Annotated in this window: 169 protein-coding genes, 2 tRNA genes, 2 pseudogenes and 1 riboswitch (1 of these 174 cut by a window edge); of the genes and pseudogenes, 61 read left to right on the forward strand and 112 right to left on the reverse strand. The window is 41.5% G+C overall.

Features of this window, described 5'->3' with window-relative positions:
* Window positions 1-370 precede the first annotated feature (370 nt).
* From L0657_RS23310 to L0657_RS23410, 22 genes are all read right to left on the reverse strand, one after another.
* On the reverse strand, window positions 371-1,249 hold the full coding sequence (locus tag L0657_RS23310; protein WP_235153184.1) for an alpha/beta hydrolase: 879 nt from the start codon (window positions 1,247-1,249) through the stop codon (window positions 371-373).
* A 35-nt stretch (window positions 1,250-1,284) separates the two neighbouring features.
* Window positions 1,285-2,595: a serine hydrolase gene (locus L0657_RS23315; protein ID WP_235153185.1), complete on the reverse strand. Its 1,311-nt coding sequence runs from the start codon at window positions 2,593-2,595 to the stop codon at window positions 1,285-1,287.
* Window positions 2,596-2,719: 124 nt separating this feature from the next.
* Window positions 2,720-3,703 (reverse strand): arabinan endo-1,5-alpha-L-arabinosidase, encoded by a 984-nt coding sequence (locus tag L0657_RS23320; protein WP_235153186.1) that lies wholly within the window; start codon window positions 3,701-3,703, stop codon window positions 2,720-2,722.
* Window positions 3,704-3,706: 3 nt separating this feature from the next.
* Window positions 3,707-3,808, reverse strand: coding sequence for a hypothetical protein (locus L0657_RS28205; RefSeq protein WP_409015099.1), 102 nt, complete (start codon window positions 3,806-3,808; stop codon window positions 3,707-3,709).
* A 35-nt stretch (window positions 3,809-3,843) separates the two neighbouring features.
* The gene (locus L0657_RS23325) at window positions 3,844-4,083 is read right to left on the reverse strand and encodes a DUF3823 domain-containing protein (protein ID WP_235153187.1); all 240 of its coding nucleotides are present in this window, start codon (window positions 4,081-4,083) and stop codon (window positions 3,844-3,846) included.
* A gap of 1,369 nt (window positions 4,084-5,452) precedes the next feature.
* Complete coding sequence (locus L0657_RS23330) at window positions 5,453-6,361, reverse strand: alpha/beta hydrolase (RefSeq protein ID WP_235153188.1); 909 nt, start codon at window positions 6,359-6,361, stop codon at window positions 5,453-5,455.
* Window positions 6,362-6,442: 81 nt separating this feature from the next.
* Window positions 6,443-7,522: an esterase gene (locus L0657_RS23335; RefSeq protein ID WP_235153573.1), complete on the reverse strand. Its 1,080-nt coding sequence runs from the start codon at window positions 7,520-7,522 to the stop codon at window positions 6,443-6,445.
* A 14-nt stretch (window positions 7,523-7,536) separates the two neighbouring features.
* Complete coding sequence (locus L0657_RS23340; protein ID WP_235153189.1) at window positions 7,537-8,697, reverse strand: esterase; 1,161 nt, start codon at window positions 8,695-8,697, stop codon at window positions 7,537-7,539.
* A 25-nt stretch (window positions 8,698-8,722) separates the two neighbouring features.
* A complete protein-coding gene (locus tag L0657_RS23345) occupies window positions 8,723-9,763 on the reverse strand; it encodes an alpha/beta hydrolase-fold protein (RefSeq protein ID WP_235153190.1) in 1,041 nt (346 codons plus the stop codon).
* A gap of 110 nt (window positions 9,764-9,873) precedes the next feature.
* Complete coding sequence (locus L0657_RS23350; protein ID WP_235153191.1) at window positions 9,874-10,845, reverse strand: alpha/beta fold hydrolase; 972 nt, start codon at window positions 10,843-10,845, stop codon at window positions 9,874-9,876.
* Window positions 10,846-11,010: 165 nt separating this feature from the next.
* Window positions 11,011-13,209, reverse strand: a complete 2,199-nt coding sequence (locus L0657_RS23355) for an alpha-galactosidase (RefSeq protein ID WP_235153192.1) — start codon at window positions 13,207-13,209, stop codon at window positions 11,011-11,013.
* A gap of 28 nt (window positions 13,210-13,237) precedes the next feature.
* Window positions 13,238-15,940: a PQQ-dependent sugar dehydrogenase gene (locus L0657_RS23360; RefSeq protein WP_235153193.1), complete on the reverse strand. Its 2,703-nt coding sequence runs from the start codon at window positions 15,938-15,940 to the stop codon at window positions 13,238-13,240.
* A gap of 93 nt (window positions 15,941-16,033) precedes the next feature.
* Window positions 16,034-17,344, reverse strand: a complete 1,311-nt coding sequence (locus L0657_RS23365; RefSeq protein ID WP_235153194.1) for a serine hydrolase — start codon at window positions 17,342-17,344, stop codon at window positions 16,034-16,036.
* Between the two features lie 106 nt (window positions 17,345-17,450).
* Window positions 17,451-18,590 carry a glycoside hydrolase family 26 protein gene (locus L0657_RS23370; RefSeq protein ID WP_235153195.1) on the reverse strand — a complete coding sequence of 380 codons (1,140 nt, stop codon included), beginning with the start codon at window positions 18,588-18,590 and terminating at the stop codon, window positions 17,451-17,453.
* Window positions 18,591-18,649: 59 nt separating this feature from the next.
* Window positions 18,650-19,546, reverse strand: a complete 897-nt coding sequence (locus L0657_RS23375) for a hydroxypyruvate isomerase family protein (protein WP_235153196.1) — start codon at window positions 19,544-19,546, stop codon at window positions 18,650-18,652.
* A gap of 42 nt (window positions 19,547-19,588) precedes the next feature.
* A complete protein-coding gene (locus tag L0657_RS23380) occupies window positions 19,589-23,161 on the reverse strand; it encodes a VCBS repeat-containing protein (RefSeq protein ID WP_235153197.1) in 3,573 nt (1,190 codons plus the stop codon).
* Between the two features lie 124 nt (window positions 23,162-23,285).
* Window positions 23,286-24,815, reverse strand: a complete 1,530-nt coding sequence (locus L0657_RS23385) for a RagB/SusD family nutrient uptake outer membrane protein (protein ID WP_235153198.1) — start codon at window positions 24,813-24,815, stop codon at window positions 23,286-23,288.
* Window positions 24,816-24,841: 26 nt separating this feature from the next.
* Window positions 24,842-28,024 carry a TonB-dependent receptor gene (locus L0657_RS23390; RefSeq protein WP_310588304.1) on the reverse strand — a complete coding sequence of 1,061 codons (3,183 nt, stop codon included), beginning with the start codon at window positions 28,022-28,024 and terminating at the stop codon, window positions 24,842-24,844.
* A gap of 329 nt (window positions 28,025-28,353) precedes the next feature.
* Entirely contained in the window at window positions 28,354-30,120 is a 1,767-nt protein-coding gene (locus tag L0657_RS23395; RefSeq protein ID WP_235153199.1) for a sensor histidine kinase, read from the reverse strand.
* A gap of 28 nt (window positions 30,121-30,148) precedes the next feature.
* Window positions 30,149-30,796 carry a response regulator transcription factor gene (locus L0657_RS23400; protein WP_235153200.1) on the reverse strand — a complete coding sequence of 216 codons (648 nt, stop codon included), beginning with the start codon at window positions 30,794-30,796 and terminating at the stop codon, window positions 30,149-30,151.
* 795 nt (window positions 30,797-31,591) lie between these two features.
* Window positions 31,592-31,798, reverse strand: coding sequence for an integrase core domain-containing protein (locus L0657_RS23405; protein ID WP_409015100.1), 207 nt, complete (start codon window positions 31,796-31,798; stop codon window positions 31,592-31,594).
* 30 nt (window positions 31,799-31,828) lie between these two features.
* A protein-coding gene (locus L0657_RS23410; protein ID WP_409015101.1) for an IS3 family transposase occupies window positions 31,829-32,943 on the reverse strand; the annotation gives its coding sequence in 2 pieces (ribosomal slippage) (window positions 31,829-32,688 and window positions 32,688-32,943; 1,116 coding nt in all).
* A 378-nt stretch (window positions 32,944-33,321) separates the two neighbouring features.
* Between L0657_RS23410 and L0657_RS23415 the strand changes: the two genes are divergently transcribed.
* The 7 genes from L0657_RS23415 (at window position 33,322) to L0657_RS23445 (ending at window position 38,265) form a co-directional block, all read left to right on the forward strand.
* A complete protein-coding gene (locus tag L0657_RS23415; protein WP_235153202.1) occupies window positions 33,322-34,119 on the forward strand; it encodes a hypothetical protein in 798 nt (265 codons plus the stop codon).
* Window positions 34,120-34,511: 392 nt separating this feature from the next.
* On the forward strand, window positions 34,512-34,781 hold the full coding sequence (locus L0657_RS23420) for a hypothetical protein (RefSeq protein ID WP_235153203.1): 270 nt from the start codon (window positions 34,512-34,514) through the stop codon (window positions 34,779-34,781).
* A gap of 152 nt (window positions 34,782-34,933) precedes the next feature.
* A complete protein-coding gene (locus L0657_RS23425; RefSeq protein WP_235153204.1) occupies window positions 34,934-35,305 on the forward strand; it encodes a hypothetical protein in 372 nt (123 codons plus the stop codon).
* Window positions 35,302-36,009: a hypothetical protein gene (locus L0657_RS23430; RefSeq protein ID WP_235153205.1), complete on the forward strand. Its 708-nt coding sequence runs from the start codon at window positions 35,302-35,304 to the stop codon at window positions 36,007-36,009. Before L0657_RS23425 ends, L0657_RS23430 begins: the two co-directional genes overlap by 4 nt.
* The gene (locus L0657_RS23435) at window positions 35,993-36,517 is read left to right on the forward strand and encodes a hypothetical protein (RefSeq protein WP_235153206.1); all 525 of its coding nucleotides are present in this window, start codon (window positions 35,993-35,995) and stop codon (window positions 36,515-36,517) included. Before L0657_RS23430 ends, L0657_RS23435 begins: the two co-directional genes overlap by 17 nt.
* A gap of 237 nt (window positions 36,518-36,754) precedes the next feature.
* The gene (locus L0657_RS23440; RefSeq protein WP_235153207.1) at window positions 36,755-37,420 is read left to right on the forward strand and encodes a plasmid mobilization protein; all 666 of its coding nucleotides are present in this window, start codon (window positions 36,755-36,757) and stop codon (window positions 37,418-37,420) included.
* Window positions 37,417-38,265, forward strand: a complete 849-nt coding sequence (locus tag L0657_RS23445) for a relaxase/mobilization nuclease domain-containing protein (protein ID WP_235153208.1) — start codon at window positions 37,417-37,419, stop codon at window positions 38,263-38,265. The genes L0657_RS23440 and L0657_RS23445 overlap by 4 nt, the downstream gene beginning before the upstream one ends.
* 126 nt (window positions 38,266-38,391) lie before the next feature.
* Here L0657_RS23445 and L0657_RS23450 read toward each other — a convergent pair whose 3' ends face one another.
* On the reverse strand, window positions 38,392-38,790 hold the full coding sequence (locus tag L0657_RS23450) for a helix-turn-helix transcriptional regulator (RefSeq protein ID WP_235153209.1): 399 nt from the start codon (window positions 38,788-38,790) through the stop codon (window positions 38,392-38,394).
* 154 nt (window positions 38,791-38,944) lie between these two features.
* On the opposite strand from L0657_RS23450, the gene L0657_RS23455 reads away from it, so the two are divergent.
* Complete coding sequence (locus tag L0657_RS23455) at window positions 38,945-40,630, forward strand: HEPN domain-containing protein (protein ID WP_235153210.1); 1,686 nt, start codon at window positions 38,945-38,947, stop codon at window positions 40,628-40,630.
* A 505-nt stretch (window positions 40,631-41,135) separates the two neighbouring features.
* Here the strand turns inward: L0657_RS23455 and L0657_RS23460 are convergent.
* From L0657_RS23460 to L0657_RS23525, 14 genes are all read right to left on the reverse strand, one after another.
* The gene (locus tag L0657_RS23460) at window positions 41,136-41,477 is read right to left on the reverse strand and encodes a hypothetical protein (RefSeq protein WP_235153211.1); all 342 of its coding nucleotides are present in this window, start codon (window positions 41,475-41,477) and stop codon (window positions 41,136-41,138) included.
* A 227-nt stretch (window positions 41,478-41,704) separates the two neighbouring features.
* Window positions 41,705-42,097, reverse strand: coding sequence for a hypothetical protein (locus tag L0657_RS23465; protein ID WP_235153212.1), 393 nt, complete (start codon window positions 42,095-42,097; stop codon window positions 41,705-41,707).
* A gap of 455 nt (window positions 42,098-42,552) precedes the next feature.
* Window positions 42,553-43,209, reverse strand: coding sequence for a hypothetical protein (locus L0657_RS23470; RefSeq protein WP_235153213.1), 657 nt, complete (start codon window positions 43,207-43,209; stop codon window positions 42,553-42,555).
* Between the two features lie 461 nt (window positions 43,210-43,670).
* The gene (locus L0657_RS23475; RefSeq protein WP_235153214.1) at window positions 43,671-49,880 is read right to left on the reverse strand and encodes an RHS repeat domain-containing protein; all 6,210 of its coding nucleotides are present in this window, start codon (window positions 49,878-49,880) and stop codon (window positions 43,671-43,673) included.
* Window positions 49,881-50,021: 141 nt separating this feature from the next.
* The gene (locus L0657_RS23480; RefSeq protein WP_235153215.1) at window positions 50,022-51,011 is read right to left on the reverse strand and encodes a M43 family zinc metalloprotease; all 990 of its coding nucleotides are present in this window, start codon (window positions 51,009-51,011) and stop codon (window positions 50,022-50,024) included.
* A gap of 59 nt (window positions 51,012-51,070) precedes the next feature.
* Entirely contained in the window at window positions 51,071-52,645 is a 1,575-nt protein-coding gene (locus L0657_RS23485; RefSeq protein ID WP_235153216.1) for a T9SS type A sorting domain-containing protein, read from the reverse strand.
* Between the two features lie 79 nt (window positions 52,646-52,724).
* A complete protein-coding gene (locus tag L0657_RS23490) occupies window positions 52,725-53,759 on the reverse strand; it encodes a hypothetical protein (RefSeq protein ID WP_235153217.1) in 1,035 nt (344 codons plus the stop codon).
* Between the two features lie 409 nt (window positions 53,760-54,168).
* The gene (locus L0657_RS23495; RefSeq protein ID WP_235153218.1) at window positions 54,169-55,419 is read right to left on the reverse strand and encodes a hypothetical protein; all 1,251 of its coding nucleotides are present in this window, start codon (window positions 55,417-55,419) and stop codon (window positions 54,169-54,171) included.
* A gap of 86 nt (window positions 55,420-55,505) precedes the next feature.
* Window positions 55,506-56,756, reverse strand: a complete 1,251-nt coding sequence (locus tag L0657_RS23500; protein ID WP_235153219.1) for a hypothetical protein — start codon at window positions 56,754-56,756, stop codon at window positions 55,506-55,508.
* 114 nt (window positions 56,757-56,870) lie between these two features.
* Complete coding sequence (locus L0657_RS23505) at window positions 56,871-58,763, reverse strand: sialate O-acetylesterase (protein WP_235153220.1); 1,893 nt, start codon at window positions 58,761-58,763, stop codon at window positions 56,871-56,873.
* Between the two features lie 9 nt (window positions 58,764-58,772).
* Window positions 58,773-60,035 (reverse strand): hypothetical protein, encoded by a 1,263-nt coding sequence (locus tag L0657_RS23510; RefSeq protein WP_235153221.1) that lies wholly within the window; start codon window positions 60,033-60,035, stop codon window positions 58,773-58,775.
* Between the two features lie 115 nt (window positions 60,036-60,150).
* Complete coding sequence (locus tag L0657_RS23515; RefSeq protein WP_235153222.1) at window positions 60,151-63,237, reverse strand: lantibiotic dehydratase; 3,087 nt, start codon at window positions 63,235-63,237, stop codon at window positions 60,151-60,153.
* Window positions 63,238-63,972: 735 nt separating this feature from the next.
* Entirely contained in the window at window positions 63,973-65,178 is a 1,206-nt protein-coding gene (locus L0657_RS23520; RefSeq protein WP_235153223.1) for a sensor histidine kinase, read from the reverse strand.
* An 8-nt stretch (window positions 65,179-65,186) separates the two neighbouring features.
* Window positions 65,187-65,972 carry a LytTR family DNA-binding domain-containing protein gene (locus L0657_RS23525; protein WP_235153224.1) on the reverse strand — a complete coding sequence of 262 codons (786 nt, stop codon included), beginning with the start codon at window positions 65,970-65,972 and terminating at the stop codon, window positions 65,187-65,189.
* A gap of 668 nt (window positions 65,973-66,640) precedes the next feature.
* Here L0657_RS23525 and L0657_RS23530 point away from each other — a divergent pair.
* Window positions 66,641-67,126, forward strand: a pseudogene (locus L0657_RS23530) (porin family protein); the annotation flags it as partial.
* Window positions 67,127-67,421: 295 nt separating this feature from the next.
* On the opposite strand, the gene L0657_RS23535 reads toward L0657_RS23530, so the two are convergent.
* Both L0657_RS23535 and L0657_RS28210 read right to left on the reverse strand, forming a co-directional pair.
* A complete protein-coding gene (locus L0657_RS23535) occupies window positions 67,422-68,105 on the reverse strand; it encodes a peroxiredoxin (protein WP_235153225.1) in 684 nt (227 codons plus the stop codon).
* Between the two features lie 133 nt (window positions 68,106-68,238).
* A pseudogene (locus L0657_RS28210) lies at window positions 68,239-68,358 on the reverse strand (hypothetical protein); the annotation flags it as partial.
* 813 nt (window positions 68,359-69,171) lie between these two features.
* On the opposite strand from L0657_RS28210, the gene L0657_RS23540 reads away from it, so the two are divergent.
* Entirely contained in the window at window positions 69,172-69,741 is a 570-nt protein-coding gene (locus L0657_RS23540) for an antirestriction protein ArdA (protein ID WP_235153226.1), read from the forward strand.
* Between the two features lie 194 nt (window positions 69,742-69,935).
* Entirely contained in the window at window positions 69,936-70,259 is a 324-nt protein-coding gene (locus tag L0657_RS23545; protein WP_235153227.1) for a helix-turn-helix domain-containing protein, read from the forward strand.
* 320 nt (window positions 70,260-70,579) lie between these two features.
* Here L0657_RS23545 and L0657_RS23550 read toward each other — a convergent pair whose 3' ends face one another.
* From L0657_RS23550 to L0657_RS23570, 5 genes are all read right to left on the reverse strand, one after another.
* Window positions 70,580-71,872: a site-specific integrase gene (locus L0657_RS23550; RefSeq protein WP_235153228.1), complete on the reverse strand. Its 1,293-nt coding sequence runs from the start codon at window positions 71,870-71,872 to the stop codon at window positions 70,580-70,582.
* A gap of 226 nt (window positions 71,873-72,098) precedes the next feature.
* Window positions 72,099-72,171: transfer RNA gene (locus L0657_RS23555), tRNA-Lys, on the reverse strand.
* 20 nt (window positions 72,172-72,191) lie between these two features.
* Window positions 72,192-72,275: transfer RNA gene (locus L0657_RS23560), tRNA-Leu, on the reverse strand.
* A 321-nt stretch (window positions 72,276-72,596) separates the two neighbouring features.
* Entirely contained in the window at window positions 72,597-72,938 is a 342-nt protein-coding gene (locus L0657_RS23565; RefSeq protein WP_235153229.1) for a cupin domain-containing protein, read from the reverse strand.
* 183 nt (window positions 72,939-73,121) lie between these two features.
* Window positions 73,122-73,451 (reverse strand): hypothetical protein, encoded by a 330-nt coding sequence (locus L0657_RS23570; protein ID WP_235153230.1) that lies wholly within the window; start codon window positions 73,449-73,451, stop codon window positions 73,122-73,124.
* A 494-nt stretch (window positions 73,452-73,945) separates the two neighbouring features.
* Between L0657_RS23570 and L0657_RS23575 the strand changes: the two genes are divergently transcribed.
* Window positions 73,946-75,181: an aspartyl protease family protein gene (locus L0657_RS23575; protein ID WP_235153231.1), complete on the forward strand. Its 1,236-nt coding sequence runs from the start codon at window positions 73,946-73,948 to the stop codon at window positions 75,179-75,181.
* Window positions 75,182-75,251: 70 nt separating this feature from the next.
* Here L0657_RS23575 and L0657_RS23580 read toward each other — a convergent pair whose 3' ends face one another.
* The 11 genes from L0657_RS23580 to L0657_RS23630 all read right to left on the reverse strand — a co-directional run bounded on the left by L0657_RS23580 (window position 75,252) and on the right by L0657_RS23630 (window position 93,083).
* A complete protein-coding gene (locus tag L0657_RS23580) occupies window positions 75,252-76,466 on the reverse strand; it encodes an MFS transporter (protein ID WP_235153232.1) in 1,215 nt (404 codons plus the stop codon).
* Window positions 76,467-76,687: 221 nt separating this feature from the next.
* Window positions 76,688-78,877: a sialate O-acetylesterase gene (locus tag L0657_RS23585; protein WP_235153233.1), complete on the reverse strand. Its 2,190-nt coding sequence runs from the start codon at window positions 78,875-78,877 to the stop codon at window positions 76,688-76,690.
* 367 nt (window positions 78,878-79,244) lie between these two features.
* Window positions 79,245-80,024, reverse strand: coding sequence for an exodeoxyribonuclease III (xth, locus tag L0657_RS23590; protein ID WP_235153234.1), 780 nt, complete (start codon window positions 80,022-80,024; stop codon window positions 79,245-79,247).
* A gap of 30 nt (window positions 80,025-80,054) precedes the next feature.
* Entirely contained in the window at window positions 80,055-81,002 is a 948-nt protein-coding gene (locus L0657_RS23595; protein WP_235153235.1) for a DUF4249 domain-containing protein, read from the reverse strand.
* A 3-nt stretch (window positions 81,003-81,005) separates the two neighbouring features.
* Window positions 81,006-83,393, reverse strand: coding sequence for a TonB-dependent receptor (locus L0657_RS23600; protein ID WP_235153236.1), 2,388 nt, complete (start codon window positions 83,391-83,393; stop codon window positions 81,006-81,008).
* 336 nt (window positions 83,394-83,729) lie between these two features.
* Window positions 83,730-84,980 carry a sulfite dehydrogenase gene (gene soxC, locus L0657_RS23605; RefSeq protein ID WP_235153237.1) on the reverse strand — a complete coding sequence of 417 codons (1,251 nt, stop codon included), beginning with the start codon at window positions 84,978-84,980 and terminating at the stop codon, window positions 83,730-83,732.
* 26 nt (window positions 84,981-85,006) lie between these two features.
* Window positions 85,007-85,606, reverse strand: coding sequence for a c-type cytochrome (locus L0657_RS23610; RefSeq protein ID WP_235153238.1), 600 nt, complete (start codon window positions 85,604-85,606; stop codon window positions 85,007-85,009).
* Window positions 85,599-87,257 (reverse strand): hypothetical protein, encoded by a 1,659-nt coding sequence (locus tag L0657_RS23615; protein WP_235153239.1) that lies wholly within the window; start codon window positions 87,255-87,257, stop codon window positions 85,599-85,601. Before L0657_RS23615 ends, L0657_RS23610 begins: the two co-directional genes overlap by 8 nt.
* A gap of 40 nt (window positions 87,258-87,297) precedes the next feature.
* Window positions 87,298-88,677, reverse strand: a complete 1,380-nt coding sequence (locus L0657_RS23620; protein WP_235153240.1) for a DoxX family protein — start codon at window positions 88,675-88,677, stop codon at window positions 87,298-87,300.
* Window positions 88,678-88,694: 17 nt separating this feature from the next.
* Window positions 88,695-90,041, reverse strand: a complete 1,347-nt coding sequence (locus tag L0657_RS23625; RefSeq protein ID WP_235153241.1) for a RagB/SusD family nutrient uptake outer membrane protein — start codon at window positions 90,039-90,041, stop codon at window positions 88,695-88,697.
* Between the two features lie 45 nt (window positions 90,042-90,086).
* Complete coding sequence (locus L0657_RS23630; RefSeq protein ID WP_235153576.1) at window positions 90,087-93,083, reverse strand: TonB-dependent receptor; 2,997 nt, start codon at window positions 93,081-93,083, stop codon at window positions 90,087-90,089.
* A gap of 853 nt (window positions 93,084-93,936) precedes the next feature.
* Between L0657_RS23630 and L0657_RS23635 the strand changes: the two genes are divergently transcribed.
* From L0657_RS23635 to L0657_RS23650, 4 genes are all read left to right on the forward strand, one after another.
* Window positions 93,937-94,524, forward strand: coding sequence for an RNA polymerase sigma factor (locus L0657_RS23635; RefSeq protein WP_235153242.1), 588 nt, complete (start codon window positions 93,937-93,939; stop codon window positions 94,522-94,524).
* Between the two features lie 93 nt (window positions 94,525-94,617).
* Window positions 94,618-95,811 (forward strand): FecR family protein, encoded by a 1,194-nt coding sequence (locus L0657_RS23640; protein WP_235153243.1) that lies wholly within the window; start codon window positions 94,618-94,620, stop codon window positions 95,809-95,811.
* 216 nt (window positions 95,812-96,027) lie between these two features.
* A complete protein-coding gene (locus L0657_RS23645; protein ID WP_235153244.1) occupies window positions 96,028-99,453 on the forward strand; it encodes a TonB-dependent receptor in 3,426 nt (1,141 codons plus the stop codon).
* A gap of 27 nt (window positions 99,454-99,480) precedes the next feature.
* A complete protein-coding gene (locus L0657_RS23650) occupies window positions 99,481-100,965 on the forward strand; it encodes a RagB/SusD family nutrient uptake outer membrane protein (RefSeq protein ID WP_235153245.1) in 1,485 nt (494 codons plus the stop codon).
* A gap of 72 nt (window positions 100,966-101,037) precedes the next feature.
* Here the strand turns inward: L0657_RS23650 and L0657_RS23655 are convergent, their stop codons facing one another.
* A complete protein-coding gene (locus L0657_RS23655; RefSeq protein ID WP_235153246.1) occupies window positions 101,038-103,194 on the reverse strand; it encodes a GH92 family glycosyl hydrolase in 2,157 nt (718 codons plus the stop codon).
* Between the two features lie 330 nt (window positions 103,195-103,524).
* Here L0657_RS23655 and L0657_RS23660 point away from each other — a divergent pair, with 330 nt between their 5' ends.
* Window positions 103,525-104,940: a glycoside hydrolase family 125 protein gene (locus L0657_RS23660; protein WP_235153247.1), complete on the forward strand. Its 1,416-nt coding sequence runs from the start codon at window positions 103,525-103,527 to the stop codon at window positions 104,938-104,940.
* Between the two features lie 83 nt (window positions 104,941-105,023).
* Here L0657_RS23660 and L0657_RS23665 read toward each other — a convergent pair whose 3' ends face one another.
* Window positions 105,024-105,779: an MBL fold metallo-hydrolase gene (locus tag L0657_RS23665; RefSeq protein WP_235153248.1), complete on the reverse strand. Its 756-nt coding sequence runs from the start codon at window positions 105,777-105,779 to the stop codon at window positions 105,024-105,026.
* 197 nt (window positions 105,780-105,976) lie between these two features.
* Between L0657_RS23665 and L0657_RS23670 the strand changes: the two genes are divergently transcribed.
* Entirely contained in the window at window positions 105,977-106,888 is a 912-nt protein-coding gene (locus L0657_RS23670) for a ThuA domain-containing protein (RefSeq protein WP_235153249.1), read from the forward strand.
* 268 nt (window positions 106,889-107,156) lie between these two features.
* Here the strand turns inward: L0657_RS23670 and L0657_RS23675 are convergent, their stop codons facing one another.
* Window positions 107,157-107,495, reverse strand: a complete 339-nt coding sequence (locus tag L0657_RS23675) for a helix-turn-helix domain-containing protein (RefSeq protein ID WP_235153250.1) — start codon at window positions 107,493-107,495, stop codon at window positions 107,157-107,159.
* A 119-nt stretch (window positions 107,496-107,614) separates the two neighbouring features.
* Between L0657_RS23675 and L0657_RS23680 the strand changes: the two genes are divergently transcribed.
* The 3 genes from L0657_RS23680 (at window position 107,615) to L0657_RS23690 (ending at window position 112,004) form a co-directional block, all read left to right on the forward strand.
* Window positions 107,615-108,025: a DoxX family protein gene (locus L0657_RS23680; RefSeq protein WP_235153251.1), complete on the forward strand. Its 411-nt coding sequence runs from the start codon at window positions 107,615-107,617 to the stop codon at window positions 108,023-108,025.
* Between the two features lie 243 nt (window positions 108,026-108,268).
* Complete coding sequence (locus L0657_RS23685) at window positions 108,269-109,231, forward strand: response regulator (RefSeq protein ID WP_235153252.1); 963 nt, start codon at window positions 108,269-108,271, stop codon at window positions 109,229-109,231.
* A gap of 103 nt (window positions 109,232-109,334) precedes the next feature.
* On the forward strand, window positions 109,335-112,004 hold the full coding sequence (locus L0657_RS23690) for a histidine kinase dimerization/phosphoacceptor domain -containing protein (protein ID WP_235153253.1): 2,670 nt from the start codon (window positions 109,335-109,337) through the stop codon (window positions 112,002-112,004).
* A 42-nt stretch (window positions 112,005-112,046) separates the two neighbouring features.
* Here L0657_RS23690 and L0657_RS23695 read toward each other — a convergent pair whose 3' ends face one another.
* The 3 genes from L0657_RS23695 to L0657_RS23705 are packed head-to-tail and all read right to left on the reverse strand — an operon-like array spanning window position 112,047 to window position 114,239.
* Window positions 112,047-112,838 carry a DUF4097 family beta strand repeat-containing protein gene (locus L0657_RS23695; RefSeq protein ID WP_235153254.1) on the reverse strand — a complete coding sequence of 264 codons (792 nt, stop codon included), beginning with the start codon at window positions 112,836-112,838 and terminating at the stop codon, window positions 112,047-112,049.
* A 32-nt stretch (window positions 112,839-112,870) separates the two neighbouring features.
* On the reverse strand, window positions 112,871-113,692 hold the full coding sequence (locus tag L0657_RS23700; protein WP_235153255.1) for a HEAT repeat domain-containing protein: 822 nt from the start codon (window positions 113,690-113,692) through the stop codon (window positions 112,871-112,873).
* A complete protein-coding gene (locus L0657_RS23705; RefSeq protein ID WP_310588305.1) occupies window positions 113,682-114,239 on the reverse strand; it encodes an RNA polymerase sigma factor in 558 nt (185 codons plus the stop codon). Before L0657_RS23705 ends, L0657_RS23700 begins: the two co-directional genes overlap by 11 nt.
* A gap of 288 nt (window positions 114,240-114,527) precedes the next feature.
* Here L0657_RS23705 and L0657_RS23710 point away from each other — a divergent pair, with 288 nt between their 5' ends.
* The 3 genes from L0657_RS23710 to L0657_RS23720 all read left to right on the forward strand — a co-directional run bounded on the left by L0657_RS23710 (window position 114,528) and on the right by L0657_RS23720 (window position 118,680).
* Window positions 114,528-116,945: a TonB-dependent receptor gene (locus tag L0657_RS23710; protein ID WP_235153256.1), complete on the forward strand. Its 2,418-nt coding sequence runs from the start codon at window positions 114,528-114,530 to the stop codon at window positions 116,943-116,945.
* A gap of 14 nt (window positions 116,946-116,959) precedes the next feature.
* Complete coding sequence (locus L0657_RS23715; RefSeq protein WP_235153257.1) at window positions 116,960-118,144, forward strand: PepSY domain-containing protein; 1,185 nt, start codon at window positions 116,960-116,962, stop codon at window positions 118,142-118,144.
* A gap of 98 nt (window positions 118,145-118,242) precedes the next feature.
* Window positions 118,243-118,680, forward strand: coding sequence for a hypothetical protein (locus tag L0657_RS23720; RefSeq protein WP_235153258.1), 438 nt, complete (start codon window positions 118,243-118,245; stop codon window positions 118,678-118,680).
* Between the two features lie 45 nt (window positions 118,681-118,725).
* Here the strand turns inward: L0657_RS23720 and L0657_RS23725 are convergent, their stop codons facing one another.
* From L0657_RS23725 to L0657_RS23770, 10 genes are all read right to left on the reverse strand, one after another.
* Window positions 118,726-119,643, reverse strand: coding sequence for an AraC family transcriptional regulator (locus tag L0657_RS23725; RefSeq protein ID WP_235153259.1), 918 nt, complete (start codon window positions 119,641-119,643; stop codon window positions 118,726-118,728).
* Window positions 119,644-119,685: 42 nt separating this feature from the next.
* Window positions 119,686-120,585, reverse strand: a complete 900-nt coding sequence (locus L0657_RS23730; RefSeq protein ID WP_235153260.1) for an SDR family oxidoreductase — start codon at window positions 120,583-120,585, stop codon at window positions 119,686-119,688.
* A 246-nt stretch (window positions 120,586-120,831) separates the two neighbouring features.
* Window positions 120,832-121,824, reverse strand: coding sequence for a pectinesterase family protein (locus L0657_RS23735; protein ID WP_235153261.1), 993 nt, complete (start codon window positions 121,822-121,824; stop codon window positions 120,832-120,834).
* 88 nt (window positions 121,825-121,912) lie between these two features.
* The gene (locus L0657_RS23740) at window positions 121,913-122,989 is read right to left on the reverse strand and encodes a nitronate monooxygenase family protein (RefSeq protein WP_235153262.1); all 1,077 of its coding nucleotides are present in this window, start codon (window positions 122,987-122,989) and stop codon (window positions 121,913-121,915) included.
* A 4-nt stretch (window positions 122,990-122,993) separates the two neighbouring features.
* Window positions 122,994-123,383: a nuclear transport factor 2 family protein gene (locus tag L0657_RS23745; RefSeq protein ID WP_235153263.1), complete on the reverse strand. Its 390-nt coding sequence runs from the start codon at window positions 123,381-123,383 to the stop codon at window positions 122,994-122,996.
* A 66-nt stretch (window positions 123,384-123,449) separates the two neighbouring features.
* Complete coding sequence (locus L0657_RS23750; RefSeq protein WP_235153264.1) at window positions 123,450-124,196, reverse strand: SDR family NAD(P)-dependent oxidoreductase; 747 nt, start codon at window positions 124,194-124,196, stop codon at window positions 123,450-123,452.
* A gap of 25 nt (window positions 124,197-124,221) precedes the next feature.
* Entirely contained in the window at window positions 124,222-124,440 is a 219-nt protein-coding gene (locus L0657_RS23755; protein WP_235153265.1) for a 4-oxalocrotonate tautomerase family protein, read from the reverse strand.
* Between the two features lie 10 nt (window positions 124,441-124,450).
* Window positions 124,451-124,987, reverse strand: coding sequence for a YceI family protein (locus L0657_RS23760; RefSeq protein ID WP_235153266.1), 537 nt, complete (start codon window positions 124,985-124,987; stop codon window positions 124,451-124,453).
* 95 nt (window positions 124,988-125,082) lie between these two features.
* Complete coding sequence (locus tag L0657_RS23765) at window positions 125,083-125,661, reverse strand: Crp/Fnr family transcriptional regulator (protein ID WP_235153267.1); 579 nt, start codon at window positions 125,659-125,661, stop codon at window positions 125,083-125,085.
* Window positions 125,662-125,666: 5 nt separating this feature from the next.
* The gene (locus L0657_RS23770) at window positions 125,667-127,274 is read right to left on the reverse strand and encodes a MutS-related protein (protein WP_235153268.1); all 1,608 of its coding nucleotides are present in this window, start codon (window positions 127,272-127,274) and stop codon (window positions 125,667-125,669) included.
* A 326-nt stretch (window positions 127,275-127,600) separates the two neighbouring features.
* On the opposite strand from L0657_RS23770, the gene L0657_RS23775 reads away from it, so the two are divergent.
* Window positions 127,601-127,960, forward strand: a complete 360-nt coding sequence (locus tag L0657_RS23775) for a two-component system response regulator (protein ID WP_235153269.1) — start codon at window positions 127,601-127,603, stop codon at window positions 127,958-127,960.
* 12 nt (window positions 127,961-127,972) lie between these two features.
* The gene (locus L0657_RS23780) at window positions 127,973-128,482 is read left to right on the forward strand and encodes a DUF892 family protein (RefSeq protein WP_235153270.1); all 510 of its coding nucleotides are present in this window, start codon (window positions 127,973-127,975) and stop codon (window positions 128,480-128,482) included.
* Window positions 128,483-128,642: 160 nt separating this feature from the next.
* Here L0657_RS23780 and L0657_RS23785 read toward each other — a convergent pair whose 3' ends face one another.
* From L0657_RS23785 to L0657_RS23800, 4 genes are all read right to left on the reverse strand, one after another.
* Complete coding sequence (locus L0657_RS23785; protein ID WP_235153271.1) at window positions 128,643-129,536, reverse strand: AraC family transcriptional regulator; 894 nt, start codon at window positions 129,534-129,536, stop codon at window positions 128,643-128,645.
* Window positions 129,537-129,588: 52 nt separating this feature from the next.
* A complete protein-coding gene (locus tag L0657_RS23790; protein WP_235153272.1) occupies window positions 129,589-130,356 on the reverse strand; it encodes an SDR family NAD(P)-dependent oxidoreductase in 768 nt (255 codons plus the stop codon).
* Between the two features lie 128 nt (window positions 130,357-130,484).
* A complete protein-coding gene (locus L0657_RS23795; RefSeq protein WP_235153273.1) occupies window positions 130,485-131,210 on the reverse strand; it encodes a hypothetical protein in 726 nt (241 codons plus the stop codon).
* Window positions 131,211-131,338: 128 nt separating this feature from the next.
* Entirely contained in the window at window positions 131,339-133,039 is a 1,701-nt protein-coding gene (locus L0657_RS23800) for a GH39 family glycosyl hydrolase (protein WP_235153274.1), read from the reverse strand.
* A gap of 196 nt (window positions 133,040-133,235) precedes the next feature.
* Between L0657_RS23800 and L0657_RS23805 the strand changes: the two genes are divergently transcribed.
* Window positions 133,236-133,658, forward strand: a complete 423-nt coding sequence (locus L0657_RS23805) for a response regulator (protein ID WP_235153275.1) — start codon at window positions 133,236-133,238, stop codon at window positions 133,656-133,658.
* 44 nt (window positions 133,659-133,702) lie between these two features.
* On the opposite strand, the gene L0657_RS23810 is transcribed toward L0657_RS23805, so the two are convergent.
* The 7 genes from L0657_RS23810 to L0657_RS23840 form a co-directional block, all read right to left on the reverse strand.
* Window positions 133,703-135,166 (reverse strand): ABC transporter permease subunit, encoded by a 1,464-nt coding sequence (locus L0657_RS23810; RefSeq protein ID WP_235153276.1) that lies wholly within the window; start codon window positions 135,164-135,166, stop codon window positions 133,703-133,705.
* 46 nt (window positions 135,167-135,212) lie between these two features.
* Complete coding sequence (locus tag L0657_RS23815; protein WP_235153277.1) at window positions 135,213-136,610, reverse strand: ABC transporter permease subunit; 1,398 nt, start codon at window positions 136,608-136,610, stop codon at window positions 135,213-135,215.
* A complete protein-coding gene (locus L0657_RS23820) occupies window positions 136,611-137,318 on the reverse strand; it encodes an ABC transporter ATP-binding protein (RefSeq protein ID WP_235153278.1) in 708 nt (235 codons plus the stop codon). It lies immediately after the preceding gene.
* 36 nt (window positions 137,319-137,354) lie between these two features.
* Window positions 137,355-139,718: a TonB-dependent receptor domain-containing protein gene (locus L0657_RS23825; protein WP_235153279.1), complete on the reverse strand. Its 2,364-nt coding sequence runs from the start codon at window positions 139,716-139,718 to the stop codon at window positions 137,355-137,357.
* Between the two features lie 180 nt (window positions 139,719-139,898).
* Window positions 139,899-140,026: riboswitch (cobalamin riboswitch) on the reverse strand.
* A gap of 232 nt (window positions 140,027-140,258) precedes the next feature.
* Window positions 140,259-141,788 (reverse strand): RagB/SusD family nutrient uptake outer membrane protein, encoded by a 1,530-nt coding sequence (locus tag L0657_RS23830; protein ID WP_235153280.1) that lies wholly within the window; start codon window positions 141,786-141,788, stop codon window positions 140,259-140,261.
* A gap of 18 nt (window positions 141,789-141,806) precedes the next feature.
* Window positions 141,807-145,070 carry a TonB-dependent receptor gene (locus L0657_RS23835; RefSeq protein WP_235153281.1) on the reverse strand — a complete coding sequence of 1,088 codons (3,264 nt, stop codon included), beginning with the start codon at window positions 145,068-145,070 and terminating at the stop codon, window positions 141,807-141,809.
* A gap of 273 nt (window positions 145,071-145,343) precedes the next feature.
* Window positions 145,344-146,147, reverse strand: a complete 804-nt coding sequence (locus tag L0657_RS23840; protein ID WP_235153282.1) for a methyltransferase, TIGR04325 family — start codon at window positions 146,145-146,147, stop codon at window positions 145,344-145,346.
* Between the two features lie 181 nt (window positions 146,148-146,328).
* Here L0657_RS23840 and L0657_RS23845 point away from each other — a divergent pair, with 181 nt between their 5' ends.
* From L0657_RS23845 to L0657_RS23855, 3 genes are read left to right on the forward strand one after another with little or no spacing between them, the layout of a single operon-like run.
* Window positions 146,329-147,315, forward strand: a complete 987-nt coding sequence (locus tag L0657_RS23845) for a glycosyl transferase (RefSeq protein WP_235153283.1) — start codon at window positions 146,329-146,331, stop codon at window positions 147,313-147,315.
* 17 nt (window positions 147,316-147,332) lie between these two features.
* The gene (locus tag L0657_RS23850) at window positions 147,333-147,737 is read left to right on the forward strand and encodes an FdtA/QdtA family cupin domain-containing protein (RefSeq protein WP_235153284.1); all 405 of its coding nucleotides are present in this window, start codon (window positions 147,333-147,335) and stop codon (window positions 147,735-147,737) included.
* A 49-nt stretch (window positions 147,738-147,786) separates the two neighbouring features.
* Window positions 147,787-148,656, forward strand: coding sequence for a glycosyltransferase family 2 protein (locus tag L0657_RS23855; protein ID WP_235153285.1), 870 nt, complete (start codon window positions 147,787-147,789; stop codon window positions 148,654-148,656).
* A 2-nt stretch (window positions 148,657-148,658) separates the two neighbouring features.
* On the opposite strand, the gene L0657_RS23860 is transcribed toward L0657_RS23855, so the two are convergent.
* From L0657_RS23860 to L0657_RS23870, 3 genes are read right to left on the reverse strand one after another with little or no spacing between them, the layout of a single operon-like run.
* On the reverse strand, window positions 148,659-149,366 hold the full coding sequence (locus L0657_RS23860) for a glycosyltransferase (protein ID WP_235153286.1): 708 nt from the start codon (window positions 149,364-149,366) through the stop codon (window positions 148,659-148,661).
* Window positions 149,359-150,219, reverse strand: coding sequence for a glycosyltransferase family 2 protein (locus L0657_RS23865; RefSeq protein ID WP_235153287.1), 861 nt, complete (start codon window positions 150,217-150,219; stop codon window positions 149,359-149,361). The genes L0657_RS23860 and L0657_RS23865 overlap by 8 nt, the downstream gene beginning before the upstream one ends.
* On the reverse strand, window positions 150,203-151,000 hold the full coding sequence (locus L0657_RS23870; protein WP_235153288.1) for a glycosyltransferase family 2 protein: 798 nt from the start codon (window positions 150,998-151,000) through the stop codon (window positions 150,203-150,205). Before L0657_RS23870 ends, L0657_RS23865 begins: the two co-directional genes overlap by 17 nt.
* Before the next feature lie 656 nt (window positions 151,001-151,656).
* On the opposite strand from L0657_RS23870, the gene L0657_RS23875 reads away from it, so the two are divergent.
* Window positions 151,657-152,523, forward strand: a complete 867-nt coding sequence (locus L0657_RS23875) for a sugar phosphate isomerase/epimerase (RefSeq protein ID WP_235153289.1) — start codon at window positions 151,657-151,659, stop codon at window positions 152,521-152,523.
* A 78-nt stretch (window positions 152,524-152,601) separates the two neighbouring features.
* On the opposite strand, the gene L0657_RS23880 is transcribed toward L0657_RS23875, so the two are convergent.
* The 4 genes from L0657_RS23880 to L0657_RS23895 are packed head-to-tail and all read right to left on the reverse strand — an operon-like array spanning window position 152,602 to window position 159,687.
* Window positions 152,602-154,140, reverse strand: coding sequence for an alkaline phosphatase family protein (locus L0657_RS23880; RefSeq protein WP_235153290.1), 1,539 nt, complete (start codon window positions 154,138-154,140; stop codon window positions 152,602-152,604).
* A 30-nt stretch (window positions 154,141-154,170) separates the two neighbouring features.
* Window positions 154,171-155,013, reverse strand: coding sequence for a glycerophosphodiester phosphodiesterase family protein (locus tag L0657_RS23885; RefSeq protein ID WP_235153291.1), 843 nt, complete (start codon window positions 155,011-155,013; stop codon window positions 154,171-154,173).
* A gap of 29 nt (window positions 155,014-155,042) precedes the next feature.
* On the reverse strand, window positions 155,043-156,521 hold the full coding sequence (locus L0657_RS23890) for a SusD/RagB family nutrient-binding outer membrane lipoprotein (protein ID WP_235153292.1): 1,479 nt from the start codon (window positions 156,519-156,521) through the stop codon (window positions 155,043-155,045).
* A 10-nt stretch (window positions 156,522-156,531) separates the two neighbouring features.
* The gene (locus L0657_RS23895) at window positions 156,532-159,687 is read right to left on the reverse strand and encodes a SusC/RagA family TonB-linked outer membrane protein (RefSeq protein ID WP_235153293.1); all 3,156 of its coding nucleotides are present in this window, start codon (window positions 159,685-159,687) and stop codon (window positions 156,532-156,534) included.
* A 437-nt stretch (window positions 159,688-160,124) separates the two neighbouring features.
* On the opposite strand from L0657_RS23895, the gene L0657_RS23900 reads away from it, so the two are divergent.
* Entirely contained in the window at window positions 160,125-161,000 is an 876-nt protein-coding gene (locus tag L0657_RS23900; RefSeq protein ID WP_235153294.1) for a DUF808 domain-containing protein, read from the forward strand.
* A 195-nt stretch (window positions 161,001-161,195) separates the two neighbouring features.
* Here the strand turns inward: L0657_RS23900 and L0657_RS23905 are convergent, their stop codons facing one another.
* The 5 genes from L0657_RS23905 to L0657_RS23925 all read right to left on the reverse strand — a co-directional run bounded on the left by L0657_RS23905 (window position 161,196) and on the right by L0657_RS23925 (window position 171,570).
* Window positions 161,196-164,630 carry a VCBS repeat-containing protein gene (locus tag L0657_RS23905; RefSeq protein ID WP_235153295.1) on the reverse strand — a complete coding sequence of 1,145 codons (3,435 nt, stop codon included), beginning with the start codon at window positions 164,628-164,630 and terminating at the stop codon, window positions 161,196-161,198.
* 71 nt (window positions 164,631-164,701) lie between these two features.
* A complete protein-coding gene (locus L0657_RS23910) occupies window positions 164,702-166,246 on the reverse strand; it encodes a RagB/SusD family nutrient uptake outer membrane protein (RefSeq protein WP_235153296.1) in 1,545 nt (514 codons plus the stop codon).
* A gap of 27 nt (window positions 166,247-166,273) precedes the next feature.
* Window positions 166,274-169,417: a TonB-dependent receptor gene (locus L0657_RS23915; RefSeq protein ID WP_235153297.1), complete on the reverse strand. Its 3,144-nt coding sequence runs from the start codon at window positions 169,415-169,417 to the stop codon at window positions 166,274-166,276.
* Window positions 169,418-170,063: 646 nt separating this feature from the next.
* Window positions 170,064-171,122 (reverse strand): calcium:proton antiporter, encoded by a 1,059-nt coding sequence (locus L0657_RS23920; RefSeq protein WP_235153298.1) that lies wholly within the window; start codon window positions 171,120-171,122, stop codon window positions 170,064-170,066.
* Window positions 171,123-171,408: 286 nt separating this feature from the next.
* Window positions 171,409-171,570, reverse strand: a complete 162-nt coding sequence (locus tag L0657_RS23925) for a hypothetical protein (RefSeq protein ID WP_235153299.1) — start codon at window positions 171,568-171,570, stop codon at window positions 171,409-171,411.
* 201 nt (window positions 171,571-171,771) lie between these two features.
* On the opposite strand from L0657_RS23925, the gene L0657_RS23930 reads away from it, so the two are divergent.
* The 3 genes from L0657_RS23930 (at window position 171,772) to L0657_RS23940 (ending at window position 173,685) form a co-directional block, all read left to right on the forward strand.
* Window positions 171,772-172,218, forward strand: a complete 447-nt coding sequence (locus tag L0657_RS23930) for a PA2169 family four-helix-bundle protein (RefSeq protein WP_235153300.1) — start codon at window positions 171,772-171,774, stop codon at window positions 172,216-172,218.
* Window positions 172,219-172,303: 85 nt separating this feature from the next.
* Window positions 172,304-172,786 (forward strand): DUF4385 domain-containing protein, encoded by a 483-nt coding sequence (locus L0657_RS23935; protein ID WP_235153301.1) that lies wholly within the window; start codon window positions 172,304-172,306, stop codon window positions 172,784-172,786.
* Window positions 172,787-173,244: 458 nt separating this feature from the next.
* Window positions 173,245-173,685 carry a hypothetical protein gene (locus L0657_RS23940; RefSeq protein WP_235153302.1) on the forward strand — a complete coding sequence of 147 codons (441 nt, stop codon included), beginning with the start codon at window positions 173,245-173,247 and terminating at the stop codon, window positions 173,683-173,685.
* 129 nt (window positions 173,686-173,814) lie between these two features.
* Here the strand turns inward: L0657_RS23940 and L0657_RS23945 are convergent, their stop codons facing one another.
* The 5 genes from L0657_RS23945 to L0657_RS23965 form a co-directional block, all read right to left on the reverse strand.
* Entirely contained in the window at window positions 173,815-174,276 is a 462-nt protein-coding gene (locus L0657_RS23945) for a hypothetical protein (protein WP_235153303.1), read from the reverse strand.
* Between the two features lie 241 nt (window positions 174,277-174,517).
* A complete protein-coding gene (locus tag L0657_RS23950) occupies window positions 174,518-177,865 on the reverse strand; it encodes an ExeM/NucH family extracellular endonuclease (RefSeq protein WP_235153304.1) in 3,348 nt (1,115 codons plus the stop codon).
* A gap of 325 nt (window positions 177,866-178,190) precedes the next feature.
* Window positions 178,191-179,333: a GDP-mannose 4,6-dehydratase gene (gene gmd, locus L0657_RS23955; protein ID WP_235153305.1), complete on the reverse strand. Its 1,143-nt coding sequence runs from the start codon at window positions 179,331-179,333 to the stop codon at window positions 178,191-178,193.
* A gap of 58 nt (window positions 179,334-179,391) precedes the next feature.
* Window positions 179,392-180,333: a GDP-L-fucose synthase gene (locus L0657_RS23960; RefSeq protein ID WP_235153306.1), complete on the reverse strand. Its 942-nt coding sequence runs from the start codon at window positions 180,331-180,333 to the stop codon at window positions 179,392-179,394.
* Between the two features lie 224 nt (window positions 180,334-180,557).
* A complete protein-coding gene (locus L0657_RS23965; RefSeq protein ID WP_235153307.1) occupies window positions 180,558-181,559 on the reverse strand; it encodes a mannose-1-phosphate guanylyltransferase in 1,002 nt (333 codons plus the stop codon).
* A gap of 1,645 nt (window positions 181,560-183,204) precedes the next feature.
* On the opposite strand from L0657_RS23965, the gene L0657_RS23970 reads away from it, so the two are divergent.
* From L0657_RS23970 to rfbD, 24 genes are all read left to right on the forward strand, one after another.
* Entirely contained in the window at window positions 183,205-183,939 is a 735-nt protein-coding gene (locus L0657_RS23970; protein ID WP_235153308.1) for a tyrosine-protein phosphatase, read from the forward strand.
* Window positions 183,940-184,167: 228 nt separating this feature from the next.
* Window positions 184,168-184,995 carry a polysaccharide biosynthesis/export family protein gene (locus L0657_RS23975; RefSeq protein WP_235153309.1) on the forward strand — a complete coding sequence of 276 codons (828 nt, stop codon included), beginning with the start codon at window positions 184,168-184,170 and terminating at the stop codon, window positions 184,993-184,995.
* Window positions 184,996-185,061: 66 nt separating this feature from the next.
* Entirely contained in the window at window positions 185,062-187,422 is a 2,361-nt protein-coding gene (locus L0657_RS23980) for a tyrosine-protein kinase (RefSeq protein WP_235153310.1), read from the forward strand.
* 57 nt (window positions 187,423-187,479) lie between these two features.
* The gene (locus L0657_RS23985) at window positions 187,480-188,802 is read left to right on the forward strand and encodes a UDP-glucose/GDP-mannose dehydrogenase family protein (RefSeq protein ID WP_235153311.1); all 1,323 of its coding nucleotides are present in this window, start codon (window positions 187,480-187,482) and stop codon (window positions 188,800-188,802) included.
* Window positions 188,803-188,926: 124 nt separating this feature from the next.
* The gene (locus L0657_RS23990) at window positions 188,927-189,928 is read left to right on the forward strand and encodes a mannose-1-phosphate guanylyltransferase (RefSeq protein WP_235153312.1); all 1,002 of its coding nucleotides are present in this window, start codon (window positions 188,927-188,929) and stop codon (window positions 189,926-189,928) included.
* Between the two features lie 120 nt (window positions 189,929-190,048).
* Entirely contained in the window at window positions 190,049-190,990 is a 942-nt protein-coding gene (locus L0657_RS23995) for a GDP-L-fucose synthase (RefSeq protein WP_235153313.1), read from the forward strand.
* A gap of 70 nt (window positions 190,991-191,060) precedes the next feature.
* Window positions 191,061-192,203, forward strand: a complete 1,143-nt coding sequence (gmd, locus tag L0657_RS24000; protein WP_235153314.1) for a GDP-mannose 4,6-dehydratase — start codon at window positions 191,061-191,063, stop codon at window positions 192,201-192,203.
* Window positions 192,204-192,407: 204 nt separating this feature from the next.
* Window positions 192,408-193,877, forward strand: a complete 1,470-nt coding sequence (locus tag L0657_RS24005; RefSeq protein WP_235153315.1) for a lipopolysaccharide biosynthesis protein — start codon at window positions 192,408-192,410, stop codon at window positions 193,875-193,877.
* A complete protein-coding gene (locus L0657_RS24010; protein ID WP_235153316.1) occupies window positions 193,864-195,201 on the forward strand; it encodes a Coenzyme F420 hydrogenase/dehydrogenase, beta subunit C-terminal domain in 1,338 nt (445 codons plus the stop codon). Before L0657_RS24005 ends, L0657_RS24010 begins: the two co-directional genes overlap by 14 nt.
* Window positions 195,198-196,325: a polysaccharide pyruvyl transferase family protein gene (locus L0657_RS24015; RefSeq protein ID WP_235153317.1), complete on the forward strand. Its 1,128-nt coding sequence runs from the start codon at window positions 195,198-195,200 to the stop codon at window positions 196,323-196,325. Before L0657_RS24010 ends, L0657_RS24015 begins: the two co-directional genes overlap by 4 nt.
* Window positions 196,326-196,335: 10 nt before the next feature.
* Entirely contained in the window at window positions 196,336-197,289 is a 954-nt protein-coding gene (locus L0657_RS24020) for a glycosyltransferase (RefSeq protein WP_235153318.1), read from the forward strand.
* A gap of 318 nt (window positions 197,290-197,607) precedes the next feature.
* Window positions 197,608-198,714, forward strand: coding sequence for a hypothetical protein (locus L0657_RS24025; RefSeq protein WP_235153319.1), 1,107 nt, complete (start codon window positions 197,608-197,610; stop codon window positions 198,712-198,714).
* 101 nt (window positions 198,715-198,815) lie between these two features.
* Entirely contained in the window at window positions 198,816-200,027 is a 1,212-nt protein-coding gene (locus tag L0657_RS24030; RefSeq protein ID WP_235153320.1) for a glycosyltransferase family 4 protein, read from the forward strand.
* A complete protein-coding gene (locus L0657_RS24035) occupies window positions 200,024-201,193 on the forward strand; it encodes a glycosyltransferase (RefSeq protein ID WP_235153321.1) in 1,170 nt (389 codons plus the stop codon). The genes L0657_RS24030 and L0657_RS24035 overlap by 4 nt, the downstream gene beginning before the upstream one ends.
* A gap of 102 nt (window positions 201,194-201,295) precedes the next feature.
* Window positions 201,296-201,850 carry a putative colanic acid biosynthesis acetyltransferase gene (locus tag L0657_RS24040; protein ID WP_235153322.1) on the forward strand — a complete coding sequence of 185 codons (555 nt, stop codon included), beginning with the start codon at window positions 201,296-201,298 and terminating at the stop codon, window positions 201,848-201,850.
* Window positions 201,840-202,394 carry a putative colanic acid biosynthesis acetyltransferase gene (locus L0657_RS24045; protein ID WP_235153323.1) on the forward strand — a complete coding sequence of 185 codons (555 nt, stop codon included), beginning with the start codon at window positions 201,840-201,842 and terminating at the stop codon, window positions 202,392-202,394. The genes L0657_RS24040 and L0657_RS24045 overlap by 11 nt, the downstream gene beginning before the upstream one ends.
* A gap of 5 nt (window positions 202,395-202,399) precedes the next feature.
* Window positions 202,400-203,221 carry a glycosyltransferase family 2 protein gene (locus tag L0657_RS24050; RefSeq protein WP_235153324.1) on the forward strand — a complete coding sequence of 274 codons (822 nt, stop codon included), beginning with the start codon at window positions 202,400-202,402 and terminating at the stop codon, window positions 203,219-203,221.
* A gap of 19 nt (window positions 203,222-203,240) precedes the next feature.
* The gene (locus tag L0657_RS24055; protein WP_235153325.1) at window positions 203,241-203,633 is read left to right on the forward strand and encodes a VanZ family protein; all 393 of its coding nucleotides are present in this window, start codon (window positions 203,241-203,243) and stop codon (window positions 203,631-203,633) included.
* A gap of 27 nt (window positions 203,634-203,660) precedes the next feature.
* Entirely contained in the window at window positions 203,661-204,914 is a 1,254-nt protein-coding gene (locus L0657_RS24060) for a WcaI family glycosyltransferase (protein WP_235153326.1), read from the forward strand.
* 14 nt (window positions 204,915-204,928) lie between these two features.
* A complete protein-coding gene (locus tag L0657_RS24065; RefSeq protein WP_235153327.1) occupies window positions 204,929-205,783 on the forward strand; it encodes a YjbH domain-containing protein in 855 nt (284 codons plus the stop codon).
* Complete coding sequence (locus L0657_RS24070) at window positions 205,767-206,912, forward strand: YjbH domain-containing protein (RefSeq protein WP_235153328.1); 1,146 nt, start codon at window positions 205,767-205,769, stop codon at window positions 206,910-206,912. The genes L0657_RS24065 and L0657_RS24070 overlap by 17 nt, the downstream gene beginning before the upstream one ends.
* A 331-nt stretch (window positions 206,913-207,243) precedes the next feature.
* Complete coding sequence (locus tag L0657_RS24075; protein ID WP_235153329.1) at window positions 207,244-208,608, forward strand: sugar transferase; 1,365 nt, start codon at window positions 207,244-207,246, stop codon at window positions 208,606-208,608.
* Between the two features lie 113 nt (window positions 208,609-208,721).
* Window positions 208,722-209,795 carry a hypothetical protein gene (locus L0657_RS24080; RefSeq protein ID WP_235153330.1) on the forward strand — a complete coding sequence of 358 codons (1,074 nt, stop codon included), beginning with the start codon at window positions 208,722-208,724 and terminating at the stop codon, window positions 209,793-209,795.
* A gap of 114 nt (window positions 209,796-209,909) precedes the next feature.
* Complete coding sequence (rfbD, locus tag L0657_RS24085; RefSeq protein ID WP_235153331.1) at window positions 209,910-210,761, forward strand: dTDP-4-dehydrorhamnose reductase; 852 nt, start codon at window positions 209,910-209,912, stop codon at window positions 210,759-210,761.
* 57 nt (window positions 210,762-210,818) lie between these two features.
* On the opposite strand, the gene L0657_RS24090 is transcribed toward rfbD, so the two are convergent.
* Window positions 210,819-212,654: a gliding motility-associated C-terminal domain-containing protein gene (locus L0657_RS24090; protein ID WP_235153332.1), complete on the reverse strand. Its 1,836-nt coding sequence runs from the start codon at window positions 212,652-212,654 to the stop codon at window positions 210,819-210,821.
* A gap of 1,168 nt (window positions 212,655-213,822) precedes the next feature.
* Here L0657_RS24090 and L0657_RS24095 point away from each other — a divergent pair.
* Together L0657_RS24095 and L0657_RS24100 are read left to right on the forward strand one after the other, a co-directional pair.
* Window positions 213,823-214,839 carry an NAD-dependent epimerase/dehydratase family protein gene (locus L0657_RS24095; protein ID WP_235153333.1) on the forward strand — a complete coding sequence of 339 codons (1,017 nt, stop codon included), beginning with the start codon at window positions 213,823-213,825 and terminating at the stop codon, window positions 214,837-214,839.
* Between the two features lie 44 nt (window positions 214,840-214,883).
* The gene (locus tag L0657_RS24100) at window positions 214,884-215,648 is read left to right on the forward strand and encodes a WecB/TagA/CpsF family glycosyltransferase (protein ID WP_235153334.1); all 765 of its coding nucleotides are present in this window, start codon (window positions 214,884-214,886) and stop codon (window positions 215,646-215,648) included.
* Between the two features lie 361 nt (window positions 215,649-216,009).
* On the opposite strand, the gene L0657_RS24105 is transcribed toward L0657_RS24100, so the two are convergent.
* The 12 genes from L0657_RS24105 to L0657_RS24160 all read right to left on the reverse strand — a co-directional run.
* Window positions 216,010-217,122 carry a glycosyltransferase gene (locus L0657_RS24105; RefSeq protein ID WP_235153335.1) on the reverse strand — a complete coding sequence of 371 codons (1,113 nt, stop codon included), beginning with the start codon at window positions 217,120-217,122 and terminating at the stop codon, window positions 216,010-216,012.
* A 6-nt stretch (window positions 217,123-217,128) separates the two neighbouring features.
* Entirely contained in the window at window positions 217,129-219,255 is a 2,127-nt protein-coding gene (locus tag L0657_RS24110; protein WP_235153336.1) for a right-handed parallel beta-helix repeat-containing protein, read from the reverse strand.
* 177 nt (window positions 219,256-219,432) lie between these two features.
* A complete protein-coding gene (locus tag L0657_RS24115) occupies window positions 219,433-220,491 on the reverse strand; it encodes an acyltransferase (protein WP_235153337.1) in 1,059 nt (352 codons plus the stop codon).
* A 95-nt stretch (window positions 220,492-220,586) separates the two neighbouring features.
* Window positions 220,587-221,720: a glycosyltransferase gene (locus L0657_RS24120; RefSeq protein ID WP_235153338.1), complete on the reverse strand. Its 1,134-nt coding sequence runs from the start codon at window positions 221,718-221,720 to the stop codon at window positions 220,587-220,589.
* Window positions 221,721-221,785: 65 nt separating this feature from the next.
* Window positions 221,786-222,466, reverse strand: a complete 681-nt coding sequence (locus L0657_RS24125; protein WP_235153339.1) for a serine O-acetyltransferase — start codon at window positions 222,464-222,466, stop codon at window positions 221,786-221,788.
* Window positions 222,459-223,283 (reverse strand): glycosyltransferase family 2 protein, encoded by an 825-nt coding sequence (locus L0657_RS24130; RefSeq protein WP_235153340.1) that lies wholly within the window; start codon window positions 223,281-223,283, stop codon window positions 222,459-222,461. The genes L0657_RS24125 and L0657_RS24130 overlap by 8 nt, the downstream gene beginning before the upstream one ends.
* Complete coding sequence (locus tag L0657_RS28085; RefSeq protein ID WP_235153341.1) at window positions 223,280-224,554, reverse strand: glycosyltransferase family 4 protein; 1,275 nt, start codon at window positions 224,552-224,554, stop codon at window positions 223,280-223,282. Before L0657_RS28085 ends, L0657_RS24130 begins: the two co-directional genes overlap by 4 nt.
* An 11-nt stretch (window positions 224,555-224,565) precedes the next feature.
* A complete protein-coding gene (locus L0657_RS24140; RefSeq protein ID WP_235153342.1) occupies window positions 224,566-225,798 on the reverse strand; it encodes a hypothetical protein in 1,233 nt (410 codons plus the stop codon).
* 22 nt (window positions 225,799-225,820) lie between these two features.
* The gene (locus L0657_RS24145; protein ID WP_235153343.1) at window positions 225,821-226,705 is read right to left on the reverse strand and encodes an alpha-1,2-fucosyltransferase; all 885 of its coding nucleotides are present in this window, start codon (window positions 226,703-226,705) and stop codon (window positions 225,821-225,823) included.
* Between the two features lie 77 nt (window positions 226,706-226,782).
* Window positions 226,783-228,150, reverse strand: coding sequence for a lipopolysaccharide biosynthesis protein (locus tag L0657_RS24150; RefSeq protein ID WP_235153344.1), 1,368 nt, complete (start codon window positions 228,148-228,150; stop codon window positions 226,783-226,785).
* A 54-nt stretch (window positions 228,151-228,204) separates the two neighbouring features.
* Window positions 228,205-229,119, reverse strand: a complete 915-nt coding sequence (locus L0657_RS24155) for a hypothetical protein (protein WP_235153345.1) — start codon at window positions 229,117-229,119, stop codon at window positions 228,205-228,207.
* A 79-nt stretch (window positions 229,120-229,198) separates the two neighbouring features.
* Window positions 229,199-230,686, reverse strand: the 3' portion of a protein-coding gene (locus L0657_RS24160; RefSeq protein ID WP_235153346.1) for a tyrosine-protein kinase family protein. 876 nt of this gene lie beyond the right edge of the window; 1,488 of the gene's 2,364 nt are visible here — the last part of the coding sequence; its start codon lies beyond the right edge, outside the window; it ends in the stop codon at window positions 229,199-229,201.

The raw sequence follows: 230,686 nt of genomic DNA on the forward strand, positions 1-230,686 counted from the left end.
TGTATAATTTTTTACTATTTTTGACATGCATATTGGGATTGGTTTGGCGACTTTAATATACTGAAATTCAGTATATTAACCCAATATGCATCCTTCTATTTTCGCTAATTCATTTCACCCAACGGGTTATCTATATGATAATTCTTTTAGCGAGGCGAGTTAAAAATTGCCTCCAAGATATTCGCCATTACACATGATCCGCCAAATTTGTATTTAACAACCAAACGTAACGAAAGAGGAGTTAAAAGCTTATTATGCAATCACTTTCTTCTTGTGAAAGTCGATAAAGAAGTTCGGCTCTATCTATTAATCATTTATCCGAGTGCGATTTCTATAGAATTGCCGTTTTTGACTCAGAATTGCCGATACTTTATTTATCTGAGTCCGGCTTGAGGTATTTTTCGAAGAACTTTTCGGTTGCAGGAGCAGTTATATTTAGCTTGGATGAGTAACCTACCTCATGGCCTACGCTATCAATACGTATGTATTCAACAGTTGATCCCGTTTTCTTCATTTTTTCTACAAAATCTTCGGTCAGATTCGGCCGCACAATGCGATCATCACTTCCCTGGATCAATAGCATAGGAGGATGCCCGGTAGTAATATATCCAATTGGCCACCAAACAGGCTTGGCCATAGGTACATCACGCCCCAGTTCGGTTGGCGGAGAACCTGCAACAACCACGTTGACCAAACTGGAGTAATCCTGCCATCCACCATCACCTTCCAAACCTGCTGATTTTGGAGTCATAGCAAGCATAAGGGCAAGGTGAGCACCAGCTGAATGTCCGAAAGCACCTATTCTTTGCGGATCAATATTGTACTCTTTTGCATGAGCACGAAGCCACCGCACGGCACATTTTACATCCTCGATACACGCAGGGAACGGGGCTTCATCTGTTAGCCGGTAGTTGATATTGATTGCTACAAAACCTTTTTGAGCATAGTCAACCATAAAATTCTGATATACACAGTCTTCCTTGGAACCAGCACGCCAGCCTCCGCCATGAACAATGACCATTGCCGGTCGCAGTTTTCCGCCGAAGTTTGCCGGCATAGCCATATCCAACTTCCATGCCTGACTTGCCCCATCCCGGTAAGGTATATTTTGAGTAACGGTAATTGTTTTGTATTCCGAACTTAAAGGAAGATTCGATGCTTTTTTTGCCTTCTGAGCCGACACATCAATGACCGAAGTAATTAACACAGCGCAAGAAATTAAAACGGATTCAATGATATTTTTTCTCATTTACGATTTGATTAAATTTCAGTTACACATTATAGTTATTTAAATAGCTGGTAGGCTTTGCTGAGAAATTGCGGATAGAGTGGATCCCGTTTTGGCATATTCAGGTAAAACAGGGCAATCATATTATTCTCCGGATCTATGATATACTCTGTCCCATATGCCCCACCCCATGCAAATGCTGCGTTGGAAACCTCGGGAACAGGCTTTTTCTCAACATTGTACAATTCAAATCCAAGACCGAACTGAAACCCTTTTCCGCTGGAATTCACAGCAGGCAAGCGGTTAACTTTTGTCATCAGCTCAATTGTTTCCGGTTTGAGAATACGTTTGCCATTGGACTCACCTTTATTCAGAAGCATCTGACAGAATTTGGCATAGTCACCAATCGTTCCATTAAGCCCAAGACCTGCCTGTACATATGTTTGAACCGGGCTTACCGCACCTTCGCTAACCCTATTGGGTTGCGGAACCAGTTTGCCATCAATGTAGCTATACGCCTTCACAAACCGGCCGAGTGCCGACGGTTCAAAATACCAGTCAGTATCATTCATCCCCAAAGGCCCCAATACGGTTGATTTGACGTATTCCCGCAGGCTTTTACCAGATATAACCTCGACCATATATCCCAGCATGTTACTGCTTGTATGGTAGTTCCATTCACTGCCAGGATCGAAGCCAAGAGGAGATTTTGCAAGTGCAATCATATCATCTTTAAGATATCTCGCTGTGTTTGCCGCTCCGGTTCGCTGTCCCGGGGTTACTGTTGCGTTTGTTCCTGCTGTCGCAGCCGCGTTTTTTTTCGCCATTTCCGCCCGACGTGCTTCTCCTATCAGCCCGGCTCCAAGTCCGGAAGAATGTGACATCAGGTGCGCGAATGTCATCGGTGTCTTTACTGGACGTGTTTCAAATGTTCCATCATCATTGAGCGAGGTCGCAACTTTATCAGAAATTTCCGGAAAATACTTTGAAACCGGATCATCAACTGAAACCAATCCCTTTTCCACCAATGTCATAAAGGCGACAGTCACAATCGCTTTTGTTTGTGAAAACAAAATATAGTAGTCATCCACAGATGCCGGGATCTGATTCTCAACGTCTTTGTAACCGAATGCCTTGTTGTATACCACGTTTCCGCCTTTGGCGACAAAACCCACAATACTACTGGCTTTCTTTTGATCAACAAAGCTTTGTAACAGCGAATCAATGCGTTTTGTTTTCGCCTCATTGGTACCACTGGCTTTCAGATCAGTTTGGTAATTCAATGATTGTTTCGTGGCGAATTTTGGCTGGGCCATCGTGCTGGTAAATGCTGCTAATAGCGACAGGCTTAAAAATATTTTTTTCATAGTTATCTATGTTTTTTAATCTTTGTATTAAATGATTTGTTCAATGAAACTTGTTACAAACCGAAAGTTTTAGATCTCATAGTGCCGCAGGCAATTGTTTTAAATTATAATTGTCAGTTTTTATTTATTTCAAAAGAGGCCAGCCAATTTCATCCCAACTCAATTCCTCAACACGTAGCTTCGAGCGTCCTTTGTCTTTGGCATCATAACCGTGAAAAATGAGATAATCCTTGCCGTCAAAAGAGCAAACTGCGTTGTGCCCGACGCCGTGCCAGTCGGCGTTACCTTGTAGTAATAATGTCCCCCCACCTTTTGTCATTAGGGCTCCCTCTTTGTCTTTATACGGTCCTGAAAGTTTCTCGGAACGCCCCACGCGCATCTTGTAAGTACTGTTTATGCCTTTACAGCAGTAGTCGTAAGATGCAAACAGATAATAAAAATCTTTCTTTTTAAAGGTAAAAGGAGCTTCGATTGCACCGTTTCCGGCTGAGGGATCTGTTGTGCTGCGGGGAACACTGGCGATTGTAAACCATTGCTGCGGATCTGTGGAAATGGATTTTGCGTCGTCGGCTAGTTTTACCAGCTTCAAGCCATTCCAGAACGAACCGAATGCCAGCCACGGTTTTTGGTTTTCATCCAGAATAAAATTAGGATCGATTGCGTTCCATTCATCTCTTCCCGGAACCGACTCAATCACTTTTCCGTGATCTGTCCACAGATAATCCTTACTGTCGGTTTGAAGTGTTTTATTGGTAGCCAACCCGATGCAGGATCTATTTTTACCAAAAGTGGAGATGGAATAATACAAGTAATACAGCCCATTGTGGAAAGAAATATCAGGAGCCCAGATGTGACCTTTAAATCCGGGAACTGCTTTAACGGCCCATGTTGGAGGACTGCTAAAAACCGGATCTTCCCGCTTCCAGTTTTCCATATCTTTTGAAGACCAAAAGCTGATCCCGCGTCCGGTGGCAAAGAGTAAATAGGTTCCGTCCTGTTTAACCATCACCGGATCATGAACGGAGATATTGGTCTGTAAGGAATCCTGAGCAACCGCAAATCCAACGGTTACGATGAAAATGAATAGAAAAGCAATTAGCTTAGTCATGTTTTATTTAAGTTGAATTTTTTGCGAAGCTCCAAAAAAAAGCATTTCTCCAACACCGAATGTTTTAACGCCAATTCTGGCATATACATATTCCCTCCTGGCCAAAGCAGTTGATAATGTTGCAGTTAAAGTAATGGTTTTTAAAAAAATCCGTAATTGCGGCAGCCAACTGCTGAATGCTGAACATTACTTATATTATTTTTAGGATCTAGGATAATTGTGGTGCCGACATACAAGTTCACACGCTCCGTAGTTCTGGTGGCATTCACTTGCTGTAAGTTGAAAGTAGCAGAAACTTCGGCTTTGGAATAGGTATCATTCCTGAAAACAAAATATGGTGTTACCGGTACGTCCAACTTTTGGGTTCCCCGAAGCGCCACGTTGATTGTGTCGGGATTGTCAACTCAGGAACCATTTCCACGCAAACCGACCAGTTTATAATCTCCGTCAAAAAAGGATGTGGAAAATATATCACAGTAGCATTCAATTCCTGAGGCATGAGCCATCCAGATACTAAAAAGGCATAAAGCGAGCCGCAAAATCCCCGGAAGGAAATTCGTCTAATTAGTTTCATATGTCAAATTTTGTTAGATGGTGAGTATCAAGTAATTTTTATTTTAGTTGTTTATTTCTAAAAATATATCTTTAATTATAGTCAAGTTTTGCCCAAAAACTTCACTGCAAGTAGTTTAATACCACTCTTTAAGGACTTGCTTAAAACATTTGGCCGGATCAGAGAGTAGTGATTTTCAAACTCACGAATCCCAACGCATAACACTATACGTTTTTGGCTATTTATTTTGGCTGTTCTCATTGGCATAACCATCTTTAAGATAACTATTTTATTGTTTTAGAACTTTCATAACCACGGTTATCAATCTCCTGTGACCACCAAACGTACAGGCCAGAGGGTAAACACCGTTTGATCAGAAACTGTATATCTTAATTTAAATCTGCGCCGGTTTACCAAAAGCGTTTCAGCGAAGATCTGTGAAATATCAGGAACCCCATAGGTAATTTAGCAATCGTCATAGCTTTTGTTAAAACATCAATGCTATTCTGATCACCTCCTTCATTTAATTTCGAATGCTTCCGCTGTCAGGTATCATCCATATTCTCGTGTAAGTGTTGTTGTTACATAGGAATAACTTTTGCTCCGAAGCTAAGACCAGTGACTGCAACGTTAATTTTTTTACGCATAAATTAAGTGAGAAATTGAATTTTGATTTACAAATTATGAGATATGTATGCGCATTTATACTTAAAAATCCCAGCTTAGCCACCAATTCGGCCTTACAGCAATTAACAATACAATTTTAAAGAAAAATAATGCTATAAACTTCATATGATTTGATTAGTACTAAACGTATTTTGATTGGTTTTTGGAATGAAAAGAATTTCAAAGCAAAATATCGTTAGAATTGATCAAGAACTACACTGTAGATTAATAAAACAGAAAGACAAAGTCACAACGTTCAGAGATCATCTATGCACTACGAACTTGCTTTAAGAAGAGCAGCACCAAGCAGTCTTATTTAAAAAAGTTGGCAAAAGGGAGTGTAAAATGCCTTGTGTCAATTTTAGTTTTGTCCATGTGGAGGCCCCTTACCCTCCACCCGGAGGAAAGTCACCTATGGCTCTTAATCTATCGTCAATTTTAGTATACCGAAGCTCCGTATTAAAATTGGCTAAATTAATGTCGTCAGCCATTCATTGGTACCGTAATAACTTGTGTTGTTTCAAAGATGCTCACCTTCTTTGAATCATTCCCATATCCATCAAAAAGGCTATAAAACTCTCTGGCCAGTATTTCAGGGTTTCTCCCTTCGTAAAATCCATCGCAAATCCATGAGAGCCTTTATTGTAAATATGCATTTCGGCCGTAACCCCGGCATTCAGCAACGACGTATAAAACTCAACACTTTTGGCAGCCGTAGTCAAATTATCATCGTGGGCATTGATGATAAAAACTGGTGGACAACTTTCCTTTCGAACAGTATAATTTTTTAGAAATGCAGCATAAAAAAGGCCAGCGAAATTGGGCTTCCAGCTAACCTTGCCTGGGCCTTCATTTAATTCTTCGGTTGCTGCTAGTTCTACAGCCAATGTTCCACCAGCAGAAAAACCTGTTATGCCAATTTTATTGGGATCAATTCTAAGTTTGGATGCATCTTTTCGCAAAGTGATGATGGCCTGCTTTGCATCGTCGAATGCAGCTGCGAAATAATTATCTCTGGGAATTACAAAATTTTTACTGCTATCTCTGGTATTCAAGCGATATTTTAACACCAACGATGCCACGCCCTGTTCTTTTAGCCAAAGTGCAAGGTCGGTACCTTCACGATCGAACCAATTATCTACAAAACCGCCTCCGGGACATATCACCACGGCGACACCAGTTTCTTTTCCGGGCGGTGGCAGATGAAGAACGTAAGTTGGAACGGATACTTTGCGAAAAACACGGTTTTTTTTTGAAGGTGCGTGAGGATTTACATCGAAATTTACCATCTCTTCGGCAGTTGTATGTTTCACTGGATTATCTTTGATACCCGATGGCCATAGTGGTTTTTCTTCGGATGTCTGTGCATCAACGGTGAGTTGCAGGGTAAGCGACAGACCAAGTGTTAAAAGAGCTATCGATATATTTCTTAGGTTCATAGGGCAAGATTTATATTTTAACATTTAATTATCGCTTTGAATCAAATTTCTTGATTGATTATATTCCAGCTCTTCATTAAATCAATCTTTAAAAATTTCCTGTAAGGTCGTCGCGAGGTATTGCTTACAGTTTATCCAGTTATGTCCTCCCGGGACGATATAACTTTTTACACGAATTTTCTTCTCCTCAAACATGGCAATGTTCTTTTTTACGCTTTCGAATAAAAAATCCTCTGTACCAACACTAATCGTAAACAACTTCAACTGGCTGTTGATTTTGTTAGCATCCGGCGAATAATTAGAAAAGTTTTTTTGGAATTCTTCCGTTGAAGTATAGGGAGCGTACGAACATATATAGGCAAACTTGTCGGTGTTGGTCAGTCCTATATTAAGTGTTTGCCCTCCACCAACAGAAAATCCTGCAACGGCCCGACGCTTGCTGTCTACGAGAGCCGGGTAATTTGATTCAACAAAAGGAATTATGTCGTTTACCACATCTTTGGTAAAATCGGGTATCGGGGCTGGCCGTACGTTTCCGTAAGGCATCACAATAATCATTGGAACGGCCTTGCCCTGCGCAATCAGGTTATCCGCAATCAAATTGGCTCGTCCTACTTTGGTCCATGTTTCTTCCGTATCCGACCCTCCATGAATTAAATACAGGACAGGATATTTTTTTGTACCGTTTGGATCAAATCCCGGAGGTGTATATACCAGTATCCGGCGGGTTGTTCCAAGTGTTTTTGATTGGTAATAACGATAGCTGATCTTTCCATGCGGAACATTTTGTAAGGAATGGACTAACGGCGTTTTTCCTGGAATCTCCAAAATACTACGCTTAAATCTTTCATTTGCAAAAAGATAAGTGTTATTTGGATCTGAAATCTGAACATTATCTACCTCAAAGGAATAAGGGTAAATTTCCGGCTTAACAGGGCCAATTGTAATGCTCCAAATACCCGAGGTATCTTTGTTCATTGCCTGTGGAGCATCCAGAAACTCTCCACTCACCATCACTTTTTGAGCATTTTTGGAATAATATTTGAATGTTACCGTGTTATTAGCATGCACTTGTGGTGAAGCGATAGAAGGTGGCCGTTGGGCAAAAGAGCCGACTGACGAAAAAAATGTCAGGATTATTATAGAAATACAATATATCATCGCTGTTTGTTTTTTCATCTAAAAAGGAGTTGAGCAGTTTCCGTCAAATAAGACCTAACGTTAATCCATGTATGACCTCCTCCTGTGATCAGGCTTTTATAGTTGATCTTTTTTGCGGTAAGATAGTTCAAAAATGGCGCAACGTCCTGATACATAAAATCTTCGTTTCCTACGCTTACCCACAGCAGTTTTAATTGCTTATTGGTGTTCTCCGCATTGGAAGTAATGGCTGAATAGGTGCCGTCCAATTCACTTGTAGGTAAGTTGGCAGCGTAGGCACAGATCCAGGAAAATTTATCAATGTTCCAAAAAGAAGTCCGTAAAGTTTGCCCGCCACCACGGGAAAAACCACCGATGGCACGACTGTCCCTGTTAGCGACGGTACGATAGGTTTTGTCCACAAAAGGAATCACATTCTTTGTCAGATCATCTGAAAACCGGCGCATCCTGACAATTCCATCCGGGCTGTCCCTTATCGGGTCTGCAGGCTTAGGCTCACCTTTATTTTCAGCAATTCTTGCTTCCATATTGCCATAAGGCATCACAACAATCATAGGCTTTGCTTTGCCTTCTGCAATCAAATTATCCAGTATGAAGTTGGTATGGGCAACCTTGAAAAAAGATTCCTCCGTATCCGTTGTGCCGCTTATCAAATAAAAAACCGGGTATTTTTTTGCAGGATCATTATCGTAGCCAGGAGGCGTGTAAACCACTACGGTACCGATTGTACCTTCGACAGAACGATAATATTCATAGTTCACGGAACCATGCGGTACATCACGAACAGAAGATATCGTTGGCGTAAAGCCTGGAACTTCAAACAAGCTTGACTTGAACCGTTCATTGGGCGAAAAATCCTCATTGGCCGGATCCATCACATTGACCCCATCTACTACGAAATTATAAGAATAAATATCCGGCCTTACAGGGCCAACGGTAACACTCCAGATACCGATGCTATCTTTTACCATCGGAACATTTGAAGCCCCAAACAGGCCGCCAGAAAGCTTGACTTCTCTTGCCAATGGCGCCAGGTAGCTAAACGTAACTTTCTTGTCGGGCAATACCTTAGGCGATACAACGAAAGGCCCTCGCGGTGGCTGGCTGAGAGCAAAATAGGATATGCACGCCGCTGCAAGCGTAAATAAACCCTTTAGGATTCTGAAACGTTTCATAAATATGTTTAGGACAACCTACTATTTATTTGAAAATTTTCTGAGAAAAATTATAAAGATCATGGCGCCACACATACATGCTATGCCCTCCCTCCATTTTTGATAACTCGGACTTAAGACCATACTTTTCAAATAATGCTCTTGTCAGGTCGTTGTTTTTGTCTGCAATGTCTGACGCGCCACCTGTTGTGAAGATGAAATATTTAACCGTTTTCTTTAAAGTTGGCGCTGCTGCTTTCACTATCGGGTCATATTTTTCAAAAGTACCGTGCCTGTTCGCAAACCATCCGGAACTCATTACGTTCACATAAGCAAAGTTATCTGGAAATTTCAGGATAGTTTCCAAAGTTTCGAGGCCACCCATTGAAAGTCCGGCAATAGCACGATGTGGTACATCGGTAAGCGCTCTGAAATTATGCTCTACAAAAGGAATAATGCTGTTTCCCAGATCTTCGGCGAAGGTTTCAGTAGGGATACTTCCATCGGGCATGACCACGATCATTGGAACAATTTTGCCCTCGGCAAACAAATTGTCAAGGATCCAGCCTGCTTTTCCTTGTCCCGGCCAGTTGGTGTCATTGTCGCCGCCACCATGCATCAGGTATAAAACAGGAAGCTTTTTGTTATCTGCAAAATAAGTTGGAGGCGTCCAGACAAACATGCGACGGGTTGTTTTTGTAGCTTTGGATGGATAGTAAACAATAGAAAGCAAACCGTGCGGCACCTCTTTCTGTTGCCAGAAAAGCGTTTTATTTTTTGGTACAACCTCCACCATCGGGCGAAAATCAGCAACCATCGGATTTTTAGGATCATTTACCTTATTTCCATCCACCAAAAAATTATAGCGATAGACACTTGGGTTCAGGCCGGGCGAGGTAGTTATCGTCCATACGCTGTCAGCGCCCCTCTCAGATTTTACAGCTTTAAGGTCTCCACCGAGTGTAACTGTTTTTGCATTGGGCGCATAAAAACGAAATGTAGCACTGCTGTCAGCATTCACCTCAAACGGTATATATTTTAAAGTTTGAGCTGGTGTGCCTGGCGGTTGCGCGTTGCTAGCTGCCATGCTACACCAAAATAAAAGTAAAAAGCTAAAATGTCTCATTTCAGGAATTAGTTGTAAGCGTTTATGTTTGCTCTACAAAGGCGATGGGTTCAAATAACTATTGTTTTTTATCATAAACTCTTCAAAAACCCGTTCAATACTTCCACGGTTTTGTCCAGCTTATCGTGATGCAGATTATGTCCTGCTCCATCAATGTGAACCAATTTACCCTTTTGCATAACACGCGCGGCTTCCTCGTTGGCTTTTCGCATTTCCGGCTTTGCATCAGCTTTTAAAATAAGTGCAGATACGGTAATCTTTGCAAGAGCATCTGCTGTACTCATGGTACCTGTCATTGACTGTGCTTGTTCAGGTGTATAAGGTCCATGGTATTGCTTTTTTGAAAATGCCCAGTAGTATATATCCACTTTATCCCATAACGGGTTTCCGCGATGGCCTGCCGCCACGACCTGATCAAAGGGAGTATTGTTCCCCATCACAAGCGAATCCCGGCTTTTAAACATATTCGGCCGCCGTGCTGGCGCTGCTGCCGGCTGACCTCCTGATGCAGCAGTCGATGCAGCGGCCACGGGTGGACGATTTCCCAAACCCGGATCGAGCATGATAATGGCTTTTGCCAAATCGGGATAGGATGCACCGACCCGCATCACCGTAGCAGCGCCCATGGAATGGCCCATTAGAATTGGCTTTTCAAACTTCATTGCCTTTACAAAATCCACAGCATCTTTGATCATTGTTTCTCCATTATCCGATGGCGTAAACGGATCGGTGAAACCATGCCCTCGGGAATCAATCATATATATATCGTAATCGTCCTGTAATTTCAAAGTCAACGTAGTCCAGCTAAGACCGATATCGGTATAGCCATGCACCATGACCATAACGGGTTTGCCTGGTGCGGGTTTTGCGTGATAATAATGCATGCGAATACCATTTGTGTAGGCATAAGCGTCCGACCAACCATCTGGAAGTGTCGGAAATTGGGCTTTTAAGACTATCGCTGGCAAAAGCATAAGAAGGGTCAGGATTGATAAATAAATTTTGGCTTGCGCCTTCCCGGTGGATTTGTTTACTCGTTTCATTTTTAGTTCTATTAAAGTTAATTGACAATAAATCATTACCTATCTTACGCACCGCCCTCGGATTTCGTCTTTTGAAGATAAAGCGCTCTTCTTTTGAAGCATTCCTGAATTATTCCTTTTTCAGGTTCGGAAAAGATCCTGGTTTTAGCACGAGGTTGTTGGTCGCTATATCGCCTCGATCTCTATCACCACACTCGTTCTCCTGGCATTCACAACCGGATTAAAACCAGCCGTCATCAAATATTCTCCTGAGTATATCTGGTCGTCCTTGATTGCTGATTTGGTCTCAGGATATAGATTTAATTCTTTCACTCTATAATTTTTCGAAGCATCTAGTCCTTCCAGGCGAATCGGCGTCTCGGAACCATCGCCATTTCTGTTTCCAACTAGATAAGCGAATAAAACTGCTTTGGATTTGCTTTTCCCAGCATACATCAGTGCTGCATACTCATTTTTCTTAGGATCAATTAACCTGAAAAGATCACCCTGAAAAATGATATTTTTTACCGCATTGTAATTGGCTACGGCCTGCTGACTGAATTGTAGATCCTTTTCGTTTAAATCGCCTACCACAATATCGTAACCCAACCGGCCCATCATGGCCACATCCGTACGGAATTTCAAGGGTTGTTTTCCCCAGTCGGTTACGTGTGCGCTTTGCGTGATCGACGGAAAAAAATAAGAATATTCCCATTGCATAAATACCCGCTCCAAAGGATCGGTATTATCGCTGGGCCAGAATTCTGTAAAATATTTCATCGCTTCATAATCTGCGCGGCCTCCTCCACCCGAGCAAAGCATCATCGGCACTTTTGGATATTTTGCGCGAAGTTTTTCTAAAACCTTATACAACCCCTTTACGTAATCCACATAAAGCTGGGACTGACTTTGCTTGCTTTTTTCAAGGTAAGAGGAATAGGGATTAAACATTGTCGCATTGCAATCCCATTTGATGTAAGCGATTTCCGGATTTTCGGTGAAAAGTTTATCCAGAATTCCGTAAACAAAATCCTGAACTTCCGGATTAGACAAATCCAGGGGAAGCTGATTGCGCATGTAATGTTCCGGGCGCTGCGGTTGCTTGATCACCCAGTCCGGATGTTTTTCATACAACTCACTTTTTGGATTTACCATTTCAGGTTCGACCCAGATACCGAATTTGATTCCCGTTTTCTTTGCTTCCTTCACCAGATAGCCTATCCCGTTTGGCAATTTCTTTACATTTTCCTGCCAATCTCCCAAACCGGCCCCGTCACTATTCCTTGGATATTTATTGGCAAACCAGCCGTCATCCAATAAAAACAGATCCACGCCCAGCTTCTTGCCATCTCTAAAGAGTTCAGAAAGTTTGTCTTGGTTAAAATCGAAGTAAGTCGCTTCCCAATTATTCAACAGTGTCATTCTGGTGCCTTCACCATCCAAAATTCGATATTTTCTGGCCCAATTATGCAAGTTGCGGCTTGCTTCTCCTTTCCCGTTTTCTGAGAAAGTGCAGATGAAAGACGGTGTTTTAAATTCCTGTTTTGATGCGAGCGGATATTCGGAGGCATAAGGGTTTATGCCAGCGATTAATCGCAAATTATGATACGAATCAACCTCAAATTCCATTTTGAAATTTCCTGACCAGGCTAATGTTCCCAGTAAAACTTTTCCCTCCGTTTCTGTTGCAGGTTTATCAAATGAAAGTGAAAAACAGGGTGGCTGATAAAGATTGGCGCGGGTTCCCAGTTTGGAATCCAACACTCGGATTCCGGCTGTCAATAGCTCTTCTTCCGGATTCATTTCCTTGGCCCAGGTTCCGTTGTAATGCGTCAGATAATAATCCTTAGCAATGAAATAGAGATTGGCAGAAGCATATTTTTGAAGCGTAATGGGTTTCTTCTCTTCGCTCTTAATCACACTCCATTGCTCCACCACATTTTCCTGAAAATAGGTTTTGTAATAAAGTGTCACTTCCACTGCGTACACGGGGTCTTTCAACACAATGCTCGTAAGACTTACATTGTCATTTTCCTTTGCGCTGTTGTGGCTCACGTAAACAAGATCTAACGATTTGTTTCCGTCGCTATGCGTAAGCTGCAGCGCTGGTTCGGAGACATTCCATGTTCCCGCAGGCGTATAAGCTGAGTTATAAATCCCCGCATTTCCGTCGCGTTGACGGCTCTGCGATGGGATGAGTTTGTATTCTGCTGGCTGGCTTAGTTTCTTTCCGAAATAGGTGATTCCGAGATGATTTTCCTTGTCTGTTTGCAGCACCAGAACATTTTGTCTGGTTTCAATCGGGATGATAGTTGGCACATTCTGAGCAAAGGAACTGCTAACAAGGATGATCAGAAAAGCGGAATGGATTATTCTTTTGTACACAACTGTTGTAATTTATTATGGATAGTATTTATTCACCCTGACTGAACCGAATTGCCTTTATCCTGATTGGAGCTCCGGTAAAGACAAAATAAACATCTTTTGTACCTGATACTGAGGCGGCAGCGATATCAAGGATCATTTTATCATTGTATTCCCCGGAGAATTTACCTAAAAGAACTCCATCTGTGCTGCCTTCATGCGCCTCGATCGTTCCAAAGGGAGGTGTCGGTGCATTCCGCCCGGGAACACGAATAATTTCAATGTGTTTGATGTCGGTAAGATCAGTTCCTTTAAGCCTGAAAGACGCCCCTGGGTTCCTGACAAATGCCATTGTACTGTCATTGGTAAAACCTATTTCTTTGACCTGGTCGGCTAATCTTACGGGCACAACCGGATTGAGAAGGATAACAGTTGCTTCAGATGATTGTGAGGATGCTGTTTTTGTACCCCGATCGGAGTATGCGGCGCGGAATATGAAGCTGCCTTCCGTATCTCCCTTCGGAACAGCGGTTGTATAGGTGCCTTTTACAGGTAATGTTTTGGCCGGTTTAGGCGCATCTGACAAGCTCATAATATAGCGGACAATTCCTTTCACATCGCTTTCCGCCATGGTCGGGTGTGCGGGCATAAATGCATCACCCCAAACGCCCGAACCACCATTTAATATCTTCTTGGACAAACCTGCTACGGCACTTTGATCACCTTTGTATTTCGCAGATATGGCTGTAAAAGAAGGCCCTAGCACCTTTTCCTTAATGGCGTGACAAGCCTTACAATCTCCATTATTGATAAGCGAAATCGCGGTGGCATATTGCGCGGAAGCATCTACACTCATTTGCTTTTGTGCGATCCGGGTTAGGTTAAAACCTTCTGAGAGATAGTTGGTACTAACAGAAACCTGAGAAGGCAATATTTTCTTGTTTGTAAGACTGCCATCTTCCTTGTCACTTACACGCACTTCATACTGAATGCTTTTTCCAGGAAAATAGAAGGTGGAGTTTCCTTTTGTTATTTTAAATTCTACCACCGGAGGTTCATTACCGGCTTTTATTTCAACCGATTTGGTATTCTTCTCCCCGGCTTTGTCTGTTACAGTCAGGGTTGCCCGATAAGTGCCGAATGTTGTAAAAGTAATGGTTGGATTAGCTTCTTTTAGTGTTTTGAAAACCGCATTGTTTTTCCTGACAACCCATTCATATTGCAGCGCGTCGTCTTCATCAAAGTCTTTCGTTCCTTCCGAGGACAGCGTAACCTGCATCGGAAGTCCACCTGCCGTTTTGCTCGCTGATGCTTCTACCAAAGGTTTCCTGTTTCCGCTGTTGTACTCGATCCGGATCAGCTCGGCCTCCGGGTTATCTTTAAAATATCCATTTCCATATTCAAGCACATACAGATCACCGTCCGGCCCGAATTTCATGTCGATAGGCCCTTTTAATTTCAAATCAGGCAGAAAGCGTTCCATGGATTTGTACTCGCCGTTTTCATGCATTTCCACCACATTGATCCATCCGCGCACCCAATCAGTGATGAACCATTTTCCTTCATAGTATTCCGGAAATAATCGAGATGCGTTTTTGAAATCGTCTTTTCTGAATACCGGCCCGCCCACCGCGCTGTTGCCCCCACTTTCCATCAGCGGGAATTCCTGGCTTTGCGCTTTTGAATACCAGATAAATGCAGGCTGTGCAGCCGGAAGTTCTTTCAATCCGGTACTGTTTGGTGAATTATTAACGGGATGAACAGCATCAAAAGGTTCTCTGGAAACTTTGGTGGCGAAGTCATATTTCACGTAAGCCTTATTGTTGGCTACAAAATATGGCCAACCGTAAAATCCTGGCCCCTTCGCGCGGTTGAATTCATCGTAAGATTGCGGTCCGCGCTTTTCCAGATCATCGCGGGAACCGTCCGGTCCTATTTCGCCCCAGTAAAGCCACCCGGTTTTCGAATCGATTGTTGGCCGCCAAGGGTTTCTATTACCCATCGTGTAAATTTCGGGTTTGGTCTGCGGCGTTCCCGCAGGGAAAAGATTGCCTTTTGGGATCGTATATGTGCCGTCTGGTTCCGGATGGATACGCAGGATTTTACCTCTTAAATCATTGGTATTCGGGGAGGATTTCTGGGAATCCCGGGGTGATTCTCCTGCCCTTTCATCAAGAGGAGCAAAACCGTCAGAAGCACGGGAAAATGTATTATCCCCCGTAGTCAGATAGAGGTTTTTGTCCTTATCGAAAAGCATTCCTCCCCCTACATGGCAGCATTCTTCGCGCTGCACCGGCACTTCCAAAACCACCTTTCTTGAGGTTTCCAGTAACTCCTTACCATGCCACTCGTAACGGACCAGCACGTTTTTCGCCTCGTCGCCAGCCAGGGAATAGTAAATGTAAATCCAGTGGTTCTTTTCATAATCAGGATCAAGGATGACTCCTTGCATGCCATCTTCCCCTTCGGTGACTTCTCCTGCTTTATTTACATATTTTGTGCTGACAGCAAACTCAGCTACCGTTTCCATGGCTTGTGACTTTGGATCATATACCTTCAACTTACCCTTCCTTTCCGCGTAGAGTACCCTGCCGTCTTTCAAAATCTGAAACTGCATGGGTTCTTCAAGCCTTTGACCAAGAACCACTTTGGTGAACCGGTTACTTTCCGGCTTTTTGGGTGTTTGCGAAACGGAAGTTACGCTTGTTGCAAGCGAAATCAGTAATGCAGTAATTAATACTGCAGGCTTCATGATCCCATATTTATTATAAGATTCGCGTGTTTTTGACATCAGAAAAAGGCTTGAATATTTTGGCAGTGTTGTAAATCTAAATGGTTGACACGACTATTTAAAGAGCTGGTAGGCTTTGCTTAGAAATGGCTTATACATAGGCTCGTGCTTTGGCATATTCAGATAAAACAGCACGATCATATTGTTTTCAGGATCTATGATGTAATCTGTGCCGTACAATCCTCCCCACGCAAATGCGGTGTTGGAAACTTCCGGAACGGGTTTCTTTTCTGCATTATAGAGTTCAAACCCAAGCCCGAACTGAAACCCCTTTCCACCTGAGTTCACCTTAGGCAGCCGGTTCACCTTGGTCATCAGCTCAATCGTTTCGGGTTTTAGGATACGCTTGCCATTGTATTCGCCTTTATTGAGCAGCATTTGACAAAATTTGGCATAGTCGCCAATAGGCCCGTTCAGTCCGATAGCTCCCTCTGCATAAGTTTGAACCGGGCTGATCGTAGTCTCGCTAAATTTGTTGGATTGCGGCACCAGTTTGCCATCAATGTCGCTGTAAGCTTTCACAAACCGATTCATTTTCGAGGGATCATAGTACCAATCCGTTTCGGTCATACCCAAAGGGTCCAAAACCGTTGATTTGATATATTCGCGAAGACTTTTGCCCGATATGAGCTCGACCATATATGCGAGCATATTCGTGCTGATATGGTAGCTCCATTCGCTGCCGGGATCGAAGCCCAGCGGGTATTTTGCAAGGGCCACCATTTCCTCTTTGAGATATTTTGCCGTGCCAGCTCCGCCGGTTCGCTGGCCGGGCCCAGCCGGTGTTGTTGTTGCTGAGGTTGCAGCTGCATTTTTTTTCTCCATTTCTGCGCGACGTGCCTTTCCTACCAGCCCGGCGCTGATTCCCGACGAGTGCGACATCAGATGCGCGAATGTCATCGGTGTTTTTACCGGCCTGGTCTCAAATGTTCCATCCTCTTTAATGGCTGTGGCAACTTTATCGGAAATCTCGGGGAAATATTTAGAAACCGGGTCATCGACCGAAACTAACCCTTTTTCCACCAGGGTCATAAAAGCTACGGTCGTCACTGCTTTGGTTTGAGAAAACAGGATATAGTAATCATCCACAGCAGCCGGCACCTTGTTTTCCACATCTTTGTAGCCAAATGCTTTGTTGTACACGACATTTCCGCCTTTGGCAACAAAACCTACCATGCTGCTGGCTTTCTCCTGCTCAATAAAACTTTGCAGCAGCGAGTCAATGCGTTTTGTTTTGTCTTCGCTTGTTCCGGTGGCTTTGAGATCAGCTTTGTAATCTAATTCTTGCGGCGCGGGCGATTTTTGTTGGGCAATTGTGCTGGTGAATGCAGCCAAAAGCGCGAGGCTCAAATATATTTTTTTCATAATAATTAAAGGATTAGGAATAGCTAAGTTTATTTCTCATCAAAGCTACATTTATTGATATGGTATAGTAAGTATAATACATGGCACGTCTATTGATTCAAAAGCATTATTTGCTATATATATTTTTTAGATCGTTTTCAAATAATGTGTATTTATTGTCATAAAACTTTTTAAAATCCGGTACGGCGGGATGCCCGGGAAACGGAGCGTAGTAATGGGTTTCGCTTTTCGTATCATTTCGCCAAACGAGCACGTAAGCCAAATTCAATTTGTTCTTTTGTAGTACTTTAAGAAGTACATCCGTATACCAGACAGGATTCACGATGGATTCAAGACCTGTTTCCGTAAATGCAGCAAGTTTTTTGTTATTCAGTGCAAAGTCATTTACGATTTTGAGTTTCTTTACAGCCTGCTCCAGATTGTATTTGCCATCGCGTCCCATGTCTCCGTAGTTATCCATACCAACAAGATCAACCCAGTCATTGCCCGGATACCGCTCTGTAAATTCTGCCACAGTATTGAATTTATTATCAGGAGAAAAAGCATAAATTAGGTTATGAACATCCAGACTATCTCTTAGATAACCAGCAGTGAATTGCCACAATGACTTAAATTCGTCCGGTGTGCAATAAGCTTTACCCCACCAGAACCAATCGCCGTCAAACTCGTGATACGGCCTGAAAATAAGTGGAATCTGCTCCCCGTTGGCTCCTTTAAGACTTTTGAACCAGCCCGCCAACCCTTGCAAAATGAGCTTATAATCCTGATGATTTTTCCCTCCCGGAACAATGTATTTAACCGCTGGCAAAGAAACGGAATCCTTCCAGTAGAAACCACCGCCGGACACCGGGTTGGAAAAATGCCAGGATATGGTCGTAATTCCGCCACGCGTGTAGGTATCAGTAACCAGTTTTCTCAGGCGGTCTTCACTTTTCTTTATGGATTCTGCAGACCTGCCCGTTAGTGGCGCTATGTCAACCCCAATGACTGCCGGGTGCGATCCAACAGCTGACTTCACATCCGAACGTCCTGGTTCATCACGCCAGCCATGTCCGTAATCCGTAGCATCCTGGTGTCCAAAAAGTGTGTGCTTTTTGGCTAGCACGTGCATATTTTGATAAAGTGCGGTGGTTTCCTTTGTTGCTTTGGGATCAATTAATTTTTGAGCCTGGGCCATGGATCCGGACAACAATGTGAGCGCCGCGAAAGCGATTGCTATTTTATTTATTTTGAAATTAATATGCATTTGAAATAAATATTACTGTATTAAGATGAGCTAAAAAAAGGCAATGTGATTTGACATTATCATGCGACATCACAAATGCCTATTGCTTGTTTTAAAGATGCTATATCATCCTTGCGACTGGGGATAAATTCCTGCGCGACGAATCCCTTGTATCCCGTTTCTACAATGGCCTTCATAATGGCCGGGTAATACAACTCTTGGGTATCATCGATTTCGTGTCTTCCCGGCACGCCTCCGGTGTGGTAATGCGAAATGTATTTGCTGTATTTTTTAATGGTTGCAATCACGTCACCTTCCATGATCTGCATGTGGTATATGTCGTACAGCAATTTGAATTTTTCAGAGCCTACCATCTCACACAAGCCTGCACCCCACGCAGTGCGGTCGCACATGTAGTCCCTGTGATTTACTTTACTGTTGAGCAGTTCCATCACCATGGTCACATTGTGTTTTTCGGCAATGGGCATCAGTTTTTTTAAACCAACCGCGCAGTTTCTCATTCCGTCAAGATCATTCATCCCGCGGCGATTTCCCGAAAAGCAAATGATCTGATTATAACCTGCTTGCTGGACCTCTGGTATAATATCTTCAAAACCTTTGATGAGCTCCTCATGATTAGCCGGATCGCAAAATCCCTTGTCCAGGCTTCTGGTCAAACCTTCACCCCAGGGCAACGCGCAGGTTAAACCCATTTTTTTCAGAACCGGCCATTCAGACTGACCACACAACTCAATAGAAGTGATCCCCAGTTTCTTCACTTCTATTGCAAAGGTTTCAAAAGGAATTTTGTCATAACACCACCTGCATACCGAATGCCTGATCTGCCCATTCAGAACCGGCCCAAGCGCTTTCTGAGTTACGCCCCAAACGTCAGTCATTGTCATGAGAGGCCCAAGTAAGCCAGCTCCCGCCGCCATCGTTTTTAGAATTGAACGTCTGTTTTGATTGATCTCCATTATTTAATTTATTTTAGAAATGTTAATTCTCTGACATTTGATCTAATAGACGTTCACCTGCCTTCGCTGACCTTTATAGTCTATGATTATAACTTTTTTTACTTCTTTGTCAATCGTGAGAAAACGGCCGGATTGCGAAAGAAAGGACGATCCATAGGTAAATTCATATTTGAGAATTTTTCCGTTTTTATAGATTACCTGGGCGCTGATGTCCGTTGGTTTTAAGTGCATGTTGTCGACATTACGTTTCAATTGGAATGCTTTTACTACGTCTCGATTTTGGCTCGCAATCATAATGTAACGTCCATGGCTACTTCGCATTTTGACCAGCGCTTTTCCGTTGCCTGGAATATAAAGGCCGCTTTGCAGAATCGTCTGCGGATTGAAATTGCCACGCCCATCTCCAAGTAATACTAACCCGTTTAGCGCATCATAGCGGCCTATCGACACGTCGGCGCCGTAATCGTTGCCCGTTATTGCTACATCCAGATTTCCGTCTCCATCATAATCATCGACGACCATGCCGTTCAGGATCGACAATTGCGCCTGTATGGGGAGAGGAATCAACGTAAATTTTCCATTTCCCTCATTTCGCAGAAAACACGATTGCAGCATGTTTGCTTTCAGGCGAATGGCCCCTTCGCGTTGTTCAACAGAGAGCAGCTCCTCCATGGTGGCTCCGGCGAAAGATCTGAAGTTTGCGTATTTCTTTTTGAAACTGTTCATTTGCTTGATCAAATCCTCCATGCCGTGCATGGGAAACTCCTCGGGTTGCCCATTCTGATCTGGCAAGAAGAGCGACGGAATAGCCGCGTAGTTTCCGCTATTGTCAAAATCTTTGGCCGTGATATACACAGGGTATTCTTCACTGGCCTTAAACAGCGTGTTTAAGCCCACATTGCCCACAATATAATCCATCCGGCCTGTGTGCCGAAAATCACCTGCGACGATACTATTCCACCAGCCCGTTTTGTTTCCAACGCCGGTTGTTTTTTTGATGGATTCAAATCGGCCATTCTTATTCTTTAAAAATGTTATGGGCATCCATTCGCCGACCAAAATCAAATCAGGCCAGGTATCATTGTCAAAATCAGTAATCAAGGCATCGCAGACCAAACCGATATTCGCCAAACTAGGCGCTACATCTTTGGTTACATCTGTAAATTTGGTATATCCGTCTTGGCTATCGTTTCGAAGAATAACGCTGGACACGGGTTTGGGATAATGCCAGGGTTCGACCCGACCTGAAATAAATAAATCCAACTTTCCGTCGCGGTTGAAATCGACCGCCCGGACACAGAATTTGCTGGTCAGGTTGGCCGGTAAAGCATCGGGCGTTTCTGTAAAATTCCCCTTTCCATCATTTATGTAAAGTTTGTCCTGATAACCGGAAGTGTTGGGTGCATTTTTGTATCCCCCCCGGGCAATGTACAGATCCAAAACTGAATCGCCATTGGCATCAAAGAGCAGGATACCTTCGTCTTTATAATCTCCTTGAACAGCTTGTTGCGGCACAACATTTCGCCGTGAGAATTTCCCGTTTTGTTGCTGTAAAAAAAGTTGGGCTGGATCGTGCGCATTTCCTCCGATTACCAAGTCATCCGTACCATTTCCATCAATATCCCCAACCGCCATACCTGGGCTGTATTCCGACAATTTATGCGGCAGTAGTTTTTGAATGTTAAAATCAATGAAATCAAATTCCTTGTGCCGGTATGTTAAATCGATTTCTTTTGTTACATCGGTGAACATCGTATGAACGGCTAGTTTTGGCTCTGACCAACCATAGTTTACAGTGGCATTAGTACTGGAAACAGTCAATCGCTGATCGACTTTGACATTTTGCAGAACCTGCTTTTTACCGTTTGGCCATTTAACAACGACAGAGTCAAGCCTCACAACTTTGCCCATTCCGAAATGGGCGATCAGCTGGTTTGTAGACAGGTAGCCACGATACGGCGTATGTTCATAAACCTGCTGCTTGTTGCCAGCGTAATGAATGGTTACAAATGTGCCCAGGCCAGCAACGTTATGGCTATCGCCCACTATCGCCAGCTGCAGATAATGCGAATTTTCTCTATCCCTTTCGCGGGCTCTATTCCTGTAAATCAGCGCTTTGTCATTGATATTATTGATGACAATATCCAGCGCGCCGTCATTATCCAAATCGGCGTAAACCGCGCCGTTGGAAAACGTCGGCTGGTCAAAGCCCCAATCCGAAGTAACATCCTGAAAGGTCAGATCACCCGTATTTTGATAAGCATAATTGTGAATTTTGACGACCGGAATCTGGGCCAAAATCTTAGCCTTCGTGGTCGTTTCGTTGGGCTGATCCCTGTAAGCGATGAAATCATGATCTGTTACATCTTTCGGATAGCCATTTGTGACGATCAAATCCCGGAAACCATCGTTATTAAAATCAGTCAGCAAGGGCGTCCAACTCCAGTCAGTTTGGGCGATGCCGCTCATAAAACTGATTTCACTGAAGGCCGGACTACCAATTGAATCCTTCGGACCAACACGCGGCCCCTGATTGAGTTGCAGAGTATTACGAACGTATTGATACTGATACCCGTATAGATTAAAGTTGAGAAAACTAGCGTAGTTGTTGGCCATCATCATCATTTTCTTCCGGTAATTATCTTCCGGATTCATGTCCAGCTCCACCAGATCGGCAAGGCCATCGTTGTTGATGTCGGCAATGTCCTGCCCCATCGCGTTGAGTGACGTATGCTTGAAATACTCACGGGAGCGGTCGGTAAAACTCCCGTTTTGGTTGTTGATGTAGAGAATATTGCTTGACAAAAAGTCATTCGCCACAGATATATCTTTCCAGCCATCCTGATTCAGATCAACCACCGTTGCCGTGTGCCCGAAGCCATCCAGCGACATGCCGGCCTGAGACGATACGTCGTTATACCGCGCGTGTTTAATCGCAGCAATCCAATCGTTACGGAATAAACGTCCCGTACTACGTCGGCCTTCAAAACGGATCAATCCAAACTGATTCGGATTTTGTTCTGGCGACGCTTCATTAACTGTCAGGTACATATCCAGATCGCCATCGTTGTCGTAATCGAAAAAGTTCGCCATCGTGGATTGCACATTGATGTCTAGACCATATTCAGAGGCTAGCTCTTTAAAAATCGGAACACCGTCGTTTGTTTCTCCTTGATTAACATATAGCAAATTACGACGCTGCATCGAGTCCTTTGAAAGGGTGTTACAGACATAAATATCTTCCCACCCGTCATTGTTGATATCAATAATGGCCACTCCTCTGCCCCACCGGCCTTTACCATCGACCCCCGCCTTTTCGGTGACGTCAGTAAATTCAAATGTTGCTCCGTGCGCCCCATTATTCAGATATAACCGACTCGAAACGCGGTTGCCAACAAAGTAAATATCCGGCCAGCCGTCTTTATTAAAATCGCCTATTCCCACGCCACCACCGTTATAAATATTGACCATATCCAGTGGATTAATTGAATCATTTTCAGCAATAAGATTATTAAACTGAATGCCCGACTTTGAAGATGAAATAGCCTCAAATACCGCATTGTCTTTGCAGGAAGCCAGAGCAAACATCAAATAAAGAAAGTAGTGAAATTTCATAACTCCGTAAATTCAACACCAATTTGTAACGTCTTTGACAAACCGTCCTGTATTCGATCAATTAACCCACTTCCCGAAAGTATTAAACTTCCGAGAAGTGGGTCAAATCATATGCCACAGCGGATTAGTAACCTGGGTTTTGCACCAGTTGTTCATTGGTCGCAATTTGTCGTTGCGGGATCGGCATCAGGTCTTTTCCTGGGGGCACCGTGATGCCATACCGTTCTTTTACGTAGTTGGCTTGCTCTCCTGATCGACGCAGTAAAAACCAGAGCGAGAATTCGCCCGCCAGCTCATGCCGGTACTCTTCCAGCAAAATTTTCGTTACGTCCGTTCCGGCAGCGGCACCAAGACCAGCACGCTTGCGAATTTGTCCGTTAATGACGGCCAATGCACCGGCAGAATTACCGCTTTTTAACAGGGCTTCGGCTTTACTTAGCAGCACTTGCCCATAACGCATCAGAATCAGGTTTTGACCGCTGAAGATATAAGCTGGATTACCAGAATTCCCCGTCGCAGCAGGGTCACGCCAGGTTTTGACACCATAATATCCCGACCGCAACCCGTCCGAGCCTTTCCACGGTTTCGCAACAGTTCCCAACGTGTTCAAGCCAGGGTAGTTTTGCTTCACCAGCGGGTAATCACTAATCTTGATTGCCGGGCTGGGGTGAACATCGCCGGGGCCAAGGACAGTTGGCAGTTTCCGGGTATCACCCGCTTCAAACGAATCATACAGCTTCTTATCCGCGAAAGAATATCCAAATTGTGACACTTCTTCCGGCATTCCGAAGGTAGCCAGCCAATGAGAGTCATTCGCATGGCCCCACGACATATCGCTACCAGCAATGTACTGAATCTCAAAAATGGACTCTTTACCGTTTTGATTATTCAACTCATGGATGTTGACGAATTTATCTTCCAACTGGTATTTACCAGTTAGCTGTTCATACGTAGCGGCAGCGTCGGCATATTTTTTTAGCCACATCTGCGCATCACCAAGGTAAGCCAAGGCTGCTCCTTTGGTAGCCCTGCCAATATCAGCAGCGGCCAGATCCTGCTGCCAGGGCAATAGGTTAGCGGCTGCTTGCATATCATCGGCAACAGCGGTGAATACTTCATCCTGAGTATTTCGGGGATGACGGCCATCGTCTGTTACGGTCTGCAGCTCCAAAGGCACACCCCCGAAATTAGATGCCAGATAATAGTAAAAAGCACCCCGCAAAAACAACGTTTCACCCGTTAGTCGATTAGCGAGCGTGTCCGAAATTACCTTATTGGCTTTCATATTTTCAATAATCGGGATCGCTGAGTTAGCGCGCGCAACGCCCTGATATGCTCTGGACCAGAAAATATTCAGCGCGTCAAAGCCGGTTGGCACTTCATACGTTTCAAAAAATGTATCGGCTCCAAAGTTTTTGAAATCCTGCGACAGGAAATTGGCCTGATACCACAACGCTTTAAGCGTAAAATCGACGTCGTGAAACGTATCATAAATACCTGTCACGAGGGCAATGCCGTCTTCAGGCTTTTTAAACAGCGCGTCTTCCGTGATGCCCTGCGTATTTTTCTGTTCCAAGAACGATTCCTTACAGCTTATCGGCAACAGTACCACTGCCAGAAAACAGAGCAGACCTATTATTTTATAGAATTTCATATTCAGTTCATGTATTTTGATAAAGATTAAAACTGCACACTCAGGCCTAGCGTAAAGAAGCGTGAAGTTGGGTAATTGCCCACATCAACACCTTTCACCGTAGCACTCGTGCTTCCATTATTTGGATCGCTAACTTGCCCGATTTCAGGATCTAAGCCTGTGTATTTAGTGAACGTAACCAGATTCTGCCCGCTTACATACATCCGTACTCGGGTAGACGTAATTTTCCGTACCAATGTTGCTGGTAATGTATAGCCAATTTGTAGGTTCCGCAATCGCAGGAACGAACCGTCCTCTACGTAGGCATCTGACACGCGCGTATTACCGCTTTTATCATCCCGGACAGCACGAGCGTAGGTAGTCGAGCGGTTGGTTTCCGTCCAGCGGTTTACATAAAATTCTTCGCTGACGTTCTCCACCCCCACGCCGCCGTTGGTTGCCAAACTTTGCAGATTCCGTTTTGCATAATTCAGAATGTCGTTCCCAACAGATGCATACCAAAACATAGAAACGTCGAACTGTCCATATGAACCATCGAAGTTTACGCCCCCAAAGAATTTCGGTATCGGACTGCCAATGATCACCCGGTCATCGTCGGTAATACGATCATCTCCGTTGATATCGACAAACCGTCGGTCACCGGGTGCGGTAGAGGATGCCTGATAAAACGTACCAGGTCCATATTTGGCAGCTGCGGATGCATTGAAGGCATTGATTTCATCCTGCTCCTGAAAAATTCCCGCTGATTTGAAGCCGTAAAACGCACCCACTTGACCGCCGACCTGTGATTGGGTAAACGTCGTCCAGAGATTACCACCAAAAGTCGGAAACCCCAGATCGGAGAAGTTACCAACCGATGTGAGTCCGTCGGCAAAACTTAGAATCTTATTGCTAACCGTCGTGACGTTTGCGCTGACACCCCATTTAAAAGGATGACTAGACTCGCGGTATTCCAATCCCAATTCCAGACCACTATTGCGAATGCTACCTACGTTCCGGGTCGCGGTACTAAAGCCCGTTTGGCTAGGCACGTTCACGTTAAGCAGGAAACCGCTTGATGAGCGGACGTAGTAATCAGCCGTAAAATTGATCCGGCCATCGAGGAAAGACGCGTCCAGTCCAATGTTCGACTGAGTTTGATTTTCCCACGTTAAATTCGGATTTGGTAACGCACTCAGGACAAGACCATCGTAGTACGTTTTCGTTTGCCCAAACACATAACCCCGGTTGTCGATCCTGCTGCTACCCGAACTATAGATGCCCTGGTATTGAAACAGCCCGATATTCTGGTTGCCCGCTTTCCCCCAACTACCACGAAGCTTTAAATCGCTCACCGCATTCACTGACTTAAGGAAAGGTTCATCTTTCAGGCGCCAAGCTACCGACAGAGACGGAAATACGCCGTATTTATTACCCGGGCCAAAACGTGATGAGCCATCCCTGCGTACAGTACCGGTGATGATGTAGCGATCAAGCAATTTATAGGTCAAACGCCCAAACTGGGAAGCCAGCGACCAGGTCTGCTGATTGCCATACGGCGTTACGGTTTGAATGGAACCCACATTGCGGAGTTCGTCGCTAATGAGTCCGGAGCCACTGGCGCCACTCTGGCGATATGTATTTTCCTGAGCCGATACCCCGCCCACAAAATCAATCGAATGAATGCCGAATGTTTTGTTATAAGCGATTGTATTTTCCCACAACCACTCCGCCGTGTTGCTGGCATTCTGAGAATAAAAGGCGAGTGGTGGCGTCAGTAACCGGTCGTTTGTCGGCGTAAAATAATAACCCGATCCATCGCTGGTGTTCCAGCCAAAATTAGTTTTCAGACGCAAACCTGCAACAGGCGTAACTTCCAGGTAGGTAGTGGTCAGCAGGTTATTAGATTCCTGCTGCCGGTCTGTGGTTTCCAGATCCGCAATGACGTTGGTACTTCCCGAAACCGCCGTGGCGCCTTTGGTATAATAGCCGTAACTCCCATTGGCATCTTTTACCTGATCCGTCAACGGATTGCCCGTCATTGTTGGCACTAGTTTGGTCAGGTTACCAACGCCGTTCTGGCCAGAGCCAAAACCAACGAAACCACCCGTGCGGGTATATTTCATGCTCGTTGAAACTTTGATCCATTTTGCGGGCGTATAATCCAGATTTAGGCTGCCGTTGTAACGTTTGAAATTCGAAAATTTAATCGTTCCCCGCTGATCAAAATAGCCCAGCGAAAGGGACGTCTGCACCTTGTCGCTTCCACCACGCAAAGCCAGATTATAGTTTTGGCGGTAGCCCGTTTGGTACACTTCCTTCTGCCAGTCAATGTTTCTTAATGTTGATGGATTTCGCCACTCTGGTAAAACCGGATAGGACTCTTTGTCAGCGATCTCCGTCGCAAACGAAGCAAAATCCTGTGCATTCAGTACCTTATATAACTCGGGGATCGCCTGCACCGATCCGTAGGCATCGAACGAGACCTGCAATGCGCCCTGCTTGCCACGCTTGGTCGTCACGATAACGACACCATTGGAAGCCCGGTTACCATAAATGGCCGTTGCCGACGCATCCTTGAGTATTTCCATCGACGCAATATCACTGGGATTCAATGTATTAATACCGCCAGAAATAGGATAGCCATCCACAACGTAGAGGGGCGAGTTGTCGCCAAACGTACCTGTTCCGCGAATTTGAACGGACACGCCACCACCCGGCGAACCATCATTATTCGTCACCTGAACCCCGGGCGAGCGCCCCTGAAGTGCCTGATCCAAGGTAGTGACCGGTACTTTTTCAATCTGTGCCGCGCTTACCGAACTGATGGCCCCTGTGATATCTTTCCGCTGCTGCGTACCATAACCAACCACGACGACTTCGTTCAGTGACTTAGTATCCGGAACCAAATCTACATCAATGACCGACTTCGTACCAACCGCAACATCCTGACTGGTGTAGCCGACGCTACTGAATACAAGCGTTGACGTATTGTCTCGAACGGTAATACTATACGTACCATCTGCATTCGAGACTGTACCGGTACTGGTACCTTTAATGATGATGTTGGTGCCTGGCACCGCACTTGCCCCCTGACTCTCGGTGATTTTACCTGTAACCTGCCGATCCTGGCCAACAGCTTTGCATAGGGTTAGCACGACCAGAAAAAGTGAACTTAACATCAGCCTTTTGTACTGATTGATTCTGTCAAATAATAAAGTTTCTTTCATATTTATATTAGAATTTATTGGTATGATGTAATAAGACTCTTTACCTCCGGCCGATGCATACCATTAGCTGCTAAAAGTATTACAAATAGAATTTTATCCAGCAAAAATAGGACTAATCGATATGGAGATACATTAAGGTAAACCCTATTTTTTTAAAACTTAGGGGAAACCCTCGATAAGGGGGACGTATTAGATTCCTTCTTCGCAGCTCAAAAAAGAAAATTTTTGCGAGCTGGAGATTCTGCTTAGGTTGGCAGATTTATTGGGAGAATTCAATATCGACTCTTGCAGTGAAAATCTTAGGCGGGTGCAAATCCGTGGGACCTTTATCAGGCAAGCGTTTGCGTTTTTTGCAACTTTTGAATAGGTAAAGAAATCATAACAGATGTTCCTTTTCCGGCTTCGCCATGCCACATGACGTGCCCGCCAAGGTAGGCAATTCGGGAATTAATGTTAGCAATGCCACTTCCTTTTGATATCAGATGATCGAAATCAGCCCCGAGCCCATCGTCATCTACACTAATTAAAGTAGTTTCTTCATTGACCATAAGCTGAACAGTCACCACCTGAGCATCTGCATGTTTCAACGCGTTGTTGAGTAACTCTTGCACTACCCTGTAGATCATCACAACAGCTTCATCTCCCAAAGTTGGCATTTTGCCATAATGATCTAAAATCAACTTTGTTTTATTTAACAAATTTAATTTTTGAACCAGGTCTTCCAGCGCCGGAATGAGCCCGAAGGTTGAAAGAGCATAAGGGCGCAGATCATTTGAAATCAGCCGCGTTTCTGTGCAGGCCTCATCCAGAAACTGGTTCAGAGGTTCCTTGACGGATAAAGGCAATTCTTCCTGATGCGCTTCGATAAAGAGTTTTATTCGCGACAGTTGGATTCCCAGACCATCGTGTAGATCACGAGCAATTCTACTTCGTTCGCCTTCCTGACCTTCGATCATCGCACGGAGGGATTTAAGCTCCAAATGTCGAATCTGTTGCTGGGCAATGACTGTGTGCTGATGATCAATCAATTTTTGCTGACGTCTCAAGTACACTAATGTAAATACGCCTAGAATACTGATTATCAGACCAATGATTAGTACAGAATTCAATACACGCTGATTTCGGCTTTGTTCTTCAACTAGTTGTTTTTCAACTGCCAGCGTTTTGATCTGACTATCCAGTTCCTGCAAACGAATACTTTTTGTTTGTTCGGATGCGTAAAATTGAACCGTAAAATCGAGGGTTTTCAATGACCAATCATATGCCTTTTTATAGTCACCCATACGGGAATAGCTATCTGCCATATGCCGCGACAATTCCCGCATCATGCCCACACTATTTTCAACCTTCGATAGGTTATAGCTCTTCTGGTAGGCTTCAATAGCCGCCATACTGTTATACCTGGACTGCTCGACCAAACCCAGATAAAAGTGATTCAATGCAATTAACCAGTTAATTTTTAATCGATTTGATATGATCAGACTTCGATTGGCAAAATAGTATGCCGAGTCGGGCTGCTTGTCCCGGGAGTACGTATTGGCCAGCAGATTAAGAGCGTACGCCTGTGAATAGGGTTGCTTGTACTGTACGCTAAGGCGTTCGGTTTCACGCAGGTGTGTTTTTAAACCGGGCGAAATAGGTTCTACATAATGAGCGATATTGTCCAAACCTAACCGACACTCAATGATTTTGGGCATGTTATTTGTTCGCTCGAAATATTGCTGGGCTTTTTTTAAATATTTTTCGGCGTAAGCATACATGAAATAGTCCTGGGCATAGTAGTCTCCTATTGCAAGGTAATGATTGAAGTACCCCAGTGAGTCGCCCATCAGGCCATAGTATTTCAAGCTATTTAAGTATGAGTCCATCGTGTATTTATTGTATCCGTATTGCCGATGGTATAGTTTCCCTAAGGAATCAAAAGCCTGAGCAGCCTGACTGTAATTCTTATCCTGAACTAAAAGTTTAATCTGTTTTTTTAAGCTATCAATAGACGTCGTATCCGATACAACCTTAACAGATTCAAACCCGCAAGCTAGTGTAATTAAAACGAGAAGAACGATCCGTAATATATACCGGTGAGAACAGAATTTCATGAGCATTATCTATTTAGACGACATAAGACTAATCAATCATTTGCATCTCCATAGCCGTTTTTACCAGTAGGGCCGTATTAGGAACACCGAACTTCATAAGTAGGCTACTTCGGTGAAATTCGATTGCTTTGACACTAACAAATAACTGATTGGCAATCTGTTGCGTTGTCAAACCCTGCACAATGCGGGTCAACACTTCCGATTCACGAGGACTGAGGTTCGGTTTTACACCAGTGCCGGCCGTTGGCCTTCGGGTCTTGGGATTATCGTTCAACAAAATTTGCGTAATTGACTCATTGAAATATTGCTTCCCATTGTGAACTGTCTGAATGGCCTGTAGCAACTCCGTTTTTGTAGTATTTTTCAACATATAGCCTTTTGCCCCTTTTTTAACGACCCGCTTTATAAGACTAGCATCGTCGTGCATCGTCAGTGCTACCACTTTCGTTTCTGGATATGTAAGGCCAATATACTCACAAAGGCCGAGGCCGTCCTCAATATGAGGAAACGAAATATCAAGTAACACGACGTCGATCGCGGTTTGGCTTAATCGCGTAATAACTGACTGTGCGGTGTAGCAGCGCTCAGTCACTTTAATATCCCGTGATCCTGAAATAAGCAACTCGATGCCTTCAACAAAAACATTATGGTCATCAGCGATTAGGACTCGTATCATGTATCTAAATACAGTGTAAAATTATCTATTTATCGAAAGTACGACGAATCAGCCATCAACATAAAACAAAAAGTTTCTATCCTTAAAATCTAGGGAAAACCCTAAGGATATTATGTGGAAATCAGATGGTATATATTAGATCGACAAAGAACTTTGATGAAGCTTGATAGCAACCGCCATTTTGTAAATGACCAGTTGCTAATGCGGATGAAGTGATGTTGCTACCTTAGACTGAAGGCAGGAATAGGCTGAATCAATAATTGATTAAATTTGAACTAAAAGAACAAGGAGATTATTTGATGATGCCTTCAAACTGATAGTGATTGAGCTAGCTGAAAGCAAGGTGTCTTTAAGTGCTGCGGCAGATGACTTAGGTTTGGATACTGATCGTATTAGCAAATGGCGCATTCGTTTTGAAAGGCACGATTTTAAATGGCGTATTTATTGCCGATATTGTAGCCGATCAAAATGATAGATTTACAGATTAGAAAGAAAAATTAAAGTTCTGCTGAGAACATTTACATTAATCACTGGTACAAGACACTAGTTTTAAGGACAATGATAACAAAATTGACTCCTCGAAAATTCGGGGCCTTAAAGGCTACACTTCCCATCAATAAACCATCAATTGGATTCGAGACTTATGAGGATCATGAGGAAGTTACAAAAAGTCTAGATTCAAGGTAATGATAGGGCCGATGCCGAAAAAATTAAAGACTACTTTCAAGCTGTATTACTAAAAACAGTTAGTGAGATCGAGCGTTTCCCAAATCTTGGACAGTCAAAACTGGAAAATCAGGCTAGTATTTTCCTCTTTTTCACCCGCATTGCGATCTCCTCAGGAGTTAAATTTTCCAATAAACTATGGGGCCAGGAACTATTATACTCTTGCCGCCAATTTTCAATTTTCTCCTGTGCATCTTCAAGTGATAAAACCAATGTGCGTTTAAATGAGGGTCTCCCAATTCTTGGACAGCTAAAACTAGAAAATCGGGTCGGCATGAGGGTCTCCCAATTCTTGGACAGCTAAAACTAGAAAATCGGGTCGGCATCTTCCTCTTTTTTCACCCGCATCACAATCTCATTAGGAGTTAAATTTCCCAATGAACTATGCGGCCTGAAGCTGTTATACTCTTGTCGCCAAGTTTCAATTTTTTCCTGTGCGTCTTCAAGTGATAAAAACCAATGCGCATTTAAACATTCATCTCTAAAGCTACCGTTAAAGGACTCAATAAAAGGGTTATCTGTCGGTTTTCCAGGTCTTGAAAAGTCGAGCGTTACGCTGTTATCATAACACCATTTGTCCAACGCTTTGGAAATAAATTCAGCACCATTGTCAACCTGAATCCGGTTAGGTACGGTTAAATTTACAATTTTTATCTGATTCATCACAGCGACAACATCCTCTCCCTTCAGCGATTGGCCGACATGAATAGCCAGACACTGCCGACTAAAGTTATCGACTACAGTTAAAGCCCGAATTTTTCGCCCGTCAAAGAGCTGATCTGCCACAAAATCCATGCTCCAGCTTTGATGAATATTAGAAAGCTGCGGCCTGTCAAGTCGCTGTGAAGCGGCTCTGCTTCGTCTTGGGCGCTTACTGCGCAGGTTTAATCCTTCTTCCTTGTAAACTCTGTATACCCTTTTATGATTGTCTCTCCAGCCTTCCCGTCTTAGTAAAACATGAATTCTTTGATAACCGTAGCGGATTCGGACCTGTGCAATTTCCTTAATTCGATGGCGAATAGCTGCGTCGTCGCGCCGGTGCGGCTTATAATACCAACAGGATCTTTGTAAGCAAACGACCGAACATGCTCGAATAACGGCAACCTGATAATTCTTCATTAAGCTGGCGGCCAGCGTCCGTTTCTGGGCCGGCCTTAGAGCTTTTTTTTGAGAATGTCCTGTAACATTTGTTTATCCAGGCTCAAATCTGCTACGAGCTGTTTCAATTTCTGGTTTTCCTCCTCAAGTTGACGGAGTTTTCGAAGCTCCGGAACACCAAGACCAGCATACTTCTTTTTCCAGTTGTAATAGGTAGCTTCGCTAACACCCATCTTCCGGCAAACTTCTGCCACCGGGACGCCGGTGTCCGCCTGGCGCAACGCAAAAATGATCTGCGCTTCTGAGAATTTTGTCTTTTTCATAAGCGATTTTTTTGATGGTTAAATTATCAAAATCGCCCAATTTTCTCTAATTATTAACTGTCCAGTTTTCAGGGGGGAGGTCAAGGTCAATATCTAACATAATTAACTCTCTAGTATTAATTTAGCAACTATTCGCGATAGTCGCAATTCCCCAAGAATTCACCTATTCAAAATTTACCTAGGTAAAGTAAGTGTGAACCTACTTTTCTACATTAGCAGCACAAAGCAAGTCAAAATGGCTTTGTTCAGGTCGAATGTGAAACATAAACAGAGAAAAAGATGAACCTGCATGCAAATCAAAAGTATCCTCTGCTCAAATATTTATCCGAGGAGTTTCAAGGAAGCTTTTTCCAAAACGAGCTTACTTGTTTAAACCGTATGTTGATCCTTTATCATAACCGGTACAGTTTCTCTATTGATGACAGCACCGGGGACTACCTGGATGATTTTGCAAGATACCTTCAAAAACCCTTTGCCTTTTGGTATCTACCTTCCTCAAAAAGACGGCAAATCAACCTGATTCGTAATAGAATGCTTTATTTGATGGAAAACAACCGTCAAATCTACGAGCAGCTGCTTGTTCGAAAGGATTACAGCACTTTCGAATCCAAACAGCAGACGATACTTAAAATCTACCAATGGCTTCAAACCCTTCCCGATGAGCCGGCAACGAAAAGCGGAATTGATATCAACCAATGGGAGCAGGACCTGAAATCACAGTTCGGGCATCTGCTATTAGAATCTGAATCCTCTGTTCCAGAACTGCAAAAGGTTTTAAAGAAACTGCCTCCTCTAAATTTTCATCAGATTCTGACCGGACCGGATGATACGAGCCGGAAGCAAAAATTTGAGCACCTTATAGCTATCCTTCTTAAAGAACAATGGATTGCACCTTCTGAAACCGAAGGAATTTACCAATTTAGAAATACGGGTACCGGCGGACGGCTGCAATTGGCAGCGCTGTATTTTACACTTAATAAACTGGGACACATCCAGCAGCGGCTTACCGCTCCCAAGGTAGCTGCCGTATTTAACAGCTGGCTTTCCCATAGCATTCCCCGCGAGTCGTTTATTAAAGCCTTTCAAACCGAGCAGCAAGATACTTTTAACTGCGGAGCCCATAAGCCCCGGTATAAATATGTCAGGGATTGCAGCCTTCTTCTCCGGGAACTCTAGGGAAGTTTGGGTCACAAATTTTCCTTTTTTGTTCTTTTTCTTCCTACCGGAAAGCCAGGAACATTATTGTCATATCCCCGCCTGAAATTTACAGCATGTTCCACTAAACAACATGCAAGCGATGACATTTCAAATCAGTATCAGATGCAACCCTTGCAAACACAAACTTATCCTGTTGCGTGCTGCAAAAACGCACCAGGATATAGTTAACCTGCTCGTTTTTCTACGTGCGATATCAGTCCGGGCAGTGATTTTCTGGATTGCCTCCCCTACCCTTTGTGCAGATCCATGCTCTGTGCGTCGGCCAGTGCATATCAGGCCACTTGACAAGATGTTTGGCTTTTGCTTAGTGAGCCTTAATTCTTATTAAATCATTTTAAACTAAAAACGTCATGAATGAGACTAAACAACAGCTTATTGGGCTCTTTGTGAGCCGTGATGTGAAAAGAAGAAAGAAACTTTATCAGTATTATGAAAGCTACTTTAAGCAGCAGCATTCCGTCCGCTTCACACTCGCATTGATCAACGCCGATCTGGGAAGCACGCTAGTCAATTGGCTAGACATTAAATACATCCGTGCGCATTGCCATCAGTGGCAGACTACTCTACCAGATCAGACGGACAATTTACACCAGCTAGCTGAAAGCAATAACGTAGAGTAATCCGGGAGCTTGGGTTAAAAATTAAATCCATTTCAGTCGTGAATAAACCTAACTCCATGATGAAAAAAGGCATATTTTCTATCAGACCAGGGCTGGTCCAGAACGCCGTATATACCTAACCGGAGAAGACAATTAATTTAATACCCAAGCCAATGGATAAAAAAATACTGATCGATCTTTTTGAGCGCAGAGATAAGAAAAGAAAACGGATCCTTTACGAGCTGTATTTCGATCTGATCAATTCCAGGCTAACAGCACGCTACATTGCCGAAACGATCTGCAAGGATCTGGGGCGTGCCGATATGGTCAATGCAGCGGACATCAAGTTCTGCCGGTTCCAATTTAAAGGTAAAGTCGCAAGCGCCGCATTAAAACCGGGTCCCAGATCTAAACCTGTTTCTGCTTCATCGGTTCAAGTTGAACCAAGTAGCCAAAGCTCCGGCTCTAGCGCTCACTGGTCAGATCCGGACACCATGAGTACACAAGAGAATATTATTGTTGAATCTAAATTTTCTAAAAAATGAAACGCAAATTCCATTATGTGCTACAAGCCAAGGGCGGTGTAGGCAAAAGTCTATACACCTATCTAAGAGCCTTGGCCGAATATGACCGTTCTTCCCTGTTTGTCGATGTGGACCATTCCACAAAGACTTCCACCCGTCAGCTTAAATTTCTTGGAGAAGCAAGGATGGAATCGCTATCGTTGGTCGGGAAACGGGATATGATTGTAAGAGACATTTTTATCGGATATGTCGAAAGTCTGGCTGATGCTCCCTTCGATGAAATCTTTATGGACTTTGGTGCTCCGGAAAGCGAGCAGTTCCCGGCACTTGTCTCCAAAGACCTAAACTTTAAAGCATGGTGTGACAGGCTGGGCAACGAAGTTACCTTCCATATCATCATCGCAGGCGGCGGTGCGTACCGGGCCTGCGTGGAGTACCTTCAAAAAATGATCGAGGTAATTAGTGGGCGCTTTCGGATCGTGGTCTGGCAGAATCTGAGCACTTTCAGTGAGCTGCCCCAGCTGTCCGCTGAACTGTCTGATAACTGCGCCAGGTTTGGTGTTGAGCTGCGGCAGTTTGGTGACTTTGATGCAGGAACCCTTTTGGGTATTCAGATCCTTGATGGAATCAGAAATGGATACAGACTGGATCAGTATCCATTCGGCGCGCAGATCTGCCTGGAAACAGAACTTGAAAACAATTTCAGCGATGAACCAGGTCAGTAAAGAACAGCTCACCCGGATCCGGGGCAGGTATCTGGAAAAATACGGTAAGCTAATGGACAACTGGTCTCCGATGCTTTTTTATGAGATCCAAGAGAATTTCACTCAATTGGACAATACTGTAAAAGCATCGATTGAGCAGATCAACAAGGCTGCGGCAGATATCAAGGGCAGTCATAAGTCATTCCATTTCAAGGATGATCGCCAGTCCCTCTTCTTTGGGCTGGGCATAGCTGGGCCAACTGCCTTGGCTGTCATGCTGGTTTCGATTTTGATTTTTTGGTATGCTCGAAGCAGCCAGGATTATGAGCAAAAGAAACAGATCATTGATACCTACGAGAATGCTTCTGATTATGTGCTTCTCATGCAGCATGGAGAGATCGTTCAGCACGACGGTGCCAAATACCTTTTGCTTCGGCCGGTGCCTAAAAAAGGAGATATCTTCATAGGGAAAGAGTATATCTATGATCCAACTAACAAGCGGATACTCGTACCATTAGGCAGAAAATAGCCTCAGAAAGCCTTAAAGTAAACTTTTGTGAACTTTTTTAAACTTTGGCTGCCAAACACAGCCATTTGTAAACTTCTGTAAACTTTTCGTTGGCTTCCCCAAAGCCAGCTATCGCCGGCACGTCGCGAAAAGGCGACGACCGGCGAGAACTGGCCATGGGAAAACCCCTGGACCCCGCTATTCGCCTCTTGAGCTCATAGCTTATTGTGAAAGATTAATTTTAAAAATTCAAGATTTATGGAAAATCAAAAGGTGAAAGGCAGACCACCAAAGCCAGACAGTATAGCCAGAAGAGATCACTTTTCTGTATGGGTCACCAAAGATGAAAAAGCTAAGATCAATCAGCTGATTGAAAAAAGTAATTTATCCGCAAGTCAGTTTTTTCTGACGCTTGCCCTTGATGTTCCCATCAAGCGGCCGCAGAAAAAGACACTTCCTGCGCGTACCGCGGAAACCATCCGAATTCTTGAGCAGCTTGCAGGCATTCTTTCGTTGGCCGTTTTGAAAACAAAAGATAATCAGATGAACTCTGAGCAGTGGAAGCAAAGCAGCCAGCAGGTGCGGCTTCTTTCCAAACTGATTACGCTCTGGGTCTTTGAAGAGTTTGAAATCAGAAGCACCCGTAAAACCTTGACACATATCAGGGACTGGATGCAGGATTTAGAATTGTTTGTGAGTTTGACAATACCTTCTTCGGACGAGAAAAACAGCTTGCAAAATAAAACAGCCTCAGCTTACAAAGCATCCAAAGAGCTGCTTCAAAAGTATGAGCTATATTACAGATCAGAGGATCTAAGAAGCGAAGTTCTTTGGAAGCACGAGCAGGCTAGTAATGATTTAGTTACAGTGCATTCCCGGATTCAGAAAGCGGTGGACGAGATTTTAAACCGTATTAAAAAATGATCGGAAAAGCTGGTCTGGGTAGCTATGCCAAAGGAATTTTGGAATACTGCTATTATGAAAAAGAATTGACCGTAAAGCAGCGAAAGAACCTCACTCCGGACGATGTCCGGGGTGAGCTAATCTATTTGCAGCATCTGGCGCTGGAAACATTGCCTGACGGACGTTATGACCTGGATTATCTGGCCAGGCAGTTTCTTGACAACATGGATAAGAATCGAAACCTGACCAGATTCATTTGGCACCAATCATTCAGTTTTCCGCCAGGTGAAAAACCCTCAGATGAACAGATCACAACGATTGCCACCGAGTTTGCCAAAGAATTTGGCTTTGAACAGAACCAAATGCTGGTCTTTCGTCATCAGGATACTGCCAATTCTCATTTTCATCTTGTTGCAAACCGGCTCAATTACAATGGAAAAAACACGGCAGACCATTTTAATAACTATGCCCGCACCGGAAATTTCTGCAGAAGGATGGAGTTGGAGCTGGGTCTGAGTATCACTCCTCAGATGCGTATCATTAGCGGTAAACAAGCTGAACATGAATTATCTGATCAGTCTAAAATAATGCTCAAAGAACTATTAGACCGGCTTTTACCGTCAGTTCAAACCATAGAGGGACTTAGCGAAGCATTAAAGAAACAAGGATATAAAACTTATCCAGGAAGAGGCATTGTATTTTTCAACACAAAAAACCGGATGAAGGTCAAAGGTTCTGAGCTCGGACGTCAGTATTCACTGGCTAATCTGCAAAAGAGGCTCGGGCAACAGATTGCTGAATGCCAAAATCAGGTTCAAAAGCCGGAACTGAAACGTGAACGAAAACGCGGGATTCGTTTAGCGTAAACTAAACGTTTCAACAGTTAGATATAAAATACCACAAACAAGACATTAACACCGTGATAGGATAGTTTCACAGAAAAAAATAGATCGTCTTCCTTTCTCAATTCCTTGTTCCAAAAAAATACTCTTTTATAAATTTCTATCCAGTAATTTTTGAAGAATTTCAATCTTTTCCTTTTCAGATTGAAGAAGACGTTCGTAAAGCTGCTTGATGTCATCAACAGCCTCAATCCACTTATCTATCGGACTAAATTGATAATTAACATTTTGATTTGCGTTATCGTAGTTATTCTGAATATTGAATATTGCCTTTTCTTCGTCAAAATTCTTTATGGCCTCTGCCGGTACCTTCAAAATTTTGGCTACCTGATCTAAAATATCCTGCTCAATGACGTCCTTCTGTTCCAAAATTGAAACGCGTTTTTGCGTCCATTCCTCTCCAAGCTCATAAGCAAGTCCTTCTTGCTTAATACCCAGCATTTCTCTAAAGCGCTTTATATTTCGTCCGTGGTGTATGGTTTCGCTCATTGCTAATTCGTGTTGTGATATTCAAATATAAGACTTTGAAAGATCAAACAACTTGCTAAATAAGAAAATTTGCGACTAAAATATTCCATTGTAGAATGGATCAGACGGTTACGGGTAATGAAATTCGGGAATCGTCCACTCAAATTCTACCGCTATGAGATATACCACATCAAGCGAAGAGCATCAATATCCAGTTTGGATATCGCCCGAAGAAATGGCTTCGCCAGCAGACTTTGTCCGAAACTTTTGCGACTCCTGGAAACTTTCTGATTGCCGCTTTTACTTATGGCAGATGCTCAGCAATTCCATTTCATACGAATTCACGCATATCGAAGCCTCTGCCGGCGGCCAAATTTTCTTTTTCGAAAACATAATGGCTATGATTGAATCTGTTTATTTACTGAATACCGAAACCGAAAAATCGGCCATAAACGGAAACATTGCTCCGAGCCGTGTACAAGATTCTGACAATCTAAGCGAAATCTCAAAAGAGGATCTACTTGATAAAATCGTTTGCATCATCCGTGAGACTGCCCCTACCGACAAGATATTTCTGATTTCGTCTAGGACAGATCAGTCAAAGCGCCCGAAATTAGATTTCGTTGTTTTAACCGAAAGCACGGATACCAAGTCTACCAGCGAATATGAAGCTGATATCAAGAACTTGACATATCCAATGGCAGCCGTTGAAATTAGCATCTTTAAGACCTCCTACTTTAATTCAATAGTTGAAAACGGCGGAGGTCTATATTTTTCCCTGGTGCTTCAAAAGGCAGAGCTTGTTTTTGACTCAGGAAAACAAAAAGACTTCATAATCCCTATCTCAAAAAATTTTGATCGGGCTCAGCTCCGCTTTGACTATTTTCACAAACGCGCAGTTTCCTTTCTAAAAACATCAGAGGCTCATCTTAGAGGAAAGGAGTACGAGCTAACGGCTTTCAGTTGCCATCAAGCGGTGGAGCATACATTAAATGCTCTTTTGTTTTGCCTAATGGGTATTAAAAATAAAACGCATAACCTGAAAAAATTACTGGGGCTTTCATCCCGGGTTATCACGAAACTCCAATCAAACTTCTTTGAAGATGAAAATCAGACCGATCTTTTACCGGTTTTGCAGAGCGCGTATATTAAAGCACGATATTCCGAGAAATTCACGGTTGATTCTAAGCAAGCAGGTATTCTGCTTTCCAAAACAGAGCAGTTATTAATACTTGTAAAACAAGCTGTCGAGGAGATTAAGAATAGCTATGGTTCGACTGGGGCAGCATTTACATTGGAGTCGTCGGTAGATAAAGAGGATCCTGGTTTCAAAGATCAAGTAAGTTCCAATGATAGCATCTGTGAAACATATCAACCTTTTTTAAAATCATTCTTTGATTTCTACGAACCAGAGGATTTCAAAAGACGGTTCTTTCACATTCTTCAAGCCTATTCTCAAAATGATTATTATCGGCAATCCAGCCCCTCTGATGTATTGTTTACGATGGAAAAACTCGGAGAGCTAATCTTTGCAGCGAAAGAGCTTTATCCCGAGCACTTTACAATCAATTATCTGAAAAATGAGGATGCAGGTAAGAATTCTAAATCAACGGATTTTTTTACTCTCGGTGAGCTGTCTTCCTTCGAACAACAAAATCCACTTCAAATCATCGCGGAGTTTTTTGCCTTCAAAACGTATGACCAATGGGATGAGTGCTTAAAACATATATGCTTCTTTGCGTTATGCTCCGACGATCCAACTGAGGCAGGATTTAGAGAAGACACAATGACAATTTTGGGGAAAGTATTGAGATTAGTCAATGCTTGTGACATCATCTATGCAAGTTTTGGAATAAACTAAACAAATTTAGTAGTGTTTTTTAATTGTATGCGCCTTCAAAATGATTTTGAAGGCGCATTTATCTTCGGCGTCGTAACTGTTATTATTTGTAGCGGAAATGGTGGACCTCTACCATTAAGTAAAATATTTCCCTGCTAAATATTTCATATGTATTCTCTTAAACAGAATGACAAAATAAGTTTCCAAAACATACTCTTAGGTAATACCAATCTTAAAATGATTCTAAATGCTTTTCTCTAAGCTTTTGCGTCAAAAGCGCTCATCCCCGGATCAATAATCCTGACCAAATTCTTATTGCCATAAGACTAAGGCGCCCAACGCCGGTTTACTTCACTTAATGTATCCACTTCCCACCAAGATCCAAGTCCCGGATCAAGCCACCCGGCACCATCAAGAAAGTACAGATCGAATTCTTCGCTTACTTCTTTCTCAATATACAGATTTCGGTACTTTCCTTCCGTAGCGTTATCTTTACAAGTTAAACTTCCATTCTCTTAATGGTACCTTATTTTTTGGTTAGTATTTTATGAAGGGTTACAATATAATGTGAGTTTGAAACTTCGTTTACACCCGAAAAGATGATATACATATTACCTTTGCAACCGCGAAGCATATAAAAATTTATAAATCCGCCACAAGGAGCTTTTGAATTTTGGCCTAACTTCATCTCATATTTCAGCTCCTCGAATAAGTCTCCAACATTTCCCCCTTTAAATTGAGTCTCTATTAACCATTCATAATCTAAAAATATAGTCTCATCGTTTAGAGTTATGTTAATCTTTGACGGCTCAAAGCTAGTATTATCGAAAAAATATTCGTTATTTTTAAACTCGATTAATATTTCCATACAAGTTTAATTTAAAGGTGTACCAGGGTGAAATATGATTCTTGATTCAAAATTTAAGATTTGAAACTATTCTAGTCCGCCTCTTCGTCCAAATGCCGGTAGAGCTCTCGACCTTTGCATTAGAATGCCAGAGGGTACCGTTACTTCCTGAATAAAAGAAGCGGTATTAAATTCAAGCAGAGCTAAGCCTTCAAGAGCGAAAGAACTTGATTTTGGTGCAACCTTGGTCAGGAATGCTCCCCATTAGGATTTCCAGAAAATAATCTGTAATATGTTTCTAAATCTTTGACTGCAAAAGAAACAATTTTCCCACCGGCATTTGGAGTCATTCCTTGGGATATACCTTTTATACTTCTCCTTATCTTCCCAATCTTACCGATAGGAAAAATCGTAGCCAAATTAAAGGTCGCTTCCGCACTGGACATTACCTCGCCGTTAACATTGCACCCTGTAAAGTAAGCTTTTATGGAATTGATACCGATAGCAAGAGGATTAAATTCATTCATCGCCGTTACAGCCATATGAACAGATCCTCCATCTTTTAAAAGACCTTGGCCCTTTCTCTTTACTTTTACTTTTTTTCTTATCCTCCCCTTTTGCTCGATCCACAAACCTTTCACTCGCAGCCTCATTTTGCGTAGCTATTTCAGCCCAAGACGTAAATCCTCCATAAGCAGAGCTCTCCATTCCTTCTGAATCAATATACCTGATCGGATTGTTATTCCCATAAGCATAAGGGCACCATCACTTGAAACTTCGCTCAATGGAGCTACCTCCCGCCATCCATCCATCCCAGGATCAAGCCATCTAGATCCTTAATCGTAAAAATTAAAGTCTGACGTAGCGCAGAAACTACCTCAGGCTTAGCTTTTTAACCATAATTGCTTATTAAAATGGACTTTACCTTCATTACTCAACTCCTTTAATATTTCATTAATTTCATCTTCCGAGTATCGGACTTTATTGACATAATCTAGATAGTCGATAATTTCATTTAATGAAACCCCTTTTTGAGAATTAGTCATTTTGAGAACTGATTCTTTTATATTAAACGCTGCCAACACAGTTATCCAGTTTAAATCCCTAAATATTTCTTTAACATTTCCATTTCTTTTAGATAGTATTTACTTCGTTCTGGTTTATTAAGATCAGGGCCAATATTAATTATTTCTGTACTGGGATCTTTTATTTGTTTTCTAATCCAATTGACTTGATTTTTCATCCAATTAGCCGGGTTAGTACTTCTTGGCTTAAACCGTGTTGCCCCTATTATTTTTGCGTATGGGATAACATTCTCAGCCATATTTTCCCCAAGAACTACAATTCGTTTTGCATTTTTTAAATTTTTCAATACTTTGACTGGTCCACCTGGGCCAATCGGTAAGTCAGGCACTGTTGCCTGTATGGCATTTGGATCGGACTCAAACGCCCCTTCGGAAAACAAAAGGTAACTCCAGAAATCTGAATTAGCCGCCCTAGCTTTAAAGGTTGATCCGTATTTATCCGAAGCTTCACTTTTTCTCTTCTCCCATTCTTCTGTTTTCTTATCATTTTTTTTATCCTCATTTTCCTCCCTAAACCTCTGGCTACTTTGCTCATGCATAATAGCCAGCTCGGCCGAAGAGGTAAACCCACCATAAGCTGAACTTTCCCGGCCGTCAGGGTCAATAAACCTGATCGGGTTATTATTCCCATAAGCATACGGACTTAATCTTCTTGATGTTTCCGCCAATGGATCTACCCTTTACCACAACTGCACCACTTTTACTTCGCGCGCGCATCTGGTTTCAACCAGTAAGCCAAAGAACTTTTTAATCTGACCAAAGATACCACTATCTTTAAACTCGTCGATAAAATGCTCACCAACAAGAAGTTTAAGGAATTCTTTAGTCAAAATGTGGCGGCGTTATATTAACAAAACCCCGATCTCTCAGGGCTTTGGGAAGTCTTAGATTTAAGCAAGCACCTGGAAATAGAGTCTTTTATAATTAGGATTTTCTCAGACTTCTAAGATAAATTCGTAGACCTGGCAAAACTATATTAATGAATGCTGCCAAATACAAAATAAAGTATTGTTTGCCAGACAAACATGGTGGACAATCCATACTTGATAGACACGGTTCACAAAGAGGCTGGTAATACTTAAAAGAACCCCAGAGACCCAGATCTATAAGCAATAAAATGGCCCAAAATTTATTGCCTTTCTTTATCAGGTTTATCAACATTGATTTCATATCTAAAAGTTTTGCCTGCATTGTTTTTATCCTTGGACCATGTATCGTATGCTTTCATAGCATCTCCCACAATTGAATTAATATTCCTCTGATCAGCATTTCCCTTTTGCGAATCTCCCATAATATTATTTCCCCAGCCCGGATGTGGCCCTTTTTTGTCATCATAGCGATCGTCCAAACCTAGCATATGCCCAAATTCATGAGCAGCAGGATTATCCTGTGATAAGTTCATTCCATTTCGACCAACTCCACGCCATTCTCCTTCGTCTCCGCCACTAACAAAGGAGCGGCCTACTTCGCCAAGTGTGGCCCCGACTTCAACAAAATTGTCTCTATTGTTAGGATTCCAGCTTTCAGGGATAATGAATGGGTCCGCTTTTTCTTTGCCGCCATATACCCCTACTTTTACATCAAACTTGACATTATAAGAATTCCCGGCAGCATCCTTTACGGAAAAACCCTTATCCCACTTCGCCATAATATCTCTTTGCATTAATGATGCGGTTGCTTTTGTCGCCCCAGAACCGTAAACATAAATATTTGAACTGATAGTAAGAGTATTACCCTTTATTGCTAAAACCCCATCACGACCATCAGGGTCGATATATTTTAATGGATTATTAAAGACATAGCTGTACGGCGTCATTGACGGATATTTTTCCGACATTGGATCTACCTCCCACCAGCTACCCACCCCAGGATCCAGCCACCTTGCTCCGTAATCGTATAAGTTTAATGAAAACTCTTCATTAAGCTCCTTCCCGTTATAAAGATAACGATATTTCCCAGCGGTTGCATCATTATACCAGGCACCATCAAAACTTTTCCCGAAGGGGTAGTAGTGGTTTTCACTCAAAATCTCAGTGTTGTCAATACTTTCGGAATTGTTTTTGTCAGAAAAGACAACACGGCTATTTCCCAAATGATCTCTTAAAACATATTCGTAACGGAAAGTGCCCGCATTGTTAAACGCCCTACCTTCTTCGTTATAAACCGCTTCCACGACGTTGTTTTTCAGTTCTATGCCGTCCAGATAATTTTGTGTCAAGGTGACTGTTCCAGCAGTCTTTACCGTTTTTCGGAGCTTATTACCCAGTCCATCATACAAAAGCTCGATTACATTGTTGGAACCAAAGTCGAACTTGTTGGGCAGATTTAAATGGTTATGCGGTGCATCCAGGTTAACGTGCGTTGGCGGGATGCTGTTCACTCCTGTGCTCTGTGTGCTCAGGTTACCACCAGTGGGTATGGTCAACGTCTGGCTGTCAATGGTGGCATTCGTGTAATTGCTGCCCCCCTTCACCATGCCCTTGCGGGTGATGGAGGTGATGTTGCCTCTTACATCGAAGGTTTGAGCCTCCCCGTAGTAATCCACGGCATCAATACCGCCGGCACTCGTGTAGCTTGAATATTTCGAAGACGTAAGCCTGTCCAGATAATCATAAGTAAAGCCATATGCCTGTGCAGCACGGCCTTTTACTTGCCAGATCATCTGTCCGATATTTCCGCTGTTCTGCGCCGTACCGCTTAGTCCACCTGTAAGGGTGTTGTATTCAAGCGTTTGTCTGAACAAGTCGTCGTTAGTGGCGGCGAAAGTGGGCGTGCTGAAATTGGTGAGCATGTTGCTGACAGGGAACGTACTGCCGCTCAATCCCGCTGTACTGTTGATGGAGCTCAGCAGCCCATTGGTTAGGTAGGCATAATCTATCTGTTGCAATCCGTTGGTACCCGGGCCAAGCTTTTTATTGGCCAGCTGGTCCTTAGCGGTGTAGGCCAACCGGCTGATCACCGTTGCCGACGCACCATTGATGCTCTGGCTGGTTTGGGTGAGGCGCCCCCAGGCGTCGAACAGGCGGGTATTGGCTATACTGGTGGTGCCCCCACTGTGGACACTGCTGCGGGTTTCAGTAAGGATGTTGTCGCCATGGTCATAGCCATAGGCCACACTTTCGGCAGAAGTGCTGGTAATGTTGGTGTGGTTATTGCCCGTGGTGGAACTCACACGGCCGTACGTATCGTAATTAAAGGTTGTTTGCAGCACAGCATTGGCCGCGGCAGGCGTCACCACAGGGTCAGCGACGGTGAAGGCCTGCACCTTGCTGGTTTTGAGTTTATCGGTTTCTATACCCGTGGTGGCAGTGCTGTATATGTTTTCTAAAATATTGTTGGAGAGTGAAATGCCATCACCAGTTCCGGAAGCATACACGCCCTTTTGGGTAAGACGACCGTAATCATCGTATTTACTACCCATCCAGCGGTTTGAGTTGGCCCTAAGTATTGGGTCCTGGTACCTTACGGGCAAATCACGACTGTTGTACTCGTAAGCTTCGTAAGCTTTGCCCGGTACCTTTTTCTGGCTGATCAGGTCGCTGTTGGTGTATTGATAGGTAAATACCAGCTCTGCATCGCTCCAGCTGGCCCCGGGAGGAAGCACACGTACTAGCCGGTCTTTGTCGTCATATACATAGTAGGTATCCGATCTGCTGCTTTCAGCTCCGTTGGTCTTGCGGCTGAGCAACATCCGCCCTTTTTTGTCTGTAAAAGTGATGGACTTGTTGCCGTTTCCGTCCGTAGTGGTGGTTTTGGTCAATAGGTCGGCACCCAAGGTGGCAGAGCTCCCTGTTGAGAAATTGAAGTTGAGCACCGCATCGCCGCTGGTGTTGGCGGCATAGGTGTTGATTGTGGCCGCCCAGGCAGGTGACGTTACTTTCCATATCCTATTGAGCGGATTCGGATCGTATTCGGTGAGGGTGTGGGCGTTGGCGCCGGGAGACTGGTAGGCGCCTGTATTGGCCGTTCCGGCGAAAGGTTCAAAACTTTTGCTTACCCTGCCCTGGTTGTCATAGGATGTGGCGACCACCTGGTCGGTTCCAGATGGTGTTTTGCCTTTGAAGACGGTCTCTATACCACGGCCGAGCCCGTCGAAATAATGAAAAGTTTCCTGTGTGGCCAGGCCGCTGCCAGCCGTGGCGGTGAAGGTATTTGCACTTTTAACATTGCCAAACGAAGTAATGACCCCCGAAGCATTCACAACAGGGAAGGTGTAGGTATATTTCGTTTTGACGTTACTGGCGCGGGCTTTGGCCTCGTCCAGCCGCATGAGCTTGTCGTACATATACTCGGTAAACTGTCCGTCGGGCTTAGTTATCTTGCTGACCATGCTGGTGCCAGACAGGTACTCATACTTCCAAAGAAAATCCTTGAACTTACGCTGTTTGATGAGCCCTGCGCTAGTCCATTCGTATGTTTCTGCCAGCCAGCCTGTCTTTGCGAACTGCCTTGGAAGCCCTGCGCGCCCGGTAGTGGTACTGGTGCCATGGTAGCTGTCTATCTGCCCTTTTTGCACCCAGGCAGCGCCTTCGTAATTTTTGAACTGATAAGGACGGATAAAACTGGTGGTAGCCGAAACAGTAGTACCTAAAAAATTACCCGAAGCATTATCGAAGAAACCATATTCGGTTTTACTGCCATTTACTGTAGTGCCACTTACTTTGACAGTAATTTCCAACGGTACCAGCAGGTTCAGGGCATTAAATACCGTTAGTTGTGCAGCAGGAAGCCCGGTTAGATCGGCCGGGTATTTGTATTCGGTTTCGGTAACCTTGCCGTCGGAGTTGGAGAGGGTTTCTTTGGTAAGTTGCAGGTGGTTTGTACCGTTGTAGAGCTTATCCACGGTAGTGAGTTGCCCGTCAAGATAGGTATCTACTTTCTGGTAACGAAACGGGCGTGTGGTGATCGGGTAGCTTTTCCAGATGCCACTTATAGGACTCGAAGGATCGCCGCCACGGAAATAGGTGTTAAATTTAACATAAGTTCCCTGTCCGTTCTGAGTGATTTCCGGCGTTCTCTGCGTATATTGGTCATAAGTTATATCCAAGCCAGAAGCATTTCTTTGTCTTTTTAAAGAAAGTTGCCCGGAGGTAACCCGGGGCTGTATTGGTTTGATGGGCAGGCCGGTAAAGCCCGGCGAGGGTTCGTTGATATACTCGTAGTGGTTGTAGTACCCACTGGAAGATCCGTTGAAATACTCCTTGACAGCGGAATAGCCCATATGATACCCTTCAAAAGAACTGAGGGGTACAACGGAATTTTCGAAGAAAAAGTCATAAACAAACAGGATCGAACCTGACGGGCAGGGGGCGGTAGGTTCCTCTGAAACCCTGCAGGAGCTGGCATTCAGGCAAGCCCGGAACACGTGCCCATACTTAGGGTCGTTGTACAAAATGGCACTTGACCGGTCGGGGTTGACAAGCGCATTGTTATACGTATATGTTTTAACCACATCGTTTGCAGTACTAACTCCATCGTGGCTGGTTATTTGTTTGACACGCAGACCGCCGACAGGAAAATTGTTGTTCGTTGTTGTTTCGGTATAGCTGAAAAGTGTGAACTTCGCTGCACTATTCCGACCCCATATTTCAAACCGTAGGACGACACCATTGGGAAGACCCGCTATAAGATCGCCTAGGGCACCTTCTTTCGTACTGAGTGTATAATTTGGGGAAATTACCGCACTTCCCAGAGACGCATTCGTTGCATTATTAAACACCTTTATCTGCGATGCACCACTTGAGGCGCATGCGGGAGATCCGCCATTTGCGGTCCTGATACTCTCCCACTTGTAATGGTAAGTCAGTGAAGCATCCAGGGTTTGGGTCATGCTTGCATATTGAATGTAAGGGCCATCCGAACATAACGGCCCACTCGGCCACGCCATAGAAAGTGTCCCTGGCACTTGCGTGTACGTTGCGGTTGTTCGGGCTGCGTATACCGTATTGGCCTCCAGTTCGAGGGTAGTGGAACCGCCGGTTGGGTAAGAGATTTTTTTCAAGGTACCCATTTTCATCGGTTCCTGACTCGTTTGCCGGTTAGATCCGCCTTTGACAACATCCATATTTTCTCCAAGCGAGTTTTGGAACTGAAGTCGGGTTGCCGGTATATTCAATCCAGACTGGGTATTGGCCGAAGCCCCATTGTAAAACCCCCAGTGGTCCATAGCTGACGAGAGCCGATTGGGCAAAAAGGACGGCGTGGCCGAATCCTCAAAATACTGCATTGTGTAAGGATTAGCCGTAACGGTTCCGTCGCATGACTTTTCCTGAACCGTATTCAACTTCAACCGTTTGTCATGATTGTCCTTGCCGGTTTTCAATGCAGAATTGTCCACATAGTAGGCATGTGACAGCTCAAAAGACTTACAGAAATTACCAGATGCTATTTGAATTTTCGAAAGCCTTTTAGCAGGACTAGCGGAAGCGTTTCCGGCAAAATCTCGGTTGTCAATATCTTCCCTGTTTACATCAGCCACAAAAGTAAGTGTAGTGGTTTGGGATGTAATGGAAGACAACCGCCAGCCTTCAACGTAATTCAGGTTTTCCATGTAAGCATTAGGTGCACCAGTAGACTGGTATCCAGACCCAAAGCTTGCACGAAATCCATACTGGTATTTCTCTGCTACATAATCGAGCAAAATCGAATAGATCCCGTCAGCAGATGATATCTTCCGCAGATACCAGCTACTTGCTATCATCGAGTTTATCGGGTTGGTCCTGGTCAGCTCAATGCATTTTCCGGCAGGGTCGCCAATAATGGTCCCAAATTGATACCTGATACCATCCGGTGTGGTTATGGTGAATGATTTTAACCGGGCAATGTTTGAAATCGAACCGTCAAGTTCGTAGGTAATACGCACATCCTGTTTGGGCACGAGCACGATTTGCGGGTTAACTATACCGTCACTGGTTTTATCGGCTTCAAAAAAGAACTTACCGTTATAGCCGCCAACGGAAAACGAAAAAATATCCGGCTCGCCATCTGCCGCCCCATCCCGAAAGTTGGAATAAGAGTATGTAGGTAGCGAAGCTAAGCACCCGTTGGCATCTACTGTCAGATTAGACCCTGTTTGAAAATAACCGTTTTCGCGTTCATCTTCCTTTCCCTGGACGGTCCTACTGATAATGCCCCCTGCTTGCAGAGACCATCCAAGACCTGCCCAGCTGGCAAGTTCTCCCACTTTCATGCCACCGGCATGGTAGGAAAGTGAAACAGGCAAGCTTACCGGCCCGTCGGTGACGGTGTAAACGGGAATACCCACACTGGGCACTCCGGTATAATTGCTTACGGGAATATCGCCGTATTTGCCCAGGCTGGCTGCATTGGGTGGTGGCATGACCACATCCTTGATGGCATTGTTAACTGGCTGTGCATATAATGTGACCTGAAAGGCAAACAGGGCAATAAAAAGGGAGGTAATGATTTTGTTCATACCGCGATGATCTCAGTGTGGATGAAAAGGGTGCTATCAGATGTACTATTTTGTTACCAGGCCATTTCTGGGGGCGCCTTCTGCAAGCGTAGCGCGCATCCGGTCTTTTTGCCCTTTGGTAAACATGCTCATGTACTGATCATCGGTATTGTCCATAAAGTTCATGAACATGGCTAGAATATACCCATGGCAAGTGGTAATGACCCTTAAATTGTCCTTGATGTCCACCTCCTGGGTTGGGCCGCCGTGAGGAGGCGTGTCCATAACATGGTCGTCTGCACAAGGATTTTCCTGGTTCCAAAGCTCGTAGAGTCCCAGATAACTGCCCATCAGGTGTACCAACGTTTTGCCTTGTGTATACGGGGCTTTGGCCGTACCTTTTTCGTTTCCGAAAAAATCGGGGTCAATGACAATTCCGTCCAGTTCTCTGGGAGCACCGGGAAGCTGTGCGTATCCTGCATTGTAACCATCAAGGTTCCCTACCCAGATATTGACAATCCGATTGGCGTCTACAGCTGCAAAACCGCCTGATTTTGGATCTTGCATCTGGTTGGTGATATCAAAAATATTTTTGTTTGTCTTTACGATGTTAATTCCTTTCACCCCGGCAAAAGCCTCAGGGATATAAAATTGTATATCCGGGCTTGCGCCAAATGCTGAGAATTTTTCAATAGCTTCATTACCCTTTGTCTGATCCGGCTCATAGCTGCCAAAGTATTTGTTGAGCACTTCCAGCTGGAAGCGTACCTGGGATTCATCGGGAAGTTTTGCGGCATCGGCACCCAGCAGGTGAAACAGGACCGGTACCCTACAGACCTGATTGGCTTCTCCGCTGGACGTTAACTCAGCAACAGCATTTTCGAATGACTCCAGTTTTTTGGCGTATTCCGGATGCTGTTTTTGGGTAGCTGCCAGCACGGTTTGCGTGTTGAAAACTCTGAAAACCCTATCCTGAGCCAGGCTAACAGAACAGGTTGAGAGCACCAGCAAAGCGGCTGCTTTTAATCGGCTTTTGCCAGTTGATATGTTGACCATAATTAGTCTTTAATGATTACAATATAAATATTTCAATGCCGGTGCTTTACCGAAAATACCTACCGAACAAGAGATATCTTTTTTGTTTTGATTCCGCTTTCCGTGGCGAGCTGGATGATAAAAATGCCTGAGTTGACAGTAATCAGATTTATCCGTTCTTTATGCTGACCCACTCCAAGATAAGTTTTCTGGTAGATGCGCTTTCCTTCTGAATTGATTACTGTGAGAATTCCATTTTTGTTTTTTTCCACATAAAAGGAAACTTCAAACTCTCCCGAATTCGGATTGGGAGAAACAACCAGACTTGTTTCAATATCGGGTTTATTGAAGTATGTAAATTGATCATTTTCAAAAACTCCTATACGGCCCCCCGGCGTAGGACAAGTGGCATCCTCCAATATCCATTTATTGTTACCAAATGTATGGCTAGGATCATTGGCAAGCCTTATATCCGTGACAAGATCACTCTGATCGCCGTCGCCCCAGTTAAGTGTACTGCCAAACAGGAGCGAGGATCCTTTCCTAATGAAAACATTTGCGGACGGATTACTGCCCGCCACAACAGTTTTTGTCCATAGCTGATGATCTGCGCTTCCGTTTGTCTGAAGGGTGATCAGATTCCCTTCTATGTTCCCACCGCCTTCGACGCCAAGTATCCTGCCGTCTGCTGCAGCAACTTTAAAATACGAGCCGGATGTCTCCATTTTCCATTTCTGCGAATTGGTATTATCCGATGCTTTTGCCTTCAGGATTCCATTCACATCGGTCAGGTATTTGCCATTACCGGCCAGTTTAAACTTATAACATGGCGCCGATACATTCACTGTAACGCTCGCAGTATACGTAAACCCTGATTTTGTCGCGGTTAGCGAATACGTGTAGCTGCCCGGAGCAGTAGGTGTTGTAACAGTCAAATTTGATGTGGTACCAATTGTTGTTGCGCCAAGTTTCCATGTGTAAGTGATACCACTACAATCTCCGCTACAGCTTGAAGCCAGGTTTATACTGGTTCCACTCACCGGATTATAATTATTGGAGCTAACCGATATGGTTGGCGCATTGGGATTTGCTGGACAGCCCGTGTTTTCCAATATCCATTTGTTGTTACCAAATGTATAAGAAGGGTCATTTGCAAGTCTGACATCCGTAACCAGATCACTGGGGTCCCCTGCACCCCAATCCAAGGTGCTCCCAAACATCAGAGATGATCCTTTTCGGATAAAAACACTCGCAGCCGGACTACTACCAGAGATTTCCGTTCTGGTCCAAAGAAGATGATCCTGGGTAGCGTTTGTCTGCAATGTGATTATATCCCCTTCGGTATTACCAGCACCGGATACTCCCAAAATCTGATTGTTGGTAGCGGCAACGACCTTCACATACGATCCGGATGGCTCAAGTTTCCATTTCTGAAAATCGGTATTGTCGGCGGCTTTAACTTTAAGCACCCCGTTTACATTTGTAAGAAATTTGCCATTCCCTGCCAGCTTCATGGTATAACATCCCGACGGCGGCACCGTGGTAGCAGCCTGTCTTTTGATTCGATTACCCGCATTATCGTAGGTAAATGTAAGCTGAGCCATACAAAGCTGGGCGCAAAGGCAAAGCAAAGCAGCAACGCGGTATCTGAGCATACGCTGGGGTGTGCGGTTAAAGTGTAATCAGGTCGTTTTTCTGATATATATATATATTCTGTCCAGTCTGCTCTTGCGACTACCTTTGCTGTCCTGAGTAGTAGCTGTCGATCAATTTTCTTTTACTATCATATCTTAGGACCCATGACTCAGTACTATTTACGGAAGGTTTGGATATATGAAATTGGTATCCAGTATGATTTTCGTAAACATTAAGCGCGGCCTGCGAACTGGACGGGCGCACGTCGAGCTGGTAGTCTTTCAACTCTGACGACGCCTTGAACTGATCTGCAAAATAATTTAAATCCTGCTGTGAAACATTGCTCAAACCACCGGTAAGGTCATCGAAATTCGTTAAGCTTTCAAGCCGGTTAAAGCTGCCGATCCAGATCAAATTGCTATTTTCATCAAAGATGAGCGGCAAATCGGTGATGCCATAGAATTTAACATAAACCTGATACTGCTTCGAATTGTCTGGTAGTAGATAAGCTGTTGAACTGGTAAATACGAACTCCTGCTTATCTTTCAGGTAATCTTTTAGTTCTTGCTGCAGCAAAGGGAGTTTCGATATGTACTCATAATTTGCCTTGCTGCGCGCTGAGATGAATGCTTGAATTTTTTCCGGCAGGTCGGCCACCGACCTGGTCTCAAATGATACTTGACGGGATGCCATATCAATCATACCCGTAGCATCAATGGTAAGTGAATAATTGGACCCTCTCAAAGAATAATCAGCTACATGCCTAACGGATTGACCAGGCACCTCGAGAACCCGGTAATTGGAAAGGGCTCCGCTTTCTATGCCAAGTCCGCTCATTTTATTTCTCAGCGAATCACTGAAGGTACGGCCGAGATATTTTGTTGTATTCAAAATCTGGTTTGTATTTGTAACCACCGCCAGTTCATTTCCATCAAGCCTAAAGTTTGCCTGGTAGACCTTGTCAGTTTCCAGAACCGAATATTTGATATCACTAGCACCGGGATATTTCGCTTTAATTGATTCTACAACTGATACGGGTACTTGGTCCACTGGGTTGATCATAGCCTCCTTCGTTGCAGTACATGCCTGAACAAGTACTACTGTGATCATTGCAAGAAGTATACGTTTTTTCATTGACATATAAAGTACGGAAAATACTAAAAGGTTGCTAATTGAAGTCTATTATTAATGATTAAAATATATTGCGCCTGTATATCAACGATTTGATCCATATTTTACAGCAAATTGCGTGTACTCCCAGGAGTACATCAGCCAGCAACAATACTAAAAAGTATACATGTAAAGGCAGATGAAGATCCATAGGTTTTCACGTTTTTACCACTGCCGCGGAAAAACCAACATGTTGAAAAGAGTTAAGCGGACATTCGTGCCAATTGTAAAATGATTACTAGATTTTTCGCCACGTTTTTTGCACTTCGTGGTAAGTACCCGCCACGAATGACGAAATTTATTTGTTTAATTGTCATTAGGCTATCTGAATAACCATTTAATAAATTCAAAAAAGAATTATTTCCATTACCAACTACTGACAAATTTTATACTGTGAAAAGTCGTCAGTTTTCCAATTAAAATCATTGACATCAGGTATTTTGTCAACACAAACTGTCTTAAGGTTGGGACATTGGAATGTATAACTTAACTCTAAACTTTTGCAGGGACGAAGATCTAATTCTGTGACGTAATTATGTAGATAACAAATGAACCTTTTCAGCTTAACATTGCCTGTTAAATCTACATCTACAAGATTTGTTGCCGACATATTGAAAATTTCTAGCTTTGAATTTGCTCTCAGGTCTATGTCTGTCAGACCTGAACGTTGAATATCTAAATAGTATAAATTATTAAGATTGCTTAAATCAATTGTTCTAAGATTCAAAGCTTGTGAGCAATCCAGTTCATCGATTAAAATATTGTTCTTCATATCAATACTTGAAAGCCTTGTTGCAGCTATGGACAAGTATTTAAGTTTCGGATTTTTGCTGATATCCAGGGTTTCAAACGTTTTATAATTTTCATTCAAGTTTTCTGAACAATCCAATTCAATTAAATCAGGAAGCATGCTTAGGTCCAATCCAGCAAGTATATTGTCCGCGCAGAAGAGATATTGTAATTTTACATTTTTACTTAAATCTAAATTAACTATTTTTTTATTGAAGCTACAATTCAAATATTCTATTTGATTGTTTTGAGAAATGTCAATTATTGATAATTGATTAAATCTCGAATCAAGCCGTATTAGTTTGGGATTGTTGCTAACGTCTAAGGTAGTAAGTAAATTATTGAAGCAATATAGGTATTGAAGATCTTTGCAAGCAGTTACGTTAAGATACTTTACTGTTCTATTTACCCCAGCCCCCCCAGCACTTACTCCACTGCAATCCAGATATCTCAGTTTGACATTTTTACTGACATCGACAGAATCCACATAGCTGCCATGAATTCCTAGATATAATAAACTGGTAAAATATTCGATACCTTTAAGACTGGTAAATTCATAATGGTTCAGATCACCTGTTTCAATTTTTATAGTATCAATGTCTTTTATATCGCCATATCGTATCAACCCGTCATTGGTTTGATCGATTATGATATTCCTTTGAATCAGCAAAGCTTCAAAACCCTTCGCAATGGACACCATCGAAGAATCAGTCAGAATAATCTCCTTTGGTGGTATGACTTCAACAATAGGTGTTGGTTCAGGCGAATCTTTCTTGCATGAAAAGCTAAAAAGATATAAAACTATAAATGTAATTTTCAAGAAAGCATTATTCATTGCTATAAATTGTTAAAACCTACTTTAGATTATGCTATCTGAATAACCATTTAATAAATTCAAAAAAGAATTATTTCCATTACCAACTACTGACAAATCTTATACTGCAAAAAGTCGTCAATTTTCCAATTTAAATCATTGACATCAGGTATTTTGTCAACACAAACTGTCTTAAGGTTTGGACATTGGAATGTATAACAAAACTCTAAATTCTTACATGGACTAAGATTTAATTCTGTAAGATATTCATGCTGATAACAGAAAAATCTTTTAAGATTAGTATTCGCCGACAAATCTATATTTTTAAACACTGTTCCTGACATATTGAAAATCTCCAGTTTTAGGTTTGCAGATAGGTCTATGCCAGACAAACCTGAACGGGAGATGTAAAGATTTCTTAAATCTTTAAGATTACTTAAATCAATCGTCTTGAGATTTTTTGCCCCTGTACAATCCAGCTCATAGATCAAAGGGTTGTTGTGCAAATCAATTTTTGAAAGTCTGGACGCAGCTATTGCAAGGTAGGTAAGTTTAGAATTTTGGCTGATATCCAGGGTTTCAAATGTTTTATAATTTTCATTCAAGTTTTCTGAACAATCCAGTTCAATTAAATCAGGAAGCATTTTTACATCTAAAGCTGAGAGTATATTGTCTGCGCAGAAGACATATTTTAGCAATAAATTTTTGCTAAAATCGAGATTGACAATTTGTTTATTGTAATTACAGTTAAAATATTCTAACGAAGTGTTTTGGGAAATATCAATGTTGGAAAGCCTGTTTAGACTTACATTTAGTAATTTCAACTTTGTATTCTTGCTTACATCCAGACTTTCAAGCAAGTTATTAAAGCAATAAAGGTATTGCAGGTCTGGACAATTCGTTACGTCAAGATACTTGACTGTCATATTGACTCCCGCTCCTCCAACAGTTGCTCCGCTGCAGTTCACATAATGCAGTTTGGGGTTTTTGCTTAAGTCAACAGAATCAACATAGCTGCCATTCATGCCCAGATAAATGAGATTTGGGAAGTACTCAATACCTTTAAGACTGGTAAAATTATAATGACTAAAGTCGGTAGTCTCAATTTTTATAGTATCAATATTTTTGATATCCCCATATCGTACCAGTCCGTCATTGGTTTGATCGATTATGATATTCCTTTGAATTAGCAAAGCTTCAAAGCCCTTTGCAATGGACACCATGGATGTATCAGTCAGAATAATCTCTTTAGGTGGTATGACTTCAACAATAGGTGTTGGTTCAGGCGAATCTTTCTTGCATGAAAAGCTAAAAAGAAATAAAACTATAAAGGTAATTTTCAACAAAACATTATTCATCGCTATAATTATTAAACTCTACCCTGCCTGAAATGTGTATAAAAATTACCAAAAAAAACAATATATTCTTAGGTGAACTTGGATGTAAGCATTCAAGGTCACCTAAGAAAGGAATTACTTGACTAACATTATTTTTTTATTTTCGCTATGTTCCAAAGTTTTCAGCTTGTAAATTACAAAGGAGAAATTTTTGTTCGCTCTTAATTTTTCAAGGGAAAAAGCGTAATTGTGTTTACCAGCTTCAAGATTTGGTTTAATAATCTGTTCCAACACATATCCTTGTTCTGTCACAATTTGTAGTTTTAAAGGTGAGGCTTTGGTTAAACTAAAAGATATATTAAGATTTTTTGCATCAAGAATGGGATTAGGATAAGCGATTGCTTCCGCCGATTCAGCCGCGATACGAGCTCCAGAAATGCCATGTACATTAAAATAAGGCACTATTTTGGTAATTCTACCGCTAAAATCTTTTGCCCAGCCTTTATAGGTAAAATCAACGCTAATCCCTGAAGTCCAAGGATTCCCCATATCACTTTGACCTTGGTTTAAGGACATGTCAGCACTAGCATCCCGCGCCCAGATGTATTTGGAATAATTGCCAGTGACAAGCGTATATGACTCGGTCGTATTTTGACTAAAACCCATTCCAGCGGGAGTTGCAGATAAAACTGGAGTTTTGGAAAGAATACCGGAAATTTGTAAGTAAACGTCGTCAGACATATTTGCTAACCCCAAACTATTAAAATGAGTCCCATCACTTCTTTTTCCTGTTGCATTTGTATAGCTATCTGAGTTTGCAGATGCGTATGATACACTGGTTGTAGATAAAACATTAGCCTGCTCTTGCGTTACGGTATTACCAACGGATGTATTGCCAGAGGGAGTTGTCAAATTATTTCCGGAATTGTTGACAATATCATAATCTGTTCCGCCAGCATTTTTATCTGCTGCCAATAGTGATACTTTCGATATGGCCCAAGGCAAGCCAGGTAAAACGGAACGTGTGTCTGCGATAATTGCATTTAGTTTAGTATCATAGTTGTTCAGACTATATCCTGTTGGAGCTGTTGCAGCATTATTATAGATTCCTGTTTTATAAATATTTAATAGCGTTTTAGTCTCTGATTCACCTTGATGCCAAATAATACTTCTTACCCCAAACATATTCCCATATGCGCTTACAACATTTTTTAAATCTATGTAAGGAAAGCGATTGTCGGAAGGTGGAGCCCCAAAAGGGTTTTGGTGTGTGGATGTTGTTCCGGGAACCATTGTATTTGCATAATTGCTACTGAACATTGTTTTAGTACGCTGCATCGAATCATACCAGTTATCAATGCTACTTCCTCCGTGACCCACATTGAAAAAGCATACTGGTATCACCTGTCCAGTTTCCCTTTGTGCAATTTGATTTCCGAGTGATTGATAAAACCAGGGTCTGTCACCTCGAGGTCCAATCGTCATATTGCCACTGTTTAAGACTCCAAACACAGGTGTTTCTAACGTTTGATAGCTCGTCAAGCTACTACCAATGTAGTTCTTATTAGAAACCACACAGTCTAAGTTTGAAATTGTACCAACGTTAGTTGCAGCAGCGGCACCTTGAGCATTTGATTGCCCAGCAATGATAAAGACCTCTCCGACTCCAAACTTTATGTTAATAGTATTTGTGCCATCGCTAATGTATAGTCGGTACCAGCCGGTAGGAACATTTCGAACAAAATTAAAAGTAGCAGCCTCTGACGACCCAATACCCGAAAGAAATGGAAATGAGGTCGAAGATTGCCAGTCACCATTACTAGCCCCAGTAGCAGTCAATTTCTCAATACGGTAACTAGCAGAATTTTTATTCCAAAGTTGACCTGCAAATGTAACATTGGCAGAACCACCTGTCGATGTTGTATTCCGTTGGAAAACAGAATAATTACGTGGCCAGGTAAGTGTTATGTTGGCCCCCGTCACAAGATTACTTGCAAGGAGCAAAAGTATTGTAAAAATATTTTTCATTTGTTGTTTTTATTTAATAGTTGAGATATTTATCAGAGCGATTTTGGAGCCATAGTACAAATTGATAGTCCGTATAAATTCATTGGCAATTACGCCTTGACCTACTGCGCTTGGATGAATTCCGTCGGCGGAAAAAAAGTTACCTGTTGGATAACTGGGATCGATTTTAACTCCATCTTCAGTAACATAGTCACCTTTTAAAATTTTTTGATATAGGCTATTAAGATCAACCAGCGCTAGTCCATTTTGCTTAGCAAAGCCATCAACCCATTGGTTATAGGTATTTACTTGTTCGATTTCCTCATACCCTATTACCTCTTCATCAAAAAGTGGATTTTCCGGAACTCGTCCGATTTCACTAACACTTGTAAACAGTGCTGTTACGTTATCTGTTGGCAGAAGCCGGTCACGGGGATCTAACATTCGAACATCATTTTTTTGATAACGTTGTACATATATTTCAGCACCTACCTTCTTGACTATGTTTTTATATGAATAAAAATTAAAGTATGGCAGCGACAATATATCTGGAACATTAGCAATCGCTCCTTTTCCTCCTCTTTCGACTAACATTTGAATCAATTCATTTTCCGGAAAGATTCCCTCTCTATCATTTGTTAGATAACTTATATGTTTACCATACCCGCCCCCAGTATAATACTCGACGAAGTCATCGGCTCCAAGCTCCCAAGTGAAAAAATCTAGTTGGTTGATTTTTGACTTCAAAGTTTTAGCATAGGAAGATTTACCTTCCGTATTTGCATCGGAATAGCGGTTCAAATGCTGATAAGACGTTTTATCAAAATTAGGCAAGAATGTTCCTGGTTCATTTTCATTTACAGTTATCTCACGAACTTTAAGGTAAGGAATTGATATATTGTCAATCTCCTTAGTTATTTTAGGTAAGCTTTCCGATTTAATAAAGGCATTGTCCGTTGCTTCTGAAATTTCGAGCAAGCCGTTTTTTACATAAGCGTGTACTTGCCCAGAGCCTTTTTTATAATCACCTTCGAATAAGGGCTGACTAAAACTACTAATACCCATTGATCTTGCTAATAAATTCGGAAATGCTGCGAGTTGGCCTTCCTGGTTTATACCACCATTCTGGACGCCCGACGATATTGAACCTCCAACTGCAATATACCTGATCTTGTTGCTTCCCTTTTTAATGGAACCTAACTCAATCTCCTGGGCCTTTAACGGGCAGAAAGATAACGCCAGAAAACCAGCAACTAAATGGCTTGAATGGCACCTAAATAGATTTTTTAACATTGTAGTAAAATTCAAAAGTGAGTATAATTTATTAGGATAATTCTAGAAGGCAATCGATATCTACGACCTCAACTTTTTTTAGAAGACTGTGTTAATTGAATTACCTTTCTTTCAATTAAATCTTCAAACTTTGTCCATGCTTTTGAAAGGTTTGGAACTGCTTATATAGGATATGATATAAAACCAATTCATATACCCTTTGTCTTGACGAAAAGATGCGATTTACAGTCATGTGAACAATACTACTTATAAATGAAAAGAGTGTATTTCTATCATTAATCCTCAAAAAAACATCAGATAAAATGGGTAGAAAAGGGTCTTTATAGTAGATGAATTCCATATTTAATTCCTGACTAACAATCTCCTTAAGTTCACGATATTTGGATCCAAGCCGTTTACGCAATTGAGTGTCCCCTTTGAATTCTTTGAAAAATTCTTCTTTAAGATGATTCAAAAAAAATAACTTTTCCTCGCTGGAAATTCCTGAATATTCCAGTATCAAATTAATTCTTCTCAATGCAAAGCTCAACCGGTTAGCTTCTTGTTGCCTGCTGTCTGAAGAGCAAAGAAATTCCAAAGTTTTTACACTGTCCCAGTAAAATATAGATTCGCAAATCTCAATGCGGTTTATACCGTAACGATCCAATTCTCTGTTGTAACTATCAACCTGAATATTATTAACTTCTCCACTTTTGACATGGCTGCTTAACGCAACTTGTATAATCCTAAAAACATCTAAATAAAAAAAAGAATCAGGTGTTCCGTGGAACCTAATCCGTAAATGGTGGCTTGGGTCCTTGAATCTTACAAAGAAAAACTTGTCAATGGTTTTATTTTTTAATAGTTCTTCAATCACAGGAGCCAACGTCTTTATCAGGATTCTATCAGCTGATTCTTCGCCAGTATAAATTTTCAAATACAACCATTCGCTTCCTAATAGAAAATTACCTTGCGGTAAAATTGAACATGACGATTTTAGCCCGGGTATAGGTATAGCATGCTTGTTGATAAAAGGAATAACAATTTCGTTTGTATATCCCTGTTGTTCATCTCTTATAAGACAATTTTCAGCAGATTGCAAAACTTCAAAAACCCTAATAGGTTTACCTTTACTTATTTCTTTTAAGAGTATTTGTAATGCTGGTTCAAACCCTGTATCAATTAGTAATTCATTATCTCCAGAAGCTAATATGAATTGAACTGGAATGTCCCTTAACCGTAGCTGAATTACTGCATCTGCTAAACTTAAACCTTTGAAATTTATTGGATCAAGTAACCAACTTGCCCGGCTCAAGATAATATTTTTATATTTTACCCTTGGAAGAAAAGGTTTATCCCGGTGTCTTCCCCAGTCCCAATGAATATTACCTGATGAGTATACTTGCTGTAAGTCGCATAAAAATCGGTATAAAGGTAACCCTGAATGGTAATTATGAGCATTAGTAGATTTAGGGATAATTCTTGAATTAAGTTTTTTTGATTTCAGAATAATCTCATTATTATTTATTGAAATAAAAAGGTCATCTATGCTTATCTGTTGTTCTTGTGGCAGTGAAGATCGGCCTAAATATGGCATTTCATAGTAGTAAAGACTAGACCTTGTAAGAATGTTTCCCAAGTTAGAGCTTGGACAGTAAACCAACTCAGCAAATATCACATCGGGGCTAAATCTCACTTCTTCCTTTATAAAATCTTTTAAATGCTCCTTCAAATTAATATCTCCTTCTGAAAACCTGCTCATGACTGAAATTGCGGAAACACCTCCAAATGAGGTCAAATTAAAAAGGTAGTTTCCTTTTTCAAGTTCTTCAACAGAGTCTGCTAAAAGGTTACCCATACAGCAAACACCATATCCAGTATATTTTCGATTAGATGGTGATAAATTTTGCGGTTGTATTTTGGAAAGAGCAAGTATATCTTCATCGTTTATTTCTATCTGGTCACAACCTTCGTAAATGGCATTATTTATCTTTTCAAATAAATACTTCTGCCACCAGCTATCATCAGAATTCAATTCACTTACTTTATTATAGACCTCGAAAATGTCATTTATTATTGGTGCATGACTGCTGGGGTGGTTTAGATTGGAACCATATCCAATACCAAAATCAGGATCTAGTGCCACAGATAAAGCGACTTCCTCATTATTGTAACGTTCTTTGAACGTCTTTTTAAACAAAGTCAACTGTTTGCTTTCTTGAAATTCCGTTAAGAATGACAACAGAGAAAGTTGCTTTTGTAGCCCATCTATAATGTTGCTATCAATTTTATTTACCTGATCTGCAAAAAACATATCTGTTCGTGTCAAACTACCACGCATGCTTAAAATGCCTATTTCGTTTAACTGACGACGCATATTCTCGAATTTATTAGCTCTATCAGCAGATTCCGAGAATTGACTGTAAAATTTGGTCAGCATAACTACAAGCTCATTTGAGTTTTTAAAACTTTTAAGTCTTTGGATTAATAACTTCAGCGCATCATCTCCAATTACCGATGGTTCTAAATCGAAAACCAAAATTTCACTTTCTATCAGGTTTTCAACAAAACTATGTGCATACTGCGCAGAAACGCCAACGCTTACTAATATACGCACCAATTCTTCAATAGTTGCCCCCTCTGGCTGTATACTTTTTATCACTAAATCAATAAATTCATCCTTCTCAAAATAAGTTAAAAAATATTCCCAGTTCGAACCCTTTCTTTCGATTTCTATATACCTATAGCTATCTCCAACCGCGTATAGTGTAGTATTACGATTTAATTTTAATTGCTTTCGGAAGTTAGGTTGGGCAATTATCCAATCCCTGATGGATGTAAGCGTATCAATGGTAAATCGTGTATGTTGAGATATTTTTCGATTTGCCAGAAAATTGCTGCTGATAGTTATTTCTCCCGTCGTACAGCCAGCGAAAAGCCCGAATGGAGTACAACGGGTACATAGCCTAACCAAATATTTATATAAAGTTGATTGCAACTGGTCACATTCTGTTATATCCTTACCTGCTAACCAAAGTACAAAGCGATCATACAAGTCAGGGGATGCAAAGTATATGGCCTCCTGAGCTAATGCATCGTTCTTATAAAAATCTCTTAGGCATAATGCGAAAGAACGCTCTGATACCTGCTGATGAAATTGATATAATAAATGTATTGGTCGCAATGGGCGTCGCAACAAAAAGAAACTTAAATGTTTAAACATTGCTTTTAGGTTGGCAGGTAATGAATTTTCTCTTTAAAAAAATTTTATTCGTTCTTCCTGAAAATGTATAACTCCAATGCCAATTGAAATTCTTTTATGGAATAGGGCTCTAAAAGATAATATACAGGATTAAGGTGATATTTCTTATACAGATAATAGGGGTAAAAGGATGTTAAAATAAGAAAGTTGCTGCCTCGTAATTCAATTATAAATTTTTCAGACAAACGCATCTTAGGAGGTGGTAAACTAATAAAAATGAGATCGTAACATTTTGATTGAAGTATAGCCAAGGCTTGTTTCGAAAACGTACCATGCCAAACCAAATCTAAACAATTTGTTCGTCGAACTAAATTAAGTGTAAGGCTTTCGTTAGAATCCAGCCGCCCAATATGAATACAACGATACATTAGCTAGCTAGAATATACAAGTAAGACTTGTGAATATAATTGTGGTTGTTTCCGTGGTACCAGATTGCGCGTTGATATTGAAATTAATTATTTTCCCCTTTTTTAACACTGGCTGCTTATTATTCGTTGAAGCGATCATAATTTTTTTTTGATTCATGACGTTGAGAGTTTTTAGTTTGTTAAATCAGGCATAGAAAAATTCCTCTACCTGAAATAAAGATATAAGCTAAAACCACATGATTTTTCACGTTTCGATAAAGAGTACAACATTTTCGACGAGTTTAATGAAATGATAGATGAATAGATAAAGCTTTTATTTTATCCGGACTTAAAAGTTTATATATAAAGAACTATGATAACTATCCTCGGATTCTTTCATTTCAATCTGATGCTTACCGGGATAAAATAGTTGCAATCTTTTCTTCATATTTTGAAGACCAATGCCGCCCTGAGACTTATCAAGTTCTTCAAAGGCCCGGTCATCCTGCGCAGAAAGACTGTTTTCTACCGTGAAATACAAACCTTGTGCATCCACGTCCACAAATATACGCACGTAACAATTTGCTATGGTGTCCTGTATCCCGTGCTTAAAGGCATTTTCTACAAATGAAATAAGCAGTAATGGAGGAATTTGTAAATCTTCCGGCGATCCCTGTAGATGGTAGGAAATTTCCACCTGATCCGAGTGACGAAATCGTTCCAGATCCAGATAGTTGGTTATATACCGCAGCTCATCGCGCAAAAAGACTATATCTTCGTTCGTATTGTATAGACTGTAGCGCATCAATTCAGATAATTTCAAAACCAACGTGGTCGCCTCCTGGTTGGTATCCAGCGTGCGCAGGTATATACTATTAAGGATATTAAAAAGAAAATGCGGGTTAATCTGAGATTTTAAAAAGTTTAGTTCCAACGATAAATTGTCCCGCTGCAACGCCATAGCTTTACTTTCCAGGGTAAGGTTATGCTTTTCCAGTTGCAATTTTTCATTTTCCAGCTGCAGTTTATCGCGTTCCAGTCTTAGCTCACGTCTTAAAGAGATCAATATGTCTTTTATTAATTTAAACAAAAGCATGATGCTGACCACAAAAAAAGACCATGCATAGGTAAAATGCCAGATATTGAAATCTTTGAACACACCTAGCAGCCCGTTTGGCTCAAAGTATCTGACCCATAATTTCTGAATATAAGAAGGGTTGAGCGAATTACCATTAGAAAACTGCTTTAAATAGCAAAGCTCAAGATAATTTATAATATGGGCTGCATTTAGCAGGACAAACAAAATAAGTATAACCGGTAAAAATTTTTTCCGGTACAGGTATTGCGGGAATACATAACCTCCAAGAATGTAATAAACAACCATCGTCTGTCCATATACGACCAGACAGGCGTGGTTGGAAACGTATTCTGTATCCTGAAGGAGTTTGGAAATAAAAAAATACTTCAAAAACAACCAGGGTAAAATCCATAATACGGCGGTCAGTAGCAAACCTCCCAGGCGGTCTGATTTAAGTTCCGGTAGAAATTTTACCATAACTCCTGTTATTTCTTATGTGTATTCATGAAAACCTGAACGACTTCACGGTATGTAATACCAATATCAATTTTTTTCCCGTTTTCAATGGTAATTTCATTTCCATCGATTTCCATGATCGCACTTTCTTTAATGATATAGGACCGGCTAATCCGTAAAAATCTGTCCGAAGGAAGCAACTCCGCCATTTTCGTTAAAGTTCCGTGCGCCACAACCATCCTTTGTTTTAAGTAAATTTTCATGTAATCCTTCATGGACTCGATGTAGATGATTTCATTTATTTCCACCCGGACCAGTTTTGTCCCTTGTTTGACCAGAATAAATTCCTGTGCAGGTTTCCGGGCAGTTAAATTATCCAGTTCTATTTCAGCTAAATTAGAGATGAGATCGTTTTTTGTAGTCTGTGCTCTGATCACTTCCTTTTCCGTATCTACATGTCTTTCAAGTCGGCCAATGGCCTTTAAAAATCTTTCAAAGGAAACTGGTTTTAATAAATAGTCCAACACCTGATGCTCAAATCCTTCTAACGCAAACTGAGCAAATGCGGTCACCATGATAATTTGGGGCTTAGTTCCGCTAAGACTTCGGATGAATTCAAATCCTCCGATTTTAGGCATTTGAACATCGAGAAATAATAAATCAGGATGAAGCTTCTGAATCTCAAATAAGGCTTCAACCGGGTTACCGGATTCACCGCATACAGTAAGAAATGGAATCATCTCCACGAATTTTTTTATTACTTCGCGGGAATCGCGTTCATCATCAATAATATAGCAGCTAATAATATTTTGCATAACGTTACTACTTCCAGGTATTATGAATGGATCATTCCATTACTTATTGTAAAAGAATGTAAATTATAATAAACAATCAGTAACAAAAAAATCTTGCTGCGAAATCTACCGCATCAGCCTATGGCCGAATCCGCGGAGATAAGGAAATCCGTTTCCTGTCCGAATTGATCGTTCGTCGCTTCGTCGAAAAACTATTCGTATTTGACGAATATTCATTATGATAAATCGCCTGGATTTTTAACTTTTCCTCCTAGCAGTTACATTAGCAAAATTGCCTATGAGCGCTATAATGGCAATTAAGACGAAGATTGAAGATATACTCAGGAATAGGTAACATACTAATCTTGTCATTAAAGGTCATCCCAAATTACCGTCTATATTATCGCCGGTTTGATCAAAAAATAAGTCCAGGAAAATTAACTCTGTTATAATCATTCAATATCTTGATGAAAATGAGATATTCCATCATCTGCTTGCTCAATAGCGTTACAAATTCTAACAACATTTTATCTTATATCCTTTTTTGCTTAACCGGAAACCATGAAAAAAATTATATTGCTTATATCACTACTGCTTAACGCACCTTTTGTATCAGGACAAAATAAAATTGATTTTAAGGTGCATGCTGGTGTGGATTATCGCATCTCAAAGGGGGCAATACTGGCGTATCTGCCAACTCCGATCTCAAATTAGGTTTTACCGGCGGCATTGGTTTGACGTTGCCAATAACTAAAATGTGGTTCATCCAGCCGGAAATAAATTATCAAAATTTAGGCGGCGGTAGAGATAAGACAGCAATAATTCCGTTGCAAGACTATAAAAAGTTTACGCTACAATATGTAAGCATTCCGATGTTGGTCAAATTTAAAATACCTCAAACGGGTCTTGCCCTATATGCCGGCCCTCAATACGGATTTCTGTTCAGCAAAAAGCTAAAAACTGCTTCCGACAATTTCGTGGGAACAGATAAACTGGGCAAGAGTGATATTTCAGCAGTAATTGGGACAGAATATTTTTTTCAGTTAGGTGGTGGGAATCAAATTGGACTTACCGGGCGGTATCAGTTTAGTCTTGACAATATCGACAATTTTAACGACGACGAGCTCTATATTAAGAATAGGGTATTTTCGCTAACCTTAGCATATCGCTTTTAAAGAAAAGTCAATAATAAATATTACTTATTGTTTATAGGTATACTGGTATATTAAAAATAATGTCCCCCAGGAATTACTTATTATCCAAACATTTACTCAGAAAACAGATATATTCTCTACGTTCAACTTAGAATTCTTATTTTTAGTATTGACGGTATTGATTTAATTTATTATTCTCCGACAAATTCAATTTGTAAAAAACCGTGAATACAAATTCTATTGAATTCTGTGGATTTATAGCAAAAGCTCAATTGAGGTGTGATCATAAATGGGTCATTCCTTTACTTACACAAAGCTATTTGGTGAGAATTTGATCTAATTTTGATTTTAAAGCATCCGGTTTTAGATCTTTTGCTAAGATAACTCCATCTGGTCCAATCAGATAATTTTTGGGGATAGCCTGGACATTATATAGCGATGATGCTTCGTTCGCCCAGCCCTTTAGATCCGAAAGTTGTGTCCACGTTAAGCCATCTTTCACTATGGCATTTAACCAAGCTCCTTTACTTTTTTGCTGATCTAGCGAAACACCAATTATTGTAAAATTTCTGTTATTAAATTCTTTGAAGGTCGTGACCAGATTTGGATGTTCCGCCCGGCAGGGTCCACACCAGCTTGCCCAAAAATCAAGAAGCACATATTTTCCTCTAAAGTCTGTTAATGCTACAAGCTTCCCGGAGGTGTCTGACTTGGTAAAATTAGGTGCCAACACTCCGACGCTAGTCTGAGAAAGCTTAGTAAGTATTTTTTTATATTCTTTCCCGAACGGACTATTTTGAACGGATTCAGTTAAGCTTTCGAACAAAATTTTGAGTTTTGCAGGATTGGGAGCAGATCCGCCGAGTGACTGAATAGCTTCAATGCTTATAGGACTGTCTGGCATTTTACGAATAAATTCTTTGTATACTTCATTCCGTTCTATACCAACAATTTCTTTTTTCAGCTCCCAATCTTTTTCGAACGATTTTTTTATCTGCATTTTCCGGCAATGCCTTTCGAGCTGTATAATAATCTCTATAAATTGCATCACGTTTCTGGTTGACGGGGATGAAGCTTTTTTAACAGCTGGTCGAAATCCTTGTTAAGAGAGCCAGCAACCACAGTTGCGTTGGTTAATGAATCAAGACTTTGATTTGAATTGTTCCTGATTCTATAAAAAACTCGAGAATATTATAACTAGGCTTGGTGTATAGAATTGCTTTGGCTGGCAATTTGATATTACCACGAAAAACAAATTCACCATTTTAATTTCTATGGAATCCTTTACCCCACCGATGTTAGAAGGATCCTGATACCACAGCATCGCTTTATCTTGTTTTTTTAAGGGATTTATTTTGGCCTCAACAACAAACGATTAGCCCTGAGCTAAAATCATTGTAGGCAATAACGTCACGCTTAATATGCCTGTAAACAGGATTCGGCAGATTAAATATAAATGTCACACCGTGTTACTTTATGTGAGAAATACATTAATGAAATCTAGTCAATTATATTGTAATTTATAAACAATTTGTATAAATAAAATTACTTAACCTTGCCTGTTTGCCGATAATCGACAGGGTGAATATTTAGTATTGGATAGGTTGTTGTCGCAATCTGAACACGGATAACAGTCTGGAACCAGACGAAAAGGTGAATTTTGCTACTTTTAAGAAACATTCTCTTCTAGACGATTTACCGCGATGTTGGCTTTCCTTGAATCCAGCGATTCAATAACAGGCTCTATTCTGAATCTAAAATCCTAAATTAGTGCTATTCTGGTTTAAGATTTGAGCACGCACGCAGGCTTTAAAATATTTAGGATACCATATAGCTTATTTAAAACAACCCAGCCGCACGTTTAGCAGTCAGTGCAAACGAAAGTTACAAAGTAAAAAATGACGGCTTCAAGTCCATCCTTCTATTTACCGCGGTAGTCACCGCTCCTTAAACCGCAGGCTGAACTTGCAGCCAGGGGGCAGAGGCCCCGTCATTTTTTCTTTGAGTTGAAGGCAGCGATTGCCCTGAGCACCAAGCCGGGCTTAACCACTTAAAGCCTTTCGATTATGAAACTTTCAGAAAACACTCCAAAAATCTATGTTGGTACTTATGGAATGTACAACAATGGATCCCTGTATGGTAAATGGTTCGACCTTTCAGACTACACCGATACAGAAGAATTTCTAAGGGACTGTTATGAGTACCATAGAAACGAATTCTTCAGCAACGGCTGCCGACCAGAATTAATGTTTCAAGATTGGGAGAATATCCCGGATATGCTGATCAGTGAGTCAAGTCTTCATGAAAACGCATTCAAATATTTTGAAGCCATTTCTGAAATGGATGACGATAGTGCTGATGCTTTTCAGATCTACTGTACACAGATTGTCAACTGGCCATACAATGGAAATGATCTTTCCGAAACACTGGAAGGCTTTCAAGAATCTTATCAAGGATATTTCGGAAAAGGGAATGATCCCAAAACAGATTTTGCTTACCAATATATAGAAGACACAGGACTTCTTTCTGGAGCTCCTGAAAGCCTTGAACGATACTTCGACTACGAAGCATACGGAAGAGACTTGTTCTTGGAAGGATACTCAGAGTATGAAGGATATGTTTTTATAGATCAATAAACGATTTATGAGCCGCTGAAAACCCAGCGGCTCTTCATTGTTCCTTCTTTTTCTTCCGAAAAGAACTTTAGGAAGCTTTCCTAAAAAACACTTTTTTACTTTTAGCGGGTTAAATATCTTCTGACAAAGTGTGAGCTGTAACTTACCTCGCCTGAAAGCCAGCTTAATCTATTCAATCATTAAACTGTAAAGAAATGACCACGAAGGGAAAGGAAAGTGAGAAAAGAGATGTCATGTTCAGAGACCAGCTTGTCACGGCAGCCGACCTTGAAAATTTCAAGAACGATATGCTCGAAGCAATTCAGAAGATGATTAAAAGTGATCAGGGGCTACCAGCTAAAAAATGGTTAAAATCCAGTGAGGTCAGAAAAATGCTTGATATCTCACCAGGGAAATTGCATATGCTGCGGGCAAGTCGAACGCTAGCCTTTATGCGGCTCGGCGGCGTAATCTATTATGACCGGGAAGACATCATTAAGATGTTTGAAAATAACAAGACACCGGTTTCCAAAAATTAAATTAGCAAATGAAGTTAGCTTTGACTGGCTTGGGTGCACAGGTACCTCCCAACCGAAAACATGTTGAGATCTATTTTATCCAGGCAGGTCACTGCCGGAAGACCGCTCAACAGTTCTACCAGCACTACTCAGAAAAACGATGGCTCAATCCTGATGGAAAATTGATTGCCGATTGGAAACGGTGTGCTTGGCAATGGATTTGGAATAGGTAATGAACAGTAACCTGTCCGCTCAGAGCAAGAACTGATGCCGGTTATTGTTGCTCACCGTCTCTATCGTAAAACCCACCGCTGCCGTTCTGGCATCGGTGGGTTCCTTTTTTAAGCAACCGCTTTGAGCTTACCTGATTTGGTAAAAAGTTTGCCCTTCACTTTTGCCATATTTTCACTGATCCGGTTTTTTCTGACACGGGCATACCGCTGTGTCGTCCGGATATTTCGGTGGCCCAGCATTTTACCCACATCTTCCAGCGGTACACCACTGTTCAGCATGATATCTGCAAACGTGTGTCTGGCCAAGTGCGTGTTCAGATCTCTACGGATTCCACAGATCACGGCCAGTTCTTTAAGGTATACATTGTAGCGGTAGTTGCTATTCACCGGAATTAACCGGTTGTTGATCTTGCAATACGAATGGTTCTTATACTTGTCGATCAGTTCCTGAACGATCGGAAGGATCGGCACCATCTCCGTTACATCTGTTTTGCCCCGGTCTTTAATCAGCCACTTCTCGCCTGCCCTACCCACACGGACAATATTGTCAGGAGTAAGATTATACATATCCTGATACGCAAATCCGGTAAAACATTGAAAAATAAAAGCGTCCCTTACTTCGGCAATACGATCAATGGATATTTCTTTCTGATAAATCGTCTCCACTTCGTAAAGTTCCAAAGGCTGCACTTCCTTATTTCCACCCGAGCAGACAAATCCTTCAAGCGGATTACTGGCGATAACTTTTTTCTTTACGCCAATCTTAACAATCTGGCGCGTCCATTTGACCTGCTTTTTTGCTGTGACCTCTGAAAGAGGAGAATCCTGATGCAAGGTCAGATAATCATAAAACTCGTCAGCAAACATATGATCGATCTCTGAGAAATCCAGATCCCGCCGATGGTACCGGTATGCGATGAAGGTCTCCACTTTTTTCCGGGTTGAGCGCCAGTGTCTGAGCGTTCCACTGGAACGGATTCCCTTCTCCGTCTTCTTTTCAAAGGTGGCTATAAATTCGTCAAAAGCATGTAGCAGTGTGCTGCCTGGCTGTGAGCCTTGACTTGAAGTCTTCTTTTCCTGCATGGCAGGTATGCCTAAATACACATTTTTTAGCATTGCAGGTGTAACCCGTTCGAACTGGGCTTGCAGCATCATAAAGTGCCTTTGAAGGTCGGTCTGCACCTGCATGATCTTTTGATTGATCATTTTTGCTTCCTGTCCGCTGCTCCTGACCTGCTTGGCTTCGCCATCCCAGAAGTCTGGATGAATTTTCTTGCCTAGAGAAATGTCAGTGTTCAGTCCGTCAATGGTAATGCGCAAATAGATCGGAGCTTTTCCGTCTTTGGATGCTTTTCCCCGGTAAAGCCATAGCAGCAGGGATAAATTTTGTTTGAATTTCATTCTCAACACATTTTAAGGTTAGAAATAAATGCTATGGGAGAACCTTAAATCAAATCGCCTCAATCAAACATTCATTCGGTCACCTAATTTACCAAATCCAAATGGTGACCGAATAGGTGACCGAATGGTTTGATTTATCTTGATTCAGAATAACCTGCTTTTTTGTTAACTGTGCTGAAAATCAATGCATTTTAAACAAGAAAGGCACACTTTCGTGTGCCTTTTGTGATCCCGCTGGGATTCGAACCCAGGACCCATACATTAAAAGTGTATTGCTCTACCAGCTGAGCTACGGAATCTTATTGGTATAATGTTATCGTGTCCAAGAGGAGAGTCGAACTCCCATACCCAAACGGGCACTACCCCCTCAAAGTAGCGTGTCTACCAATTCCACCACCTGGACATACTGAGGATATTCCTAAAAACCGCATTATTTAGTCATAAAATTATGTCAAACAAGCGCGGATAACTTTGACCGGCGCTTCAACCATGCCGCTCAATTGTGATGCAAAAGTATGAATTTAGCTTGAAGTTCCAAATTGATTAGTAAACTATTTTATACATTTTTCCCTAGCCATAGTCTAAGTTTCTAACTTTGAGAAGTTTGTCAGAAAGTTCATTTCTTGATAACTTCAAAATAAATTATAAAATATCTGTATTTATATAGATATTTTCGAAGTTGATTTTTAGAAATATCTTACAAAATTGAAAAACGCGGGGAAGTTTAAAGTTGATTTTCTTCCAAAGTCTTAAAGTCCTCTCTAACCGGCGTGAAACAGTCGATCACCTTACACTCCGTAAGAGCCTTCGCCGAATGTGGCAACCATGATGGTATAAACGCAGTCATCCCGGAAGTCAACAGTTCTGTTTCTCCATTGATAGTAAACAGCAACTCCCCTTCCAACACATGGCACCACTGCTCATGTACGTGGCTGTGTTCCGGCAAATCTGTTCCGGATTCGATTGTAAAATGGCCAAAGGTTGAGCTCTCCGAATGAGCCAGCGTGCCTGAAATACCATCCCAGATCTTGACAATTTTACCGGCATTGAAATTTACAAATGGCATGACTAAAAGCTTTTAATTGCTAAAAATAAGGCTTGAAGATAGTCATGACACAGCGAAAAGAAAACTTAATTTAAGCATCTGTTAAAAGTTCCTATTCCGAAAACAGAATAAATACCCCTAACAGGCGTCGGGGGTATTTAGGATACTACTATCCACAAATTAGGTATATATACTCAAAAAATCTTATTCAAATTCCATTTTGACCTTATCACGCAAGCTGATGATGCGCATGGCAAGTGCAATGCACTCCTCGGAAGACATTTGGTCGATCGTATTCAAAACCGCATTGGCCACCACCCTGCCATCGGCATCAAGCTTGGGCCCCTTCTGTTTGATGGCATCAATAATATCTTGCCACTCCGGACTCAGCGCATCTGAAAAATATTTTGGCGGAATGATATTGAAATAACCTGCCTGAGATTTCAGGTATTCTTTTGACAACAGAATATTAGTCGTCAGGTTTGCAACGAGCTTGGACAGCTCGATATGAACGAAGATGTTTGACTTATTCACGTTAAGTATGATGAGGGTTTGTATCTTGAAAGTTACCTAGTCTCGCGACTTTGTAACCTGAATGGAAATTTACTGAAAATAAGCCATTCAAGCAATGTTTTTTCCCGAAAAGCTCGAAATTGTTTGTTATCAAAATATTAACAAAAACATCAGTCATTCAAACTAAGCGCATATTCTATCAGTGGAAGACATTTTATCATCGCTAATTTATTGGTCTATAACTGCCATATAAATCCAGATTTATCCAGATTTAATTTTAACTCGTAAACCCCATTTCTGACTGCAAAGTTTGACCATGATATCTGTTGAAATACGTAAACGAAAGGAATACAGGTTCTGATCCATAACCAATATTTTTATGATAAAACTTATAAAAATTCTATATTAGTATCATAGCTAGATTTTATTAATGTAACCGAAAACTGACAAAGGCTACCGTTAATTGGTTCGCAGATGCTGTTTTTGCTTGAAGCTTTTTATAATGCTACGATAATATGCGCCTTAAATGCTTCACATTATTTGCTGCACTCCTGTTTTTTACGAATCACGTTTTTACGTCATACGTAAATGCCCAGAGCTTTAATTTAGCCGATCATAAAAAACGGGTAACCATACCATTCAGGCTGGTTCGTAATATGGTTGTTGTGCAATTGATGATAAACAATAACGGCCCATACAACTTTATATTAGACACGGGTGTCGGTTTAATGATCATTACAGAGCCCAAACTTGTCGACTCTTTAAACATTTCATATAAAAAGACAATTCAGCTTTACGGCCTCGGTGATGGCGAGTCATTCGAAGCATACATAGCATCAGCCCTGAATGTTACATTGCCTGATATTTATAGCAACGGAGTGGGTGCAGTCATTTTCAAGCAGGATCATTTCGGCCTTTCAAATTATGCGGGCACCCATATCCACGGTTTATTGGGTTATGAATTTTTCAACAACCTGGCCGTGGAAATTAATTTTACGGATAACGAGCTGAATATTTGCCGTCCGCAAGATCTTAAAATCGGCAAAAAAAGAGACAAAATCCCGATAACGATCGAAAACCGAAAGCCTTATGTTGAAGCGCAACTGGTTTTGCCAGATGGTACAAAAAAGAAAAGCAAGCTCGTTGTAGATATTGGGGCAGGCCACGCATTATCGCTCGAAGATGCTGCGAAACACGAACAAGGATACCCGAAACTTACCATGGCCAACCTCGGAATGGGTTTTACCGGACCGATAAGCGGCTTTCTGAGTCGGATCAACCGTATTGAGATTGGGAAATATAAATTCAGAAACGTACTTACTGCGTTTCCGGAAATGGATGCATTTAAGCGCGAACGATTGATGACTAAACGCGACGGAAACCTGGGGCTGGGAATTTTGAAGCGTTTCACAATAACCCTGAATTACCACGACCACGCAATGTATCTAAAACCAACGCAAAGATTTGGCGAGCCATTCGAACATGACATGAGCGGGCTTGAATTTTTTGCGGGCGGCCCTGACCTTCGACATGTTATTATCAGTCGCGTCGAGCCAGGTTCATCAGGTGATCAGGCAGGTTTGCAAAAAGATGATGAAATTTTATCCGTTAATCTGAAACCTGTTTCCGGGTTGTCTCTGGAAGAAATTGATGAATATTTTAAATCTAGAAACAACCGGGGTGTTTTACTGGAAATTTTTAGAAATAAGAAACACATGAGTGTGCTTTTGGTACTAAAACGGCGGATATAAAATTGAATATTAAAGTTATTGTACTTCTGTAAGCAGATCAAACCCTGTCTAGCATACCGCTATCGTAAAATCAATCAAGACCTTCTTTTCTTGATTTTAAAACGAACATTACTAAAACAGAAGCAAGAATTAATACGGCATAACTATAACCTAAATTAAATTCGTCTTTTGCCGGCAGGAAAAATACGATTCCATAACTGAGGAACGACACAATTACGTAATTAATTCCACCGCTCAGGCCGCTTGCTATGCCTGCATTTTTTGGAAAACGGCTTAAACAATAGGTAAAAAAATTGTTAAAAGTAAAACCCGCTCCGACATGAATAATAAATGCAAAAAATATCAATGAGTAAAGTCCGGAAACGAATTGGATACTAAATAACATCGCCGTAACGAAAACAACTTGTAAGGCTATGTTGAGAGAAATTCGCTTGAAAAATGGCTTGTTAATTGTGGCTTTGCCGACGAACCCGCCAACCAGCCATGCAAATCCCAAAATCAAGGAACCATAACCGGATACAACCGGTGAAAGATGCAGCTCATGTTCTATGATAAACGGCCCTGTCATGTTATAAATCATCACCATACTGTATGCCAATCCAATCATGGCAAGACCTAGTGTAAAACTGGACGTGGTAATCATACCGGCATAAATCCCGCCAATTTTTTTTATATTAAAATCCGAATAAAGACGAAGGGTCTCTCCGCTGAAAATGTATTCCAGAACAGCCATGATGGCTGCGAACAGTGCAAGAAAATAGAAGTTTGATTCCCAGCCGAAAGAAGTTTGAAGATATCCGCCTACAAAAGGGGCAATAATCGGCCCGGTTGACCAGATGATTGAAAACAGGCTAAGATAATGTTTTAGCTGCTCACCAGAGAAAAGATCTATAAAGTAGGCCCGTTTAGATACTACGATTGCGCCTACAGTGATTCCGTGAACGATTCGCATCAGGTAAATCACATAGATGTTATGTGTGTTGGCAATTGCGACGCTAGCCAAGGCAAAGATAATCAAACCCCAAAGACTGATTTTATAACGTCCAAAACTATCCAGAATACTGCCAATAAATAACTGCGTAACACCGTAACTAATTAAAAACAAGGTCAATGTAAGCTGGACCTGAATATTACTTACCTGTAAAGTTGCCGCCATGGAGGGGAGCGACGGAAGGTAAATATCTGTGGCAAATCCTGAGAGCGGAATTAAAGCAAAGGCTAACAAATTGGCGATACCCTTATGCTCTTCTTTGATACACTTCGGGGAAGAAACTTGTGTCAACATTTTTTACTCTTTAAAATACTTGGGGACGAAAGTTTTATCTCCCATAAATCAGTTAATAAATTCGCAGGACCGGGATCGGCCACGCATCTTTTATCAACATGATTCACAGAAAACAGGTTTCGTTTTAGTACTTTTTGAAGTAAACAATTCTGAATAAGTCGACTTCGAAACACCTAAGAGCCGAACAATCAAGCTACAAAAACAGCAGTCAACGTTTTAATTTAGAGGACTACAAATTGCCTGCTCACGCTTACATTTTCTCCTTTGATACGAACGACATACTTACCCGAAGCCAGATTCCCAACCGGAATTTTGATCTGGCTTTTCATATCTTTTCTTATTGTCAGCATCACTCGCCCATATAGATCAAACACGGTGATCTCGGCATCGCTTATATCTTCACGTGATTCCAGGTAAATGTCGTCGCGAGCACCGGGATTTGGAAAAACGACAATATCACTCGCTCCATCCGTCACGACTTCCAGATCTTCGGAATAGGGCGAATAACAGGTCAGAATATTATTTTCAAGGACATAGGTAACATTTGCCGCTGCTGAATACCTGCCCGACTGTGTTGTACGAAGCGTATTGATCGATGAGGTAAGTAATATTTCCTGACCGCGTTTCCATTCGTATTTTTCGTTAAGATCTGACTGACCAATGATCGCCTCGGCCGTAAAAGGGCCAATCCGTTCAATAACTGGCGTAGGAATTTTTGGACGAATCACCAAAGAGGATATATCGGAATTATCTGATAAACATCCAAATACGTTTTCACTTCTAACGAAATAATTCCCTCCATCCGATGCCACGAAATCCGTCCCTGTCAACAAGCTTTTCGCTTCACCCTGTTTATACCAGTTGTAAAGTTCGCTGCCTGCATTGATGGAAAACGTGAATGATGAATCTGCGCAAGCTTGCTGAGAGCCAATTTCCCTGATAGTTGGTTTCGCAGGTTTTACAGAGCTGTTAATGATCATCGTCTGCGTGCGTATTGCGTTTCCGAATACATCTTTCAGCGTTGCCATATAACGCCCTGGCTCGTTAACGCTTATCGACCTTCCGCCGGCTGAGCGGATATTCCCGTTTAATTCAATTGTCCAGGCATAAGAAACGTAACCTTCCGGTAATGATAGGTTTAGGGATGCATTGTTATCTGCACAAACACTGCTTATCTTCGGTTCTTGCGACGGAAAAACCGGATTCACTTTTGCAAAAAAATCATCCGTGAGCACATTGTTCCAGGCATTTGCCAAAACATTTAAGGCGGCGGCTCCTAAAAAGTGAGTGCCGTCTCTACGTTCAGCAGGCAAATTGTCTGTTTCAGGGCCTGGATATGTAATTCCCGGAAGTTCATTTAAAACTGCGTTTTGCCCGGCGATTACGTTTGCATTACTAACGGAAACCCCGGCACCATTGCCAGCTTTTGAAGCGCGGGCGATAACCCAGGTTGTATTTTGATTTATATCCGAGGCTAATTTGGATATCACGGATTTCAGATCTTCCTTATATGCTGTGCTTCCGGTATTTAATGGATAATTATCAGCCTCTCCCTGCATCCAGAGAATTGCGCGTGCACCAAATGGTTTTACGTAATATTGCATGGCAAGCTTCAAATTGGCGTAAGGCATTTGATAAGGAAGCTGATAAGTTGCCGAATATGGACTTGTCGTTACAATCCCCCGACTGCTTTCCTGCCAGTTTCTGATCGACGTTCCTGACCATGCGGTATTTACAAAAAGTACCGGCACTTTTAAACGTTGTACCAGATAATCACCAAGAATTCCCCAGCACCAGGCCGTATGCCCCCTTGGTCCCATAATATTGGGATTCTGATTTTGATTGGTCCATGCGGTTTGCAATTGCAACGGCTGAATATTGGCGACAGGCGCCTCCTGCCAGTTATTTAACGCGTCGTTATCATAAACAATGTAATTGACACGATCATCTTTGGCAGGTGGAGGAAGTGGCAAAGAACGATCTGTTTCATCTTCACCCTGCGCATTGGACTGGCCGGAAATAACAAAAACCTCTCCCACCCCAACCTTGGAAATAGCATCGATATTACCGACCTGAATCCCTGATTTACTGGCGCGTACTTCAATTTTATACCATCCACCAGAAATCTTAATGCTACCGCTGAATAACCCACCAGAAGGTCTTTCCTGCAAAGTTATCCATGGAATATCTGTTCCTTGTCCGGCCGTAACCGCCGTAACACGAACTTCGATTTTGTCTACCGGAATGTTATAATTGCCACTGATCGTCACATCTGCAGAACCTCCCAGTTCACGTTGGAATACAGCGCGCTCCAAAGGTGATGTTACGTCAATCTGCGCATTTGCCTGAGAGAATGGAAAAACGAAAAAACTAAATATAATGATTCGAAGGGTAGTAAGACTTTTATTCACTTGATAAACGTAATTTCATTAATGAGGGAAATACAAAAATATATTTAATTATACTTTTGGGCACATAAATTCAATAAATATTCTTCCAATTTAGAAAATATATTCCTCCAGGCGACTCCTCATTTTAAAGGACCTGGCGTCTATAAATGGAGAAATAATCTGGTAATCAAATACTTAAAATCACTGATCAAACTCAAAAATTCCGCAAAATAAAGCTCCATTGACAGTACGTGAAAATCTAGGAAAAGTCACAAAAAAGTATTAATTCTTGTCAGGAAAACAAAAACGCTTGCTAACGTTTTTCTCGTCGTTGAGAAAAAACGTCTGCAAGCGCATATTGAAATAGTAAAATTTATCAGCAAAAAAATTATTCTGCGTCCGAAAGTTCGATCCAGGTAGGCGCGTGATCACTCGATTTCTCCCAGCCTCTGACAAATTTATCGACCCCAGCATTTACAAGACGACTTTCAATTTGCGGGCTAAGCAAAAGATGATCAATTCTCAGACCTGCGTTTCTTCCGTAAGCGTCTCTGAAATAATCCCAGAATGTGTAAATAACTTCGTCCGGGTAAATTTTCCGGATTGCATCTGTCCACCCCTGCCCTATCAATTCTTCGAATGCAGCTCGTGTTTCAGGCCGGAACAATGCATCTTTAACCCACCTTTCTGGCTTATACGCGTCACGTTCCGTAGGAATCACATTATAATCTCCCACCAGCACGACAGGTATTTTCTCAGCGAGTAAAGACGCTGCATGTAATTTGAAACGCTCAAACCAGGCCAGTTTGTAGTCGAATTTCGGTCCTGGCGCAGGATTACCGTTGGGTAAATAAAGACATCCGATCAGAACTCCTTTAACAATTGCTTCAATATACCGGCTGTGCGCGTCGTCAGGATCTCTGGGAAGTTCCCGCCGCACTTCCTTCATCTCGTGGCCTTTTGAAAGAATAGCAACGCCATTCCAACTTTTTTGTCCGTGCCAGATCGCCAGATATCCTGCATCGTTAATTGCCTGCTCAGGAAATTTTTCCTGCGGCGCTTTCAATTCCTGTAAACAAACAACGTCCGGCTGCGTTTCTTCCAGCCAACGTAGTAAAACCGGCAACCTGCCGTTGATACCGTTTACATTATAGGTGGCAATTTTCATAAAATTTCTATTGAATATTCTGGCTTGAAATTACGGTTTAATACTGATGCTCCCAACGTTATAAGCACCAAAACAACCCAGTCCTCCTTCAATATTTGTATAAACCAACGTAGGCTCCACGAACGGATTATCATTATTCCAGCTGGCGTCAACAGATTTGTGAAACTTGTAATAATTTACGTCAAGGTTGAGAACTTCGAAATAGACTTCCTTAAATACGGGATCAGAATAAGCCGTGTCAAGTTTTCCATCCTCATTCACATAACTAAAACTGTATTTACTTGGCAGTTGAATGTAAAAAACCGGGGCATTAAAAGTTATTCCATCCAGATTTACGTCGTTGACAAGATAATTCCTGTCAATATTCAAAAACGCCTTATTATTACTTCGAACCGGCCCTGATACTCCTGTTTCAGGAATATACCCCGGATAAGTTACGTTTGTCAGCGAATAACCTCTTATGGAATAGTAATTCGTCTCGCCTTTAATATCATCCCAGGAAATTTTCACACGCGCAGAAGTATCCTCGCGATAACTATGCCCGACTATCGTATCAATCGAGTAATTCTTGATCGTCACTTTATTAGCAGGGACAGTACAGCTCGATTTCACTATCCGTTTTCCATCATCAACCAAAAGTGAATACTGTTGACCAGCTTCAATTTTAAACTTATCCGCCGCAATCATGTAAGTTTGAGTGGAATCGTTATATGGTATCTGGATTTCAGCGCCTGGACCCGATAAAATTACTTTCGCATTTTTGATGTTGACAGACTCATAGGTTGACGAGCCAAACAAGGGTTGCGACGCTGTAACGCGAACCATAATCTCTTCGGACTGCGGCGATATATAACACTCAACCGCTAGCTTGGATTCTATCTTCGGCAGTTTGTCCTCGTCCAAATCATTGACAAGCGTTTCGCAGCCCCAAAGCAGGGATAGAGAAAAAAGCAGAACAAGACATTTATATAATTTCATAACTCAGAATTTAAAATTATAGCTGAATGAAGGCAATACCGGGAAAAGTGAATATCGCGTGAGCACATTGACAAACTCATTTGGTTTTGTTCCTGCCTTCCTGTCAATATTATAAAAGAAAGGATTCCTGCGATTATATGCATTGTATAAGCCAAATTCCCAGGTCCGTTCATGTCGTTTTTTCTTTTTGTGAAACTGGATCGCGATATCCATCCGGTGATAGGCCTCCGCCCGGAATGAATTTTTCTCGCCATATTCAGTCGTTGTATTGGAATTACCTGAACTTTGGCCATCAAGAAAATACCAGTTCCTATAAGTTGTAAAGCGTGAAACAGGCAGCGTAAGTGCATTTCCTGTACCGTATACCCAGGTTGCAGAAAGTGTAATTCGTTTGCTGAGTTCATAAATACCAACCACCGAAATATCATGTCGCCGGTCGTAGCGAGGGTAAAATGTTTTGCCGAAATTCAGTTCCGGAAATCTCCATTTTGTCCAGGATAAGGTATAGCCAACCCATCCGGAAAGTTTTCCGGTTTTTTTCTGAATCATAAATTCGGTTCCATAAGACCAGGCTTTCCCGGCCGTTACGTTATCCTCCCAATTCAATTCATTGGCATTTGCGCCGTCGAGACTTATAAATGACGAACCTTCTTTGTAGCTGATAATATTGTTCATTTTTTTGTAATAACCTTCCAAAGTCAGCGCCAATCCTGGTTTTTCCAGATCTTTTGCAAATCCCACAGCAACCTGGCTCGATTGCTGCGGCGCCACACGGTCCGTCGTTGGCACCCATAAATCAGTCGGAAGACCGAGGCCTGTGTTGCTTAACAAATGCACATACTGATTCATTTTGGCATACGACGCTTTCATCGAAAAGTCGTTTGCCAATTTTAAAGCTGCGGAAATTCTTGGTTCAGGCCGGATGTATGTTTTGGTTGACGTCTGGAAAGTGCTTAACCTTAACCCCGCGTTTACTTTCAATCTTTCGAAAGGTTGCCATGTATCTTCGGCATATACTCCGGCCTCAGTCGTGTAGATTGGCTTTGCCTGCAAATTCAGGTCATTATCAGAAAAATCACCGGCTATCGCTAATGCTGACGGGACAAATTTGTGCGCCGTCGCCTGGACGCCAAATTTGATCCAGTGTTTGGTATTAGGATAATAGTCAAAGTCGGTTTTCAAGCTAAAATCGCGGATAAGACTGTTGTAATCAAGACTAAATTGATCTGTTACCGCGCCAGCATTTAAGTCTTTTTCGTTTGAATAAATCCCGAAATTAAAATGACTGAATATAAGCGATGTGTTAACAAAAAGTTTTTGATTGATCAGGTGATTCCATCGTAAGGTGGCCGTTGCATTTCCCCAATCCAGTCCTGATTTATTTTCACTCGTATTATCCTTCTCACTTACTTTAAACCTGTCCTGCCCGAAATATCCACTTATGTAAACCTTATTCTTTGCACCAAAATCGTAATTCAGTTTAGCATTCAAATCATAAAAATAATATCCCGGCTTAACCTTGGTATCACTGCCAACCTGCTGTTGCGCGATTAAGGGAGCAGCAAGCACATCAATATAAGTCCGCCGCGCAGATACCAGAAAAGATGCTTTTTTGTTAGCCAAAGGGCCTTCCAGCGTTAATCTTGAAGAAATCAGGCCGATTCCACCTTCACCGTGAAGTTTATCCTTGCTGCCTTCCTTCATGTTCATTTCAACAACCGAAGAAAGTCTTCCACCGTACCTGGCTGGGAAACCTCCTTTTGTGAGCTCTACACTTTTGAGCGCATCGCCGTTGAACACAGAAAAGAATCCAAAAAGATGGCTGGCGTTATAAACAACCGCATCATCCAGAATAATAAGATTTTGGTCCGGGCCGCCGCCGCGAACATACAATCCTGTTTGTCCCTCCGTTCCTTTTTGCACGCCGGGCATGAGTTGAAGAACACGGATTACATCTTTTTCTCCAAAAAATGCCGGCAGTTTTTTTATCTGGGAAATAGGTACTTCAATCTTACTCATTTGCACGGACTCACTCACTTTCTCACTTGTCCGCCTGGAAGAAACCAAGACATCTTCCAATTGATTAGCAGAAACAAGATCAATACTTATTTGCGAATCAGCGCGCGCGTTGATCCGGATATTTTGTTTTTCATATCCTACAAACGAGTAAGAAACATAAGCAGAATCCGATTTGGGAATGGTCAACGAGTAAAAACCATACGTATTAGTAGCGGTGTTTAAAGTGGAATTTTCTATGTAAACATTGACACCGGGAAGCAATTCCCTGCTACCCTGCTCCCTTACAAAACCACTGACGGTGATACGTTCCTGACCTAAACTTTGGAATGAAATAAAAACCAGAAGCAATAACTGGTAAGACGTTTTTTGCATTGGAGAAGGTTTATGGTAAGACCTGAGTATGATAAATATGTAAAAATCAATTATTCAAAAAAGTTAATCAACCTATCAGCCATTGCAAATTGTGACATGCGTGCATATTTATCCGAAATATAAAGACCATTTTGATTCATGTCACTACAAAGAGCAAAAAGGAATATAAAAGGTTGTACTTGACTAACATTTAATTTTAGGAAGGAATTATAGAAAGTTACTAAGATTATAGCAGAGGCCTCTTAAAACAAAAATTCCTGCTAAACGAATAACAGGAATATTAGCTACTAACTACTTAATATAAAGAATTTTAACCGCATTTCATTAACTTTTCCTTTACGTTGCTTTAAACAAAACCTGCCCGTCGCCCTGGATATACCAGGCCGTAACCGGATTGAAATGATATCCCATATTTCCTCCACGTGCAGCCAGCAGTTCTTTTAAAAATGGCTGTGTGTAACCCGTCTCATCTACTGTCCGGCTCAGGATTTCGGTAGGCTGGCCGTTCCAGTTCCACAAATATCTGAAAGCCGTATGCGCCTTATCCATCACAGGACCTTGCAAGGAAGCCGGGTTCCAGGTTTTTCCGGCATCGGTACTTATTTCCACACGGACAACTTTACCCCTGCCGCTCCACGCAATACCGCGAATTTCAATCCAGCCTTTTTCTACTTTTTGTGGATAGGAAGGGTACGTAATGATTGAACGGGCATCCATTGTAAAACTGAATTGCCTGATTTTTCCGCCGCCAATCGCTTCTGTATATTTTGAAGTTTCTTGTCTGGTCTGGAATGGCTGATCGGATAATTCAATTCTTCTCAGCCATTTAATATTGATATTTCCCTCCCAGCCCGGAAGAAATAATCGGACCGGATATCCCTGCTCAGGCCTGATCGCCTCTCCATTTTGAGCATAACAAATGATTGCATCTTCCCAGCCCTTTTCAACCGGAACGCTTCTGGTCATCACCGCCGCATCGCCGCCCTCCGCCAGAAACCAGGTAGACTTTGGGCTTACACCAACTTCACGAAAAAGTGTCGAAAGTTTTACGCCAGTCCATTCGCTTTGGCTGGTCAGACCGCAAATCTGCTGCGGGGTAAGTTTTCCGTCCGCTGCACCGCGATAATTTCCAGAACATTCCAAAAATGCAATGCGGGAAACAGAAGGAAAACGTTTGAGATCGGCAAGCGTGAAAATCATTGGCTTATCTACCATCCCGTGAATCAACAGCTCATATTTGGCGGGGTCAATTGCGGGAACGCCATTATGATTTCTTTCAAAATGAAGATCCGACGGCGTTATAGTACCAAACAAATCCTGCAAAGGTGTTCTGGAAGAAATATCGGAAGGTGCTTTTACAGGTTTTTCAAAAGCAGATCTTGTCCCCAAAGTTCCTGGCGGCACACCCGGAACTTTGGTCGGATCTTCGAATAAATTTAGTTCTGATTCAGTCAGCGCTGCCTGAAAACTCTTCCCGGAAGCCGTTTGTGCCAAAACCACAGCAGCCGTTGCAGCACCACCCAGAAGTGTTCTGCGGCTTATTTTTTTCTCAGTTATTAACGGTTTATCTCTCTTTTGTTCAGCCATGAATTCTGTTCAATTATAAATAGATATTAACGAATTTCCGGGCCGTTCCGACGGTCGTCAGGAACGAAGAAATCCCTTGCTGGCATTACAACTTTGGGAAGTGTCGTGGCATTGATAGGGTCGCTGGCTTTAATCAGGCCATTTTCTGCAAGCAGGAAAGCCGTCAGATCATAGACTTCCTGATCGGTCAGAGAACCCGGTTGATTAAAAGGCATTGCGCGTTTTATATAATCAAAAACCGTCGTTGCATAAGGCCAGTAATTTCCGATCGTTTTAGTTCTCACCTTTTCTTTTTGATCGGTTAAATTTTTTGAAGTGACCAGTGCATCATTCGGACCTTCAACACCAGTTACACCATGACAGCCGGCGCATTTTGCGGCGTATACCAGCTTGCCATCCGCAGCTTTTCCTGAACCAGCCGGAAGACCCTTACCATCCGGACGAACGTCGCTATCGAGCAGTGCAATTTCTTTTAAAGTAGCCGGGCGGCCAAATCCGAATGTTTTGGGTTGGGCAAGTGTATCAGCCCGACTACCGTTCTCACCGGTAGTCGGGCTTTTCAATGAGGTCAATGTAATGAATAAAAACAGGCAAAATGCCCCGATAAAAAAAACTGACTTAGTCATATTTTCCTGCGTCAAGCGTACTTTTAGGCAAGATATAATTTTTATTGACCCGATCCAGAACAATATATAACGAATCTTTATTCTGATCTATTCCTTTCAAAATTACCCGATTGCCGTCGGTTGTCTGATAACGCAGGATCATCCGGTTGCGTTTTTCATTCTTAGGCGCCTCGGCAAATTCCCTGTTACGGCGTGTTGAAGCGGCACGCGGATCGATTTTCGAAACTTCATCACCGATATTTATCAAGGCTGCTTTACTAATCCAGTTCGGGTCCGGCTCATCTTTGGGATCAGCCTTTTTCTTTTTTGGCTTAGGCGCACCACCGGAAAGGTCGGTTGCATCCCGTGCACCAAGTTCCCGACCAGACGGCGCTTTATATTTATTCTGCAAGTAAAGCACATGCTCAACCGGATCGCCATAATAATGAAAAACCCGCTGGCCACCACCTGTACCTGTCAATTCAAAAGTCCTGCTGATATCCCTCATCGGAGAACCTCCACCATTCGAAAGATCAAGTGGCGTCGGTTTGTTCACTTTAAAAGTGAGCGTTGTCCATTTTTCAAAAGTAGCCCATTGCCATCTGACAGTGTCTGTTGGCGAGTAAGGAATCTCCTTGTTATTGATACGGAATTCTGTAACGTTATAATTTCCACGAAGCTCTTTTATACCGGCTGTCGAAGGTTGTTTATACGGATCATACAGGAAATTTACCAGTGATAGATAAAAGAACAGAAATAAAAATACGCCGATTACAGCCGATTTGACGCCAACACGTGCATATTTCTGCCATGCTTTTGTGAATGTAGGATAATAGTTGACAGGCACTGTCAGGCGTTCACGAATAAACAGGTTATAAAGGCGTGGAATATCCTGAACCATCAGGAACGCAGACAGAATCACAAAGTATGAGCTATAAACATGCACACCGCCGTCATAGGCAAAATTCACATAAACAATATCTCCCAAAGCTCCGAACAGCAGAACTGCACCAAGGAATGTTGTTTTTCTAAAAAACAAGAGAACGCCACCGGCAATCTCAACAACACCTGCAAAAACCTGATACCAGGGCACAATTCCCACGGATAACCAGTAAATTTTCTGCAAGGTAAAATCTCCAAAATCGGTATTTAAAAGACCGAGAGACGGATAAGGCATTTGTGTGGGAAGCAATTTGGTAAAACCAAAACCGATGATGCCAATACCAGCCCGGTAACGAACAATCGTGCGCAGCCAGTAATTAAGTTTGATATAATTCTTCGGATCTTTTTTCAGAAGTTTAACCAGCACAGTCCAGACTGCGCCGACTACCACAGCGAAAATCAATGTTATGACATAGGTCGCGTATCCGTTCAGGTTATTTCCAAAAAGCGTTCTTCCAAAAATTTCAAGTCCTGAACCAAATCTGGCGACGTCGTATGGATCACGATAATGAAGGTTTGTCCAATCTATCGAAAAGACAACCTTATACCATTCCGGGTTCCAGGGAAGAGATATGCTGACGAAGAAGATGAAAGCGATACGAAACAGAATTTTCTGCCATTCAGGCCATTGTTTGTCCGTCTGGTCTGCCTTGTCTGTGTCAGATTCTAAGCTCCGTGCATTTTTGGTTTCTTCCGCTACTTCTGCCGAATTACTCGTTAAGATTGACATATTGAATGTTGTTTATCGTTTATTTTCGAACAGTTTCAAATCAAAGTTTTGGACTTCCTCTTCTTCCCAGCTTCTTAATTTCAGTCTGAAGATATTTTTTATCGATTTTTTCAAGGCGAACAGCAACTGAATCGCCGTCGCTGTTAAGCCCGGAAAGAAGAATCGTTGCAGAATCAGGACGACTATAACGCAGTTGAAATTTGTCGGAAGCGTAATGTTTGTTTCTGTTTTCAAGATTCAGAACCTGTTTTGCTTCGTCAATTTTATAACTGTAATAATGCCTATCGGCAGTTCCTAAGAACTCGTAAACCCGGTCTGCATCATTTTCATTGATTTCTTCAACGTTGGTTGAATCAATAATAACAGGTCTGTTTGAGCGGATACTCAGCGTGGCCCAGTTTTCGAAAACTACATCTTTCCAGCGCACCGGATCGATCGGCGAGTAAGGCAAAACTTTGTCGTTAAACTTGAACTCAGCAACATTATAAATTCCAGCGGCTTTTGACAGGCCTGGAGCGTTCGGATACTGATAAGGATCATGGAGATATCCGTTTCTGGTCTTAAAACCAAACAGAACGACAAAGAAAAAGATGAAAAACACTTTTAAGCCAAGGCGGCCGTATTGCTGCCACTTTGCTTCGTATGTTGGATGAAACCGGTTTGGTATCGTTGGTTTTTCCAGTCCCAGCAAACTATAAAATCTTGGCGCATCGAAGGTAAATAAATATAACGCAAGCAAAATCAGGTAAAAGCTGTAAACGGCCTCACCTCCACCATACGCAAGGTTGGACACAAATACGTTTCCTGTGAATGGAATAATGATCAGCGTAGCAATTGATGTAGTTTTTCTGTTCAAAAACAGAAGTCCTCCAAGAAGTTCGATAAGTCCAAGAAACGACTGATACCCTGGCACAACACCCAACGTAAGGGCGAATATTTTCCAGTCAGTAAAATCACCGTACTGCGTATTCAAATTGCTGATGGAAGGAAGCGGCGATTGAAGCGGGAAAAACTTGATCAGCCCATATGCGATCAAACCAAGCGCAAGCCGGTAGCGAACGAGCACCCGGATCCAGTAATACAAGGTGTTATAATCCTTTTTTTCTTTGTCAACAACTCCCCATACCAGACCGCCGATGATGGCAACAACCAGTAACCCTATCAAATTCAAAAATGAATTCTCGGCAAAAAACTCAGGCGAATAATGAGCCAGATTAAAAAAATCACGATAGTGAAGATCCAGCCAGTTGATTGAGAAGACAGTTTTATAATATTTCCAGTCAAGAGGAAAAGCCAGCAGGAAAAAGTAGATTGAAGAAATCCTGAAAGCTGTTTTTTCTGTATTATTCCAGTGCCGGTGACCGCTTAATGATGCATCATACTGAAATTGCGCGTCCTTCGATAAATTTACTGTTGCCATTGATGATGGGTTTAAGATTAATATCCTGGATTTTGTTCCAAAGCCTTGTCTGTCTGAAGCTGAACCGAAGGTATCGGCATCAGATATCTGTTCGGATCGGTTATGTTCAATACAGTTGCGGCACGGCCGGTACGCACCAGATCAAACCAGCGGTGCGGTTCCAAAGCAAACTCGATCCTTCTCTCGTTTTCCACCGCCAAAAGAATTTCATCTTTCGTCGCCGCTGTGGTGGCTGTGACGCCAGCTCTGGTGCGGATTAGATTCAGATCAATAGCAGCATCGGTAAGTTTGGCCTGCTGCGCCCGCGCTTCCGCACGGATCAGATACAATTCCGCAATACGGATCACATAGGAAGGATCAGAGCCGGGGGAACGGTAATATAGATTTCCATACCAGCGATTCTGGTTATCTTTTGCTACCAGTGTACTTCTGTTTCCACCTTTCAACGGATCATTAACCAAAGCAACAAAAGCATCATTGGGAGCCCACTGACGGGTACCGCCATTCGTTTGCGGCTGCCATTGCCCGCGGTGATCGTTTATTTCAGAAGTTCCGTTATAGAAAATTTCGAAAACAGATTCCTGTGTACCACGTGCACTGGCCGCAAAAAACGCATTGTATGGAGTCAACAGTTTATAGTTTGCAGCATCGGCAATTACTTTCGTTGCATACTCCTCAGCTTTCGCCCAATCTTTTTGGTATAAATAATAACGCGATTTCAAAGCCCATACCGTTTTGCGGGTAGCATGGTAGCGGTTAACGGTTTCAGCTAAAAGTGGCTCGGCAGCGTCAAGGTCTTTCAAAACCAGCGCATAGGTTTCTGCCTGTGTGCTGCGTTTGATACCTGAGTTGTCGGAAGGCGTTGAAGTTGGCTGCGTAATAAGCGGCACTCCGCCCCATGTTCTTGCCAGGTCAAAATAGGCCAGGGCACGTATGAAATATGCCTCGCCAACAATCGGGTTTTTCAGCGCGTCAGTCAAGGTAGGGTCCGTTACTGCCGGCACTTTTGCTATCACCTGATTCGCTCGGTTGATTGTTGCGTAAATAGCAATCCAGGCGCTGCTGATCGTAGCATTTTCTGCGCTTACTTTATGATTGATAAATTCCTGAACCTGTGATTGCGAGCCCGTCCATTGAATATTATCTCCCGATAAATAACCAATAGACTGGAATGACGTTCCGTAATAGTTTGCATTGGCAACTGCATTGTAAACTCCCCGCAAAGCAGTTTCCGCGGAAGCTTTATCGTATATGGTTTGCTCGTCGGAGATGGAAGCTTTCGGCTCAACATCCAGGAAAGAATCGCAGGATGTAAGCGAAGATAAAGTCAGTGACAGGGCAAGTAAATAATTAATTCGTTTCATGATTTTTCTCTTCGTTTTGAGAATTTATGTTATTGCCTGGCCGGATTACAGCGTAATATTTAAACCCACTTGAATAGAACGAGGCTGTGGAGGCGTTCCCAAATCGATTCCTTGCTGGTTCGCAGCACTGCTCGCACTTGACTCAGGATCAAGACCTGTATATTTTGTAAAAGTCAGCAGGTTTGCTCCCTGCAAAAACAGGCGAAGTGTTTCAATTTTTAATTTGCTGGTAAAGACCTTTGGGATCGTGTAACCAACATTCAGCGACCGCAAACGAAGGAACGAGCCATCTTCAAGCCAGCGACTGCCGCCATCACGATAGTTATTAACGTTCACGCCATCCGGTCTTGGCACATCCGTTACGTCACCCGGCTTTTGCCATCTGTCGTTGTTGCTTGCCAGAATTACTCTTGCTGCGTCACGCGCTCCGCCGCCCTCGCCAAAGAATTTGTTATGGTTGTAAATCTTGTTTCCATACTGGTAAGCGAAGAAAACAGCACCGTCAATACCTTTATAAGTAAAGTTATTGGTAATTCCACCGAAGAATTTCGGCCATATACTTCCGTAAACCTGGCGATCGTCAACTGTGATTTTTCCGTCTTTGTTCACATCTTCATATACCGTATTTCCTGTTTGCGGATCAACGTAAAGCTGTTTGTAAACCCAGAAAGAATAAAGCGGTGAACCCTGCTGCTGCAAAATCAAATCACGACTCCCGTAACGAAGCGGATTGTCCAGTTTTTCAATGTTATTGACATTTCTGGCGACGTTGAAATTGGTAGTCCAAGTAAAATCAGCCTTTCTGATATTGGCCGTCTGAATGCTGAATTCAAATCCTTTGTTACTGATTTCAGCTGCGTTGCTCCAATAGGTGTTGAATCCGCTGGTACCCGGCAATGCCACAGTTAGAAGTCCGTCGGAGGTGTATTTGCGGTATGCGTTCAGCTCAACTGTGATTCTCTGGTCAAATAAACCAAGGTCAACACCGACGTTGAACTGGCTTGTTTTTTCCCACTTTAAGTCAGGATTCGACAATTGTTGAGGAGCAATTCCCGGCAAACCTTCATACGAAGAACCACCAGCCCAAAGTCCACGAGCTGCAAAATCTCCGATACCATTCTGGTTTCCGGTGATACCATAACTTGTACGCAGTTTCAGGTCGCTGATTACACGGGTATCTTTAAGAAATCCTTCCTGTTTGATACGCCATGCAGCGCCAACAGCCGGGAAATAACCCCATTTATTATCCTGCCCAAACCGTGATGACGCATCTGCACGGATACTGATATCAGCCAAATATTTACCCCCATAATTAAAATCCGCCCTCGAAAAGAATGACGTGAGTGTATTTTTACTCCAATTCTGAGAACTGGTTGTTGTGGCTGCGGAAGAAATTTGCGTGAAAGAATTGTTTGCAAACCCACGTCCTTCTGCTGCTGTACGCGATAAAACTGAGCTTTGTAATGTGTTTCCAACAAGGATACCGAAAGTACTTTTCGCACCCAGATTTTTCCGGTATGATAACGTTTGTTCATTAATCCAGGTGGTATACTGACCGATGCTCGAAGTTGCAAGTCCGCTTGGGCTTCCCGCGATCAGATACGTATTCCAATATTCTGATTCGTCGTAATTGTTATAATCAATACCAAAACTTGATCTGAATTTAAGATTTGGAAGAAGGTTTGCTTCAACGTATAAATTTCCGATGTATCGAAGGCTGGTAGAATTTACGTCGTAGTATTTTAATAAAAGTGTTGTATTGTCAAAACCAGCGCGACCAACCAGTTCACCATTTTCATTTGTCGGGGAAAGATAAGTCGGTGTATGAAGTGCAGCTTGTAAAAGTCCGCCTGCTGGCCCGTCGCCTGCCCTTGCCTGGTTCCGGAACGTGCGTGAAAAAGTGTTACTTACGCCGACCGTTACTGCATCGTTTACTTTCTGGTCCAGGTTTACTTTAAAACTCGCTCTTTGAAACGTTATCGGTTTCAGGATCGATTCCTGGCTGTTGAAACCTCCGCCGATATAGTATTTTGTTGTTTTTGTTCCACCACTGAGCGACAGATCATAATTCTGAAGATGTGCTGTCTGAAAAACCTCACTCAGACGATCATACGTTTGCTGCTCTTCCGGTAATCCACGGCCACCTTCTGAAACCGCACGAAATGGACGATTCGCTTCTGTCCGGTTTAGTGACGGCGTATCTTTTCCGGTATTGACCCACCATTCATTGACCAGTTGCGCATGCTCCGGGCCGGTTGTCAACTCCCAAAGCTTGGCCGCTTTTGCCCATCCTTGTGAAGTACTGAAATTGATCTTCGGTTTCTGGTCAAAATTTCCGCGTTTTGTTGTAACGATAATAACGCCGTTCGCTCCCCGGGAACCATATAGCGCGGTTGCTTCCGCATCTTTCAGAACTTCTATACTTTCGATATCAGATGGATTAATGTCGGCTATTGGAGAAGTTGCCTTACCTCCCGTGCTGAACGTCTGATTGCTGGTGCTGTTAATAAAAACGCCGTCCAATACATAAAGAGGATCGTTGCTTGCGTTGATAGAGGTTGCGCCGCGAACACGGATGTTGATAGCCTCGCCCGGAACACCCGTGCTGCTCGAAATTTGGACACCTGCCACTTTTCCCTGCAACTGCGCATCAAAACTTCCCGTTGGTATCCCTTTTGTTTCCGAAGGATCAATTTTGGTAATCGAACCAATCAGGTTTTTACGTTCCTGCGTACCATAGCCCACAACAACAATCTCGTTGAGCAGCTTATGATCAGAAGCAAGTTCGACATTGATCGTACTTCTGTTTCCAGAGTTGATTTGTATTGTTTTGTAACCTATAAATGAGAAAGTCAGAAGTTCGTTCGGCTTGGTTAGCGTAATCTTAAAATTCCCATCAACATCCGAAACAGCCCCCTGACTTGTATTATGAATGAGGATACTTACTCCTGGCAAAGGCTCTTTATTTTCATCGGTTACTTTCCCGCTTACGACAATCGGTCCCGAGCCGGCAGGCTGGGCAAGCATTCGATTGGGCGACATTAGCAATAACAAACCCACAGCAATGGCAGCTATGATTTTGTTCAATACAAGGCTCCTGTAAAAACGAGACCTTGACTCATTAGTAATAAAATACATACATTTGATCGATTTAATTTAGACGATTGAATCTCCTCCGCTCTGCCTGATTCGATGTACCAGATCGAATTATTTGGCAGGGCGGTTTCTTTTTACGCGTGTTTGTTTAAATTATCATCTCTTTCCTAATTGATTTAATCTTTAAATTATACTACCAGAAAACCCCCTACCTCTTACGCATAACAATATACGCACCCGATCGAGAGATGATCAGGCTAGGGCAAATTTATTGTCCAGTCAGAATACTGACTGGCAGGTCCAGAAAAATAGTGGGTTACGGTAAGTGATTTAGCTGCAACAACAGCCAATAAAACTTAAACTGGTATGCATAATTTTCGAAGAAAATTTTGAAATAGTGAGTACAGATCCTGATTTCATAACAACTATGATTTGAATGATTTGTCTCCTTACCAATAGGTGGATTATGAGTAAAGATTAATAGTATACAAAATTGATAGACAAAGTAAATTAATAAAAATTTATCATACAAGTGTTTTGATAATTAATTGAGATCATTAAAGTAAAATTGAACATTTGATGCATGAAGACAAGTATAAATGCAGTCAAGTATACTTCATTACGTGAATGTTAAGAAAACCAAGTAAGATAAAAAATCACTCGATTAGGTATAAATAATAGTGTTATATTTACTTAATCTATAAATAATTTTATTATTACTATAAGTTTATTTTACCTTTGTTATTGAAATTTTTAATATAAATTCGGTTAAAATAACCTCATTACAACGTTTTGAAAAATGTCGTACCTGGCTCCTGACATAGATGAAAATGATATGTTGCAGCAAGTCGCTCACGGCGATGAAAGGGCTTTCAGACGGTTGTTCAACAAATACCATCACAAGCTTGGATCACATATCTACCGGATTACGAAGTCGCATGAACTGGCTGAAGAAATAGTTCAGGATGTCTTTTTAAAGATATGGACAAACAGGGCTTCGCTTTCCGATACTGTCAATTTCCAGGCTTATCTTTTTGTTATCTCAAAAAATCACGCGCTTAATTGTTTGAAGCGAATCGCCAATGAAAAGGCTTTAACGACAAACCTCGATGATATTATTTTCGAAACACAATTCGAAGAGGTTACCGAAGATAGTGAGCGCTATCTTCTTGTCGACGAAGCAATTGACCACCTACCGCCACAACAGCGGCTCGTTTATTTGATGAGCCGGCACGAGCGACTACAATATGCAGAAATCGCAGACCGCCTGAGCCTGTCTCGTGAGACAGTAAAAAAATATCTTCAGATTTCCACAGAATCAATAACCTGCTACATCCGTAAAAAGCTGATTGTCAGCGCAATTATTTTTATATCCAATTTTATTTAAAAATAATTACATTTCAATACCCCCTTTTTTAACAATTTTTCTGTCTTAGATACAAACGAAAGAATTATACTATCCGGAAATGATTGTTATGTTATGAATGAATTTTCTACCCGACTGGCTTATCTTTTTTACCGGTATTATTCCGGCGAGGCTACTGCCGATGAAACCGCGGAATTGATGTCGCTTGCAAGAGCGGCAAAAAACGATCCGGAAATGGCTGCGTTGCTTGAAGAGTTTTGGGAAAAATCAGATCATAACGAATCCTTTTTTTCGAAAGAAGAAAGTGATAAAATATTTAACTCGATTGTCAGATCGGACGCAATTGTGGATCAGGATATTGACCCTCCGGTTCTGAACACTTTTTACTGGTGGCGTTACGCGGCTGCGGCAATTATAGTACTTTTTGGATTTGGTACTTTTTACAAATTTCAATCAAAATCTACCAAACCATCCGTGGCAAATGTCAAGCCACCGGTAACCGATTTTGCGCCTGGTGGTAACCGCGCCTTACTTACTCTTGCGGACGGCTCGACCATCGTCCTGGACAGTGCGGCAAATGGAGTCCTGGCTAAACAAGGCAGTACAGAAGTCCGTAAGAAAGAAAATGGCCAGCTGGTCTACAATGCTTCAAATCCAGATAACGTTCAGCCTCTCAACCAGATGAACATGCTTTCGACACCGAAAGGCGGGCAGTATGAAATTGTTTTGCCTGATGGAAGTAAGGTTTGGCTTAATTCTTCCTCGTCTATCAAATTCCCGGCTATCTTTTCGAAGAATGAAAGGAAGGTTGAAGTTACCGGCGAAGTATATTTCGAAGTGGTTAAAGATAAAACAAGGCCTTTCAAGGTCTCTTTTCTGGAAAACGAAATTGAAGTATTGGGTACGAGTTTCAATGTAATGGCATACACGGATGAAGTTTCCTCTAAAACAACACTCGTCGAAGGATCTGTTTCATTAAAAAATAATCGAAGCCAGACGCGTTTAAATCCTGGCCAGCAAGCATCTGTTGAGACTTCCGGTAAAATAAGCAGAAAAGAAGTAGATGTTGACGAGGCCATTGCATGGAAAAAAGGCCAGTTCTATTTCCGAGATGCTAGTATCGAAGAAGTAATGAAAAAAGCAGCCCGCTGGTATGACATCGACATTGAATATCAGGGCAAAATTCCCGTACGACAATTTACCGGAAAGGTTTCCATGGATGTAAATATTTCTGAATTGCTGCACATGCTCAAATACGCTGGAGTGAATTGTAAAATTGAAAATAAAAAAATAATCATCTCTTCCTGAACCTTTAATCGTATATAGAACTACGTTAAAATTTTATTCTAAATTCCTTAACCGCCGGACTATGAAATTCACTTCAAAACCACCAACATGACTACACTGGGTTTGAAAATAAAACAGGGAAAATGCTGCGAACATTTCCCCTGAATAAACTCAGGCTCAACAACCAAAAGCGCTATTCAGAGAGCAATTATTATTTTACCTAAATCTTACAAATATATGAAAATAAAATTTTTACTCCGGCGTGGCAAATCTTACCGGTTGGCCATACCAGCTAAACTATTATTGACAATGAAACTGGTAACGTTACTGCTCATGGCAACGTTGTCGCAAGTGACTGCAATCGGGTATAGTCAGAAAATTTCACTGGATAAAAGAAATGTTTCAGTAGAAGCAGCCTTTAAAGCCATCGAGAGCCAAACCGATTATCTTTTCTTGTACGATAAATTAGATTTGCCAACTTCCAGCCTTGTTTCTGTGCGCATCAAAGATGCAACGATCGACCAGACTTTGAATCAGCTTTTTAAAGATTTACCTCTTTCTTACAAAATTTTCAAGAAGAATATTGTAATCAAGAAAGAAGTAAAAACGAAGGAAGAATCGGTCATCACGCCAGCAGAAAAACCTTCTTTCCTGCAAGCATTGTCAGGAAAAGTAATTGATGAAAAAGGTGAAGGTTTGCCTGGTGTTAATATTGTCATCAAAGGAACATCCAAAGGTGCAACATCGAACACATCCGGAGAATATCAAATTGACATTACTGATAAAGGTACCATCCTGGTGTTTTCATTTGTGGGTTATCTGACTCAGGAACTGGAAGTTGGGAGCAGAACAACGCTGGATGTTACACTTAAAGTTGATGACAAAGCATTGGAAGAAGTGGTAGTTGTCGGATACGGAACACAGAGAAAAAGTGATCTGACAGGTGCTATATCATCGATCAAAGCAGAAGACTTAAAAAAATTGCCGACAACTTCTTTTGATCAGGCGATCCAGGGACGCGCTGCCGGAGTTCAGGTTACGCAGGCATCTTCTGCGCCTGGCGGACGGGTTTCGATCAGGATCCGTGGTGGAAATTCTTTGAGCAGCGGAAATGAACCACTTTATGTAATTGACGGATACCCGATTACGGCCGGAGGAACTGCCGGAGGAAACGGAGCCGGGCAAAATCCGCTGGCTTCGATCAATCCGAGTGATATCGCTTCGATGGAGATTCTAAAAGATGCTTCGGCCACTGCTATTTACGGCTCACGTGGAGCAAATGGAGTGGTATTGGTAACGACAAAACGCGGAAAAGCCGGAAAAACTTCGGTGACTTATGACGGCTATTATGGTGTCCAGAAAGTAATTAAAAAACTGGACATGATGAACGCCAGAGAGTTTGCAACGCTTGTAAATGAAGCACGGGTAAACGATGGTGTTGCTACGCCTGTTTTCCCAAACCCTGCCGACCTTTACAATTTTCCTGATCCGGCGACAATGGGCGAAGGTGTTGATTATCAAGATGAAATATTCCGTTCGGCGGCAATTCAAAACCACACGATTAATATTTCCGGTGGTAATGACAATACCAAAATTGCTGTATCGGGAAGTTACTTTGATCAGAAAGGCGTACTGATCGGTTCCGATTTCAAACGGGCTTCGATCCGGGCCAATATTGATACCAAGCTGAGCAAAAATATCATGTTCAGCACAAACCTTACAGGAAGCAAAGTATGGGGAAATAACGGACGTTCGGAAGGCGATGGCGGAGGAAATGCAAACACAGTTAACGCTGCTTTGATCATGCCTCCGACAGTGCCCATATTCCAGAAAGACGGGACGTATACCAGGCTAAACCCGACACCGGGAGGATCGACGGTACATAATCCAGTTCCGATTGTTTTGTTTAACAAGGACTTCCAGAATGTTGACCGGTTGATGGGAACGATGGCATTTACCTGGAATATCATCAGCGATCTTTCTCTTAGAGTTTCAGTAGGTACTGATATGTCCAACGCCAACCGCGAAACTTATGAACCCCGTGAAACTGTTAACGGCTACAACGCAAACGGCAGAGCTGGTCAGGCTAACCGCCGTTCTATGTCCTATTTGAACGAAAATATTCTTACTTACAACAAGGAAATAAACAAACATTTATTCAATGTTGTAGCGGGATACACGCGCCAGATGGATCGTGATCAGCAGTTCAGTGCTTCTTCAAGCAACTTCTTGACCGATTTATATGGAGCCGATAAACTTGATGCCGGTGCTGTATTTACAAGTCCAGTTTCCTGGAAAAATCAAAGTCAGCTGGTTTCTTATCTTGGACGAATCAACTATACCTACAACAACAAATATCTGCTTTCGTTGACAGGTCGTTCGGATGGAAGCTCGAAATTTGGGGCAAATAACAAATGGGCGTTTTTCCCCTCCGTTGCTGTCGGTTATAAATTGTCGGAAGAATCTTTCATTCAATCCATTGATGCGATCAGCAATTTAAAAGTCCGTGCGAGTTATGGAAAAACAGGTAACCAGAACATCTCAAACTATCAGTCGCTAGCACGTTTAGGTGTTTACAATTATGACCTGAGCGGCGCGCTGGTTTCAGGTCTGGCACCGAATAACATCGCCAATCCGGATCTTCGCTGGGAAACAACCGCAACGACAGATATTGGGATAGACCTTGATCTTTTTGGTAATCGCCTGAATTTTGTTGCTGATTATTATTACAAGAAAACGACGGATCTACTTTGGAATGTTAGTGTTCCGCAGACTTCAGGTTTCGGTTCAATTTTCAGAAATATTGGAAGTCTTCAGAACAAAGGCCTTGAACTGAGCATCGGCGGAGAAATTTTTGTGAAAGATTTCAAATGGAGCTCGAATGCAAACTGGTCTATGAACCGTAACAAAGTGCTTGATATTCCAGGTTACACTCCATCCACACAAAGTGAAATCTCAGGCCATTTAAAAATTAACGGAAGCTGGCTTGAACCGGGTTTACCTGTTGGTGTTTGGAATTTGCTTCAATACGATGGTGTTTTCCAAAACCAGGAGCAATTTGACGCAGGGCCTCGTTCTGCTGCAAATGACAAACTTGGAGATGCTCGTTTCATTGATAAAAATGGAAATGGCTCGATTAATCTGGCTGAAGACCGCATGATCGTTGGTGATCCAAATCCTGATTTTATCTACGGCTGGTCAAATAATTTTTCCTACAAAGGATTTGATTTATCCGTTTACATGCAGGGAACTTTTGGAAATGACATTTTGAATGTGCAGCGTGCCGAAAGCAATGTCTCCGGACCTTGGGGAAACCAGAGGAAAGAAATAGTAGACCGCTGGACGCCGACGAATACAACATCTAATATTCCCCGTGCGCGCGTTACTGTCAATCCACTTCTGTTGCAGTCTTCGTGGCTTATTGAAGACGGATCTTTTCTACGGGTAAAAACGGCTTCTCTCGGGTATACGTTCAAACCAACCAAAGGCATAAGTTCTTGCCGGGTTTACGTGACAGGACAGAATTTGCTGACGTTCACAAAATACTCGGGATTTGACCCGGAAGTAAATTCGCCAGGTAACAGTAATCTTCAATTGGGCGTAGATTACAACGCTTATCCTGCCGCGCGGACTTTCCTTGTTGGTGTTAATGTAGGCTTTTGATCAGATATAAATCGATTTTAAAATATTATGATGAAAACGAATTTCAAATTATGGATATCTTCGGCACTCTTCGTGACGAGCCTATTCGGATGTCACGAGACTTTTCTGGAAGAGAAAGTTTATGATACGCTTACGCCTCTTAATTTTTACAAATCGGAGGCTGATATGCAGGCGGCAGTGATTTCTGTTTACAATGCCATGCACTCGAATGATTGCTGGGGAAGGCAGGTTTGGCTCGCAGCTGAATATCCTGGCGAATCGTCCTGGCCGAACAATTCCGGTGAAGCCTGGAGATCAGAATTGGACCAGTATACATGGACACCAAGCTCTACTGGGTTTAAAACAATTTGGAGCGGTTTGTACAGAATGGTCAATCGCGCTAACACCGTGATGCAATATGCCGACGGAATAACTTATACTACACCAGCAAACAAGGATCAGATTTTAGCAGAAACCAGATTTCTTCGCGGCCTCGCCTATCTGACACTTGTCCGCTTTTTTGATCATGTACCTTACGTCACGGTTGAAAATGCGACGGATCTGTATCCTACCAATGCCAACACGGATGACCAGGTTTGGGATTTGATCATTGAGGATTTTAAATACGCGCTTTCGGTACTGCCACCCGTTCAAACGGGAAGAAATATTGGCCGGGCAACTTCCGGAGCTGCACAAACGATGCTTGCCAAAGCGTATCTGACAAGAGCAGGTAAGCCCTGGAATAAAGCTGAATTCTGGCCTCTGGCGGCTGATGAAGCCAACAAAATCATCAATAACGCTGCATACGGCTACGGCTTGCACGCCAATTACTCAGATGTATTTTCCTTGGCAAATGAACATGGGAAGGAATATATTTTCAGCATGGAACTTGAAAGCGGCATCGGTTTAGGTAAAGATTTACCAACCTTCACAGGTATTCGCAGTGGCAATCAGTTGAAACTGGATGGCTGGTCCTCTTTGGTCGCCGAAACTAAATTTTTTGATTCCATGAGTCCGCAGGATAAAAGAAGAAACAAAACATTTGTGGTTTCATACACGGATGTCAGAGGGAATGGAACCGTTTATGAATATCCAAAAACCATTACCTTACCCCATTTCAATAAACTGATTAATCCTGATGATAACAAAGCGACAGGTACCGGTGACTATGCTACCAACTTGCCGATCACGCGTTATTCAGACGTATTGCTAATGCACTCAGAAGCAGAAAATGAGGCAAAAGGACCAAGCGCAGAAGCTGTAAAAGGTATAAATCTGGTAAGACAACGCGCCGGACTGGAAGCTTTGAACCCTGGTTCAATGACGAAAGAATCACTTCGTGATGCAATAATTCAGGAAAGATCGTGGGAGCTTTGTGAAGAAGGTCATGCGTATTTCGACTTGAAACGCCAGAACGCGATCATCAAGCGGATTACTAACTTTAAGCCAACTGAAAAAAGTTATGCTTTCCCAGTTCCACAGGACGAATTGGATGTAAATCCGAATTTGCAGCAACATCCTGCATATAAATAACACGATTAGTGGAACACAAAAAGCGGTTAATGAGCCAAATCATTAACCGCTTTTTGTTTTTATTTTAAACTTCTATTTTGTCAGAATTTCAACTTCTCCTCCGTTTTTGAACAAGTTATGCGAAATGAAATATCCTTTACTTTCTTTTCCGTTCACCTTAATTGAAGTTATTCTCCGCCCCTTTCCAGGCTTGCTGATCTTTATCATTTTGCCATTACTGGTTCGCCAGTTCACCTCGTCAAAAAGCGGAGCAGTTACTAGATATTCGGCGTCAGTGGCAGAAAATGGATATAAACCCAAAGCGCTGAAAACGTACCAGGCTGACATTTCACCCGCATCGTCCATACCGCAAAGTGCCAATCCTTCATCACCGATACCATATAAATTGTTTAAAATATTATCCAGGATTTTTTGAGATTTTTCCGGTTTTCCAATAAAGTGATATGCGAAGGGTGCCTCATGGTCAGGCTGATTTCCATGACAATACTGACCGATCATCGTTTCCACATTTCTGGCAATATAATCAGGATTCCAGGGCATAGTAAACAAGGAATCGAGCTTTGATTCAAACCCTTTTTCACCGCCGTAAAGTACAATCAGCCCTTTCATATCATGCGGTGCAAAAAAGGAAACCTGCCACGCATTTGCTTCCCGGTACATGTACTCATAATATGGAAACTGCGGATTGAACGGTTTTATCCAATCGCCATTTTCCAATTTGCCTCTCATAAATCGCGTCTCCGGATCAAACATGTTTTTATAATTTTTCGATCTAGCCATTAAAATCCGGTAGTTTGCCGTGTCGCCAAGACCTTTTGCCAGCTGCGCAACTGAATAATCGTCGTAAGCATATTCCAATGTTTTTGAGACGCCGGCTTTCGCTTTAGTTTCTACTTCCGGATTGGGAATATCTGGATCAGAGATGTAGCCTTTTTCAATGTATTCCTTAATATGAGGTCTGGCTCCTTTCTCAAAATTCGCATTTTTTAAAAGGATTTGATAGGTTCCTTTAACGTCAAAATCCGTGATTCCGCGCAGGTATGCGCCTGTAATGGAAGAAGCGCCATGGTCGCCATGAAAAAATGTCGGGATAAAGCCTGTTTTGTCTCCGACATCTTTCATTGATTTAATTACATTCAGCGTAACCTCTGGTGAAATCAGCCCCAGCAATACATCCTTATTTCGGTACGTATCCCACAAAGATGGCTCCGTGTAATATTTGAAGTCTGCTTTGACAACATTTTTCTTTGCATCCGTAAATTCTCCGTTCACGTCGCTGCGCAAAGCCGGCCACAAAAATGACCTGTATAAGCAGGAATAAAGCATTTGTTTTTGCTTCTCTGTTCCACCTTTCACCTGAACCGAAGATAACAGGTTCTCCCATTTCTGAGTTGCCTCACTGCGTATCAATTCAAAAGTTTTTTCCCCAATTTCCTGTTCAAGATTTTGTTTAGCATTTTCTGCACTGACGAAAGATAAACCTATTTTAAGCTCGATCGGAGCTGAACTGCCATCCTTTAAATGTACAATTGCAAAGCCGGTTTTGGCTCCCTCTTCTTTTTCTTCAAGCCTTTCAATATCAGTATTTATCATTGCATAAAAAAAGATTTTCTCGCCAGTCTGCTGATATCCCTTTATGACGTTTTTCCCGAGCTGCTCAATTTTCCAGTCCGACACTTTATTGTTAGCGCGGGCAAGGTCGAAAAGGATCTGCCGGGATTTGCTGTCTTTGTATTCATACTTATGAAAACCTGACCGAAGCGTAGAAGTCAGACTGACATTAACCTGATAATCGTCCAGATATACCTGGTAAAAACCCGGGGCCGAGCTTTCTTTATTGTGTGAAAAACGTGAACCGAATTTTTCACCAGGTTTAGAAAGAGGCAAAATTGGAATATTACAAAGATTCCAGTGTCCCTTGTTGGTATGCGTAAAACCCAGAATAAGTGAATCTTCATATTCGTATCCGGCACCGGACCCATATTCTGTCATGGGACTTAATTGTACCATCGCGTTCGGCAACGAAGATCCCGGAAAGGTTAAACCCGCCCAGGAACGCCAGCCGCTTGGCAACTTATAACCAAGAATTTTCGGATCTGTAAGCGGTGCAGTACCAATAAATGTGTTTACGTAATTGGTATAAACAGCTTGTTTCTGCGCCCGGCCCAGCAAAAATGACACGAGGAATAAAAAAAATGTTAAAGCAAAATATCTTGTTTGAGTAATCATTATTATGAGTTTGATTTTAATTTCTGTGCTTGCAAACAGTGCTTTTTAAAGCAGTTCAATTATTACTTTTCATAAAGCCGGTTTATCGTAAGTTCTATTCTAAAATATTGATTTCAATTCAATGTCTTCGATACCCAATTTGTTGATTTTGTTCTGTGAAAGCTGCTGGATGGTAGCAGGGAAAGGACATGTGTTCTTCAATGAACCAGTAAGCAGGCACTGGCTAAAGGATGACTTTTACGACAAAAATTACCGAATTTTGTCAAAAATGACTTTGAATTAAATACCTTCGGGTAATTATTTTTCTATTCCTTTAATAAATTCATTTTAATGAAAAGAAGCGTATTTTTAAAGAACTCTGCGCTGTTAGGTACCGGGCTTCTGCTGACTAAATTTCCTTCGTTCGCCAGTGCCGATTATCCGACTGTCAGAGTTCCTGCTGATCAGCGCAAATTCAGCAGCAAGATTATTGAAGATTCAATCGCTGAGTTTAAATCAGCTGTAAAAGATAAGGAGTTGGGTTGGCTGTTTGAAAACTGTTTCCCTAATACACTTGATACCACTGTGACGCACAAAATGGAAGGCTCAAAACCAGACACGTATGTGATCACCGGCGATATCGACGCGATGTGGCTTCGCGACAGCAGTGCTCAGGTATGGCCTTATCTGCATTTTATCAAAAAAGACAAATCACTACAAAATCTTATTGCCGGCGTTATTAACCGACAGGCAACCTGCATCTTACGCGATCCTTATGCCAATGCGTTTTACGACAGTCCTGATAAAGTAGGCGAATGGGCTTCGGACGAAACCGACATGAAACCGGGACTGCATGAGCGAAAATGGGAAATCGATTCATTGTGTTATCCAATCCGTCTTGCTTACAGGTATTGGGAATTGACCGGAGACACGACGCCGTTTGATGCTAAATGGAAAGAAGCTGTGATGCTGACGCTCAAAACATTTAAAGAGCAGCAGCGCAAAAAAGACGATGGACCGTATCACTTTCAACGGAAAACTTCCTGGGCAACAGACGGCGTGCCGATGGCTGGTTATGGATATCCGGTTAATCCGGTAGGCCTGATTTGTTCTTCATTCCGGCCCAGCGACGATGCAACCATTTATTCGTTTCTGATTCCATCGAATTTTTTCGCGGTCGTGAGCTTGAAACAAGCAGCGAAAATGATCGAAAAAATAGCCGGTGATAAAACAGCTGCGAATGAGTTGAGAGCGTTGGCCAGTGAGGTGGAAACTGCATTGAAAAAGCATGCAGTGGTAACACATCCGGAATACGGGAAAGTTTATGCTTACGAGGTAAATGGTTATGGAAGTTATAACCTGATGGATGATGCGAATGTGCCAAGCCTGCTTGGGATGCCTTATCTCGACGCGATGCCCGTAACTGACCCTGTTTATCAAAACACACGAAAAATGCTGTTGTCCCTGAATAATCCTTTCTTTTTCAAAGGAACTGCGGGTGAGGGAATCGGTGGTCCGCATATTGGCAAAGACATGATCTGGCCGATTGCGATCACGGTTCGCGGGTTAACGAGCACGAATGACAAGGAAATCCGTGAATGTGTGACGATGCTTAAAAATAGCAACGCAGGCACCGGTTTTATGCATGAATCGTTTCATAAAAATGATGCAAAAAAATTCACCCGCTCCTGGTTTGCATGGGCCAATACACTCTTCGGAGAATTTCTATGGGAAACCTATAAAACGAAACCGCACCTTCTTGCTTAGACTGCGCGTTGTTTAATTAAAAGATTAATTCAGGAAAAATGAAAAAAATCCTCTGCCGAGCAATTCAGCAGAGGATTTTTAATTTACTTTTTGGAGTACCAATTGCGTAATCTTACGTCGATAGATTTATTTCCTTCGTTCACGGTTTTCTTAAAAGCTTCTGTGTCGCTCAGGCCATTCGCACCACGGTAGTGGTATGGATAAACGATTTTTGGTTTGAAGTCAAGAACAGCAGAGGCAGCTTCCGGCACATCCATGGTATAAGGAAGATTCATGCAGACGAAAGCGATGTCGATGTTTTTCAATGATCTCATTTCAGGAATGCCGGCAGTATCTCCACTTAGGTAAACCGTTTTTCCGCCCATTTTCAAAATATAACCGTTACCTCTTCCTTTTGTGTGTTTGGCATCGGCTGCCTCAGGCAGGTTGTACATTGGTATCGCAGTGATAGAAATATCCAATTTACTTATCGTTTGGCCATTATTGACAATCACCAATTTCTCTTTCAGTTTCTCAGACATCTTATCGGCAACGGCCTGTGGCGCAACGATGATCGCGTGAGAAATATCAAGTGCTTCCAGCGTTGCAGGGTCGAAGTGGTCGCCATGGATATCCGTTATCAAAATTAAATCCGGTGCAGCAATACCTTCAAATGTTTTTGCGCCTTCATATGGATCAGCATAGATCGTTTTTCCATTCCATGTCAAAGCAAGGGTTGCATGGTTAAGCGGCTGAATTTTTAGTGGTCCTTTCGCCGTTTTAACCTCATCAGCTGCCGGCATTTGCGCAAAGGAAACGCTGCATATCAGCAATAATAAAAGAGTGAACTTCATTTTCATATTTTAATAGATTACGTTTTTTCAAAGATAGATCGCCGACGACTATCTTCAATCCCGAACCCGGCTTTTATTTCAATGTATACTATCCAAGATTAGACATTTTCGAATTTTTCAAAGTTCTGGTCTGGTTTTTTAGCGGCATATACTTCCTGGCAGATCGACCCGACGCCTAAAACTTCATCAAACCTATCTTAATTATGGCAACGAAGTATTCATTTCTAATCGTTTGCACACTGTTCATCTCAAACAATCTTACATTTGGACAATCTGCAACGCAGACAAATTCAGAAACCGAAAGGAAGAAAATATTGTTCATCGCTGGTCCGGATAGCCACGGGAAAGGCGAACATGAATATAATGGCGGCTTAACATTTCTTGCCAGAAAATTGAAGGAAGGTATGCCGGAAATAGATACCGCAGTATATCATAACGGATGGCCGAAAGAGGAAGCGGCCTTGCAAAATGCCAGTACTATTGTGCTTTTCTGTGATGGTGCCGAAGGGCATCTTTTAATCCCGCACCTGTCCGAAGTGGAGTCACTGATGAATAAGGGAACTGGTTTTGTGGTGCTTCATTTTACTATGGAATTGCCAAAAGGAACTGACGCAGACAGATTCCGGGATCTTGTAGGCGGTTATTTTGAAACGCACTGGTCTGTAAATCCCTTTTGGACTCCCGACATAGAAAAACTGCCAAATCATCCGATAACAAACGGCGTAAAGCCCTTTGCGATAAGAGATGAATGGTACTATCACATGCGATTTGTTGAAAATGAGAAAAATATCACGCCGATTTTAAAAGTACTTCCCCCCGACTCCACTTTGACACGACCAGAAGGTTCTCACACCAATAATGCATATGTCAGGGAAGCGGTGTTGAAAAATAAAGAGTCACAAACAATTGCCTGGACATATAACCGTCCCAAAGGTGGGCGAAGTTTTGGATTTACCGGCGGACACGTTCATAACAACTGGCAGAATGACAATTTCAGAATGCTGGTTTTGAATGCAATTGTCTGGACTGCCAATGGAAAAGTACCTTCGAATGGTATTGTCACCAAAACGCCTGAATTGAAAGAGCTTGAAGTATTGACAAAACCCGGAAAATAGACTAGCTATTTTTTAATGTTTCGGAAGATTCCGCCTTTGTTTTTTCATTCAAAAATTATCCAAATACTGGCGCAAAAAACTGCTTCCATGTAAAAGGAGTCGTCGCAATGGAATTGAAAATTAATGAGCCTTAAAAAAGCTCACTAATCCTAATTACTATCTCATCTTGCATTTAATTTAAACGCAATGATTTAAAAAGTAAATCGGGATGAAATTCTCCCCAAAATACCTCAATACCTTTTTAATCTTGCCGCTTTTTTCTTGTAAATCAGACACCCATTATTTCTCGGCGATGTGACAATCCCCAGTAATGCAGTTCTTCCATCACCTTCTCCAGAGATTTCCCATGTGCAGTTATTGTATACTCAACCGTTGGCGGAAAGGTGTCATAAACTTCTCTTTTGATAAGCTTATTTCCTTCAAGGCTTTTCAGCTCTTTTGAGAGCGTTTTATCAGTTATCCCACTGACCTCTTTTGAAATCTGCTTGAAACGTTTCGGGCCGGTCGACAGCGCAAACAAAATCAAAAGTTTCCATCGGCCTTCCAGCGCTTCAAGTGCGTCTTTTATTGAAAGAGCGTTTTTAGGACAGCCACCAGTGGTCAACATTGTTTTGGAAAGTTAAGTGTTTACGATACTATCATATTGGATAGCACTATCCAAAAAGGAAGTGCTTTCTATCGGATAGCAAATGTATATAGTTTTGGCCATTCACTAAAACATAAAAAATGATGAACCAACAGACTTCCTTAAAATTAATCAATTTTGCTCTTTGGATTGCTCAGATTCTTCTGGCAGCCAGTCTTGTTTGGTCATTTTTCATGAAATTGTTCCAGCCAATTGAACAATTATCTTTGATGTGGCCCTGGGCAGGTCAGGTATCACCTGTACTGATCACGTTGACAGGAATTGTGGATCTTTGTGCTGCAGTCGGATTGATATTTCCGTCGGTCCTGCGCATTCGACCGAGATTCACACCCATTGCAGCGGTCGGAATTATTTTGCTGATGGTTTGCGCGAGTATTTTTCATATTTTAAGAGGCGAAACATCAGTAATCGGATTTAACGTCATTTTTGCTTTTATCGCTGCTTTCATCGCATGGGGAAGATTTAAGAAAATTCCCATTCCGACCAAATAATACAATTATTTCCGAATACGAAACTACCCAGATTTAGGTAAAATTTATGCTGTTAAGTTCTGTAAATCAATTAAATAATACATATTTTAACGATTCTTTCGCATACTTATTCTCTGGCCTGTTTTTAAAAGAATTATATAGTAATTTAGCTAACCATTGAACATCTTATTAACGAGTGCCGCGTAAAACTCGGCAACGACTTCAATGGTAGCTATTCGTAAAAAACTCAGCCCGATTTGAACCATGGAGCCTTCATCAAATATTTCGATAAGCTCGACATCTGACTGTAAAATTTTAATCGTTGAAGACGAGTATATTATTGCCAATGATCTTGAAATAATATTGAATGCTGCTGGGTATCCGGTTATCGGAATTGCTAAATCGGTTTCCAAGGCCAGGGCCCTGATAGACGAAGAAAGGCCGGATATGGTGTTGCTTGATATTTATCTGAAAGGAGGTGAAACTGGCATTGAGCTGGCCAAGCAACTTGAAGTAAGTAATATCCCATTTATCTACACATCAGCCAATGACAATCAAAGCGTACTGGAAGCGATAAAAGACACAAATCCAAGTGGTTATATCGTTAAGCCTTTTCGGAAAAAGGATATTCTTACCGCAATTCAAGTTGCGAGGACAGTTCATACAAGTGGCTCGAAACTAACCGATAATGAAATAAAAGTTTTACAGAATGCACTCATCGAAAACTTGTCAGGTACTGAAAACTGGAACGATCGTATATTAACATCGGCCAGGTTGATTCAGAAATATGTACCGTTCGACCTTCTTACAATACGCTCCCATACCCCGACAGACGCAAATATTTTCAATTACCATCGTGTCGGTTTTGATGATTATCAGATTTTGAGCGTTCAGGCTGTTCAGAAAAAGTCAAGTTCTCCTATGGGTTTGGAAATGATTACGTCAGCAGCCCGTCCGCCAGAAGGTTTATCTCTTTATTCACAAAAATCACTTGACGAACTTTGCCAAAGCGATAAATATATTGAACTACTTGTAAAGACCTTCAAATTAAATTCAGCATTGATGATGTCGTTTAAATCCTCAGATACAGAGCTGCTCTCAATAAGTTTTTTAAGTCGAAAGCAGGAAATTTATAAACCATATCATCAACAATTACTCGAAAATATCAGAAGTGCGTTACGCTCAATGGCTGAACGGATTATGTCTCAGCAGGCCCTATTTCAATAAAATTAAGATTAATTTTTTTATAGATAAAAAATCAAAACATCCTAAACGGACTAAAAAATCGCCGCCCGTAAATTCCCGAAAGATTACGCCAACCAAAACACCTATGTTTCGCAGCCAAGTTTGTGACGTTATTCAGCATACTTTGAGTCGATTGCGGTCGGTGTCCATTCTTTTTTGCGCGTTGGTTTTCATATTGCCAGTGAAACGCACAGACGCACAATCAATCTCGTCAATTAAAGCCGATGAGCTGCTTGATGATTTACAGTCTGTAAAATCCGATACAAACCGGGTGAGAAATTTGCTGATTCTGGGTAATTATTATTTAAAAAAAACGCTGAATCCTGTTTACGATCTGGATAGTGTATTGGTATTTGCAACACAAGCCCAGGAATTAAGTCTTCGTTTGCGCTATAAGTCAGGCGTCGAAAACGCTGCAATTCTGAAAGGCAAAATATACATTAAACAAAAAAAGGCAGGGAGTTTATCTCGTATTGTAAAAACGCTGAGCGATACCAGTCGGATTATACTGCTTATCGAATCAGGAGTATCTAATCTGCGACCAACCTTCACCCAAAAAGCGAAACGTGACAGTGCAATGCTTTTGTTTCAGCAGGCTGAACGGATAAGTCAAAAAATCGGTAACCAAAAATGGCTGGAAGAAAGCCATTGTATGATCGGTACTACGTATTTACTCAATAAAGATTGGAGTAATGGTAAAGCTTTTTTCACGAAAGTGATTGAGGCAAGGCAGAGAGCTGGTGATAAACCCGGCGAAATAAAGGCTTTGCTGAGATTGTCTACGACGACATTCTGCGATGACTGCCGGGAAAATATGAAGGCCCTGGAAAGGGCGCTTGCACTTGCGCGAGAGATCGGAGACCAGGCACAAGAAATGCTTATTCTGATGGAAATGGGTTATGAGCATTTTCAATTAGACAAAGGCGATACCAAAATCGTCGAACAAATAGCATTACAGGTCTTGGCTATTCAAAAGAAAATAGGTTTTCAGCCGCTCATACAAGCTTACCACGCGCTGGCAGAGGCTAGCGTTTATAAGGCACCGGGAGAATATGGATATTTATCGAATGCCTACTATTTATTGTCAGACGTCAGCCAGGCAAAGGGAGATTTGAATAAAAAGTTATTATATATTCTGGAAGTAGTTAAAGGTATAGAAAACAGCGGATTATCAGATGAACTTGACCTCGCATATTACAAACTTGGAAACGCGTATTTTGAGCTTGGCCAGTTTGATAAGAGTATGGAATATCATCAAAAATCGCTGGCACTCAGCCGTCAAAAAGGCCAGCTCTTTATTCATATCGGGCTGGCTACCCGTCTGGCAATGACTTTATTAAATCAGGGAAAAGCATCGGAAGCGTTAAGCATTTTACAGAACGTAACACGGAAAAACAGGCTTTATACCTACGAAGACAATCTGCTTCTGGCTCAGTCCTTTGGAGCCTGTTATAATGTCTTGAAACAGTATCGACTGGCTGAGAAATATTATCTTGAAAGTGTGACTTGGAGCAAAGAAACAATTTCTTATTTCCAGTACATGGCCTGGCGGCGGATCAGTCAGTTTTATGTGACAAGTGGTCAGTATCAAAAGGCTGATATCTATCTGAACAGGCTTTTGGCCGCACCCTCAACGAAAATTATTCCGAGTCATCAGATTGAAGTTCAGTTGATGAGCTTCAAGGTTGATTCGGCACAGGGAAATTATTCTGAGGCTATCAAACATTATCAAAAATACCACGCGTTAAACGATTCCATTTTTAATGAGCGCAAAAGCAATCAGATAAACCAGCTTAGCATTCAATACGAAACTGAAAAGAAGGACCAGGACCTTCGGCTGAAACAGCAAGCGATTCAAATTTTAACTGAACAGAGCCAGCGTCAGCAAAATCAATTACAGCAAGCCGCAACGTTTAGAAACGGGATGATTGCAGGAGCCATATTGCTCATTCTTCTGCTCGTTCTTGGGTTTAGCAGTTACCGTCTTAAACAGCAAAACAACAAGTTACTGGAAGCAAAACAGATTGAAATTAATCGCAAAAACCACTCGCTGGAACTTATTGTGCAGGAAAAAGATCATCTGCTGATTGATAAGGAACAGCTGTTAAAAGATAAAGATCATCTTCTGGAAGAACGGGAATGGATGCTGATGGAAATGCATCATCGTGTAAAAAATAATTTGCAAATTATTTCCAGCCTTTTAAATTCTCAGGGTTCGTTTTTGGAAGATAAAGTAGCATTAAGCGCCATCCGGGAGAGCCAGAACCGGGTTCATGCCATGGCTCTAATTCACCAGAAATTGTATCAGACAAACCGGTTATCCAGCGTTCCTATGGTCACCTACGTTCAGGAAATTGTTGATTATCTGATCAATTCGTTTAATATGACCAATACGGTTTATAAAGAAATTTCTGTTGCACCGATTGATCTGAATGTCACTTTCGCGGTGCCATTGGGGCTCATTCTCAATGAGGCAGTAACGAATTCTTTGAAGTATGCATTTCCCGGCGGACGGTACGGCACTTTAAAAATTGAATTTATTGAACAGGGAAGCAAGACATACCGGTTAATTATTGGTGACGATGGAATCGGTTTTCCTGCTAATCTGAATCCATCTAAAAGTCGGACGCTTGGAATGAGTTTAATCCGTGGTTTGAGCGAGCAGATCGACGGAATACTGCACATCAGCCAACAAAACGGAGTTCAGATCAGTCTGACTTTTGTAGAAGAAAAAAATGTTAGGGTACAGGCATAAGGAGTTTCTGTTTTATAATTGTTGATCAACCTCATCCTCACATTATTTCAGCTTTTTGAGATAAATATTTCCGTAATAATTACTTATCATAATCTCCGGTCCGCCTCCACTTATCTTTCCGTATAACCAATCGTCCAACGTAGATTTGTTAACGCCTGAACTACTAGATTTTACCATTTTAGCGGCGCCTTGCGAAACATCAAAGTCGCTAAAAACTTCGCCTTGTTCTGATTTTACTTTCAGGTCAGCCTTCAATGATGCAGGATACGAAAGATCGATCCTGCCGCCCATCGAAGAAAATGCCATGGGTTTATCCAGACTGATTTTACGAAATGACGCCTTCAAAAGACCATTGTATGTGTTCGCAAGTATCGAACCTCCGACGTTATTTAAAGTGATCGAACCATTTACATTGTCTACCTCCATGTCGCCTATTACATTTTCAACAATGATATCGCCCTTGTCATAAGTCCGCAGTTTTAAAGAAGTCCGGCGCGGCACTTTGATGGAAACATTGACTGGAAATAACGCGCTGTTGGTATTGATCGTAACATGATTGTTTTTTTCCTCGGCGGAAAGTCCAAGTGGATTTCCTTTTGTAAGGCGCTTCATGCCCTGACCTTTTTCTCCTGGCAATTCGCCCGAGGCATCAACGATTACGTCAGTTCCGGCATAAGCCTGGATATTAATTGAACCGTAAACCAGATTAATGTCTACCGTTCCGGGCTTGCCAGGATTTTCCAAACTCACAACTAACTGACCTTTGATGTTACTTTGAGCCTCAACAGCAGTGCATAGCAATAGCAGGAGACCAGTTTTCAGGTATCTGTTCATTATTTCAGAAATTTATTATGCTAAATAATATTTTAAGAAAGTTGCAAAATGGACTTTTTGACTTTTTCCTTTACTGGTCCACGTATTCCTTTTTGATGAAGCAATTCCCGCAGCGCCTTAACCGACCCCTTTTCCTGTAATTTAACCATCAGGTCAGCAAGTGCCATTTGGACAACCGGCGATTCCTGGTGAGGAAGTGAATGAATAAGTCCCTTCCTGACTTTCGGATTGTCCGTATACCTGATAAGTGCTTCTAATGCCGCGAGACGAACATTCGTATTGGAATCATAATTGAGCGTAGTCAACAGCGCCGTGAAGACCTGATCATCCGCCTGATCAATTTCCGTGGAAATACTGACTGCATGCAGCCGCTCTGCCGCCGATGGATTTTCGAGTAAAGTCATCATCATAATCTGTCTCATTTCCTGCACCTGCATCGCCATTGTATCAATCTGCTGTTGGGAAACTTCACCTGCGGCTACGCTGCGAAGCCAGTATCCGGCCGTAACTCCTGTAAAGAGCAGGAAAATAGACGCAGCAATTTGTAACCAAAATACAGGCCCCGAGATCCGCTTGGAATCTTTGGTAGATTTTGCCGGTAAACTAAGAGGTTCTTGCCCTTCCTGATACAACATCTCAAAGAATTTGGTGTGCATGTCGGGGCTTGGCTCCGGCGGCTGATCCGTTTTCAGCCATTGCCTCAGTTCCGTAATAACCGCAAGTTCTTCCTGACAGCCTAAACATTGGGCTATATGCTGATCCAGCAAATGTTTTTCGTCAGAAGACAATTCGCCCTCCTTTGTATCTAGGAGCCAGTCTTTTGCCTTGTCGCAGTCGATATGGTTACCGTTCATGTTCCGTTTTTAAATAAATAATTTTCAGCTCGTTTATGGCCCGGTGAACCCGGGTTTTAACTGCTCCTTCCGTAACGTTCAGAATCTCAGCGATCTCTTTATATTTGAGCTCCTGATATTCACTCATCACCAGCACCTCACGGTGGGCATCACTTAACTTTGCCAGTGCATTTCTTAACTGCACGGCCTGTTCCGTTTTGTGCAGAGATTCATCTGCCAGCGTACCTCCTCCTACCCTTTCAGCATAATCGTCCAAATTCTGACAATAAGTTGTGCGTTTGTTTTGCTGCACCTGGTCAAGAAGAACATTTCGTGCAAGCTGGTACATCCAGCTTCTGAACGCTCCTTCTCCCGAAAATGAATTTCTGTACCTGATCATCCGGTAAAAAGCGGTTTGAACCATGTCCTCACACAAATCAGGATTTCCGTTCATGTGGTAAAAAAATCCGAACAATTCCCTGTGATAACGCTTAAACAGCAGTCCCATCGGAAACAAATCGCCCTCTTTTACCCGGAGCATCAGCGCATTATCAGCCAGTGAATTCAATTGTATAGACGATCAGGTTTATAAATTCTACGTGAAGACCGGGATAAAATAAAAAGGTTACCGATTTGCTGATATTTTTTTCCTTAACCTTTCGATTTAGAGTCAAACAGTTAAACTAACGTTTACCAAAAGCTATCGATTCAGCTAATACGTTTACATTTTTAACATTAAAAAGCAATTAAAAACACGTCGTACAGAATTAAAATCTGTAACATCTGCTGACTATACGTTTTTTTGTATTTACTTTGTAATTAGTCTAAATAATGAAAATAATTCAGCAGCCGTTTTATGATTTTACCTTTAAGTGTAATGAATGCCCTCACGCCTGATCGAGTTCGAAATGTCGAATTCTATTTAAAAAAAATATCAGTACCAATTTTACTATTGCTGGTTCTTTCAATTGTAAATCCATCTGCCTATGCCCAGTCGCATCAGGCCGGAATTATTAAGGGTATCGTCACCACCATTGATGGAGCACCAGCCCGGGGAATGACTATCAAAATCAAAAATACCTCCAAAGGTACCATTGCCAACACCAACGGAAGTTTTGAATTTAAGAGCCTTACTGTTGGAAACTATATTCTGGAATTTTCCATGATCGGTTATGAAACTTCGACAGCCGAAGCATCAGTCACAGAAGAAAATCCAACGGCCAATCTATCGGTTCAACTTGATTTTTCTTCCCGTAAACTTGACGAGGTGATCATCAGCAGCGGCGGAAACCGTTTCGCAAAAAAAGAAAGCGACGATGTTTCTAAAATGCCGATCTCGAATATGGAAAACCCGCAGGTATACAGCGTTGTCAGCAAAGAGCTTATGAAGGAACAGATCGTTACTGACTATAACAGCGCATTCAAAAACGTGCCCGGCGCAGGGATTGCCGAGGTCAGAAACCAAGGCCGGACAACCTCAATATCAAGAGGTTTTGCAACACCACAACTTGTTAGAAACGGCGTGGGAAGTTTTACTTATTCCTCAATCGACCCGGCCAATCTTGAACGTATCGAAGTAATTAAGGGGCCATCCGCTACGCTGTTTGGAAGCACATTGTCATCTTTTGGCGGATTGTTCAACAGGGTTACCAAAAAGCCATTTGATACATTTAAGGGTGAAGTTTCTTTCTCGGCCGGAAGCTGGGACCTCAACCGACTGACGCTTGATATTAATACGCCGCTCAACGAAGATAAATCTGCTTTGTTGCGTGTGAACACAGCGATGCATAGTGAAAGAAGTTTTCAGGATGCAGGTTTCGCCCGCAATTTTTTGATCGCACCAAGCTTTTCGTATGCTGTAAATGAACGCCTTACCTTACTTTTGGATGTTGAGTTCAGCGGTTATAAATCCACATCACCCATGCGGGTTGCGCCATCGACGCGAGGAAAAGCGAGAAGTGTTACCGAATTGGGCATGCCTTACAAAATGTCTTTTGCTAATAATACGATCAATTACGCCGGCCAGCAATATAATATTTTCGGGCAAATCAAATACAAATTATCGCCGCAGTGGACATCCCAAACCGTTGTTTCAAGAACAAGGTCTTCGGCTGACGGAAATGTTGTCGGCCTGACTATTCTTACTGATTCAACTTTACGCCAGACGGTTACCAATCAGGACTATCCGTACTACGGTACTAATTTCCAACAGAATTTCATTGGCGATTTCCATTTGGGGCCACTAAGAAACCGTATCGTGGCCGGAATTGATGTGTATAGTTTACGCGCCACCCGCAACGATGCCTCGGTTAACATGCCCGCCATTAATTTCAAAAACCCGGGTAGCGCTTATAACAATTTTAATCTGTCGAAGGTAACTCCGCTGTTGAATGCAGCCACGTATAGTAATTTTGTTTCGCTCAATGAACGGACGTATAGTGCTTATGCGTCGGATGTGTTGAATATCACCGATCGGTTGTTGGCCATGGCAAGCCTCCGCATAGACCGCTACGCCAACCTTGGTACCTATTTTCCTGCTACCGACTCAACAAGCGGCAACTATAAGCAAATCGCACTTTCACCAAAATTCGGCGTGGTTTACCAGATCGTGAAAGACAGGATCTCGATTTTTGGTAACTATATGAATGGGTTCAGTAATGTTAGTGGATCTGATTTTTTTGGCAATACTTTTAAACCAAACCAGGCAAACCAGATTGAAGGGGGCGTGAAACTGGATTACCGTTTTGTCACGGCAACATTTAGCTACTACGATATTTCCGTAACCAATGTCACCCGCGACGATCCGGACCATGCTAACTTTTCGATCCAGGACGGAACACAGCTTAGCAAAGGTTTCGAAGCAGAATTGATTGCCAACCCTATATCGGGACTGAACATTGTGGCCGGGTTCACTTACAACGAAAGCAAGTATAGCAAAAGCAACGAGAACATTCAGGGATATCGCCCGACCACAGCCGGCCCACCGCGAATGGCCAATTTGTGGATCAGTTACAGGCTGGTAAAAGGCGCAGCGAAAGGGCTTGGAGTAGGTTTCGGCGGCGTTTATGGAAGCGAATCTTTCCAGAGTAACACCAAAACTTTCACTTTTACCATCCCATCTTACACAGTTCTTGACGCATCAGTATTCTATGACCAACCCAGATTCAGAATCGGGCTGAAAGCAGATAACCTGACGAGTGAAAAATACTGGTCTTACCGCTTGGCAGCACAAAATCCATTAAGAGTTACCGGCAACATCACGTTCAAGTTTTAATGTAAAAAGAAACTGTGACTATAAAAAAAGCCATCACGCAAATACACCTCTGGCTCGGACTCACGTCCGGGCTTGTTGTGTTTATAATTAGTTTAAGCGGCGCAACTTATGCATTCGTCGATGAACTCAGGCCACTTTTTTATCATGATCGGCTCTATATCATACCGGAACAAACAAAGGTTTTGCCGCTCAGCACGCTACTTTCGGTGGCCAAAAAGGCACTGGATAATCGTCCGATCGCCAGAGTAGAAATAACTTCCCAGCCTGATCGGACTTATATGTTCCGGTCGCAAAAGCTGGATCCGGACGGGTTTACTTATTGGGATTATTATCAATACTACTACCGCGTTTATATCAACCCTTATAATGGAAAAGTTGTTAAAATAGAAAATACGAAATACGAGTTTTTCCAGATGATACTTGGTCTGCACATGCGGATGATGTTTGGAGAAAAGATTGGACATTATGTGGTTGGCGGCTCAGTACTGATGTTTGTAGTCCTTCTCATTTCGGGCCTGATACTCTGGTGGCCTAAGAAATGGAGCAAGGCAGGGCGTGACAAAAGTTTCAGGGTCAAATGGGGAGGTAGCGGCAAACGCCTGACTTACGATTTACACAATGTCCTGGGATTTTATGCCTGTGTAATTTTGCTGGTTACGGCATTGACTGGGCTGGTGTGGGTTTTTGAATGGGTAGAAAATTCGGCCAGATTCGTGGCCAACGGCGCAACGAACATTGAAAAAACAAAACTGCCTGTTTCCGATTCTGCACTTTCTCCGAGTGGCAACGCTGTCGATAAGGCTTTATTTACCGCTCGTGAAAGAAACCCGGGCGCCCGCTCCTATCTCGTTATTTTACCTCCCAAGCCGACCGGAACAATCAATATTTCTTCGTATCTGAAAACCTGGAACCGGTATGATCGTTCGCAGGAAAATTATGACCAGTATACCGGAAAACTACTTCGGGCTGCTTCCTTCGCAGACCTCAATGGAGGTGATCAGCTTTATCAGCTAAATTTTGATCTGCACACCGGCGCGGTTCTTGGACTGCCAGGTAAAATCCTGACTTTCTTCGCAGGATTGATTGCGGCTAGTTTGCCAGTTACAGGGTTTTTGATCTGGTGGAGACGAAAAAAAGGAAAATCGAATCACAAGAAATTGCCGAAAAAACATTCCCACTTCTCCAGTGAAGTTAAATAAAAATTTCAAAGGTAATCGTTGCTTTTAATCGTTATGTAACCGTTATTTGATATTGGACGCCTGCCTTTCCTTATCACTTCAAACGTTGACTATTAGCTATGAAAAAATACTATTATGTCCTGGCATTATGGATATTTTTCGGGTGCAAACCGACTACAAAGAATGAACCGCTTTCTGACGCAAGCGGGAAGTATGCTGGTGTCAGATCAGGATCCGATCTTATTGGCGTACCAACGCCTACTGGTTCAAAGCCATTCTCTGAAAACATAGAAGTTTCAGTTATTAAGAATGGCGAAAATTATGTCATCATGGGTTTTGACACATTAGATCTGACGGTGCCGGTCAGTGAACAGTTGGGCTTCAATATTCCGGTTGATAAAAATAGCAACAGAGCGCTAAGTGCTTTTATCAAATTTTCCGGCGACTCATTAGAGATTCGGGGAAATTGGAAATATACCTATATCGAAGGCGGATATAATAATGCATCAATCAACGTGCGTAATTTCCGTTTTGTTGGGTATAAAACCCAACTATAAACCAGGGCCACTCGTTGTTTTGCTTTTGTCCAAAATCTCATTACCTCAGCCAAATAAATCCCGAAACTCCAAAGGCGAAAGCTCCGTTTTGTTTTTGAACAATTTGCTGAAAGATTGCGAATGCTCAAATCCCAGTGTAAACGCGATTTCGCTGATTGACAGATCCGAGCCAGCCAACTTCTCTTTGGCTTTCTCAATCAGTTTGTTATGCAAATGCTGCTGTGCATTTTGCCCGGTAAGCGTTTTCAAAACGCTGCTTAAATAGTTCGGCGACATACTTAATTCTTCGGCGACATAACCTACCGTCGGCAAACCTCTCGTTGTCAAAATAGTGCTGTTGAAATAAGTATCCAAAACATTTTCAAGGCGAACCAGGATTTGATGATTAGCAATTTTTCTGGTGATAAACTGCCGCTGATAAAAACGGTCTGCATAGGTAAGCAGTAATTCCAACTGAGCAATAATTACTTTCTGACTGAAGAGATCCATATTCGCGTGATATTCCTGCTCCATGTTTTGAACGATACCATTCATCATCCCTTCTTCCTTTTCAGAAAGAAAAAGCGCTTCATTAGCCGAATAACTGAAATACTCATACTGTTTGATTGTACCGGCCAAGGGTGTATTCCAAAGAAAATCAGGATGGACCAATAACATCCATCCCGATTGCTTTATTGGTGCATTCCTTTCAAAAATGAGCCTAAATGGCTGACCTGGCGCCATAAAAAACATAACGCCTTCGTCAAAGTCATATCTATTCTGGCCGTATTGCACTTTATAATGCAGGTTTCTCTTCAAGGCAATGGAATAAAAATCCTTGATCAAGTGGAGCTCATCCACCTGAAGTTCATTCATCATTTCCACATTGATGACGCTGATCAATGGATGTTCCGGCCCGGGAAGTTCTCGGAATTCATGAAATTCAGTGATCGATTTAAAACGGCGGGGTTGTGTATTTGGCATAAGACAAGATATTAAATATTCCTGTTTTGACCACGACATCTGTTACATTTTGAAATAATGCCCTTGATTCAGATCAGCGATGAGACCGAGCTGAACAGGATTCCAGTTCAAAATTTCTTTCGTTTTCGCACCCGAAGCAGCACAATCAAATCCCGCGAAATGATTGAACCAGGTAAAATGTTCGGCAGTCTCCTCCGGCGATTTACTGTCTACGGAAATATTAAGGCCTTCCCCAACGGCTTCTGCTATATCCCTGAACATAATACCTTCCTCAGCAACAGCATGATAACGAACACAAGTAGCAGAAGAATTTTCCAAAGCCAATCGAAATAAAATTGCTGCATCCAGGCGATGCACGGCCGGCCAGCGGTTATTTCCCTCTTCTTTATATACCGATATACCCTTTTCTCTGGCCATACCGATGATTATCGGTATAAAACCATGATCACCTTCACCATGAACCGTCGGCGGCAGGCGGATTACCGAGACTCGCACACCGAGGGCAGCAGCGGCGTCCGCTGCTTTTTCCGATGCGATCCGTGGGTTTTGGCTGTTTTCGGCAGGCATATCCAGTTCTGTTGACAGACGGCCCGGCGTAGTAAGAAGTCCGATACCAGAAGTGACAATTAGTGGTTTGTCAGACCCTGCCAGTGCCGAACCCAACGCTTCAATGGCCCGTCTGTCTATCTCGCAGACTTCCTTAAAACGGGTAAAATCATGAACAAAACCCGTATGAATCACGCCATCCGCAGCGGCAGCTCCCTGACGCAAACTTTCCATGTCTTCAAGATTTCCGCTGTGAACATCAGCACCGGCGGCCGTAAGCAATTTGGCATTCTCTTCTGAACGTGCAAGGCCGAGCACTTGATGCCCCGCACGAATCAATTCCTGAACCACAGCAGAGCCCACAAAACCGGTAGCTCCTGTTACAAAAACTCGCATAAGATAAAATTTGGTTTGTATTTTTTGTTGATGCAAAGGTCACCAACAAGAAAATAACGGATGTAGCCAAATCCATCCAAGTCGTAGTCATATTCGGGATTATCTGAGAGAATGAGACAATGCAGTTATGCACAAAAAAATTGTACACTGTTGCAACTTACAATTGATATTTATTAGATAGATTTTTGCTCGATTCAGGTAATTAATCCACGGCAAAGGTATAATTTATAAATTTTTATCTCTCCCCTAATTCACCGTTGGCAACCAACCTGAAAAGATATTTTGCAAAGTATATTTTTGACGTTCCGCTTTTGAAAGTTGCTTCGACCAAGCAATACGTGTTTTCGGACTTGCTCCTTCTCCTGAACTGTTGAATTCTGCATAAAAGGTTGTTTTCTCTTTTTCAGGAAACATATTATCGCCTTTCCAGGGATCCCAGCCTTGCTTTAAAATATGCTTACCCATTTCAGTATCTATGAAAACAGTTTTGGCATAAGGCCGCCATGGACGTCCGAGATAAACTTTGGTGGCCTCGTCCGAAGCAATTAGTTTGCAATTAAAAAAGACATATCCAAAAGCCTGGTCCTTAGTTGTAGACGCGGCTGTAATGTAAGAATCAGCTAAACTTTTGATCACACAGTTTTGAAAAACAACGGTTGCTTCTCCAAAGATAAAATCCGTAGTACCAGAAATGAAACAGTCCTTAAAATAGTTCCTGCCATCTTTTGATGTGTAGAGCGTATCCTGATTCCCAAAAATATTGCAGTTGCGCACATCAATTCGGTCGGCCTCAGTGGCCAAAGCAACTGCCTGCCCTACCCGTCCCGCCGTGTTTTCGATCGTCAGATTTTCCAAACTGCAATCGTTGGCCTGGACAAGCACCGTATAGGAAGTGTAGGTGCTGAATTTGGTGTTTTGGGTTAAGTCTTTCCCTGGAAAATCTTTTCCCGAGTAGTCAGCATTTGTAATAATCGTTTCTTCCTTACTTTCACCAATCAATGAAATATTCTTTTTCCAGGCCGGAATTACTAGTTTTTCCTTATAAACTCCCTTCTTAATCCGGATAACCGCTTTCAACTCCGAGTGATCTCTCACAGCATTAACGGCCTCCTGTATCGTTTTATAATTTCCACTGCCGTCCTGTGCCACCGTGAATTTTTGCTCAACCACCTGCACCTGCGCAAAGGTTGATACGCAGCATAATAATCCTAAAAACAGGCTCCCGAATTTCTTAAACATAATAAAATAGTTTGCTTTCATTAGAGTCAAAGAAGCATAGCGACCACCGCAAAAATTTTATATAACGCAAAATAAATTCTGCGGAGATTTATCTGCTTTTGAATATCTGGTCAGTCTCCCGGATCAAAGCCTTCATTGTTTCATCAGCTTTGGTATATTTTAATTTAACTGCATTCTGACTGGACCAAAAATTCAGCATATCGGTTTTTCCCTGAGCAATGGCAGCTTCTCTCAAAGGACCTATTAAACGGGTTTGCAATGGAAATGGCAAAACAGGGATATGGTTCGGCACTTCTGAGGAGATACGGTTGCTGATCATTCGCCCCATTCGTCCGGTTAACGATTTGGAAATTACTGTGTGTTTTCTCTCTTCTGATAAAAGAGCAGCTTTGTGCAGCGGACTGGCGTCAGATTCTTCCGTCACAAGAAAAGCAGTTCCCAACTGAACGGCATCGGCACCCAAAGTTAAAGAAGCTGCAATCCCTTTGCCATCGACTATACCCCCGGCCGCAATAACAGGTGTTTTGATTTTTGCTTTGAGCTGCTGTATAAGCGTGAAAGTTCCTGTAAAAGAATCTTCTGCCGACCGTAAAAAAGAAGGTTTGTGTCCGCCAGCTTCAAAACCAGCGGCCACGATAGCATCAACTTTTGCCTCTTCCAACGCGAGCGCCTCGTCAAGTGTTGTGGCTGCTCCGACGGTTACTATACCTAACCGTTGCGCTTCCCGAAGTATCTCAGTTGAGGGAATGCCGAATATAAAACTAAAAACAGCAGGTTTGATCTCGAAAACAGCTTCCACCTGTTTGTCAAATTTTGACGGAATATGATGATCCAGTTCGGGCATTTCGATACCAAGTTCATCAAAGTAAGGTTTGAAAAGCACCTTAACTTTTTCCATATCCTTATTCGGATAATCGATAAGACGCGTATCCACATCCGAAACCCAAAGATTGATATTAAAAGGTTTATCGGTTTCCATCCTGATGGATTTGGCAGCTCCCAGAATATCTTCGGGTTTCAGCGTATAAGCCCCCAAACTACCTAATCCGCCTGCATTTGACACAGCAGCCACAAGTTCAGGTGTCGAAAATCCTCCCCCCATCGGACCTAGAAATATCGGATACCGGATACCTAAAAGCTGAGTGATTTTGGTTTGATTCCACATAATTTTAAACGCTTACATGAGTCAATAATTTATTCACAATAACCCAATCCCCACCGACTTTTGTGAGAGATAGCAGGTCGTAATAATTAAATTCAAACATAGGAAGATGTACTTTGGCAATTGCAATGGAATTAATAATTTCTATTGAAATTATTTCCATCCTGAAAGTTTCTTTTAACGCAAAAGGACTTTTCCTATTTTCAACGCCATAAAGATATTCCGCCAGGCTTTTAAAGTAAGGCTGCCCTTTGATATCACCAGCTACCAAAGCCGCCGGATGAAAAACTTGCCGAAGTAATACTATGTCACCAGTATAAACGCCTTTAAAATAATTTTGTAACACAAAGGAAACAGCCGCTGCATTTTCCGAATAACTTTCCATTTTTTCTTCCATGGTAAAAAGGTATGCTCCGAGTTTATAGCCCTTTGCATACCGTTAAAATTGTTCAACTTTTTCACCTTATACCATGTGATGGCCAGCGATATGCCCTCCGTCAATATTGATTATCTCACCACTGACAAAATTACTTTTTGCCAGATAAAGCGCCAGTTCAGCAACATCCTGTGTTTCGCCGATGCGGTTCAGCAAATGAAGACCGGCAAGGCTGTCCGCGTTATCAACACCGCTTTTAGCTTGTAACGGACTTCTTATAATACCGGGTGCGATTCCATTTACACGGATATTATTTTTTCCAAATTCGGTGGCAAGTTGTCTGGTCAAAGCATGAATTCCACCTTTACTAGCGACAGGCGCAGTCGCCGGAAAACCGCCGATTGCGTGTTCCACCAAAACGGTACCAATATTGATAACAGAACCTTCTCCCTGTAAAAGCATCTGTTTGATGGCAGCCTGAGCTGTAAAAAACGTGCCTTTTAAATTGATACTCAGAAACCGGTCCAGGTATTGTTCATCGACTTCCAGAAAGGATTTAGGCTCGAAAATACCAGCGTTATTGATCAACACGTTCACTTCGCCAAATCGGCTCACAGCTGTTTCAACCAACAGCTTACCGGTAGCGGGGTTACTTATGTCGCCTGTCACCATAGCTAACCGCTCGTGGTGACCAAGCTCAATAAACGTTGCCCTCAGATTTTTTTCACTCGCAGAATTAATAACGACGTTATATCCATTGTCCAGAAACAAACCGGCAATAGCTTTTCCAATTCCTGTGGATGCACCGGTGACGATGATGGTTTGTGATTTCATTTTCTTGCTTGATATTATTTCCTAGCTATTTTCTAGTCGCTGTAATCCCATTTTCCCGGAGTACCGACACTTGCTCTCCTGCATAACCCCAATCATCCAGTGCGATTTCCTGAATAACAACATGGGTAAGCTTTGGATCTTTGTCCAGCACTGCGGTGATCAGGTCCGTCACTCCTGCAATGAGCGCTTGTTTTTGCTGACGGGTAACGCCTTCACGGGTTACCTCTATTTTTACATATGGCATGGCTGGAAAATTAAAAGGTGACCGAAGCTTGCAACTTTACCTCTAGCTCAAATTCGTTGTAGATCAGAGTATCACCAAGATTGGTGAAAAAGTTGCCCGAACGAAATTTCATATCGTATTTTGTACGATCAACAATAATTTTACCGAAGGCTGTAACGGTCTGGTCCGAGATAGCAACCTCAGCATGAAAGCTTGCAGGATGTGTAATGCCTTTAATCGTAAGATTTCCGACAATTTTATAGTTGTCGTTTTCCAGGTAGGTTACACTTGTGATGGCAAATGAGGCGTGCGGATACTGCTCTATTGAGAAAAAATCTTCTGAAAACAGGTGGCCTGCGAATTGTGCGTTCAAATCCGTATCTGTAACATCCAGTATTTTGATTGTGCTTACGTCAATAGTAAAATCGCCTCCACTGAGTTTCCCATCGCTCAGGATTAGCGTTCCGGATTCAATGTCAATAGTGCCGTTGTGTGCACCTGTTACTTTTTTTCCTGTCCAGTCGATGCTGCTCTTAGCGCTGTCAACTCTGAAATTGTTTGTTTCCATTTTCTTTTATGTTATCAATGAATAAAATTTGATAGCACAAAGGACAGCAAGAAACGGCGGGAGCTTACGTGACCTACATCACATTCGTATCGGGATTATTTGTGATTGTTATAAAGCCGGCTGAGCGTCTCCCGAGACACGCCCAGATAGGCAGCGATCAGATGTTTGGGAACCAAATTATAGAGCTGTGGATACATTGCCAGCAGTTCTTCATACCGGGCTTTCGTATCATTATTCATAAAGGACAAAAGCCTTTTTTGCGAAGCAAGATATCCCTTGTTTGTGCGCCACCGGAAAAAATGTTCAACCTGGTGTAGCTCACTGCACAGCTTTTCCCGATTTTCATTTGAAAGCTGTAACACTTCCGCATCAGCGATGCAATCCACATTAATCGTCGCCCTGGTTTGATTGTATAAGGCACCATAGTCAGAAGTCCACCAGGTTGGCATTGCAAATTGAAGAATATACATTTTGATTTCATCGGTAATATAGAAAGCTTTGAGGCAACCGGAAACGACAAAATATTCATGATCCACTTTCTGTCCGTCGCTGACAATGACCTGCCCTTTTTTGTAAGATTGCACTTTAAAGTGAGAAAAAACGTAGTCAAACTGTTCATCCGTCAGCCTAACCGTTTTCGAAATATGCTGCTTCAAAAGTTCTTTTGCTTCCATATAATTTACACTGAGCGCTCGCCATTTACTTTACTATCAAAAATACGATTTGCCAGAGACGTTGCTTCTTCGGTCACTTCTTTGGGATATCCATTTATTTCCAGAATTCTAATGGCATTCGTGTTACTTAAATTTCCGGGTTTGATCTTATAGTCAAAAACAATTTTTCCTTCCTTCACTATTTCGGTAAAATGATATAAAGAAAATCTATCCTTTAATAGCTCAGCCAGTTCCAGATCGTGCGTTGCTACAAACACAATATTATCACCCTTGTTCAAATAGGATAGAACCGCTTTACCAGAAGCAATCCGCTCGACAGTATTTGTTCCCTTAAACATTTCGTCAAGCAAAAATAAGTTTGGCATACCTGCACCGCTTTCTTCCAGTAAATCTTTGATGGCCAGAACCTCTTCAAAATAATAACTCTTTTCACTTAATAGATCATCCGAAATCCTGATCGCAGAATGTATCTTCAAAACCGACGTTGTAAATTCTCTTGAAAAGCAGGTATTTATCGTTTGCGCTGTAATTGCATTAATCCCGATGGTACGAATAAAAGTCGTCTTCCCAGACATATTTGAGCCTGTTAATAAAGCAGATTGCTTGTCAAGATCAATTGAATTTGGTATCGATTGATAAATCAGCGGATGATAAACCTCAACCGCTTTTAGCCGTTTTCGGTCAGTTGCTAACGTCGGAAAGCAAAAGTAAGGCACTTCATCCCGAAGAAAACTTATGGACATCGCCACATCTATTTCTCCGATAAATTCATAAACCTGCTGGATTTGCGTCCTTTTAGAATCCAGTTCTTTGAGGACATTATAGAGAACCAATGGCTCAATCAGAAATAGCGCTTTGATCATTTCTACCAGATACTCCACCGCCAAACCAACCTCACTCTGGAGTTTTACTTCAATTTTGAAAAGTGACATCTGAATACCCAGACTGTCTATGGCTTTAATTGAGTCAGTGAGATCAGGGCTCACGTCTTTAATAACGTCGAGTTTTGTGATATTTCCGGCGGCCTGATTTAATCTCAGCAACTGTGGAATAGAACCGCTGTATTTATATATATTGATCTTATTCCAATAATGAATGCCAAAGTTGACTGCAAGTAATAAAACGAGAAAAATTAGTGCTTTGGGGAAGACAAATGATATTAAAACCAGTGATAGACTAGTAAAGGACAGAATTGGTATAATCCAAAACCAGCCGGGCTTTTGAATGTGCTTTTCCAGAAAAAGGGACGAAATATAATAGGCATCTTTTTTATTTAACGATGCTATTTCAAGCATGATCTGGTCGCGGATTTCGGGATTCTCTTTCAAAATCTGAATGATTGATTCAAATTTTTCGACTCGTTCCATGTTACCCGGAATAGTCCTCAGCACGTGATATAAAAACTGTTGGCCGACTTTCGAAACTGTGCGGTCCAGAAACATGAATACTTCATCCAGGTCCAGATCTTGAAAAGTTCTGTCCGAGATTATCTGGAAAAAATTCTTTTTGTCACTCAGGAGAAAAAAGCGGTCAATTTTACCAAAATCAAAAGTCTCCGTCTTGATCTTGCCTGCATTGGCTTTTAATTTGGCAAGTAACTTCTTTTTGGACATAAGCATTTGATTAGTTTACCACTTTCGTCTGCTACTCAATAATACGTTAATAAGTGTTTTTTACTACTCGTTTGCAGATTTTATTAAACGCGAGTACTTCCAATCTTCGGAATTAGATTATTGCAAGTTTACGTATAACAGGTCAGTTACAACATTTTGCCTGGCATTTGTCCATGCTGATTTTAACTATTTTGATATAAACAGCCTTAAAAAGCGATCGAGATCATTTTTTTGATGACTAATTAAAATAATATAAGTTTGCTGGCTTGATATTTTAGTTAATTTCCTTAATTGAAATATATAAACTTTGTAGTAGTCCGAATTGTATGAAAAGAATACTTGTAATTGATGACGATCGGGATATACTGGAACTTTTGAAAATTGTTTTTCGTGATACAGGGCATGATGTTATTTTTTCTGAAACTGAATTGGGAACAAATGATATTTACCTGCTGCATCCCGACCTGATTTTAATGGATGTTAGAATAAAAGGTGCGTCTAGAAGCGGGGCGGATATTTGCAAAGAGTTGAAAACAAATTTAAAAACAAGAAATTTTCCAGTAGTTTTATGCTCCGGAGAATACAATCTTCCTGATATAGCGAAAGCGTGTGAGGCGGACCGTTATCTTGCGAAACCATATAATTTGAATAGTCTTTTGACCCAGGTAAACAGATTTATCTCTTAAAACGGTCTGAAAATGCAAAAAGAAGATAGCATTAGTTTAAAAAAAAGTGACCTTGAAGAGTTCTTTATCCATCACCTTGACAAAATTTATGCAGCTAAAACGCTGCTTATAGCGGAGTTACCTGAACTCTATGATAATGTATATTTCTCCGATCTCCGGGAAGGAATATTAGAAACTGTGGAAGATGTGAAAAAGCAGATTTCCAGAATGAACAAAATTTATGACTTACTGGAAACGTCCTATTCTGATAGCGATCCGAATGGTTTGAAGGGACTGATCGAAGATTCTTTTCAGGACATTCACCGGCACAGTGAAAATCCTGAATTGAGGGACATGTCAATTTTATTTTACCTTACTAACATTGAATGTGTTGAAATGGCTTCATTTCAAATCCTGGAAATGCTTGCTGTTAAAATCAAAATTAAAGAAATAAAGCAGCTTATTAAAGAGAACTATGAAGACGCAAAAGCAAGTCGGACCTTGTTCCTGTTGATTAATGCGAAGTATATTTCAACCGTCTAATGAGAATTACTTCAATACGTTTTGCACTATTCAGGGGAATTCATTCTACAACAACGTCTGATAAATCATTATTAGAAACAAGGTTCTGCAAGAATTAAAATTATTTTGCGCAACTACTTTGTACTAGTCCTGGTAATCTCAATATAATTTATTCCTATTGCTAATTTTGATTGCGAAAGTCCCGGGGAGATATCCCGGTTTTGCTTTTGAAGACTTTCGTAAAATGTGACGGATGTTCAAAACCAAGATCGTAAGCAATTTCACTAATTGAACTTTCAGTACTCCACAACATCGATTTCGCTTTGTCAACCAGTTTTAATTGGATGTGTTCGTAGGTAGATTTACCGGTATATTTTGTCAAAAGATCCGAAAGATAATTGGACGACAGGTTCAGACGGCTCGAAAAAAAGGCCACGTCAGGAAGACCAGATTCGATCAGGGAGGGCTGAGCAAAGTGATCATTGAGCATCCTTTCAAATCTTTCAACAACATCGTTGCTGGCTTTAATTCTCGTCAGGAACTGGCGGTCATAAAATCTTAAACAATATGACAAAATCAATTCAAGGTTCGTCAGAATAAGATTATAAGAATGACTATCCAGATTAAGCGAAACCTCTCTCTGAATGTTACGGGCACATTCCTCCAAAACTTTCTTTTCTACGTCGGAAATATGAAGTGCTTCATGCATATCATAGCCGAAAAAAGAGTATTCTGTCAGTTTGTTTCCCTTACTGCTTGCATGAAAAAAATCGGGATGAATATATATCCCCCAACCCTGAACTTTGTTTTCAAGGCCGGGAGATAAAATCTGGTTTGGTGCTGTGAACATGAGCGTTCCTTCGGAAAAATCATAACTCGTACGACCGTACTTAAATTCGCCCTGGATCTCTTTGCAGGCAATTGAGTACAGATTCAACCGATAGCTAACACCCGGTTTTCGTTGAGAGCGGTCCACTTTTGCAAGATCTACGACCGATATCAGCGGATGAAGCGGTTTATCGTAATGAAAAAAATGATGTAATTCTGAAATGGATTCGATCGCTACAATTTCCATGACCGGGTAATTTTAAGATTCACCAGCACAAATTTACCAAAATAGGCCTGGCTTAAATATAAATTCCACCACCTATTTCAATGCGCTGTGCATTGACAAAACGACTGTCATCGGAAAGCATTGCCGCGACGAACAAACCGATATCATCAGCCTCACCAAGTCGGCCCAGTGCTGTCGCTCCGGCAACTTGCTGACGGTGACTTTCATCGCCTTTCCCTCCGCCAAATTCGGTATCAATGGCTCCCGGCGCGACAGTGTTTACACGGATTTTTCTATCCGAATATTCCATGGCAAAATACCTGGACAAACCTTCCAGTGCTGCTTTCAGAGCACCATAAACTGCAACGCCTGGAAAAGCGAATCGGGCAAGTCCTGATGAAATATTAATGATCTGTCCACCATCGATAATGTTCGGAATTAATTTTTGCGTAAGAAAAAACACGCCCTTCAAATTAACATTGACCAGCTCGTCAAATATCACCTCGGTGGTATCTTTAATCAAAGTTCTTTGCGCAATCCCGGCGTTATTGACGAGGTAGTCAAAATTTTCTCTGTTCCATTCGTTTTTCAGTGCCTGTAAAACCTGATTACTGAAATTAGCAAATGACGCGACATTGCCTGAATCCAACTTTAAAGCAACTGCTTTGCCACCATTTTGGATAATTTCATTAACCACGGACTCTGCCTGTTCAGCATTTGTGTTGTAAGTCAGGATGACGCCAAGCCCACGTTTGGCTGCGTTCAGCGCAATGCTTTTTCCGATACCGCGGCTTCCGCCAGTAACCAGAACGATTTTGGAGTTTTTATTTTCTGTGTTCATAATTTTAATTATTTATGACACAAATTTCAAGCATATACCTTCCAATCATTTAAATATAAAAAGGTAATACTTATACATTTTACGGATCGTCTAAGGCTGACCGTTTCCGCCAGAAATTAATTGTTCGGTTATGGCATCGGTTTTCTTGAAACGTAAACAATTGCAGGCATTTCCGGCGTACAGCAATAGAAGGTGTTTGATTCGGGCTGATAAGTGCTGCCCGAAGAAGCAACATACAAGCGATTTTTTGAATCCAGATATAAATTGGTCAGACTTTTCTTGAAGGGAAATCTAAGTAAGCTTTCCTTGCGGGAATCTTTTTGTGATATCTCGGAAGGGTTTATGAAAGCACTCGTCGCATCTATCGGCGTAGTATTTGACTTGATGGAATAAGTAGTTCCGGAACTGGATGTTACAGTACCAATCGGTAATATGTCATCTAAATATTCTTTGTAGTGCTGACGATAATACAACCAGGATTTCCCATAATCCGGACTGAAATAGATTGCATCCGAAGCGCCCAACAATGTACCATTTGGCGCCCATGATCGTGCATGCATGGCAAAGATTGTATCATTTCGGATTAAAAGTCCCGGTATAGGACCATCAAAATTTTTAGATTCCAGCCAGGTTTTCCCCTGATCGGTTGTATAAAATGCCTTGGTCCAGGTGGTTACCAGCAATGTTTTGTCCAGATCACCGGCAATTGCGTAAGCTTCTCTCCCAGTTGGGATTTTTAATTCAATCCAATCTGGGTCTTCCAATTCAGTTACTGATGGTTCAGGTTCCTGGGTCTTTTCTTTGCAAGACCAAAACAAAACCAGGAAAGAGGTGATTAGTAATAAATTCCTCATTTGCTAATAGTTACTGTAAAAGTTATATTTTCCGATAAATCAAATGTAACCAATTTTAAACTACTTAGAATTCAACCAATATTATTAATTATTAATTTACAAGTACCATATATTCCGAGCTTTCTGGCTCACCATTTAAAGTGAAGAAGGGAAACAGCCTGACGCGGAAGCTGCATTTCGACTGTCGCGCTGCCGTCCTTTGGCGTAATCCATTCAGGCGAGGTAAGCAGTTCCAGTTGACCGGCTTTTTCAAGCAACCTGATCTGTTCTGCCGAAGGTTGTTTAGGCGACCCCATACTTTTCCAGGCTTCATACGAATTGCTGTTTTCTTTGTCTATCCGGTAATGATATAACATCACTCTTTGAGCCGGCAATCCCTTCACCGAAACTTTGACCGGTGCGTCAGAAGAAGCAACGTTGTCGTCGTGATAATTCCAAACCATCACAGCAGCCGTATTCGCACTTTTAGAAGCTAGGCCATTGATATCAGCCTCTCCACGTACACTCTCATCCCTCACTTTTTTAAAATCGTAAGCCAGATTTTGCTTCACTTCAACCCGGTTTCCTTCCATCATACCAAACATCCTGAAAACGTTCAGAACCGGTTTGTCAACACCATTCGTAGCCAGATCACGGAAACCACGGAACCAGGCCTGATCTTCAAACTCGAAAGACCAACTAACTGCACCCAACAAATTAACCCCGCGGGCCTCAGATAACTCATATTTTCTGGCAAAAGAAGCAGCCGTGTAACTGGAATACATGGTTCCATTCCGGTAAGCATTTTGCGGGCTGACATCTTCCGAACAGGCAGCACAGCCTTCCGGATCGGATTCGCCAATGATCATTGGCAATTTTTTCAAAGTCGGATACGAAGCAACAATTTCAAAACCTTTGTCCAGATCGCGAAGCTGTGTACCCATATTCATTTGCACATGTCCATCCACAATTTTCGGAGCACCTTTCGCGTGATACGTAATAAAATCAATTGGCGAACCTGTCTTGCCAGTTACATAATTTTTTCCCTTGGTGATATGCTCCAGAAATGTTTTCATAAATACTTCTGACTTATCCCATGACGGCCCCGTCACCTCCGGACCGCCCATTTTTGCTGATGGAAGCGCGCGTTTCACAGCATCGGCTGTGTAATCGTAAAGTTTGATATACTCCTCCGTTGTACCTTTCCAATAACTGATATTAGGTTCATTCCACAATTCCCAATACCAACTTTCTACCTCTTTCTGACCGTATTTTTCGACCGAATGTTTAACCCATTGATATACCAATTCAGCCCATTTTTCATAATCTTTCGGGGGATAGGCCCAGCCAAGATAAATATCATTGTAATCATCACCCGGTTTCCAGTGGTGGCGGTATGGATCAGGTTTACTGGAAAGGGCTTGGGGCATAAACCCAATCTGGGCGATAGGTTTCATTCCTCTTTCCAGAAATGTATCAAATATTTTATCAACGATTGTCCAATTGTAAACAGGTTTCCCTTGCGCGTCCTCCGTATATGCGTTGGTTGAACCCCACTTCAACGCCGCCTCGCCATCACCGGTTACCAAAAGACTATGCACACGCACATAAACCGGCACTTTACTTAACTGCGAGATTTCTGTCAGCAACTTCTTACCGTCTTTCATATAGGTATAATTCGGCTCGTCGTACCCAAAAAATGCCCAGATTGGTTTCAACGGCGCCTTTACTGTACTTAGATTTACCTCAATATGAACAGGTTGCTGCTGTGTCTGAGCAAAACCGGCAGTAGATAATGCTGCACATATTGCGACATTAATGAGAAGATTGTTCGTTTTATTTAAAAACATGCGATGAGATTTAGGCATATAACTGCATAAGGGAATTCATCCATTGTAAGGCGAACGTGGGCGGGATATACTTGAATGGTTTGTTCAAAAAGAATATATGCCAAAAAAAGTAGGGCTGATTAAAAAGTGATTGGTCAATTTTATAGAATTATCTCAATAAAACTCTATCTTTCAGGGCAGAAATTTGCTCGACAATATGAACAAGAACGGTGATATTATTTTAATTGAAGACGATGAAGATGATCAATATCTTCTGGAACAAGCATTTGAATCGCTTGGTTATCCGAACAAAAGAAGATATTTTTTAAATGGTTTAGATGCTCTTGATTACCTGCACAGCACAAAAGATCTTCCATTTTTGATTTTGTCTGATATTAATATGCCGATATTGAATGGATTTGAGTTAAGAAATAAATTACATGTCGATGCTGAACTTAGCTTGAAATGTATTCCTTATCTGTTTTTCTCTACGGCAATAAGCCAGCAAATTGTTATAGAGGCATACAGCACATCGGCACAAGGTTTTTTTGTAAAACAGACTTCCTACGAAGAACTGGTAGAAACCCTGAGAGTCATTGTGGATTACTGGAAAAAATGCGCCGCACCTAATAACTTTTGAATTCAAGTTTAAAACGCCTGAATTTCTAAGAATCTCTTGCGCTCCTATTTCGTCGAATCTAACATTCTCCGGTATCCTGCAAAAACGACAATAGCAATAATTCCCAAATAAGTAAAAAACGTCTGCCTCAGATTGGTCCACGAAAAATCTCTGTAATCTTTGCTTTTGAACTGTGGAATGGCGTCAGCATCGTCAAGACTAAAAGTTCTGCAAGTATTTTCATGCGCCATTTTTGGATAATAAAACTGCTGTGTTTCTTTCCGGAACTTATCCACATCCAAACTAAACTGATTAAACTGATGCCAGTGCGTTCCCGTCAAGGCTGACAATTCTTCCTGCATCATCAAAGCCGGACTCAGCAGCTGAAAACGGCTTATGGCATCCTGCTGTTTTTGGATTTGGGTATATAGTTTCCCCTCCGCCACGGCAGTAGCCGCATCTTTTATTTCCTGACTTTTATAGACAATCACTCCATAACCATATACCATTTCCGGAGTAACAATTGATGCCTGCCTGATCATGGCCCGCGGACTGCTGAATACATCTTTGGTGAGTTCCTGCCCATCTTTTTCGAAATATTTATTGATCGCATTCCGCTCTTCGGTGAGCATATCGATCCGGCTTGGAATCGGATATGTCTTACTGAGTCCAACCTGTAAAAGATTGGGTACGATGATCCCGGTAAAAAGCCAGATGAAAATAAGTACCATTGCATTGACGTTCGAGCTCATTGAAAAGCTGTTGACCAGAAAAGAAATGGCAAACCAGAAAGCAAAATAAAGCGATACGAAAGCCATGAGCCAGGCCCAGTTGGTGGTTATAAGAAAACTGCCACCAATCTGACTAATTAAAAAAGGTGTTACGATCAACCAAAAGAAAACTGTAAAAAGTATATAACGAATGACAATTCGCCATAAAATCATTCTGGCGATTGAGTGATTGCTCGTTTTTAACAAAACCCATGTTCCCTGTTCTTTCTCTGAGGACAGGACGTTGTAACTAAAAACAATAATTAAAAGCGGAAACAGATAGATGACTACAAACGCAAAATCAAAATTGCCAATGAATTGCAAAAAGCTGTTTTCGATCTCTGATTCATAGGTCAGATATTGTTTTTTGTTGATATACACTTTGTAATAAAACGGCTGCACATCACTTTGCCCGACATTCAACGCCTGCAAAGCAAACGGTTTTTTGACCGCATATTTAGGTCCTTCGTTTCTTGCAGTATTGTAGGCAAAAGTCGGATCATCCCAGATAAATCCGGGGTATACCATCTGGTTTGCTTCAATGCGTTTAATTCTGGTTTTTAAGCTGTCGGTCATCGCAGTTTCTGTCTGCGTGATTTTTCCAATAGTTTCCTGTTGTTTTTGCAACATACTGCTCCCGATCCACAGGGAAGAAATCAGGATGAGGATGATCAGCGAAAAGAGCGAAACCAGAACCTTGTTTCGGGAAAGTATCTTGATCTCGTGATTGAATAATATATTGAAAACGGACAATTTCATGAGGGTAACATTAAAATCTGATAATCATGGGAAATTCCCTTTGATCTTAAACAGTCATTTTTCGGCTGCTGAAAACCATTAGCCCAATTGAGAAAAGCATCCATCCGGTCAGAATTAAAATAGAGTGCGTGGCATTTCCCAGTCGCCAGCCGATACCAGGAGCCTGATAAGAAAATTGCGGTACGGTTTTCCAGAAATCATTTCCGGCAACGGTATTTTTCTGATAAAAATCATCTACGATCTCACCGATTTTCCGCCGGTGATTTTCAGCTTTTCTGGTAAAGTCGTTGTGCGTGCTCATGTCTGTGGCGGTGATGCGCATCGAAAAATCACGGAATGCCAGAAACGGAGACAACCATGCGCTGGCCAGTACAAAATGATCCTGCAAACTTTCATTTTCATCCACAGCCTGATATGCCCTGTCCATGACCACACCGTCGGATTCTTCAAAAAATTCAATTGTGATCGGAATAAAATAAACCGGCAGATCTTCGATTTTTTTGACATTATACTTTGCCATTGTTTCTTTTAACAACTTTTCACGTCGGATATCCTTATGCCCTTCATTTCCTACACCATACTGTTTTTCGTCAAAAGTCTTATTCTCAAATTCCAGAGAGGTGATTGACGGATATACATTTTTTGAAACTTCCCCAGCCAACCGAGGCAGCAGGAAAACGCCAACAAGCCAAAATCCGGAAAGCAGAATCAGCGATAAGGTCGAACTTTTAGTAAGCAGCGAAACGCTGGTACCAATAGCCGTGATCATGATAGAAAATAATGTCAGGCCAAGAATATAAAATCCGCAGGCTGGCAAAAGTCTTGCAAAACTGCCCTGGTCATTCTCTTTCCAAAGTAATACCATAAATGCCAGTGCAATAACAACAATCATTGAAAGCACCAGCAATAAACAGGCAAAAAGTTTTCCGGCAAAAATCTGGTGCGTGGTAGCTTTTGAGCTTAATAAAAGTTTGATGGTGCCGTTTTCCCACTCTTTGGAAAAGATGTTATGCGTAATCAGAAAGATGAAAAGCGGCAGAATGAATTGCGCCAGATATCCAATATTTAAAAAACCAAAACTTCGCAGTCCGGTGGCATCGCTGATCTCCTTAAATTTAACAACGCCCCTTTTATGCGGTTCAAGGTAAAACGAATTACCAGTATAATCTTCAATCCCGTTATCAACCATCGCCATATCGGCGGTAGGTTTGTAGGCATAAAAACCAAAATGAGCACCCAGATGAGGGTTCTTATCACCCTGAGAAATGAACTGTTTGTAGGTCACCTCCTGCGATTCGCGAAGCAAACTGCTGTGACTGACATAATAAGCGTAACCGTTATAAAGTGCCAGAAACATCAGTGACAGTATCGCGCCAAGCATCCAGATAACCTTCGAAGTACGGAAGAGCTCTTTTAATTCCTTTTCAATAAGTAATCGGATCATCTAGACGTTCTGTTTAACAATATCAATATACAAGCGCGTCAGGTCGGTATGAGAAACCTCCTGCGAAAGTAAATCATGTTTTAAAGATCCCTGATGCATAATCCCGATCCTGTTTCCAAGATTTTTTGCCATCAACAGATCGTGCGTCGCCATCAAAGTACTCACCCCCTGTTCACTTAGGTGGGTAATAATCTGTGAAAATTCATTGCTGGCATGCGGATCAAGACCCGAAGTTGGCTCGTCCAGGAACAGGGCTTTCGCTTTTTTAACAAGCGCAACAGCGATACCAACTTTCTGCCTCATGCCTTTTGAATAAGACGAAACACGCTTATCAATCGCAGAACGCTGCAAGCCGGCAGTTTCCATAAACTGGATGAGTTCGGTTTTGGAATAATTATAGCCGGACAGCCCACTGAAAAATTCGAGGTTTTCCATGCCTGTAAGCGTGCCATAAAGATTTACAACTTCCGGAATATAAGCAACCAGATCGCGCGTTGCGTGGTTGTTGACAGTAACCTCATTTCCGTCAATCAGTGCGCGGCCGCTGCTTGCAGGGATGAAACCCAGAAATATGTTAATGGTCGTTGATTTGCCCGCGCCGTTTGAACCCAGCAGACAGTAGATATCACCTTTTTTAATTTCAAGATTCAAATTATCCAGTGCCGTGTGTGTACCAAATTGTTTGGTTAAATTCTCAGCTTTAAGCATATTAAACAGGAGTTTTAAATATTTTTTAATCAGCTATCAAAACGTATAGCTAAAACTCAGTCGGCCATTGATGGAAGCCTGCGGAACCCAGTAATAAAGTCCGCTCCGATACCAGGGCGTTGCAATAAGATGTTTATTAAGTAAATTGTTGACAATCAGATTGACTTTAAACTTTTTAATCTGGTAACCCACACCTCCGTCCATACGGAAGAAGTCAGGAATTTCTTTGGGAGCAGCCGTTACATACCGCTCGCCGCGGCCTGCCTGATACTGATAACCCAATGAAACAGAGAATCCATTGAGCATTTTGGAAGGTAACTCATAATTGATCCAGGTATTCTGAACATGTTTTACATACATGGGCGTGCGCATACCAATCAGCGCTGTATTCACATCATGTTCGACTTTTGAATCATTGTAAGCATAATTAATTACAATATTCAGCCCGTTGACAATTTCTCCTTTGATGTCAAGATCAATTCCTTTTGAGCTTGTTTCTCCCACCTGAATGCGGTACAAAATATTGTCAGGATCTGTGGAGACAATGTTGGCTCTTTTAATTTTGTATAGTGCCAGCGTCGTATTCCAACGGCTGTCAAACCAGTTCTTTTTTATTCCGATCTCATGATTTACTCCGGTTAAAGGCTTGATAACATCGCCACTTACCGTCGCTCCGGTCTGCGGAACAATCGTTCTGTCGTAAAGTAAATAAAATGATAGATTTGGCGTCAGACTATAACTCAAACCCAGCCGAGGCGTAACTTTCTGATCCTCTGACTTTGTTTCCACTTTTGACACAATGTTATTTGTTTTAACAGCGGTAAATCTTCCACCCAGCGTCAGTCTCAGCTTGTTGTTAAAAAATGCCAGTTCGTCAATGGCGTAAATGGAATAATAGTTGATTTTCTGATTGGTATTCCCGTTATGGATTCCTCCGGGCGTGTGGTAATCCGGAATCTGCGCGCCGAGCCCGGGATTTAAAATATCGAGCGGATAATAAGTAAGCGTCGAAACTCCCGCATCATTGGTTTGGGTATCATAGGAAACGTAACTATCCGCAATAAATTTTTTCTGATTTACATCGACACCACCTAATATCTGGTGATCAATACTGCCCGTTTTAATCTTTCCGTTAACAAAGACCTGCTGCGAAAAAACAGTAGCGCGATTCAGGTCATATTTGGGATTGCGCAGCAAAATATTTGGATTAGCGGTGTTGACGCCGGTCACCCACATGTAAATTCCCTCCAACTGATTACGCATGAAAGAACCACGCGCCGTTGCACTCCAATTTTTATTGAAACTGTGGGTAAAAGTCAAAAAACCGGTATGGTCGGATACCTTGTAAGGATCGAGGCTTTTTTCATTGATCGTAAAATCGTTCGGTAAACTTCCAAAACTATCAGGTGCCATCACGATCGGGCTCATCATCGCATAGCTAAATTTTTGAAACATGTATTCAATTGATACCGTTGTTTGATCACTGATCAGATATTTGATCACTGGTGCTACGAGCAAGCGTTTATTGAAATCTGTGTTTACGAACGAATTTGCACGCATGCCCATCACGTTCAGCCGGTATCGAAGCTTCCCCTTTTTATCCAGCAAGCCATCCAGATCAACAGAAGCTCTGTAAAAATCCCAGCTGCCCAGCATCGCGTTGACTGAATAATGTCGGCCGCCAGTTGGTTGTTTGGTCATGACATTGAAAGTTCCGGCGGGATCTCCGATGTTGTTCATAAATCCGGACGGGCCTTTGATAAACTCGACGCGGTCAATAATCGCGGCATCTTCCGGAACCGGGCCTCTATAAATTGGCGTCAGGTCAATACCATTCCGAAGCGTGGAAACCATTCCGCCACGCATAAACATATACGGCCCGAGATTGTTTGAAACTTCCTGTCGGATTACCCCGCTCACATTCCTTGTCACGCCATCGGTCATATTGAAAACTGCCTGGTCATATAGCACTTCACTGCCGATTTCCTGAATATTCTGAGAAAGGTTGATCAACGGACTTTGTAACCTGAGCGCGCTGGAAACCGTATTGAGGTTATACTCTTTATAATATTTGGAAGTAATTTTCACTTCGCCCAGATCCTGCCCGGCAGACTGTGACAGGGAAATTTCAACGAACTGGCTGGCGTCTGAAATGTTTAAAAGCTGCGTTGCATAACCCAGATGACTTACTTTTAGTACATCAACTTTCTTATCTGATTGTATATCAAAAAATCCGTCGGAATCAGTTATGGTTCCTTTGGATTCATTGACACTTACGCTGACTCCTGGTATAGGCTGGCCTCCCGACGTATCCCTGACTTTTCCTTTGACAACAAATTGACCAAAGACCTCGGGGAAAGATAAAATGGTTAGTAAAAAAAGTAAAAGTTTGAATTTCATCTATACACAAATAAATTATTTACAACTTCGATATCGAGTAAGTTCAGATTGGTCATAGTGTATTGCCAAAAACGCGGACACAGGAGAAGAAACAAGGCAGGAAGCAAATAATCTATGAACCAAAAATGCACGTTCAGTACAAATTTGAATGAAGAAATACCAAAACCTGACTAACTCCTGCGCGGAAGTTTCATCATAAAAAGGTATCTGACTTATAACATTTTATATGTTACTTACAGTTGCGCGACAGTCCGTGAATCACACACGGTTCCCCTTATCAACAAAAATCTTAATCAACAGCAATGGCACAAAAACTCCTTGGCGGGCAAAAATAGGCTATTTATTTGAAAAATTCACTAAAATGGAATCACTGTTGCAGAGTTACTTAATCATATTACCTATTTTAACAGAAGATTTTTCGACATTACTCATGACTGAAAACTGGAAGTTTTTGTGGGCAAAATGAACCGGGGATATCATAAAAAACCGGCGGCTTCATAGAAAGTGAAGTCGCCGGTTTTTTTTAAATGATGCTAAAAATTAGTAACCCTCGTTCTGGTACATCTTAACAGGATCAAGTTTATTTTCATCGAACGGAATCGGGTAATACCGATCCTTTTTTGTAAAATTGGTTAATTGCGCTGAGCCAAAATCTGCCTGTTTTTTAGATTTCATAAAAGTTATAAGCTCATCCGTTGTAAAGCTTCTAAGCAAATCGAACCAGCGGTGATGTTCAAACGCAAGCTCAACACGGCGTTCATGCAAAATAGCGAGTTTAAGCGTTGGGTACTTGCTGCTGTAATCCGCATTGGCTTTGCTGGCCGCATACGTAGGCATCTTCGCCCGTTCTCTGACCATATCTAAATACTGAATTGCGGAAGCATCATTTCCAAGATACATATTTACTTCAGCCAACATCAGGATAACATCGGCGTAACGAATCAAAATCCAGTCATTTCCACCATAACCATTCACTCCGGCCGTAGTGCTGGCATCTCTGAATTTAGTAACAAACCAATCTTGAACAGTTGGATCATTACCGAACTTGATCGAAAAATCTTTGCGTAAATCCCCTGTTTCATAATCAAAAACAAGATCATGCGTGACGTTCATTCCGACACCAGTTGAAGGTTTTAACGAGTTGATTGTTTCTCCTTTTGCCTGCGTGCTCGCAGCGATCGACGATGCATAATTCAAGTCTCCCTGTTTGTTAACGATCTGAAAAATCAACTCCGGGCAACTTGTTTTCTTACTTACATCGAAAACGTCGGAGTAAGGAATATCTTTCAAAGAACCAAATGACTTCATCGCATACGCTGCCTCCAGATACGTTTTGGCACTTGCCAGATTTGCCGCTTTTGCTGATGCATCAAGTGTTGTCGCCATGGTCAGATAAACCTGTCCAAGAAGTGCATTTCCCGCAGCTTTTGACACTTTACCGGAATTTGCTCCCGATTGTAAATTTTCCAAAGGAGAACCCACAACATCTTTTAAATCGGCTACAATCTGTTCATATACCAGCTCCTTTTTTACACGGACTGTATTTTCAGAAATTTCATCTTTTGAAATTAATTGCTTCGTTACCAAAGGCACATCGCCCCATTTCCGTACCAGTTGAAAATAGATAAATGCGCGAACAAACTTGGCTTCTGCAATAAATTTAGCTTTCGTGTTTGGATCCGAAAAAGTCACTTTATCGATATTTGACAACACAACATTACAGCGCGTGATGCTTTGATAAAGGGAAACCCAGTGGTTTTTCAGCCAGGTATTACTTGCAAGAATTGCAAAATTATTAAACTGAAAAGGCTCTCCGGAGTTAGACTGGTTGTCGTTTGTTCCCGTGTCGTCTGAACGCTCATCAGTATACAATCCGCTGCTTTCTCCCACAGAATCAGAGCTTCGAAGAGATTGGTAAACTCCGTTGATCGCCAGCTGGACATCATTTTCGGTTTTAAAATAATTATCAACCGTTACAGCATTCGGGTCTGTCTGATCGAGAAGATCGGTACAGGAATTGGATATAATCAGCAGGCCGAGCGCCACTGACAAAATATATTTCTTTTTCATTTTTATGTCTGTATCTAATTAAAATATAAGTTTTACGCCCAGATTGTAACCTCTTGCCAGTGGATAAACTCCGTAATCAACACCGGGAGTCAGGTTCGAACCGTTGTTATAATCCACCTCAGGATTGTAACCCTTATATTTTGATAATGTAAACGGGTTACTTACGCTTGCAAAAATTCTTGCGTTGGTAATTCCCAACTTTCCGTTCCATACGTCAGGTATCGAGTAACCCATTGCGATGTTGGTGCAACGGAAATATGTCCCATCCTGAATGTAAAATGTAGAAAGCCGGGTACTGTTACTTTGTGTTGCTCCGCGCGACGACCTGTAGACCTGACCATTACCAGGGCTCGACTCAGATCTATACCGCTGATCTACAACAGCATACTGATTTCCTGAACCTTCAAGATTGAACAAATAATAATCCTGACCATCCAGAACCTGATTTTTGTAAGACCCGTTAAAAGCTGCGTTAAAATCAAAGTTTTTGTAGCTACCGTTAAGACCTAACCCGTAAGTAAATTTAGGATACGGATTACCGATCACTTCCTTGTCCAGATCGTTTACGACACCATCTTTATTCACGTCTTCAAAGTAAAGATCACCAAGGCGCATTTTCTGACTTGTCGCGGTTGAAGGTGCAACTTCTCCAATATTTTCAGGCGTTACGATGCCCAAAACTTTGAAACCGTAAAACATACCAACCGCGGAGCCTTCCTGAGTAATGTGCGTCTTGTATGAACGTTCTGCTCCATTGGTCAGGATCGTTCCCGCCCCACCCATATCAAGTACCTTATTGCGGTTGAGCGAAAAATTCCCTGTCAGGTTCAGCTTAAAATCTGAGGTCGAAATGATCCGGCCATCAGCCTGAAAATCAAATCCTTTATTCTGTATTTTAGAATCTTTTAAGTTGGTGAGAATAAACGACGTCCCCGAAACAGCTGAGATGGACTGACTGAAAAGCAAATTATAGGAATTACTTACATAGTAATTAGCCATCAATAAAAGCTTGCCTTTCAACAAACTTAAATCGGTTCCAAAGTTAAACTGCGAGGTGGTTTCCCATCCCAGATTCGGATCGCGCACGCCGCCAGCCCACATAGCCGAAGCAACTGAATTACTGCCATAAACAATTCCACCCGGAGCCGCCATCACCTGCTGTGCATTATAATTTCCAATGTTATTATTTCCGCTCAATCCCCAGCTGGCGCGAAGTTTGACTGTGGATTCATTTCCTAAAAAGTTGTTATAAAAAGCCTCGTCAGACAAATTCCAACCTGCTGAAACCGATGGAAAATATCCAAAACGGTTGTTTGCACCAAAACGGGAAGATCCGTCGGCGCGGAAAGAAGCCGTCAAAAAATAACGATTGTCGTAGTTATAAGTCGCCCTGGCCAGATATGACAACAGGGTATTCACACTTTTCTTTGCTTTGTCAAGTTTGAAAAAAGTAGCATCAGCACCTTTCGCAGAGATTTCCTGAATACGATCGTTTGTAAATCCCTGAGCAGAAACATTAAGAGAATCGCTGCTGGTTTTCTGAACTGTATAACCTGCAAGAAGATCCGTGTTATGCTTGCCCCATTTTTTGTTATAATTAAAAGTAAATTCAGCAAGCTGATCAATCTGCGTTAGATCCTGCGCTTTGGCTTTTGCAGCTGTCTGCGCCTGAGTAGAATACGGAGCGAAATTGCCACTGCTCAGACTGGTCGGCAGATAATAATTATATTTTTCGTTATATGTCAGCATACCCAGATTCACTTTAAAAGCGAGATCTTTCAGAACCTGGTATGTGGCATTTACGTTATAACTGCTTCTCAAACCCTTCCTTGTTATATTCGTTTCTTCGGCCATCGCTACCGGGTTTTCAGGATTTTGAATACCAAAATTTCCTGCCGACAGAGCTCCCATTCCGAATTTAGCTACGCTGCCATCAGCGTTATAGGCAGGCAAAAAAGGTGCGTAAATAAGTGCCGCCATCACCGGGCTGTGATCAAACCGGCCTTCTTCCATTTCCTGATTTTCATTTTGGGTAAATGAAAAGTTACCTCCAACTTTCAGTTTTTCATTCACTTTTCCATCCAGATTGGCGCGCAGATTGATTCTTTTCTGTCCCGTGCCTACAACAATTCCATCCTGGTTTTGATAACCTCCGCTCATGTAGTACCGAAGATTTTCATTGCCTCCTGAAAATGAAACATTATGTCTCTGAAATACTCCGTTGCGATAAAGTTCATCCTGCCAATCTGTATCAACCGTTGGAGTGATCATCTGCTGGGATGCAAAATCATAAATACTCGTAGGAATAGTTATACTGCCACCGTTCCCAACACGCTTGACACGTATAGCGTTATCGTCAGATTTCATCGCATCATTCCAGGTAGCACCAGAATTTTCTACAAAATCGCGGTAGGAATTATTTCTTCCGTCAATGACCAGCTGAGCGAATTGCGCTGAATTTAATAGTTTAACTTTCTTGCTAACCTGATTAAATCCCGTTTGAAAATCATATTCTAATTTTCCTTTTCCTTCTTTGCCACGTTTCGTTGTGATCAAAACTACGCCGCCAGAAGCGCGCGAACCGTAGATTGCTGCCGATGCCGCATCTTTAAGAATATCTATTGTTTCAATATCCTCAGGGTTGATGAATACGTCATTTCCTGCCGGATATCCATCAATTACATACAATGGATCTGAACTTGCATTCACAGAACCAATTCCTCTGACACGGATTTTAGTGCTGGCATAAGGCGCGCCGCTAACCTGGGAAACCTGAACACCTGCCACTTTTCCAACCAGCGCCTGACCTACCGTAGGAGCTGACAAATTGAGTTCTTTCGCTTTTACACTTGATACCGCGCCAGTCAAATCACCCTTTCGCATGGTCTGATATCCAACCGCCACAAACTCGTTGAGCATTTGGGCGTCCTGTTTCATTTGAATTGTCAGCGGCGACGTACCACTTACCACAATCTCCTGAGCGACAAAACCCACGAACGAAAACACCAAAGTTGCTCCCTGGTTGGTTTCGATAGAAAAACTACCATCCACGCCGGTAACGGTTCCTTTGTTACTACCTTTTTCTAAAACGGTAACACCTAAAAGCGGCTCACCAACATCATCCAGAACTTTCCCTGTGACAATAATTTTCGGTGCAGTTGCAGATCCTGTTTTTTTCAGGAAATGATTACCGATAACATTTGCCTTCGCAAAATGCCCCGGCCCGAAAACCATCATACCTGCCATTAAAATGGGAATGACTGGTAGAATTACTTTTTTCATAATACAACTTAAAATTAAACAAAATCAAGATATTCCGTTTTTGAATCGTTTATATCTCGGATCGTGTGGAGTGGAAAATTAGGCTCAAAAGTATCTAATCACTATTACCCCAGTAAAACCCGCCTGTTATGAAAATGTAAAAATTTAAAGATGTGATTTTGAAATATATTATTGAAGTATGGCTCTCAAATCAGAATACTATGATCTCAAAAATGCCAAAATCCTGCAAAGTGAAGTTGCAGGATTTTGGCATTTCGGGAATTGATCAGACGATCAATTGCTATGAGCTTCAAGTTTGACCAGAAAAAAACCTTTATCATAGCCGGCTTTTACACTATCGATTTCGATATCCTGCTCGCCGGGAACATAGGATTCGAATTCCGCTTTTAATTCGTAATCACCAAAATGTTCAAGCAATTTCCTTTCGTTGAAAAACCACGCGGGATACTCAGCTTTATAAGTATCTGGCGGAACGATTTGGAGTGTTAACCGGTCTGGCTGGTCATTTTTGATGAAAGATGTCCGATCAAAAAGAATGTATTTAAAATTGTAAGCTTTGATTTCATTAAGAAAATCGTGCGGCTTTTCCAGATATTGAACAACACTGGAAAGCAATAAAACGTCAGCCTTTTTGGCAGACATACTTTCAGCGATATCAAAATGAAATTTTAACACATCGTCCTGAAATAGTTTCTGGCCGCACTTAACATATTCCTTCTGCTCAACAACACTCCAGTGAATTTTTACCGATGATGGAATAAGATCTTTAACCTGATAATACGTACTTCCCAATGAGCCTCCAAAATCGATAATATTTAAATTCCCTTCACATTCAATGGCAGCGAACAACAATGTTGAAATGATAGAGTATGGATAGAGTTTCTTGTCAAATAGCACGGAATCACGCTCATATACAGCCTGGCCATTTTTAATTTTCAACAGCGAATCTTTGGTAATTTCCAGAATATTATCAGATTCATATCCACCCGAACGGGCAACAAGTTCTTCCCAGCTCTTGTAATTTCCGAACCAGCCATATTTTATTTTTTCCTTTTTTTTCAGCTTAAATAATGACATATTTCTACATTAAATATAGCGCAATTTAGGATTTTATTGATGCAATAATATACTCTTGAGGTTACAAAAATGCCTGGGTAAAATTAAATTTTTGATTTGGTAAAATTTAAATAACTCCATAAATAATATTCAGTAATATTTGCAATCACGTTATAACCCGCTTCTATATTTTTTTGATTACATGCAGAATTTTTGCACACTTTTTAATTCGTTATATCTTTCCCGCGGTCTGGCGATGTATTATTCGCTATTAAATCAAAACGTTGATTTTCAATTATATATATTTGCCTTCGACGAACCCTGCCTCGAAATTCTAATGCGTCTGAAGCTATCCCATGTTACCATCATTTCGTTGGAAGAATTTGAAACGCAGGAATTACTTTCTGTAAAAAACAGCCGCACGCAGGGTGAATATTGCTGGACATGTACGTCCTCTACTGTCTGGCATTGTATCCATACTTACGACCTTGATCACTGCACCTATGTAGATGCAGATTTATTGTTTTTTTCAGATCCAAAAGTTTTAACCGACGAAATGGGAGAAAATTCAGTTTTGATCACTAGCCACCGATATAGTCAGGAATATGATCAGTCTGAATTAAGTGGTATTTATTGCGTTCAGTTCGTTACTTTTAAAAATACCGAAGCTGGCCTGAAAGTGCTCGACTGGTGGAGGCAAGCCTGTCTCGACTGGTGTTTCAACCGATTTGAAGACGGAAAATTTGGTGATCAAAAGTATCTGGATGACTGGACTACACGCTTCGAAGACGTTCACGTTTTGCAGCATATCGGCGGCGGAGTTGCTCCCTGGAATTCAAAGGATTATAACTATGAAAGCATTGCTGGCAAGACCTGGGTTTCTAATACACATTCACCAAAGCTTCCTCTTGTTTTTTATCACTTTCACGATTTTAGGTACTGCGAAAATGACAGTTTCCGCCTTACCGCAGAGCAGTATTATTTAAAAAAAGAAGCGATTGATTCAGCATACGTGCCGTATGCAAGAGCACTTGAAGCGGCAGAGCTTCGGATAAAAGAGATAGATAAAAATGCAGTTTTTCACGAAAATCCATTACCGTTAAAATGGATAAAAATTAGCTTGACGCGTCACATCCGATTCTTTCTGACAGGTTTTTACAAAAATTACTTTAAAAGAAGCAAACTATAACCCAAACTTTACATTCGGTGGCTCAGATACTTAACTTGAAAACCTTCACAGATATACGCGGAAACCTGACGGTGATTGAGCGCGTTATTCCTTTTGAGATAAAGCGCATTTTCTATATATACGGAGTCGACGATTCAGTACGAGGAGGACATCGGCATAAAAAAACCGTCCAGGCCGCCATATGCCTGAGGGGAAGTTGCAAAATTTACAATCATACCGGGTTGGAAAAGCAGGAGTTTATTCTGAATTCGGCCGATCAGTGTCTTATTTTACAACCAACGGATTGGCATCAAATGTATGAATTTACAGAGGACGCAATTTTAATGGTGCTCGCTTCGGAATTCTTTGATGCTGACGATTATATCTACGAGTCGTATCTGTGCGATCCATTACTGACTCGTGAACCAAGGCTCACGATTTAGAGAATAATGTAAAAGCCAATGTGGCTGTAATGCGTGCCTTTTTATGAATATGACTTCCAGTTTCCCAAAAATTACAATCGTCACTCCTTCCTTCAATCAGGGAAAATATCTGGAAGAAACCATTCTTTCTGTGATTGATCAGGGATATCCAAATCTGGAATATATCATTATTGATGGCGGAAGCACGGATGAATCTCTGAGTATCATAAAAAAATATGAAAACCAGCTGGCATACTGGGTCAGTGAAAAGGATGAAGGTTTGTATCATGGAATACAAAAAGGTTTCGAGAAATCTTCCGGAGAGATTATGGCCTGGATCAATGCGGATGATATGTACCACAAAAAAAGTCTTTTCAAAACAGCGGAAATCTTTTCAAAATTCGGGCATGTGCAATGGATTATGGGCAGCAATACCTATTTTGATCAAAACGGGCATCCTTTCACTTATGATAATTTGCCGTATTCGCAGCGCTGGTCTTCAAGCCGATTACGTTTGTTTGATGGACAATTTATTCAACAGGAATCTGTTTTCTGGCGGCGCGCCTTGTGGGAAAAAGCAGGCGGTTATCTGGATCAGAACTATTCATTGGCCGCAGATTTTGAGTTATGGCTCCGTTTCTTTCGTTATGAAAAGCTATACACGACAACTTTCATGCTGGCTGGTTTTCGCCTGAGAACTGAAAATCAGAAAAGTTTTAATCAAAGAGATCAATATCTGGCACAACAAAAAGAGCTGTTGCTGAGAGAAAAAAGGAAAGACGGAAAAACATTTCAACTTCGGATTTGCAAGCTGTTGCTCGGTCTGGCAACATTAATTCCTAAAAGAAAATGGCGTGAACGTTTACAGGCAAACGTGCTGAATCTTCCGCCAAAAGTTATTTTTGACAGGCAAAATGGCATTTATCTTACTAAAAAATAATATCAGGCTCCGTACACCATTGCTTTCAGCATCTTAAACTGATACCGCAGAAATATATTCAACCCAAAATGTTTTAGTATCAACCGTCCTTTTCTCTGCTCAAAAACCCGATCTTTTTGAACAGAGGAGATACCGGTATCATTGAAAATAGCAACAACAAAATCTCTAAACTCGAACTTGAAATTTTCGTTTTTGTTAAACTGCATATTTAAAACATGATCTGCGGAAATAGGATAAGTTGTATCGTATCGAAAAACAGAAAATAATTTTGCAGGATAGATAATTGCCTGGTGGTTAATACCGGTCTTGGCCTGCTGATAAGGCGAAAGTCTGCCTAGATATTTCCTGCCAGATTTTTGAACACTTCCGTAATAAATACAATTCGTATCTTTCAATTCTTCTGCTAACAGAGAAAAATCGGGCGTTAAAATATCGTCAGCACCAAGAAAATAAACCCAGCTCCCCTTGATCACGTCCAGGGCTTTATTCATCGCATCATAAATCCCGTTATCCTTTTCACTTTTCCAAAAAACGATGTTGTGAGAATTACTTTCAATTATGGATATTGTTTCATCCGTACTCGCGCCGTCTATGATAATAATTTCTATCCAAGGATATTTTTGAAAAAAGATACTATCTAGGCAACGCTGCAAATATTTTTCTGCATTACGGGTTACTACGATTATAGAAATCAGTTGACCACTAGGCATTTGACACGAGGCTTAATTCATTTTCAAAAATTTGAACCTCGTCAACATTGTTGAGATACTGGTTAAGCCCATGACTGCAAAAAACAGATTTTTCCTGCAATGCGGTAGATAAATATTGATCATTCTCGGGGCAGCCACTCCTGTCTGCCTCATTGTGATGGATGTGAAAAACGATCCCCCCAAACTTTATCGCCCTTTTACGAAGGCCGGAATTAAATAACCGAACGGCAATTTCATTATCTTCCCTGCCCCACCCGTGGAAACATTCGTTGTAACCGTTGACGCGGACTAAATCTTCTTTCCAAAAAGCCATATTACACCCGCGTAGGGCGAAAACATCATTTGGCCGGTAACGATCGGCCATATACCCACTTAACCAATTGATATTAAATCGATTACAAAAATTGCCTAGTCCCGGCTCGAAGAGCTGGATACTGGTTTTTTGCAAACGCAGCATTTTTTCAGAAAGCTGCTTGCTCATAAGCACTCTGCTTCCTGTAACAAATGTTCCGCGCTTACTAAGTTCCAGATGATCTTTCACAAAATGTTTATGCAAAATCAGATCACCATCGATTTGAATAAGATAGTCGCAAGAGCTTGCAGCAATAGCCTTATTACGAATTTTTGAAAGCTGAAAACCTTCATCTTTTTGCCAGATATGTATTAGCCTGACCGGAAAGTCCAGTCGCATCTCATCAATGACCTCAGCGGTCTGAGCGGTTGAGCCATCATCGGCAATAATAACCTCATCAGGCAAAACTGATTGACTTTTAACACTTAGCAAGCAGAGCCTCAATGCTTCCGGCCAATTGTAAGTTGAAATAATAAGAGAACTTTTAATGAAGGTTTTCATATCCGTTAGGGCAGATTTTAAATTTCTTGGTCAATGTTTCCTGTAAAATTTGGCTGTGGTGTGACTCATTTAACCTGGATAATTCCGAATGGTGCAAATGAAACTGAACAGCACTTAGCTTCACTATTTTCTTGACGATGTTATTATTAATGAATCGGGCAGCCAGCTCCTCATCCTCATGCCCCCAGCCATTCAACGCATTATTATAGCCGTTGACTTTAATGAAATCTGCCTTCCAGAAAGCAAGATTACTGCCCCGTACACTTCGGCTTTTCATTTCCTTTCGCTGACCAAGAGACCTGAAAAAAGGTAACCGGACCGCATTAAGCCGGTGATAGACGCCCGGAGAATAAAATTGTATATCTGTATCGAAAGAATTTAATAACTCCGTGCTTTTTGCAGCAGTTAATCTTGCCCGGCTTCCCCGGACAAAACAGTCCGGGGAAGCCGCCGCCAGATGATCCTGAACAAAATTTGGATGCAGTATTACATCTCCATCCACCTGGATCAAATATTCCCCATTGCTCTGCGAAACAGCTTTATTAAGAATGATGGTCTTCCGAAACCCAAGATCCTCATGCCAGACATGAATAATCGGGACTTGGAAATCAGCCTGAAAGCGCTGTACGATTTCCCTGGTCCGGTAATCTGAGCCGTCATCCGCAATAATTACCTCTGCCGGCAATATTTTCTGCCGGGCCACACTTATTAGACAGCATTGTAATGCCTCGGCCCAGTTATAGGTAGCTATAACAAGGGATGTTGCTGAAATGAATTTCATCAATACCTCAAACTATTTTTCAATATATTAATGCACAAGCGCGTTGCAGAATCTGCGAGCCCAACATGTAACCTTGCTTTGATCTTGCTAGACGAGAAAGTCAAAGGTGGTATAATTGCGGAGACAACAGAGCTTTAAGCAAACAATACGATGTTCGGGTATAGCGAAAGCTGCGCGTTCAAAAATGTACGGAAATGAAATTAATGACTGGAATTACCTAGAAACGGGCGGTTACATAAGTGAGTATACGTTTGTAACCTAATGAATAGAAAACTTGAAAACGGAGTGTTGGCGGAGAACATAATTATGATTGTTAGGGATAATATTTTTTAAGTATAGAGAGAACGTAAATATCGAAAAAGTACTGGAATTTACGAGATGCATTCTCTAATTATTTTCTTATTTCTTTCTAATTATTTGTTAATTTTTAAAAAAAATTGAAACTAATAGTTACATAGCGTTACAAGTTCCAAATCATTTATTCCAAAGTGATATTATCAACGATTTTTTCCAAAATGTTGCTGCGTGTGAAATTTTATTATTTCATAGGGATAAGATCTATGCTAACCTTTGATGCGAAGTTGTAAATGAAAGTAGAATGAGAAGATTAGACACTTCGTGTAGATATTGAAGTTGATATTTAATCAAAAAATATAATGAGACAAGTATTCAAAAAATCTGAAAACCCAATTTTCTTTAAAATATTCTTATTCTCAATCCTGATTCTTGGAGGAACGATGTTGTCACTTAATTTAAGTAACCCGCGTTCCTGGAAGCTCGGCGTGGCATTGTATACTTTTAATCCATCTACTTTCGAAGGACAACTCGACAAAGCTGATAGCGCCGGGTTAAAATACGTGGAAGGTTTCACATTCGGAAAGGCCGGTCAGGTATTGAACGATACTGCGATAATGAACCTTTCTCCTTCCGGCGTCAAAAAACTGAAAGCGCTTGTGGAAAAGAAAGGCCTAAAAATGGAATCTATATATCTGGTTGGTGGAAAAACAGTCAATGACTGGAAAAAGGAATTTGAGGTGGCGAAAAATTTTAACGTAAAATATGTCACCGCAGAACCGCCAGTTGATTTATGGGATAGTGTTGATAGCCTTGCCGGGAAGTATGGTATCAAAGTGGCTATTCACAATCACTGGAAAGGAACGAGTGCCTACTGGCATCCGGATTCAGTTTTAGCAGCCTTGAAAAACCATCCGAATTTCGGTGTATGTGCGGATCTTGGTCACATGCCAAAAAGCGGTATTAACCCGGTTGATGCATTAAAAAAACTGAAAGGAAATATTATCGCAATCCACTTGAAAGATATTGCTGCCTACAACGATCCAAAGCTGGTTGACGTGGTTGTCGGAACAGGCGTGATTGATTTTCCAGCGGTTTTTAAAGAGCTGGAAAGCCAGAATTTTAACGGACATATCATCATTGAACGAGATCGGCAGGAAAAACCAAGCAACTTACAATCTGTGATCCAAACAGTTAAATTTTATGAAACTACTCTGGGTTTGAAATGATATTTCCGTTTTAAAATTAAAACAGTTTGGAGCTTTCTACCGTAAAATACGGCGGGAAAGCTCCAAACTATTAAATTGTTATTTTGTACGTTCAGTCCTGCTGAAATTAAAATAACGATACTTATTCAGGATCGACATTTCTGCGGATAATTTGTAGGTACCCCAGGGATACTTTACTTCTGTCCGTATTATTTCCTGCTTAGCTGTACCAGTAGTATTCTTTGTTTTTTGAAACAATTCTGTTATGACCCTGCCATCCATTGTAGAAGGCACTGCAATGTCATAAATCCCTAAAACGGTCGGAGTAATGTCAATATTCGACGTTGGCAGTAAACCATGGTAACCACTTTTAAAATCAGGACCGGATACCATAAGCGCGATGTTTACCTCATAAGGACTTGATCCGCCATGCCCGGCCACGCCCGTTGTTAGATCAGTTCCTTTGTAACCTTTGTCGTTAATATCATCATTCCAGTTTGGGGCAATAAGAATATCGCCGGATCGCTTTGGATGATTATAATGGATCACTTCAAAAGAAAGTGTTCCGTCTACCCAGCCTTGCATACTACCTTTTTTCTTTGGTTTAGTAAACGCTGCACCTACCCAATCCTCCTTATGAAGTTCAGAAACGATCTTTTTTATCAGTTTTTCATTGTGATCTTTAACGTAGATAGCACCTTCGGCAACGACAACATCGTCTGAATCTTTATCTTTTTTCAGGCCTTGCGCGATTAAAAACTCACTCAGATTTTGCTTGCCTTTATGCGTAACAAACCCATGATCTGTTGAAACGATAATATTAAATTTATCGCTCAGGCCCCTACTTTCCAGGGAGTCCAGCGCACGACCAAATTGCTGATCAACAAACGCCAAAGCAGCTACGGCCTGGTCCGAACCGATGCCATACCGATGGGCAGAACCGTCAGGATCTGAAAGCCAGGCGGCACTTACCAGCGGACCATCATTTATTAAACCATATTTTATCAATGCGTCAGTCACCCATTTGTGTTTGGCATAAACATGCGAACCTTTTTGCGGGACATCACCAATGGCTGCGAGAACCTCCGATTTTAATGATTCCGGAAGTATCAGCTCTGGATTAATAACGGCCCCGTTTCCTACTTTGTGATTTTGCAAAAACGCCTGTCCCGTAGTACCTGAACTAAAAACCATCATTTTCTCCCCTGCCTTTTGAAGAAGTTCTCCAAGGGAAACGGCGGTAAGCAATTCATTGGATTCTGTCTTTTGTACTTTAATTAAGTCCTCATAGGTCGTACCAATTGCTTTCGATTTGTTCACATTGGGAAAGTACACTGCATTGCCTAACAATCCGTGCGTGCCAGGATATGAGCCGGTGGCGTACGACGCTGAGTTTACCCTGGTCACAGTTGGAAAAACACTGTGATGCTGTGTACCAATCGAAGCTTTTTGCTTGAAAGCAAATAAATTCGGCATTAGCTCCGCAGTAATATAATCAGGTCTAAGCCCGTCAAAAAAGAATATAAGCGTTTTATTGCGGGATGGCTTGGCAGTCTGGCCCTGTGCGGGGAGACACAAAATACCCGCCATCAGGATCGAACAGGCTGCTACCAGCGGTTTAAAGATGTATTTTTTCATTCTTATTTTATCTACTGAATTTTTAAGCTTCTATTTTTTAAAAACTGGTTTCCATGTTTCGATCCCGAGTTTCTCAGTTTCAGGAAGAAGTTCGCCTAAATTATTGACAAGTACAAAATCAACTCCCAGATCAAACAGCGTGGCCAGTTCCTTAGCTGTTTCAGCATAAAAATAATTGATTTTTACATTATTTGCCTTCAAAGATGCGATCAACGGTTTCCGGTCTTCACTTGATTCCGGGCGCAAAAGCTGGATAAATTCCGCTTTCATTCTGATCGTCTCTGCCACATATTTGGGGGTATTCCGGCGGTAACTATTTTCTCCGTTACAAATCAAAATTCCCGGAACCTGTTTCTTTGCTCCCATGGCAGCCTTTTCAGAACAAGTAAGAAAAGCCTGATGCAGCCGCCCTGATTTTTTGAGTAAATCAGCAGCAGCACGACCCACCGCTTCGTCTCCCTTCAAGTGGCAATTCAACCAGACATTTTCAGGTAATACCGCCAATACCTCTTCGAAAGTTGGTACCAAAGTCCCCTTAAATTTGTCTGACTTTTTAACACCGGCATCCAGCGAACGGATATAATCAAATGTTAAATTTTCAACATTCCCTTTTCCATTCGTCGTACGGTCAACTGTTTCATCGTGCATAATCACCATCATACTATCCTTGGTCAGCTGAATATCAAACTCAATCATTTGAGCACCAAGTCTTGCTGCTTCAACCAACGCCGGGATCGTATTTTCAGGATGCGTATCCATCGCCCCCCGATGCGCACAAAGTCCGCGTTGAGGCATTTTTATCTTCGATTTCTGTGCGTAAGCCTGCGTTGTTAAAACAATTGCCAAAATCACAATACCGGCGAACCACTTCATTATTATTTTATTATTCATCTTATTAAAAATTATTTCTCCCACCAAACCTTAATATTACTGTTGTCTCCTCCCATCGCTGCCACAGCACTTTTCAAAGCTTCCGGATTCAATGATTGCAGATAAGTCGGATATGGAACGCGCGATGGAAAAACATTTTCCGCCGGAATTCCCGAACCGCGAGGCAATACCGGATATCCGGTTCTGCGTTTCTCAAACCAGGACTGATAGTCAACAAAGAAATACGCATAATACTTTTGCAGCATCACCTGTTCCAACTGCTTTTCCGCCGTTGCAGTCGCATCATACAGTATGCCCGGCTGTTTCGTAAAACCTGCTGGCATGCTCGCACCCCATTGTGTCATCGATGCTCCTATGCCCGATTCATAATGTTGCTGAGGTAATGCTCCCGTATTGTAACCTTTTATTGCCAATTCAGCTTTGATAAACTCAACTTCTGCAAGGGTCATCATGACGCCAAGCTGAGGCAAGGTTTTCAGTCCGTCTGCGTAACTCGAATTACTTCCCACTGCATATTCCAGCGTTGTTGGATAACCGCTTTCAATTCCCTGGTAAACATTTTCAGTACCTGATTTCACCTGCGTGCTCCAGACAGCTCTCCTCGGGTCGTTGACCTGATTCATTTTATCAATAAAGAATTTGGTAAAATAAGTACCGTCACGCCAGTCAACCTGTCTTGCATTGTAAAAAGGATTGAAGAAAGGAAAAGTACCCGGATATCTGAAAATGGCTTCATCACTGTTTGTAGTAAAAACCGGATTACTAACAGGGTCTGCCAGAATCGCCGTGATCTGTTCTCTTACGTTAATTTCACCTTCTCTTTTTGAAATACGCAGCAGCAACCGCAGACGAAGGGAATTACAAAACTTTTTCCACTTCGCGATACCGGGGTTTTTACCTCCGGAAAGCGCATTTGAATTATACAACATATCTCCTGCGTAGGTCAGCGCTTTTGTATCATCAAGCAAACTGTTAGCAGTTTGAAGGTCTTTCAGAATTTGAATGTAGATGTCCTTCTGCTTGTCAAACGTAGGTTGAAAATTGCCTTCCAGCGCTTTTGTTGCCTGCGAATAAGGCACATCACCGTAAAGATCTGTAAGAATGGAATAACTCCAGCTTTTATAGATCAGGGAAATGGCTTTATAATTATTCTCATTCAGCTTATCGGCAATGACATAAATATCCTGGATGTCGTTAAGATAAGTATAGAAATTTGTCCATACGCCTGTGCCCGGATTGACAAGGTAACGGTGCAAACCTCCACCACCGGCGCTGGTACGCGGTGCATCAACCTGCATCAGTTCATGCGTAAAGTTTCGGCTGGCGTTTACAGTACTGTTGATAATTTTATACTGAAGCTGGCCAAGCATAACACCCGGAGTGATTTCTTTCGGGCGGTTTGGGTCTGTATTTAGCTCTTCAAAACCGTCGTTACAAGAGAACAGTAAACCGGCTAGAAACAAAATAGGAATATATATTTTTCGTAACATTTTCTAATCGTTAAAATTTGAGCGTAAGGTTCATACCCATTGTGCGGGTGGATGGGAATTGCGCCAGCTCTACACCGGGCGTAAGCGTTCCATTGTTCAGGTTCCCACCTTCCGGATCAAAACCGGGAAACTTGGTAAAGTTGAAAAGATCTCTACCGAAGAAGGCAAGACTTGTCTGACGAACGCCAATTCTGTTTAACAAAGCTGCCGGCAGGTTAAATTCAACGCGCGCCTCTCTGATTTTCAAAAATGACGCATCAAAAATATTGGTTTCCGCGTTCGCAATCTGGTAGTAGTTATCGTAGTATGAGCTGGCAGCAACTTTTACTGTGTTTGCGACAAAACTTCCGTCAGCCTGTTTTACGACACCCTGGCCGACAATTCCACCGTCACGTCCAGGCAACGTAACTTTCGTTTTACCCAGGGTATTGTTTTTGTGGTTTGTCTGCGAAAACATGCTTCCACCCTTTTGTCCGTCCAAAAGGATACTCACACGAACATTTTTGATTGTAAATTCATTGGACAAACTTGCTTTCCAGTCTGCAAACGCATTTCCCCACTTTTTGGTAACCGGATCCAATGCGGCCGGCAATCCCACTGACGAATATATAATCTGACCATCCGGAGCGCGCTGAAAACCGCGGCCATACATATCACCCATCAGACCGCCAACTCTTGCTTCGACCGAAACGTTGGAATCATGCGCATAAATCACCTGATTGGTGATACCTGACGCAAGTTTGCGCACATAACTTCTGTTTCTTGACCAAAGAAGTGTTGTGTTCCAGCTGAAATTTTTCCTGGTAATCGGCTTTCCTGTAAGTTTTACCTCAACACCTCGGCTATTGATCAATCCTGCATTAATTAAAGCATTGGCATAACCAGAAACCGGATCCAATGGAATCGCCAGGATTTGGTTTCGGCTGTTGTTGTTGTAATAGGCAATATCCAAAGCTACAAGATTTTTCAAAAGACGGAGATCAAGACCAAATTCATAACTGGCTGTTATTTCCGGTTTCAAATCTGCGTTAAAAAGCGTGGAAGAATTCGTGAAGCTGTTTCCATAAATTCTGTCGTAATATCTTGCTGTTTGATATGGGCGTGTGTCATTCCCAACCTGGGCCCAGGATGCGCGAACCTTTGCAAACGAGACAGCACTCGGCAGTTTGAATATTTCATTCAATAAAAAACTTGAACTCACCGACGGATAAAAGAATGAATTATTTCCGTAAGGCAACGTACTTGACCAGTCATTACGGCCTGTCACGTCCAGAAATATCTTTTCGTCAAATGAAAACTGCGTCGCTGCGTAAATACTGTTGATCGCCTTTTTCGTTTTTAAAGGGTCAGCAACTGCCTGGTCCAGACTATTCGATATCTGGTAAATTCCCGGCTGGGCAAGCTGATCCGCATACAAACCGGCGAAGTCGTAAGACTGACGCATGGCGTTAGCACCCGCCGAAGCGGTAAAATCGATTATGCCTCCAATCTTATCCTTGTAGTTGATAAGGAAATCGGTGTTCGACTCATAATTGAAAACATTCTGTTCACGGTACATTCCTCGTGGATACCGTGTCATGCTGAATGGCCGCTGTTGAGAACGAAATTCATAAGCCATATCCAGGCCGGTACGTACCAGAAAATCAAGTTTATCCGAAATTTGGTAAGCAGCGGAAATGTTCCCGATCACACCATGCTTATTCATTTTGTTGAGCATTTCATACATCCCAAGGTATGGATTATCAGGCGTTGGGTTGAAAGGATTTCGCTGTTGAATATTCTCTTTTCCGGGAACCCAGTACGGTTTGAACCATTCAGGCTTGATATTAGGCGCAGTGCCAAGAATCAAAAAATACATCAGCGACTGGTTGTTATAACCTGCCATCGGAAGGTTGTCGCTTTTCTTGTTTGAATAATTAACTTTTCCATTAATTTTCAATCGATTTGAAACTTTCTGGCTGACCGATAGTGCTACGTTTAACCTTTCAAAACCGGTATTAGGAATAATCCATTTGTTCTTTAAATGTGTTAAAGACAATCTGGCGGATCCGTTCTCATTGCCACCTTCCAGGGAAACACTGTTTGAAAAGGTGGTTCCTGTTTGAAAAAATCCTGAGATATAATCTTTGTTGGCAACCCATGGAGTCCTGACAGTCGGTTTGCCATCAGCGGCATCGGGATTGTATTGAAAATAGGACTGCCCGTCAAATTTAGGCCCCCAAGCTCTTCCCGCACCTACGGTTGTAGCCGTGTTTGGACCGTCCTGACTGTCCAGATAAGAAAAATAGTTACTGGTACGTCCTTCACCATATTCAAACTGATAATCCGGATAGCGGTTGATCTGTTCGACACTGAAATTGGAATTGAAAGTCACACCGATGCCTTTGTCTTTACGCACACCGGATTTTGTAGTAATAATGATCGCGCCACCCGCTGCCCGGCTACCGTAAAGCGCAGTAGCGCCCGGACCTTTCAAAACAGTAACTTTCTCAATATCATCCGGATTAATATCCGACAGACTTGATCCATAATCTACCGGACTGTCCGCCGAAAGATGGGAATTAAATCCTGTCCCGGTAATTCTGCTGCTCACCGGCACACCATCAACAACGATCAGTGCCTGGTTGTTATCAAGGTTTAGCGAAGATTCTCCCCGAAGTGTTATACGTGCCGATCCCATCGGTCCTGCGCCAGCACCTTGTATGTTCAGCCCTGCTACCTTTCCTGAAAGTGTATTAACCCAGTTATTGGATTTAGCATCTTTCACAGCATTTTCATTGATTGTCTGTGCAGCGAAACCAAGTGACTTTTCTTCTCTTTTAATTCCAAGAGCCGTTACAACAACTTCGTTTAAGATTTTGGTATCTTCCACCAATACCACGTCAATCACACTTTGTTTTCCAACAACTTTCTCCTGAGAAATAAACCCGATGGCTGAAAAAATTAAGGTGGTTCCTGGTGCAGAAGTCGTCAGGACATACTCGCCTTGTCCGTTCGTAGTCGTCCCAGAGCTGGTTCCTTTTAAAAGTACATTTACCCCTGGAAGTGGGTCTCCGCTGGGAGCGGTTACCTTACCGGAAAGGTTTAAAAGTTGAGCCGTTGATGTAAAAGGCATACAGATGCCTAACAGCATGGCAAATAATGCCGGCAGTAATCGTTTTTTCATAAAATGGTTAGTGGTTATTCGGATTATGAACTATTGAGGTTGTTAGTTCGCAGTTTCTAATAATGCATCAAAGGTAGTGAGCCAGAAAAAAGGCGATATTACCCATACATTAACGAATCGTTATGATAAAGCACCCGGAAAATCAGTAGATGGACTAAGTGCAGATTATTTGTGCTGTAATTCAACAAGAGGATTTCAGCAACCTGTCTAAATATTTTGTCTTCGGCACGGTTTTATCAATAATTCCGAACGATATGAATGTTGGAAAATGTCGATATTAATCCCGCTAATTCCTGAATTTAGAGAATGTAAATAGACTTTAAACGCATTTCTGTGCCACCTGTTTATTACCTTCGCAATTAAACCACAAGCCTGGGCAGTTCTGACAGGCAGTACTAAACCGAAATTATACAATATTCTTACAAGTAAAATTAAATATGGCGTCAGGATTTTTTGCGATTTTAGATGATATTGCCTTTTTGATGGATGACGTTGCCATGGCGACGAAAGTAGCAACCCGCAAGACGGCAGCAATCCTGGGAGATGACCTTGCTGTGAATGCGGAAAAAGCCACAGGTTTTCTATCAGAGCGGGAGTTGCCGGTATTGTGGGCTATTACCAAAGGTTCATTTATTAATAAAATTATTATTGTTCCACTCGCCTTGCTGCTGAATGCTTTCCTGCCATCAGCCATTACGTTTGTTCTGGTTTTAGGCGGGCTTTATCTCGCATTTGAGGGTGTTGAAAAGATAGTAGAATATTTTTTCCCTCACGAAAAACACCCGGAAGTTATTGCCGAGGAAAAGCCAAAAGCTGGCGAAGCTGCCGGCGAATATGAAAAAGCAAAGGTAAAAACTGCCGTAACAACGGACTTCATTTTATCTATTGAAATCGTAATCATTGCCTTGGGCAGCGTTGCCGGTCAGGACTTGGGTATCCAAATAATGACAGTTTCTGCTGTGGCATTACTTGCGACGGTTGGCGTTTATGGCATTGTTGCCCTGATTGTAAGAATGGACGATGCCGGTTACAAATTGATTAAGAAATCAAACAATAAAGGATTTTTTTCCTGGCTGGGCAATGCGCTTGTCAAAGCTTTGCCAATGATTATCCGTATTTTAGGTGCCGTTGGTACCGTTGCCTTGATTTTAGTTTCAGGAGGGATTTTTGTTCATAACATACCTTATTTCCACCATATTTTCCCGGACCTTAATGCTACTGTAAAGGAAATTGGAGTCGGTCTGGTAATTGGCCTGATCGCGGTTGGAGTTGTAACACTTTTCAAGAAAATATTTTTTAAGAAAAAGCATTAATCTTTTACTATAAATAGAAAATAGGGGATGCGGCATTCGTAAATGCTGAATCCCCTATTTTTTTTAAACGGGTGATTTGACTCTGCATTGGCTGGTGCGATCGTAATATATTTTCAGTAAATACCGCATACCTCCAACCAATTACACTTTCTCGGTCGATTCAATGTTGACAGATCTTTCACGAAGACATGGAAACTACTGCTTAGATATGTCCATATTTAATTTATTAATCTGAATATTTCCGGAATTAATAGCAGTCAAAAGCCAGTTCTGATGATGAGCTCCTTTGAACAGTAAGCTTTTCCGCACATCTCCTCTTATCATCAATCCACTTTCTGAGCCAGGTACTGGCTTAAAATTCCCCTTTCCATTTCCTAATAGAAGAAGTCCTGTGGATGCATCCTGCCGACCCATATTCACTTCATTGGGATAAAAATTGCCGGTCAGAATCACGTCAAGATGACCGTCGGCGTTAACATCAAAGGGTGTTATCCCGAATATTGGCGACTTTTGCGCCTCGATAGGCAGCGCATGAACTTTGAATTTACTTTTCCCAAGATTTTCAATATAGGCACTTTGCAAATACGTGGCTTCCGCGCTGTATGCACCTTTGAGCTGGTCCTGGCCTAACAACTCTTCGAATGTTACACTGGCATAATCTGCATAATGAGGGAATTTTTTACGGAACTGGATTACCTGTTGGTTCAAAGCATCCCGTGGAACGCTGGGATAACACTTACCCTGAATAAAATAACCCATCAGCGGATCAAATGTACCATCACCATTAAAATCTTTTGCGACGATTTTAATAGGTTCTTTCTCCGAAGCGCGGTAAAAAGTATTGAGCCCTTCATTACCCGCTATGAAATCCAGATCGCCGTCTTTATCAAAATCGCCGGAAGCCAAACTGTTCCACCAACCTGTAAACTGTGCCAGACCGTTATCAGACTTTTGCGGATGCAGCGATTTTCCTTTTTTGTTTTCAAAAATTCTGATTGGCATCCATTCGCCTGCCAGAACAAGGTCATCATACCCATCCTGGTCGGTATCCGCCCAAAATGCGCTGCAAACCATGCCGGCATTTACCAACTCCGGACAATATTCAGACGTGACATTCGTGAATTTTGTTACGCCATTTTTCGAATCATTTTTGAGAAGATAGCTGCTTGCAGGAAGCGGGTATTTTCCAGGAATACTGCGGCCACCAATAAACATATCCGGATCCCCATCTTTGTCAAAATCATTAACTGCAATACACGAACTGCTAAGGGCTAAAACAGGAAAAGCCGTTTCCAGGGCGGGCGAGAAATGGCCGGAGCCGTCATTCAGATAAAACTGAATCTTGTAAAATTCTTTTTCCCCGACCGGCATTTTATTACCTCCGTTCGTAACGATTAAATCCAGGTCACCATCACTATCAGCGTCCAGAAAAGCAGCCGCGTTGTTTTCGTGCAATGAATCCCTGGAAACGAAACGTTTTTCAAAAAGCCCATCCGTTTTTTGGATAAAAATTGTCGGCATTCCACCCCTGTAGCTACCTCCGACAAAAATATCTTCCAACCCATCTCCATTCACATCGCCGGTCGCCATGGCAAAGCCATTTTTCGATAGCATTTTATGCATCGTGGCAGTTTGTTTGAAATCCACGAAATTGCTTTCCGTATGTCGGAAGTCAAGATTTTGTTGTTTTGTGATATCTGTGAAATAGGTCTTTTTCGGTTTATTCATAATCAGACCCTCAGAATCAACCGCATCATTTTGGTTCAAAACAAGCCGAAAATTTGCAGGAATATTTTTCATTTTTTGTGACTTGCCTCCCGGCCAAACCACAAGAAGGCTGTCGATCCGATTTTTATTTCCAAGACCAAAATGCAATGTTGGTTCCACCGATGACTGGAAACCTCTAACCACGCTCAGCTCGGCATACTGCACATCTTTACCTGTCCAAATCGTTACCTTAGTTCCGATTCCAGAAAGATTTCCTTTTATACCTTTCAGTGCAATATTTAAAGCGTTTGTTTTTTTGCTTTCACTACTGTTATTCTGATAAATGAAAGCTGGCGTATCAATATTATTTACTACCAGATCCAGGTCACCATCGCCGTCTAAATCTGCATAGGCAGCACCGTTGGAGTATGAAAGCTGGTCGAGCCCCCAGTCTTTCGATACATTTGAAAATGTAAGATTACCCTGGTTTTTATAAGCGTAATTGGCTATCTGAACTTCCGGTACTTTTTTAATCAGCTCCATCGCATTATGCTGATTAAAATTATTGGTACCAAAACTTGAAAAATCTTCCTTAAACTGGATAAAGTCACGGTCGGTAACATCCCGGCGGTATCCATTGGTAATAAAAATATCTTTTTGACCGTCGTTGTCAAAATCGGCGATCAGCGGCGCCCAACTCCAATCGGTTTTTGCAATGCCGGCCAGCAAACCGACTTCGGAAAACACCGGTAATCCTTGCTGGCTTCCATCGTCTTCTATTCCAATGTTTACCTGAAGCATATTCCGCATGTACTGCAACTGATAACCATATTGATCAGAAATACTCATTTCTTTTCGGTCGTAGTCCTGCCCGGCAAGCATTTTTTTCTGCCGAAAATTATCCTCCGGAAGCATATCCAGTTGAAAAATATCGGGATAAGTATCGTTGTTGATATCAGCCACATCCAGCCCCATACCATACAAACTCGTGTGTGCAATGGATTTTCGGATTACGTTGTTAAAACCAACAATTCCTTTATTTTTCAAACCATCATTCAGGTATAGAATATCGCTGCTGATAAAATCATTGGAACAATAAATGTCTGGGAAACCGTCCTTATTCAGGTCGCTAACAGACAGTCCCAATCCCAGACCTTCGTATCGAACGCCTGCTTCTTTTGAGATATTGGTAAATACCGGAATTCCATTCGCGCCGCTTCCATCGTTACGGAAAAATTTACCGGTACTTGGATATGAACCATCGTCATAAGTTTTGCGTAGATAATTTGGGTTTTGAAGGTCCGGAGCAGAATTCATCATAAATACGTCCAGGTCACCGTCCAGATCTGCATCGAAAAATGCAGTTTGTACAGTAAACGCAGGATCGTTCAACCCATACGCTTTGCCCATTTCCTTAAATTTCGGCATGTTTTTCTGATCAATACCCTGGTTCACGAAAAGCATATTTTCTACGGCCGAAGGATCTGCCGAAGCCATTTTTACATGTTTGGCAACACTCACATAAATATCCAGCAAGCCATCCTGATTGATATCAACCATTGATATGCCGGTACACCACCGATTGGTTTTTACACCCGCGACTTCGGTGATATCTTCAAATGCCCATTTTTTTGAAAGTGTGTCAATCCGGCTCAAATACAAACGGCAGCTCACCTGATTTCCACCAAAGAAAATATCTGGCTTCCCATCATTGTTCACATCACCAATCCCGACACCTCCGCCGTTATAAAAATTTGTAAACGTAAAAGGGTTGATTGAGTCATTCGGGATTAACGTATTAGAGAAACTTATACCCGTTTCATCTTCACCATGGGAAACAAAAAGGGTTTCCTGCTTTTTTTCACAGGAAAAACAAAGGAAAAGGAAAGACAGGAAGAAGAACGGATACGTAGATCTTTGCATAAGAAAAAAAGTATCTTCTATTTAAAAATATCAGCAGCCTTGAAAGAGCTGCTGATATTTTTGTGTAACAGTTAATTATAACCAGGATTTTGATCTGCTGGCTCGATCCTAGCATTATTATCTACCTCCTGCTGTGGAATTGGAAGCAATTCGATTTTATTAGCCTGAAAATAGGTTAGCGGTTCTGCTTTCAATTTACTCAATTTTCTCCATCTAAGAATATCCCGGTTACGAATTTGCTCACCGCTTTGCTCAACGCGCCTTTCGTGGACAATAGCATCGAAAACCTGGTCCTTCGTTGAAACCGGAAACCTGGCAGTCGGATATGCAGGCATGCTAACACTTTTACGTGCACGAATCATGTTAAGATAATTGACTGCTGCCGAAATATTCCCAGCTTCGTTTTCTACCTCTGCAAGTGAAAGAATGGTTTCGGCAAAACGCATGATACGCTGGTTTATCCCGCCAGTAAGGAATGATTCGTTCATTTTATACATAAGCGAATATTTTTGCCAGCTCACTTTCATAGTCACACCATCGACAACCGACGAGTTACCATTCTGCTGTCCGTCAGTTAGCGTGTTTGCTCCATTATTGTATTTTTCGCCTGTGAAATAAAATGAGTCTTCGTAACGTGGATCGGTCTTTGCATCACCTTTTGTTGTCTTTTCAAATTCTGATAACAAACTATTAGAAGGGATGACGTTTCGCCATCCAATTGCAGAATATTCTTGCGTGCGGACGGTTTCAGTACCCGCTGTCGCTCCGTTGCCATCTCCATCCCAGTTATACACACCCCCTGATGGGAAGAAATTAACTTCGAAAATAGACTCCTTATTAAATTCTGTTTCTTCCAGAAAGTTATCATTATAATTGTCAACGAGCGAATAAACGCCTGAGTTGTAGACTTTCAAGAGTTCAGTTTTTGCATTGGCATAATCTCCAAGCTGCATATAAACCCTTGCCAGCAACATTTGCGCAGCACCCTTGCTCGCACGCCCCTGATTCGCTGCGTCATAAGTAGCAGGCAGATCGGCCTGGATCGCCTGCAATTCAGCCGTAATAAAAGCATAGACTTCTTCGGCAGGTGATCTTGGCAGACTACCGTCGACGGTCATAACATAATTTTTATATAATGGAACATTGCCCCACATGCTCACCAGCTCATAATAGGCATAAGCTCTTAAAAAACGGGCTTCTCCAAGCAACCTGTTTTTGTCCGCATCAGCAAGATCTGTCACTTTACCTGAATTATCGATCACCGCATTGGCGCGATGGATCATCCGGTAAAAGGCAAGCCAAACCGTCCCTAAAACAGAGTTTCCTGTGTCATGCGTACCGAGCAACAACTGGTTACGCGGCGTTTCGAGCTGTCCTCCACCTGCTGCCACATCATCGCTTCGCAGATCATGCAGGAAGAACCATTCTCTGGCTACGAGATTATTAGATTTGAGCATGGAATACACGCTGGTAACCGCACTGGTCAGCTCAGCTCCATTTTTATAATAACCCTCGACGGTAACTCCGTTCGGGTTCGTCTTTTCAAGGATATCGTCATTACAAGCGAATACGATCCCGAAAAGACAGATGTAAATAATGATCAGTTTCTTTTTCATTTCAGTTCTTTTAATAAAGTGTCAATGTCAAAATCCTACACTCAAACCTACCTGAAGTGTTCTTGGCTGCGGATACATTCCGTAATCGATCCCGTTGATCAGCTGCGTTGCCGAATCGGTAGACGATCCGTTCACCCCGATTTCCGGATCAAGTCCTGAATATTTGGTCAGCGTCAGAAGGTTGGTCGCTGATACATAAATCCTGGCCTTCGTGATCGTCGCTCTTGTCAACGTCGACAACATCTTAGACGGTAAGGTGTACCCTATGCTGAAATTTTTAACCCGCATATAAGACCCGTTTTCAATGAAGCGATCGCTCGTACGGCTATTGTTATTTGGATCACCGCTAATTGCTCTTGGCACATCCGTATCTGTATTGGTCGGTGTCCAGGCATTAAGTACATCCGTCCCGGCGTTGAACAGGCGAAGCATCCCCTGCTCGATCACCTTCGTTCCGTTATAAATTTTGTTTCCCTGTACACCCTGCAAATACAAAGTGAAATCAAAGTTTTTATAACTTCCGCCAAAATTTGCCCCATAACTGAACTTTGGAATAAAACTACCCAGGTATGTCCTGTCCGATGGTGTAATCCTACCATCACCATCCAAATCTTTAAAACGGATATCGCCGGGTGCTGCTGCGTCCAGATATTTAGTTTGATCATCTCCATCGACAGCATTGGCTGCATCGATTTCTGCCTGGTTCTGGAAGATACCGTCTACCTGCCATCCAAAAAAGGACTGTATCGGGTGGCCGGCTTCTGTTTTGGTGATATCAGATCCGCCAAAATCTGCGTTAGCTCCAGAGAATAGTGTAGCACTTTCCGTAGCAAGGCTCAATACTTTATTCCGGGTAATATCAAGATTGGCCGAAGCATTCCATTTGAAGTCGCCATCATTTTTGCTGTAACCCAATTGAAACTCATAACCCCAGTTTTTCATACTTCCAATATTTGACAATGGAGAAGTCGAGTAACCCACAGAATTAGGAATCGGTACCTGAAGCAACAACCCGTCTGTGTTTCTCTGGTAGGTCTCAGCTGTGAATGTGACGCTGTTGTTAAACAAAGCGAGGTCAACTCCCAGGTTCGTCATTGTAGTACTTTCCCATTTCAATTCTGTGTTTGCAAGCGAGCTGAAATAAGATCCCAAAACCTTATTTCCACCAAAAACATAATTGCTGTTATCTGCCGCTACGAGCGCTTGCCAGGCATAACTTCCAATTCCGTTAAATCCGGTTTGTCCATAACTCGCACGGATTTTTAATTCTGAAATCTCAGGAACCGATTTTAAGAATTCCTCTTCGCTGATGCGCCATCCAAGCGATAGTGATGGGAAGGTACCCCATTTATTTCCTGGTGCAAAACGGGAAGAACCGTCCCTGCGAATTGAGCCACTTAGCAGATATTTTCCTGCATATTCATAATTCAAACGTCCAACATAAGAAAGCAACGAGCTCTCGTCGAGCGAACTGGTAGCGTTCGGATTGGAAGCACCCTGCAACTCGTCGATGTCATTGTTTGGCCGGTAACCTGATCCATTCAACGTATTAGACCGAAAATTTTGCTTGTCAACAATCGCCGTTACATTCAGCATGTGTTTGCCAAACGTTTTCTCAAAAGTCAGCTGATTGGTAATAACCGGTGAGAAATAGCTGGTGCGGTTGTCTTGTATTTCGTACTGGATCCGTGATTTAAACCCATCGTTATAAATTGGAAACTGATTGGTTGTGTTCGCTGATACGATATCCGCACCAAAACTGAAACGATATTTCAGAAAGCTGGCAAGTTTCACTTCGGCAAAAATGGAGCCTAGTAATTTCAAACGTTGGTTCCGCGTGACATCCATCAATGCAATACGCACAGGATTATCCGGGTCACTACCATCAGCAGCTGTTGGCGAGCTGTATCCGCCAGGTTTGGTCGGGTCAGTGACAGGCCAGTAAGGAAGGTTCCGGATCATTTGCATCACCGCAGTACGGCCACCACCAAAGCCCTGCTCGCCTCGCGACTTGTCATAAGATACTGTTAAAGTCTGTCCAAAGTTCAGGAATTTGGTTACCTGATGGTCAGAATTTAAACGGACATTTGCACGCTTATAATTCGTACCGATCAAAATTCCTTCCTGGTCAAAATAGCCCGCTGACGTAAAGAATCTGGAAACGTTGTTTCCTCCCGAAACCGAAATCTGATGTTGCTGAATCGGCGCGTTGCGGAACATGACATCCTGCCAGTTGGTATTCGTTTGCGCGAAAGTCTGCGTGGCACCCGGGTAAATTGGCTGATTCAGGTCAGAAAGCCGGCCCGGCATGGCAATACCTGCATTGCCAAGAAGTGCAGTTGCATATTGAATATATTGGTCAGTATTAAGCACATCGAGTTTTTTCCATGCGGATTGCGTACCCACATAAGTATCAAGATTTACGTGAAGCTTTCCATCTTTCGAGCCTTTTTTGGTCGAAATGATGATCACGCCATTGGAAGCGCGTGAACCGTAGATTGCAGCCGAGCTCGCATCTTTCAAAACTTCCAGCGATTCGATATCTTTTGGATCAAGATTATTCAGGTCACCTGCCGGAATTCCATCGATCACATAAAGCGGCCCTGAAGCATAATTAATTGAACCTATCCCCCTTATACGTACAACGGGTGTCTGTCCCGGACTACCATTATTAACTACCCTGACGCCGGGCACTCGTCCCTGCAACGCCTGTTCTGCGCTGATAACCGGCAACGCAGTTAGTTCTTTGGGAGAAACTGATGAAACCGCTCCCGTAAGAGAAGATTTTTTCTGACTACCATACCCGATAACGACCATCTCCTCCAAAGCCTGATCTTCGGCAAGCAATTGGATCTCAATGCGTGTTTTCGTACCGACAGTCACCTCCTGCCTGGTGTAACCTATGAAGCTGAACACGAGTATACTGCTTTCAGAAGGAACACTAATTGTAAACTCACCTTTGGTATCCGTAACAGTTCCCTGACTGGTTCCTTTCAGCGTGACATTGACACCAGGTAATGCCTCGCCATTATCGGCGGTCACTTTTCCGGCAACCTGCTGGTCTGGCAATGACCCGGCAAATGCGACCTGCAAAGACAGTATCAGTAACAGCACAGAACCATGGAACCAACTTTCCTTGAACAAGGAAAAGATTTGTAATCGATTCTTCATACACATTGATTTTAAATGTTAGAATGACAATTGTTTAAAAGCACGAGAATCCCTTGAAAAAGAGACAGAGACGAAAAACAGCTACCTCACAAAATAAGATTATATCCAATTTTTAAAGGGAACAATCCTATAATACAAATGTATAATAATTTTATTATTTGTCACCGATACACTTAAATAAATATTATTTTTTGATGAATAATTTTTATTAAATTAATAATGGTTACAAAAGCCAGTGAGAAGATTCGAGATAATTTCTTCTATAATTAAATGAATTTGGAGAAAAATTGAAGACTGATATTTTATGTTGAAATCATCTGTCTGTTCGCTGATTAAGCTATTAATTAATAAATTCCAGAGACCAGCAAGATCAAAATAAAGGCACAATGACGTTTTTTCAAGACTTATTAATCTGGAAATTTACAGCTGCTGCGGAGCTCAAAAGAAATAGATTTAATAACTGAGGATAAAAATGTTTGAGCGTGGCTCGTCAGAAGCTACTTCATATGAGACGATTGGAGATTAAGCGCAGTAGTGCTTAACAACTTAAACAAATGCAGAAAGAGTCTTTTTAAAGTTACTATTGGCAGTGAAGCTGAAAAATTTCATACTGATATTCCCAGCCTCACCGCAGGAAAAAGCTATCTCAGTGAAATACGATCGTGAATATGTACATCATCAAATTTACAAGCAGTACAATTGCATATAAACTATTGGTTTGACCTTTGTTCAGTGAAAGCATAACCGTAAAAACGGAAAGTACAAGCAGTACCATTGATTTCATGTCTAAACCAAGAATCAAAGGCAAATCCATTAACGTGCAGACAATAACAACAGTGGGTATACTAAGTCCGATACTTGCCAATGCTGAACCCAGGGCAAGATTAATACTGGTCTGATATTGATTACGACGGGCTGCCCTGATCGCAGCTATTCCTTCCGGCAGCAAAATAACTGCTGCAATTGCTACACCTACCAATGCCGTTGGCAAACCTGCCGCTACAACCTCGGCTTCAATGACCGGCGAAAGTTTTTTAGCCAATAGTATTACAACGCCAAGACAGATCAGTAAAAGGACCAGGCTGATTATGGCTTCCGTCTTCGTAACTGATTTTTCCTCGCCGGTCGCGCCGGTCAGGAAATACTTCCGATGTCTGATCGTTTGGGTAAACAAAAACGAGCCGTAGATAACCAGACAACTAATCCCGATTGCAATAAGCTGCGGAGCACTGTAAGAAGGGCCGGCAATACTCGTAGTGAAATTTGGAAGTATAAGCGTCAGCACAAGAATCGATACCAGGCTGACGAGCGCAATGGTTACGCTTTTTGTCTCAAAAGTTTGTTCTTTATATTTCAGGGCTCCTACTAACATACTGATTCCCAGAATACCGTTAAGAATTATCATTACAGCTGCAAATAAGGTGTCCCGAGCATAAGTATCCGCACCAGCGCCGCCGGTCAACATTAGGGAAACGATGATCGAAGCCTCCAAAAGCGTCACAGCAACAGCCAATATGATTGTTCCATAAGGCTCTCCAACTCTATGTGCTACAACTTCTGCATGATGCACCGCTGAAAGCACACCGACGACCAATGCAGAGATTGCCAATAAGTTGATAAATAAACCGGGATCATTTGGTAATAAAAAATAGAAAACCCAGGCGACAAGAGGGGCAATATAGGTCCATTGAAATATTTTTTTCATAGAAGGAAGCTTGATAGTTTATTTAAAAAATGATAAAGAATTAGTGTTTCCTACTCTATCAACAAACTTTAAGCATAATCATCCCCCTGATTAGCCTCGAAAAATTTATTATTTATGATGAAATAAATTTCCTGTTATGGATAAGCATCAAAAGTTTCAAAAATTTAAAACTCACACAAACACTATTTCTTGCAAAATTGGACGCATAAAGATCTTGCCGAAAAGACTTCTCGTTCCATGAATGGTCAAACTGTGAAATTTACGCTTCACCAGTATACAATTTTGTTCACAGCGCGTTGTCACCAATAAATAGATCATCCGCCGCATTTTTACTTTCAAAATAGGTGAAAGAAAATGCACTAAAAGGAAGTTCAAAAGACGTTTTGTTTTTATCCGCAACCCCAAAAAAATGATTCGGATTGTTAGTTATGTAATTGATTATATGCATTAAAACCAGTTTTACCGTGCCTTCTAAATATATAATTAAGGACCAATTTTAATCTCGATATCAAAATTGCTAAAATGCCCGCTCGAAAATGAAAGGGAAAAATTTTATGCAGCAACCTGGTTGTTATAATTTCCATACTTCATCCTGTGGCACGATATTCTTTATAATTGTCAGTAATCAACAAACAATAAAATAAATATTATGTCAACTACATCAGGAGTAATCAGTGATCTTATTGAAATCAATAACGATCGTACAGCAGGTTTTGAAAAAGTAATTGAAGATATCAACGATGAAAATTTTGATTTGAAGGCGCTTTTTGAGGAGTATGCTCAACAAAGCCGTCAAAATTCTCAGGAACTAGCGGCAGTTGGTGGATCTGCTGCCCATCTTGAAACAGAAAACAGCGTGAGTGGCGCATTGCACCGCGTGTGGATTGACGTAAAATCTCTGTTTGGCGGAAGCGACAGAGCGAGTATTTTATCTGAAGCCGAGCGCGGAGAAGATGCAATCAAAAAGGCATATCAAGATGCTTTGAGCAGCTCTGAACTGACTCCAGACGCACTTGCGATCGTGAGAACGCAATCTTTACATATCAATGCAGCGCATGATAAAATCAAGGCGCTTCGTGATGCTGCGAAAGCTTAATTCGCAAAAAATATTAAGGAAAAGCTGCCTCGCAAGAGGTGGCTTTTTTCTTTTGTGACATACTAAACTGCCTAAAATCAATATCATGGCCGACAGCCCATCCTATCTTCATTTTGATAAAAATGTGTATGTCTGGAAGCCGGACGTTGATTATCGTCAACATCCTGAATTATACCGCGTGGGAAAGGGTGAACAGGGCGTTTTGATATGTCAGCCTTACAAAGCTGAGATTGGGCCGCTTTGGCGATTTAAAACGGAAGTGATTGCCATAGAAAGCAGTGAGGGTATCTTTGATATGTTCTTAAATTATCTCAATCAGGACGATTTCGTTGGCGCCGATATGGCTCGTAAATATTTACAAATGGGCTTCACCCGTGCGCGTCGATATGCGAATTACAAGGGCGGTAAAAAATATGACAAAGAACACGACTTCCAGCTTCTGGAAAGGGGAACAGGGCAGCAGGAAAAAGCCGATGCTGCCGCGGTCTTTTATGCCAAATGGAAGGAAGCAGAAAGTAATTCAAAATATGCCCAGCTTAAAAAAGAATGGAAATTACTGCGAGGTTAGGTCGCTAAAAAACTGGCTTAATATTCCTTTCGATGTATAGAAATAATTTCATTATTTTTCCTTTCCAGTTAACTACACCTGTCTACGCTCACAATACAATTATAATTTGTGTGGCAAAATCTAACTTCCCGGTTCACCAATCCCGTGGCTCCACCTATCGGCACTCATTATTGATTTAACGGTAATGAGAAATATCTCTATAAAGTATTTCTTAGCAGTATATACCAAAAAATACTACTTGAATAAAAAAGGTAATAACTACTTCTGTGTTTTTTTGAAAATAGTTGTAACTTTTCATAGTACGAATTTTGATATCAATTGACCTGAATCTACTGTGGGTGTGGTCTAATTATTTTGCCCAGCGGAAACGGACCATGCCAAATTACACCTTTACGAAGACGAGTGCACAAGCGAATACCTGAGCATAACCATTAACCCGGACTATAATTTAAGTAACTATGAAAAAGACTATCAGAAATGCAGGCACATTATCAATCATCTTGATTTGCCTGGCATTTCTTTCCTGTAAAAAAGACCCTGAGCCCCAATCTGAGTTGGAGACGCTTTATTTTGGAAGTTATAGGGGAAAAATACTAACAGCTGATGATCAGATCGCCGGCACTGTGGTCTGGCAAATTTATAAGGCAGCGGACGATGTCATAACCATCACACATTTAGACACATCCATTACCGGAAAAACACGTTTGCTGGATTTTAAAAATGTCCGCTTTATCGATTCAAGGAGTATCGAGTTCAGCCAGGATATCACGATTGACGGCGTAACTGGTCGTTACGAAGGCGTTGGCGTTTTGACTTATAATACGCTCACGATTACAATGAACGTAAGTTATGCAGGCGGTTCAACTGTTGGAGAAAGTTTCGATATAGTAAAAATTTGAACATTATATGCTGAATCCTGAATGACCTTGAAATGATACGTCATTCGGGATTCAGCACATATTACTTCTCGCACCAGTTTCCGGCACAACCAGTTCTTATAAGCTTCAGAGTTTTACAAAACATACGCCTTAATCAAAGTTTTGAAGCCATTCATGCTGGTGCTCTCTGCCATAGATATGTATGATTGAGGATTCAATGTATTCGGCAGTTTTGCCAATCTGATTTTTGCATGATTCACGGATCCTCCCGGAGTCCGACGGGCTAAGCAGGATTTCTTCACTTGCGGCGGATTCATTATTTCCGTTAGCATCTTTGGAAACAAGACTAATCTTTATTTGCGGTTGATCAACCCAGTCGGTATCTGCGCGCTGCAAGATCAACGGATAATTTATTTCTTTGAAAAAAGAATCTTCCGGATTGTCACCCAGGAACACGAGCACAGGTATACGGTTCACAATTCTGAGAATGTATTTTGGATCCTGTTCTTTAAGCGGGCCGATCGGATGCCGATTCACAATAATATTGAGCGCATTCTCTGTCGGATAAATTTCAATGTCCGTATTTTTCCTTTCGGTCTCTTTCTCATCCATGATTCAAATAGCTCAATTATTTTAAAATGTTCAATTTTCTAAGTATCTCATCCCTGCCAGACATTCGCATGATATTCCCTCAACAATAATCCAGCATTACAAAAAACGAGCCTGGGTTTAAACTACATTTTACGCCAAGTACTTCTGTATTCTGAACTGTCCAATTAATCTCAAATCAGAAGGCAAAAAATTGGCCTTCCAACTATCGATAGTCGGAAGGCCAGATCTTTTCAAACGAATATTATTGAACGACGATATTCAATGTTTTACTTACGCCATCGGCATTCCCTAATACCAAGTGGTACATACCAGAAGTAAGCGACTGAGCCGGATTGATCTCATAAATTCCATTCTGCGATGTCGGTTGGGCGGTCACCTGAATTTTTCGTCCCATGGCATCAAACAAGCTGAACGAAGTTGTCCTCAGATCCGCTCCGGAGATTGAGAAACTACCAGCACTTGGATTCGGATAGATGTGAACGTTCCCTTCGAAAGAATCCGTACGAACCGCAATGATTCTTGAACGTTCGAAAGTACCGTCAAGATCAACCTGTTTCAACTGATAATAATAAAGTTGTCCGCTTTTTGCATCCGTGTCTTCAAAACTATAATCAGATCTTACCGCTGTGGTAATCTTTCCTGAAACCGTTCCGATCTTTTCGAAATTTTTCCCGTTGTAACTTTTTTCAATCTCGAATTTTTCATTGTTAACCTCGCTAGCTGTCGTCCAGCTCAGAAGAATTTTTGGGGAAGATTCAGTACCGTAAATTGTTTTTCCAGTAAAAGAAACCAAACTTACTGGCAGTGGGTTTGTCAGATCAAGTCCTACCAGCACAGGATCGTGATCCGCAGCACGGAACTGATCTGGGGCGTACAAACTGGTGACCTGCCCCGTCGTTTTGAATTCGGTATTATAATCAAGCACACCCGGCTCATCAGCATTGATATGCCATTTGGCTGTTCCGGTGATTTGCGTTGCAAGCGTCGAACTTGCCAGCGCATGATCGAGCGATCCGGTCTGTCCGTCAAAAACGTAAGAATAGGAAGTCGCTGGCAGCTGATTGGTATAACCGCTAGTAGCTAAAATCCTAAGCGGATCTTCCATGGCATAAGCATTCAAATCTCCCAGAATTAAATAATCCAAATCGGTTGTTCCCGTTGGTCTTGTTGCAAGCCATGCGGCAAGATCCGTCGCCTGGCGGGAGCGGGTTCCGTTGGAAGCACTCTGCCCGTCAACTGCGTCTGCATCACCAGCACCGCCGGAACTCGATCCTTTGGATTTAAAATGGTTAACGACCACGGTAAATAATTCGCCGTTTGAATTCTGGCTGAAAGTCTGAGCCAGCGGCCTGCGGCCAACAGCATCAAAAGCTGCACTGGTAGTCAGTGAAGCAGCGTTACCTACAAGACTTACTTTGTCCGTTTTATAAATAATTCCTACTGTAATCGCATCGGTCGACAGGGTAAAACCGGTTACCGAAGGATCTGTATTAACAAAAGCATAGGTTCCACTGCTGGCAGGATCCGCATTCAATCCGTTGATCAGGTCCTGCAATGCGGTTGTTGGTGTCGTACCATTATTTTGTATTTCCATCAGCCCGATCACATCAGCATCCGTGCCGATAAGCGCCTTAATGATCTTCGCTTTTTGTCTGGTAAATTCCTGGGCATTATTTGCACCCCGAAAATCGCCTGAACCGGCATCCAGCGTCGTAAAATAATTAAGAACGTTGGCACTTGCTACTTTGAGCGTTGCTGCCGCCAGAGACGGGGGCGTCGTCGGGCGTTCATTTACTGGAATGAAATTCACTCCCGTTGCACGCTGAATCCGGTACCCTTCCAGGCGCTCATCCAAAATCCCAACGATATTTGTTACCTCATCCCCTCCTCTTAAAGTATTTGTGGCGCTCAACGGATTACCGTTACGACCAAAAATGATCGGATCGGTGTTTTGACGCGTACTGCCATCGTCAAGAATTATTTTCCGCTTGGCTATTTCAGCAAGATAAGCAGCATACCCTGTCGTGCTTGGCATATTGAACTGTGTGAACTGATCCAACCGGGCATCGGTGCCTGGCTGGTTCGATGCACCCGTTGCGGAAAGGACAACCTGTCCATAACGACCAAGCTGGAAATATTCGGTTACAACAAGATTACCCGAAGTAGCACTGATATCAACCAGCATACCTTCATAACGTTCAAGATCGGTGACGTTGGCGACCGGAAATTTGATTGTCGTCACCGCTGGCAAAGTTGAAAGTCCCAGATTAGTAAAATTTGTCAGTGATCTGATCTGAGTGGAGCTCGTTGTTACACCGCTTGTCGTGCTGACAAAATCCTGAACTGTCCCTGTCAAATTCACTTTGTCTCCTTCCGAAGGGGTTACCAATCCGGCCACATCAGTCGAGAGATTGTATACAAAAATTCCCTCCGAAGTTGTTGCATCTCCATCAGAATCAGCATCCTCTTCCTGTACGAAAAATCCGTTCAGGCCCGTTGCTCCTGAAAACATTCTGGTGACAATTCCTTCGATTGTTTGAATACCCGTAATCGCCGCTGTTGTGCCGCTTCCCTGTATCGCGCTGATTTTAACCGGTACACCTGGGGCTGCCACGGTAGTAAAATTCCATGTCGTTGCACTTGATATTCCGGCAAAAATATTGGCAGCATTGTCTGCAAAAGTTCCCGCGTCAACTGTGACGTAATATGAGATTCCGTTATTTAAAACAACATTCGAAATCGTGACAATATTAGAAGTTACCGATACGTCTGTCGAGGTTACACTTATAGTCTGGCTCGTGCTTGCCGACGCATTTGTGATCACAATATTACCATTTCCCTTGACAACATTTTCATTGAAAGTCAACACAAGGTTTGAAGTCAAAGGTACGTTCGAGGCATTGTCCAACGGCGTAAATGCGCTGACAACAGGTCCTGTAACGTCCGGGCCAGAAACACCTGAAGAAATTTCTATATCATCCAGCGCGATTCGGTCCCTGGATCCCGTAGCCGTCTGCCAGTAAATCCATCTAAGCTGCACTGGTTCGGATAGATTTTCCAAAACAGCAGGAAGCGTAACGTTAAACGACTGCACAAAGCCGGTCGGACCGGAAGTATATATCTGGTTGTCATCTCCCAGATCCGTAAAATTGCCACTGGTACCAACCCGGTACTGCAAAGCCAGATTGTTTGTATTTCCCTGATCATAAATCGTTTGTGCCTTCCACGCCACCTGAATATCCGTTTTACCGGAAGTGTTAATTGCTACGAGCACCACGCCGGCTTGCTGCGCATTTGATGCGATAAGACTTATGCCATTATCAGCCTCGTCACGCCAACCTCCTTGATTGATTGCCGTTCCGCGGTCAATATCTGCTGCAGCAGGTGCAAGCGTTCTGTTGCTCTGAATAGTTCCAAATTTGTGAACTGCCATCCCGGCTGGCAGCGTTTCTCCTGTCAGTGAAGTAAATGAAAAAGGCAGGGTTTGCGCCGGTGGATTGGTTTGTGCCAGCAGCGGCCATACTGCGGCAGTCATGATTGTTAATACGAGGAAAGTAATATCCCTCAGTTTTCGTAAATGATGTTTCATTATGTAGTTTGCCGGTTAGTTAAACGGCAAAGATAGCCAGGCGGTTTTTGGGCTGGATTACGGGAATGTGAAGATTTGGGTGGATTTAAAAATAAAAATAATACTATCTCTGTATAGAGATTTTTCGAGCAAATGCTGTCTTTTAACAATTGCACGTTTTCAGGTTTAAAGGGTAGAGGCTTACCTTAAAAGCAACTTTTTTAGAATTACTTTCTTAGTAGTTCATATTTTTTCAATTTTAACGAATATACTGATCGTCCTTCAAAAAAAATGGCAGAATTCCTTCTGCCATTTTTTTCCAGTATAAAATTTAATTTCTAGTTATCTATTCAAAATAATTCATCACCCCAAATCCTTCTTTCAACAACAACTGATCTTTCTGGAACAAACGCAGATCGGACGTAGCCATATCTTCAATCAGCATATCCAGCGTATGTTTTGGCTTCCAGCCCAGTTTTTCATCACATTTGGCAGGGTTACCGATTAGCAATTCTACCTCAGTCGGGCGGTAATATCTTGGGTCGATTTTCAAAACCGGCGTTCCGATTTTCAAGTGATCGCCTGATGAGATACCCAATTCTACAAGACGGGCAGAATCCACAGAAGCAATCGTGCCTACTTCGTTTTCTTCGCTTCCTGTAAACAACAGCTCAACGCCCAGGAACGCAAATGTTTTACGGATGAACTCACGAACACGCGTTGTTACACCGGTTGCAATCACAAAATCCTCAGAAGTTTCCTGCTGCAAGATCAGATACATCGCCTCTACGTAATCTTTTGCATGTCCCCAGTCGCGCTGCGCGTCGATGTTCCCCATATACAAACAATCCTGAAGACCCAGAACTATTTTCGCCGCAGCTCTTGTGATTTTGCGGGTTACAAAAGTTTCGCCGCGAAGTGGTGATTCGTGGTTGAAAAGAATCCCGTTTGAGGCGAACATACCGTACGCTTCACGGTAATTTACCGTGATCCAATAGGCATAAAGTTTAGCCACGGCATAAGGAGAACGTGGATAAAAAGGTGTCGTTTCAGATTGCGGCACAGCCTGTACCAAACCATACAATTCCGAGGTAGACGCCTGATAGATCTTCGTTTTTTTAGTCAGTCCCAACAGACGTACCGCTTCCAGTATACGCAGTGTTCCGATACCATCTGCATTGGCAGTATATTCCGGCATTTCAAAACTTACCTGCACGTGGCTCATGGCAGCAAGGTTATAGATTTCGTCAGGCTGTACTTCCTGGATGATTCTAGTCAAATTCATCGAATCTGTCAAATCTCCATAGTGAAGGATAAACTTCGCGTTGTCTACATGCGGGTCTTCGTACAAATGATCGATACGATCCGTATTAAACAAAGAACTTCTGCGCTTGATACCGTGAACGGTGTATCCTTTGCTTAATAGAAGTTCACTCAGGTATGCGCCATCCTGTCCTGTTACGCCGGTAATAAGTGCTACTTTTGACATTGAAATTATAGTTATAGCTGTTAGCGGTTGGCTATTAGCTTAGTAAATATTTTATAAATTATACTGAATAAATTTCCTGGTTTTTCAGGAAGTCCGCATAAGCCAGTGCGATGCCCTCGGGCAGCTCAATGGTATGTTTCCATCCCAGACCGTGCAGTTTGGATACGTCCATAAGTTTTCTTGGTGTTCCGTCCGGCTTGCTCGTATCCCAATGTATCCCGCCTTCAAAACCCGTCGTTTTGGCAACCAGCTCTGTAAGTTCTTTAATCGACAGATCTTCACCCGTTCCGATATTGACCAGCTCACGGCCATTGTAAGTTTCCATTAAAAACAAACAGGCTTCTGCCAGATCGTCGGCAAAAAGGAATTCACGCATCGGCGAGCCGGTTCCCCAGGCCTGCACAAATGGTTTGTTCTCTTCCTTTGCTTCATGAAACTTGCGGATCAGCGCGGGCAATACGTGCGAATTGTTCAGGTCATAATTATCACCATAACCGTACAAATTCGTAGGCATTACGCTGATAAAGTTACTTCCGTACTGGTCGTGGTATGCTTCACAAAGTTTGATCCCGGCAATTTTCGCGATCGCATAAGGCTCATTGGTTTCTTCCAAAAGTCCAGTCAGCAGATAATCTTCACGCAAAGGCTGCGGAGCCATTTTCGGGTAGATACATGAAGAACCCAGGAACATCAGCTTTTTCACACCGTTCAAATGCGCCGAGTGAACCACATTGGCTTCCATCATCAGATTATCATACAAAAACTCACCGCGGTAAGTATTGTTTGCCAGGATTCCGCCTACCTTGGCAGCTGCCAGAAAAACATAATCCGGTTTTTCCTCTGCAAAAAAATCAGCAACCGCCTGTTGGTTACGAAGATCAAGCTCCGAGGAAGTGCGGGTTACAATATTTTCAAACCCCTTTTTCGCCAGCCCTCTGGCAATCGCCGAACCCACCATCCCACGATGCCCGGCAATGTATATTTTTGAGTGTTTTTCCATTTAAACTTCGGCTTTCGGCAATCGGCTTTCGGCTTTTTGCTCGTAGTAAAATTTATAGATAATAGGTTGACTGATTTGAGAAATGACTGCCGACCGTACGAAGGACCGCGCCGACAGCCAAAGTCATTTATTAATCCAATCGTTCCTCTTCCAACCGCACCGGCGGTCCGGCATTAACAATTAACCATTAATCATTAACCATTAATCATTAACCATTAAAAAATCTACCTCACCAACTCCGGAATCTCCCGTTCAAGTCTCTCATAGATTTTTTTAACGTCCTGCGAATTGCTTTTATCCAGAACAAGGATTGCATCCGGTGTTTCGACCAGCATCAGGTTACTTACACCTAAAAACTCAACATGTTTGGTTGAACCAACCACGCAGTTGTTTTGCTTGAAGCGGTGAACTTCGCCCTGCTGTTCCCAGTGTTCCCAGATTGATTCAAAAGAACCAAGATCTGACCAGCCAAAAGTTGCCTGAACCACTTTGATTTTTGAAGATCTTTCCATCACTGCATAATCCACACTAACCGAAGGGATTTTCATCGTCTCTGTTTCAGGAAGGAAAGAACCATTACGCGCCTCCCAGGTTTTCAGGGAAGTCTCGTAAATTTCCGGTTCAAAGGATTTCAGTTCTTCCAGATATACGCCTGCCTGAAAACAGAACATGCCACTGTTCCAAAGGAACTTGCCCGTCTCGATAAAAAGCTCGGCAGTTGAAAGATTTGGCTTTTCACGGAACGAGATTACCTCATTGCCTTCATATTCTATATAACCATAACCTGTTTCAGGTTTGGAAGGCACAATGCCGAAAGTTACAACAAAACCTTTTTTCGCCAGTTCGATTGCTTCATTGATCGCGTTGGCGTAAGCCTCTTCGTTGGTAATGATGTGGTCCGAAGGCGTAACCAGGATCACATCTTCCGGATTCAGATCAAAAGCAGAAAAAGCGATGGCAGCCGCTGTATTACGCGGAGCTGCTTCAATGATCTCCGAATACTGATGCACACCTGCGCGGATCAGATCGGCCTGGGATAACAGGTAATTATCCTTGTTCCCAACGACAACAGTACTATCAACAAAATCCTTGTTACGTTCTGCTGTCAGCTGAAACAAAGACTTGTCGCCAAACATGGGAATGTACTGTTTTGGCATTGATTTTCTTGATACGGGCCAAAGGCGACTGCCAACACCCCCTGATAGAACTACATGTAGAATGGACATATTTTACTTGTTATGGTTGGGTTAAAAATGAACGATTACACAGTTACGCTACTTTCACTAGTCAAATTTTTATCTGACAAAAGATACATAAACTGTTACTTCGAATTCTCATCAGGAACAATCCTTGTAAAATACCTTTGTCAGGTCAGATTCAGCAAACTAACAAGCATGTTCTCAATTTTAACCGATCCCAATTAATTCTACAATAAAACGGGGTAAAATCGCCTGTCAGCACAACATTGTTTTGCCTTATCTATCAGAAGTTTAAAGATATTCTGTCAGTTTTCATAATCTACCCGGACAATCTTATTATACGGTAAACTTGAAATTTTAATAAAAGTAAGAATTGGATCTGATCGTTTTTCTAGATTCCATGGAATTCAATTCGCAGATAAAACGCATGCGCTGATGATAGCTGCTTTATCAAAACAGCGGATTTAAACCCTAAAAACGATCCTCAGATAACATTTGAATAGAATTTAACGCATTAAACTGTTGGACAAAAATCAATTTTCAAGGTATCTCATTAAGGATCAATAGAAACAATGCGCAGAATATAGCTTGACTCATACCGTTTGCTGATAAATTTTATATTTAAATAAATATTGGATTAATACAATTTAATAATTTTTAAACGGTAATGAAAAATTGGGCCTGAATTGGCACTAAAATCACTGAAATTCCTAATATTCAGGCTCACGAAATAGGACGGAATTACAGCCTTAACTCTTCCCGTTGAAAAAAAGTCATTAGAATTCTTACGATAACTCGGTAGTAAATTTTCGACCAAAATAATTTTGATTGTCGGTGCGCTTTTCTTGTCTTATCAATACCCGGTAAAATTATGTGCAGAGGATGATGAACATTAAACTGGATTTACTTGACGACAGCATAGAACCATGAAAAGGAATTGCTCATCGAAATAACTCGATTAAAAAAAGTTAAATCTCACGCCTACCTGGTTACTGATTTTCATCGGAGTGTCCTCAAAAACTGAGCATTACGACTAATTCAGCTTGGCCACAGCATTTGCGTATATACCTATCGTTTTTGCGGCATTATTCGGTTAACATGCACCCAGGCGATAAAATGCCACACTTCCAGTAAGATTACCAATTAAGATAAATACAAACCGTTACTACTATCCACACTTTGTCCGAGGACTGATACAGTATTTAAATTTTTCCTTAATGACACAAGTTGAACTATTCTAATAATCGTAAGATAAGAAAATCATAATATGTGAAGCGTACATTCGAAACACAAACATTGACATAAAAACAAAATCTATGGAACGTAAATTTTACAATATGGCACAATACACCAAAGTATTCTATCGTTTTTAAATCTTTGTCAAAAAATTCAGGTGGGTAATGTAAAATTCTCACTACGCCTGATAAAAAATTTTCCGACAAATGCGCTACAAAAATTGTATAGTACAGTAAATCACAGGAATACTTCAATAGAAAACGTTTATTTATGAATTTTGTATTATTATTGAATATTTCCAAGCAATATTCTGTGAAGTCTCGAATTTTTTACATTAAATTTGCCTTACCCTTTAATACACAATATTCCTGAAAATAAGTAACCATCCCGTGGCTCATTCACGGTAAGGAAATTTTTGGGGCACCTGGTAAAATATATGCTCAACTGGTTATTCGATAAGAAAAAGAAAGAAATAAACCTGGAAAGGATTGGAATGGATATACATTCTCATCTTATCCCAGGAATAGATGACGGCGTAGAGACAGTCGAGGAAGCTGTACAAATGGTACAAAAACTGCAAGACCTCGGTTACTCACGCATCTTCACAACGCCCCACGTAATGTGGGACTGTTACAGAAATTCTCCCGAAGTTATTTTAGACGGCCTTAAAGATGTTCGACTGGCCTGTAAGAAAGCCGGACTAACCATTGAGGTTAATGCGGCAGCCGAATATTTTATCGACGAACACTTCGTTGAGATCCTGACCACCGGCCAGCAGTTTTTAACTTTACCGGGAAACCGGTTACTGGTAGAGCTTCCTTACTCTACCCCGCTGATGAATACCTCAGAAACTTTATTCAAAATCATAGAAAAAGGCTATCAGCCCGTTTTGGCACACCCGGAACGTTATACCTATTTTTATTCCGACCCATCCGTTTATAAAAAATTAAGCGACCAGGGATGTGAACTGCAAGTAAACATACTGTCTCTTGGAGGTTACTACGGAGAGAATGTGCACAAGATGGCAGAATGGCTTTTGAAAAATGGATTAATCACATTTTTAGGCACTGACGCGCACCGCATGCAACATTTGGAATTAATCTCTAAGGGTGACAAGTCATCATGGCTTTCCAGGTATCCATTTCAAAATCAAAAACTTCTTACTCAGTAGTTTAACATTTTAGAATTTATTCTACATTTGTATTAGAAATTTTTGATCTTAAATTGTAGAAATGACAATAACTTTATATAACTTTGTCGGGATTATTAGATTTTACCGTTACAACTGACTTTTAATAATTTCCCACAACCCCCATTTATCAACGTATCGCATTGCTTGTATAATTATTTAACATTCAATTACTTAATAGTTAACAGCTAACAAATCTTAACTCAACTTATGAAGAATACGCATTCCAAGCTAACACAATACAGTATTTATCTGGTACTACTTTACATAGCCGTATTGGGTGGAACAACTTCCTGTGTATCACCGAAGTCAATTGTATATTTTCAAGGAGATACTTTGCGGAATTCTTCACAAAATATCAGTCAAAACTATATCCCAACCATTCAGACTAACGATTTGTTATCTATCGTGGTAGGTAGTTTGAACTCAGAAGCTAATGAGATGTTTAATATTGCTAATACTGCAATGACTGCAAGCTCCAACTATTCCGCAACGAGCGCAGGGGCAAAATTACAACCAGTAGGATACATGGTTGATACAGACGGAAATGTCGAAATTCCATTAATCGGAAAAGTTAAAGTTAGAGACCTTAAGACATCTGTAGCCGCAGATACGATCAGAATGAGATTGACCAATTACCTGAAAGAGCCGTCAGTGGTCGTTCGTACTTTGAATTTCAAGGTTTCAGTTCTTGGCGAAGTAGCTCATCCGGCAATATATGTAATACCCGACGAAACAATAAGTTTACCGGAGGTTTTAAGTTTGGCGGGAGACCTCACCATTTATGGAAAGCGTGACAATGTTATGATTATTAGAGAGGAAAAGGGTGTTAGACAATATGCAAGATTGGACTTGACATCTCGGGATATTTTTACATCTCCGTACTATTACTTGCATAAAAACGATGTGATTTACATTGAACCTGTCAAGACTAAATTAGCAGCAACCGATCGTCGTCAACAGCTAGTACCAGTTATTGCATCTATTGTTGGGGGTATTGGAACATTAGGGATTTTAATTATCAACCTTACCAAGTAGAGCAAAAGCTCCAACTATAAAAAATCAATTGAAGGTAAATTACTTACATACTGAAATTTCAATAGGATGTCACAGGAATTTTTAGAGGAGGAAGAGCAGGATTTTCATTTGCAGACCTACGTTCGCAGATATCTTAGATATTGGTATTTATTCCCTATTTTCATTGCGCTTGCATTAACCGCCGCATTTTTTTATCTGCAAATTACACAGCCCGTATACAGCTCCAAAACGACCATTTTGATCAAGGATGAAGAAAAAGGTCTTGGCGGATCTCAAGGGGACATGCTTTCTGAATTGAGTAATCAGTTTGGAGGAAATAAACTCGTAGAAAATGAGTTAGAAATTTTAAAGTCCCAAACATTAATGGAGCAGGTTGTTAAGGATCTGAATCTCGATGTAGCCTACACTTCAAAGAAAGGACTAAGAACCGTCAACCTATACAACGAGAACCCCATCATAATCAAACCGGAGGTTATTACCGCCGCAGGCTTACAGGAACCACTTGAAATTCATATTGTAGACAGTACCCATTTCAGGTTTAATGACGAAGAGACGCTGCATACCTACGGCCAGCGCTTCAATAATTCCTGGGGTGCTTTTGTTGTATTAAAAGGAAAACCCAGCAATTACGAAGATATCGAAGTAACTTTTAAAGATGTCAAAAACCTGGCAGAGGGGATGTTGGGTAGGCTTGCCGTAGCGCAGCCTAATGTTAAAAGCACTGTTATCGAGCTAAGTTATGAAGATGTTTCTGTCCAACGAGGAAAAGATGTTTTAAATAAGTTGCTGGATGTATACGTTCAGTCGTCACTTAGTGACAAAAATAGCGAGGCTAGTAACACCCTTAAATTTATAGAAACTCGCTTGGGTTTGATCACCGGAGAGTTGGGAGATGTAGAAAAAGATGTGGAATCATATAAAACCACGAAAGGAATCACCGACATCAGTGCCGAATCTCAACTTTTCCTGGAAAATATTAAGGAAAATGATGCAAAACTGAATGAAGTCAACACACAGATCAGCATTCTTGAAAGCGTTGATAATTACATAAAAAATGCCGGGGACGGAGGGGTTGCTCCTGCTACTTATATGATCAACGACCCCGTACTCGTCTCCCTTCTTACCAAATTCAACGAACTGGAATTACAGCGTGAAAAGTATGCTCGTACAACAACCACTAATAACCCCTTACTTCAAACCATAAATACACAATTGGACGGTACGCGTCAGGCGATCCGGGAGAATGTACAGAATTTGCGTCGGGGTATGGATGTTACCAGGCAGAATCTGCAGGGTATCAATACCCGCTTTTCAGCTGGATTACGCAGCATTCCTCAAAAAGAACGTGAATTTGTGGGAATTAAGAGGCAACAAAGTATTAAAGAAAATCTTTATTTGTATCTGCTGCAAAAAAGAGAAGAGACTGCTTTAATGTACGCGAGTACGGTAACTGATAGTCGGCTTATAGATGCTCCAATTTCTTCATACAACCCCATTAAGCCAAAACGCTCATTAATATGGATTGGCGCTGGTGCTGCTGGATTAATTATCCCTTTACTTCTAATTAATCTTCTGTTTTTATTGAATAACACAGTTCAGACAAGAGAAGAAATTGAGAAGTCTACTCATGTATCAATTCTTGGAGAGATTGGTCATATGAAAACCGAAAAAGGTGAGCCAGGGGAAGATGCAATTATCAAGATGACGAGCCGTAGTGCGGTTGCTGAACAATTCCGCGCTCTGCGTACAAACCTACAATATTTGGGAGATGGAAGTTGCCGAGTTTTAATGTTCACCTCCTCTATTGGTGGCGAAGGCAAGAGTTTTGTAAGTATCAATTTAGCCGCGAGTTTGGCATATTCGGATAAACGTGTGTTATTAATTGGACTAGATTTAAGAAAGCCTACCTTACACGAACGTTTACAAGTTCCAAACCAATACGGTGCATCAAACTGTTTGATCGGTCAGGGAAAACCTTCTGACTTTATCCAATCCACAATTGTGCATCCAAAGTTTAACGTACTAACTAGTGGGCCAATACCGCCGAACCCTTCCGAACTTTTGAGTAATGGACGCCTGCCTTTGCTGATCAAGGAGTTGCGCGAAGAGTATGACTACATATTGATTGACTCACCTCCTTTTGGATTGGTAACGGATTCATCGCTAATCGGAGAGTATGTCGATGCGACGTTATATTTGGTTCGATATAACTACACACTGGTGGATCATTTGAGAAGAATCGGCGAACTTCAAAAAGCCAAAAGATTCTCCAATCTGTCAGTAATCTTCAACGGTGTAAATTACGGAGCAGGTTATGGTTACGGCTACGGATATGGTGGTTATGGTTACGGATATTATGGAGACGACAAGGAAAACAAGGTTCAGGGAATTGGATACCGAATGAAAAAACTGGTTGGAAAGGCCTGAACATCAGTTAGCTCCATCTAAAAACAGTCTGATTTACTCAACGTCAAATTAAATTTTATGAAAATCGCAGTTGTAGGCACAGGTTATGTAGGTCTTGTTACTGGAACCTGTTTCGCTGAAACAGGAAATCAGGTGACCTGTGTTGATATCGACCAGAATAAAGTTACCCGGATGCAAAACGGAGAAATCCCAATTTACGAACCGGGTCTTGATGTTTTGTTTGACCGTAATATAGCCGAAGGACGTCTTGTCTTCACAACCGACCTTGTGGAAGGAATCAAGGATGCCGAGGTTATTTTTCTTGCCCTGCCTACACCTCCTGGTGAAGACGGCTCCGCTGATTTGAAATATATTCTGGGTGTTGCCAACGATCTTGGACCAATTCTGGAAAGTTATGCAGTCGTCATCGACAAAAGCACCGTTCCGGTAGGTACTGCGGAAAAAGTTAGAGATGCCATTGCAAAAAACGCGAAAGTGGATTTTGATGTCGTGTCCAACCCGGAATTCCTTCGTGAAGGTGTGGCTGTTGAAGATTTTATGAAACCAGACCGCGTTGTAGTAGGAACAACTTCCGATAAAGCAAAAAAGGTGATGGAGAAACTGTATGCTCCGCTGGTGCGTCAGGGAAATCCGGTTATCTTCATGGACGAGCGTTCAGCAGAAATGACCAAATATGCTGCCAACTCATTCCTTGCGTTAAAAATTACTTTCATGAATGAAATCGCCAACCTTTGCGAAAAAGTTGGTGCCAATGTGGATGACATCCGCCGTGGAATCGGGACTGACAGCCGTATTGGCAAACGTTTCCTTTTTGCCGGTATCGGATATGGTGGAAGCTGCTTCCCAAAAGATGTACAGGCATTGGCTAAAACTTCTGATGATTATGGTTATGACTTCCGTACACTGAAATCCGTTATGGCCGTTAATGATGATCAGAAAAAACGCCTGCTCCCTTTAATCACCGAACATTTTGACGGGGATTTAACTGGAAAAACAATTGCAGTGTGGGGATTGGCTTTTAAACCTTATACGGATGATATACGTGAGGCACCGGCATTGGAAAATATAAAGGCACTTCTTGCGGCAGGTGCCAACGTGACGGTTTACGATCCGGAAGCGATGGACAATGTAAAACGTCTGATGCCAGACCTTACCTATTGCCATACCGCCTACGCAGCGCTGGATGATGCAGATGCGTTGATGATATTCACAGAATGGCCGCAATTCCGTACCCCGGATTTTGAGAAAATGGCCAAACTGATGAAAGAAAAAGTAATTTTTGACGGTCGTAATTTATACGAACTCAACACCATGCAGGAACAAGGATTTCTATACCACAGTATCGGAAGAGAAGTGGTAAATGCGGGAGTGCTTTTATAGCATTCGTTCACGCAAAGGCGCAAAGTTTGGGCGCAAAGTAAAAAAAGCTTCGCGTGCTTTGCCCTTACCTCCCCTTCTTTGCGTGAACCAGAACGGAATATAAACACTCAACGGATATAGAAATATGGCAATCATACATGTAATTCTTTCAGGTGGCGTTGGAAGCCGACTTTGGCCGGTATCCAGAAAATCCATGCCGAAGCAATACATTCCCATGTTTGGCAATAAGTCGTTATTTCAGCTGACAGCAGAGAGAAATAAAGAGCTGGTTGATAACGCAGTGGTGGTTGGAAACAAGGACAACTATCTTCTTTCCCAGGCTGATCTGATCAGGGCCGATGTTGACCAGTACACTGAAATTATCGAAGCTGCGCCCAGAAATACAGCAGCAGCCATCGCATTTGCAGCATTCAACTGTGCGCCAGAAGATATCATTCTCGTGACTCCTTCCGACCATATCATCACGGACGAGGAAGCATATAACCAGGCAATCAGACAGTCGGTAAAACTGGCAGAAGAAGGTTATCTGGTAACCTTCGGCATCACGCCATCCAAACCGGAAACAGGTTACGGTTATATAGAATACAACGACAACGAGGTAATCTCATTCCGTGAAAAACCTGATCTTTCCACAGCCGAGCTTTTTATTGAGACTGGAAATTTTCTTTGGAACAGTGGTATGTTTTGCTTCCAGGCGGGTATATATCTGGAAGAATTGAAATCGTTCGAACAGGAAATCTATGAAACTTCTCTGAAAACCTGGGAAGCGCGTAATGGTTCTTTTCTTCCTGAAACAGAAACGATGCAAATTCCTTCAGTCAGTGTGGATTATGCAGTGATGGAAAGATCCTCAAAAATTAAAGTAGTTCAGGCAACCTTCGGCTGGTCAGATCTGGGTTCTTTCGAATCCATCTGGGAGCATTGGGAACAGCAGGGCGAAGTTCACCGCTTCAAGCAAAACAACTGCGTGGTTGGTTCAACGAAACATGTCGAATTTTTAGGGGTAAGCAACCTGATGCTCGTCGAAACGCCGGATGCGATTCTGGTTCTGGACAAAAGCAACTCGCAGGAGGTTAAAAAAATCTATGAGAGACTTGAACGGGAGATTCCGGAGTTGGTGAGGTAGATTTTTTAATGGTTAATTGTTAAGGATTAATGGTTAATGTTAGAAGAGGAAAGATTTAAATTAAAGCAAGTTAAGGCTGTGAAAGATTGTGGCAGTCCTAAACACTAAAAGCTAACATCCATGGAAAAAGATTCAAAAATATACATTGCCGGGCATCGTGGGATGGTGGGATCGGCGATTGCCAGAGGACTGGCGAAAAAAGGGTTTGAAAATATTGTGACCCGCACTTCTTCGGAGCTTGATCTTCGGAACCAACAGGCGGTTGCTGATTTTTTTGCAGAGGAAAAACCTGATTATGTTTTTCTGGCAGCTGCCAAGGTAGGCGGAATCCTGGCAAACAATACTTACCGCGGTGAGTTTTTGTATGATAATCTGATGATGGAAGCCAATGTGGTTCACTCTGCTCATCTGAACGGTGTGAAAAAGCTGATGTTCCTGGGTTCTTCATGCATCTACCCGAAAATGGCTCCGCAGCCTTTGCGTGAAGACTATCTGCTGACAGGTTTATTGGAAGAAACCAATGAGCCTTATGCGATCGCAAAGATTGCCGGGATCAAACTTTGTGAAGCATACCACGACCAATACGGAAGTAATTTTATCAGCGTGATGCCGACAAATTTGTATGGTTATGGAGATAATTATGACCTGAACAACTCGCATGTATTGCCTGCGCTGATCCGCAAGTTTCATGAAGCCAAGCAAGAGAACAAACCTATTGTGCAGGCCTGGGGAACAGGATCACCGATGCGGGAATTCCTTTTTGCCGACGATCTGGCCGAAGCCTGTTTGTTTTTAATGGAAACTTACAATGGCCGCGAGCTGGTCAATATCGGAACGGGCGAAGATCTGTCCATTAAAGAACTTACAGAGCTGGTTGCGAAAACAACCGGTTTTGAAGGAGAAATAAAATGGGATACCACAAAGCCTGACGGAACGCCAAGAAAACTTATGGACGTATCCAAACTGCACGGTCTGGGATGGAAACATACCATAGAATTACCGGAAGGAATAGCGCTGGCCTACCAGGACTTTCTGAAAAATCAGGAAATTTATACAGTTTAATTCAAATATATTTCAATTGCTTAACGTCGACGGCCGACCGCCGAAAGCCGAAAGCCCAACATAATTATCAATGTCAAAAGTAGCACTTATCACCGGCGTAACAGGACAAGACGGCGCCTATCTCAGCGAACTTCTTTTAAGCAAAGGATACACTGTTCACGGTCTGAAACGCAGAAGTTCCTTGTTCAACACGGATCGTATCGATCATTTGTATCAGGACCCTCATGTTGATAACGCAAAATTCATTTTGCACTACGGTGACCTGACCGATTCGATGAACCTTACCCGTATCATTCAGGAAGTACAGCCTGACGAAATTTATAACCTGGCTGCTATGAGCCACGTGCAGGTAAGTTTTGAAATGCCGGAATATACGGCCAATGCAGATGGTATCGGAACGCTGCGTATATTGGAAGCGGTACGTCTTTTGGGGCTGACTAAAAAAACAAAAATATACCAGGCATCTACATCTGAGTTATACGGATTGGTGCAGGCAGTGCCTCAATCTGAGACAACGCCCTTCTACCCTCGTTCTCCTTATGCAGTTGCTAAAATGTACGCCTACTGGATTACAGTAAACTACCGTGAAGCGTATGGCATGTTTGCATCAAACGGAATACTTTTCAACCATGAATCACCTCTTCGCGGCGAAACATTTGTAACCCGTAAAATCACCCGTGCTGCTGCCAAGATCGTTTTGGGTCTTCAGGATTGTCTGTATATGGGTAACATTGACTCACAGCGCGACTGGGGACATGCCAAAGATTATGTAGAAGCTATGTACCTGATTTTGCAGCAGGAAGTTTCTGAGGATTTTGTCATTGCCACAGGCGTAACTACACGTGTGCGTGAATTTATCCGTAAAACCTTCGCTTTCCTTGGGGTTGAATTAACTTTCACTGGCGAAGCAGAAAATGAAGTGGGGACTATTTCCGCTGTTGACGCCGCTCGCCTTTCCGAGCTTGGCATAGCCGGAGGTGATCATTTGAAAATTGGAACACCTGTATTGAAAATCGACCCAAGATATTACCGTCCAACCGAAGTCGATCTTTTAATTGGAGATCCTGCCAAATGTGATCAAAAACTGGGATGGAAACCAAAACATACATTGGATATGCTGATTGAAGATATGGCGACTTCCGATCTGCGTTTGTTCCAGAAAGATCAATTGTTGTTGAAAGAAGGGTTTGGGGTTTTGAATTATTTTGAATAAGTCAAGTTCTCCATATTGTGTTGTATTGCTACTGATGTACAAATACTTAGAGATAATTTACGCTTCTAACCTTGTGATTTAGACATTTCCAAAGTTCAGGTACTGCATTTCCCTCACAAATTTGATTTACATAGCTAATAATTAAGAATGTTACGAAAAATCGTAAAAAATACTGGATTTTTATACATTAGGATGCTATTGATAATGGCTGTTTCTTTATATACGTCTAGGGTAGTATTATTAACTTTGGGTATAAATGATTACGGAATATACAGTGTTGTCGGCGGCGTCGTCTCCCTGTTAAGCTTTTTTAACAGTGCTATGTCGTCAGCGACTCAGCGGTTTCTATCTTATGATATAGGTCTCCAAAACTATTCAAGGCTTCGAGACACATTCAACGCTACACTCATAATTCATGTATTGATAGCAGTCGCCATTTTTTTCTTGGCCGAAACTTTTGGAATGTGGTTTCTTAAAACAAAGTTAGTTATACCTCCCATGCGCATGGAAGCTGCAGAATGGGTTTTACACTTCTCGATACTTTCATTTTCGGTCAACGTAATGCAGGTGCCTTTTAATGCTATTATAATAGCAAGAGAGAAGATGGAAATTTACGCTGCTATGAGCATTTTTGAAGTTCTTCTTAAACTTGCAATAGTTTATGTTCTTCAAATGGAAAACTTTGACAAACTTAAACTTTATTCTGTTCTTTTCTTTATAGTTTCATTGTTGATCGCCGCCATATATAGAATATATTGTTTCATAAATTTAAAAGAAACGAGGTACAAATTTTTCTACAATAAAGAATATTTCGTCACTTTGATTTCGTATTCAGGCTGGAATCTTTTTGGTAATCTAGCTTCTGTGGCGAAAGGCCAGGGCGTTAACATTGTCTTAAATATTTTTTCGGGTCCTGCTCTCAATGCTGCTTATGGCATTATGCTTCAGGTACAAGGAAATGTCACGTCTTTTTCTACGAATTTCCAATTAGCAGCCAACCCACAGATAATAAAGTCATTTGCGCAAAACAACATAGAGGAGTGCAAAAACTTGATTTTTAAGTCATCAAAATATTCTTTCTTTTTGATGATGATTATAATTTCGCCAGTGATAATAAATGTTAAATTTATTCTTACCCTCTGGCTTGGAACACCTCCACAATATACTGAGGAGTTCATTATACTCTGCCTAATAAATACTTTGGTAGATTGCATTTCTGGTCCTTTAATGACTGGAGCGCAAGCGACTGGTAAGATAAAATGGTACCAAATTACTGTTGGCTGTTTAGTTTTTTTAAACTTGCCTTTTTCCTATTTATTACTTGCCAGTGATGCTAATCCAACGTCCATTTTTTATTTAAGTATTTTCTTATCAATTATTAGTTTGAACTTCAGATTGTTCTTTTTAAAAAATAATCTTGGCATTTCAATACTCAGCTTTTATAGAGAGGTCATCTTAAAGATTGTCTTGATTAGTTTATCTATTTACACCCTATACTTTGTACTTTTTCACAAATTAGGTACAGAAAGTAATAATGCAACCACTATCATCAAGACAGTTTTAATTATGACAATATCTGTGGTTTCAATTCTAGTGCTTGGTCTTGATAATGATGAGAAGAAAACTATAAAAAAAGCAATGTTCAGAAAATTTATTTTAAATGACAAAGCCTAGCATTAATACAATTATAGAACAGCAACTTTGTACTGGTTGTGGTGCCTGTGTGTCAGAAAGTAAATCGCAGACAGTAAAAATGGAATTAAATAAGTCTGGATTTCTTATTCCTAGTTTGTCTGAGAATGAACAAGATTCAGTCAATATGTTAAGGGTGTGTCCTTTCAACCCTAACCCTGAGGAGTCGGTCGCCGATGAAGACAAAATAGCTCAAAACTTCCTTGGAAAAACTAAGCACTTTGACACGAAAATTGGATACTACAATGAAACTTATATCGGTTATTCCGTAAATCACCGTATAAGTTCTTCTTCTGGTGGAATTGCTACATTTATTTTCGAAAAGTTATTGAGGGAAGGATATGTCGATCATCTGTTTGTAGTTCGTGATGTAAACGGCTCATACGAGTATCAATTATTTAGTGATTTAGAAAACATAACCCAAATTTCAAAAACTAGATATTACCCTGTAACGCTTGAAAATTTATTTGGCCAAATTGATTTAATACAAGGAAAGGTGGCTATATCTGGTGTTGCATGCTTCCTAAAAGCAGTACGTCTAAAGCAACACTACTATCCAGGGCTAAGAGATAAAATCCCATTTTTAGTTGGCATCATTTGTGGAGGAACTAAGAGCTCATTTTTTACAGATTATTTAGCACAAAGGTCCGGAATAAAAGGAAAATATAGGAATCAAGAGTATCGTATAAAAGATAAAAATAATTTGTCTTCCGATTATTCATTTTCTGCATTTGATGAGGACGATAATAACCATGTTATGAGGATGCGCGAGGTTGGAGATATGTGGGGGACAGGATTGTTTAAATCGAACGCTTGTGACTTTTGCTCAGATGTATTAACGGAAGTCGCTGATATATCTCTGGGAGATGCTTGGCTGGATGAATATAGACAAGACGGTCTAGGAAATAGTGTTGTCATAACAAGATCTACAAAGGCAGATCTTCTGATTAAAACGGGAATTGAATCGGGTGAATTGAATTTAAAAATAGTCCCAAAGGAAGCTATTATCAAATCTCAACTACCAAGCTTTACTCATCGCCAGGACGCCATTAAATTTCGTATATGGCTTTCTAAGATAAACAATAATATTGTTCCACATATTAGAGAGAGGGTACTTCAAAACATTTCACTGCCTTACAAAATTGTCCAACTACAAAGACGTCGAACCAGATCCAAAAGTTTGAAAATTTGGGAGCAAAACAAGGACGCCGAAATCTTCAAACAGGAAATGAAAAGTGACTTAGAATTATTAAAAAATCTGACTAAAATTTATCACAAGTTTAGAAAAGTATTTTTATCGCTATGAAAATTGGAATTTTAACTTTACCACTCCATACAAATTATGGCGGTCTATTGCAAGCATATGCCCTTCGCAAGACTTTACAAGATCTTGGTCACGAAGTTTGGATAATAGATAGAGAGAAAAATTATCATCTTCCATTATCCAAACTCCCTATTGAGTATGTAAAGAGATTTGTAAAAAAATACATTCTAAGATACCCGAATCAGCATATTAGAAAAGAAAAACACGAACAAAAGGAATACCCTCTAATCGCGCAGCATACGGATAAATTTATTGAGAAATATATTGGAGAACGAGAGATAGTATTGAGCCCAAATTTGATTCACCCAGAACGATTTGATGCTATTGTTGTGGGTAGCGATCAAATCTGGCGTCCTAAATATTACTCCAACATTCAAGACGCGTATTTGGCATTCGCTGAAAACTGGAATATTAAAAGAATCTCCTATGCTCCTTCTTTTGGAACCGAGCAGTGGGAATATAATTCTCAACAAACAGACCAATTTGCTAGATTGTTGAAAATGTTTGATTCCGTATCTGTAAGAGAGTCATCAGCTGTTATTCTATGCAAAGAAAAATTCGGGGTTATTGCAAAGCATGTGGCAGATCCGACCTTGCTCCTAAATGTTGCAGATTATGTAGCAATAGCAAAAACGCATCCGAAGCACAACGGAAACCTTTTAATTTCTCTTCTCGACAACACCTCGGATAAACAAGACCTAATAGATTCAATAATAAATTTAAAAGGCTATGTCCCTTTCTACATTAACTCAAAAACAGAAGATAAAACAGCAACCCTGGCTGATCGTATTGCACCACCAGTTGAGGGTTGGGTCAGGGGATTTTATGATGCCGATTTTGTAATTACTGATTCTTTTCATGCAGCTTGTTTCTCAATCATGTTTAATAAACCATTTCTTGTATACGGAAATGCTCAAAGAGGACTTGCTCGTTTCAATTCTATTCTCAAAGTTTTTGGTTTAGAGGATCGTTTGATTACATCGTTTGCCGAATTTAAAGATGACATGGTTACAAAACCAATTAACTGGGGAACAGTTAACAAAAAATGGAATGAATTCAAACTTGAAGGAATTGAATTTTTAAAAACCAGTTTAAACTCTTACTAACTTTTAGGAAATGTCTGCGACACCATTAATATCCATTGTAATCCCAATATACAATCTAGAACAATATATTGATCGATGCATTAACTCATTGATCAATATTACTAAGACTGATGTGGAGATTATATGTATAAATGATGGTAGCGTGGATAATTCAATCAAAATTTTAACAAGCTACGCTGACCGCTCTGAGTTATTGACTGTATACAATAAGTCAAATGAAGGTGTTAGCAAAACCAGGAATTATGGAATAGATATTGCTAAGGGCAAGTATATATGGTTTGTAGATGGTGATGATACAATTAATACTAATAGCTTCGACGAAATCTATACTGCCCTCGTCGAATCGAATACAGATGTTCTTTGTCTTAATTACGACAGCGTTAACAGCAAAGACTTGACAGCCAGTATTCCTAATTTACAATGTCTACCGCAAGGCAAATTCGCAATTGCGGACTTCTTTAATAACATTTATAATGGAAAAGGTATGCCTTGGGCATTCATCATCCGCCGTTCATTAATTGTTGATAATGCTTTATATTTTGACTCAAAAATTAGATACTATGAGGATGAACAATTTATTTACAAAGTTCTCAGCCATGCAGAAGATATAGAAATTTCAAAGGCTATAATATATCACTATCTTATACGAGATGGATCTGCTTTACGCGCAGCAAAACAAGAAGATCGCCTGCGAGATGCAATACAGGTTTACGCAGATTTAAAGGATTTTTCAAAAAGTCGATCTACTGAATTTAGAAATTTCATAGATAAACGGACATCCCATACCATATGTTGGTTATTCCGTGAAGCCTCGGATAAGCAAATTAAAGAGTTTTATCAATTTGCTATTAACAGAAATATGTTGCCAGTTGCTGTGGTAGGTCCCTTAAAAACGAGAATCCAAGCCGTGATCCTAAATTTCAGTTTAGTCCTGTTCAGGCAATTTACCAAAATTCTAAGGTAAGAGCAATAACTAGCGTTAAAGCAGATTTACAGTAAACAGACAAGTCAATTGTTAGCATTTTACCGAAGGTGAAACGAATAATGTGAGAAAACCAATTATAATCAACGACAAATGACTCTATTACATATTCTTTTGCTTGCAATATTAATTTTTGTTAACGCCCGGATAATTTATCTTATACTATTATCCAAGATATCTGTGTTCAGTCCAATCTCGCTATTTTGCTTGACGGTTGTAACTCAAATGTTCCCTCAAATAATTGTTCTTTATACAAATAGATTTTACAACGTTGAAATCATACCACTAATGCTATTCGTGATGATTAGTTCTCAAGTTGCTTTTAATTACGGCTTCAATACACGGTCAACAATTTCTAAAAGCAGTCTCGGTATAAAAGATTTCTCCCTAAAAAGAGTACATTATTTGATAGTCTTTTTCACCATAGCTGGGTTAATTCCGATGTTCTTCTACCAAAGCCTTACTACAGTTTATGGGGGCGTTAATGTAATCTTAGGAATATTTCGATCGTTAGGCACTTTCGGATTTATTATTTCATTAATCCATTTAGAAAAATACCCAAAAATTCATCGTAAGCTTATATTACTATGTACGATTGTGAGTGGTATACCTTTGTTTTTCTTCGCCTATTTCGTAAAGGGGTCACGAGAAGGTCTTTTTGCATTAGCATTGTTTATTGCGCTGTTTCTTTCGACGGGAATACTCCGTAAGTATAGTAGAATGGTTTCCATATCATTTTTTTTAGTTTTTCTTTTAGGAAGTTTTGTAGCAGGTAGTATCACTGATATTCGAAGAACTAATAATTATAAGGAGGAAGGCGCATCTGACATTACGCAAATAGAGTACCTAAGTAATTTCGTAAATTCGATAGTAAGCAAGGATATTACTAATGGGATGGATTTGGGCAATGGAGCGATTTTAATTGATCACGTATCTGCTAACTCCACTTACGACTACGGTGCAGGTTTTTGGAATGGATTTATATACAATTACTTCCCATCAAGATATTTTGGAGATGACTTCAAAAACGCGGTTTACATAAAATTTTCTAATATTTCCTCAAATGAAGCCTTAGAAAAGCGATTGACTCGTGGAATTTCTACGCGAACCGGTTTTTTCGACGCATTCAGATCATTTTCTGTGTTTGCCTTTATTCCGTTTTTATTCTTCGGTATTTTGCTTAATTCGTTTCAATCAAAATCTAAGCTTTCAATGTTTTACCTTTTTGTCTATGTTTCTTGCCTTGCGGTAATACCTAATATGCTAACTCATAGTTTTCAATATTTGCTTGGAAGGTTGGAGCTAATCTTTATTATACTTTTCCCAATTCTTTACTTTTTCACCCATCAAAAGAAAAGGAATGTCAAAATGAAAGCATCTACTCTGCACACAAGTAGGCAGGCCTAAGCACAAATAATTAAATAACTCATGGCAATGACACCCCGTTCCCAGAGAATAGCTTATTTAAACTTAACATCAAAAAGCAAGCTACTATAAATAATAGATACATGAAAATCATTGTTAGCCAACTGAACGCCAGACACCGTTACATCATTCCCATAATTCTGGACAAAAATGACTTATTGGAAAGATTATATACTAATACTTGCAAGTACAGTTTCCTAGGCACACTAAGTTCGCTATTCATCAGGATGGGAATTAAAATTCCGATACTTTTCCGGCTATCAAATAGAGACCCAAAAATTGACAAGTCTAAGGTTTATTCGTCTGACTATCCCCTTCTCAGGAGTTTAGTATCAAAAAAAAATGATGACCTTTTACAAAATGAAATTATGTATCAATCATTAAATGAAACTTTTTCAAAGAATGGTCTAGGCTCGGCAGATTGCTTATATACCATGTTTTTTGAGAATTTGAAGTTTGCTGAATTTTGTAAAAATAATAATTTGAAAGTTGTTATTGACATTTACGAAAATCCAAATGCTTTTAGAGAATTGATAAGCGAGATTACTGAACATCCTGAGTACTCAATTTTCTCAAATCTAATCAAGTCATACCGTGCAAAAGCTGCTTTCAGAGAAAAATATGTTGAAAAAATGCTTCTCATAGCAGACTATTATACCATTCCGTCAAATTATGTAAAAAACTCGCTTTCTTCCTATTTAAATTACGATTCAAAAAAAGCCAACATTATTCCATATCCGTCTAGTATACAAGTAAAAAACTACAATTACAGGCCAAAAAAACATAAGCTAATATGGGTCGGCAATGATCCCGTTAGAAAAGGCTTGATTTATTGCGCTAAGGCCGCCAAAATATTAAAGCTCAAATATCCCGATATTGAATTTGTTGTAATAGGAAGCGTTGATGACCGACTTGCCAAATCAGATTTTTTTTCAGATCTTAAATTTGTCGGAGTACTTGGAAAAAAAGACCTAATTGAGGAGTTCGAGACGGCTGAGGCATACATTTTCCCGACGTTATTTGAGGGACTAGCAGGTACAGTTATCGAAGCTGCGAGCTGTGGATGCCCAATAATCACTACGGAAAACTCTGGTATGGATCTCGAAAACTTCCCTGCTATTTATATTCCAGTTAAGGATGTATTGGCAATAGTTGACTCTGTCACATCGCTTTTCGAAGATTCTGAGGTTCGAGATCGATTGTCAAAATCTGCATTTCTGTATTCTCAAAGTCTATCTCAAGAAAAATATGAATTAAAACTTATCGACTTTTTTAAAAGCATTGACGTAATATGAAAGTACTTCGAGTTATACCCTCAATGAATCCTGAAAATGGTGGCCCTTGCCAAGGTATTCGAAATTCAATACCGGCATTGCAACGGTTGGGAATAGAAAGTGATGTAGTCTGTCTAGACGACCCAAATTCGAGTTATTTAGCTCAAGACCAATTCGTTATCTTCGCTATTGGCGGCAACAGTGGAGAATGGAAATATAGTGCAGCGCTATCCATCTGGCTGGATCAGCACATGCACCGGTATGATGCTGTAATTATACATGGTCTATGGCTATATCACAGTTACGCCACCATCAAGAATATGTTGAAACTTAGGAAAACATCTTCCTTTCCAAAAGTTTATGTAATGCCACATGGGATGCTAGACCCATGGTTTCAAAAAGACAGCACTAGAAAATTAAAAGCTTTTCGCAATATTGTCTACTGGCATTTGATTGAGAAGAAAGTAATCAATAATTGCGATGGCTTACTTTTCACTTGCGAACAAGAACTAATTCTTGCCAGACAGACATTTAAAGGATATGATCCAAAGCAACAGTTAAACGTTAGCTATGGAATACAAGCGCCGCCAGCGCTTACCAACGAAATGAAAAATGCATTCTCATCAAGTGTTAAACTTCTTAATGACAAGCCATATCTTTTATTTCTAAGTCGTATTCATCCAAAGAAGGGAATAAATATGCTAATTGACGCATATATAGATTTAAAGTCCGTTGCACAAAATTTACCAGACTTGGTCATTGCGGGGCCAATAGACGATTCTTACGCCTACTCGATGGTAGAAAAAGCTAAGGCCAGTTCATATATACATTTTGCTGGGATGTTAAAAGGTGATAGCAAATGGGGTGCTTTCTATGGATGTGAAGCTTTTATATTACCTAGTCATCAAGAAAACTTTGGTATATCAGTTGTAGAAGCGTTGGCATGTAGTAAACCTGTACTTATATCCGATCAAGTTAACATTTACAAAGAGATTGAAGTAGGAAAAGGTGGATTCATTGGAACTGACACAACGTCTGGTGTTAAAAATCTTTTGACACGATGGTTTTCTCTAAATGAAAATGAAAAAAAATCAATGTCAGAAAATGCTAAAGAAGTCTATTTAAAGAATTACGAAATAGAGGAAACGGCGAAGTTGCTGAAGCAAGTTTTACAACAAAAAAACTAATTTTTAGCTCCTCCAAATAAGCAAATTGATTGTACAAGTGTTCCTAAACAATTACAAAGTAAATCAAGCAATCTATTCTTAGAAGTAAATTATCTCTATAATATGCCTGAAACAAAAGATTACGAAAAGTATCGAGACGATATTCCCTTGTCTGATAAACTTCTACGCCTTACTTGGAGGATAATTCGATTAATATTTTTTTCTCCATTTTCCTTACCATGGTTTAACAACTGGAGAATTTTCTTACTAAAATGTTTTGGAGCAAAAATTGGAAAAGGTTGCATTGTATATTCAAGTGCGTATATACCAGCACCTTGGAATTTAACAATGGGAAACATTTCTTGCATTGGGCCAGACGTTCAATTACATATAGGAAAAACATTTTTAGGATCTAAGGTCACAATCTCCCAACGAAGCTACTTATGTAGCGCCTCTCATGAAATTACTTCTTTAAACACACCATTTGTTTCGGGAAAAATTGTTGTTGGTGATTATGCTTGGATAGCTGCCGAAAGCTTTGTAATGATGAATGTAACGATAGGGGAAGGAGCAATTGTGGGAGCAAGATCTGCCGTTTTTCGCGATGTTGAACCATGGAATGTTGTTGGGGGAAATCCTGCGAAATATATAAAAAAAAGAACTATAGATGAAAAGTAAACCCATTTTCGATCCGGTACAAACCACACCTTTTGCTAAAAAGACAAAGATAAAGGCACATTTATGGATTTTAGTAAATAGTACATTATTTCGTCTAATGCCTTTGCAGGTTCGTAAATTCAGAATTGGACTGCTCAGACTCTTCGGTGCTAAGCTTGCAGATACGGTGACTATAAGTAGAACTGCCAACATCGAACATCCATGGAATTTGACAATGGGCCATTTGTCATCATTGGGTGATAATTCATGGGTTTACTGTCTGGCACCAATAATTATTGGCGAAAAATGCTGTATCGGGAAAGACGTCTATCTAATCACTGGAAGCCACGACATAAATGATTCTGGTTTCAATATGATTACTAAACCTATCTTTATCAACGATGGAAGCTGGATAGCCACAGGTGCATATATTTTACCTGGCACGAGCATCGGAAAATATACAGTGGTCGCAGCGGGCTCTATTGTTGTAAAGAGCACAGAAGAATATTCCGTTGTAGGTGGAAATCCTGCAAAAGTTATTAGAAAAAGAGAATTCAATCAATAAAATTTATGGTATCGATTCTAGTTCTTACCAAAAACGAACAGCAAGACTTACCAGGCTGCCTCAAATCAGTATGTTCATGGTGTGACGATATTCATGTCTACGACTCGTACAGTGATGATAATACTATAAAAATAGCTGAATCTTTTGGTGCAACTATAACTCAGAGAAAATTTGACAATTGGTCGGCTCATCAAAATTGGGGGCTCGCAAATATTAAGTTTAAATATCCTTGGGTACTTTATATCGATGCAGATGAAAGAGTCTCTGAAAGCCTACTTGCAGCAATCAAAGCACATGATTTTGCTAACAGCAAAAATGTTGCTTATGAAATACAACGTCGAGACTTTGCCTGGGATGGGACCTGGCTTAAATATGCCCAGATGTCGCCATATTATCTGAGATTGTTCCGTCCGGATAAAATGAGATATGAGCGTTTAGTAAATCCTGTGTCCATTCCCGATGGCTCGACTTCACGTATCGGTGGATTTCTGGATCATTATCCGTTTAGCAAAGGTTTTCGTTACTGGATAAACAGGCATTTGAGTTATGCAGACATGGAAGCGGCCATGCGTCTTGAAGATATGGGAAAAGGCACTAGCTTTTCTTTGGGAAAAGCTTTATTCAGTAAAGATTTCACTGAAAAACGCTACCACCAAAAAGGATTGTTTTACAAACTTCCTGGTCGCCCCATTATCAAATGGCTGTACATGGTCGTTGGCAGAAGAGCCTTTTTAGATGGCAAGGCAGGAATCACTTATGCAACTCTTCAATCCATTTATGAATACTTTATTGTGTTAAAAACGAAAGAACTTTTAGAAAAAAAATAAATTAAAAATTTAAACTGCCGTGCTCCGATACCTGATATATATTTTGCTTTTGACAGGTGCAGGCTTGGTATTTTATTTTAGTTGGCTGCCTGATCCGGATATTGGCAACGAACCATATTTTCCTGGTTGGTTGGGAGAATGGACCAATAAATATGGTAACTTACGTACAGCTGTTCCGTTTGTGTTTCTGGGCGCTTTATCAGAGTTTGGTTTAGTCAGAGCCCCGGATCAGTGGAAAAAAAGATTCATTATTCTGGCCCTGCTTTTCGGGCTTGTTGTTGTAGCTGAAATCGGTCAGCTTTTTTTAACTGACCGACATTTTGATTATCAGGATATTCTGTGGGGTATTGCAGGATCTATTGCAGGATTGTTAGCCGGATATACGGCGAAAAAACTTTTAGCAGTTGGTTAAAACCGCTTCTATAAACTACTCAACGTTATGAGAATTTTAATATACGGGATAAACTATGCCCCGGAGCTTACCGGAATCGGTAAGTATACCGGTGAAATGGCCTCCTGGCTTGCGGGCCAGGGCCATGACGTTTCGGTCGTCACCGCCATGCCTTACTATCCGGAATGGGAGGTTCATAAATCATATAAGGGGAAATTGTGGCATAAGGAAATCCTGAATGGCGTTAAAGTTTATCGCTGCCCACTGTATGTCCCGAAAAATGTTACTTCTCTGAAAAGAATCATTCACGAGTTTTCGTTTCTAGCGAGCATACTGCCGATTTGGTTTTTGACGCTTTTTCAGCAAAAATATGACGTCGTGTTTTGTATCAGCCCTCCTTTTCACCTGGGTCTGCTTCCACTGTTGTATTCCAAAATCAGAGGATCAAAATTCATCAACCACATACAGGATTTGCAGGTTGATGCGGCGAAGGATCTGGGCATGATCAAAAACAAGCGCTTTCTGGATATCATGTTCAGTACTGAAAAATACATTTTTGATACCGGCGATTTTGTGTCTACCATCAGTACCGGTATGCAAAGAAAGATCAGCGAAAAATACATTGAGGAGGATAAATTGTTTCTTTTCCCGAACTGGGTGGACGAAAATGCCATTTATCCGCTAACCAAAGATCAGTCGCTGAGAAGAGAGTTTGGCATAAACAATGACGACAAGATCATTTTGTATTCCGGTAATCTGGGCGAGAAACAGGGACTGGAAATCATCATCGAGGTTGCCCGGTCGTTTACAAAGAGAAAAGACGTTCATTTTATCATTTCAGGAACGGGTGGCGGAAAGGAACGGCTTATTAAAATGGCGGAGGACCACAATTTGAAAAACATCAAATTTTATCCGCTTCAACCTTATGAAAAACTTTCTGCTTTGCTGGCCATGGCTGACATCCATTTAGTATTGCAAAAAAAGTCGGCATCCGATCTGGTCATGCCATCCAAACTGACGGGCATTCTGGCCGCCGCTGGCTGTGCGCTGGTGACCGCGCCTCCGGGGACGTCCTTATATCACATTATCCACCGCCATCAGATGGGGATCCTGGTGGAACCGGAATCCGCCGAGGCACTTCGGGAAGGCATAGAAAACGCGCTGTCGATGAACCTGGATGTGGTGCGCAATAATGCGAGGCGTTATGCAGAAAAATATCTGAGCAAAAACGGGATACTTCGGGAATTCGAAGAAAAACTAGCTACAATCCGTGAACAAAAGCCAGAGTTCGTAATACGATGAACCCCTACCCATTTATGATAAAAATTTATAGGTCAAAAGGCAAGACGATCAGGAAAGCAGGAGTGATATTTTTCCTGTTATCATGTTTCTCCATGCAGCTAGCAAAGGCACAGATCAACCTTTCCGGAAAACCAGGGCTTATTTATACGCCCAGCGCAGTGGAAAGTCCGGATGGACAATTTCGTTTTGGATACAATTACAATCCAATCAAATACGCCCTGCGCGGACGGGGCCGAAATCCGGAACGTATTATTTATGCCAATGTGACAATCCTTAAAAGGCTGGAAATCAATGTGAATTTACTTCAAATGATCAGTACGGATAATAGCAAGGTAAAGGAAGCATTAGGCGACCGGCAGCTGGATTTACGTTATCTTATTTTGAAAGAAAAGAAAAACCAGCCCTCACTGGCCGTGGTCATTACAACACCTTTTACCATCGACGGTGCAATGCTGACGCATGCGATTGTGACGACCAAAAATTTCGTTCTTTCACCGGCGCTAAGACTGGAAACCAGTATTGGGTATGGAAGTCCCTATTATTTGTATCGGGATGTAAGCAATCTGAGCAATTCGGGAATGCTGTCGGGATTTGAATGGCAAAAGAAAAGTGAGGACCGCTATAAAAATCATTATCTGGAAGGTCCGTTCGGAGGTGCTGTGCTTCACTTTAAAAATGTGGGCGGAATCATGGCCGAATATGATGCCAATAACATCAACGTAGGTTTATATGCCAAATTTTTCAAAAGCTGGACTGTCCAGGCCGGATTGTTAAATGGTGACCAGATCACCTTCGGAACCTCCTATGCATTGTCCCTTATCAAACCTTCGAAACGTTTAAAAAAGCAAAAAGATGAAGATAAAAAATAATATACTCGCCTTTTTGCTTGTGATTTTGTCCTTTTCAGTTTCCATTGCACAGGACAAAAACGAAAAATATTCTCCTGAACGGTTGAAAGCGGATTATGAGAATATTCATACGATTGACAAAAAGATTTTTTATGAACAACGTTTGTTCAGGAACCCTTTTATTGGATTGTTTGAGATAGACAGAATCGCAGGTGACACTTCCACGAATGAATATGTGCCCATGTTTCAGGGAATGCCCGTTGGTGTGTACAGAAAAGACAATTCGATTCATTATTCCCCACTTTCTGCAAAAACACGTGAGGAATACTTTAAAAAAAATTCCTCATTCCCTTTACAAAAAAAATACAAATTTGACTTTTGGATACAGCCGTATTTTGCCGCCGTTTTTGGCAATTTTGAAAGGCCGGTGCAGAGTAATACGAGCGTTGCCCTTCATACCCAGTTCTATATATGGCCAGGCCTGTCACTTTCCACTGGAATTTTGTTTCCGATCATTAACCAGATGGACAGCAGGCCGAAAATTATCCGCCCCGCCCCGACCTATCTGAACCAGTTTTATGCACGAGGAAATCATTTCATCAGTGCTACGGCAGGATTATTTAACAATGATCAATATGGCTTGAATGTTCAATACAGGCATGCAGATCTGGGTAAACCGTTTTCTTATGGCGTTGAAGCAGGTTTCACGGGTTATTATTATTATCCCAGAGGTGGCATTTATATTGAAAATCCTGATCAGCTTCTGTTTCTTGTTGATGCTGCCTATCGGTTCAGAGGTCCGGACCTAACTTTGAAACTTTCCGGCGGGCAATTCCTTTGGTCAGATAAGGGGGTAAGATTTGATTTCATGCGACAATTCACCAATGTAGAGATTGGCGTGTATGCCACGAAAACGCAAAACGGATCTACGGTAGGTTTTAATTTCGCGGTTCCGATTCCACCGGGAAAAATTGCGCAGGGCAAACGCGCACGTCTTCGCACGACGGATGAATTCCGCTGGGAGTACACCTATACCAGGGGATACCGGATCGGTGAGCGTTACCGTTTAGGCTATCAGTTGGATCAAAAGTTGAGACAATATCATCAGGATTATCTGAACCAGCAGATGCAACGTCTTGACAACAAATAGCAAGTAGAATAATTTAGCAAACCGGCACCAACTTAATTCAATTTGAAAAGTAGTACAAAAAGAAGAATCACTGGTGCTTTTCAACTTACTTTTATTGTAATTACTTAATAATCAAATATATGCAAAATATAACAATATACGGCATTGTGAAATTAGTTAGATATGTTGTAAACTTGTTATAATTATGAACTACATGAACCATAAAATAAGTTCTACAAATAAATTTCAGTATATTTGATGGATCTTTTTAAGTTTGTGTAGTAAGATTGGTTAAAAGTATAAATTTTGACCCGTCCTGATAAGGAAAATACTCAACGTTATACTATAAACTATGAAAAATCGCTATCCTGGGCTTCTTCCCAAGGCTCATCTGTGGACGGACCTCGTCCTGCTTAATGCTGCTTTTCTTTTTGCGTATTCTGTGAGATTTGGAGACCTTACAGACCTATTTAAGAATCAATATGTGAATTTGCTCCTGGTTGCAAATCTTCTTTGGGTTTTCACCATCTATGTTTTCAAAACGTATTTCTTTACCAGACTTTCCTACAATTTTAACAATCAGATCGTCAATTTATTCAAGGCTGCATTAGCACATGCTGCCGCGATCATGGCTTTTTTGTATCTGACAAAAGAAGGTGACGCCTATTCGCGCCAGCAGGTGATGATGACTTATGGTTCATTTCTTGTCCTTGCATTTGCTGTCAGAGCTGCCACAGTCGCTTCACTGAAACTTTATCGTCAGGCAGGATATAATTATAACCGTTATGCCATCGTGGGCAAGGGCGAACTGGCCTCACTGATCCGCAACTTTTACAATGACAAAAAAGATCTGGGTTACCGGTTCTGCGGATCGTATGAATTTGGAAACGAAACCGATGAGCTGAGAAACCTTGAATCTTTGATGGGTGATCAAAAACTGGATTATGTTTATTGCTGCCTATCTGATATGACAGACGAACAAGTTCGTGGCGTTATCAAACTTGGGGAAAGGCAGAAAACGCAGGTACGCCTGGTTCCGGATTTCAGAGGTTTCATGACGAATATGGCTACGATCGAGTACCATGACATGTATCCTATTATACAGGTTAATACCAAACCATTTTCAAGTGTCAACGAACAGACGCTGAAACGCTCCTTTGACCTGATCTTTTCAAGCATTGTGATGATCCTCGGTGCTCCTGTTTTTATCGGTGTAATGCTGGCTGTGAAAATCACTTCTCCGGGTCCCATATTCTACCGCCAGAAACGCTGCGGACAGTGGGGCGAAATGTTTGAGATTTACAAATTCCGAAGCATGTGTGTCAATGCGGATCAGATGGGACAACATTCGACAGGCGCGACGGATAAACGTATTACACCGATCGGAAGGATCCTGCGCAAATCCAGACTTGACGAATTGCCTCAATTCTTCAACGTAATTAAAGGAGATATGTCTGTGGTTGGTCCTCGTCCTTTGTATAAATATGATGTGGACATGCTGATGGAAGCTGAGCCTCATGATTTTCAAAGATTGCTGACAGTGAAACCGGGTATCACATCTATCGGTCAGATCAATGTAGGATACGCGGACACGGTCGCTAAAAATGTAGAACGTCTGAAATACGACCTGCAATACCTTAAATCTTACAGTGTCCTTGACGACATCAACCTGATTTTCAAGACCATGCAGGTGATGGTACTGGGCAGGGGCCAATGATAAATTCAGGACATTTTGCCATATAAGTATTTACCTCCGCAGTGTTTTGAACCTTGTATTTATGTATATAAATAATGTAAACTATTAATTCCACAAATCAATTTTTACTCACAATGAAAAAACGTACAATCAAATTAGCAGTATTGAGTCTGATGATGACTGCGATGCTGTTCAACTGTAAGAAGGATGACGAGCCGACTGATCCAAAGACTCCTTCAACAGAAACCACGCAAGCGTTAAACGCGATTACGTTACCAGCTCAGACATTAATTGAGCCTGCAGCGGTTCAATCAACTCCTGCAAGCATTGAAGCTTCTGCGAAAGCAACAGAGGTTAGCGGAGCACTTGGAAATATCGCCAGCACAGGAGTTGTCCCTGCAAGCGTAACTACAGCAGCTTCTGACGTGAGCGGAGCACTTTCTCAAGACGAGATCAACACTTTGAACAGTGTTAACGCTGAAACGATTTCAGCAGTAGCTGGTGGCGGAGAGCTTTCCCCTGCACTTGCGGCCATTCTGGATAAAGTAATGGCAAATCCCGCACTTGCTGCGTATTTGCCTAAGTTCAATTTCCCAACAGTTAATGGCGTTGCTGTTAGAGGGGCTAAGAAAACCACTTCAACTGTTACGGCCAGCGGAGCACGTACTTCCGGAACTGATGCTGTTGAAAAAGTAGAAGGTGTATTGGTTGACGATGCTTGTATCACAGCTGCAAACACTTTGTTCAATACTGCAAAAGCAAGACTTGATGCTTCAAAAGCTACAGAAGATGCAAAAGTAGCTACAAAATATGCTGCTGATATTGCACCTATCGCTGCGGCGCAAACTGCGTGTACAGACGGTTTGACTGCTACTTATGCAGGTTACAGAACAAGTGCACAGCAAATTGGTGCTGATGCTAACGCAGCTTTGGATGCTGCACAAGGAGTGTTGGGCTCAAACTATGCTTTGTTGAAAGCACTGGTTAGCATTCAGGTTCTTGGTACACTGGCCTCGATCAATGAACTGGAAGCTGCTGACCGTCAGGCATGTATTGCAAAAGCTGCTGCTGCAACTACAAATGCTCAGGCTGCAAGAGATGCAAACATTGCACAAGTAAATGCAGCATATACAACTGCACTTGCCGAAGCAACAAGATTACAAGGTGAGGCAATCAGAAGCTGCCATAACCAAGGCGGAGGAAACTAAGAAACACGTTTTCACATACTATGCCGGTAACACATCCATCAGGATTGTTACCGGTTTTTTTATATTCAGGAGAAACTATTCCTATCTTTGAAAATCAATTATTAACACGATCAGATGAAAATTGTAGTTTTAGGAGCGTCAGGACAGCTAGGAAATTGCCTGAAAAAAGTAGCGGAAGAAACGGGTATCTCCGACATCTCTTTCCCATCAGAAAAAGACGGAAATATCCTGGAACCTGAACTTTTGAATCTTTTATTTCAAAAAGAAAAACCTGAATTTGTCATCAACTGCGCGGCCTATACTGCGGTGGATAAGGCCGAGGACGAGATTGATATTTGCAGAAAAGTAAACCGTGACGGAGCAGAAAATATTGCGAAGGCTTGCCAGCAACATGACGCGACGCTTATTCATGTCTCTACCGATTTTGTATTTAAAGGAAATGTTCCTCAGCTATTATCCGAAACGGATTCTGCGGAACCTGAAAATATATATGGCCTGACAAAACTGGAAGGTGAAGAAGCAATTGCCGCTGTACTTACAAAACATTTTACCCTGCGCACTAGCTGGCTCTATTCTGAGTTCGGAAATAATTTTGTTAAAACCATGCTTCGTCTTGGTAAAGAACGCGACGAACTGGGCGTGATCATCGATCAGGCAGGTTCACCCACTTATGCAATTGATCTTGCCGGAGCCATTTTTAATATCATCAATTCCGGAAGTTCCGAATATGGCATTTATCATTACAGCAATGAAGGCGTAACTTCCTGGTTTGATTTTGCCAAAACGATCTTCGCAATTAGTAATACTGACGTTTATGTCAAACCTGTAAAAACGGTTGAATATGTTACGAAGGCGGTCAGACCGGCGTATTCGGTGATGGATAAATCCAAGATAAAAAATACTTTCGGGATCAAAATTCCTTATTGGACTGATAGTTTGAAAGTTTGTATTTCCCGACTTTCATAACTGAATAAATATCAATGCCGCAGTCTGAAATTCCTGTGGCGTTGGTATTTCCATTAGTTATCTCTGCAAAATGATAGTTCCGCGCCTGGTGAACTCGTGCCCGCGGGCATTTTTATATTCCAGGATGTAAGTATAAGCTCCGGTCATGGCGTCCATGCCATTGATTTTTCCGTCCCAATGCATTTCCGTCTTCTCCTTTAGATAGACCACTTCCCCCCAACGGTCATAAATTTTAAGCTTTACCCCTTCCCCATCTGATATGATAACATCGAATGTATCATTGATTCGATCTCCGTTTGGTGTAAAAATATCCGGAACAAATATGGTTGCATCACAAATCCCAAAATCTACTTCCAATTTCTTTTCTACATAACAGGATGGATCACTTTCATCCAATACCTTAACAAAATATACATGCTGGCCCGATCCTGACACCTGTACTTTTAGCTCATTCTCGTTTTCTCCAGATATACCATTTCCGGTCCAGATCACTTTCGAATTAGCCCGAGCTGACAATTCTAATAGTCCACATTCCAAAGCAGACCAACCAGCAGAAATCTCAAGAATTTTAACTTTTACCTCTTCTGAACTCACCGGCTTATCAGAACATTTGTCCTGCATTGTGACAGTATAGTTTCCCGAACTCATTGGCTTATACGTTCTGGAATCAGCACCTTTAATTTCCTGCTTTCCGTTGTACCATTGAAAGGTACTTTTTGATAAAAGCGTATTGGTTTCGGCGACAAGCGTGACATCATTGCATAGTTTCTTTTCCAGGATTGAAACAACAGGTTCAATTTCGACAGGCGCCACTGAAAAATTGGGAAGCCCCATGCTGCTGGTACCGTATGGCAATTCAAAACCATCATTAACAAAGGAACACTTTGATCCTTTCAAGTCCGGATTATTGACGACACCTAAATATTTAAGACCATCTCTGGCGACATAAATTTTACCGTCGGGCGCTAATTGCATGGCTCCATAGTAGGATTCAGAGGGTCGTCCTATTTCGGTTTTTGAAGCAATGATTTTTCGAGCATCCATCACAGATACATCAAGTTGAAATATAGGACGCCCGACATTCACGGTTTCACTAACATAAATAAAATTTCCATTGGGGGAAAATTCCAGTCCATAGGCCGACAGGAAATCATTGTGCCTGACTGAAATCGGATTGGAGAGAGTACCTGAACTATTATCAAAATTAAACAATTGATATTCTCCTTTGCCGTAGACTGCCATGGCCAGTTTATCGCCCTGCGGGGAAAATTTCATATTTCCAACCGACTTGTAAAAATCCAGCGGTGTCCCGATTTTGCCTGCAATAGAACTTTTTGTTATACCCTTTTCTGTTAGTAAGTAACTTCTAAATGTGCGATTGCCTTTTTCATGTGACAGAATCCAGTAATCCTTTTGATTGCAATGGCGAACAGCAGCCAGTTTTTCTGTGGAGTTTTCTAAAAGAACAGTTCGAGAAGCAACTCCGCCGCTACCATTATTTAACCTCATGTCAATCGTAACGCAGATTAACTTGGTATAAGTGGTAAAAACATAATAAATGTTAGAATTTCCTGGCATCGGGATAATTAGCGCTGATTGCGTTGAAGTATCATTTCCACCAAGTTCAACGTCGCCGGAAATCAATTTATGTTTCTTGTTCCAAATCCTTATCCCGTCAGTGTAAAGCACCAGTTTACCCAGTTCATCTGCAACGGAAGAACACCCCTCTCTCTGGGTCAACTCGTTGTTCGCGATACCTACTGGTCTACCTTTATTGAAATCAATGCCTGCATTATAACCAAAAAACCAAACGTTTGCCCGCTTACTCTCCTGCGCAAACACGGTTGGGCTGAATAACAGAACGACGATCAGTAGAATACCAAATCGAAACATATCATTTTATTTTTCCGTTGAGTAGTAGTTTTATCTCTATAAAGTTACAAATTAAACCCCTACTAATCAGCCCGATCCAGAGTTAAAATGCTTCATTAAACACATATCGGTTACATATTATATTTTTTCTTTGATAAGTATTATTGATTTAGCCAAGACCTGAATCACTGTGATTGCAGTTTACCGAAAAACTTAAAGAAGGATAAGCAAGAAAATTCTTAATCCCGGATTAGTATAATTCTTCGCTGAGAAAGTGCATTTTCATCGTGTAGAAATATATCACAAATTCATTATTGTTACAAAAGTCTTTTTTACAAGCGTTTGTAACTGGCAATTTATAATTTATTCTGCCGGGCGAAATACGTTTCCAGATGTTTAATTATAAGAATATCATTTAGGTTTATGGCTGTCTGCCAAACTGATATGTTTCCGGAATGTCAGAATGACGTTGGGCAACTGGTCGATATCTGATCATTTTAAGTGTTTATGCTTTTCCATTAACACCCGTTGATCTCTTTCAAACGCTCATTTGCTACAAGAATTCTCGGCAACTACAATGTGAAGTACTTCGCATCGAATAAATTTATTTACTGCCGTATAAAAATTCTATGAAATATTTAAGAAAAAGAACCAAAAATGACAAAACTACAATGTCCGATTATCAGTTTGCGAAAACATACTACGGACACTTTTGAATTACTTCACAGTATAAAATATATTTAATTGTATCTTTTGCAATATTTTAGTAGGTCAAAGTACCCATTTTCGATAATATATTTTGCCGTTTAATCATTTTGATTTTTTTTTAATTCAATTTGTCTCTACCTTAGTTTTGTAATAGAAACACAGTTCCAAAGAAAACGAATAAAATTTTTTCTATGACTGGCCTCTGTCAAGGTATGTTGTTATCCTTTAAAACAGGTAGATCAACGGAGTAAAACGGACTGGCTTGTAAGAATTATATCATGGTGTAAATCACCGCACTCAACGCAAATAATGACAGGTCCTTTTTTGGCCTGAACAGGAAAGAATTGCCTTTACCATTTCAAAAATAAAAACGCAGTAAACATTGCGCCTGAAACCGCATGTCCCTGCGCTTGTCAAAAAGCTTTATCATTATTACCCAACTCATATTAGTAACTAATTTTTAACTCAAATCCAGCAAAAAATGAAAAAAGTAATTGTATTAGGTGGCGGTGGTTTTATTGGTGGACATCTTGCTAAAAGACTTAAAGAGAATGGCAACTATGTCAGAGTATGTGACATTAAAAATCACGAATACTTCGACCACAGAGAAATCTGTAACGAGTTTATTCTTGGCGATCTAACAGATCCTAAGACGGTTGAACTTGTTATTGCAGAAGGTTGGGATGAAGTTTATCAACTTGCGGCTGACATGGGCGGTGCTGGTTATATCTTCACAGGACAGAATGATGCAAACGTAATGCAGAACTCTGCTTTGATCAACCTGAACGTTGCCAAAGAAGCGTCTATCAAAAATATCAAGAAGCTTTTTTACTCTTCTTCTGCTTGTATCTACCCTGAAAACAATCAGTTAGACCCAAACAATCCTAACTGCGAAGAAAGCTCTGCATATCCTGCAAACCCGGATTCGGAGTATGGATGGGAAAAACTTTTCAGCGAAAGACTTTTCAAGGCATACAAAAGAAACTACAATCTTAATGTAAGAATTGCTCGTTTCCATAACATTTTCGGACCACAGGGTACATGGAAAGGTGGAAAAGAAAAGGCACCGGCAGCGATGCTTCGTAAGGCAGCAGAAACACCAGACGGAGGTTCTTTTGAAGTTTGGGGAGATGGTCAGCAGACAAGATCTTTCCTTTACGTAGAAGAATGTGTTGATGCAGTTTTGAGTCTGATGGAGTCTGAATTCGAAGGACCTGTGAACATTGGTTCGGAAGAAAAGGTGACTATCAACCAATTGGCTCAGATGGCGATCGATATCTCAGGAAAAGATATCACGATCAAAAACATTTATGGTCAGGAATTTATCGACAAGTATGGTTTCAAATGCCCGCTTGGCGTACGTGGAAGAAACTCTGACAATGCGTTGTTCAGAAAAGAACTTGGCTGGGAAGTTTCTACGCCACTTATCGAAGGTATGACAAAAACTTACGAGTGGATCAGCGAGGTTGTATCTCAAAATCAACTGGTTGAAGCATAATTTATTGAAGATCAGCGTAGCAGATTAATCAAAACTATACAAATATGGACAATGCATACAATACTGTTTCAGTCTTAGGATTCAAGGTATTTAATGATGACCTGAAGAACATTCCGGTACAGGGAGAAAAAAGTAGAGTAATCAACTGTAGCATAAGCCCGAACAATTATGGTTTAACGGTTAAAGATGCAGAATTTAAGAAAACGCTTCAAAACACCGATTTTCTTGTGTTGGATGGGGTTTATTTTGCGCTGGCCTCAATTTTTTTGCTCGGCAAAAATATCAAAAGAAACCAGGGACCTGATGTTTACAAACATTTCGTTCAGCGAATGAATGAAACATCAGGAAAGGTTTTCTTTCTGGGTTCTTCTGAAAAGGTTCTTGGACTAATCAAAGATCGCATGAACCGTGAATATCCAAATATTACGGTTGGGACTTATTCCCCTCCCTTTAAAAAGGAATTTTCAGATCAGGACAATCAGGAGATGATTGATGCCATCAACGCTTTTGAACCGAATGTTTTGTTCGTTGGCATGACTGCGCCTAAACAGGAGAAATGGTCTGTCAGACACCGTGACTCGCTCAATGCCAACCTGATCGTTAGTATCGGAGCGGTATTTGACTGGTACGCAGGAACTGAAAAAGAAATCAATCCGATCTGGTTCAAACTTAGATTGGGCTGGTTGCTCAGAATGATTTACAGACCGGAGATCTTTAAGAGAAACATGGGGAATACAATTATATTTTTCCGTGATCTGACCTTAATTCTATTAAGGTTAAAAAGACAGCCGACATTCTCGAATGTCTAGATAATGTGATGGGAAAACGTTGCTGACCGCAGCATAAACAAGTCAAGCCGGGCAACACCTGCACTGCGCTTTATTGGATAACCGCGTCTTCTTAGATTGTTTGCGGTAGTTATCCAATGGTTTATTGGGTTGGTCAAAGCCTGCGTTTTCCCATTTTTATTTTCCTGGTGGCGATGCCAAAAACACCAATGAACGTTTATAGACAAGCGTTCATTTACCTGTTAGTGGGTATCGTCATTTTGCTTTGTTTCGAAAAAACCATTTTGATTTCCTAATCATTGAAGCTTCGGAATAACCTGCGACAATGCCGTCCTGATCGAAAAGCAGGAATATATTTCGTGATGAAGTGTATTCTAAAATTCTAGACTGGCTGCCTTTCAACGGCGGTTGACAAGATATCCGTAATATTACGCTCGAAGGAATCGATCGTAAAAAGCGCATCAAATCGCTCCTTACCAGCCTGTCCCATTCGTGTTCTAATATCAGGATTATTAATCAGTAAGCTGATTTTTTCAGCTAATGCCACTGCATTCTTCTGTGGCACTAAATAGCCGGTTTCTCCCTCTACAACGATGTCGGGAATTCCACCTTCGGGACAGGAAATTACTGCCAGGCTACTTTGCATGGCCTCTAAAATAACCAAAGGGAAGGCTTCAAAATGATAAAAAGTAGGGAAAACCAGGACGTCTGATTTGGCTAAAAAATCTCTTTTCTTCTGATCATACTTCGGTCCGTGCGCGAAAACAGTTCCTTCCAAATGATATTCGGAAACTTTCGCAGCAAATTGCTCAGGCGTAATATCCGTCCATCCACCCACGAAATGACATTCGAAAACATGCCCCTGCTGTTTCACAATCCTGCATGCTTCCAATAATACAAGCAATCCTTTGGACTCCATCAGGTTACCTAAAAACAGCAGGCGACAGACTTTGTTGTCTGGTTTTTCAGATATTTTGACGGACAGATTGGCTGGAATGCCGTTGGCACAAAAAAATACATTTTCCGGTGGTGCATACGCCTTCACATCATAATACAGGCTTTTGGAAAGCAGTATACTGAAAGATTTATTGAACACAAACCGGTACAGCGCGTCGGTTAGGACAGATTTACCCTCAAAACCGACGCCTTTATTGTGAAAATGGTAGATGACCTTTTTCCCAAACATTTTGAGAATGCCAACCACCATAAGATCCTTGTAGAAGCCGGCCCCACTGGCGGTCAGCGTTACATAACAAAGATCATATTTCTTTCCGGAAAGCGCCTTTGCGACTTCCGATTGTATTTTTAAAAGCTTAATAATTTTGCCAGCTCCTGCTCCGCCAATTTCTTTCAGGTCTTTTGATGTCGAAAGATTTATGTAATCTGCTTCGAAGATGTCGTTAATCCTTGCACTTTCTTTGATGAATTTCCCCACCATCGCAGCACCATGAACCGGTGGTGGCACGTGCATGATAAACAAAATCGAAGGTTTCATAAAGCGTTATTTATTAATTTTAAGTTCTCCTTCGGTGCTGAGGGTGAATTCGGTTGGATAAGAATCCGATGTAACCACGTGCCCTTTGTTGATCAAAACGGTTTCGTTTGACTTCGGGGTCTGGCCGCCGGACCAGATTCCCGGGTTGCTCCACTGTCCTGACGCAATGCTTTGGATCAGCCCGGTAGCAGGATCTTTGATGAGCACAACACCGGCATATGGCGCAAGCTGAAATCTTGATGCAAACTTCTTGTTGGTTACATCCGCATAATTGCCGTCCAGCGAGACAGAACTTTCATTATTCGAATTGTTATACTCAAAACGGAAATTACTTTCCTGATCGGTCGTTACCAGCGACTTGGACGAGCTTGCATCCTGCCTGTAATCCTGGATCCATTGGGATAGCGGAATGTTAGCCTGGCCACCGCCTGCATACTCGCGCTGAACAGTAATTGTAGCCGCTTCATTAACCGGCCGGGCATAGGTATTGTTGTTGAAAGTTCCGAACTGCGAAGGGTCATCATTGAAATACATGTGCACATACATCGCTGACTGTGACGCTGACTTGGCCAGGAAAACATTATTTTTGACTGTTAGATTTCTTACGAAAAGATCCTTGAAACTATGGATCAGCAGTACCCTTGGGAAATCGTAAACCAGGTTATTAATGATACGATGATCGCTTGTTCCATTGACAAAAATGCCTCCCCAGGGACCGTGCGCGATAACGTTATTATCAATTTCAGTATCCTTGCTACCACCATCCAGATAAATTCCAGCAGCTTTTCCATACGCCTCCCAGTAGTTGTACTCAGTGCCATGATAGGCTCCCACTGCATTTAAAACAATATTATTCCTGATTTTTCTGTTCGCGCCAGTTGAATTAAAGGTATAAATTCCTCCACCATCATCTTTGATTTTACAAAAACCATCAACAAAATTATTTTCAACAACAACATTATCACCTGATCCGGAAAAATGGATACCATTAAAACCAGTGCTGATCACTGAACAGTTTCTGATCGCAGTTCCGGAAGCGGCGACTGATATTGCTTCCTGAGCTGTATCTCCCGAACGTGCAGCGCCGGCGATCATCCCGACGTTATTAGTCCGAACCCCATCGATCGTAATCGCTGAGCCATTATGCTCGATCCAGATTCCATTATTCAGCGCATCACTCACAGTTCCCCCATTGATTGTAATGGCAGAAACATCGATCCCATAAACGCCGTTACCCCCGTGTTGTTTGAAATTACAGTTATTGAAGGTTACATCACGCGCACCCACAAGGTAGACGCCATTGTTGTTACTGCCTTCAAAATCAATATTATTAACCGTGATATTTGTTTGAGAATTGACAATCATATTTCCCGCAAGCGTACTCGCCTTCACTGTTCTTCCATCCGGAGATCCTGAACCGAAATGTACATAAAGTCGCCTCGCATTTTTATCATAAAACCATTCTCCTTCGTCACTGAGCGTGCCAAGATGATTCTGAACAAAAAATCCATTTCCGTCTTTCGGGCTGTAACGGGTATTGGTTCCATAATTGTTTGTAGCACTGTAATATAACCTGTTAGCAGCATGTGAAGTGATCTGATGACGATCCAGAATCCAACGATCTTTGCGGATTACAACCTCAGCACCGACCGGGTCAAACGGAATGCTGTTCACCGCGCCGCCAAAGATTGAAGAATTGTCTTCATGGCCATTGATTTTCAGATATCCGGTGTTGGGATACCTGCCCATGCCCCGAACTACACCGTCCAGCGTAACCATGTTCAGCGATTCTACATCCAGCGTTGCATAATAAATATTGCCTGATGCTTTTGTCCAGCCGTTCAGCTGTGTGAAACCACTGATGACCGGGTTAGGTCCTTCTCCATACGCATCAAAAGTAAAATTTGAATTTTCGGCGGAAACCGTGCCATAAAACACATCCCCTCTTTTAAAAAGTACTGTACTTCCGGTTGTAAACGAAGCTTTAAGTTTTTCGAAACTCCATGCATCTTCGTCGCTCAAACCGGAGCCATTGCCGCCGGAAGCCTTTACATAATAAGTGGCCGAATGCGCCGAGTGAAAACACAGGGCCGCAAGGAAGAGTAAAACTGATTTAATTTTCAGGTTTTTCATAACGTTGTACGTTGATATTTGTGATCTTTTTCGTTCTTACTTTGCTACCCTTCAAATCTTCCCACAAAACCTTCCAATACTGCCTCGCAGTATGAGCAAATAAATGAAATACAAATACTGAAATTGAAAAATCAGTTGACGATTAAAGGGCAACAAACGGTTACTTAACAAACTGTCCTACAGCAACTTTCTGTTAAAAAACCGCAGTACCGGAGACTCTACAAAACGAAATATGAGCACCCCTCCCGCAATAGTAAACAAAAATAGAATGAAAATCAGAGACTGAAGTATCATCAAATTGTAAATATGCAATTTCTCTACTATAATCCTGAAAAGTCTAAATAAAGTACTAAGAAAAATCAGGTGTGAGAGGTAAATGGAATAGGAAGCTTCGCCTATCAGGAGAAGTACCGCCGGGTAACGGAATTGCCGGGTCAGGTCAGTGATTACCACTCTGTAAATAACCAGTGACATTACTACCGCAAGGATCAGAATTCCCTCCGACCGGAGAAGAATATGCGGATAATCCGGAACCAGAAATCCAACTGAAATAATCAAAAGCGCGCCCCAGATCCAAACGTTTAGATAATAGGATTTCAGGATCAGGTAAGCTACAAAACATCCGCAAAGAAATGCAACGATTCTTTCACTTAGAAATATAATATTAGGAATAGCGATCTTATCTGAAAAGACTATTTTCAAAAGAACGGCTGCAAGCCAAAAGAAAAAAATGTATTTGGCAACCTTTGGACCAGTCGTGATACAAATGAAAAAGACAATATAAAAAATCACTTCATAAGCCAGCGACCAGGCAACCGGAAGAAAAAAGTTAGCCTGAACAGGAAGAAGAAGGTATGAATAAAGTATAAAACACCATTCGTGAACCGACTGGAAATTCATCGTGTGGTCAAGGTGGTTGGTCTTTCCGTCTAAAAGGAATATCAATAAAAGGTAAACAGTTGCAATAATCCAGTAGAATGGGTAGATCCTTATGAAGCGCTTCTTAAGAAATAACGCTTTGTTGGTACCCTGTTGAAGATCTTTGAAATGCACATAGGTAATGATGAAACCACTTAATACAAAAAAGAAATCTACACCAATGTAACCTTGAAAGAAAATGTCGCCCAGAAAAGAAGTTTCAAAATAAGGACGGGTAGAACCGCTTATATGACAAAGTACTACCAGCATTGCCGCAAATCCTCTAAAAATTTGCAGTAATTCCAACTTCTTTTTCATAAATATCTACTTTTCATACACAAAAAATAAAGTGTTGAAGTGCTTTGCAATAATTTTGGCAACATTGTAATAGTGTCCGCTGGTCGATCCAAATATCAGGTATATGAAAGTTTTCCCCACTCACTAATCAGCTCTTCTTTAAAACTGGCCATTAAGGACGGTTTTTCCTGCAAATCAATCGTTTTGACCGTCGGCAGCAAGTCTATAAATTTGCGTAGCCCTTGCAAAGTACTTTCCTCAGACAGCGGATCGAAAAGCAGCCCGTTTTTCTGAGTCACCAGATAAGATGCTCCGGCATACTGCGAGCAAAAAACATTCAATCCAAAAATCAGCGCCTCATTAACAACCGCGCCGAAAGGTTCAAAAGTGCTTGGCAAGACAAAACCGGATGCACACAAATACCAGGCGTTCAGCTCCTCGCCTTCAAATCTCCCGGGCATAATGACTTTATTCTGGAGTGCGTGATTTTCTACAAGGTTCTTAATCGTTTCTTTTTGCTGCCCCTCACCTACCAGTACCAGCACAAGATCAGCGTGTGCGAGAAGGATTGGATAAACGTGCTCAATAAATCCGGCCAGGCCTTTTTCAGCGATGAAACGCCCGACAAAAAGCAGCACTTTTTTCCCTGTCAGGTCATATTGTTTGGTATAACCTCCCGCAATTGTTTCAAGTTTGGCGCGGTCCGCCCTAAGTCTTTCCGGAGCCTGCAATATAGGCGACACAATCAGCTGATTGCCTTTTAAATTAAACGAGGTCTGATAAAACTGCGCAACTTCTCTGGACAATACTACCAAATAATCCAGCCGCTTGACACTATATTTTCTTGCATAATACCGCATTTTGGTCTGCACATGATGGCAAATGTCAATGCTGTCGTCAATGGTCGAACCTATCTTTTGTTTGATCACGCCCAGCCCCTTCAAGAGCAACAGATATTGGGTAGTAAATGAAAATTCGTAACCAAAAATAATATCCGGATTGGTGCGTCTGATCGTTTTAAGCATTCCATAACGGATGGCTCTTCCCTTTGAACCAGCTGGCCCGTTCAGGAGATAAGAATGTTTAAAATGAAGCTGCGAACGAAGTTTTTGCTGATCAAATTTATGATCACGTACATTATCAAAGATAAAAACAACTTCCAGATCGAAAAGCTCCCCCATCGCATTGAACTGGTCAATCCGGTATGGAGCCAACGCAGGATGAAACATTAAAACTTTGAGCTTACTCATAACATTTGTAAGTAAATCAATACGAAAAATTCAGTTGACAACTGATTAATAACAGCTTGAAACAATCAGAGGGGAATATCTACACGAATTCCATTCTGTTTCACAATACGCGCCGGTGATCCGATTACAGTGCAATTTGGCGGAACATCTTTAACTACGACTGCATTCGCTCCAATAATCACATTGTCCCCGATTGTGATCCCTCCTACCACGACAGCGCCTGTACAAACCATGACATTATTTCCAATCACCGGTTTTTTCTGACCTCCAAGTCTGTTGGTACCAAGCGTAACGTGGTGGTAACAGACAAAATAATCTCCGATGCTTTCTGCATTCAGGAAGCTGGAAGTATTGTGGATGAAAAGAGCCGTCCGGCCAATTTTCATACTACCCGGTATATCAAGCGTCCGGTCTTCCGGTAATATCCATTTGAAAAAATACTTAATGTTGCCGATCCGGTGGTAGAAAAGATTTCTGTACTGCCTCGCAAAAACCAGCGACAAAATCAGATTTTTAACTGTTGCGGTATCAGACAGGATCAGTTTTTTATTTGAATGAAAGGCAAAAACCAGAAGGTGCGGAATAATCGTGATGAACCTTAAAGCCAGAATCAGCAGATGATAACACAGCTTCATTTTGCTGCCATTGTCTGACAGATCTACAAAATAAATATGTTTATCAGCCTGACCTGCCGCGAGATCCGGGTTATTTGGAAAGTTCGATGAGAAAGTGGCTGCATCAGACATTGGTATCTTTCATTTTGTATAACTCTCTTTTGTAGAGTCGTCTTAGGAACCTTACTGCGAAACCAGCGTAGATATGTGCTTTGAATGACGCCTTTGGAAATGTACTAATCAGTCCGGCCATGCCAGGATGCGCTCTTTTTACAACCGTCAAATGCTCATGCATGTACCGTTTGAAGAGCTTGGAATTATGGTCTCCTGAAGACTTGCTGTCCTTATGCCATCTGAAAATCGAAAGATCCTTATCGATCACATAAAAAGGATACTGCGCAGCGATTCGGTAGAACCATTCTGCATCCATGATCATCTGGTAATCTTCATTCAGGAAACCGATATCAGTCAAAATACTTCTTCTTAAAAAAGTGCTTGGCTGAAAGATCGACATCATGCAATGTTTTTCCTGGAACCGGGAGATGTTTGGATATTTTCTTTCATAAACCTCTCCTTTGTAGTCCATAAAAAGTCCGTTTCCAACAACGACATTCGCCTGTGGATTTTTTTCGAAGAAATCTGTCACCGCCTGTATCGCTCCTTTGCAATAAACATCATCACTATTAATCCAGGCAATAATATCACCGGAAGCCATAGCGAATCCCTTATTGATCGCGTGTGTCTGTCCGTTATCCTTTTCGCTCACCCAGTATTTGAGCCTGTCTTCGTACTTTTTGATCACCTCAACCGTATTATCAGTTGAACCTCCGTCAATGACCAAATATTCCAGATTATCATAATCCTGATCAAGAACCGATTGAATGGTTTCTTCAATAAATTGACCCTGATTGTAGGAGGGCGTTACAATGGATACTTTCAAGTTGTTCATAATTCACTTTTATTTACCAATGAATAAATCGCTTTATATGCATCAATAATCTCGTTTGCTACTTTTTTAGGATCATGTCTTTCAAGCGCCGCTTTTCTGGCGTTTTGGCCATATTGTCGGCTTTTTGCAAAATCTCCGGCAAGCTCAGTGATCGCTCCGGCGAGGGAGTAGGAATCACCATCCTGCACCAGCATACCTTGTGAGCCGTTTTCAAGCATCGAATCTGTTCCGCCGGCAAAAGTGGCTACCACAGGCATTCCGAGCAGCATCGCCTCGCAGAGACTATTGGGACTATTTTCTATATGGCTGACCTGGCAATAGATATCGGCCTCGCAAAGAATTTCAACAAGCTCCGGCTCTGTTTTACTGCCAAGAAATGTTACGCCATTCGCCGCATAATCCTGTTTGAGCCAGCGCTGTACCATTTGCGGATAGTTGCCAGACTCAGTTTGTCCAACAACCAGCCACTCAAAATCAAAATTATAAGCGGTCAGTACAGCGGCAGTTTTAAGGACAGATTCCAGTCCTTTATACAAACCACCGCTCATGGTTGTGACAATTTTTATCTTTTTATCAAAAGCGTCCTTTTTCCATTCTCTTGAATAAAAGCTGTTACGCATGATTTCATTCCCGACAAAATAAAGGCTCTTCGGAGCAAGTATCCGGGTTGCTCTTTTATCCCAGCTTGTACGCCCGATAATAAAGCGAGCCGGTTTGAGTATTTCCACTTCCCTTTTTGCCCATTTTGAAAACAAAAAGAAGTTATTTAAGACGGAATCAATCAGCAGTTTTGAGCTGAAATTTTCGTTTGACGAAGCAACACTGCGCGGAACTCCTGAAAAATACTTTTCACAATACGGCGTCAGAAGGCTTTGAATTGAAAACACAACCGGCAGCTGTATGTACTTCTGAATCAACCCGAAATTATCTTCCGTCCCGTGAATATGGATCACATCCGGCCGGACAGTTTCAATTATCCGTATAAGTTTTTCAATATATCGTTCATCCCGGTTCGACTGGTATGCTTCGAGCCGGTCCATAATTTTGGCAAACTTGCTCTGCCCCCTTCCACGTGCAACCGGATAATACTGCACCGATTTATATTCAAACGGATCAAGTTCTCCGTTATAGTAAAAACTGACAGACAGATCAATAAAAGGATCTAGCTTTACTTGCTGTTCAAGCGAAGCCAGCCAGCCCGCAGTAAACGAACCTGGTGTCAGCTTCTCTGCGGCTCCGCAGGGTGTGATGGCAAACCAAAGTATTCTCACGGTCTGGTTGTTTAATTATAAGCTAGGTGCAATTTTATTTCAGTGTTTGAACACATCCGAAATTCTTTGGACTGACAATAAAGTACACAGATCCAGAGCACGATGTATTCAAAATTAAAGGCAGGCAAACCAAAGGGAAGCAAAAAGATAATATGTGCGACCAGGTAGAAAGCCATTCCTTTTGTCATGATATTGTTAGAGCGGAAAAGTCCAAGGTAGGCCGAATGCAATACCAGAAAACAAAACAGACCTAAGTACAGAATTCCTCCTTTTAGTATTAAATGCAGATATCCGGTTTCAATCATTCCCCGGTTTACGCTAGACATATCAAAAATGGGACAATAATATGTTCCGTTAAGTCCTCTTCCGATCAGCCAGTCAAGCGATTCTCCCTGAAAGCTGTAATAAAAATATTCCTCCACGCCCGTTCTAGTATCCTCTTCAAGCCGGGCCAGAAACAGCGCAAAAGTTGAGCCCGCATAAACGTTAAAAAGCAGTACCGCAAACGTGATGGTTACAGCGACAATCCCGAGTTTTAATAGTTTTGAAGCACCTTTGGATGCTGCGATATTGAGTATAAAAGCAAACAGAACGATCAAAAGATACATAAAAAGATTTCCGCGTCGTGCTGAATAAAGGGCCAGAAAAACGCAGGTGAACATCGTAAAATATGCCATGACCCGATATTTGACCGAAAGAAATTCAGAACAAAGTATCATAAACGAGGATGCAAAAAGATATTGAAGCGGAATATATATCACCCCGATATATGTCTGATAATCTTCTACATCGATATCTTCATTGGCCTGAAAAATCTGTTTGTAATTTAAAATCAAAAGCACAATCCCAATAATGCCCTGAACAAACGTAAATTTAAAAACGCTGCTGAGTGTAACCTGGCCAAAACCCAGAAAAACGATCAGTGGTGTGATAAACGAAAGCCATGTATAACGGTTAATCAGTGAATATCCATCTGAAGAAAATGTTTCCCGGCTTACAAACGGACGGATTAAAATGACTGCTGTCCAAACTAAAAACAAAATAAAGATCACCAGCATTATTCCGTTGAAGGGCTTTTGAAACTGCATTTGAAAGACTGCATTATAAAAAATAATGATCAGCCCCACACCGCACAGCAAATAACATAGGGCTTTGGAAGTATCAAAGAACATTCCACCCAATGCATGGAGGATAAAACCCACCATTACCCAATCAAAAGAGGTCAATTTTTTTAAGTCAAACATATAAACAGAAACAAGTGTGCTGTTAAACTTCAAGCTTTACCCACTCAGAAGGAAATATTCCCTGAGCACTGTCATTTTGCAGCCATCGGTCGGGCATCACGACGATCTTTGCTTTATTTGCGTTGAGCCACGCTCCCCACCAGCTGAATGTACTGTTGGAAATGATGTTATGTTTGCAAAGGCTCATCAGATACATATCCAGGTATGAGTCCATACCACTGTTATGATCAACATAGGTACAATTCGTAATCCTGATATTATCTTTAACCCAGGCCATGTCATCAGAAAAAATATAAAAATGAGGATTATCGGTGCTGTTTTCGATAAGCTCGATCGCGTTCTCAAAATAGACCTTATCCTTGATGACCATGTGGCTTCCAGCCCATATTGCGTTTAAATAATCACCACGGCGGATGTGAATACTCACAGCATTCCGCTCAGAAATTTCACGACTCAAATCAATATTTTTCCGGTCTGTCGGTTTTCTGAAAGCAAAATTTTTCCGGACAACATTTTCGATATCTTCGAAGTAAGCCTCTGCCTGCCAGGTGCCCATAAGCGTCACACCGCGCTGCTTGAACACATTTTCATCTCTGACAAACTCTTTTTTCTCCTTGTAAATTGAAACCGTTTTCTTTTGAACTTTCAGAATTTGTCGCAACAGAAAATATGAAAGCTTGTTTTCGAAAAGCGGACGACCGTTGGTTAGAAAAAAATTTTGAAAATTTACAGGAAACGGTAAATCAAGATCAAATGCATGAGACATAGCAAATCCGTTGTGATGCACATGCCCGAAGTATTCAGAAATCGAAACGCGGGATCTTATCCCTTTTTCATTTAGCGCTAAAAACAGCGCATATTGAAACATCTGATTTCCAAGGCCTCCGTAAAGTAAAACTTTGTTCATAACGTTGCTTTGTATGGTTACAAAAATCTTAAAACCACTTAACTCTCTGCGTGTGATACTTTTCCAGAACTGCCCGGTTACCTGATCCAGATCCCTTTTTTACCTTTTACAATAATCATATAATACTGTAATGGCGCGATGAGGTATGCGTTGATATTGGCAATGATGGCTCCGATAAACACGGCATAAACACCAATATGAAAATACCTGATCAGCACGAGCACAGTTCCAACATAAAGAAATGGACTGATAACACTCGACCAGAATTGCAGCCGTAGCGCATTTATGCCATTCAGGAAATTCACATATTTACTACCAAACATGCCGACGCTGAAAAATATGAATCCATAAAGTGATAGCGAAAAATCAATATCTACTTTCCCTTTACCCAGCCAAAGGCTATAGGCCATATCAGAAAACAGCAGCATCAGAAGGCCTCCGAAAAACATGGCAATGTTCAGCATATTATATTTTCGTATCCCGTTCCTGATCCAGGCAATGTCATTTTTGAAAAAAGCTTCTGTGGAGGCCGACCAGAATGGCGTTATGAAAATCATAAATACCATGTGCAAAATCCCAAAATACTTGTAAACAACATTGTATGAAGTCACTTCCGCCGCCCCGAAATTTCGGGAAATAATAATGTTGGCCGATTCATACTGAATAATCGCCGCGATCTGGATGACGAAAAAGCTGAAACCCAGTTTCAAAAGATCATTCGAATAAGCGAACTTGACATCAGCAAAACTCGGACGATATTTTTTAAAGACACCGTTAAAATAGTACAGGTTTGCTCCTACAAGCACGATTAATGGTGAGACGCAAAGTGCAATACCCAATTTCACCAAAGATCCGTCCGATGTTTTTACCAGTATAAAAATCAGGATCAGTGAAAGTATTTGCCCCAACAAATCCAGCAGCGAAGTCTTGGCCGGTTGCTGGTCTGCAATAATCAGCGTGGTTATAACCCTGAGCACAAATTGCAAACAGAAATAGGAAAAGATGATGATCGCTAAAAATGAAATTTCTGACTCCATACTTGGAGAAATTTTCAGTATTTCCGACCAGTTTAAAAACTGATTGGTGATCATCAATAACACCCAGACGCCGGCGAAAATCAGTGCCAGAATACTATAAGTGGTGCTGATGTATATTTTGGCAAGCTTAATATTCCCTTCTGATTTTGCCTGAACCAGCTTGTTGCGCAGTCCGTTTGTCAGCCCAATGTCGAAAAAACTAAACCAGCTGACCACCGAACTCAGTGTGAGCCAAATTCCGTAACGGTAAGGATTAATATAATTTATTGTCAACGGAACAAGAATCAGACTGATTGCAATACTGGCGCCTTTAATAAGGAAAGACAATCCAATATTTTTCTTAGCCTTAATACTTCGCTCGTGGCCTTTCGTAAAATTGTTGCTTATAAAGTGCAGAACATTCGTCATCAAAGCTGTGGTTTATCTGCCGGAAATGGCTATCAGTAACGGTAGTAATTTTGGCTAAGCCTGAATCTGTTTTGCAGCATCAAAAACATGTGTATCAATGTAGACGATATCCTTGATACCACCCAGCACGATCGCCGTATTGCTATATGAACTTTTACAGGAACATATAATCTTACTGGAATTAGCAAGCATCAAAAGCTCAACCACACCGCCATAAATTCCTTCCAGATCGTCGCGCCCGATTTTATGGCTGAAGATGTTCATCTGCTTACCATATTTTTGTCTGAAGAAAATTTTGGTAGGCTCATCATCCGTTGCCATCAAAAACTTCTGAGATGGATTTTCAGCCAGATAACGGTCAATCTGAGTGATATAATTCTCATCAGGGCTCTCCTTAGTAGTATGCACATGGTCAGTCCTTCTGATATGAATACCGATATAGGATCCACCAATTTTCTGATATTCCTGTTTAACTCTTTCCTTTAAAATTTCACTGAATTTAAAATTGGCAAACTGCTCAGCCAGCTCCTCATTCTTCATGTAATCGTTGTAGGTTTCTTCCACTTCCTGATCTCCGAATGGAAAACAGGTTGCTATAAGCACGGTAGATTCTTCACTGCTGATTTTAAGTTGTTTTACACGGTTCGTTTTGTCGTCGCGGATATCATTGTCGAATAAAGTCTGCCCGGCGAAAAAACTGGAAATAAACTTTAAAAATCCGTAGAATCTTGCATTGGAACCTGGTCTGTAAATATTGGTAAGCAGGAAATTGATCCATTTCGGCGGAACTGAATACTCCATACCGATGCTCTGGAAAATATCAGTCAATTCACAGCCAAGCGCTGCATTGACCGGCCAGGCGATCCAAAGCTCACGATTATCTCTTTTCGCAAGTTGCACGGCCGAAGCCAATACACGCATTCTATTGCCTAAGCCGGCTTGCGGAACAACGATGATTTTCTTTTTCATTATTTTTTAGGTCAAGTACAGGTTTACATGCTCGAAAGATCTTGCAACGCTTCGAGTTGAATTTTGGCAAAATGGTATACTAGAATCTGCTTGTAAAATTTCCAAAAATCGAACTCAGCAAGCTTGGCTTTTCACTGTTGTAGTAGTTATTATCGTAATTATAACCGTAGCCATAACGAATGCGCTGGATACTGTTAAAGATGATATTAATGTTAACAAGCTGGTTTTGTTTATTCAGTTCTTTCAGGAACTCCAGCTCATCAGCCTTGGTGTAACCTTGTCTGATCATGTACAGTGTCATATCTGCGACTCTTGAAATAATCATAGCATCCGGAACCAAATGCACAGGAGGACTATCAATAATTACATCATCATAAAGATCTCTCAAACTCATTATAAGATCCGCAAGTTGATGTCTCTCCAACAGTTCGGAAGGATTATGGACCAACGCGCCGCTGCCGATAACGTCAAGAGTCGGTTCCAGTTTTGAGTTCTGGATGATTTCATCAACAGAAGCTTTTCCGTTTAAAAAATCACTGATTCCGGGATGATCCGTATTAATTTCAAAAACTTCCGCCAGTTTGGGCTTTCTCAAATCCAGTTCAACCAGCACGGTTTTTCTTCCAGAATAGGCCATTGCCACTCCCAGGTTGCTGCTGACATAAGTTTTACCTTCACCGGCAATACTGGATGTAACCAATGTTACCCGTCCACTCTCTTTCTGACCAAACAGATAATACATTTTAATTCTCAAAGCCCTGAACTGCTCGCTGATCGCCGTTGCACTGTTTCCTGATATGGCAATCCTGCTTTTTGACGGCTCAAAAGGAAGCTCTCCGATGATCGGAATCTCACCTGAATCTTTTAACTCCTGAAGATCATTTACTTTTGGACTAATCACGCCTCTGGCATAGATCAAACCTGCCGGGAAGGCCAGACCAAAAAATATTGCAATAGCGAAAATCATCGCTTTCATAGCATTTTTTGGAGCTCCTGCATACGCTTCATCAACAATTCGATCGTTAGCCAGTGCCGATGCATAACTAACAGAAACCTCTTCCTTTTTTTGCAAAAGATAAGTGTAAAGGCCTTCCTTGATAGCCTGTTGCCGTTTGATATTGATAAACTGACGTTCCTGAACCGGAATATTTTTAATCGAATACAGAAAGCTGTCGTTGAATGACTGCAATTTCTCCTGTGTATTTTGCAATGTGGAGCGTATACTGGATACGTTCTCTTTTATCGCTGCTTTTGTTATGGCGATTGACCGGTTGATCGGTTCAAAATCCGGATTGGTTTCTGGTGTTGTCGCCAGTAATCTTTCACGCTGAAGTTGAAGCTGAGCCAGTTTTTCAATCAGACTACTAAGAGCCGGATCATCGATTCCCAATGTCGACGGTGTTTTACCTGCGTTCAATGACGAATTAATATATCTTTCGATTCCTTCAATAATACTTAGCTGAACATTAACCTGACTCAGACGTGCATCATTTGCCTGCATATTTTCCAGGCTGATTTTCGAATCAGAGCTCAGATCTGTCAGACCTCTGCTGCTTTTAAAGGTTTC

The organism is Dyadobacter sp. CY345, from assembly GCF_021502725.1.
In the GTDB taxonomy this organism is placed as follows: Bacteria; Bacteroidota; Bacteroidia; order Cytophagales; family Spirosomataceae; genus Dyadobacter.

What these genes read in the sequence shown, in the direction of transcription:
- L0657_RS23310 (WP_235153184.1), bottom strand. Translation starts at nt 1,249, where the DNA reads ATGAGAAAAAATATCATTGAATCCGTTTTAATTTCTTGCGCTGTGTTA.
- L0657_RS23315 (WP_235153185.1), bottom strand. Translation starts at nt 2,595, where the DNA reads ATGAAAAAAATATTTTTAAGCCTGTCGCTATTAGCAGCATTTACCAGC.
- L0657_RS23320 (WP_235153186.1), bottom strand. Translation starts at nt 3,703, where the DNA reads ATGACTAAGCTAATTGCTTTTCTATTCATTTTCATCGTAACCGTTGGA.
- L0657_RS23330 (WP_235153188.1), bottom strand. Translation starts at nt 6,361, where the DNA reads ATGAACCTAAGAAATATATCGATAGCTCTTTTAACACTTGGTCTGTCG.
- L0657_RS23335 (WP_235153573.1), bottom strand. Translation starts at nt 7,522, where the DNA reads ATGATATATTGTATTTCTATAATAATCCTGACATTTTTTTCGTCAGTC.
- L0657_RS23340 (WP_235153189.1), bottom strand. Translation starts at nt 8,697, where the DNA reads ATGAAACGTTTCAGAATCCTAAAGGGTTTATTTACGCTTGCAGCGGCG.
- L0657_RS23345 (WP_235153190.1), bottom strand. Translation starts at nt 9,763, where the DNA reads ATGGCAGCTAGCAACGCGCAACCGCCAGGCACACCAGCTCAAACTTTA.
- L0657_RS23350 (WP_235153191.1), bottom strand. Translation starts at nt 10,845, where the DNA reads ATGAAACGAGTAAACAAATCCACCGGGAAGGCGCAAGCCAAAATTTAT.
- L0657_RS23360 (WP_235153193.1), bottom strand. Translation starts at nt 15,940, where the DNA reads ATGAAGCCTGCAGTATTAATTACTGCATTACTGATTTCGCTTGCAACA.
- L0657_RS23365 (WP_235153194.1), bottom strand. Translation starts at nt 17,344, where the DNA reads ATGAAAAAAATATATTTGAGCCTCGCGCTTTTGGCTGCATTCACCAGC.
- L0657_RS23370 (WP_235153195.1), bottom strand. Translation starts at nt 18,590, where the DNA reads ATGCATATTAATTTCAAAATAAATAAAATAGCAATCGCTTTCGCGGCG.
- L0657_RS23375 (WP_235153196.1), bottom strand. Translation starts at nt 19,546, where the DNA reads ATGGAGATCAATCAAAACAGACGTTCAATTCTAAAAACGATGGCGGCG.
- L0657_RS23380 (WP_235153197.1), bottom strand. Translation starts at nt 23,161, where the DNA reads ATGAAATTTCACTACTTTCTTTATTTGATGTTTGCTCTGGCTTCCTGC.
- L0657_RS23385 (WP_235153198.1), bottom strand. Translation starts at nt 24,815, where the DNA reads ATGAAATTCTATAAAATAATAGGTCTGCTCTGTTTTCTGGCAGTGGTA.
- L0657_RS23390 (WP_310588304.1), bottom strand. Translation starts at nt 28,024, where the DNA reads ATGAAAGAAACTTTATTATTTGACAGAATCAATCAGTACAAAAGGCTG.
- L0657_RS23395 (WP_235153199.1), bottom strand. Translation starts at nt 30,120, where the DNA reads ATGAAATTCTGTTCTCACCGGTATATATTACGGATCGTTCTTCTCGTT.
- L0657_RS23400 (WP_235153200.1), bottom strand. Translation starts at nt 30,796, where the DNA reads ATGATACGAGTCCTAATCGCTGATGACCATAATGTTTTTGTTGAAGGC.
- L0657_RS23405 (WP_409015100.1), bottom strand. Translation starts at nt 31,798, where the DNA reads ATGCCGACCCGATTTTCTAGTTTTAGCTGTCCAAGAATTGGGAGACCC.
- L0657_RS23415 (WP_235153202.1), top strand. Translation starts at nt 33,322, where the DNA reads ATGTTGATCCTTTATCATAACCGGTACAGTTTCTCTATTGATGACAGC.
- L0657_RS23420 (WP_235153203.1), top strand. Translation starts at nt 34,512, where the DNA reads ATGAATGAGACTAAACAACAGCTTATTGGGCTCTTTGTGAGCCGTGAT.
- L0657_RS23425 (WP_235153204.1), top strand. Translation starts at nt 34,934, where the DNA reads ATGGATAAAAAAATACTGATCGATCTTTTTGAGCGCAGAGATAAGAAA.
- L0657_RS23430 (WP_235153205.1), top strand. Translation starts at nt 35,302, where the DNA reads ATGAAACGCAAATTCCATTATGTGCTACAAGCCAAGGGCGGTGTAGGC.
- L0657_RS23435 (WP_235153206.1), top strand. Translation starts at nt 35,993, where the DNA reads ATGAACCAGGTCAGTAAAGAACAGCTCACCCGGATCCGGGGCAGGTAT.
- L0657_RS23440 (WP_235153207.1), top strand. Translation starts at nt 36,755, where the DNA reads ATGGAAAATCAAAAGGTGAAAGGCAGACCACCAAAGCCAGACAGTATA.
- L0657_RS23445 (WP_235153208.1), top strand. Translation starts at nt 37,417, where the DNA reads ATGATCGGAAAAGCTGGTCTGGGTAGCTATGCCAAAGGAATTTTGGAA.
- L0657_RS23450 (WP_235153209.1), bottom strand. Translation starts at nt 38,790, where the DNA reads ATGAGCGAAACCATACACCACGGACGAAATATAAAGCGCTTTAGAGAA.
- L0657_RS23455 (WP_235153210.1), top strand. Translation starts at nt 38,945, where the DNA reads ATGAGATATACCACATCAAGCGAAGAGCATCAATATCCAGTTTGGATA.
- L0657_RS23460 (WP_235153211.1), bottom strand. Translation starts at nt 41,477, where the DNA reads ATGGAAATATTAATCGAGTTTAAAAATAACGAATATTTTTTCGATAAT.
- L0657_RS23475 (WP_235153214.1), bottom strand. Translation starts at nt 49,880, where the DNA reads ATGCCACCACCCAATGCAGCCAGCCTGGGCAAATACGGCGATATTCCC.
- L0657_RS23480 (WP_235153215.1), bottom strand. Translation starts at nt 51,011, where the DNA reads ATGGTCAACATATCAACTGGCAAAAGCCGATTAAAAGCAGCCGCTTTG.
- L0657_RS23485 (WP_235153216.1), bottom strand. Translation starts at nt 52,645, where the DNA reads ATGCTCAGATACCGCGTTGCTGCTTTGCTTTGCCTTTGCGCCCAGCTT.
- L0657_RS23490 (WP_235153217.1), bottom strand. Translation starts at nt 53,759, where the DNA reads ATGAAAAAACGTATACTTCTTGCAATGATCACAGTAGTACTTGTTCAG.
- L0657_RS23495 (WP_235153218.1), bottom strand. Translation starts at nt 55,419, where the DNA reads ATGAATAATGCTTTCTTGAAAATTACATTTATAGTTTTATATCTTTTT.
- L0657_RS23500 (WP_235153219.1), bottom strand. Translation starts at nt 56,756, where the DNA reads ATGAATAATGTTTTGTTGAAAATTACCTTTATAGTTTTATTTCTTTTT.
- L0657_RS23505 (WP_235153220.1), bottom strand. Translation starts at nt 58,763, where the DNA reads ATGAAAAATATTTTTACAATACTTTTGCTCCTTGCAAGTAATCTTGTG.
- L0657_RS23510 (WP_235153221.1), bottom strand. Translation starts at nt 60,035, where the DNA reads ATGTTAAAAAATCTATTTAGGTGCCATTCAAGCCATTTAGTTGCTGGT.
- L0657_RS23515 (WP_235153222.1), bottom strand. Translation starts at nt 63,237, where the DNA reads ATGTTTAAACATTTAAGTTTCTTTTTGTTGCGACGCCCATTGCGACCA.
- L0657_RS23520 (WP_235153223.1), bottom strand. Translation starts at nt 65,178, where the DNA reads ATGGTAAAATTTCTACCGGAACTTAAATCAGACCGCCTGGGAGGTTTG.
- L0657_RS23525 (WP_235153224.1), bottom strand. Translation starts at nt 65,972, where the DNA reads ATGCAAAATATTATTAGCTGCTATATTATTGATGATGAACGCGATTCC.
- L0657_RS23535 (WP_235153225.1), bottom strand. Translation starts at nt 68,105, where the DNA reads ATGCAGATAAAAAAATCGTTCGAAAAAGATTGGGAGCTGAAAAAAGAA.
- L0657_RS23540 (WP_235153226.1), top strand. Translation starts at nt 69,172, where the DNA reads ATGAAACTTTCAGAAAACACTCCAAAAATCTATGTTGGTACTTATGGA.
- L0657_RS23545 (WP_235153227.1), top strand. Translation starts at nt 69,936, where the DNA reads ATGACCACGAAGGGAAAGGAAAGTGAGAAAAGAGATGTCATGTTCAGA.
- L0657_RS23550 (WP_235153228.1), bottom strand. Translation starts at nt 71,872, where the DNA reads ATGAAATTCAAACAAAATTTATCCCTGCTGCTATGGCTTTACCGGGGA.
- L0657_RS23565 (WP_235153229.1), bottom strand. Translation starts at nt 72,938, where the DNA reads ATGCCATTTGTAAATTTCAATGCCGGTAAAATTGTCAAGATCTGGGAT.
- L0657_RS23575 (WP_235153231.1), top strand. Translation starts at nt 73,946, where the DNA reads ATGCGCCTTAAATGCTTCACATTATTTGCTGCACTCCTGTTTTTTACG.
- L0657_RS23580 (WP_235153232.1), bottom strand. Translation starts at nt 76,466, where the DNA reads ATGTTGACACAAGTTTCTTCCCCGAAGTGTATCAAAGAAGAGCATAAG.
- xth (WP_235153234.1), bottom strand. Translation starts at nt 80,024, where the DNA reads ATGAAAATTGCCACCTATAATGTAAACGGTATCAACGGCAGGTTGCCG.
- L0657_RS23595 (WP_235153235.1), bottom strand. Translation starts at nt 81,002, where the DNA reads ATGAAATTATATAAATGTCTTGTTCTGCTTTTTTCTCTATCCCTGCTT.
- L0657_RS23600 (WP_235153236.1), bottom strand. Translation starts at nt 83,393, where the DNA reads ATGCAAAAAACGTCTTACCAGTTATTGCTTCTGGTTTTTATTTCATTC.
- soxC (WP_235153237.1), bottom strand. Translation starts at nt 84,980, where the DNA reads ATGGCTGAACAAAAGAGAGATAAACCGTTAATAACTGAGAAAAAAATA.
- L0657_RS23610 (WP_235153238.1), bottom strand. Translation starts at nt 85,606, where the DNA reads ATGACTAAGTCAGTTTTTTTTATCGGGGCATTTTGCCTGTTTTTATTC.
- L0657_RS23615 (WP_235153239.1), bottom strand. Translation starts at nt 87,257, where the DNA reads ATGTCAATCTTAACGAGTAATTCGGCAGAAGTAGCGGAAGAAACCAAA.
- L0657_RS23620 (WP_235153240.1), bottom strand. Translation starts at nt 88,677, where the DNA reads ATGGCAACAGTAAATTTATCGAAGGACGCGCAATTTCAGTATGATGCA.
- L0657_RS23625 (WP_235153241.1), bottom strand. Translation starts at nt 90,041, where the DNA reads ATGAAACGAATTAATTATTTACTTGCCCTGTCACTGACTTTATCTTCG.
- L0657_RS23630 (WP_235153576.1), bottom strand. Translation starts at nt 93,083, where the DNA reads ATGTCGCCCAATCGAATGCTTGCCCAGCCTGCCGGCTCGGGACCGATT.
- L0657_RS23635 (WP_235153242.1), top strand. Translation starts at nt 93,937, where the DNA reads ATGTCGTACCTGGCTCCTGACATAGATGAAAATGATATGTTGCAGCAA.
- L0657_RS23640 (WP_235153243.1), top strand. Translation starts at nt 94,618, where the DNA reads ATGAATGAATTTTCTACCCGACTGGCTTATCTTTTTTACCGGTATTAT.
- L0657_RS23645 (WP_235153244.1), top strand. Translation starts at nt 96,028, where the DNA reads ATGAAAATAAAATTTTTACTCCGGCGTGGCAAATCTTACCGGTTGGCC.
- L0657_RS23650 (WP_235153245.1), top strand. Translation starts at nt 99,481, where the DNA reads ATGATGAAAACGAATTTCAAATTATGGATATCTTCGGCACTCTTCGTG.
- L0657_RS23655 (WP_235153246.1), bottom strand. Translation starts at nt 103,194, where the DNA reads ATGATTACTCAAACAAGATATTTTGCTTTAACATTTTTTTTATTCCTC.
- L0657_RS23660 (WP_235153247.1), top strand. Translation starts at nt 103,525, where the DNA reads ATGAAAAGAAGCGTATTTTTAAAGAACTCTGCGCTGTTAGGTACCGGG.
- L0657_RS23665 (WP_235153248.1), bottom strand. Translation starts at nt 105,779, where the DNA reads ATGAAAATGAAGTTCACTCTTTTATTATTGCTGATATGCAGCGTTTCC.
- L0657_RS23670 (WP_235153249.1), top strand. Translation starts at nt 105,977, where the DNA reads ATGGCAACGAAGTATTCATTTCTAATCGTTTGCACACTGTTCATCTCA.
- L0657_RS23675 (WP_235153250.1), bottom strand. Translation starts at nt 107,495, where the DNA reads ATGTTGACCACTGGTGGCTGTCCTAAAAACGCTCTTTCAATAAAAGAC.
- L0657_RS23680 (WP_235153251.1), top strand. Translation starts at nt 107,615, where the DNA reads ATGATGAACCAACAGACTTCCTTAAAATTAATCAATTTTGCTCTTTGG.
- L0657_RS23685 (WP_235153252.1), top strand. Translation starts at nt 108,269, where the DNA reads ATGGAGCCTTCATCAAATATTTCGATAAGCTCGACATCTGACTGTAAA.
- L0657_RS23690 (WP_235153253.1), top strand. Translation starts at nt 109,335, where the DNA reads ATGTTTCGCAGCCAAGTTTGTGACGTTATTCAGCATACTTTGAGTCGA.
- L0657_RS23695 (WP_235153254.1), bottom strand. Translation starts at nt 112,838, where the DNA reads ATGAACAGATACCTGAAAACTGGTCTCCTGCTATTGCTATGCACTGCT.
- L0657_RS23700 (WP_235153255.1), bottom strand. Translation starts at nt 113,692, where the DNA reads ATGAACGGTAACCATATCGACTGCGACAAGGCAAAAGACTGGCTCCTA.
- L0657_RS23710 (WP_235153256.1), top strand. Translation starts at nt 114,528, where the DNA reads ATGATTTTACCTTTAAGTGTAATGAATGCCCTCACGCCTGATCGAGTT.
- L0657_RS23720 (WP_235153258.1), top strand. Translation starts at nt 118,243, where the DNA reads ATGAAAAAATACTATTATGTCCTGGCATTATGGATATTTTTCGGGTGC.
- L0657_RS23725 (WP_235153259.1), bottom strand. Translation starts at nt 119,643, where the DNA reads ATGCCAAATACACAACCCCGCCGTTTTAAATCGATCACTGAATTTCAT.
- L0657_RS23730 (WP_235153260.1), bottom strand. Translation starts at nt 120,585, where the DNA reads ATGCGAGTTTTTGTAACAGGAGCTACCGGTTTTGTGGGCTCTGCTGTG.
- L0657_RS23735 (WP_235153261.1), bottom strand. Translation starts at nt 121,824, where the DNA reads ATGTTTAAGAAATTCGGGAGCCTGTTTTTAGGATTATTATGCTGCGTA.
- L0657_RS23740 (WP_235153262.1), bottom strand. Translation starts at nt 122,989, where the DNA reads ATGTGGAATCAAACCAAAATCACTCAGCTTTTAGGTATCCGGTATCCG.
- L0657_RS23745 (WP_235153263.1), bottom strand. Translation starts at nt 123,383, where the DNA reads ATGGAAGAAAAAATGGAAAGTTATTCGGAAAATGCAGCGGCTGTTTCC.
- L0657_RS23750 (WP_235153264.1), bottom strand. Translation starts at nt 124,196, where the DNA reads ATGAAATCACAAACCATCATCGTCACCGGTGCATCCACAGGAATTGGA.
- L0657_RS23755 (WP_235153265.1), bottom strand. Translation starts at nt 124,440, where the DNA reads ATGCCATATGTAAAAATAGAGGTAACCCGTGAAGGCGTTACCCGTCAG.
- L0657_RS23760 (WP_235153266.1), bottom strand. Translation starts at nt 124,987, where the DNA reads ATGGAAACAAACAATTTCAGAGTTGACAGCGCTAAGAGCAGCATCGAC.
- L0657_RS23765 (WP_235153267.1), bottom strand. Translation starts at nt 125,661, where the DNA reads ATGGAAGCAAAAGAACTTTTGAAGCAGCATATTTCGAAAACGGTTAGG.
- L0657_RS23770 (WP_235153268.1), bottom strand. Translation starts at nt 127,274, where the DNA reads ATGTCCAAAAAGAAGTTACTTGCCAAATTAAAAGCCAATGCAGGCAAG.
- L0657_RS23775 (WP_235153269.1), top strand. Translation starts at nt 127,601, where the DNA reads ATGAAAAGAATACTTGTAATTGATGACGATCGGGATATACTGGAACTT.
- L0657_RS23780 (WP_235153270.1), top strand. Translation starts at nt 127,973, where the DNA reads ATGCAAAAAGAAGATAGCATTAGTTTAAAAAAAAGTGACCTTGAAGAG.
- L0657_RS23785 (WP_235153271.1), bottom strand. Translation starts at nt 129,536, where the DNA reads ATGGAAATTGTAGCGATCGAATCCATTTCAGAATTACATCATTTTTTT.
- L0657_RS23790 (WP_235153272.1), bottom strand. Translation starts at nt 130,356, where the DNA reads ATGAACACAGAAAATAAAAACTCCAAAATCGTTCTGGTTACTGGCGGA.
- L0657_RS23795 (WP_235153273.1), bottom strand. Translation starts at nt 131,210, where the DNA reads ATGAGGAATTTATTACTAATCACCTCTTTCCTGGTTTTGTTTTGGTCT.
- L0657_RS23800 (WP_235153274.1), bottom strand. Translation starts at nt 133,039, where the DNA reads ATGTTTTTAAATAAAACGAACAATCTTCTCATTAATGTCGCAATATGT.
- L0657_RS23805 (WP_235153275.1), top strand. Translation starts at nt 133,236, where the DNA reads ATGAACAAGAACGGTGATATTATTTTAATTGAAGACGATGAAGATGAT.
- L0657_RS23810 (WP_235153276.1), bottom strand. Translation starts at nt 135,166, where the DNA reads ATGAAATTGTCCGTTTTCAATATATTATTCAATCACGAGATCAAGATA.
- L0657_RS23815 (WP_235153277.1), bottom strand. Translation starts at nt 136,610, where the DNA reads ATGATCCGATTACTTATTGAAAAGGAATTAAAAGAGCTCTTCCGTACT.
- L0657_RS23820 (WP_235153278.1), bottom strand. Translation starts at nt 137,318, where the DNA reads ATGCTTAAAGCTGAGAATTTAACCAAACAATTTGGTACACACACGGCA.
- L0657_RS23825 (WP_235153279.1), bottom strand. Translation starts at nt 139,718, where the DNA reads ATGAAATTCAAACTTTTACTTTTTTTACTAACCATTTTATCTTTCCCC.
- L0657_RS23830 (WP_235153280.1), bottom strand. Translation starts at nt 141,788, where the DNA reads ATGAAAAAGAAATATATTTTGTCAGTGGCGCTCGGCCTGCTGATTATA.
- L0657_RS23835 (WP_235153281.1), bottom strand. Translation starts at nt 145,070, where the DNA reads ATGAAAAAAGTAATTCTACCAGTCATTCCCATTTTAATGGCAGGTATG.
- L0657_RS23840 (WP_235153282.1), bottom strand. Translation starts at nt 146,147, where the DNA reads ATGTCATTATTTAAGCTGAAAAAAAAGGAAAAAATAAAATATGGCTGG.
- L0657_RS23845 (WP_235153283.1), top strand. Translation starts at nt 146,329, where the DNA reads ATGCAGAATTTTTGCACACTTTTTAATTCGTTATATCTTTCCCGCGGT.
- L0657_RS23855 (WP_235153285.1), top strand. Translation starts at nt 147,787, where the DNA reads ATGACTTCCAGTTTCCCAAAAATTACAATCGTCACTCCTTCCTTCAAT.
- L0657_RS23860 (WP_235153286.1), bottom strand. Translation starts at nt 149,366, where the DNA reads ATGCCTAGTGGTCAACTGATTTCTATAATCGTAGTAACCCGTAATGCA.
- L0657_RS23865 (WP_235153287.1), bottom strand. Translation starts at nt 150,219, where the DNA reads ATGAAAACCTTCATTAAAAGTTCTCTTATTATTTCAACTTACAATTGG.
- L0657_RS23870 (WP_235153288.1), bottom strand. Translation starts at nt 151,000, where the DNA reads ATGAAATTCATTTCAGCAACATCCCTTGTTATAGCTACCTATAACTGG.
- L0657_RS23875 (WP_235153289.1), top strand. Translation starts at nt 151,657, where the DNA reads ATGAGACAAGTATTCAAAAAATCTGAAAACCCAATTTTCTTTAAAATA.
- L0657_RS23880 (WP_235153290.1), bottom strand. Translation starts at nt 154,140, where the DNA reads ATGAAAAAATACATCTTTAAACCGCTGGTAGCAGCCTGTTCGATCCTG.
- L0657_RS23885 (WP_235153291.1), bottom strand. Translation starts at nt 155,013, where the DNA reads ATGAAGTGGTTCGCCGGTATTGTGATTTTGGCAATTGTTTTAACAACG.
- L0657_RS23890 (WP_235153292.1), bottom strand. Translation starts at nt 156,521, where the DNA reads ATGTTACGAAAAATATATATTCCTATTTTGTTTCTAGCCGGTTTACTG.
- L0657_RS23895 (WP_235153293.1), bottom strand. Translation starts at nt 159,687, where the DNA reads ATGAAAAAACGATTACTGCCGGCATTATTTGCCATGCTGTTAGGCATC.
- L0657_RS23900 (WP_235153294.1), top strand. Translation starts at nt 160,125, where the DNA reads ATGGCGTCAGGATTTTTTGCGATTTTAGATGATATTGCCTTTTTGATG.
- L0657_RS23905 (WP_235153295.1), bottom strand. Translation starts at nt 164,630, where the DNA reads ATGCAAAGATCTACGTATCCGTTCTTCTTCCTGTCTTTCCTTTTCCTT.
- L0657_RS23910 (WP_235153296.1), bottom strand. Translation starts at nt 166,246, where the DNA reads ATGAAAAAGAAACTGATCATTATTTACATCTGTCTTTTCGGGATCGTA.
- L0657_RS23915 (WP_235153297.1), bottom strand. Translation starts at nt 169,417, where the DNA reads ATGAAGAATCGATTACAAATCTTTTCCTTGTTCAAGGAAAGTTGGTTC.
- L0657_RS23920 (WP_235153298.1), bottom strand. Translation starts at nt 171,122, where the DNA reads ATGAAAAAAATATTTCAATGGACCTATATTGCCCCTCTTGTCGCCTGG.
- L0657_RS23925 (WP_235153299.1), bottom strand. Translation starts at nt 171,570, where the DNA reads ATGCATATAATCAATTACATAACTAACAATCCGAATCATTTTTTTGGG.
- L0657_RS23930 (WP_235153300.1), top strand. Translation starts at nt 171,772, where the DNA reads ATGTCAACTACATCAGGAGTAATCAGTGATCTTATTGAAATCAATAAC.
- L0657_RS23935 (WP_235153301.1), top strand. Translation starts at nt 172,304, where the DNA reads ATGGCCGACAGCCCATCCTATCTTCATTTTGATAAAAATGTGTATGTC.
- L0657_RS23940 (WP_235153302.1), top strand. Translation starts at nt 173,245, where the DNA reads ATGAAAAAGACTATCAGAAATGCAGGCACATTATCAATCATCTTGATT.
- L0657_RS23945 (WP_235153303.1), bottom strand. Translation starts at nt 174,276, where the DNA reads ATGGATGAGAAAGAGACCGAAAGGAAAAATACGGACATTGAAATTTAT.
- L0657_RS23950 (WP_235153304.1), bottom strand. Translation starts at nt 177,865, where the DNA reads ATGAAACATCATTTACGAAAACTGAGGGATATTACTTTCCTCGTATTA.
- gmd (WP_235153305.1), bottom strand. Translation starts at nt 179,333, where the DNA reads ATGTCAAAAGTAGCACTTATTACCGGCGTAACAGGACAGGATGGCGCA.
- L0657_RS23960 (WP_235153306.1), bottom strand. Translation starts at nt 180,333, where the DNA reads ATGGAAAAACACTCAAAAATATACATTGCCGGGCATCGTGGGATGGTG.
- L0657_RS23965 (WP_235153307.1), bottom strand. Translation starts at nt 181,559, where the DNA reads ATGTCCATTCTACATGTAGTTCTATCAGGGGGTGTTGGCAGTCGCCTT.
- L0657_RS23970 (WP_235153308.1), top strand. Translation starts at nt 183,205, where the DNA reads ATGCTCAACTGGTTATTCGATAAGAAAAAGAAAGAAATAAACCTGGAA.
- L0657_RS23975 (WP_235153309.1), top strand. Translation starts at nt 184,168, where the DNA reads ATGAAGAATACGCATTCCAAGCTAACACAATACAGTATTTATCTGGTA.
- L0657_RS23980 (WP_235153310.1), top strand. Translation starts at nt 185,062, where the DNA reads ATGTCACAGGAATTTTTAGAGGAGGAAGAGCAGGATTTTCATTTGCAG.
- L0657_RS23985 (WP_235153311.1), top strand. Translation starts at nt 187,480, where the DNA reads ATGAAAATCGCAGTTGTAGGCACAGGTTATGTAGGTCTTGTTACTGGA.
- L0657_RS23990 (WP_235153312.1), top strand. Translation starts at nt 188,927, where the DNA reads ATGGCAATCATACATGTAATTCTTTCAGGTGGCGTTGGAAGCCGACTT.
- L0657_RS23995 (WP_235153313.1), top strand. Translation starts at nt 190,049, where the DNA reads ATGGAAAAAGATTCAAAAATATACATTGCCGGGCATCGTGGGATGGTG.
- gmd (WP_235153314.1), top strand. Translation starts at nt 191,061, where the DNA reads ATGTCAAAAGTAGCACTTATCACCGGCGTAACAGGACAAGACGGCGCC.
- L0657_RS24005 (WP_235153315.1), top strand. Translation starts at nt 192,408, where the DNA reads ATGGCTGTTTCTTTATATACGTCTAGGGTAGTATTATTAACTTTGGGT.
- L0657_RS24010 (WP_235153316.1), top strand. Translation starts at nt 193,864, where the DNA reads ATGACAAAGCCTAGCATTAATACAATTATAGAACAGCAACTTTGTACT.
- L0657_RS24015 (WP_235153317.1), top strand. Translation starts at nt 195,198, where the DNA reads ATGAAAATTGGAATTTTAACTTTACCACTCCATACAAATTATGGCGGT.
- L0657_RS24020 (WP_235153318.1), top strand. Translation starts at nt 196,336, where the DNA reads ATGTCTGCGACACCATTAATATCCATTGTAATCCCAATATACAATCTA.
- L0657_RS24025 (WP_235153319.1), top strand. Translation starts at nt 197,608, where the DNA reads ATGATTAGTTCTCAAGTTGCTTTTAATTACGGCTTCAATACACGGTCA.
- L0657_RS24030 (WP_235153320.1), top strand. Translation starts at nt 198,816, where the DNA reads ATGAAAATCATTGTTAGCCAACTGAACGCCAGACACCGTTACATCATT.
- L0657_RS24035 (WP_235153321.1), top strand. Translation starts at nt 200,024, where the DNA reads ATGAAAGTACTTCGAGTTATACCCTCAATGAATCCTGAAAATGGTGGC.
- L0657_RS24040 (WP_235153322.1), top strand. Translation starts at nt 201,296, where the DNA reads ATGCCTGAAACAAAAGATTACGAAAAGTATCGAGACGATATTCCCTTG.
- L0657_RS24045 (WP_235153323.1), top strand. Translation starts at nt 201,840, where the DNA reads ATGAAAAGTAAACCCATTTTCGATCCGGTACAAACCACACCTTTTGCT.
- L0657_RS24050 (WP_235153324.1), top strand. Translation starts at nt 202,400, where the DNA reads ATGGTATCGATTCTAGTTCTTACCAAAAACGAACAGCAAGACTTACCA.
- L0657_RS24060 (WP_235153326.1), top strand. Translation starts at nt 203,661, where the DNA reads ATGAGAATTTTAATATACGGGATAAACTATGCCCCGGAGCTTACCGGA.
- L0657_RS24065 (WP_235153327.1), top strand. Translation starts at nt 204,929, where the DNA reads ATGATAAAAATTTATAGGTCAAAAGGCAAGACGATCAGGAAAGCAGGA.
- L0657_RS24070 (WP_235153328.1), top strand. Translation starts at nt 205,767, where the DNA reads ATGAAGATAAAAAATAATATACTCGCCTTTTTGCTTGTGATTTTGTCC.
- L0657_RS24075 (WP_235153329.1), top strand. Translation starts at nt 207,244, where the DNA reads ATGAAAAATCGCTATCCTGGGCTTCTTCCCAAGGCTCATCTGTGGACG.
- L0657_RS24080 (WP_235153330.1), top strand. Translation starts at nt 208,722, where the DNA reads ATGAAAAAACGTACAATCAAATTAGCAGTATTGAGTCTGATGATGACT.
- rfbD (WP_235153331.1), top strand. Translation starts at nt 209,910, where the DNA reads ATGAAAATTGTAGTTTTAGGAGCGTCAGGACAGCTAGGAAATTGCCTG.
- L0657_RS24090 (WP_235153332.1), bottom strand. Translation starts at nt 212,654, where the DNA reads ATGTTTCGATTTGGTATTCTACTGATCGTCGTTCTGTTATTCAGCCCA.
- L0657_RS24095 (WP_235153333.1), top strand. Translation starts at nt 213,823, where the DNA reads ATGAAAAAAGTAATTGTATTAGGTGGCGGTGGTTTTATTGGTGGACAT.
- L0657_RS24100 (WP_235153334.1), top strand. Translation starts at nt 214,884, where the DNA reads ATGGACAATGCATACAATACTGTTTCAGTCTTAGGATTCAAGGTATTT.
- L0657_RS24105 (WP_235153335.1), bottom strand. Translation starts at nt 217,122, where the DNA reads ATGAAACCTTCGATTTTGTTTATCATGCACGTGCCACCACCGGTTCAT.
- L0657_RS24110 (WP_235153336.1), bottom strand. Translation starts at nt 219,255, where the DNA reads ATGAAAAACCTGAAAATTAAATCAGTTTTACTCTTCCTTGCGGCCCTG.
- L0657_RS24115 (WP_235153337.1), bottom strand. Translation starts at nt 220,491, where the DNA reads ATGAAAAAGAAGTTGGAATTACTGCAAATTTTTAGAGGATTTGCGGCA.
- L0657_RS24120 (WP_235153338.1), bottom strand. Translation starts at nt 221,720, where the DNA reads ATGAGTAAGCTCAAAGTTTTAATGTTTCATCCTGCGTTGGCTCCATAC.
- L0657_RS24125 (WP_235153339.1), bottom strand. Translation starts at nt 222,466, where the DNA reads ATGTCTGATGCAGCCACTTTCTCATCGAACTTTCCAAATAACCCGGAT.
- L0657_RS24130 (WP_235153340.1), bottom strand. Translation starts at nt 223,283, where the DNA reads ATGAACAACTTGAAAGTATCCATTGTAACGCCCTCCTACAATCAGGGT.
- L0657_RS24140 (WP_235153342.1), bottom strand. Translation starts at nt 225,798, where the DNA reads ATGTTTGACTTAAAAAAATTGACCTCTTTTGATTGGGTAATGGTGGGT.
- L0657_RS24145 (WP_235153343.1), bottom strand. Translation starts at nt 226,705, where the DNA reads ATGAACAAAGTTTTACTTTACGGAGGCCTTGGAAATCAGATGTTTCAA.
- L0657_RS24150 (WP_235153344.1), bottom strand. Translation starts at nt 228,150, where the DNA reads ATGACGAATGTTCTGCACTTTATAAGCAACAATTTTACGAAAGGCCAC.
- L0657_RS24155 (WP_235153345.1), bottom strand. Translation starts at nt 229,119, where the DNA reads ATGAAAAAGAAAATCATCGTTGTTCCGCAAGCCGGCTTAGGCAATAGA.